Here is a 227,312-nt window from a genome sequence, read left to right on the forward strand (position 1 = left end):
TACACAATGATCATGCAACACTCAGGCACTGCAACTGCAAATCAGCATCGCACAAGGAAGCCATACGCGAGCTGATCGTACCGATCATCCGCAACAGCAAGGTGATGGCAACTCTCGAAGTCGGCGACAAGCCCGCCAACTATGACCAGAATGACATCCGGCTGCTCAACGAGCTGAGCGGAGTGGCATGGGATATCATTGCCCGAAAGCATGCTGAAAATTCAGCACAAAAGACGATGGAAGCCATGCAGCATACCCAGAAAATGGATATGATCGGTCGTCTCGCAGGTGGTATTGCCCACGACATTAACAACGTGCTTTCGACCATTTTGGGACATACTGAAATAGTCATCGAGGAATTGAATGACAAGAGCCCATATGTCAAAAATCTGCTGAACATCCGCGACTCAACCATGCGCGCAGCCCATCTGATACAACAATTGCTGGCCTTTGCGCGAAAACAAACGATCCTGCCAAAAATTTTAGAACTGGACACAGCCCTTCATGACGAAGTGCCGATGTTGCAAAAACTGATCGGGGAAAAGATACACCTCGAGCTACGCCCCGGCAGTCATGGAGCAAAAATTCTGATAGATCCATCCCAGTTCGAGCAGTTGATAACAAGCCTGTGCGCCAATGCGCGCGAAGCCATCAATGGTACGGGATCGGTAATGATCGAAACCTCAAGCATAACAGTGTCTCCCTCCGATTGCTATGCAAACCATCCCTGCCAGGTTCCGGGCAATTTTGCCATGATCTCAGTGATTGACAACGGTTGTGGCATAGACAAGAATGTGCTTCCCCACATCTTCGACCCTTTTTTCACCACGAAAGAAGTCGGAAAAGGCAGTGGCATGGGACTTTCAACCGTTTATGGTATCGTCGCACAGAACAAAGGCTATATCGAATGCGAAAGTACTCCGGGCAAGGGAAGCCGGTTTACAATTTACCTGCCCTTGTGTGAAGAAATGCTCGTGCCTGACAGAAAGAAGCCGCGGAAAGATACAGCAAGTACTGATAAACAGCAGACAATACTGGTGATCGATGATAATGAGGCCATCCTTTATATCGTCAAAACCGTTCTTGAAAAAAGTGGATACCGTGTGCTTTCGACAACCTCGGCAAACGAAGCAATCAACATCGTGGCAAATTCGGGAAAGAAAATTGATATGCTTCTGACGGATGTAGTTATGCCAGAGATGAACGGCAAAGAGCTTTCAAGGAAACTTCGCGCCATATCCCCTCATCTGAAAACCATTTTTATGTCCGGCTTTCCACAGGAAATGAACTTGCTTGAGGAGGGCGCTGAACACGAGATGCATTTCATCAACAAACCGTTCAAGATCGTCGAATTTACCGCCACCATCAAAGCTATGCTCACTGAGTCTCATAGCACACAGAACCCCGAAACGGAAACGAAGTCTTGATCGAACGCGTCACAGGCGAAGAATAGTCAGTCTCGAAATCGCTACTAGATGCGATTTCGGTGAAGAGAAATAAAAATCCAACCAATTCACTCAACAAAAAAGGGCTCTTCGCAGAATATCGTGGGAAGAAGGGTGTGTATGAAGTAACATAGAGTAATTTTGAGCGTTACCCAACCACACCTTGATACTTCCATGCAGAGCCTGACGAGCCATTACCACCAACTTTTAGCTCCTTCCTCAAACTGGAAGGTCGAGAGCGTTCATGTGTCGATGAGCGGCAAGCGGGTCGAGATCAGACTGGTCTGTACCGGCAAGCAGGTCGCGTGTCCGGTATGCGGTGCATCATGGAAGATGGGCTCAAAACCGTTCAGGCACCGTGGGCCGGTAAGGCATTGCCGTTTCACGCTGCAGTTCGAAAGCTTTGCGATCGAGCTGCTCTTGCACTGCGCGAACATCAAGGCGTCAGCAAGAGGGTTCCACCGTTTCGAGAGTTATCGCAACCGGATTTTGTTTTACTGCGGCAAACTCAACAGGGCTATCGAATCATGACGGAACAGCAGAAGCCCTTACCCACGATATTCTGCGAAGAACCAAAAAAAACAAACGATAAAAAAGGCCCGCTTTCGCAGGCCTTTTTTATCGTTATGAACAATCGGGGATCAGTACATGCCACCCATGCCCCCCGGAGGCATTGCAGGCATGTCAGACTTGTCTTCCTTGACGTCGGTGATTGCAGCTTCCGTAGTAAGCAGGATGCTGGCAACCGAAGCGGCGTTCTCGAGCGCGCTGCGGGTCACCTTGGTCGGATCGACCACGCCTGCTTCGACGAGGTTCTCGTACTGCTCGGTGCGAGCGTTGAAGCCCTGATCGCCTTCGGCGTTCTTCACCTTCTCGAGAACGACAGCGCCATCGGTCGTGCCGGTGTTGGCAACGATCTGGCGGAGAGGCTCTTCGAGCGCGCGGCGAATGATCTCGATACCGGTCTTCTGGTCTTCATTGTCGGCAACAGCGTTGGCAAGGCCTTTGGCTGCACGGATGAGCGCAACGCCACCGCCAACCACGATGCCCTCCTGAACGGCTGCGCGGGTTGCGTGCAGCGCATCCTCGACGCGGGCTTTCTTCTCTTTCATCTCGACTTCGGTCGAGGCACCAATTTTGAGCACGGCCACGCCGCCGGAGAGCTTGGCGAGGCGCTCCTGGAGCTTCTCGGTATCATACTCGGAAGTCGATTTCTCGATCTGGCCCTTGATCTCGGCGATGCGGGCCTTGATCTCTTCCTGCTTGCCGCGGCCTTCGACGATGGTGGTGTTGTCCTTGTCGATGGTGATCCGGGCAGCCTGGCCAAGGTAGGCCATGGTTGCGTTTTCGAGCTTGTAGCCTTTCTCTTCGGAGATAACGGTGCCACCGGTGAGGATGGAGATATCTTCGAGCATGGCTTTGCGGCGATCACCAAAGCCGGGAGCCTTGACGGCGGCGACTTTCAGGGTGCCGCGGAGCTTGTTAACCACGAGGGTGGCCAGTGCTTCGCCTTCGATGTCTTCAGCAATGATAAGCAGCGGACGGCCGGACTGTGCAGCTTTTTCGAGGATCGGAAGAAGCTCTTTCATGTTGCTGATCTTCTTGTCGTAGATCAGAATGAGCGCCTCTTCAAGCTCGGCTTCCATGGTCTCGGAATTGGTCACGAAGTAGGGAGAGAGGTAGCCGCGGTCGAACTGCATACCTTCGACAACCTTCAGCTCGGTCTCCATGCCCTTTGCCTCTTCGACGGTGATGACGCCATCCTTGCCGACCTTGTCCATCGCCTCGGCGATCAGCTCACCGATTTCAGGATCGTTGTTGGCAGAAATGGTGCCAACCTGGGCGATTTCTTTCTTGCCGGAGATGGAGCGACTGATGTTGCGCAGCTCGGCGACAACCTCTTTCACGGCGCGGTCGATACCACGCTTCAGGTCGATCGGGCGAGCGCCAGCGGTGACGTTCTTCAGACCTTCGCGGTAAATAGCCTGGGCAAGCACAGTTGCGGTGGTGGTGCCGTCACCAGCGACATCGCTGGTCTTGGAAGCCACTTCGCGAACCATCTGGGCGCCCATGTTCTCGAACGGATCGGCAAGTTCGATCTCTTTTGCAACGGTCACGCCGTCCTTGGTCGAGGTCGGAGCACCGAATTTTTTGTCGATAAGCACGTTGCGACCGGCTGGGCCGAGGGTCACTTTTACGGCATTAGCAAGTTTATCGACGCCAACCTTAAGTTTGGTCCTCGCCTCGGCGTCAAAAAGAATATCTTTAGCAGTCATTGTAAAGCGTTCCTCCTTAAGGATTTAAAAAAACTGTTTGTGAATTGGTCAGCCAAGAATCGCGAAGATATCGGACTCGCGCATGATCAGGTAGTCCTCGCCCTCGACCTGGACTTCGGTGCCAGAGTACTTGCCATAAAGGACCTTGTCGCCAGCGTTCACCTGCATGGTGACAACCTGGCCAGCATCGGAAACCTTGCCCGGACCAACGGCAATGACTTCACCGTACATCGGCTTCTCTTTGCCGGTATCGGGAATGTAGAGGCCACCCTTGGTTTTCTCTTCGGCAGGAGCGGGCTTAACAATAACTCGATCAGCTAATGGTTTCAAGTTCATTGTCTTCTTTCTCGTTTGATTTGGTTAATAGATTGTCTTTTGTCATCATAAATGGTCTGAACGCGGGGTTCAGTCGTTATTAGCACTCAACAAGGGAGAGCGCTAATACAGGGATAATTATAAAAAAAATTTCCGGGGCGCAAATATTTTTTTATCCTGAAGCACCTTGAAACCCTGAAACCAGAGCCTTTGATATGACTTCAGATGATCGTAACAAAAGAAATCCCGAAACGCTCGGCGCCATTGGCAAGGTCACGCTGGAAAAACTGGCAAGCCTCTCCTCGAAAATCAGGGATGACGTCGCAACCGAGCCTGACAGGATCAACCATGAAATCCTCTCCGAAATCGTAGCACTCGCCTCAAACCGGGTGTCGGTCGAAAAAAACGAATCAATTCTCGATGAGGGCGGCAGTGCCTGGACGGAACGCACCGAATCACACTACCCCCACATCCGCCTCCACGGCGGCGCGCTGGAGGATGATCCGCTGAAGATGAATATTTGAGAGTTTCTCTTTCTTCAGGCTTTTTTCCTATAGCTCTTACAGGAAAGAAGAGTGATGCGAAGTGCTGAACTGTTCACAGATTACAAATACCCCCGCAAATGCTTGCCGGTGAGTGAATGCTCGCAAGCGACAATCTCCTCCGGCGTACCCACAGCCACAATGTCGCCTCCATGCACACCTGCGCCGGGGCCGAGGTCGATGATCCAGTCGGCCTGCTTGATGATGTCCGGGTTGTGCTCGATGATGACCAGCGTGTTGCCGCGAGCCATCAGCTCCTCGAAGCAGCGCACGAGCTTGGAGATGTCGTCGAAGTGCAGGCCGGTGGTGGGTTCATCGAAGATGAAAAGCGTGTTGCTCACGTCGGAGCGCGAAATGAAGTGCGCGAGCTTGAGCCGCTGCGCCTCGCCGCCGGAGAGGGTGCTCGATGACTGGCCGAGGCGGATGTATTCAAGTCCCACATCCTGTAACACCTGGAGCTTTTTCTGGATCGATTTTTCCGGCCCGAAAAAGGTGATCGCCTCCTCGACGGTCAGGTCCAGCACCTCAGCAATCGACAGGCCGTTATACTTCACCTCCAGCGTCGAGGGTTTGTAGCGCTTACCCTCACACTCCTCGCACACCGCCTCGATGTCGGCCAGAAACTGCATCTCGATCTTGACCGTCCCCTCGCCCGCGCAGGTTTCGCAGCGCCCGCCGGGGATGTTGAACGAGAAGTAACCCGGCTTCCAGCCGCGCGACTTGCTTTCGCGGGTCGAGGCAAAGAGCTGGCGGATGTCATCAAAAATCTTCAGGTAGGTCGCCGGGTTGCTGCGGCTCGACTTGCCGATAGGCGACTGATCGACATGCTCTACCTTTTCGATCAGCTCGATGCCTGAAATGGCGCGGTGCGTTCCCACCTTCTCCCGCGATCCCTCTTTTGCACGGATGATGCCAAGCTTGAGAATGTCGTTGACCAGCGTCGATTTGCCGGAGCCGCTCACGCCGGTGACGCAGGTCATAATGCCGAGCGGAAACCTGACGTCGATGTTGCGCAGGTTGTTCTGCATCGCGCCAATGATTTCGATGCAGCGCGAAAAGTCCGGCTTGCGCCGCTCAGTGGGCACAGCGATCTGCTTGCGGCCCGCGAGGTAGTCGGCGGTCAGCGAACCCTCCGCTGTGGCCATCGCCGACGGTGGGCCGTGGAAGACCACCTCTCCGCCGAGCCGCCCGGCGCGAGGGCCGAGGTCGATCACCTCGTCGGCGGCCTCGATGATCTCGCGGTCATGCTCGACCACCACCACCGTGTTGCCGAGGTCGCGCAGCCGTTTGAGCAGCGCCACAAGTCGCGCCGAGTCGCTCTGGTGCAGGCCGATGCTCGGCTCGTCGAGAATGTAGATCGCCCCCACCAAGGGCGAGCCAAGGGAGGTCGAAAGGTTGATGCGCTGGAACTCGCCGCCGGAGAGCGTGTGCGTCAGGCGATCGAGCGTGAGGTAGTCAAGCCCGACATCCATCAGGTAGCCGAGCCGCTTGTTGATCTCGCGCAGCACCGAGTCGGCCACCGAGCGATCGAAGGGCGAAATATCGAGTCCCTGGAAAAACTCCTGCGCATCGGCGATGGTCATGCGCACAACTTCGCCGATGTTCTTGCCGGAAACCCGTACCTGCAAGGCGTCGGGATTGAGCCGCGCTCCCTGGCACTCCGGACAGGTGGCGTATCCACGGTAGCGGCTCAGGAACACCCGGTAGTGCACCTTGTAACCGGCGTCTTTTTCGATCTCTTCGAAAAAGGGCCACAAACCCTTGAAACTCCGTTCGGGAATCCCCTTCCAGAGCATCTCGCGATGCACGCGGCCAAGTTTCTCGTAGGGCACATCGACTGGAATGCCAACCTCGGGCGCGATCTTGAGCAACTGCTTGCGGTACCACGAATACTTTTCGGAGTTCCAGCATGAAATCGCCCCCTCCTTCAACGAGAGCGATTTGTCGGGAATAACCGCATCCTCGTCGATCCCGGCGATGCGCCCGAATCCCTGGCAGGACGTGCAGGCCCCGATGGGCGAGTTGAAGGCGAAAAGCTGCGGCGACGGCTCCTGATAGGTAACACCGTTCAGCTCCAGCCGGTCGCTGAAGCGGAACTCCTTGCCGCCCGCCACGCGGATGACCGCCTGGCCACCCGACTCGGCGAAGCAGCTTTCGGCAGCCTGGGCGACGCGGCTGTAAACCTTCTCGTCCTTTTTGGCGACGAAGCGATCCACCAGCACCAGCAGCTCCGACAGCTCGTCGCGCTTCATCACCTCCACTCCGGCACGCTCCTTCTCGCCGGAAATATCGATGACACTCTCCCCTTTCAGCAGACGGAAAAAGCCTTTCTTGAGCAGGTTTTTCAGCTCGTCGGCCACCGTGCGGTCGTGATGGCGCTCATCATGGTGGCTCGAAAAGGGAAAGCCGACGTAAAAGCGGGTGCCGTCCTCGAAAAACCGCGCCTGCAAGCTCACATCCTCAGGCGTGTGCTTCAGCACCAGCTCACCGGTGTCGCGCGAATAGATTTTTCCGATGCGCGAGTAGAGCAGCCGCAGGTAGTCGTAAATTTCGGAGACGGTGCCCACAGTCGAACGCGGATTCTTCGGGATCGCCTTCTGCTCGATAGCAATGGCAGGCGCAATCCCCTCGACCGTCTCGATCTCGGGTTTGGGCATCCGTTCGAGGAACTGGCGAACGTAAGCCGAAAGCGACTCGACGTAGCGCCGATGCCCCTCGGCGTAAAGCGTGTCAAAGGCAAGACTCGACTTGCCGGAACCACTCAAGCCTGTCAGAACCACGAACCGGTTGCGGGGAATGCGAACGGTGACATGCTTGAGGTTATGTGTCGAAACGCCGCCAAGCACAATATCAGGCAGGCGGGTTTCATGTCCGTCATCCGGACTGGATATTATGTTCGTTTCCGGAGGTAGTACGTTGAGGCGCTCGGTGGATGACATTGAAAAGCGTTGATAACTTGCTATAAACAGATAACCGGGGATCAGAAACATGGCCGAACACCGGCGAGCTCACCGGCAATACTCGCGGCTGTCAAACAATAAACGAAACAATCCCGGTTTGGCGGAACAGGAAGCTGAAAAATCGAGCGATTACTGAATTGTCAAAGATACCTTTCAAGCAACATGGCCACGGTCGTTTCGGCCAGAAGGTCATGGATTCTTTTCTGGAGATTGAACATGTAACCTTTGTGCGTGCAGTTCGATTCGATCTCGCACTGGCAATTCTCCTGAGAGCAGCGCATCAGATGCGGCTCCCCCTCGATGGCAACGCCGATGTCGGCAACCGTGATCTCTTCCGGTTGCCGCGCCAGCGTGTAACCGCCCTTGACCCCCTGCACCGACCTGGTAATGCCCGCCTTGTTCAGGCTCTGCATCGCCTTGGCAAGAAAAACCTGGGAAAAACCGATTTCAGCGGCCAGCTCCTTGACCGTCACAACCCGCTCCGGGCCTTTCATGGCGAGATAGGTGACGGCGTGCAGGCCGTATTCAAACTTTCTGGATACTTGAAGCATAAACGAAAAGAAGAGGGATGGCAAAACAGGATAAACCCGCACCTGTTTCAGGAAATTCCCAATCTACCTTTATTCTTTCGGGCTGCCGATATATTTTATGAAGTAATATTCACCAACAGCCATTGTCCGGCCATGTCCTGATACGACGAATGAAAAATCAATCGCAAGATCGCTGGTTTATCTGGCAGCTCTCCGAAGAGCTTGAAGCGAAGATACGCTATCGGGAGTACGGCCCGCCTGATTCCCCCTTTACACCACTGCTTTTCGTCCACGGATACGGAGGCATGATCGAGCACTGGAACGACAACATCCCCTCTTTCGACGACCGGTACAGAATCTACGCCATGGACCTGATCGGCTTCGGCCAGTCCGGCAAGCCCAACATGCGTTACAGCCTGGCGCTCTTCGCGGCGCAGATCAAGGCGTTCATGCATCTGAAAAAGCTGGAAAAGATTACTCTGGTTGGTCACTCGATGGGTGCAGCCAGCAGCATCATCTATGCGCATCACAATCCCGAAAACGTCCGGGCGCTCGTCTTGGCCAATCCCTCCGGCCTGTACGGCGACAGCATGGACGGCGTCGCCAAGATATTCTTCGGGCTGGTCGGTTCGCCCCTGATCGGCGAAATGCTCTTCGCGGCTTTCGCCAATCCCGTCGGCGTCAGTCAGAGCCTCACCCCAACCTACTACAACCAGAAAAAGGTCGATCTCGGCCTGATCAACCAGTTCTCGCGTCCGTTACAGGATCGCGGGGCGATCTTCTCCTACCTCTCGCCATCGAAACGTCCGCACGACTTCCTGCTCGACAGCATCAAACCCTGCAACTACAAGGGCGACGCGTGGCTGCTCTGGGGCGCGGAAGACACCGCCCTGCCGCCGCACAAGATCATCCCGGAGTTTCAGGAGCTGCTTCCCCAGGCTGGCGCGTTCATCATCCCCAAAGCCGGTCACTGCATCCATCACGATGCGCACGAGACCTTCAACACACGGCTCGCGCAGCTTCTCCAGCGACTGGAGTGAAGCTGAGAATTAAGGGCAAGCGGGGATTATTACTCCGGCAACAATAAATCGCAATCATCCCAAAAAGAAGAAGTTGGGCTAAAGCCCTGATTTATTTTGTGTTATCCATAAACCCCGGACTGAAGTCCGGGGCAATTGTTTGACGCCTTTAATGGCCGGAGCAATAATAAGACGCTGTTACATTCAGGCGGGCTTTAGCCCGTCGGACATTTGGCTCTCTTACATTCATATTGCCCCGGCTTTCAAGCCGGAGAGAACCTGTCAGAAAAAATCCCAGGGCTTTAGCCCAATTTCTTTCTGCGGAGACATGTGCGATTTATTGTCGCCGAAGTAATAAAGACTGCGAGAAAGCCCAGGGTTTCGATTACGGCCTTGCGGCTTTCCCGCTTTTCGAGAGGAGACTAATCTAGCGGCTGCACGATATTTCCGCTTCCCGCCTTCAGCTTCAGGTACTTGAGGTTGGCCGGTTTCATGGCGATCTGCAACATATAGCCCTTGTGCTCGCCCGACGGCACCCACTGGGCGCTGAACTGAAAATCATGCAAATCCCTGAAGATCATGAGCGCGGGATAGACGAATTCGCTATTTCTGAAATCGTAGCCGGTATTGAGGCCAACCTGCCAGTTTTTCGAAAGAGAGAGCCTGGCTGCGGTGTTGAGCAGCGCGGTAGAGGAGGGATCAAGCGGGTTACTCTTGTCGCTGATCAGATAGAGCGACATGCGTAACGACCAGGGCAACGATGCGCTGAATTTGATCCGTTCATCGCTGTTGAACCGCTCCTTGTAGATCGCCTGCTCGATCGGCAGCGCCTTGTCCCGAACAAGTGACGTATCGCCATCCTTTTCATCATGGGAGGCATACGAGGTGTGCAGGTTGCCGCTCACGCTCACGCTCATGTTGAGGAAACCGTTGACGAAACGGAGCAGGCCCTTGCCGTCGTCCATGGCGAGCTTGTCCACCCGGTCGCCGGTCGCGGGATCGTAGGTATAGAAATCATAGGTCGCCCCGGCACTGAACATCAGCGCGGGCGCAAAAGCGTTGCTCGAAGCCGTCAGCACCAAGGGCGCAATGGGAAACGAGTCGGTGGCGAAATTGTATCCGGACGATGCCGTCAGCGAGAGTAGTTGCACTGTTTTATAGCCAGCTCCCGCGCCGCTGCCAGCTCCGTCGCCGTTTTCGTTAGACACCTCTTTGCTCCGGAACTTCCCATGAAAGAGGTTCTGGAGGCTGATGCCGACAAACGTCCGTTTTTCAGGCACGTCAGCGTAGAGCGACTCCCCGAACCGGTTGTACTGCACCGTCTCGTTAGTATCCGTATTCAGGTAGGAGCTGTAAATATTGTAACCGCTTTCCGTGTAATCGGGATTGTAAATGAATGAGATGGTCGGAATGAAGGTGTGGCGAATGGCGACCAGACCGGTCAGCTTGTCCAGAAAGCCGGTATTCATCACCCCGTAGAGCCGGGTCTGGGCATCGAGCGAAAAGACCGTCGTGGCATAAGTGGCTGGCTCTTTGATGATATTCGTCACCACTTCGCCAGCGGCGGCGTCGTAATACTTGCTGACCGTGCTGTTGACCCGGTACTGGCTGAAGGTAATCGCCGGAGTCAGGTTCAGGTACTTGAACAGCGTGGTCTGAATCTTGAAGGGAAGCTGAATGCTGGTGGCGTTCAGGTCATCCTCTCCGGTTATCGTTTTCCGAAGCGCCTGCACATTGATGCCCTGTGTAAACAACGCCCGGTAGCCTGGCGAAAAATCTTGCAGATAACCAAGCTCCAGGCCGGCATTGCCCGTGTAGAAATCGGTTTTGATCCCGCCGACATCATCGAACTGACCGCTGCCCGAGAGGTTCGGCTGCACGAAAAAGCGCGAGCGCCAGTCCACCTCCGGAGAAGCAAGCCGTGGGCGGAACGGGTAGATACGGTTCTGGTAGAGAGAAGCCGTAACGGTTTGGGTCAACTCGTCGGTCGAGAGATTGTCTACCCGCTGGTAGCCAACCATCAGCACCCGGTTGTTCTCGTCCCACGACTTTGAAAACGATGCGTATGAAGTCGCCTGGTCGGTAACGAGGTTTTCGGGATCGATTGAGGAGCTGCTGTAATAGCGATCACCGCCCAGATACTGAAGATTGACATCGAGCCTGGCGGTAGGATCGAACTGCTGATGGTGAATAATCCGTAAATCGCGGTTGATATAACGAGCGTAATCGGGGTCGCCCGGGCTGTTCAGAATGATCTTTTCATACTCCCCCGAAATCGAACCGCTGTAGAGATCACCGTTTTGATAACGGAATCGCTCGCCAAGCCGCCAGCTTCCCTTGAACGAAATATCGCCTTCGAGCCGCAGGTCGGCATAGTCGTTGACGGCCCAGAAGTAGCCAAGATTCGACAGGGTGGTGCCGAGATCGCCACTACTGCGGATCCGGGGGAACAGAAAGCCCGATGAACGCTTGTTCGAGATCGGCGCCGACATGTAGGGCAGGTAGAGCACCGGCAGCACCGGCAGGCGCTTGTGGAAGATTTCCGGGTGAATGTACATGACAAACGGACGGGAAATCAGGCGGTCGTCCGGAATGATTTTCATATGCTTGCCGGCAAACCAGTAGTGCGGCTCTTCGAGATCGCAGGTGGTGTAGATGCCATCTTCGATATAAACCTCTCCGGTGGGCATGCGCTTGACATCCTTGCCCGAATAGATTCCCTGTTCGTCCTTCGATGATACATCCGACGCGGTGCCGATTCTGGTCTTGTAGTTGTACGCTATCGTTTCGGCAGTGAACGCACCCCCTTTATCGGTGTAAACGGGCAGCTCAACAGAATGGCCAAGGGAGTCACGCGACGCAATGGCGCGCGCGGTGGATTTTGCCTGCTCGATGGTGATTCTCGGACCTTCGATGCGGCTGTCCTTGTACTTGACTTTCGCCTTGCCGAACAGGTCGGCGGTACGCTTGTTGATGTTGTAGATTAGCGAATCCCGCGCCGTGTACACAACAGTCGAGTCAAGATCCTCACGCTTTTTCAACAGGCTGTCGGCAGGCGCTATCCCATCGGTTTTTTGCGATTTTGACGCACTTTCGCCCGCCCGTAATGGCACAAGCCCCTCGAAAGACTGAACGAGGAGCAACAGAGTCAGAAGTTTGATTGACTTGGTGAGTTTCACGGGCAAATCATGCTGGTTTACAGGGCGATGAGGACTTGTTCAACCAAAACAAAACATGAATATATGAAACCTTTTGCCTTAATCGATAGCTGCCGGAACAACTCAAGCCACAGAAGCGAGAACAGAATCGCCACCGGAAATGGATAATTGAGTGAAAGGTTTCTATATTTTATAACAAATACCCTGCACCGGCATCCGGCATCCGGCAACGGGCAAACGATTCACAACAGCTACAGGAAGTCACCGCCCTTTAGCTCGCAACAGAACGGCAGCACCATCTTTAACACTTTGTAACGCTTTATGATGCAGAAGGTTAACTACTCCGCACCCGATGAATTCGGCCACTTCGGCACCTTTGGGGGCAAATTCATTCCCGAAACCCTGGTCAAGAACGCCGAGGACCTCGAAGAGGAGTACCTCAAGGCGAAGGATGACCAGGAGTTCCGCCAGACGCTCGACAATCTGCTCCGCCACTACGTTGGTCGCCCGACGCCGCTCTACCACGCCGCGCGCCTCAGCAAAAAGCAGGGCGGCGCACAGATATGGCTCAAACGCGAAGACCTCTGCCACACCGGAGCGCACAAGATCAACAACGCCCTCGGCCAGGTGCTGCTCGCCAAACGGATGGGCAAGAAGCGCATCATCGCCGAGACCGGCGCGGGTCAGCACGGCGTGGCGACGGCCACCGTCTGCGCGCTTTTCGGCCTCGACTGCATCGTCTATATGGGCGAGGAGGATATTCGCCGCCAGGCCCCCAACGTGGCGCGAATGAAGCTGCTCGGCGCGGAAGTGCGCCCGGTCACGGCGGGCAGCAGAACGCTCAAGGACGCCACCAGCGAAGCGATCCGCGACTGGATGAACAATCCCGAAGAGACTTTCTACATCGTCGGTTCGGTCATCGGAATGCACCCGTACCCGATGATGGTGCGCGACTTTCAGTCGGTCATCGGGCGCGAAACCCGCCAACAGGTGCTCGAACAGGCAGGTCGATTGCCGGAGGTGGTCGTGGCCTGCGTCGGTGGCGGGAGCAACGCCATCGGCATGTTTTACGAGTTTTTGCCGGACGCCAAAGAGATCGAGCTGATCGGCGTCGAAGCCGCCGGCGAAGGACTCGACGCCAGGCACGCCGCATCGCTCACCAAGGGCGAAATCGGCGTGTTGCACGGCTCGATGATGAAGCTCTTGCAGGACGAGCACGGCCAGGTGCAGGAGGCGCACTCGATTTCGGCGGGACTCGACTACCCCGGCGTCGGCCCGGAACACTGCTACTTGCAGAAGCTCGGTCTGGTCTGCTACACCTCGACGACCGACAAGGAGGCGCTCGCAGCGCTCGACGCTCTGGCCAAAACCGAAGGCATTATCTGCGCCCTCGAATCGGCCCACGCCGTACATTATGCGATGAAGCGAGCCGTCGAAATGCCGAAAGAGTCGATCATCGTCGTCAACCTGTCGGGACGAGGCGACAAGGACATGGGCACCATCATGGAAGAGCTGAAGCTGTAAAACTGAATCACGGCAATTCATGCTTGTAGGGGCAGCCCTTGCGGCTGCCCGGAATCAGCTGACAACAGAAGAGCGAGAATCTTGCAAGACAAAAATTCTTCACAACCCTGTTGCACGAAATTGGACTTTTTCCTACATTAAGCCCACTTGACCAGATGCGGGAATAGCTCAGCTGGTAGAGCACAACCTTGCCAAGGTTGGGGTCGCGAGTTCGAGTCTCGTTTCCCGCTCCGACGATAAAAAGCCTCCAGATTCGGAGGCTTTTTTGTTTTGCGGCAAACCGGGCAGACTCGCAGGTCTGCCCCCTACAAACCCCTCCGACAAATCGTAAAAAATTCACGCACCTGTTGCGCGAAAAAGGATTTTTCCCTATACTAAGCCCACTTGACCAGATGCGGGAATAGCTCAGCTGGTAGAGCACAACCTTGCCAAGGTTGGGGTCGCGAGTTCGAGTCTCGTTTCCCGCTCCGACGATAAAAAGCCTCCGGATTCGGAGGCTTTTTTGTTGATTGAAACCCCTTTCAACGCCCTCTTTTTCACTGTCGTAGAATTTGTGCCGCAACGCTTGCTCGGTTGTTCAAATGCAGGACAAATTTATATCAACACCTTTTTACTCGCGCGGATTTATTCAGGGAAGCGCTTCTCATTAACGCTTGCGTTATCATCCTGTTCCCCGTTCCACATCAAGCCATACCGGAATCACATGACAAAAACCTGGGACGATGGCAGGCTTGATGGTTATTCGTCACCATTTCGCTATTTGCGCACCATTATGTACATTTCAATCAGAAGAGAAGAATTTATACGGGCTGATAACGTAAAAAATCAGGATATCACTCATTACAGATGAAATCCACCAAACACAACCAAGTGTAAAATGAAGAAATACGCAATTGCCATTATAACTGCAGCGATGCTATCGGCACCAGCTATAACAGCTACAGCGGATCCTTTATATATAAGCCTTTCAGGTGGTTTGAACCTTATGAGTAATAGTGATGCGAAGGTTGCAGATGCTGAGACATCGACCAAAAATGCTGTTGAATACAAGCGAGGATATGCTCTTGAGGGCGCGTTTGGCGAAAAAACAGGTGCGTTCCGTGGAGAAATCGCCGTTGGCTACCAATCCTGTGATGTCGATAAGGTATTAGGTTCAGACATCGTTGAGCAATTGGGTGAAATCGATAATTACGAAGATCTCACAGTCACGGCATCAGCACTGACGGTAATGTATAATGTTTATGCTGACTATGACATGAAAGGGGTACTCTCTCCCTATCTGATGGGAGGTCTCGGAGCAGCGTTTGTGGATATGGGAACTTCGTTCAAACTCGATGGGGTCGAGTATGATAATTCATACGACAAGACCGTATTTGCCTGGCAAGTCGGGGCTGGCTTAGGTATAAAGTTGACCAATAATATGGCGATTGACTTAGGCTACCGTTATTTCAAAACGAGAGACCTTGATTTGGGAAATAATACAAAGCTCTCATTTGGAGGGAGCAAAATCCTTCTGGGGATGCGCTACAACCTCTAACCCGAAGTAATTATTGAATTAACGGCATCAAAAGGTTTGATGCCGTTAATTCTTTTCGCCTCTATATCATCTTACCATCAGTTCCCCACCCCCCGCCCTATACCCTCACCTTATCAGCCACAAAAAGAGAGCGTCTTCATTCTCCTTCGACTACTGTGATTTTTCAGAAGCGACCTGCATCTCCGGAAAGCCATCTTAACCGCTATAAACCCCGATGATGCAAGAATCAACAAGCTCTTCGGCAATCCGTTCAACGATACCTATACGAAGACTGATTTCGCGTATTCCATAGCTGATAGCGTGTCGGAGATCGTTTGCGGCATTTTCTTGAGGATGGCGAAGCCCTTGAACCAGATACTTCTTGGTAAAATACCCGCTAATGCTTATAATCACACTCCTTAGTGATTCAACAATATTCAAAGATGCAGATTACGAATATCTGGATCAGGGAATGCTGGAGAACAATCGCTAAGTGAAGGTATTATAACACGGAGAGGTGCGAGAGTGGTTGAATCGGGCGGTCTCGAAAACCGTTGTGCGCGCAAGTGTACCGTGGGTTCGAATCCCACCCTCTCCGCTGCAAAAACAAAAGGCCCCCAACAGGTGGGCTTTTTTGTTTTTGACCTGTGAACTTCCGCCTTGTCCGCAAGCTTCTTCTATTGTTCTTCCCCGATATTTCGTAATATCTTGCCCGGAAGAGACCGGCGTCGCAAAACGGCTAAAAACAGCCCGCGGCAGAATGTCGGGAAATAAAGTCCCTGAAGATTTTTCACAGAAAACATGCGAAAACAAGCTCATGCCGTCAGCTTTTGTAAAAATCTTTCTTTCAAGCAGTTAAAGACAAAAATCGCCTATGAGCAAGGAAAACAGAAACAGCGTCAAAGATGTGACGCCTTCGATAGCGTTGTCAATGATCAAAAAAGGTGCGCTACTGGTCGATGTGCGCGAAACACGTGAAATCGAAAGAAAAGCGTTCGACGTATCCGACTTCATGTCGGTGCCCATGAGCAGCTTCCAGAGCCAGCTTCATGAAATCCCCGCCAATCGCAAAGTCATCATAGCCTGCCATAGCGGCAACCGCAGCAGCATGGCCTCGAGAATACTTGTGAACCACGGGTACAAAAACGTACACAACCTTCAAAACGGTATCATCCGATGGGAGCGCGAAGGACTTCCGATCAGAAAAAAAACGGCAGAAAGTCCTTTTGCATGGATGGGAAAGATGTTTCGCAGGACATCGTAACCAGCTAATCATTTGCATTACTAACCACCTCTGTTCACCTGTCCTGGCGACGGGTGAACAGAGGGATCCTGCCAAACAAGAATGCTTCTGAAGCGCACCAGCCTCATTTAACCTCACTTTTCTCCGTCCTTGAGTTCGGAGGCAATGCGGATTTCAACCTCCAGATTTCGACCCCCACTCAACACACTCATCCGGCTGATCCAACAGGGCATTTTTCGTTACTCCGAAATCGAAAAACAGGCTCCTCCAGCAACAATCTGCCCCTGAAAAATCCTGCCGCACGATCAGATCAAACTGACCGGCAAAAATATTTTTCCATTTTTTCCCGATTTCTGCCATGCAACCGCACCAAAAATTTCTCAACTAAAGCGATTTTATTTTTAAAGCTCATTACTCCTTATACCAAAGAACTTACAGCTCTTTAATCCAGCGAAGTCCCTCTATACCCTTCTATATTTTAGCATATACCAAGACATAATAACAGGGAAAAAAATTCATATCACATATATACTTTAAAGGTATAAATATTTTTTATATAACAAGTTACAAATATATGATAATGTGATTTCTATTTTGCAAACATCATAATTTCACTTATACTATATCTGAGAGAAATGTATAAGCACTTCGTCGAGAGCGCTCATGTATTACGAATACGACCATGGATTTCAACTCAGGATACCGCCCTTCGATGCTGAATGTGCTTTTTGTATTTCGGCAAAACCTTTAACACTAACGGCTGTGATCAAACATCTTCTTCGGGCACTTGTCCTACTTTTGTTGGTGTTCGCAAGCCAAGCATTTCCCGGCCCGCTTTACGCCAAATCGGCAAGCGAGATTTTCGCGCAGGCATCCAAAAGCGTCGTCGTCGTCTACAATTACGACAACAAAGGCATCAGGCAACAGCTTGGTAGTGGCGTTGTCATGCCTGATGGACAAGTCGCGACCAATTTTCATGTTGTCAACCGGGCAACTAAAATCACGGTGCTCTTCAACGGAAAGGAGTTCGCGGCCAAAGCCAACCACTCCAATCCTGAACGCGACATTTGCCTCCTGGACGTCACAGGGCTAAACGCCCCATGCGTCGTAGTCGGCCATGCCAGTCAGCTCAAGGTAGGAGAAAAGGTCTATGCAATAGGAGCGCCGGATGGCTTTGAGAAAACGCTCTCCGACGGAATCGTTTCAGGATTCAGGGCTGTTGACGGCGGGCGCTATATCCAGACGACAACTCCGATATCTCCCGGCTCAAGCGGTGGCGGCCTGTTCGATGAAGAAGGTCGTCTGGTAGGACTTCCTACGTTTTATATGGCCAGCGGCCAGAGCCTGAATTTCGCAGTTCCAGTTGAATGGGTGCTTGAAACTTCCGAGCATCAAGTCGCCGGTGCGGAAAATACGAGACAATGCTCAGAATGGCTCGCCAAAACAGTCGCTTATGAAAAAAACAGGGATTGGGCGGGCATGGTCAGGCAATGCAACCTGTGGGTCAAGGCGCAGCCAAAAAACTGTGACGCCTGGTACTGTTCAGGCATCGCCTACAACAAAATTGGAGACGCACGCAGCGCTATCAGTGCACTCCAGACCGCGGTACAGCTTAAACCGAATTACTCCTCGGCATGGAACGACCTCGGCTTTGCCTATGTCGTCGCAGGGATGAGACTCGAAGCCATCGAAGCCTACAAAAAAGCGATTCTCACCAACCCGAACAATGCATCGGCATGGCATAACATAGGAATTCTGTACCTCAAGAAAGGTGACCTTGACATGGCGGTTGAATCTTTCCAGCAGGCGGTACAAATCAAGCCTGATTATCTCTCCGCATGGGTCAACCTTGGAATAGCTCTGAAAACAAAAGGAACTCCGAAAGAGGCCATCCAGGCATTCACCAAGGCGATCAGCATCAATAGCAACAACTCCGTTATCTGGAATAACCTTGGATTAGCCTACAGGGATGCTGGCGACATCAATCAGTCAATCGATGCATTCAGGCATGCGCTGCAAATCAACCCCAATTATGATATTGCACGAAACAACCTGGCCGAAACCTATCGCCTGACCGGACGCATGGGTGAAAGCATCAATACGTGCATTGAAGCCACAAAAGCAAATCCGAACAATGCCGCAGCATGGCAAAATCTCGGAGATGCATATTCGAAAAGCAATCAGAAAGACAAAGCTTTAGAGGCATACAAAGAGGCATTGCGCTGCGACCCCAACAATGTTCAGGCACTGCTCAGCCTGGGTAAGCATTACGCAACCGAAAACAATCGCCAGGTAGCAATGGACGTGTACCGTCGCCTGAAGAACATCGACAACAGTGCGGCAAAGAACTACCTTCAGAACTACCTTCTTTGAAAGCTGCCAAAACGAACAGGCCCCCTTTATCTCAAGCAAAATCATTGCCTGCTCAGTACAGGCTGTGGGCAAAAAAAGAGAATGTCCCGGTTTTACCGGGACATTCTCTTTACTACGCAGGTATCCATACCACCCTGTTAACGCACCATAACGTCAACAACCCAACTACGCATCGAAGAATCTGTGATCTTGACCTTCAACGGGAAGGCATTTGAAGGCGGATTGATCGCGGTAAAGGATTTGTTGCCGCTGTTGTAGGTCATCCATGCAGGAAGAGACTGACCGTTTTCCAATTTCACGGTTTCCTTTCCATTGCCGTTCAGTAACACAACCTTCACCTCCTTCGGAAGCTCAAACGTAATACTTGAACCACTGCGAAGCATCTCCTCAGGTATCAGAACATCGACCAAGCCCGGCTTGCCAGCCTCGGCATTTCTGACCAGTTTGACAATCACCTGAGCATTGGTCTCAGCTACCGTTCCTGTGGTGATTTCCGATGGAGCCACCTCACCTTCGTTGGTCATCGCTACCGTCCTGACCTCGCCACCTTGCTCAAAAGGCGATCCTCCGCCGGTGCTTTCACCTGCGGCAATAAGCTCAGCTGCACTTCCTGTCGTCAGTTCCGCGAAGCTGCCGAAATCCATACCTGTCGTATTGACTATAGGATTCGAGCCTTTGGGCCCAATGACATTTTCCGGCACAATAACGGGTCCAGGAGGAGTCAGTTCGACCAAATCAAATGGATTAAGTCCCTGCTCGATCGTAAGGACACCATCGTCGAAAGTGATATCATAGTTCGAAGATGTCAGCCCGGCTGGAATTATAGCATAGGTACCTGGGTCGACAGCCCCTTGGCTACTGCCTGTGTAATAGAGCACTCCTCCAAGCACAGTGTAGTCCTGACCGCCGACGAAGCCACTATACTGAACGCCATTACCGCCAGTGTAGGCAACCGTATCATAGGTCTTGGAATCATCGTTGGCTGTAATCGTCAACGGAGCTTTCGTGATCGTCAGCGATCCATTCACGTAGCTGATCTGGTAATTGCTCAGTCCATTGCCCGTCGCCGACGTCAGATTGTCATTGTACGTACCAGCATTCGTGCCCGTACCCAGTGTAGATACGCCGGTCAGCGTATCACTTCCATAGAGCTCTCCAGCTGTAATACTGTAGCTGTTGGTGTACTGGGTCGCATCGTACTGGTGACTCGTCGTTCCGCCCGTGATCGTCAACGGAGCTTTCGTGATCGTCAGCGATCCATTCACGTAGCTGATCTGGTAATTGCTCAGTCCATTGCCCGTCGCCGACGTCAGATTGTCATTGTACGTACCAGCATTCGTGCCCGTGCCCAGAGTTGATACGCCAGTAACCGCATCACTTCCATACAGTGTTCCAGAAACACTGTAGGTGTTGGTATACGGGGTTGCATCGTACTGGTGGCTCGTCGTTCCGCCCGTGATCGTCAACGGGGCCTTATTGATCGTGCCAGTGCCTGCGCCCTGCACATCGTATCCGGAAATAGACCAGTTGTCGACAACGATCGGTGTTACGTCGTTATCGATAACGGTAAAGTTCAATGGGATACCATTACCGGCATTAACGCTACTAAATGTGACCGCGCTCGTAACTAAATCACCATAAGCAAGGGCACCAAATGAGTCTCCGTCGTTAACACTTGGAACAACACTTACAAGCTGAGGATTATTTTGCGTATTCGTGCCGTCATAAGTCTTCGTATCAGTCAGCGTAACCGTCAGGGTCGGCGTGGAACGATAGAAGAAGTTATATGTGCCTGTGTGAATCGTTTGACTTCCGACTCCATACGTGACGCCATAGGTCTTGTACTTAAGGCCATCTTTATCCGGGCCCGACATCCGAGCAAACAGATTAGTCGTATCCGGCGTTCCGGAGTAGACTGTAATGGTGCCAGTAGATGAGGTGCTGACCGTTTGTGTGCCGTCGATAGAGACGTTACCTCCTCTCGATGCAAGAGTAACCTCTGAACCGGAACCGGTCATGGCGATATTGCGATCAATGGTGAAGTTGCCACCGATGTCGGCCGTGACATCGCCTGTGCCAACGATACCTCCGCCAGCCAGCGTACCAAGGGAAACAGCATCGGAACGGTAGAAAAGCAGATTCGCATTGTCGGTCACAAGACCGGTTCCCAGCGTACCACTTGTTCCGCCATTGCCGACCTGAAGCGTACCGGCATTGATCGCGGTCGGGCCGCTATAGGTATTGTTGCCCGTCAGCGTCAGCGTACCGGCTCCATTCTTGGTCACGTCTCCTGTTCCCGATATCACTCCACCGTAGCTGGAAGCATCAGAACGGTTGAACACCAGATGGGAATTATCAGTCACGTTGCCCGTGCCCAATGTACCGCTCGTGCCTCCATTGCCGACCTGCAGCGTACCATTGCTAATCGTGGTCGTGCCGCTATAGGTGTTGTTACCCGTCAGCGTCAGCGTACCTGTACCGGCCTTGGTCAGCGAACCGGTGTCGATGATCGGCCCGGCTATCAAGCTGAGATTGCCGGTATTGTTCACAGTCAGGTTATAGGTATTCAGATCAACCACTGAGCTCGCGGAACTTATCTTAACATCCCTTGCTGTCAACACCGAATTTTTGCCAACAATATTCACATTGCCATTATACGTCTGGTCTTCGGTGGTCGTAATGTTCCCCGTGATATTGGTAGGTCCGTTAACCGTAAGCGAGGTCAGTACTGGTGCCGTATAGTCGACATTATTGGGCAACTGAGCAAGCCAGTTGCCATCAATGTAAGGCGACCTCGCGTCTTTCTGACAATAGCTAATGCTTGATACAACGAATTTTTGATTGAATACAATTCTACTCTCCGAGCCAGAACCACTGCTTGTAATGTAATAATCACCGTTTCCAGGACCGGTACCTTTCGTAAGCGTCCCCGTCGGCCCTATTACTGTAGGGTTTGTTCCTCCTCCAAATGGCAAATCAATGTAATGACCAGCCTCAAAGGTAACATTGCCTGGGTAAAACGTACCTCCATCACTGACGGTGAAAACTACTGGCACTGTACTCCCATTATGAGTAGAAGTAACTGTCGCATTAGTAAAATTAACTGTTATTGTACTATGATTATACGTAGCACCCCTATAACTAAATGTGTAGGGATTTTCTTGTGGGGTTGTACTTCCACTCCAATAACTGCCCGTAAATCCGCCTGTAGCCCCATCATTGAAGGTGGTCTGCGCCGCAGTTATGGTCAGCGAGTGGTCACCACCGACGTTGCCGTTGAATGTGACATTGCCACCATGCGTGTTAATCGATGTGTCGGCGAGCAGAAGCGTCCTCTGTGATGTAGATTTACCGAACACAAGGTTAAGGTTAGCAGTACTGGAGTCGATCGTAAAATTCGTTCCGTTACCGGTCAATGCAATGGTAGGAGCATAAAGATTCAACGTCCTATTATTGGCACCCGTGTATGTCAGATTGGCAAGGAAATTGATATCGTTGCTTGCCGAAAGAGTAACATTTGCCCCTGCAAGCTGGTTATTAAGGTAAGCAGTGGTAAGATATGAATAATCGGCCGCAGGGGTCGACGTCCCGGAGCCCACAATAGCTATGCTGTGAGGATCCAGCAAAAGAGTGCCCACGTCTCCCTGTGGAGCCAGCAACGATGCAAAACCAGTGTAGTCGAGGTACTGCTTGGAGCTGACCTCGGCAAATCCGCCGTTCCCACCGTTCGGGCCGCCCTCGGCCGAAATGCTGCCAGCAAAAGCAGTCGCCAGATCAGACCACAGCACCACTGTGCCACCGTCACCATTATCCGTTGCGTCGGCGGTGATCGTCGAACCCGATTCGACAGTCACATTCTGCGCATTCCGAACATTGGCATTATTGCCCTGGTAGCCACCGCCAACAAGCACTTCGCCGCCACCCGTAGCACCGGATGCTGTAATGTTTGCGCCGTTCTGCACCAGCACATTATCACCCGTGACAACAACCGATCCGCCCTTGCCTTCGGCAGACGAAGCGTCCAGCGTACCGGAAACAGTCGTCTGGCCACCATCTACATCGAGAATGATCCGGCCGCCATCTTCCTTCATACCTGTAGCCTGCACGATACCCGTCTGGTTGACCACCGACTTCATCAACGCATCGGCGGCTTTGGCAGTCATCACCACCAGACCTCCGTCAGCCTGAATCAGGCCGTTGTTCGCAGCAAGGGCATCAATCGTACCCTTGTCGACCGTATAGCTGATCATGCCGTCACCCAGGAACTGAACCGAAACCTGGTCACCGGCCATCATGGCAACGCTGCCCGAAGGGGCGCTGATCGTTCCGTTGTTGGTAACTTGCGGAGCTATCATGGCGACCACGCCGCCATTGGCTGCCGTGATCGATCCTTCATTGACCACCGCGCCGGCTGCGCCAGCGTTGGTGAACTGGTAGTTTCCGGCAAAGAAATCGCTGTCAGATATATCAAGCGAAGAAGCAATAAGGCCACCGACATTCACGGTCGCGGTTTTGCCGAACATCACCCCTGCGCGGTTCACGAGCATTATGTTGCCGTTCGCCGTGAGCGTGCCAAGAATCTGGCTGGGGTTCTGATCAGCAATCCTGTTGAGAGCAACCGAAGTGGAATTCGGCTGAGCAAAATTCACGGAAGCGTCCTGACCGATGTTGAAGGTGCTCCAGTTGGCGATGAGCTGCTGGCTCGACTGGTTGACCGTCATTTGGGTGCCGCTGGTGGAAATAGTCGCGCTACCCGACGCGACCTGACCACCAGTAGGTAAGGCTCCGGCATCGAGGGCCATAGCCGGCGATGACATTGCCATTAATGCTGCGAGGCTTATAATGCCCCCGATGGTGAACATAGGAGCGCCCTTTGCCGAACTCTTTTCGGACACGACGATCCACTTGTCTTTCACCGCTGACCAGATAATGCGGAATATCTTGTTCATTGTCGTATTGTTCTATCTCTTGACAAGCCTGATGAGCTCGAAACTACAGCTCCCCTATTGTTCTCACTAAAGCACTACAAAACCGTCACCTCACCTTGCGGCCAACGGTGACTCAGAAAAAGAGCGCTGCCTGAAGCCAGAAGCGGCTCCGGTCGTCCTTGCCGTCATAGTTGTTGCCGTAGATGTCCCTGCCAGGATTCTTGCCGATCGCATGCGCCCAGCTCGCCATGACGCTGAAATTCGAAGAGTAATTGTAATTGATTCCGACGCCTGCGCCCTGCAGCCAGTAGGTGTTCTTTCCCGTTGCCGTCGAGATAGGGCCATCCGGGTCATGATGCAACTGGGTCTGGCCTGCATCGTAGAAGCCGCACAGCTGAACGTTGCCATGAAGTGAATCCACCGGTATGTTGTAACGGAGGTCAAGATTGATCAACTGGCCCTGGTCGCCCGTTCCCTCACCAATCGGATAGGCCCTTACTCCATAGGGGCCGCCCAGTGAAAACTGTTCGCTCGTATCGAGGTTCTGTGGTGCAAGCTGCCCAGTCCACGCGAGGTTCACTGTCGCACGGTCGCCGAGATGATGAAGATGAGTTACGCTAAAATTGAATCTCGAAAAACCGCCGGTCTCTGCAAGCTCTGGGCCCAAAAGGTCTACAGGGCGCTCCAGACTGCCAAGCGTCACAAACGCCCGGAATGAGGTGTATGAGTTTCCAAGAAGCGTATCCCAACGTTCCCCTTTCAGGCCAACGGACACATCGTTCGTTCTCCTCTTACGGTAGGTAACGTCTTTTATATCATCTGTCATCTCCTGGTATGCATACCCGAGCGACGCGACCATGATAGCTTTCCGGGTCCTTATGACCGGATAGTCGAACCCGACATCGAATCCGTGGCTCCCGCCTTCATACCCGAAAGCCGACAGCTCCTGGCCAATTTTGTAATGCATGACATTGTAACCGATCCGCCCTCTGAGGCCGCTGTAAAAGATCGGAAAAGAGTAGCTGACTCTTCCCTGCCTCAAATCACCGGAATAGGTGCCTGCAAAATTCAGCTGGTCTCCGCATCCGCTCAGATCGTTCAGCGACACCTGGGCGTTGGTGCGCCACGCCCCTGTATAACGGTTCCCATAGTTGTCTTCCGACAAGCTTCCCTTCACCAGAGGCCCTTCAACCACCGCCATCTCTATCTGGCTCGTTCCGGAATACAATCCGGAGGAAAGGGCCGCCTTGGCGCTGATGACACCAGGGATGTCATTCATCAGCACAACCGCTTTTTCGAAGGCCCTCTCATCCATAACCTTGCCTTTGGAGACAGAATCGCCCAACATCTTCTCGACCACGCACTGACGAAGCCTTGGGGCTTTTTCCATATTGTAGTATACGGTGCCGTCACTCTTGCCCTGCTGGATCTGGATAATGACTATACCCGAGGTAATATCCTGCTTCGGGAGAAAGGCCCACGACAGGAAATACCCCGCATCCTTCAGACGCGACGTAATCTTCGCCGTCACACCCTGGAGATCACTGAAAGAGAGATCCTTCCCCACGTAAGGGCGGACAATATCGTTCAGCTCATTTTCTTTGATAACCCCCTCGTATCCCCTGAAGGTGAACCCCTTGACACGGATACGCATTCCGTTATCTTGCGCGCCCTCCTCAAAGGCCTCCACTTCAGGCCTCTTCAGCTGTTCGGAGGGAAGCATTCGCTGCGACTCCGGTTCGCGCAGAAGAAGACCTGCATCGCCAGACGGCTCGAACGGTGATGCTTGCAGAGTACCCGCGGTAAGCAACAGCCCCGCGAACCCAAATCCGATTATTCGTGTTCTCATCAGTGAAAAAGGGGTTTAGAGAGGTGGTCGAGAAATAGTTGATTATTAACTTCTCATACATAAGGTATGGATAATACGAGCCAGAAACAAAGCAAATAATATATTTTTTATACAAAAAGTTCACCGAACACAAAAAATAAGCTCGTATCAAAGGGCCTGGCCATCGCCACGGGCACCATAACCTTTTGAAAAACAGGACGTTTTGATATCGTTGTCCGGAGCAGGCACGTCGGAGTCACCCTTATAATCTTATCACGGAAGTCACCAAACTCCCGGCATGAAAACGCATCGATCCGTACATCGAAAGGCAGGTTCGCTGACCAAAAATCCGGTATTCTGATTGTGAAAATAAACTCACAAGCCCTCTGTTTGTGGCCGGGCACGACCTTGAAAATGATCTCTGCCACGCTCTGGCAAGCCTGCCCGGCCTTACCCGCAGGTCGAAAACCCTATCCCGGCGAGCACAATAATGGCTCCGGCGCATTGAGATTTTCTTATGAATCCATTGACAGCGAACAGCTATCTTTGTAGCTATGGCACAGCTAAAAACGTATTGAGCAATCCGGTTGCGGCGATTGGTGGAAATCTTCATATAGACACCATGTACACACCTCGGCTTCTCCGCCTGATCCGCATTTCCCGACAAGTCGCACTCATGACACTTTTTCAAAGTGCCTTATACACTCCCCTGAAATAAAACCGGTCATCACCAAAAGAAAATGTTATGAACAATAGAGTGCTCATCATTCAGAACATCAGCCATGAAGGTCCGGGAATCCTCGAGGATTTGCTGGCTGAACACACCATCGGTTTTGAGCTTTGTGATCTTTCAAAAGGAGGAAATGCCCCCGATCCAGCAGGATTCGCAGGCATGGTGGTGCTGGGCGGGCCGCAGAGCGCCAACGACGAGACCGCGCAGATCACCGGCGAACTGGCGCTGATCGAGAAGGCGCTCGACGCTGGCGTGCCGTACCTCGGCATCTGCCTCGGCTTGCAGCTTCTGGTGAAAGCTCGCGGCGGCAGCGTGGTGAAGTGCCACCAGAAAGAGATCGGATTCCGCGAGCCTGACGGCGAACCGTTCATGGTGGAGCTGACCAACGAGGGCAAGCACGACGCACTGTTCCGTGGAATGCCGGAGCGGTTGCGGGTGTTTCAGCTTCACGGCGAAACGGTGGAACCGGCGGATGGCATGACGCTGCTCGCCAAGGGGCGCGGCTGCAAGCATCAGGTCGTGCGGGTCGGCAGCAACGCGTGGGGCCTGCAATGCCACTTCGAGATGACGCCCGCGATGTTCGAGAGCTGGATCGGCATCGACGCCGACCTGAAGGTGATGAACCGCGACGAGCTGCTCACCGAGTTCGAGGCCATCAGCGCCGGGTACGCCGAGACCGGACGGGCGATTCTGCTGAACTTCCTCGCCGTCACCGGCCTTGTCAAATCCTGAGTCAAGCGACGTAATGACAACCCAGACAGCTACCGACGAGCGTCGCGTGCGACGCCTGAACCAGCTCGAAAACCGGCACGGCCCGGTGATCTACTGGATGTCGCGCGACCAGCGCGTACGCCACAACTGGGCGCTGCTCTTCGCCTGCCGGAAAGCCAACCAGCTCAGGCAACCGCTCGAAGTGGTGTTCACGCTCGCTCCCGGCTTTCTCGGCGCGCCGATGCGCCACTACGATTTCATGTTCCGGGGACTCCGTGAAGTGGAAACGAGACTGCGTGAGATGGGCGTTGCGCTCACCGTGCTGTACGGCGAGCCGGGCGAAACGCTGCCGGAGCATGCCGCAAACCGGAACGCCGGAGCAGTCATCGCAGACTTCTCGCCGCTGAAGCTGGTGCGCGGCTGGAAGCAGGCAGTCGCTCCCCAGCTTTCGTGCGCGTTCTACGAAGTCGATGCGCACAACATCGTGCCCTGCTGGCTCGCCTCGCCAAGGCAGGAGTACGCCGCGCGCACGATCCGCCCGAAGCTCAACGCCCTGCGCGAGGAGTTTCTGACAGACTTCCCCGAACCGGAACTCCGGCATCAACCTGACAAGCTTCCGCCGCCGGTGGAGTGGGATGCGATGGAATCGCTGCTCAAGGTTGACCGTTCAATCAAAGCCGTGCCCGCTCTGAAGCCGGGCGAAGCGGCAGCGGAATTGCACCTGCGAGACTTCGTCGATGGCCGCCTGAGCCGCTACGCCGACGAGCGCAACGATCCAAACTCCGGCGCGGTTTCAGGCTTGTCGCCCTACCTGCACTTCGGCCAGCTCAGCGCCCAGCACGCCGCCTTCGAGGCCCTCCGCAGCAAAGCCTCGGAAGCCAACCGCGAGGCCTTCGTCGAAGAGCTGTTCATCCGCAGGGAGCTGTCGGAGAACTACTGCTACTACAACGACCAGTACGACTCGTTCGACGGTATCCCGGAGTGGGCAAAAAAGACGCTGATGGAACACGCTGGCGACCGCCGCGACGCCATCTACACGCCGGAGCAGTTCGAGCGGGCGCAAACCCACGATCCACTCTGGAACACCGCCCAGACGCAGCTGCTCGAAACAGGCATCATCCACGGCTACATGCGCATGTACTGGGCCAAAAAGATTCTCGAATGGAGCGCAACCCCGGCGGCGGCCTTCGATATCGCGCTCATGCTCAACGACCGCTACGCCCTCGACGGACGCGATCCCAACGGCTACGTCGGCGTTGCCTGGTCAATCGGCGGCCTCCACGACCGCCCCTGGACAGAACGCCCGGTTTATGGCACCATCCGCTACATGAACTCGAACGGCTGCAAACGCAAATTCGACGTCCCCCGCTACATCGCCGAGATGAGCGGTAAGTCGCAGACTACATTGTTCTGAGGTAAGGGGGGCGATTGGTCGGATTGGAAATTTTCCGCTAACTTTTACCGTTAAACTGGAAAAGCCAAGTGAAGACAGGAAATCAGGTGTGAGCCACTGCTGAAACCTGGTTTCCAGGAAAGAAGCCATAGAGACAGAACAGCAAACAGGATAGAGAAAAATGCAACGAACAATTGAAGACATTACTACTGAGTTAATCAGACTACCAAAGAAAGACCGTCTGGAAATTGCAAGGTTTCTTCTTTTTCTCGATAATCGCTCTTCGGATACAAATGATACTGATGCTGCCTGGGAACAGGAAATTTCAGACAGAGTACTTGCTGTCAATGAAGGAACCGCTATAGGTCTGGACTATGATGAAGCGATGAAAAAAATTGATGAACGATTTGCGTCATGAAGAAAATATTCCTTCAACAAGCATTTGAGGAGCTGAATGACGCAATCGCATATTACGAGGAACAGCAGCCGGGGCTGGGGCTGAAAATGAAGACTGAGGTTGACCAGCACGTTCGTTGGATTCTGAACAATCCGGCCACTCCTCGAATTCGTATCGGTGGTTATCGTCGTATCAATCTCAAGGTTTTCCCATACTATATCGCTTACCTTATTCATCAGGAGACACTATGGATTCTCGCCATTGCTCACAGCCACCGAAAACCTGTTTACTGGATAAAACGAAAAATGAAATCAGTTAACAAGCACCGGATACAAATGAATCAGCCGGAATCAGAAATTGACAAAAAATGAGCTGTAGAGGTAAAACGTCGTCTTGCGGAGTTGCAATCTGGTAAAGTGCAGGCAATTCCGGGTTATGAAGTCTTTGCTCAGGCGTGGGAAAGGTTTGAAGCAGGATCTTTTCTTTTTTACCCTGAAACAGGGGTGCTAAAATTGAAAATAACTAGAGCACTGCTTGTATGCCTTTTTATATTGACTGAAAATTAAAAATCTGCTTCTTATTCAGATTAATCTAGCGCGAATATTGAGATACTCCCCAAAAATAGGACGGCTGGTTAAATTGGATCAACAAAAACCCAGCAGTCACTATGAAACAAACACGCCGCAAGTTTACGCCTGAATTCAAAACAAAGGTCGTCCTGGAAGCCCTCAGTGAACGGCTTCCCATGGCAGAACTCGCCCAGAAGCATGAGCTTCATCCGAACCAGATCACTCAATGGAAACGGGAGTTCCTCGACAAGGCCTCCGATGTCTTTTCGAAAGGTAAAAAGGCTAGGAAAACCGAGCAGGATTATCAGCAGGAGAGCGAAGAACTCTACAAAACCATCGGCCAATTGAAGGTTGAGGTCGACTGGCTCAAAAAAAAATTGCAGTCGTAAAATCGCTCTCGGAACGACGCTCCATGGTTGAGAAAAAACAAACGGGTATCAGCATGCAACGCCAGTGCGACCTGCTTTCTGAAATACCCCCCAAAAATATGACGGCTGGTTCAACACGCGATAATATAAAAACCCACCCACGTCACTATGAAACAAACACGCCGCAAGTTTACGCCTGAATTCAAAACAAAGGTCGTCCTGGAAGCCCTCAGTGAACGGCTTCCCATGGCAGAACTCGCCCAGAAGCATGAGCTTCATCCGAACCAGATCACTCAATGGAAACGGGAGTTCCTCGACAAGGTCTCCGATGTCTTTTCGAAAGGTGAAAGGCTAGGAAAACCGAGCAGGATTATCAGCAGGAGAGCGAAGAACTCTACAAAACCATCGGCCAATTGAAGGTTGAGGTCGACTGGCTCAAAAAAAAATTGCAGTCGTAAAATCGCTCTCGGAACGACGCTCCATGGTTGAGAAAGAACATAGCGGTATCAGCATGCAACGCCAGTGCGACCTGCTTTCGATCCACCGATCAGGCCTGTATTATCAGCCGATAAAGACCTCGAAGCTGAATCGTGAGCTCATGCGGCTGATTGATGAGCAGTACCTGCTGAGGCCATACTACGGCGTTTACCGTATGTGGCAATGGCTGAGTATGGACAAAGGCTACAAGATCAACCTCAAACGGGTACGGCGGCTCTATCGCCTTATGGGTCTGGAAGCCATCGGCCCCAAGCCGAACACCTCGAAACCGGCGCCGGGCCATAAGGTCTATCCGTATCTGCTCCGGGGACTTGCGATCAAGCACAGCGACCATGTTTGGGCAACTGATATCACCTATGTGCCGATGGCCCATGGATTCATGTACCTGATGGCCATCATCGACCTGAAAAGCCGCTATGTGCTGAACTGGTCGGTGTCGAATACCATGGATGCCAAATGGTGTGCCGAGGTCTTGCTTGAAGCCGTGCGGTTGCACGGGGCACCCAAGATTCTCAACACCGATCAGGGCAGCCAGTTCACCAGCGAGGTCTTTGCCGAAGCCGTCATCACAGAGTCCAAGTCTGCACTCTCCATGGATGGCAAAGGCCGAGCAATTGACAACGTCTTCATCGAACGGTTATGGCGGAGCGTCAAGTATGAGTACATTTACCTGAACCCACCAGCCGATGGTCTCGAACTCTACAAAGGTCTGAAGCATTGGTTCAACGACTACAACACGGTTCGTCGCCACAAAGCGCTTGATGGTCAGGTTCCGGCAAAAGTCTATTCTGCCAATAAACGACTGATTCCGAAAGCCGCATGAACAAACTTATTTTCTCTCGATAGCTGTCCTATAACTGGGGAGTACCTCATTCGATCCACCGATCAGGCCTGTATTATCAGCCGATAAAGACCTCGAAGCTGAATCGTGAGCTCATGCGGGCTGATTGATGAGCAGTACCTGCTGAGGCCATACTACGGCGTTTACCGTATGTGGCAAATGGCTGAGTATGGACAAAGGCTACAAGATCAACCTCAAACGGGTACGGCGGCTCTATCGCTTTATGGGTCTGGAAGCCATCGGCCCCAAGCCGAACACCTCGAAACCGGCGCCGGGCCATAAGGTCTATCCGTATCTGCTCCGGGGACTTGCGATCAAGCACAGCGACCATGTTTGGGCAACTGATATCACCTATGTGCCGATGGCCCATGGATTCATGTACCTGATGGCCATCATCGACCTGAAAAGCCGCTATGTGCTGAACTGGTCGGTGTCGAATACCATGGATGCCAAATGGTGTGCCGAGGTCTTGCTTGAAGCCGTGCGGTTGCACGGGGCACCCAAGATTCTCAACACCGATCAGGGCAGCCAGTTCACCAGCGAGGTCTTTGCCGAAGCCGTCATCACAGAGTCCAAGTCTGCACTCTCCATGGATGGCAAAGGCCGAGCAATTGACAACGTCTTCATCGAACGGTTATGGCGGAGCGTCAAGTATGAGTACATTTACCTGAACCCACCAGCCGATGGTCTCGAACTCTACAAAGGTCTGAAGCATTGGTTCAACGACTACAACACGGTTCGTCGCCACAAAGCGCTTGATGGTCAGGTTCCGGCAAAAGTCTATTCTGCCAATAAACGACTGATTCCGAAAGCCGCATGAACAAACTTATTTTCTCTCGATAGCTGTCCTATAACTGGGGAGTACCTCAAGTGCATTCGCTATTGCCATACCGTCGTCCTCTTTTCTGCTAGTCTTCGTGGGAAACAGGCTGCAAGAAACATATCAACCAAGCCAGGCACACCTCTGAATTCAGGCGTTAGACCAGTGATAACTCAGTGAATGATCCTGAATTTCTTGACATAGCTTCTTCGCTGAATTGCCTGGAAATGAAAACGATAATCCACGCGTCCTCACCGTCCCCCATAAAACGCAGAAAGCCGGACTTCACAGCCCGGCTTTCGCATCAATCCCAACCAATCCAATTCTACCTCACGCCAACGTGAGATCAATCGTTCTTCTCGTCATATCGACTTCGTGCACCTTGACTTTCAGGCGCTGACCGATCTGCAAACGGCGGTGTTTGCGTCTGCCGACGAGTGAGTAGGTGGCCTCGTCGTATTCGTAGTAGTCATCCTTGAGGTTGCGCATGTGCACCAGACCCTCGATAGCAAAATCGGTCATGCGTACATAAATGCCGTACTCGGTCGCGCCGGTGATGACGCCCGCGTAAGTGTTGCCGAGATGCGCCGACATGTACTCGACCTGCTTGAGCTTGATCGACTCGCGCTCCGCCTCGGTGGCGATTTTCTCGCGCTCGTTGGTGATCTGGCAGACCTCGGTGATGGTCGCACTGATCTGGCTGAGCCTTTCGGGCGTGACCTTGCGGCGCTTCTTGCGCGCCGTTTCGTACTCGAACAGAATGCGGTGTATGACCAGATCCGGGTAACGCCTGATGGGCGAGGTAAAGTGTGTGTAGTGCTCGAAACCGAGGCCGAAATGGCCGTCGTTGGACGACATATAGACCGCTTTCGACATGGAGCGCAGCACCAGCTCATTCACGAGGAACTCGACGTTGGTGCCGCGCACCTTCTGCAAGAGTTCGCGCAGCGCTCTGGACGACACCGTGGTGCTGTCTTTGCCCTTGCGGTCGAGCTTGAGGTCGAAGCCAATCTTGCGCACGAAGTTTGCCAACACCTGCACCCGCTCCATCTGCGGAGCGCCGTGCACGCGGTAGAGCACCGGATGGGGATTCTTTTCGTTCTCAGCGTATCGGGCGGTCAGGTAGGCGGCCACCGTGCGGTTGGCCAGCAGCATGAACTCCTCGATCAAGCGGTGGCTTTCGAGCCGCTCTTTCTTGATTACCTCGATCGGCTCGCCATTGCTGCCGAGCCTGAAGCGCACCTCCTCGGTTTCAAAATCAAGCCCGCCCGACTCCATGCGCTGCGCGCGCAGGGTCTTGCTGAGGCTTTCGAGCGCTTGCAGCTCCTCGAAATAATCGCCTTTGCCCGCATCGAGAATCTGCTGCACGTCTTCGTAGGTGAAGCGGCGTTTCGAATGGATGACCGTCTTGTGGAACTCGAACTTCGTGACCTCACCCTTTTTGGTGATGTTGAAAAAGACCGAGAAGGCCATGCGATCCACACCCGGATTAAGGCTGCACACCTTTTCGGAGAGGCGGGAGGGCAGCATCGGAATCACGCGATCGACGAGATAAACCGACGTGGCGCGCTTGCGGGCCTCCTTGTCGAGCGCCGAATTCTCCGGCACATAGTGCGACACGTCGGCGATGTGCACGCCGACCCGGTAGCCGCCGCCATTGCCAAGCGTCTCGATGGAGAGCGCGTCGTCGAAATCCTTCGCATCGACCGGATCGACGGTAAAAACATTCTTGTCGCGGATGTCGAGCCGCTCCTGCAGATCCTCATCGGTAATCTCTTCACGAACCTTTTCGGCGAAGGTCAAGATCTCCTGCTCGAAGGTTTCGTCGATGCCAAGACCGCGAGCGATAGCGCTCACCTCGACCTGTGATTCGCCCGCCGTGCCGAGAATCTCGATAACCTTGGCCTGAATAGCGCCACTCTTGAGGAACTCCAGCTCTCCGACAAGCACCTTGTCACCGGCCTTGGCCTTTTTGGCCGCCTTGAGGGGAATATGAATCTCGGGCAGAATCTTGCGCTGGTCGGGCTTGAGCAGGAAACGGCGATTCTCGCGGTGCAGCGTGCCGACCACGGTCACAAGCCTGCGTTCGATCACGTTGACGACGAGGCCTTCGCAGCGCTGATGCGGCGACTGGCGCGAAGCATAGGATTCGGGTACTTTGGTGACCTGCACCTCGACCTGGTCGAGATGCAGCGACTGGCCAAGCATGTCGGCACTGATGAAAATATCGTCGTCGAAGCCATCGACATCCACAAAGCCGTAGCCGTTCGGATGGGTCGTCAGCTTGCCGGTGTATATCTGATCGACCTTGTAGCGCTCCTTGCCGGGTTGCGGAAAGTGTGGCCCCTCGATGAGGTGTTCCTCATAGGTATCGGCCTCGAAACCGGCCCAGCCGTAGCAGCGGTCGCTGTCCTTGTCGATGACGCCCTCTTCCTGCAACTTGTGCAGAACGTACCAGAAACCCGGAAGCTGGCGAGACTCTCCGTAGCCCATTTTGCGGGCAAGCTCCACCGAGCGGAAACGCTCGCCTTCGTGGTCGGTCAGAAATGAAATGATCTCGGCACCGAGCGAAGTTTCGCCGCGCCTGAAGAGAAATTCGTTGATCAGAATATGATCGTTCGCCCGCACCTTTTCCGTGCCATCCTGCCTGGACGGTCTGTTTTTCTTTTCTTCTCGGGACGTGTTTTGGTCGTCTTACGTTGTCTTGCCACTCAATTACAATTGAAAGATTGGTACAAATATATTCACGATGTCATGGGAATAACTCGTCTGCTCGTCACAATCCAGAACGCAAAATACCATCGCGCCGGTACTGTTGACATGGATGCAATTTACGAATATTGCCAGGCATTCTTACCTGGCAGTCTCGGCCTTTGGTCCGGCCATACAGGAACGGGAGTGAAAAACAGGCTTTGAATTTAACAAAATGACAACCTTTTCCGGCATATTTAATTGTTACAACTTGCGAAACGCGAGTTACCCATAATATTTCCGACGATGCCCGTTCATTGACCGGCTTGTTCTCGCCGGGTTGTTTTAATAACAAAAACAGCCATCATCGCAACGCCCTTCTGGTCAGGAGCAGACCCGGAATCATGGGAATCCGGACGGTAAAACCCCGCAAGAACAGCGTCGCCGTCAAGGCGGTTTCGACCTTCGTCCCCAGGCTTACCAGCAAACCGGTGCAGGTAAGCTCGAAGGCGCCACTTCCCGGCGGAGTCAGCGCGATGTGTTTGCTTCTCTCCATACCATTCTACCGTTGGGCATGCGAGAAGATGCAAACACTCTGTTTGAGGAAAAATCCCTTAACAACCCGATGCTTTCGCTTATCGATCCTTTACCGAAAGATGTCAGGCATCCTACATCGATTGCCCAGCGCCTTGCGGCTGTAACAAAAAGCGACTTTCTCGAAAAGAAGCTTACGAAGCTTACATCACTATTAAATATAAAAGGAGAGGCCCCTCATACTCAGGGGCCTCTCCTTCAATTTGCCGCAGTCCAGATAACCCGGATGCTCATAACCATAACTATATAACATTATTCATCACTTCACCCGGTCTATCAGCGGCTTAAGCATCGAGCTTACTTTGCCTCTTCAGCCTTCTTTTCTTCAGCCTTTTTGGCGACCTTTTTCTTGGTAGCTTTCTTTTCTTTACAACCTTCTTCTTGGCTTCGGCTTTCGGAGCCTCGGCTTTCTTTTCGCCAGCAGGAGCAGCGGCGGCAGGCTTTGCGGCAGGAGCGTCAGCAGCGAAAGTGACACCGGTGAAACCAGCCATGCCAAGAGCAACGATCATGCTGATGATGAAATGCTTTTTCATTGTTTTTCCTTATCTGGGTTTGTTTATTGTTGCGTTTTTCGGAAGCCTCTTTGTTGCATTCCTATCTGTTGATACGCGGCCCTAAAAGTTTTCTTTCAAAATTTTTCTCCCGACGCAAAAATTGTTTTGAAACAGCACACAGCAGCAAAGACGCTCGCAGGGAGAAACCCATTAAGCAATGGAATTTGAATGAGATAAAGACTCCGCTCTACCCGAATGGAAGGAACATTAAGGTGTGCGACCCCGATGGTTTCAGGAATAACGTACACCAGTCACGACGGCGCTCCTTGCCACCGTTTCACATCGGTTGCTGAGCGGGAGATGGCGGTGACGCTGGCTTGCCGGTTGCTGGACTCTTTTTCACGGGAGTCGGCTCTGGAGCTTTCGGATGACGGTGGTGGCTCTTTTTGACCCAGGGTCGGATCGTTAGGGCTTTGAACGTGCTATGGCCGGTTTTGAGACCGGTGATTTTCAGATATTTGCCGACAGTGATAGTCGTGCCGGGATGCGCCCTGGCGCTGGAAATATCGACCGTCCAGTAATGGTACCGGTAGTCCCTGATGACGGCAACGCTGCCGCGAGGCGACGAGCGCACCACCTTGCCGCCAAGCAACCCTTTCTCCTGCTGCGCCCAGAGCACGTCGTTGGAATAAACCAGACTCCCGTAACCTTTTACGTTATCGATAAGATAGCGATGCACGTACTTTCCGATATCAAAAACATTCAGCACGCCGCACAACAGGAAACTCACGAGCAGCGAGCCGCCGATAACCCGAACCATCGGGTAGCGGTAGCCCTTGCGGGTGTGACGAAATCCGTAGTAAGCGGCCACGATAAACAGAAGCAGCGCGAGCAGCCAGACATAGGGAATGCTCTGCACGATGACTTCGACAAGCGGACGCTGCTCGAAAAGCTGCTCGATACCGGCACGATCGACAATGTAGTCGTTATCGAAAAACACGTAGATGGCCGTTGCCATGGAGATGGCACCGGTGATGACTGAAATCAGGGCGAGTGCCCAGAAAGCCGAGCGCTTCAGGATGAAATGCCAGCGCGGAATCGGGACAACCTTCCTCTTTTCGATTTCATCGATGATCTTGTCAGAACTGATATTCGGCATGACTGTTCAGCACTAATTCTTTTCGAGAAAAGCCTTTATTTTCTTTTTTGCCCGATTGATGAGCGTTGCCACCGTACCTTGAGGCATCTGGAGAATGTCGGATATCTCCTCGTAGGACTTGTCCTCAAAAAACTTCAGGACAAGAATGTCCCGATAGCGTGGCTCGAGTCTTTCCAGGACAGTCTGAATATCGGATACATCATATTGCCCTCCGGCCTGGGACAGTTCAAGATCATCAACAATTTTCCCGAAAAACTCGTCATCGACCCCTTTATCCAATACGAGCGGGCGATTCTTTTCCTTTCTGAAATGGGTGATGGTTTCGTTGTGAGCGATCCTGTATATCCATGAGGAAAAGGGCAAAGAAACATCGTAATCATTGAGGTGAAGGTAAACCTTGATGAACACCTCCTGCAGGATATCCTTGGCCAGTTCCCTGTCACGGGCTCCCTGGCGGACGATATAGCGAAACAGCGGCTCCTCGTAGCGCTGCACAATTGCAGCGAACTGCTTTTTGTCTTCAAGCACCCCGGCTACCAGTTCCTGGTCGCTCTTTCTCTCTTTGGGACTATTGACTGAAAAACCTGCCATTTTGCTTTGACATTCGTAAAAACTGAACCATCCGGACACACCATCTTTCAATACAGGTCAACCGGGGTCACGCGCCGCCCTCATCGCTCTTCAGCACACTCTTGCCTCGAATCAGCAGCAAAGCCATGCAGGCAACGATAATGAGGTTGATCGTGAGAATCCCCATTTTCAGCCAACTGAAGCCTTTGGCAAGTTCATAGAGCTCTATCGGCAGATAGATGCCGCCGCTCACAAGAGCAAACCACTCGGCCCACCGCTTTTCAAACCAGAGTCCATACGCCTCGATAAAGCGCATGAGCGCATAGATGGCGGCAAGCATTATCAGAAAGTGAAGCCGCGCTCCGGTCAAGTCCTGCATGAGCATCTTGGCCAAATGCGGAATGTGACTTGACGGATCGACATTCCATCGCGTTTTGATCTCGGCGATGATACCGGGAAGATCACGGGAAACGAAGGTGGAAAGGAAAAGCGCCAGCGACAAAACCAGAATACCTTTCCCGGCCTCGAATATCGACACGGCTCTGAGGCCGCCTTTCAAGTTGCGAATCAATGTGTTCCGGATTTTCCGTACCGAATTTTCAATGATCATTCATCGGGCCTGCCTTTTGGCGCACATTCAGGGCGAGACGAATTCAGGGACAATCTAATCACCTTTTTATGCATTTCAATCCACGCACTCGTTCCGGGTGAACGTTTTTTCCCGTGCACTCCATACCCCCGTTTCAACATTGGAATTAGGGAGCGGCTTGGTAATAAATGTATGAAAATCGGGCTGTTTATGCTGTTTTTCATTTTTAAAAATAGTGGTCACCGTTATATAGGTAAAAACATACCGGACATATCGGTTTTTCTGCCGAAACCATAACGATTGTTGACTCACAAATCACTGCACAACATACTTCAATACCGACGCGAAAAACTAATAAACAATTGTGAAAAAATCAGTTACCAGAAAAATAAGTTTTGCAACCTTTTCCACGTGACGCTATATTAAGCACTCGTCTGCTATTGAAGTATACTCGGCAGATATACTCCCTATCCAGCTATCTTCTTGTTTCCCGTGAGGGAATTACGGCATTAACCATCTGTCTGAAGGGACGTTTTATGCATAAAAAAATCATTTCACGCCGTCAGTTTCTCGCGGCGGCTGGCGTACTCGGCGGTATATCGCTGTTGCGGCCAATCTGGGGGCTAGCGACCGCTTCGACTTCGGAAAGCGCGGCGGCGGGCGGCGCGACCACCTGGGTGCCGAGCATCTGCAACTTCTGCTCTTCGTTCTGCGACATCAAGGTGCAGACCAAAGAGAGCGATGGCGTGCGCCGGATCGTCAAGATCGACGGCAACGCCGACAGCCCGCTCAATCGCGGACGCATCTGCGCGCGCGGCCAGGCCGGGCTGCGCCAGACCTACGATCCCGACCGCCTCAAGCAGCCGCTGATCCGCGTGGCGGGCAGCAAGCGCGGCGAGTGGAACTTCCGCGCGGCCACCTGGGACGAGGCCTACAGCTACATCGTGAGCCGTCTCCAGAAGGTCAACCCGTGGGAGACGAGCCTCATCGGCGGCTGGACAGCCTGCGTGTCGTACATGCACTTCAGCCTCCCCTTCTGCCAGACGATGCAGATTCCCAACATCATCGCCTCGCCGTTGCAGCACTGCGTCACGGCGGGCCACCTCGGCACCGACCTCGTCACCGGCAACTTCAACGTACACGACGAAATCCTCGCCGACTTCGAGAACGCCCGCTACATCCTCTTCAGCCTCAACAACGCCTCGGTGGCGGCGATTTCGACCGCCCGCGCCGTGCGTTTCGGCCAGGCGAAGAAGAACGGCGCGAAGGTGGTCTGCCTCGACCCGCGCATGGGCGAGCTGGCCTCGAAGGCCGACGAATGGATTCCGGTCAAGCCCGGCACCGACCACGCCTTCTTCCTCGCGCTGCTGCACACGCTGCTCCGCGAAAAGCTCTACGACGCCGATTTCGTCTCGAAGCACACCAACGCTCCGTTCCTCGCCTACAAGGATGAGAACGGCGCGGTGCACCTTGCCGCCGACATGAACGGAGGCAAGCCGTCGTCATATTACGTGCTCGATTCGATCAGCGGCGGAATTCGCGCGGTTCCGGGCTACATCAACACCAACGAGAAGGCGGCGGGCGGCGGACGCATTCAGCCCGCGCTGAACGCTCCGGCGGGTCTGGCATGGAAAGGCCACGCGGTCAAGACGGTGTTCGACCTGTTCATCGAAGAGTCCGAACCTTTCACCCCCGAATGGGCGGCGGCCATCACCGACGTGCCTGCCGAAACGATCCGGCGCATCGCCATCGAGTTCGGCCAGGCCCGTCCCGCGATGGTCGATCCGGGCTGGATGGGCGCACGTTACCACCACCTCATCGGCCAGCGCCGCTTGCAGGCGATCATCCAGACGCTGGTCGGCGGCATCGACAAGCCGGGCGGCTGGCTGATGAATGGCGAGTACCACCACCGCTCCGAAAAGGCGTGGCACAACTTGCAGCAAGGCAACGAACATCAAGGGCCACCGGTGGAGCGCCCCGGCATGGGTTTCGCTCACGGCCTGCTCGACATCTTCGCCAACCCGAAAGCATGGGAGCATGGCAAGCCAGGCTTCTCGTTCGCCTGGGCTATGGAGCAGAAGAAGGCGGGCAAGCCCTCGGCCTTCCTGCCCGCAATGGCCGACGCCGGCCTCTACGAAGCGGTCAGGGGCGAGCTGACCTTCAACGGCGAACCCTACCGGATGAAGGCGCTCATCATGAACGCCGCCAACCCGATCCGCCACTACTTCCCGGCAAAGCGCTGGGAGGAGATGCTTTCAAGCCCAAATCTCGATCTGGTGGTAGCCATCGACGTGCTGCCCTCAGACTCGACGCTTTACGCCGATGTGATTCTGCCGAACCACACCTATCTCGAACGCAACGAGCCGCTGCTCTACCCGCTCGGTCCCGAAACGGGTATCGGCTACACGACGCGCCTGCGGACCATCGAGCCGCTCTACGACACGCGCGACACCACCGACATTCTTTGCGAAATCGCCCGCCGCATGGGCAGGCTTGAGCCGTACCTCGACGGCATCGCCGAGTACGCGGGACTTGATCCGCAATTGTTGCGGAGTGAAGTGGCCGCCGCGCAGCGGGCGAAAAAACCGCTCAACGAGGCGTTCCTCAAAACCGCCTACGTGGCGATGGGCAAGTTCTCCGGAACCATGACGGGCCGGGAGATGAGCGCCGCGGAGGTCGAGGCGGTCATCAGGGACAAAGGCTTGCTGATGCTGAAAAATGCCGACAAGGTGGTCGAGGAGATGAACCTGCCGCGCAAGCTTCCCGTGCCGACCATGTCGGGGCGACTGGAGCTGTTCAGCCCGATTCTCGAATCGTTCGCGCAGCAGGCGGGCCAGCAGCCGCTCTTCAACCCGGTGCTCGGCTACGTGCCGCGCGTCCTCACGGATCAGGGCGACAAGAATACGCTCGCGGCGGACGAGTTCTACTTCACCTACGGCAAGGTGCCGGTGGTGTCGCACGCATCGACCAACAGCAATAACGCGCTGCTCGCCGCAGTCACTGAACCGAAAAAAGGACAGTTCATGGGGTTGTGGATGAACGCCGCAAAAGCGAAAACGCTCGGCCTCTCGAACGGCCAGGAGGTCGAAGTGACCAACCTGCGCTACGGACCGAAGGTAAAGGCGACGCTCTTCACCACCGAAATGATCCGGCCCGACACGGTCTTTCTGCCCTCGGCCTACGGCAGCAAGAACAAAAAGCTCAGTGTCGCCGGAGGCAAAGGCACCGCCCTGAACGAACTGATGCCTTACAGCATCGAGCCGATCGCGGCGTCGTTCATGTCGCAGGAGTTCACGGTCAGCGTCAGGCCAGTCAACAGTTAAATGAAGGAGTGATTATCTATGGCCCGTTATGGAATGGTAATGGATATGCGCACCTGCGTCGGCTGTCAGGCCTGCATGGCGGCGTGTTCGACCGAAAACCAGACCCCCTTCTGGAGCGAGAAGTTCCGGACGCATGTGGAGGACAAGGAAACAGGAACCTTCCCCGATGTACGCCGGGTGCAGCTTCCGCGCCTCTGTATGCACTGCGAAAACACCCCCTGCCTGTCAGCCTGCCCGACAGGGGCGACTCATATGAACAAGGACGGCATTGTGCTGGTCAACTACGACCGCTGCATCGGCTGCTATGCCTGCTGCATCGCCTGCCCGTACGACGCCCGCTACCCCTACGACGGCGAAGATGTCGCCCGGGAGCGCGAACTGTACGGTAAACTGGTCACGCACGAGGTGCCGCACGTTGACAAATGCACCTTCTGCATTCAGCGACTCGCCGAAAAGCTCGAACCGGCCTGCGTCGCCACCTGTCCGACGCACACGCGCATCTTCGGCGACCTCGATGATCGCAAGAGCGAGGTGCACAAGCTCGCCGCAAGCGGCAAGGCGCAGGCACTCAACCAGGGTCTCGGCACCTCTCCAAAAGTATTCTACATCCCATCATAGCAAGGAGGGCACTCATTATGACCTTTGTACATCAGGAAGTATGGCACTGGCAGATCGCAACCTACCTGTTTCTGGGCGGTCTGGGCGGCGCGACTTTCGCCATCAGCGCGGTGCTTCACCTCTTCGAGGGGTGCGACCGCAAAATGCTTTCCATCGCCGTCATGTCGTCGATAGCGTTTCTGGTTGTCGGCACCGGCTTTCTGCTCGCCGACATGCTCCAGCCGCTGAAAGCGATCTACGCCCTGACCAATCCGCGCTCGTGGATATTCTGGGGCGTCGTCTTCATCAACTTCTACTTTGTGGCGGCCATCGCCTATGTGATTCCGCTGCTCGAAGAGTGGCCGATGCTTCAGCCGATCATACAGAAAATCCCCGCGCCAATCCTCGGCCTGCTCGAGCGCCTCAACAAGCTTATCGCGCTGGGCGGCTCGGCAGCCGGATTCCTCGTGGCGATCTACACAGGCCTCTTGATCTCGGTGGCTCCGGCGATCAACTTCTGGAACACGCCCGCATTGCCGCTGCTCTTCGTTATTTCGGGATTCTCGACCGGCGCGGCATGGCTGCTCCTGCTCTCGATGCTCTCCAGCAACCCCGGCGCACAGGCTATCAGCGCCAAGCTCGAACAGCTCGACGCCATGCTGATCGTCACCGAACTCATCATTCTCGGTGCATACTTCAACTTCGCCATGTTCCTGCCCACCGGCGCGCGCGCCTCGGCGGAGTTCCTGTTCCACAGCCCGGTCTTCATAATGGGCTTCTTCATCGCCGGTCTGCTCGTGCCGCTCGCCATCGAAACCTGGGGCATCTTCTTCAGCGGCCATTCGGAGGAGAAAAAGTCCACAATGCCGATCCTTCTGGCCAGCGCCCTCGTGCTCGTCGGCGGCTACCTGCTACGTATCTACGTGCTCAAGGCCGGCATGTTCCAGTACCCCTGGTAAACCGCCCGATCCTTCAATTTCGACGCCCGGCTTTCCGACAACTGACGGATCACCGGGCGTCCATCGTTTGACCAATCATGACGCCACTCCAGAAAGCCTACCGCTACAAATTCCTGAGCCGCTGCTTCGCCTATCCGAACGAGGCGTTCATTCCGGCCCTCAACGAAGCACTCGGCAAAATCGACGCCGACCGCGACCCGCTGCAAGCGCTCGTCGCCGCGTTTGAAAAGGAGGATGCCGAAGCGCTGCAAGCCGAGTACACCCGCCTGTTCATCAACGGCTACCCGCACACCGTCTGCCCGCCGTATGAATCAGTCTATCTCGAAAAGCGGATGCACGGCGAAGCCACCGTGGCCGTCGCCGCCGCCTATGCCGAATGGGAGATGTCGGTCGAACCGGGCCTCATCGACCACCTCGCCACCGAACTCGAATTCCTCGCCTTCCTCGCATCTGCAGAATCGCTCAACAAGGCGGTAAGCAAAGATACCCGTAAAGCTATGGAACGCTTCACGCGACAACACCTCTGCCGCTGGATACCTCAGTTGATCGCCGACCTTAAAGCGGGCGCGAAGCTGGATTGTTACCGAATCCTGGGGGAGGTGATGGAGAACATTCTGGCAAAAGATTGCAAGACGGCGTAACCATTTGCTGAGACAAGCAACCCCTGCCTTGCTTTTCGGACAGTGCTGTTTTCCTTGAAAATTGCAAACCAGTACTCCGAAAAAGCTTGCATAATGAAATCGGAAAAACCTCTGAGATCACAACACGCCCGCCTCAAATCGTGCGTTTTCTGACAATAGATTGTTTGGCACACAATTTGAAACGAAACATGGAGCCGTCAAGGATGCGAAAACAAAACAGGGGCAATAATGTCGGAACAAATGGTCGTCTTCTGGTGGGACTCGGAATCAGAACCCGAATGATGGAGAGTTGAAATACAAAGGAAAAACAGTCAAGGGCAATATGAATCAGTTTCGGGAAGCGATACTGCCGGTTTTCCGGTGAGCGCCGACAATTTCGGGACCCTCGACGAAGACCTCCTGATCCAGTCAATCAAGACCTCATTCCCAGAAGCGCATATCGCGCTGAAATTCTGAACATCAAGGCGAGAGAAACGTCTTCGTTCATCCGCCAGCTCCGGGAGTCCCCTTCCCCTGACGGAATTTTATCGCCAGACAATCATAAATCACCCGTTCCCCGGCGTAAGCTGTAGTACTCCGGCGTATGATTTGCCAGTCTTGAAGGTCGTAGTGGTTGCCTGAGGCGATGGCGGCTACCAGACGGGTATCTTCGGCGGAAAGCTTTGACAGTTCGGCGTTCTGGGTCAGAATGACCGGTTCGATGTCTGGGCCGGAAACGATCAACAAGGCGTCGATCTGCATCCCCTCCAGCCGGTAGTGGTCGGCAACCGCCGCGCCTTTGGTCAGCGCGTCGAGCTGGATCATTCTGGCCCGATAGCTTCGTCCATCCCCGCTCATGGCCTGATGCACGATGTCGAGCAGGGTGTTCCTCACGTGACTCAAATCGGTAATCGATTCAAGGTTCTGAAACTCCGGATTGCTTTTCAGCACCCTTGCCAGCGTCGAAACCTCCTTGAGATAGACATTGCGCTGGTTTTCTGGCACAAAAAACATCACAATCAGTCGCACGAGCGGCTCTCCGGCGATGCCGTAATCGATCCCCGCCGGACTCCAGCCGATGGCGCAGCAAAGCTCGCCGTCGAAGTCCACGCGCGCGTGGGGACAAGCCCATCCGACGCCAAGCGAAGTATTGGAGGTTTTCTCGTGTTCGAGCACGATTTCGACAATATCGGTGCCCGGCGGAATCGAGGGCACCGCTTCGAGCATCGTGGCGAGAAACTGCAGAGCGTCTTTCTTGTCGTTATCCGGCAGCTCTACCAGCCGCCCGTCTTCAAGGGCATCGAGAACGCTTTTCAGCATGTCAGTTACCTCCGAAACGTTTGAAGAACCAGGTTTTAACCATATGCGTCAATATGCTGTAGCCGAGAAGGAAGAGCGCGATCCAACCGAAATAGGCCAGCGGCAACGGCACCATGCCAAAACGCGATGCAAATGGTAAATAGGGCAGCCAGACGGCAACAGCCATGACGACGAGGGTTGTCAGCAGCATCGGAAGCGATGCGCGGCTTTGCAGGAAAGGGATTTTGCGCGTCCTGATGATATGGATGATGAGCGTTTGCGTCAGGAGCGATTCGACAAACCAACCGGTCTGGAACAGCTGGGCGGCGTGATCCCTTACACCATTCGTGACTGACGGATCGTTGAAAATTCGGCTGTTGAACAAAAACCACATCAGAGCAAAGGTGGCATAGTCGAAAATCGAGCTGATCGGCCCGATGACGATCATGAACCACTTGATGTTGCCGATGTCCCACTTTCGCGGACTTCTGATCTGTTCCTCGTCCACGTTATCGACCGGAATACCGGTCTGCGAAAAATCGTAGAGCAGGTTGTTCAACAGAATCTGGATCGGCTGCATCGGAAGGAACGGCAAAAGGTAACTCGCCCCAACGACGCTGAACATGTTGCCGAAATTCGAGCTCGCCCCCATCCGGATATACTTGATGATGTTGGCAAAGACGCGGCGTCCTTCGAGAATGCCATCGTCAAGCACCATGAGGCTCTTTTCGAGCAGCACGATGTCGGCGGACTCCTTGGCCACATCCACCGCCGTATCGACCGAGATACCCACATCGGCAGCTCTCAGCGCGGGAGCATCGTTGATGCCATCACCCATGAAGCCGATCACGTGTTCCTGCCTGCGCAGCGACTGCACCACCTGTTCCTTCTGCAACGGCGAGAGCTTGGCGAGCACATCGGCCTCACCGACCGCCCTGTCGAACTCCTCCGGCTTCATGCGAAAGAGCTCGTCGCCCGTCACCACATGGTTGACCGCCATGCCCACATCCTTGCAGATCTTGCGGGTCACGAGCGCGTTGTCGCCGGTCAAAATCTTGACCTTCACCCCCGCCTCTCGGAGCTTGAGCAGCGCCTGAGCGGTCGAGTCCTTCGGCGGGTCGAGGAAGGCGATATAGCCGAGCAAAATCAGGTTTTTCTCGTCCTCATGGGTAAAGTTTTTCCTGTCGGGTGAGAACTCGTTGTAGGCGATGGCGAGCACGCGATAACCGTTGCTGTTCAGGGTGGCCACCTCCTCGAAGAGGTCATCCTTGATCATGCCAATAAGCGGGTAGATTTCATCATCGATCTGGTAGCGGTCGCAACAGGCGTAGATCTCCTCGACAGCGCCTTTGGAGATAAGCACATGGTCGCCCTCGTAATCGACCACCACGGACATGCGGCGGCGCTGGAAATCGAATGGCAGCTCATCGACCAGCTTGCAGCTTCCATCGACCGCGAACTCCCGATGCTCCAGCACCGCCCGGTCGAGCAGGTTGCGTAGACCGGTCTGAAAAAAGCTGTTCAGGTAGGCGTAGCGCAACACGTTGTCGCTCTCTTCGCCCATTACATCGACCGCCATCTGAAGCAAAACACGATCCTGCGTCAGGGTGCCGGTCTTGTCGGTGCAAAGAATATCGATCGCGCCAAAGTTCTGGATCGACGAAAGATGCTTGACGATCACCTTCTTCTATGCCATTTTCAGCGCGCCTTTGGCCAGATTGACCGTCACGATCATCGGTAGCATCTCCGGCGTGAGGCCGACGGCCACCGAGAGGCTGAAAAAGAGCGATTCAAGCCAGTTGCCCTTGCTGAGGCCGACGATCAGGAACACCGCGGAAACCATGACAACCATGAAGCGGATCATCAGCATGGTAAACGAACGGATCCCCTTGTCGAAGTTGGTCTCTTCGCGCTCTTCGTTTAGCCGCTCGGCAATGGAGCCAAAAAAGGTGCGGCTGCCGGTATTGACGACCACCGCACGCGCCGAGCCGCTGCTGACACTGCTGCCCTGGAAGCAGGCGTTGCGAAGTTCGAGAATGGCAACATGGTCAGCATCTCCAGCGTCAGCGCTCTTTTCGACCGGTATGGTTTCGCCGGTGAGCGAGGCTTGGCTGACGAAAAAATCTTTCGCGGAGATGAGCCGAAGATCGGCCGGAATCACCGAACCGGCCTGAAGCTGGACAATGTCGCCCGGCACCAGCTCGGAGAGCGGCACTTCGACCTCGACGCCGTTGCGGATGACATGCGCACGCGACTGGACGCGCTTGCCGAGTGACTCGACCGCGTTGCCCGACCGGCGGTCAAGCACGTAAGAGATGCCAACGCTCAGAAGAATCATGACAGCGACGATGGCCGATGAGGTCCATTCGCCGAGAAACCCCGACACGGTGGCGATCAGCTATAACTGAATAACGAGAGGACTGGAAAGGCGATGCAGGATATCCTGCAAAAAAGAGGGGCGTGTGGCTTGTGATATTTCATTCTTGCCGTATTTCGAGAGGCGCTTCAAGACCTGCTGGTCGTCAAGGCCATCAATACGGCTTTCCATAATCCGCAACGCATCCTCTGCCGGAGCGTTGCAGAGCTTCAGCAGGAGCTGTTCATCTTCGGAACGGGCACGCGACTGCGCAGCCTCCTCGCGTATGGATGTCGAGGAAATCTTGTTATAAAGGGTTCTGAACATTCTGTACTCATGGGAATGGAGTTTGTTGGCAGAAACCGGCGCTCTCGGATAAGGCAAACTCGCCAAACCTTAGCGCGACCGTCACTTGATTCTTTGCAAAAGAACAACATTTCAGGGAAACCCGCAAGCAGAATCGCACTATCGGCCATTCGACGACAAATATCGCAAGAACTGTTACTGTTTTCGTATTTCAAAAAAATTCAACAGAGTAGAGAAGGCTGCCCCGCAAGGCGCTTCGAACCGTTCCTATCGATGGGAAATCCGGAACCGCCCGATTTCGATGTTCAAGAAAGATAATCCCTTTCCAGAAGCTTCAACCGGCAATCATCACCGACTCCCATTTCACTCGAACACCACCCGCAGGCTGTCGTTTTGCAGCCTGGCTTTGAGCCATTTCTCCACTTTCGTGCGGTCAGCCCGGTCGATCGGTTTTGAGGCCGAGAGGAGGACGTAGCTCCGTTGCAGGGGTTTCAAGCCGGTGCTGTCCGAAAAAAGATAGGGTTCGGCGTACAGGCAGCTCGTGATCTGCGGAAACAGCGGCTTGAGTTCTTTAAGCAGCTTCAGGCCGGTATAACTGACCTGTCGCAGGCTGTCCTGCTGACGGATGTTCGTTTGCAGTGCCGCGTTGAGACGGGCGATTTCGAGTTTCTGGCGATCGGTCGTCTCCATCTGGCTCAGCTTGTCGAGATACTCCTGTCCGTTGGTAATCACCAGCCCCTGCTCGAACTTCAGCGTTGCGTTTTGGAGGCCGAACGCCTTGGCCCGCCTGTTCAGCTCCGCCTTGTCGCTGGCGGTGAGCGGATGACCGCCATAGATCATTGAAATCACGCGGGCGTCGCCATCGATATCATATCTCAACAGAAAATCCCCCTTGAACAGGCTGACGGTTCGCACGAACCGCGTGGCCGTGTCGATAAAACGCTCTTTCCTGACAAGCAGGTAGCCGAAATAGACGCTCGGAATCAACGTAATCAGGATGACCGCCGTGATGATTCGGTTGATGCGGGTGCGCTTCTCCTCGTCGAGCGAGGAGCGAAGCGGAATGCGCATGACGCGCGCAAAACCGACATTGGCAAGTCCGATGAAAACGCTGTTGATCACAAACAGGTAGAGGGCCCCGAAAAAGAAGTTGAACTGACCGGTCGCCAGGCCAAAGCCCGCCGTGCAGAGCGGCGGCATGAGCGCCGTGGCAATCGCCACGCCCGGCACCACGTTGCCCTTGAGCTTGGTGGTCAGGGAGATCGAACCGGCCAGGCCGCCGAACAGCGCGATCAGTACGTCGTAGATGGTCGGGGACTCGTGCGGGCCAGCAGTTCGGAGTGGCGCTGGAAAGAGGCGAGATGGCGAAATACAGGGTCGAGGCGACCAGACTCGAAACCACGGCGAACGAGAAGTTCTTGAAAGACTTCCGGAGCAGCGGAAAATCATAGGTCGCAATGCTGTAGCCCATGCCGTTGATCGGACCCATAAGCGGCGAAATAAGCATGGCGCCGATGATGACCGCAGTTGAGTTCATGTTGAGGCCGACCGAGGCAAGGATGATGGCAGAAATCAGCACCCAGATTCGCGCACCGCTGAACATGATGTCAGCCTCGACCGCGGTGTGGACGGTATCAAATGACTCCGCATCCTGACGAAGGCTGAAAATACGCAGCAAAGATTTAAACATGGCTAACAGAATCGTTGATCAAACCGGCGACAGGCACGGCATCCCGAATATCAAAACAAGCCACGGCAAGCTTCCGTGAAGCCTCCTACAAATCGAACGGATTGTTGATAATCTCGAAAGAGAGCTCCTTTCGATGGTCATGAAAACCGATTTTTATGTAATGGAGGTTTTCGCTTTTGAAGATATCCTCACTCTTCTCGGCCGCGCGAAGAATGATGTGCCCCTTGTGATTGCCGAGCTCCCTCGACAGATCGCCCCATTTCCTGAACACAAGATTGGTATAGGACTCCCCCTCCCTGATGAAGATGACCTCGGCATCACCAAGATCGGTGATCTCGTCAGGCACCGAAAGAAGCGACATCTCCTTGCCGATCCAGATTCTGATTATTTCGCAGTGAAACGGAAGAAACACGGAGTTGTGAACGGCAAATCCCGTTTCTCCGTTGCGAATGGCGGCTATAAAGCTTTTCATGCTACTACGGATAGTTTCGTTTTCAGTACTTCACAATTTGTCGTAATGGAAACATACGCCATAGCCTGCTAAAAAAACAGCCGTAACCGCAATACAACAAGCTTCTGTTCGATTCAGGATATTCGTTGCCAACGCTGACTTCCGGTCAAGCCTCTGGAATTTGTCATCCAGACTTAGACAACATCAGTACTCTTTGCACAATACTCCAGCCTTTCCGATTCGAATCAGAACTGCACAGGATCAGCAACGCGGAACAGACCGGCATTCACCCCAGACTCTTGTACCAGACGTTCATACTTTCGATACCGCCTGAAATGTTGGTGTTGTTAACGAGTGTACTGCTGAAGGGGCAACCTGCTTTGGCGAAGGTGACGTTCATGCCGGGCGACAGGGCGCGGGCAATGGTGTAGGCGGTCCGCATCCCTTTGCGGCGCATTGCCGCCTCCATCGCAGCGAGCAGGTGCAGGGCGAGATTGCGGCCACGGAAGTCGGGGAGCGTGGCGAAGTCGGTCATTTCGACGTTCAGGCCGTCGAGGTAATCGATGTGGCTCTGCATCGTTTCGAGCAGCCAGGCCGGATTGTGGATCGGGAAAGGATAGGAGAGAAACACTTCGCGATAGATTTCGGCCATTTCTTCGACGTCGTCCGGCGTACAGGCGCGGAGCGTGAACTCCGCCGAAAGCGGGGGCTGCGAAGCGGCAGGCTTGCTGGGTGCCAGCTCCGCGATGCGGGCAATTTCGGCGGCGTCCGGCGATTCGACGCGGGCCAGATCGAGGTACCGCGCCGGGAACAGCGCCTCCGTTTCCCCGCGATAAAAGCCCGGCACCGACGCTTCGACCAGATAGCCATTCGCGACAAACTCCCCTTCCGAGCCTTTCGGCAACTTGGCAAAAATCTTGGTGTAACCCCGCTCGCGGGCCAGCGCGTCGAGCTGCGCCGGGAGCTTGCGCGGATCGGCCTCGCCCATCTTCATGAGATAGATACGGCGGCTGAACAGCCCGTACTGCAAGAGCGCGCCGAAACGGGTTTCAATGATGTCTGGCGTAGAGTTCATAACTCAACAATTGAAGATACGCTATAGCCAGAAAAATAGTGTTTTGGAAAAAACACAATCAATCGATTCAGAAAACTGCTGACTGAAGCTCGTAACCTGGCCTTAAAATCGCTCTTTATGTCAGTCAACTATCATCCGGAAATCAAATTCACTGTTTGCCAGTTTTTTGTCAATTATCCTGCTCTTACGTAAACTTGAGAAGATAGCCTCTGACGCCACACAGCGGCCGCTCAGGTAGAGAGCTCAAGCCTTTGAGCTCATCGCAGATGAGTGAAATAACTACAGGTGAACATCAACCGGCGATCGGTGTTTACGGGCGAACGAGATCATCGAACAGAGCAGTATCGGTATGGTATCTTGAAAGAAAACCTGAAAATTCAAGGAGAAAATTATGTCTAAAGTCGCTGGAATTGAAGGGATTGATGAAGCTCATGGAGAGAAACTCCACGGCATGGGTATCACCACTGTTGATGCGTTGCTTGAAAAAGGGGCGGATCCGGCTGGAAGAAAAGCTATCGAGAAGGCAACCGGAATGAGCCACGCGCAGGTGCTCCGACTGGTGAACCAGGCCGACCTGTTCCGCATCAAGGGAATCGGCAAGGAATATGCCGATCTGCTTGAAGCGTCAGGCGTGGACACCGTACCTGAACTGGCCCAGCGGAGAGCGGACAATCTGCACGCCAAAATGGCTGAAATCAACGCCGCCAAAAATCTCGTAAAAAGATTGCCCCCTGAGTCAGAGGTACAGGACTGGATTACCCAGGCGAAATCGCTACCCAAAGCAGTAACGTATTGAGCAATCGAGAGAGCCAAGGGGCGCTTCGGTATGTTGTCGAGACGCCCCTCCTGGCAACCTCGAAAGGCTCCGATCTTCGCCATCGATTGGCGTCTTGAACGCAGCCGAACCACCGCCAACCTCTGGGCAACAACGTCGGCGCGGGGATTATCAACCGGCAGGATCGAAGATAAAAGATTGACAATTGCGTGATCCCAAAACCCGTGCCATTCCAAACCTGACGAACAACCCGGCTATCGATTTTTTCTATATTGGCTGTATAGTTCCGGCGACGCGATCCAACAGATTCAGAGTGCCGTAAAAGCTCGCGGAACCGTCCCGGAATGGGGGCTGAATGCCGTGGCGTTCACCGGTAAACCGTCGAAAAAACCGTCGAGATCCCCTCTGTCGTGAAGTGGTTTTAAAATTTAAACATACACGTTCATGGACTTATCAAATCTCCTTCAATCTGGAGCTTCCGCCATTCTGCACAACAGCGATCAAACAACCAATGGCCTTGACAGCAACGAGCTGGTTTCGGCGCTGTCAGGCCTGTTGGGCGGCGGCGGGGGCAACCTGCATCTTGGCGCTCTCCTCGCCAAAATGCAGCAGGGCGGATTGGGCGACATCGCGGCCTCGTGGCTCGGTAGTGGCGCTAATGCGCCGATCTCTCCCGAGGCAGTGACGAATCTGGTCGGGAGCGATAAAATCGCGGCCTTCGCCTCCCGCTTCGGGCTTTCCACGGAAAGCGCGAAAAACGCGGTGGCCAGCGCCTTGCCAGCAATGGTGGACAAGGCCAGCCCGAACGGCTCGCTGCTCGAAGAGATCATCGGCAAGGTCGGCGGGCTTGGCGGCCTGCCGGACATGGTGAACAAGTTTTTCTGAACCATCGAAAAGCGCCACGACCGGGCACAAACGCATGAAGCCGGAGACTATCCGGCTTCATGCGCGTATAAAAAACGGTGCCTTACAACGGCAGCGATTTGCACTCGTTGAAGAAGTCGCGCAGGCGGTGGGTGCCGTACTTCGGCGAAACGAAATCCATCTTGCTCAGCGTGGTAGCGAACAGAGCGACATCATGCACATCACGGTTGAAGAGACCGACGACGCCGACGATGCCGTCGGCCAGCCAGAAGGGCAGCGAAACCTGCGCGGGCTGCGTTCCGGCGATTTCGATAGCAAGATCGACCATTTCGCGGTAGGTAAAGACCTCCGGGCCGCCGACCTCAATCTCTTTTTCGCTGCTGTCAACCGCATCAGCGCACACCTTGGCCAAGTCGGCTCCGTGGATCGGGTTCTGCCGGTTGTAGCCATCGCCAATCCAGAGCATAAAGCCCCGGCGGGCGCGGGCGACGAACTGGCCGATCTCCGAGAAAAAGCCGTTCGGGCGAATGATCGTGCTCTCGATTTTGGCGGCCTGCAACTCGCGGACGAACTTTTCATGCGCCTGCACGTTCGGGATGTTCATCATGCGGTGCGCGTCGAACACCGAAACGTACACGAACTTCTTCACCCCGGCCTTGAGCGCCTCGGCGAGGATGTTCATGTTGCCCTGATAGTCAACGTCGAAATTGTCGTGCTCGAAGTCGGGCTTGATCATGCCGAGCGACGAAAAAACTACGTCGATGCCGTCGCATAGCCCGGCAATGGTTTCGGGTTTTGTGGCATCGCCGAAAACAACTTCGTCAACGAGCGTGTCGATCTCTGGCGCAAAAAACGGCCCCGGCTTCTTGAACTTCTCGGGATTGCGCACCAGCACGCGCACCCAGTATCCGCGATTCTTGAACTCCTGCACCGCATAACGGCCCAGGTAACCGGTCGCCCCGGCCACAAGCACTTTCTTCATTGATTGCTCGGATAAGATTGATGGATAAAGCTTTTGCGTTTCGATGCGCAATATACGCAATTCAAGCGAGGGGATGCGAACAGACGCTGGGCCAGACAGCTTGTCAGTTGTCAAATGCACACAAACACATCAAACATCCGCAATACATGATCCGAAACGCGAAGCTGCCATCGAAAGGCTTGCAAAGTTCAGTCGCGGATTTGCACATTGAAACTGCACCCTGTCCACTGGACAGGTAAACAAAGGATAAAATTTTCAGGAGTACCCACATAAAGTTTGAATACCATAACCCGACTCACCTTGTTTTTGGAGCTGGAACTCTCGCTCGACTCGGCGAAGTGACCAGCGCATATGGCAAAAAAGCTATGATCGTCACCGGTGGAGGCAGCGTCAAGCGCAACAGCGCGTTCGACCGCGCAGTCGCGAGCCTGACTGCTGCCGGAGTTTCGGTGGTGGAATGTGATGGCGTCGAGCCGAACCCTCGACTTTCGTCGGTAGCGCGAGGCGGTGAGATCGCACGGAAAAGCGGATGCAGCGTGGTCATCGCACTTGGCGGTGGCAGCGTGATGGATGCCGCGAAAGTCATGGCGGCGGCGGTATTCTACGAAGGCGACCTGTGGGACATGTTCCCGCACGGCCAGGCGAACCGGCGGCTCCCAACCCAGGCGCTCCCTGTCATCACCGTGCCGACGCTCGCAGCTACCGGATCGGAAATGAACAGCGGCGCGGTCATCACGAACGAGAAAACGACCATCAAATCGTTCGTCAACGCGAAATGCCTTTACCCGAAAGCGGCCATCGTCGATCCCGAGCTGACCGTGAGCGTGCCGAAGGATCAGACCGCTTACGGCATCTGCGACCTCATCACCCACGTCACGGAATCGTACTTCAACGGCGTTGACGGCACGCCCATGCAGGATCGCTTCGCCGAGAGCGTCATCGCCACGGCCATCGAGTGAGGGTCGAAAGCGGTCGCCGACGGCAACGACCTCGAAGCAAGAGCCCAGGTACAGTGGGCATTGGTGGTCGCGCTCAATGGCTGGGTGCAAACCGGCTGCATATCACCATTCCCGGTGCACATGATCGAGCACACCATCTCCGCACTGCACGACATCGCCCACGGCGCTGGCCTCGCCATCGTCAACCCCGCCTGGATGCGCTTCGCTGCAAAGAACCGCCCGGCCCGCTTCGCGCAGTTCGCGCATCGGATTTTCGGCATCGAACTGAAAAGTGCTGATGACATGTATGCCGCACTGGAAGGCATCGACCACTTCGAAACGTTCCTCCGCTCCATCGGCTGCCCAACGCGCCTCTCGGAATGCGGAATCGGCGACGAACTCCTCGACCGCTACGCCGAAGATACCCTGCTTGTTGCAGGCAATGCCGAAGGCCAACTACCCGCGGCAGACCGATGATGACTCAAGCCGACATCGGGAGAAACAAGCACGAAACCGATGTATCCTGAAACAGGTCGTCCCTCCCTTGAATCAGAACACCCATCAATCTCACGAACCGTCTGCCCAAAAAGCAGGGTTCCTTGAGAACCGGAATCACTGATTCATTACCAATCGTCAGCCGTCAACTTCCCAGAGATACATGCTCGATTCCTTGTTGAGAATCTGTAGTTCGTATGCCTTTGAGCAGGCTCGACCCGCGAACCCGTAACAGACGTGAAGCGGCAGCAAATGCTCCTCTCTCGGATGGCAGTATCGAGCGGAGGGCACAGATTCCCATGCAACCAACCTTTCAGCCCATTCATCTTCCGTGATGCTTTTGTCGGAACAGGTGCTGACCGGCCAACGCTCAAATGCCCGGTTTGCATCTCTGAAAGCTTCCGTATTCGGAGTAAAAAAAGCTCTCATATTGTGAAAGAGAAACCCCGAACCGATCAGCAGAATCGACCGGTCAGCCAGCGCTTGCAGGGCGCTGCCCAGCGCGATGTGCGCAGCCGGGTCAAGTCCTTTGATCAAGGGCTATTTGTACGCAGGGTATATCTGCCTCGGGGTATATGATTTTCAAAGGCACAAACAGTCTGTGATCGAACCCCCTCAAATGGTCAGCGCTTACCGCTATGCCCGCTTTTTCAAGCTGCTCGACGATAGCGTCGGCTAATGGCGGATTGCCGGGGCAGGGATATTCGATTTCATAGGACTCCGGCGGAAAGCCAATCTAGTCGTAGATCAAGCCGGGGCTTTCACCAAGAGTGACCGTCGCGTTTTCGTGCATCCACGCATACGAGTGTTCGATGCATCTCTTGTTAATTACCGATGCATAAAGCAAGGCCCATCTTCGCTGACGGGAAAATCGCAGAATCCATAACGTTCAAAATCCTTGCATGGAGCACCGCATCGCCTATGGGTTTCACCGGTACTGACCTTCTCGATCGACACCCATCTTTCCCCTTTTAACACCGGTTCATCCGCATAACGCCATTCACCGTTATGCAACCAGTAGACCATTCCTGCCCATATCGAATCAACAGTCTTGACATCTACAATTCCAGTACATCCCGTAATTCGCCCACCGTGTTTCGACAATAGAGTTTCGGCAATGTTATTCATGAAATCACGCCCACCCTGATCGTACGCAGCGCAGCAGTTTATCAACCCAACAACAGCTCCGTCAACCATCACATCTTCCATGTCCACAAGTTCCCTTTCCATGCTCTGCAATTCGCTGGCAACCTTCGCGTGTCGTGCCGATTCGTTCTTACTATCACTAATCCTCTCTTGAATCTCCTTGCGTTGCTTGCTCTCTTTCACCGTCGGCAATAGTGCTTCGTCTTTGACGACTTTCTTGTCAGCGTCAATTTTGTCTTGATATGCTTTGCGTCGGCGGTCTCGGATGCCGTTCAGATCAAAATCTTTCGGCAAAATAGATCCGATGTGATGCTCAGTCCAATGACCATGACCGGCAAGAATCAACCTCCTGACCCGCTTCCCTTCTTTCGCCCACTTGCCAAGAAGACGAAACAGATGCCGCGGGGACTTTGGCTCGACGACCACTGTGAAGTCTGAGTCAGTGGCGATCACGTCGCGCAACGTGTTGTCATCGTCCAGGATTACGGCCACATCTAAGATCTTGTTTCCAGAACTGTTCACTTTCGGTTTCATGCTATCATCTCCCTCTGCGCAAGCTTATTAAGTCACACACAACGTTCGCCAGATTCTGAGCTACTCCAGTAGCCTATCGCCTCGTTTGCATCTAACATTTTTTGTATGGTTTCCTTATTGAGGAACCTGCGCCCAGTCTGTAAAAATCCAATAAGTCAAATTATTAAAACAAATTAAAAACTTTCTCGCTTTCTATGCAGTGGTATTATCCTGATCCGTATAAAACCCATGCTGTTCACCATCCTTAGACGGGACTATCTTCACTACCCTGAAAAAACATGGGTACAAATCATCTATCTCTTGAAAAATTAACGCAAAATCTGCGACCAGGCAACCATAAGCATTTGAGCTGATACACTCTATCCACCTAGCACCCTTCGACATAACCCCCTCCTGCCGTCCCGCGCACTTTTCAATTTGCATCTGGCCAAACTGATCGTATATTTACGATGAACTAAATCAAAAGCACATGCAGAGAACGCTCACTGACATCAGTTACACCACCGACGAAATCACGCTTGCGGCGATTGCCAAGGCGCTAAGCCATCCGGTGCGGATCAAAATTCTGCGGCTGCTCGCGGGTGAGGCCTGCTGCTTTACGGGCGAACTGACAGGTCTTATTCCTATGGCGCAATCCACCATTTCGCAGCACCTGAAGGCGCTGCTCGAAGCGGGGCTGATTCAGGGCGAAATCAATCCGCCGAAGGTGAAGTACTGCATCCATCGCGAAAACTGGGCGAAGGCCCATGCGCTGTTTGGTGAGTTCTTCGCCAGCGAAAAGAGCAGCGGGTGCAACTGCTGAGACTGGAATTTTTCGGAAACAGAGACAGTTTTATATATCGTTTATTTACGATAAACTCAAAGCAACAGAACAATGAAAGAGATCAAGATTCTTGGAACGGGATGCGCCAAGTGCAACCAGCTTGCCGATGCGGTCAAGACAGTGATTGCCACTGAAAACATCGAGGCTTCGGTCGAAAAAGTCGAAGACATCCAGAAAATCATGGCGTACAACGTGCTCTCCACCCCAGCCCTCGTGGTTGACGGCGAAGTGCGCTGCAAGGGCCGCGTGCCGGATCAGGCTGAACTGAAAGATTTATTAACCCGATAAAACAATCTACCATGAAAAACGCTGTTGAAATTTGCCCAACCACTGCTTTTGGATTGACTGAACAGGGCGTTCTGCTCGTCGATGTCCGTGAGCCTGAAGAGTTTGCCGAAGCATCCTTCGATGTTCGCAACCTCATGCTTATCCCGTTCAGCCAGTTTGAAGAACGGTATCGTGAAATCCCGTCAGACCAAAAAGTCATCATCGCCTGCAACATCGGAGAACGCAGCCTGATGGCAACCTATTTCCTGATGAACCACGGTTACGAACAGGCGGTCAATATGCAGTACGGCATCGTCCGCTGGGCGGAAAAAGGTTTTCCCATGAAGGGTGAGCTGAAGCGGAAAACCGGGGGATGCTGTTGCGGTTCAGGATCGGCAAAACCGTCCGGAAACAACGCTTCGAATTGCTGCTGAATCGTTTTACACAGAAGACATCATGAATAATAATAAAGCCCTTGATCTGAAGATAGCAGCCTTTACCGGAACCGCGGTGATTGCCTGGGTGCTGATCTATGGCAATCTTGAGCCGATGGCCGATTTCGTGCTGCATGGTATAGGTCTCACAAGAACGACGCACTTCGGCGAGGCGCTGCATTTCTTTATCTACGAAGTACCGAAGGTGCTGATGCTCCTGACGGCAGTAGTATTTGTGATGGGGGTAGTGCACACCTTCATCTCGGCAGAGCGGACGCGGGCGATGCTTTCGGGCAGGCGCGTGGGCGTCGGCAACGCGATGGCCGCGACGCTCGGTATCGTCACGCCATTCTGCTCCTGCTCGGCGGTGCCGCTCTTCATCGGCTTCCTGCAAGCGGGTGTGCCGCTCGGTGTCACCTTTTCGTTCCTCATCTCCGCGCCGATGGTCAACGAGGTGGCGCTCGCGCTGCTTTTCGGCATGTTCGGCTGGAAGGTCGCCCTGCTCTATCTCTCGATGGGGCTGCTGGTGGCGATTGTCGCGGGGATGGTGATCGGTAAGCTGCGGCTGGAGCGCTTTCTCGAAGAGTGGGTGCAGCAGCTCCAGAACAGCGCGGTGTCGTCGGAATTTTCCGCCGAAGCCGTGAGCTGGCCGGAGCGGATTCGCGAAGGCCTTCGGCATGTGAAAGAGATCGTCGGCAAGGTGTGGCTCTTCATCGTGCTCGGCGTCGGACTCGGCGCAGGCATCCACGGCTACGTGCCGCAAAACTTCATGGCCTCGCTGATGGGCAACCGTGTCTGGTGGTCGGTGCCCGCCGCCGTGCTGATCGGAGTGCCGATGTACTCGAACGCCGCCGGAATCATTCCCATCGTGCAGGCGCTGCTCGGCAAGGGCGCGGCGCTCGGCACGGTGCTCGCGTTCATGATGAGCGTCATCGCGCTCTCCGCACCGGAAATGCTCATTCTGCGCAAGGTACTCCGTCCACAACTCATCGCAGTTTTCGCCGGAGTGGTGGCAACAGGCATCATGCTGGTCGGTTTCGTGTTCAATGCGATTTTCTGATTCGCCACAAAAAAACCTGTAACTCATGAAACAGTCGATACTTGTTCTCTGTACCGGCAACTCCTGCCGCAGTCAGATGGCCGAAGGGTTCCTGCGCTCCTTCGATGCCGAACTGGAAGTGTTCTCCGCAGGCACGATTCCTGCTAGCGAGGTGCATCCACTCGCCGTTCAGGTGATGCGCGAGAAAGGCATCGACCTCTCCGGAAGCCATCCGAAAAGCGTCGAACAGTTCCTCTCGAAACCATTCGACTATGTGGTGACGGTCTGCGACGGCGCGAAAGAGAGCTGCCCGCTCTTTACCGGAAACGTGAAACACCGCGTGCACATCGGATTCGACGACCCGGCAACAGCCACAGGCAGCAGCGACGAGGTACTCGCCGTCTTCCGCCGGGTGCGCGACGAAATCGAAACGCGATTCGGGAAGTTTTATCGTGAAACCATCCGGGGAGAAAAGTCATGAGCATCAAGGCAAAACAGCTCTCATTCCTCGACCGCTACCTGACGCTCTGGATTTTTCTCGCGATGAGCATCGGCGTGCTGTCGGGCTTTCTCTATCCGCAGATCGCCGGATTCTGGAACCGCTTCCAGTCCGGCACGACCAACATTCCGATCGCCATCGGCCTCATCGTGATGATGTATCCGCCGCTCGCGAAGGTGAAGTACGAGGAGCTTGGTGACGTGTTCCGCAACACGAAGGTGCTGGCGTTGTCGCTCGTGCAGAACTGGGTGATCGGGCCGGTGCTGATGTTCGCGCTCGCCGTGGCGTTCCTCTCCGACATGCCGCACTACATGGCCGGTCTCATCATGATCGGCCTGGCCCGCTGCATCGCGATGGTGATCGTCTGGAACGAACTCGCCAAGGGCGACACGGAGTACGCGGCGGGTCTCGTGGCGTTCAACTCGGTCTTTCAGGTGCTTTTCTTTTCGGTCTATGCCTGGGTGTTTCTGACGGTGCTGCCCGGCTGGCTCGGCTTGAGTTCGTTCCGCGTCGAGATCACCATCGGCGAAATCGCCCGGTCGGTCTTCGTCTATCTCGGCATTCCGTTCATCGCCGGCTTTCTGACCCGCTTCACGCTGCTCAGGCTGAAAGGGCGAGAGTGGTACGAGCAGGTGTTTATTCCGAAAATCAGCCCGCTGACGCTCGTGGCGCTGCTCTTCACGATTGTGGTGATGTTCTCGCTCAAAGGCGAATACATCGTAAAAATTCCGATGGACGTGGTGCGTATCGCCATTCCGCTCTTGCTCTACTTCGTCATCATGTTTCTGGTATCGTTCTGGCTGTCCAAAAAGATCGGCGCGGATTACTCGAAGTCGGCCACGCTCTCCTTCACAGCGGCGAGCAACAACTTCGAACTGGCCATAGCGGTTGCGGTCGCGGTGTTCGACATCGACTCCGGCGAAGCGTTCGCCGCGGTGATCGGCCCGCTGGTCGAAGTTCCCGTGCTGATCGGCCTCGTGAACGTGGCGCTGTGGTTCAGGGAGAAGTGGTTCGGCGTTGTTGACAACGCATAACTGCTTTTTTCAGCTTCAAACAAAACTGACAAAAATGGAAAAGAAAGAGAATGTGCTCTTCCTCTGCACCGGCAATACGGCACGAAGCCAGATGGCTGAGGGATTGCTCCGGAGTATGGCTGGCGACCGTTTTGAAGTCATGAGCGCCGGTCTGGAACCGAAAGAGCAGATCGAGCAGATCGCTGTAGAGGCGATGCAGGAGATCGGCATCGACATAAGCTCGCAGAAAACAAAGTCGCTCGACCTCTATCTCGGAAAGGTTTTCATTCACCATCTCATCGTGGTGTGCAGCAAGGCCGAGGCAAGCTGCCCGTTCATCTGGCCGAGCATGCTCGATGGCCGCCGTTATTACTGGCCGCTTGACGAACTTTCTGCCGAAGCGCAAACGAGGGAACAGCGGCTGGCCCATTTCAGGAATGTCCGCGATGAACTGCGCGGAAAATTACAGGAGTGGGTCAGGAGTGTCGAATGATCCATCCCGCCTGCCAGGACTCCACTTCCTTGTCCGTAGCGATTCAACCAGCCCGATTTCCGCGGAAAAACAGGGAAAAACGAAGGGGCTTGCTATATTTCCGGAAAAGCTGCCGACACCGGCACCGGACTCAGGCTTGCCGATGCATCGGAATTGAAATGAACTCCATACAAACCCGAAACCACATGAACAAACAAACTGCTCGCACCTTATCCGCAGCAATGATTTTGCTGTCAGCAGGCCTTGTCATCGGCGGATGCAGCCCCACGGTGAAGGTGGAGGCGCCCGACAAGCCGATCACGATCAACATGAACATCAAGATCGACCACGAGATCAGGGTCAGGGTCGATCGTGACATCGACAACGAGCTCCAAAAAAGAAAGGACATTTTCTAATCAGGGAGAATTACCATGCACATGTTAAAAACGTATCGTCTCGCGACGCTGGCAAAAACCTTCGTCCTTTTCTTCACGCTGTTCGCCGCATCCGCAGCATCAGCTTTCGCGCTCGACCTCGAAACAGCCCGCTCGAAAGGGCTGATTGGCGAGGTTGATGACGGTTATATCGCCATTCCTCCGGGCAAGGGCACCGAGGCGCAGCAGCTTGTCGAAAACGTAAATCAGGAGCGCCGCGCCGTTTACACCGACATAGCAAAAAAGAACGGCATCTCGGTCGAAGCTACCGGCCAGCGCACCTTCGAGAAGCGCTATCCTGGCTTCCCTGCCGGTACTTGGGTAAAGATCAAGGGCGCTTGGTCACAGAAGTAAACTGCCTGAAGTGAAGTGGCTTTTGCGCATCATCGAAACCCTGCTGCTGCTCGCGGCTCTTGCCGCTTTTGGAGCATGGCTCGCTTTTCCGTGGTACGCCCAGGCGCTCATTGATCGCGCGACAGTCGGCAAAGGCATCGCCGTGAAACTGCACAGCCCCGGACGTCCAGAGCTGTCGGGCATCGGCTTCGACCGGCTCGACGCCACGATTCGCATCAAACCGGACTCCTGCGTGACGGCCCCCGCGGCCTTCACGCTCAAGCTCCTGAACGGCCGACTCTCCTGGAAGCGCATCGCCGGAAGCGCAACACCAACATTCGGAATGCAGCTCGACGCTGACTCCGTCGAGGTTCTGCAGAACCCTTCGGAGATCCGCTTCCGGCAAGCAAAACCCCGGCTCCGGGCGCGCCTCGATTTGCTGCCATCCGGCGGCATCCTGCCCTCCATCGCTCCCGATTCAATCACCGTTGCGTTCAGAAACGGGCAGGCCGAGGCTGGGCAGCTGCGCATCGAAAATATTTCGTACGACGTACTGCTCACCCGTTCACACAAGTGGGTGCAGCAACCGGCGCTGTTCAGGGCTGAATCACTTTTTTCAGGCAGCACCAAAACGCCGCTCTCCAGCTTTGAGGCAACTTTCGGCCTGCAACGCCATCCCGGCAAGCCTTGCACCCTGACCTTCAGCAACTGCTCGCTGCAACTCTCCGGCATTAAAGCATCAACCCCCAAAATAGAGTTCAACCTCCGGAACAAGCGCACGGCCTTCGTACTGAAGCTCGACAACGCACCACTTGATCAGTTCTCGCCCGATTCCGGGCCTGCCAGCCTCACCGGCAAACTCAGCGGCTCAATTCCGGTCGAATACCTCGACTCCACGATCCGGATCAGCAACGGCAGCATCGATGCCGCGAAAGGCACTGCGTTCACATTCAAGACAAAAGGCACGAAAATCTCCTTCGAGGCCGGACGCAAACCCGGCGAGCCGCAGCTCATCGAGAACCTCAACGCCAAAATAACGCTCGACGGTACAAATGGCACGGTGTCGGTAATCCGCCTCGACTCGGTTTCGGCAAGGCTTTTCGGCAGCCGAATCGCATCGACGCCCACGCGGTATGATCTCAAATCGGGAGCGACTGCGGCCACCATCAGCATTGACAGGGCTCCGATCCTCGACCGCATCCGGCTGACCGGAGAGTTCAGCGGCTCAATGAACGGGCGGCTTTCAGGCACGATCCCCGTTCGGCTCGACCGTAACGGCATTGCCATCTCCAACGCCAGACTCTCCGCGCAAGGTGGTGGCTCAATCCGGCAGAAACTGCCCAAACAGCCATCCGGCACAGACGAGCTGTTCTCGAAAACGGCAAGCAGTGAAGTGCTGTGGGATGTCACTGACCCCACCGTCACGCTGAACCGGGAAGCGGCAGGCAAACTGACGATGGAGGTCGCCCTCAAGAGCCTCAAGCGCAAGACAGGCAGCGGAGAGCTGCTCCTCACTTCGCCGAAAGGTACACTCACGATGTTTGCCCGCCCTGCAAAACCTTCGCTGGTCAGCGTGTCAGACTTTTCGGCAGGGCTCCTCGACGGCACGGTCGCCGTCAAACAGATGGATTACGACCTCGAAAAGAAGCACACCGAAACCCTTGTGCAACTCAACGGCATCCCGATCCAGTCGCTGCTCGACCTGCAAGGCGCTTCGAAGCTCTCCGCAACCGGCACCATCCGCGGCGCCATTCCCGTCGTACTCGACAACAACGCCTTCAGCATTCCCGACGGAAGCATGAACGCCGAGAAGAGCGGACTCATCATCTATGCGAGCACCCCGGAAGAGCGCGCCGCCGCCGGAGCCGGAATGCGCCTCACCTACGAAGCGCTCGGCAACTTCTTCTACTCCGAGCTGGTTTCCACCATCGCCATGACGCCAGACGGCAACTCGACGATTTCGATCCAGCTCAAAGGCCGCAACCCCGACTTCCAGAACAACCGGCCAGTAAGCCTCAACCTCAACATTCAGCAAAACCTGCTCGACCTGTTCAGAAGCCTCACGCTTTCATCAGACATCGAAGAGGCGATCTCGAAAAAAGCTTTGGAGAAAAGCCAGAAGAAATAACGCTGGCGAGGAAGCGCAGATGCACTCAACTCAATGGAGTCACGCGCACTTGTGCATGAAGGACCCGGTGACGGTACCCACTGCGCTCTTCTTCAGATAACGTTCACACTGCCTGCGAATATCGTAACCGAGCATCGAGCCGAGCACGAAATCCTCCTCCGGCGTCAGTTCACGCAGCTTCTTCTCTCCGCAGATCGACCGCACAACCGCCACGCATTCCGGGGCTCCAAAAAACACATTGATCGTCTTTGTTCCGGCCGCATGAATGTGGTAGTCGATGCCGAACCTGCGCAATCTGGCCGTCACCTCAGCCATCTTTTCGATGGGCAGCGTGTGCATGACCAGGTTCCGCAATCCCTTGCGAAACTCGTAGATATGGTGGGTCAGTACTTTCATGGTTGTCGTTTCCTGATTGTTTGAAAAACTCTCGCTCTTGTTCGCTCGCCTCGCGAAACTCAATCCAGGCGAAGGTTTGCGGCTTCGGTTCGCCTCGTTCCTCTCTTCGTTCTTGACGAACAGGCCTCTGGCGGTTTACTTGTCTCTTGTCGATGGATCGAAAAGAGAATGATCGTTCCACTGTTTCAACAACCAGACAACTACTGCCATGTCACTGAAAATTACCGAAGAGTGCACCTTCTGCGCCGCCTGCGAACCCGAGTGCCCGGTCAACGCCATCAGCGCGGGAACTGACATGTACGTCATCGACATCTCGGCATGCACCGAGTGCGAGGGCTATGCCGACCAGCCAGCCTGCGCCGCCGCCTGCCCCGCCGAGTGCATCGTCAAGGCGTAGCGCCGCGCTCACTGACCGGCGCTCTGCCTCGCTGGCGGCGCGAACGGCTCACTGCCGCTGCCAGCCTCACCGAAACGCTCCTCGTTCGGGACCTAAACATCGATGATCGAGGCGATATCGAAGGCAATGGTAACCAGCTCCGAACCATCCGCGATGGTCAACGGCCCCTGAAAAGGGGCCTTTTGCATGACCGTGCAGCGCTTGCCGGGCAAGAGGCCGAGCCGGGCGGCATATTCGAGCACTTCGGGATCGGCGCTCCGCAACTGGGCGATGCGAACCGTCCGTCCCTCCTCGACCGCCGAGAGCGCTTCGAGCCGCTCTTTTCCGACGGAGCCGTCCCGCGCCGGAATCAGGTGGCCGTGCGGATCGTGCATTGGGCAGCCGAGCATCCGGTCGAGCGCGTCGGCAAACCTTTCGGAGATGAAATGCTCCAGCCGGCAAACCTCTTCGTGAAGCTCGTGAATGCCGTAGCCCGCCTTTCTGAAGAGGAAAGTTTCAAGCAGCCGCCGCTTCCTGATAGTGCGGCAGGCGGCTTTGCGCCCCCTCGGTGTCATCAGCACCCCTTCGCGCCACTCGTGGCGCAGAAACCCGCGCTCCGTCAGTTTCGCGATTTTTTCGGAGACCGTCGAAAGCGAGTGTCCCATCGCCCTGGCGATATCGCTCACCGACGCCTCGCTCCCCCTTTCGGTCAGCCGCCAGATCATCTGGAGGTACATCTCGCTCGACTCGCTCAACGGCTCCAGTTTTCCACCGGCGGCCTCCCTGCTTCGGTTCACTGCACCGCTCTTTTTGCGCGTCATGACAGATAGGGCCTGATCGAGCAGACCCACCGACGAATCCGCTCCTTGGTGAGATGCTCCTGATTATCAGCGTCGAGCGCGAGGCCCACGAACTTGCCGTCGCGCAGGGCTTTCGAGGATGAGAATTCGTAGGCGTCGTTCGGCCACGCGCCAACCACCGTCGCGCCGCGAGCAACGAAGCGGTCATACAGAATCCCCATCGCATCGACATACCAGGCGCCATAGGCGAGCTGGTCGCCAAGCCCAAAAAGGGCGACGGTTTTGCCCGTCAGATCGAGCTGGTCGAGGGCGGAAACCACCTCGCGCCACCCATGCGGCAACTCCCCCATTCCCCAGGTCGATGTTCCGGCGATCACCACATCGTACTCCGGCAAAAGGCTCACCACCTCGCGGCTCACCTCGAACAGATCGAGCTGATCCTTACCGATCTCACCGGCGATCAGCTCCGCCGCGTTGCTTGTATTTCCAGTCTGCGACGCCCAGACCACGGCTGTTTTTTTCATTGCGATTCGATGATTTTCAGTTTTGCGTTCCATTCGAGCGGTCATTTTCCCCGGATTCGGCGGCGGCGAAGAGCTTGCCGATGCCGAGATCCGCGCTCACGGCATTGCCAATCGCCTTGCTGAACGCGGCGAAATCTTGCAACAAAATCGCCAGCGTCACCACGCCGAGCGAAAAGATCATCGGCGGCGGCGTCTCTTCCTGCCTTTCCGCCAAGCCCTTTTCATACCGGAAGCACTCCTCCATGATCAGGTAGAGCGTCTCCCGGTGAATGGTGATGTTGACATAACGGTATCGCAGGCGGAAAGCTCCGCACTTGCAACGGCTCACCTCTATCGTCGAAATGCAGGCTGGCACTTTCGGTTCATTGCTGTTTTTGTTCTCTTCGTGCATCTGTTTCTCCTCGCTGTTGTATCGGTTTCCTGGTTGATTGTCTGCTGCTCATTGATCGAGGCCCGGCGCATCTCCCGGATGAATCGCGAGAGACGCGCCAGCCATGAAGGCTCACTCCTGCCCCGCGCCGCCTCCGCTGACGACGTGATGAGGCAGGTTGCCCGCATGATGCCGGTGAACCCGTCCCCGATTCAGCAACGACTTGCGAACCTCCTCGTCGAAGCGAAAGCGGGCGCGCCCTTCCATCGTGTCGATGATGCGGGCCTTGTGCAGCATCGAGCTGAAAATGTGCTCCTCCTCGTGCTGCTCGGCGACATACCACTGGAGAAACTGAAAGGTCGAGTAATCCTTTTCCAGCAAGGCCGCATCGACCAGTTCATTGATGCTTTTGGTGATCGCTAGCTCGTGATTGTACGCCGCTTCGAGCAACTCGATGTGCGACTTCCACTCCGGCGCAGGCGTGGTGACGTCGCCGATCAGCGCCAGCGAGCCGGTTTCGTTGATGTAATCGAAGAGCTTCATCATGTGCGCACTCTCCTCCTCGGCGTGGGCGCGGAAAAAAGCCGCCGAGCTGTCGAGCGACTGCGAGAGCAGCCACGCGCTCATTTCGAGATAGAGATGCGCCGAAGCCGCTTCGAGGTTGACCTGACGATTCAGTTTTTCGAGAATGGTGTTACTAAGCATGATATGACTTGTTTACTGTTGATTTAGTCTGGAGTTATGAAAAACCGTACATCTGAAGGCAAGCATCACCTCCTCGTTTTGTTTAAACATTATTTAAATAAGAAAACGAGCAAAAAAAATTGGCGCTGCCGATGGCCGAACTCACTCGACCCATTCGTAGTAGATATACCCCTTTCCGCCGCACTTGCCGCAACAGGCCGAGCCGAATGCATCGTGCTGCTTTGCAACGACGCGCCCCTTGAGAATCCAATGATCAAGCATTGACTCGACCAGCGACGAATCAGCCTTGAAGTGACTGGCGATCTCCTTGAGCGAAGCGCTCCGCTTCTGTCGGAGATAGTCCCGAATGTCGGTTAAGCTCATGATTTGTATTGGGTTATGGTTTTTTTGAAAAATTGGTTGCAATAAGGCCGCCTCAGAAACAAACATCCAGTCGTTTTTTCTCCTTCGCCTTCGCCACCTCTGTCATTCTGAGCCCGACGCAGTCGGGCGAAGAATCCAGAAAATCCACGTAATTCATTATGAATAATCAACTTAGCACCAATCACGGAGAAACTGGATTCTTCGCTACGCTCAGAATGACAGGGAAACGAATAACTCACGCCTTCTCTTTCCTCCCGAACGCGCCGTTTCCTGCCAGATACATCAGCATCACCGCGACGGCAAGCACAAACAGCATTGCGGCGACCCATGCGGCGGATGCGCCGGGATGCGCGCCCCACGTGCCGATCTGGTAGCTCAGCACGGCAAACACGTACGCCAGGCCGGTCGTCCACGCTCCGGCGAAAAGCGTCCAGCCGAAGTTGGTCTCGCGATAGACCGCCGCGATGGCCGCCGCGCACGGGAAGTAGAGCAGAATGAACACCAGGTAGGCGAACGCGCCCGCCGTACCGTCAAAGAGGTTGACCATCGAGCCGAAGATCGACGCGCTGACGCCCTGCTCCTCGGCCACCGCGCCCTGGTCGCTCACGTCACCAACATTGATGCCGAGCGGGTCGAGCAGCGATCCGGCAATGTCCGCCAGATTCTTGGGAATCGTAGCAACCGCCTCGCCGAGTCTGGCCAAGAGGCTGAAGCCTTCGTCCCCGCCGTCAGCCGCAGCCTTCGAAGCCGCAGCCTTCGCGTCCATCGCCGCGTAGAGCTTGTCGAGCGTACCGACCACCGCCTCCTTGGCGAACACGCCGGTGAAAATACCAACGGCAGCGGGCCAGTTCTCCTTCTGTACGCCAAAAGGTTGGAACACCGGCGCGAGCGCCTTGCCCGTAGCGGCAAGCACGGAGTTTTCGCTCTCCTCGTTGCCGAAGCTGCCGTCGGTGCCGATGGAGTTCATGAAACCGAGCACCACGATCACCGGCACCAGCACCTTGCCAGCCTTCACGAGGAACGAGCCGAGCCGGTCACCAACCCTGAGAAGCACTCCCTTGAGGGTCGGCAAATGGTAAGGCGGCATCTCCATGATGAAGGGCGACGGTTCGCCTTTGAGTAGCGTCTTTTTGAGAATGAAGCCGGTCATGATTGCCACGACGATCCCCATCAGGTAGAGCAGGAAGACGAGGTTCTGCCCGCCAGTCGGGAAAAAAGCCGCCGCGAAGAGCGCATAGACCGGCATCCTCGCGCCGCACGACATGAAGGGGGTCATCATCACCGTCATGATGCGGTCGCGCTCGTCGCTGATCGTGCGGGCGGACATGATCGCTGGAACGTTGCAGCCGAAGCCGACCAGCAACGGAATGAACGCCTTGCCGGGCAGGCCGATGGCCCGCATTCCGCGATCCATCACGTAAGCCGCTCGGGCCATGTAGCCGGAGTCTTCAAGGATCGACAGAAAGATAAACATGAAGCCGATGGGCGGAATGAAGGTGGCCATCGTCCGCAACGCGCCGCCCATACCGCTTGCAAGCAGCGCCGTGAGCCACTCGGGGGAGCCGACAGCTCCGAGCAGCCTGCCGAATCCATCGACGAACAGCGCACCTGCGGCGATATCGAAAAAGTCGATGAACGCGCCACCGAGGTTGATCGTAAAGAGAAACATCAGGTACATCACGCCGAGAAAGAGCGGAATGCCGAGAAACCGGTTCAGCACCAGTGAATCAATTTTGTCGGAGAGCGTTTTTCCGGTGCTCTCCTTGCGGGTGATAGCCGCTGCCGACAGCTCGGAGACGAGGCGGTAATGCGCGTCGGCGATCACGATGTCGGGATCGTCGCCAAGCGCTTCGGCAGTCCGGTCGCGCTCCTCAGCGAGCGACGTAAGCGCCGCACCATCAAGCCGTTCCTCAAGCTCGTGATCGTGTTCAAGCAACTTCATGGCAAACCATCCGGGATCGTAGCCAAGCTCGCGAGCCTGGGTGCCGGTCAATTCCGCAACCCGGCGGATCGCCGCATCGAGCTCCGCCGGAAAACGCACCTTCAAGCTGGGCACGGAAGTACCGTCAGTCGTAAATCCTTTTGCAATAGCCGCTTTCAGCTTTTCAATCCCCTCGCCGCGAGAGGCCACCATCGGAATCACGGGGCAGCCGAGCAGCGACGAGAGCCGCGCCGGATCGACCGAAATGCCGCGCTCTTCCGCCGAATCGACCATGTTGAGCGCCACCACCACCGGCACGCCCATCTCCAGAAGGCGGCTGGTGAGATAAAGATTGCGGTCGGGGTTGGAGGCATCGACGATGTTGACGACAAGACCCGCCTCTCCGGAGAGGATGTAGCTCCGCGCCACCTCTTCGTCCTGCGAAAGCGACGAGAGCGAGTAGATACCCGGCAGATCGACCAGCTCGTACTCTTGGCCATCGTGGCGAAAGCGTCCGCTCTTTTTATCGACCGTCACGCCCGGCCAGTTACCGACCCGCTGGTTTAATCCGGTCAGGGCGTTGAAAATCGTCGTCTTGCCGCAGTTGGGATTACCCACCACGGCTACGATCCGCTTGAGCGGCGAGGCTGGAACCTTCGCGCTCACCCGTTTTTCCTGTACAGACGCTTCCATCAGCGCACCTCCTCGACCGTGATGTTCTCTATATCGGACTTGCGTAGCGACAACCGGTAGCAGCGAACAGTCATCTCGACCGGATCACCCAACGGCGCGACGCCCTCGATCCGCACGACCTCGCCGACCAGCATCCCCATCTCGGCCAGCCGCTTCCGCAGCCCGCCCGACGACGGCATGGCGACAATCCGCGCGGACTGGCCCTTTTTCAGTTCAGACAGTTTCATGATGCAACCCTCCTGACCATGATGCGCATGGCAACGCCCCGGTCGATAGCCACCCTGCTGTCGTGCACCCGAACCAAGAGGGGCATCCCCGGACTGTTTTCGATGATTTCAATGGTCTGGCCGACGGAAAACCCCATCTCGGCCAGACGTTTTCCATTTTCGCGGCCATGTGCGTGATGATGACGACCATGACCGTGCTCGCACCCGCCACCAGCACGGAGGTTGACGATCTCGCCAACTTCCCCTTTGCCAAGCATTCCTAACGGAGCCATAACCACCCCTCCGCTCAGAAACGCATCGTGATGCCCGCCAGCCAGGCGGTGTCGGTCTCGGCATCGTTCAGTCCGCCTCGGACTCCGAAGTCGAGATCGACATCCTTGGAAACACTATAGATGAGACCGCCGAGAAGGTAGGCTGGATGGTTGTCGGCATCCCGCTCCTCATTGGTCTCAACACCGATGTCAGCTACCGCCATCAACCTTTCGGCCACCTCGACCTCCCCGGCCAGCGAGGCACGCCAGACACTCTTCCGGTTGACCGCCCGATCCTCGTCAATAGCGTAGTCGTTGTACTCGTAACCGAGGTTCAGGTGCAGCGCCCCATGTTCAAGAGTGTGCGTGGCGATCAGTGTCACATCGCCGCACACCCGGCCATTGCCGAGTCCCTTCGCCTCATCGCCAGTCGGCAGTGAAATGCCCGGCTTCAACGCCAAGCTCGTCCGCTGGTCCGCGCTCTCAAAAAAGCGCCACTTGAGCTGAAGCGACAGGTCACCGATACCGTTCTCATCGGCAACGGCCACGCCATTTTCCCACACCTTCGACCAGCTCAACGGCACACCCGCCACGAGGTCAATGGTGTCGGAAAGACCATATGAGAGCGTGGTAGCAAGCTCCCACCCTTTTTCGCGCATGGAGACACCATCGGCCGATTCGCGATCGCGAGCGTACTCCATTCCTGCTTCGATCTGGAACTTCCCGGCTCCCTGCGTTCCGGTATCGTCGGTTTCGAGCGGCATCGCCGCAAAAGTTGGGACAGAGCACAACATGCCCGCGAGAGCGAGTGAAAAAACTTTGGAAAATGAGAGGTTCATCGGGTTGAAATTTTATGGTTAAACGGAACAAATGCTTGATCGAACTCAATGAACATAATTTTTATTTAGATTAATTACAAATAAGAGACAAAAAAAGACCCCAGCAAAAAGCAGGCGATCAAGAAGAATTATTCCTCATCAGGAACTATCAAGGTCATTTCAGGCTTGATGAGGTACTATTCCAAAAAGCAAAGTCAAACACAACAGAACAAGAACAAGAACAAAAGGAACGCTAAACCATGTCACCACAATTTGATGACGACTTGTATTATGACATCTCCATGCCACTGCTTGGGGACGATTTTCCGGAACTGAAGGTTCAGACGACGCATGGCCCGATGAACATTCCGGGAGATCTGAAGGGGTCGTGGTTCGTGCTTTTCAGCCACCCGGCGGACTACACGCCAGTTTGCACGACCGAGTTCGTCGCCTTCCAGCAGCGGGCGGAGGAGTTCGAAAAGATCGGCTGCAAGCTCATCGGCATGAGCGTCGATCAGGTCTTCTCGCACATCAAGTGGGTCGAGTGGATCAAGGAGAATCTCGATGTCGAGATCACCTTCCCCGTCGTGGCCGCCAACGACCGCATCGCCAACCAGCTCGGAATGCTGCATCCCGGCAAGGGAGCCAACACCGTGCGGGCGGTTTTCGTCGGCGACCCCGAAGGCAAGGTGCGCCTCGTGCTCTACTACCCGCAGGAGATCGGGCGCAACATTGACGAGATCGTGCGCGCCGTCAAGGCCCTGCAGATTTCCGACAGGGAAAAAGTCGCCATGCCTGCCGACTGGCCGAACAACTCGCTTATCAAAAACCGCGTGATTGTGCCACCGGCCACCAACGTCAAGGACGCTAAAAAGCGCAAGGATCAGTACGACTGCTATGACTGGTGGTTCTGCCACAAGCCGCTCGACAAGTGAGCCGCTGACACCTGACAAAAAAAGCCCCGGAACTGTAAGATGATCGGTTTCGGGGCTTTTTTGTTTTAATTCGAATGATTTCAGCGATCCACGCTCCGGTTATTTCCGGGCGATCAGCCTCCCCCGCCCGACCTTTCCCGCCGCCGAGGCGTCGCGCCAGAGGGTGATGCCCTGCTCGACTGCGTCGTACATCTCCTTTCCATAGTTATCGATAATCGCCTGGCGGAAGTCGTTTTGCACCATGTCGAGATAACCCTGAACGTAAGTGGCGAAATCGGGCGTGAGGTCTTCCTTTTCGACCACCGTCAACCCAGCCTGTTCGGTGAGCGCGGCGTATCCATCGAGCGTCTCCATGTACGGGAACACCATAAAGGTGTTGAGCGCCATCACTTCCTCCTCCGTCATCGGCCCGGATTCCAGCCAGTCGGTAAAGGCGAGCACGCCGCCCGGTTTCAACACGCGGGCGCACTCCTCGATGAGCCGCTGCTTGTCGGTGATGTAGCACCACGCATCCTGCCCCCACACCACGTCGAAGGTGCCCGCCGGGAACGGCATGTCGAGCGCGTTGCCGAGCACGTAATTGATTTTATCCGACAGGCCCTCCGCTTTTGTACGGCGGTTGGCCTCTTCATCCATCCGGCGGGTGGCGTCGAGGCCAGTGACGCGGCAGCCGTAGTTGCGGGCAAGGTAACGAGCCGGACCGCCAAGCGCGCTGCACACGTCGAGCAGATGCGTCTGTTCCGTAACTCCGGCTTTGTTGGCAAGTACGTCGGTTTCCGATTCCGCGCCGACGTGAATCTGCTCGCCCATGAGCATCTCCCACAGGATGCCGCCCGCGCCGTCGTAAACTTCGCTGACGTTTCCGATCGTGACATCGAGTTTGTGCTTCGCCATAGAATCCTCTCTTTTGATTGGTTGAAGTTACGCTTGTGTTTGCACCGTCCGGATCAGCCAGCACTTCGGGTCAAGGCCGTCCGCGTCGCCGCTGTAGTAGTACGCGCTGGCCCGGCAGCCCCAGCAGTGAGCGTTGTTGACGCAGTCGTTGCAGGGCGTGGGCAGGTTCTGCACGTCGTGCAGCTCCGCGTGGACGAGCGTGTCGAGGTGCCGGGCGATGATTTCTCGGAAGGGCGTTTCGCGGATGTTGGCTATCCCTTCGCGGATCACCGAGCACGGCGTCACATCACCGTTGAAGGTCACCGTTGCCATCGTGCCGCAGTAATATTTGTCGGTGTCCATCGCCGCGATGGAGATGTTGTCGTCGCCGTAATTGATGCGATCGCGCTCCGTATAGACCCGCTGCACCTCGTCGAGGCCCGGCTCGAACGCCCGCCACTCCGCACCCATTCCAGCGGGATTGAACATCGTCAGGCAGGTGCGCAGCCCCTTTTTTTCGAACCACCAGCGCATCGTTTTGATGGCGTCCTCCGGCCCCTGCTCGGCGGTGTAGGTGATGCAGTTGATCATGTGATCGGAGGGCTTGCCGAGCTCGAGCAGATTGTCCACCCCCTCGACAATGGCGTCGATGAAGTGCGCATTGCCGCCGCGGTGCAGCCGGGCGTAAACCTCCGGCGTAATGGAATCGACATGCACCGAAACGAAGCCGCCCTCGCTCACCTCGTGCACGCGGGCCGCGACCTCCTTGTTCTTCAGCGGGAGCCCACTCGTCCAGACGTTGTTGATGAGCCCCAGCGACCGGGCATACTGCATCAGCTCGTACCAATCCGGACGGACGAGCGGATCACCGCCCAGCCAGTCGATGGCGCGAATTTCCAGCGCCGCCGCATCGCGAAGCAGGCCGCGTATTTCATCCGAGGTGAGGCCATGATGCTCGCGGGGAGTCGAACCGGCGTAACAGAAGATGCACCCCTGCTGGCAGGCATCGGTGGTCTCGATTTGCAGCGCGTAAAGCCGCTTCTTTGCAAAATACCGTTTCTGTTCATCCTCTCGCCCGGCAGCCATCCCGCCATACCGTTTCAAGTGATCGTTGATGCAAGCCGCCACAGTCTTGTCCTCCACGAAGATTCTGTTTGATGCTGTAATAACCTTAAATCGAACAGGTCGTTAAAAGTGAAAAAGGTTCCTTCGAGCAGGGTTTGCGAATATGCCCCCTGCTGAAAATTCACGCGGTTTTTTTGATGAAAAAACAACAATTTCACCGACGTGACATTGCCACTTACATCATAAAACGCTACATCAATCATGCGATACCCTAAATTTTTGCATATATATTCTTCCCGTTCAGGAACCTCTATACCCCTTCAATCCAAACGGAGAAAACATCATGAAAGCTAAAACAACTGCTATCGGCATTTTGTTTACCACCCTGACTTGGACAGGCGCAAATGCAGACATTATAAGCACGAACCCGATTACCGGCAATAACCAAGGTCTTCAAAATCCTTATACAGCCAGCCTGTACATTGCATCAAACAGCAGCGCGTCAGGAATCGGGCGAGGTTCCGGCATATCGGGAAAAAGTGGTAATGATCGTTATAATGCGAGTGGGTGGAATACTACCGGATCGCTTGACGCCAACGATTATTTTACCTTTACCCTGGATGCCAACGATGGCTACCGGATCAATTTCGAAAGTTTCGTATATACCGGCACGGCATCAGATTCAGGCCCAACAGCATTCGCGTTCAGGTCCAGCCGTGACGGTTTTTCATCAAACATCGGATCGCCGACCGCAACGGGGACAACCATCGACCTGTCTGACAACAAGTATCAGAACCTCACAGACCCCATCGAGTTTCGTCTTTATGGCTACTCGGCATCAAGTGGTTCCGACACCTTCAGCATCAATGACTACACCTTCAACGGCACCGTTGAAGCCGTCCCCGAGCCCAATACTTTGGCGCTTGTCGGCGTCGGCTCAATGCTGATGCTCGGCAATCTGCGCCGGACACGCAAGCAGGGCAGTACGGTAGAGTAACTGCGTATCTGTTCTGATTCACGATCCCGGCTCTTCAGGAACGGCGGATAAAACGCAAAACCCGCCATTCCGACAGCAGCCGGGATCAATGTGATAGGCCATTTAGTGCAATACCAGAACGATATTCATTGGCGCATTCGACCTTTCAGCAGATTTGGAAAGGTGATGATACCGGCGTGCAGAAAAGCTTTTTACAGCCGCTATACCCTATCGGGCATTCGCTCACTCCATTTCACCACAGGTAAACCGCAGCACGCGGCTCACGGCTGACCTCAAAATTCCCGGCATACGGGCAACATCGGCGCGGGACAGGCCAGGTTTGTCAGGACGGTAGCGAGTTCTTGCCGGACGATAATCCGTATCGCCGCCATCAGGCGGTCATCAGGCGATACTGCGCGTGTCTTGTCTGAGAATAGTCCATCGTGCTGCATCAAAGGTTATCAAACAACATCGATGGAAATCTCGCACAAACAAGTAACCCCGTTCAACCACCATGGGGGTTAAACGGGGTGTGATTTTTTTGACATACGCTAAGCATGCAATGAAATAGAAAAAGTGCCTCCGGAAAGCCGCTTCAGCTGCGGCGTTCTGGCGCAAAAACCGGAGGATCGCCAATTTTCAGTAATATCAAGGAGCATGAGGTCGAATTTAAGTATTGTTAAGGTCTGTATCTATAATAAAAAGCGTTGGTTATAGGGTAACCGGAGAATCTTTTACTGGCATTTTCCCCCTATCTCTCTACGCTGTAATAGCAAAAGCTGTTTTTTGCTCTCTTTCCCATGGGCTGAAAATTATCCTCCGGTTTACCACTCCGTACGGTACGGTTCATACTCAAGCCGCGTACCTTCGAGCACCTCTTTTATTTTCTGCGCCTGCATCGTCATCGACCAGCACCAGAGAAATCATGTTCCTGACCTCGTTGCGGAACGCAGTCACGCCCGCGTTGAAATTTTCCCATGAAAAGTCGGCGCCAGCCTCCCATGTCTTCGAGGTTTCAGCTTCAAGATCGGGATTTGACAGAACGATACTTTTTTTGGTCGTCAGCGAGCCGGTGTAGAGTTCGTAGATCGAAGGCGCACGGAAGCCCTCGCCGTATGAGGCCCGCAGTTTGAGATGCGAATCGACCGGCAAAAGCACCGCAACCTTGGGGCTGTACTCCGAACCGAAATCGGAATGGTCGTCGTACCGCACGCCGACGATGATCGTCAGCGGCTTCAAACCGGTGAACTCGTCCTGGAGGTAGAGACCGAGGTTGTTCACGTCGTGCTCGATGGAGCTGGTATCGGTGGTGACGGAGGTGGTTGGGCCACTGTTGACCGCCCCGGTTTTGGTGACCACCTTTGTCGTAACGGTGCTGCTTGAATCCTCGGGCTTCTCTACGCAGTACTCGACACCTGCTGTCAGGCGATGATGATCGGCGAACCTGCCCGTCCAGCGGGCATCGAACTGGTCGTAATCCTGCGACACCTTCGTGCGGCTGGCCGTCGTCGTAGTGCCGGATGCTGTTGCGCTGGTGACGGTCGGCACGCCGTCGTGATTGTCCGTGTCTGATCGCCAGTCATAGGTGCTGCGGGCAACCTTCAACGAAAGGTTCGACTCCTCGCCTGTTTTTATCTCCACCCCGGCATGAACAAGCAGCCGGTCGCTGTCCACCCACCGGTCGAAATCGCCAGTTGTCTGCGTGCGGATGCCATCGAGCGAGTTGTCGGAATAAACCATCCCACCGGTCAGCTTCACTTCTGGTGTCAGGTTGTAAGTCAGCGCGACCGATCCGGAGGCGATACGGCGATCGTCGCCATCGGTCATCAGGTCGGATTTGTCCCGGTCATACCGGTCACGATCGTAATAGGTACCAGCCACAGCAAAGTCGAGCTTTCCCGCCGATCCGGTCAGCCATCTATCGGTCTCGACCGTGCCGCCTCTCCGAAGCGGCTCTCGCCCCCGGAAACCGACAACCCGCCGTGCAACTCTTTGGTCGGCTTGCGCGTGATAACGTTGATGACACCGCCGACCGCATCGCTGCCGTAGAGGGCCGAGCCGGAACCCCTGACGATTTCGATGCGCTCGATCATGCCCGCCGGAATTTCAAGCAGATCGGAGTAGCCCTGAAACCCGGACTGCAACCGGTAGCCATCGATGAGCACCAGCGTCAGGCTGCTACCAAGGCCGCGTAATTTTGCCACGCCAAGCCGTCCGTCCGTTCACCGGTTCGAGAGCATTGACATCCTCCACCTCCGCAAGCACATCGGCAAGATTCAGGGAGCCGCTCTCTTCAATTTCCTGCTGGGTGACGACCTCGACGGCCATTGGCAGTTTGGAGACAGGGTTTTCGGTTCGGGTTGCGGTGATGACAATTTCGTCAGCCGTCCAGCCTGAAACGGTACCAGCGGCCCAAGCTTGCGAGCTTGCGGAGCCAATGATAACCGCCGCGATCAGTATCCGGCAGGATCGGGAATTCAGTACGTCCATGAACGATATGTTTTTACAGTTATAACGATGAATAAAAAATGAGCCTGATCGGCATTCACGACAAACCATCGGTACACACGAGGGATCACCCCGCATCTTCGATCAGCTCGCCGCTGCGGAGCCTTGTGCGAAGCGCGAGAAGGCGGTTGTCGAGGGCTTCGAGCTTTTCGAGGTTCTCTTTTTCCTTCGGCGTCGTCGTAATCACCTTGAGGATGCCGCCATTTCTGATGACCAGACGGCGTTCGGCCATCAGCGCCAGAATCGGGTCGTGGGTGGCCATGAGCACGATCTTCTCTTTTCTGACCAGAAGCGAGAGAGCCTTCTTTCTATCGATGCCTGCGTTCTCGATCTCGTCGATCAAGACGACGGGCGACGAGCTGAGAAATGCCGTATCGGCGATCATTAGCGCTCGCGACTGGCCGCCGGAGAGCGAGGTGACGGGCGTCGTGGCGGTAAAGGGTTCGCCTGCCAGCAGGTTGGCCTGCGTGACGATTTCGCGCACCACCTCATCGACCTTCTCCACCATGCGGCTTTCGGCGTGCATCGCCACAAATTCGGCGACGGTGGTATCCATGACGAAGTTCATGTTTTGCGAGAGCTGCGCCACCAGCTTGTATTCGAGCGAAAAGCGCAACTCCGTATCGGGCTTTTCGCCGTTGACGTGCATGATTTTGGCTCGCGGATTGGCGCGGCGTACCTGAAAAGCGAACACCTCGCGCTCGGCCTGCGAGACGATGTCGCCTTTTGTGATGACCACGATGTCGGCGTACTTGAGCATCGGGCCGATCTTCTTCGGCGTGGTCGCACCCATGAGGTTGTCGATAACGCAGACGGCGAGCACCCCCTTGATGTGCGGGGCACAGCGGTTGCAGAGACCCGCGCTTTCGGAGAGCAGGAAGTCGAAGTCTTCGCGAATGCCCCAGTCGAGGCACTCCTCGATGTTGCTCACGAAGTAGTGATCGGGGCAGAGATTACCCGACAGCCCGGTCTGGACAGGTACACCAATGGCGCGAAACACCTCATCGTCATTGGTGGTGAGACAGTCATACTTGAGCGCCCCGACCTTGAGGCCGGAAGCCATCATGGCGCGAATGACTCCGGCAAGCACGGCGGTCTTGCCCGAAGACGGAGGGCCGGATATGGTTACGAGTTTCATAGAGTATTGATTTTTTTACTACAGGTCGTCCGCTCTTGTCATTCTGAGCGAAGCGAAGAATCCAGAAAGCCTCGTAAGACACTGTGAATCAGTCAGTTATCACCTGATCCTCGAAGAAACTGGATTCTTCACTTCGCGTTGCTTCGTTCAGAATGACAGAGTTCTTTCACGGCTTTCTTTACGAGTTATGCCAACAGTCATGTCTGGAACACATCCTCCCGCAGCCCCTTTTTCAGCTCGACGTCGAGCGAGGCGGTCACGGTTTCGTAGTCGTTTTGCAGCAGGAACTCCCATGAGGGGAAGCTGAAGGGCTGCGTCCATTCGAACTCGTCGGCGAGGCGGAAGTCGCCAAGGCGCAGCGCCTGCCGGATGACGTTGCTGTGCATGAAGTTGACGAGCGGCTGACACTCCTCCTTCCGCAAGCGCTTCACGTACATGAGCATCGGGGCGAGCACCGGGCCGTCCTCGAATTCGAGAATCGCCGCCCGCTTTTTCGACGGCATCTGCACCGTGGCGGCGTTGGGCAGGAGGTTGAAAAGCGTGCGGCGCGGTTCCGCCGAATCGAGGCGCTTGAGGATTTCGGCGAAGTGCCAGATGTTGCGGATGTTGCCCGCGAAGTCGGTCACGGCGCTGCTACCGAGCTGCTCTTTGAGCAGCAGCAAAAGCGCGGCGATGCTCGCCTTGCCGTTGTAGCCGTGCACCGTGATGAGATCCTTGTAGAGCGGATCGACCAGATCCGTCCAGCGCCTCGGGTAGGGCACGATGGTTTCGAGCGACAGGTCGCACACCACGCTCCAGAAGCCGGTGCTGAACAGGCCGATGTTGTGCTCCGTCACCAGCTTGCGGTACGACTCCGGCATTCGCGCGAGCGCCGCCTGGCTCGTCACGCCCTCGTAAATGCCGCTCTCGATGAAGCGCTCGCGGAACCCCTTCGCCATCACCGTGTGCAGGCCGGAAGCCACGAGCACTTCGGGCAGTTCATCCTCGGTCATCGCCGCCTTGAGTTCGCCCTCAATCCCCTTGGTGTCGCCGTCGAGCAGCATCGGCGAGTAGATCGGCGTTTCGTGCGAGGCGTTGAAGAGCGCCGCGAATTCACCGATGGCCATCTTGCAGGCCACCTTGAGCGGGCAGGGCATGTTCATGTAGAAGTTGATCGCTCCCTTTTTGATGAGCGGCACGCCGTTGCCCGTGGTTCGGCGATGCAGCGGTGGCGGACTGCACACCGCGAGGACGTTGCCGTCCCGATCCATTTTATCGACTGGTTTCATCATGTCCCGGTTTTGATTTTGCGCTCTGTACCGGCGCGACATCCGTGGAGGCAAAAGGATGCAGCACCTCGCGCAGCTCGGCATCAGTCAGGTCGCGGTGAAAGAAAATGGTGAAGTACTCCCGCACGGCGGCTTCGAGATCGATGCGATACACGTCGGGATAGAGCAGCTCGGCCAGCCAGAGCGTACCGAGAATCCGGTTCGTACCCGGCGGGCGGTCGAACCAGCCGAAGGGCAGGAACGGAATCTGGTGGATTCGCCCCTCGCGGACGGCGGGAACCCGCTGCCAGAGCGGATCGGCGGCGATGGCGCGATACGTGTTCATCGACGGCCCCATGCCCGTCCAGACGATCACCTCGTCGGGATTCCATTGCAGCACCTGCTCCATCGACACGGCGCTCATCCCCTTGCCGGACAAAAGGTTGACCTGCGCCACGTTGGTCGCGCCGACGAGGTCGATGATCTGGCTGTGAAACGAACCACTCGGATCGGTATTCAGGCCGCGATTGCCCTCGGCGTAATAGACCCGCTTCCGCTGGCTCGCGGAAATCCGGGCCGCCTTTGCGAACACCGGCAGCAGCCACTTTTCGATGTATGCGGTCATCTTCGCCGCCTGCTCCTGCCTGCCCAGCAGCTCGCCCATCGCCGCGAACGCTTCAGGATAGCGCTTCATCTCCATATCGACCATGAAGACCGGAACGCCGGTTCGCTGACTCAGCCGGTCGGCCTGGTCGATGCTTTGCGGAGTGATCGAGAAGTAGGAGACGATGACGTCGGGATGCAGGCGCACGATCTCTTCGGACGAGCCGTCGGAGAAAGGCAGCTTGAGGTAGGCGGGACTCATGAAGCGCTCCGCGCCGTCGGTCATCCAGAGCGAGCGGTTCACCATCAGATCGGGCGCGATGGCGTAGAGCGTCACGCTGCCGGGGCGCGTCGCGGAGGCCCGTTCGATGGTGACGGGAACCGTCATGCGCCGCCCGGCCATATCGACCACCTCGCGCGTCGCCTCGCCGGGCCGCTTGCCGCCGGAGGGCTGGCACGCGGCAAGCAGCAGCAGGAGGAGCGGCAGAAGCCAGCGGAAGGTGCGCGGCGATACGACTCTCATGCCTCCGCCTCCGCAGGTTTGCGGAAAATAATCCACGTTCCGGCCTCTTGATGCTCCACGACGCCATCGATGCCGAGCCGCTGGAGCATGGCGCGGAAGTGCTCCGGCGGATTCTGCGTCATGCGCTCCTTGCGCTTGCGGTTCCACTCGGGATCGTCGGCTTTGGCCGCCTCGATTTCGCGGAGCAGCTCCGCCGTGCCGAAGCCGCCGCCCATCCACGCCCAGCCGCCGGGCCGCAGCACGCGATACGCCTCGGCCAGCCCTCGCGCCTGATCCTCCCAGAAAAAGATCGAACCCCGGCTCACCACCAGATCGACCGAACCGTTCTCGAACGGCAGCGCCTCGGCCACCCCCACCACGGCATCGACGCGATCCGCGACGCCCGCTTCGGCGCTGTTCTCGCGGGCCAGCTCGACGCACTCCGGCATGAGATCGACCACCGTCACCTTGAGCGCGGTGATCTTTGCGATGCAGACAGCCAGCATCCCCGGCCCGCCGCCGAGATCGACGCAGCGCCCGGAACTCACGCCCGTCCGCTCGACGATCTGCGCGGCGATGACCGGATAGATTTTGCGGAAATGCCCCTTCATGATCTTCTCGTTGAACTCCACCGCATTCATCGTGTAACTCATTTTTTATAGCGTTTTGTTTATAGCTCTGACAACAACGACTCGCGAAGGTTGTTGAGCAAGATTTTGGGCTGAAGCCCATGATTTTTTTATGCCTTGAACCCCGGCCTGAAGGCCGGGGCAATTTTGGAGAACTAACTTTTCCAAAGTCATCCACCTTCTCCTGTTTTTTTGCTCTGCCCTTTCAAACTCTTAACAATTGCCCCGGACTTCAGTCCGGGGTATGCAGATAAGTCAAAATATTTAAAGGCTTTAGCCCAATCTCCCTCCCCCCTACTCCACCACCGGGGCGCAGACCCTTCGGCTGGCGTGACCGTTTTGCGGGGTGTCGAACACCTGCACCTCGACGCCGTAGAGGCTTCGGAGCGTCTCCGGGGTAAGCGTCGATTCGGGCGGGCCGTTGTGACTCAGCTTGCCGCCGGAGAGCACCGCCACGCGCGAGGCCGACATGAAGGCGTGGTCGGGGTGGTGCGTCGCCATCAGAATGCCGATGTCGCGCCCGGCCAGCTCCCTGACTTTGCGGAGCACCCGAACCTGATTGCCGTAGTCGAGGTTCGAGGCCGGTTCGTCGAGAATCATGAACCGCGCCTCCTGCGCCAGCGCCCGCGCCAGAATCACCATCTGCCGCTCGCCGCCGCTCAGCTCGTTGAACGCGCGTCCGGCGAGATGAGCGATTTCGAGCAGGTCGAGGCACTCCGCCGCTATCCGGCGATCCCGGCTGCCCGGCGAGGCGAAGAGGCGGAGGTGGGCGCTCCTGCCGAAGAGCACCACATCGCTTACCGAGTAGGCGAACGAGAGCACGTTCAGCCGCCAGCTCACGAGCAGCAGCGGAATCGCGCCAGCGAGCACCATCGCCACCGCCGTGCCGAGTTCGCCCGTGCGAATGTCGGCGAAGCTGCCCATGAGCCAGTAGGTGATGGCGGGCAGCTTGTCGAGCGGGTCGGCGATGTATTTGAGCAGCGAGAGCAGCGCCCCGAAGAGCGAGGAGATGACGATGCCCGAGAGCACGAGCACAAGCACCGAATCGTTGCTGCGCCCGATGGCGCGGCTGATCAGCACGGCGCAGAGCACGGCGGTGATGCCCTCCGCCAGCGACAGCGCCTGCACGGCGGCCACCGGCAGCGAGAAGAGAATCCCGAGCGCCGCGCCGAAGCCGGAGCCGGAGGAGACGCCGAGAATGTCGGGACTCACCATCGGATTGCGGAACAATCCCTGATACGCCGCGCCCGCCAGCGACAACGCCCCGCCCGCCGCGATAGCCGCGACGAGCCTCGGCAGGCGGATGCCAAGCAGCACCACCGGCAGGTTGGCGTCGGCGCTCTGGCCCGTCACGAGCCACGAGAGGATCGCGGGCGGCGAGACGGGATAGCGCCCCACGCCGAGCGACAGCAGGCTCACGCCGCCGAGCGCGACGAGGCAGACGAGCAGCAGCGACACTCCTTTCATGCGCTCCGCCAGCTCAGAATGCGTAGTTCATCGACACGACATACGAGCCGGAGAGCGGCATGAAGTCACAACTCAGCACGGAAAGCCCGGCCTGCACGTACCACTTGCCCTGATTCGAGCCGATGTTGACGCTTCCAAATCCGGCGTCGATCTCGTCGTTGCCCATCGATCCGCCAGCCGTGACGTTGCCTTCGAGCTTTTTTTCCGGCTTGCGGCTGACCATGTTGATCGCCCCGCCAAGCGTGTTCGGGCCGTACAGCACCGAGGTAAAGCCTTTGGAAACGCTGACTTCCGACAGGTTCGCCGTCAGAAAGCGGTTCGGATCGACATAGCCGTCATACGGAACGTAGAGCGGAACGCCGTCGAGGTAGAGCGGAACCTGGCGCATGTCGAAGCCGCGCACGTAGATCATCCCCTCGTTGCGCCCGCCGACGTTGCTGATAGTGACGCCCGGCAGAAGATTGGCGGCTTCGGAGAGATTCTGCTTGTCGAGCCGCTCCATTTCGACGGCGGAAACCGTTTCAGCGGAGTCGGCGCTCTTGCCCGTGACGACGATTCGGCGGCCATCGCCGGCCTGACCGAGGCCAGCAGCAACACCAACAGAACTGCTTTTTTCATTAATCTGGTTGATTTCGTTATAACTTTTACTACATAATGTCGTGCAAAAAAAGAGCCTATTTTGCGCTTTCGCCGACCTTACCGGAAAACGCTTTTGATCCAGCCGGAACGTTCCGCACCCTGACGTAGCGCCCGATGGTGTACACCACCGGCTCCGGCAGGCCGGTCGAGCAACTCGCCGCCTTCAGCTCGCCGAGCGTCGTCCGCGCGAACGCCTCACCGGTTTCATACGGCGAACGATCCACGCGCACGATCGCGGCGCGTTCGGAGGCCAGCGCGAGTACCGGCTCGACCGTTCCGCAGTCGTAAAGGATGACATCGGCCTCGCGGATCGCCGCCGCCCCACGCACCGTCAACAACTCCGGATCGCCCGGCCCCGCGCCAACTATCAGAACTCTGTTTTCTCCATGCTCTACCATCTGCTGAATCACTCTACCGGTTTTGTTATTTCTTGAAAAACATAACGACTGACAAAAAAAAGAAGCGAAGGCCTTTTTCCTGAAAGAATTTGCGACTTCTTCACCATTATTCAAACTAATCCTACCTATTTGTATTATAAATTTATTGAAAGCAGCTGTTTCGTTTCAATAATTAAGGTTTCTTCACTCCGCCTATTGTCGTGAAAGAAAAATTTCAAATATTGAAGCCAGTGCGTTATAGCAAAGTCAACAGATCGATTTGAACCTATGTACCCCTCAGACGCTTCGCGATTATCGGATCCAAAAAAAAGAGTCCGTTTCACCTTCGATGGATGCGCCACGCCACTTTCAATGTTTCAAAACTTCAAACATTATCCCCATCAATCCTTATCAGGAGCAACACCATGAACATCAGCGCGCGTAACATCTTCAAGGGCACTGTTTCTTCGATCGTCAGGGGGGCGGTCAATGCCGAAGTCGCCATCGTGCTCGCCAGCGGAGCTTCGATTGTTTCGATCATCACTATCGGCGCCGTCGAAAGACTCGGGCTGAAAGAGGGCATGGCGGCAAGCGCTATCGTCAAGGCGAGCACGGTCATCCTTGGCACCAATCTGCACGACGCAAAAATGAGCGCCAGGAACATCCTCTGCGGCACCGTCACCCGCGTGATCGACGGGCCGGTCAACTGCGAGGTCGATCTCGAAATCGGCGGCGGCGACGTGCTTTCGGCGGTCATCACCCACGGCAGCGCCGAAAAGCTCGGCTTCACCGAAGGCAGCCACGCCTGCGCCATCTTCAAGGCATCGAGCGTGATCATCGGAGTCGATTGAGCAATCGGACTACGCGCTCCCAAATCTTCTCCTCACTGCCCTATAAGTCCTTTACGACTTGTAGGGCGTATTTTTTATTACCTTGAAAAAAACGCCACCTCAACCAGCTTTCACCACTATGAGCGTTTCAGGAAAAAAGGTGTGCTTCATGACCGGAGCTTCGGGCAAGCTCGGAAGCGAAATCGCGCTCGCTGTCGCCGGACAGGGTTACTCGATCTTTTTTACGTGGCAGCACTCGGAGGAGCGGGCGCAGGAGACACTCGAAAAAATCCGCTGGGTCAGCCCGGAGTCGCAGATGGCGCGGTGCGACGTTTCGAGCGTCGCCGCGATCAAACAGGCCTTCGCAGCCTTCAGCGAGCACTTCGACCGCCTCGACCTGCTCATCACGAGCGCCTCAAACTTTTTCCGCACTCCCCTGCTCGACGTGACCGAACCGGAATGGGACAGCCTCGTCGATACCAATCTCAAAGGTGCATTCTTCACGATGCAGCAGGCATCGCGGATCATGCTTAAACAACCGTTCGTCTCGCGCATCATCACGATGACCGATATTTCAGCAAATCTCGTGTGGCGGAATTACGCGCCCTACACAGTCTCGAAGTCGGGCATCCAGCACCTCACGAGAGTTTTCGCCAAGGAAATGGCTCCGAAAATTCTCGTCAACTCCATCGCGCCGGGCACCATCTCGGCCTACTCCGGGCGCGATGAGGAACCGGAAGCCGACCTCGTCGGCAAAATCCCTCTGGAGCGGCTCGGCGACCCGATGGACATCGTCGCGGCGATCCGCTTTCTGATGGAGACCGAATACATCACCGGTCAGGTGTTCAACGTAGACGGCGGGCGGATGTTGTTCTAAATAATGAACTATGAGCCGGGGATTGAATTTCAAACTCTTTTCCCTCTCCGTCAATTTCAACCGTTACGTCCCGCTGCTCAAGTCGCGCAACCCGGCAACCGGGAACAAGCCAACCGTTGCATCTGTTATTTTTCCTATATTTAAGTAATTGGCTCACTAAAATATTCCATCGATTACTATGGAACACCAGATACCGGTCAACAATATATCCGAGGAGCAGCCCAAAACCGGCCCGGCTGTTCATGATGAAATTCCTGAACCTTTCAGGGAGGTCAGCCAGAAAGTTTCGGCAGCTTTCAACAAATTCAAGGAGAGCGAAACCTGGGAAAAGGTGCTCGACGCGCGCGACAAAGCCAAGGAGTACATCACGGAAAATCCGGTGAACTCGTTCTTTTACGCTCTTGGCGGCGGCATATTGCTCGGTTTTTTTGCTGAAGAGGGAAAAATAGGGAAACCCATTATCGCATGAGCGGGATGAAACAGGAGCCGAGTAAACTCAACCGTAAAGCAGACCTGGATCGACCGAGGAGAGGCATCCCCGGGCTGATCGACAGTACTGTCAATTCGACCATCGAAGACCTGAAGGCCATCATCGATGCAAAGCTCGAACTGTTCAAGATCGAGCTGACCGACAAGGTAGCACTGGTCAGCGCACTGGTGATGCTGCTCGTCGTGCTCCTGATCGGCGTCGCCTACCTGATCACCACCATTGCCCTGCTTTTTGGCGAGCTGTTCGGCCACACCTGGCTCGGCTATCTCCTGGTGAGCCTGCTGTTCCTTGTCACTTTCGCGTTTTTCACCAAAGTCAAGCCGAATGCGCTGAAGAACTTCATCCATAAAATCCTTCTCTCCGCCCATGACGACCGCCAATGACCCGATCAAAAATATCCAGTCGAGAATCGACGAGCTGGAGCAGACTATCAGCGACCGCGGGGAAAAAATCAGAGAGCGAACCCGGCAACTGAAAGAGGATTTGCAGGAGGAGTTGTCGCCGGTGGAGATGCTCAAGCGGCACCCCGTGGAGGCAGCCGGCGTCTCGTTCGTTACCGGCATCGTTGCGGGCCGCGTCATCCGGTCACTCTTCAGCCGTTCGAAACGCCAGGCCACCGCCGTCGAAACCACACAAACCAGACCGCAGACTTTTCAGGCAAATCCCCCCTCCCCGATCGCCGTCGCGGTTGGAGCCATCGGCGCAGAACTGCTGCATACCATCAAAGACCTTGCCGTCACCTGGCTCAAAAGCCAGGTCGAGAGCAAAAAGCGCAAAGCCTCATGAACTGAGGCTTTGCGGCAATGGGACTGATGGGATTCTTGAGACCTGTGAAACAAAAACCCGCCTCCCCCTCTTCAATTCATAATTCATAATTCTCTTCCCCCTACCAGTTCGAGATCATCTGGTTAAAGAGGTCGTCAACGGCCATGCTGTAGGCGCTCTTTATAGCGGCTTGCTGCGCGATGTAATTTCCGACCTTATAATCAGCGAAGCCAACGAAGGTTTGCGAGAAGAGCTTGCTGTTTTTGACCTGGTCGTCGAAGTCGGCTTGCAGCACAATCGTGATCCGGTTGGTCACGGCCCGCTCCGTGGCGCTGCCGAGTTGGCTCGGCTCGTCACTGTAGGAGACGATCGAGCCTTTCAGCACCGCGTTGGCGCGTGAAGGATCGGGCTCGATCGAGAGCGTACTTTGCGATTCGATCTTGTTGATGAGGCTTCGGGTGATGCCCTCCCTGAACTCCGCGATACCGGCATACGTGGTGTCATCGAACAGCGGCACGGCAACCGTGTGCAAATGCGGAGGAAGCATTCCGCCCGAAAAGCTGTAGCATCCCTGCAAAATGAGCGTCACAAGCGCAAACAGCGCGAAAAGGAATCTGGTCGTCTTGCGCATGGCGGTCGTAGTTAATAGGTTTGCCGGTCGATTCTGTTCGTCAGTTTACGAAACGGATAGCTCAGAAGCATCATCTTCTTGCGTTTTCCGTCGAGCGCGGAGAGATAGATCCCCGTCTTGCCGTCGCTCCACGGCGAGGCCATCTTCACCGCGTAGCGTGCCGCACGGTCGGGGCTTTGGGCGAAGATGTCGAGAATGATGTTGAAGGTACTCAGCTGCTTTTGCAGTTCCGGGGTCGGATGCTCCGGATGGTTGATCTCCGTGCGCACCAAACCGGGATGGAGCAGCATAACCGAAAGAGCGGTTTTGCGATACTCCTCGGCCATGGCGAAGGTGAATCGCGCAATGGCCGCTTTGGTCGATCCGTAGGCCGAAATGAACGGAGTGTTCGAGCCTTTGTCGGTGCCCGATCCGGCCATGTTGATGATTTTGCCGCGTCTGCCGGTCGAGAGAAAATAACGGACGGCGGCGCGGCTGCCGTTGTAGGTTCCCTTGAGATTGGTGTCGATCACCCGCGCCCAGGCGTCGGGATCGCTGTCGCTGACGCTGGCAAAGGGATCGGAGATGCCTGCGTTGTTAATGAAGCTGTCGATAGCTCCGAACCGCCGGACGGCGGCCTCGACGAGCGCTTCGACGCTGGCGTACGACGAAACGTCGCAGACGTGGCCATAAACCGAACCATCGGGATAGTCGCGGAGGGCGGCTTCGACATTCTCACGGCGGCTTGAGGTGATGACCACCTTTGCGCCCTCGCGGACGAACTCGCGAGCGATTGCCCTGCCGATGCCTTTGGTCGAGCCGGTGATGACGGCGACCTTGTTCTCAAGCTGCTTCATGACGACACGTTTCAGCTCCCGGCAGCGCCCCGATTCAGTCCTGCTTTTTCAGCGCGCTCTGATCAAGCATGGCCTGAAGTTCGGGATGGGTCTCGGCCCGGGTTTCGATTGAAATACCCTGCTCGATAGCCTCCCACGCCTGCCTGATGCTCTTCGCGCCAGCTTTAGGCCCCATCGGATGACCGAAAACGCCACGCCCGGGCACAAAGCCGAAATCGACGCTGCCAACCTTTTCATAGACGGTCTGAAGCGTCAGCGCCGAATCGCTGCCGCCGGGCACCGGAAGGCACGGCTTGATGCGCCCCATCGGCTTGGTGCACTCGATCACGTTTTCGAGCACCTCCTCTTCGGGGGTCATCATGCGCCCGCCGAAACCAGGCATAATCACCACGTCGAGTCCGGCGAGGCGCTGCAACTTCGTCATCACCTTGGAGTGAATGCCGTATTTTTCCATCCTGCTGAACGAGGCGATAAACGGAAAATGGCCGATGAGCGGCACCTGCGTGTAGTTGCTGAGCATCCGGACGGCGCTCAGTCCCACCGGAAGCGCATTGATGAGCAGGGCGTTGGCGCCGTTGCGCACGGCAACATCGTGCTTCTCCATCAGGCTGTCCACCTCGTCGGTGATGTTGGCCAGGTAAATCTTGGGTTCGCCGGTCTCGGCCTCCGCCTTGCGCCGCGCCTTGCCGAGATGAGCCGCACGCTCTTCGATGCTCGACCAGGTTACATCGGCCAGCATTTCGTCATCCTTGGCAATATCGAGCCCGCCCAGCCAGCTCTGGTAGGCGATCTCCGCAAACTCCTCAGGACTGAGACCGATATTTGGCTTGACGACGCCGAAGAAGATCGGCCGTCCGTGAGCGTTGAGAATGTCGCGCAGCCCTTCGATGCCGAACTTCGGCCCCTCGAAATCGGCGAGATAGGTGTCGGGAAAGTGAATGTCCATCAGCTTCACCACCGGTACGCCCGGCGTGAAGTAGGTGCCCTCACCGCAAACAGCGGTCAGAAGATTGGGAATCTTTGGCCCGAAATTGCAGTGCGGATGGGCAATCGTCACGCGACAGGCATGAATCTTGCCGGTCTCGGAGTGCTTTACCGGATAGCTGAGCTGCTCCAGCTCCTCGATCACATCGTAATCGATCACCTTGGCGGCGTGCACCGGCCTGAAGTCTTCGTCAACGCCTACCCTCTTCCACTGAGCGGTTGACTGTTCACTGCAGAAATGGGCGAGAGCGGTCTCGATATCACCAACGCATTCGAGGTAATAGTCGAGAACAAGGTATTGCTCCATGTCGAGCGATTCCCTGGAAGCAAAAAAACCTTTGACGTCTTCAGCATTCATAATTTGATTCAATAAGCCGCTGCACGGTTATAAAAAGCGGGAGGCAGATACTACCACCTCCCTGTTGACAATCAAGGCGGAACAGTACCGCCGGACAAATTACTTCGCGGCCACGAGCGTATTGAAATACTCGTAGGCTTCGTTCGGAGTGAATCCCTCGTGAACGATCTTGTTGACCGCGAGCATCATCTCCTCGGGATTGTCGCTCTGGAAGATGTTGCGGCCCATATCGACGCCAGCCGCACCCTCCTGGATGGCTTTGTACGACATGGTCAGCGCATCGAGTTCGGGAAGCTTCTTGCCGCCAGCCATCACAATCGGCACCGGGCAGGAGGCGATGACGGTCTCGAAATCTTCCGGCACGTAGTAGGTCTTGACGATCTGTGCACCAAGTTCCGCGCAGATGCGGGTGGCGAGGCGGAAGTACTTTGCGTCACGCACCATGTCCTTACCGACGGCGGTCACAGCCATCGTCGGAATGCCATAGCGCAGGCCCATATCGACCAGCTTGGTCATGTTATGAATCGATCGGGTCTCGTACTCGCCGCCGATGAAGACCTGGAGCGTGATGCAGGCGACGTTCATGCGGATGGCGTCCTCGATGTCAACCGCCAGCTCTTCGTCCGACAGCTCCTTGAGAATGCTCGGGCCGCCGCTGCACCGCATGACAACCGCCTTGGTGAGGCTCGGCGGAACGGTGGTGCGCAGGATGCCGCGGGTCAGCATGATGGCGTCGGCGTGCTTCATGAGCGGCACGATGTTCACGTCGGGACGCTCCAGACCGGTGGTCGGCCCCTGGAAGTAACCGTGGTCGATGGCGAACATCACCGTCTTGCCGGTATCGGGACGGAAAATCCTCGACAGGCGGTTCTTCATGCCCCAGTCGAGCGAGTGAGCGCCTTTCAGAAAAAAGCCGTGCGTATTGACCGGAATGTCGGTGTAATACTCTTTCGCCTGTTTGTCCTTATCGTACTCCGCCATCGTGTGATCTCCTGGTTCGGTTATGGTTTTAAATGAAAAGCTACGCTATTGATTACCGCAGCGCGGCGGCGATGTTGCCACCGTCAACCGTGGTAATCGAGCCAGTCGTCTTGGTTTCGAGCGCCAGATGGACGAACGCATCCGCCACATCCTCCGCCGAAACTTCGAGGCCGAGCAGATTGCCCGCCATGTAATCTTTTTCGGACAAACCGCGTGCCGCCGAGCGGGCCTTGATCATCTCCGGCGTGAGCAGGCCGCTGCGGATGCGGTCGGCATTGACACCGTTGGCGCGGATGCCGTCGCGCCCGTGATCGAGCGCGTACTGGCGGAGCAAAAAGAGCGTCGCGGCTTTCGGCAGGCCGTAGGGGCCGAAGTCCGGGCCGGGATTGACGGCCTGTTTCGAGACGTTGTAGAGCAGCACGCCACCGGTGCCTTGACGGCGCATAACGCGGACGGCGTTCTGCGAAATGGTCTGGTGCGAGAAGAAGTTCAGCTCGAAGCTCCTGCGGAGCAGATCGTCGGAGACATCACCAATTCTGCCCTGCCATGCGACACCGACGTTCGAGACGACGATATCAAGGCCACCGAAGGTGCGGCTGAGCAGATCGAACGCCTCGCGAACCGCGGCAGCATTCGTGACGTCACACGGAATCGTGAGCGTGCCGGGGCCGAGTTCATCCGCTGCCTTTTCGAGCGCCGCCGAATCGAGATCCATGATGACGATCTCCGCGCCTTTCGCCTTGAACGCCTTCGCCGTAGCCAGGCCGATGGCTCCAGCGCCACCGGTGACAAGCGCCACCTTTCCGGCGAATTCACCTCCGTTATGGCTCTTGCGTACCTTGGCCTGCTCCATGTCCCAGTACTCTATCTCAAATGCGTCCTTCTCGGAGATCGACTCAAAACAGCCGATCGATTCAGCGTCGAGCATCGCCACCGCCGAGTGCTCGGCGATATCGGCCGTGAGCTTCGCGTCGGCGACCGAACGTCCAAGGCCAAAGAGGCCAAGGCCTGGCACGAGCACGACGCGCGGCATCGGATCGATCATCGAAACACTCATCCCTGTGGCTGCCTGCTGACACTCGAAATAAGCGCGATACTCCTCCGTGAAGCGCTCAACGCGCGCCCTGAGTTCCTTGCCGAACCCTTCGAGATCGGCGGCATCCGGCGCTGGAGCCACGAGCGGGTGATTCTTGGTGCGAATGATGAAGTCCGGCGTCATCGCCCCTTTTTTGCTGAACGCTTCGAGGTCGGCGATTTTGAGATAGTCGAGCAGCGCGGGCGAGGTTCTGAATTCAAGCACAAAGCTCTGGTAATCCTTCTCGCCGGGGGTCTTCTCGAACGAACACGCGCCACGCACGATGGGGGCAACCTCTTCGACGCTGGCGATCTGCGCGGGCATTTCGAAGACAGCGAACGACTTGCGTTCGGCGGAAGCGATGCGCTCCTCGATTCGGTTGACGCCGTCGATCATGCGGTCATACGCCTCTTTGGCCGAATCACCAAAGGTCACCAGACCATGTTTGTGCAGCACAAGCCCCTCGATAGAGGGATTCGCCTCGTAAGCGTCGTGAGCGAGATTGGCCAGGCCGAGACCCGGCTGGATGTAGGGAACCTGTCCGTAATCATCGCCAAGCGCCTCGCGGCAAAGACGCTCACCCTCGGTCTGGTTGCTCAGTGTGAGCAGCGCCAGCGAGTGGGTGTGCATGATGTAACGGTGAGGCAGGAAGGCGTGAAGCAGGGTTTCGATCGAAGGACTGAGCGAACGGCTGACCATGCGGTCGGTCAGGGTGAAGAGGTTCAAAAAAAGGAAATTCTTGAACTCCCTGGTCGAGAAACGGCGGATATCCTCTTCGCTGTGCCGCTGCCCAGACTCGTACATCTTCTGGAGCTTGCGGAGCGGATCGATGCGCACCGGCGTGAAATCCCCGGCATCAACCGACGCCAGATTGACGCCGCTGGCCTTGATGAAGATGACGTTGACATGGTTGCCGATGAAATCGGTCAGTTCGCACTTCACGGAGGTGTTGCCGCCGCCGTGCATGACCAGCCGATCATCCTTGCCGAGCAGCCTCGACGCATAGACCAGCTCCACCAGTTCCGCGGGAGTATCGGCGGCGTCGATACGGCCTGCCGCCGTCATGTTCAGATCGGACTCGTTCCAGAGATTCTTCATAAGGATTGAACTATTCCTGTAATCACGGTTAAAGTTGCGATGCGCTGCTCAGGAGTGCTGACCCTGTATTTTTTTCGCATGACGCTTCTGGATCAGAAAACCTGACAAATAGATCAGGATAAAGCCCGGAATGACCAGACCGAGAAAAAGAGTATGATCTTCCGCTGTTTTGAGCTGTCCAGATGACCAGATCATCCAGACAAGCACGAACCAGACCGGCCCGACAGCGAGAAACATCGCATTCCAGAGCGTCTTGAAACTGTAATTCATAATCGGCGCAAGCTATGCTGACAAGCGGCAAAACAGGACGGAGATCAGATCGCCCCCTGCCCCTTCAGCTTTCGTTCGTTGTTTTTTTCGAGAATGATCCTCACCAGATACTGCAAGGCGTTGAGCACATAGGTCAGGTATGCGATGTACGCCTCGATGACCAGCACATGCTCCGGATACCCCATCCACGCCATCACGAAATAGAGCAGGTGGAAAAAGGCCGCTACGGTGCTGCCCACATCCTCCCAGAGAAACTCTTTGGAATAAATCCAGTGGTCGAAAATCTCCTTTTCGAAAAACATGCCCGTGATAAAGAGAATGGCGAAAAAGAGGGTCTTGAACAGAATGGCTACGCTGATCCAGTAAAAATCAATGCTGGCCAGATTGAAATAGTAAAGGGTATTGAGCGTTATGCCACCAAGAAAGATGAAAAACTGAAGCGGAGCGAGAATGATCTGGATGTCGGTCCAGACCGATGCATTGCGTTTGGCGAGCTGTTCAGGTGTATAGCGAGGCATGAACTCTTTCTTGTGCTTGCAACTGAAAATTGGATGATGGTCACAGCCTGCCCGGCTGTATGAAGCAGGGAATATAGTAAAATCCGCATACCCTGAAAAACCTCTGAAAAGCGAAAATGCGCTATAACAGCCATCTTTATACGGCATTGACGAAATTGTCATAACCGGAATATTTTGCTAAATCCGGCAGGTTTTGTAGGTTTAACCAGACAGGTTGAACGCCCGCTTACATACTCACTCTCAATCGGGCACCCTGCAATACAGAGTCATGGTTTTTCGATCAATCCGGTTTTTTTCACCTGATGCAATTTCCTGACCCAGCAGCTACCCGCCCCCTGAAAATCCTGCTCGTATCCCCGCAGGGCAAAATGGATGACGACAGCAACCAGAAGCCCCTTTTCCACATGGCGCTCGGTGTGCTCACCAGCCTGACGCCACCCCAGCACCAGATCGAACTCGTGGACGAACACTTCCACGACAAGGTCAACTACGATGGCGACTATGACATGGTCGGCATCACCTCCCGAACCATCGAAGCGACCCGCGCCTACGAGATCGCCGACGAGTTCCGCAAGCGCGGCAAGACCGTGGTGCTCGGCGGCTTGCATATTTCGTTCAACCCCGAAGAGGCCGCGGCTCACGCGGACTGTATCGTGGTTGGCGAAGCCGACAATCTCTGGACGACCCTGCTCGACGATGTAGCCAACAAGCGGCTCAAGCCCCGCTATGACTCCAAGGATTTCCCGCCGGTCAAGACAATCACGCCACTCGATTACGCCAGAATCGCCAAAGCATCGAAACGCACCAAGGTTGACGGCACCAAGTCAATTCCGATTTACGTCACCCGTGGCTGCCCGTTCAACTGCTCTTTCTGCGTCACACCGAACTTCACCGGTAAGCAGTACCGTGTGCAGAATCCCGAATCGCTGAAGCATCAGATCGAGGAGGCAAAAAAATACTTCTTCAAGGCAAACGGCAAGAACTCGAAGCCCTGGTTCATGCTGACCGACGAGAATCTTGGCATCAACAAGAACAAGCTCTGGGAGTCGCTTGACCTGCTCAAGGAGTGCGACATCACCTTCAGCGTCTTCCTCAGCATCAACTTCCTCGAAGACCCGACCACGGTTAAAAAGCTCGTGGACGCGGGCTGTAACTTCGTGCTGGCCGGTCTCGAATCGATCAAGCAGAGCACACTCGAAGCCTACAACAAAGGCCACGTCAACTCGGCTGAAAAGTACTCGAAGATCATTGAGGACTGCCGCAAAGCCGGCCTGAACATCCAGGGAAACTTCCTCTTCAACCCGGCTATCGACACCTTCGAGGACATCGACGAGCTGGTAGAGTTCGTCAAGAAGAACCACATCTTCATGCCCATCTTCCAGATCATCACCCCCTATCCGGGTACGCAGATGTACCACGAATACAAAGAGAGCGGGCTGATCACCATCGAGGACTGGGAGAAGTACAACGCCCTGCACCTGGTCATCAAGTCAGACCGCTACGAGCCGCTGCTCTTCCAGTACAAGGTTCTCAAAAGCTACGTCAATGTCTATACATGGAAGGAAATTCTGCTCAGAACCCTCTACAATCCGAGGAAACTGATCAACCTGGTCACCAGCATCGCCTTCAAAACGCACCTGACCGCCCAGTTGAAGGCCTTCGAGCGTGACCACAAGATGAACCCTGCCATGCTTTCGGGCGTGAAACCGGTCATGAATGGATGAGGGAAAAAAGGGTTCAGCGCTCGACCATGCCTTCCGGCTCCTGGCTGGAAGGGCCCACGGCAGGGCTGAAATCGAAGCCAAACTGAAAAAGAAAGGATTCGATACCGAATCGATTGCCAAAGCGATTGCAAGACTCGACGAGCTTGGCCTGACCGACGACCGTGCCTTCGCGCAAAACTGCATGGCAAGCATGGCCCGCTGCAAGCCTGAAGGCCGCCTCAAGACCCGCGCCCGCCTCCGGCAGAAAGGACTCCCCGACAACATCATCGACGAAGCGGTTACCGGCTTCGACCAGACTGAACTGTGCCGCGCCGCCGCCGAGAAAAAGGCACGAACCCTCTGCTGCCCTCCAGACCAGAAAAAGAAAAAGCTCATTACCTTCCTCAAAAACCGTGGCTTCGACTGGGAAACCATTCGTGAAACCGTGGAGCTGGTGATGAGTGAGGAACCGGACGAATCAGACCAGGCTGTCTGATCTCCCCTAAAAGCAAAAGGGCGAACCGTCCCGCTCGCCCTTTTGCAATTCATAATTCATCATCCATCATTCATCGCCCACGTGCACCAGCGTGCCGATCAGTTCCCCCTTGAGCAGGCGGGTGAAGTTGCCTTTGGTGTTCATGTTCATCACCACGATGGGCAGAGTGTTTTCGCGGCAGAGCGTGATGGCGGTCATATCCATTACTCTGAGGTTTTTTCGGATCACGTCAACGTAGGAGATATTGGGAAAGAACTCTGCGTCGGGATTCTTTTCGGGATCCGAATCATACACCCCCTCAACCCTGGTGCCCTTGACGATGACGTCGGCCTCGATCTCGATGGCGCGAAGCGATGCGGCAGTATCGGTGGTGAAGTAGGGGTTGCCGGTACCTGCGCCGAAGATCACGACACGCCCTTTTTCGAGGTGACGCACCGCACGGCGGCGGATAAAGGGCTCGGCAATCTGCTCCATCTTGATGGCGGTCACAAGGCGGGTGTAAATGCCTTTGCGTTCGAGCGCATCCTGAAGTGCCAGCGAGTTGATAACCGTAGCGAGCATTCCCATGTAATCGGCCTGCACGCGGTCCATCGACGCCGCGGCCGTGGAAAGCCCCCGGAAAATATTGCCACCGCCAATCACCAGCGCAATCTCGGCACCAAGATCAGTGGCCTCCCTGATTTCGTCGGCAAAGCTTTCCAGAACACCGGCATCGATGCCATATCCGCTCTCTCCGGCAAGTGATTCGCCACTGATCTTGAGCAGGATTCTCCGGTATTTTAGCATGGCTGGTTCTCCTTGTTTCTATTTGACTTGTGCGACGGAAATGATGAATATCTCTTTTCAAATAAGCCAAAAAAAAGCCTCGCATCAACGAGGCTTTTTTTTGTTTCAGGCTCCTAACTGATACCTGACAAATGCTTTGACCTTGACTTGCGCCTGGTTCTTCTTCATGAAGTCGTCGAGCACACCCGAGACACGGGCATTCTGATCCTTGATGAAGGTCTGCTCGGTCAGCACCACCTCCTGATAGTATTTGTTGAGGCGGCCCATGACGATCTTGTCAACGAACTCCTCTTTTTTGCCCTCGGCAAGCGCCTGCTGACGATAAATCTCTTTCTCTTTCTCGATCAGCTCGGAGGGCACAGCATCACGGCCAACAACGATAGGCGAAGAAGCTGCCACCTGCATGGCAAGGTCTTTGGCGAGCGCCTTGGTCTCTGCCGGCTTGTCAGTATCGACGGCAATCAGTGCACCAAGCTGCGAACCGGGGTGGATGTAGCTTTCAAGCACGCCTGCTTCGGCGGTGAGGCGAGCCATGCGTTTGAGTTCGAGTTTCTCGCCAACCTTGCCGGTCATCGACTTGAGGGCCTCTTCAACGGTTTCGTTCCCGTAAGCCTCGCCAAGTTTGATACCAAGCAAATCTTCTCTCGACTCGCAGTTGTTGGACAAGGCAAGAGTGGCAAGCTCGTTGGCAAAGCCGGTGAACACTTCACCGCGAGCCACGAAATCGGTCTCGCAGTTGAGTTCAAGAATCACACCGGTTTTCTGGTCGTCGCTCATCAGAATGCAGACAGCGCCTTCGGAAGCTTCGCGATCAGCGCGCTTGGCGGCCATCGCAGCACCTTTTTTGCGGAGATATTCGATGGCTTTCTGCATGTCCCCTCCGGTTTCTTCGAGGGCTTTCTTGCACTCCATCATGCCGACGCCGGTGGTATCCCTGAGTTCCTTGACGTCTTTGGCAGAAATCTGGCTCATAATAAACTATGGGTATGTATCGTGATTGGTTGCGGAAAACGAGACTGGAGCGCGGGGTTCCAGCCTCGTTCCGGTAACATTAAAATCAGTCGTTGGCCGTCTCTTCTTCGGCTGCTTCGTCCATTTCAGCAAGCACCTCCTGTTCGACCTGCAGGGTGCGGGCTTCGAGAATGGTGTCGGCAACCGCCTTGACCATCAGATCGATGGAGCGGATAGCGTCGTCGTTTGCCGGAATGACGTAATCGACCTCGTCAGGATCGCAGTTGGTATCGACCATGGCGAAGATCGGAATGCCGAGAGAGCGGGCCTCTTTGATGGCAATGTGCTCTTTCTTGATATCGACCACGAAGAGCGCGGCAGGCAGACGGTTCATATTGGCAATACCACCGAGGATGCGCACCAGCTTGTCCTTTTCGCGGATCAGCATGAGGCGCTCTTTCTTGGTGATCATGTCGAAGGTGCCGTCGGTCTCCATGCGGTCGATGGCGTTCATGCGACGGATGCTCTGGCGGATGGTCGAGAAGTTGGTCAGCATACCGCCGAGCCAGCGCTCGCAAACGTACGGCATACCGGCGCGCTCGGCTTGTTCTGCGATGATGACCTTGGCCTGTTTTTTGGTACCGACCAGCATGATCTCGCGGCCAGTCGAAGCGATGGCCTCGATGGCTTTGAGCGCCTCGTCAGCCATAACGAGGGTCTTCTTGAGGTCGATGATGTGGACGCCGTTCTTCTCCATGAAGATATACGGCTTCATTTTCGGGCTCCAGCGACGGGCGAGGTGACCGAAGTGCACGCCTGCGCGAAGCATCTCTTCGAGCTGGAATTTTGACATGGGAATGTCTCCTTTGTTTAGTTGAATCCTCTACCCTGCCGTCGCCAGAGGGATCCCGAAAAAATCCGGGACACTTCCCCACAGCGTTATCCGACAAGCCGGAATGACAGGGTATGCGAGATGACGGTTGCTACGAAAAAATCAGCGTTTCGAGAACTGGAAGGATTTGCGGGCCTTTTTCTTGCCATATTTCTTCCTCTCGACCATACGGGGATCGCGGGTGAGCAGGCGATCTGCCCTGAGCGAAGCACGGATCGATTCGTCGAACTCGACCAGCGCTCTGGCGATGGCAAGGCTGACCGCGCCGGACTGACCGGTGAGGCCGCCGCCCTTGACATTGATCGTAATATCGAAATCGTTCTGCTTCTCGGCGGCAGCCAGCGGCTTCAGCGCCTGGGTTCTCTTGAACTCATCCTTGAAATACTCTTCGACCGGCAGCTTGTTGACCACGATCTTGCCTTTGCCCGGTGACATGAACACCCGTGCAACCGAAGTCTTGCGGCGGCCTACGGTATCGATAACCTCTTTCATCAGTATGCGTTATGTTTATTGATTGACTTTCATTTCCACCGGCATCTGTGCGGCGTGCGGATGCTCCGGACCTGCATAGACTTTCAGCTTCTTGAAGAGCTGGCGGCCAAGGTTGTTGTGCGGCAGCATACCCCAAACGGCGTGTTCGATCACCTTTTCCGGCTTTTTCTGGAGAAGGTCTTTCACGCTGTCGATCCTGACGCCACCCGGATAGTGGGAGTGCGAGAAGTAGGTTTTGTCGTCGTGTTTCTTACCGCTCAGCGCAACTTTGGCAGCGTTGGTCACGACCACGAAATCGCCGGTGTCGATGTGAGGAGTAAACTGCGGCTTGTGCTTTCCCCTCAGAACATTCGCGATCTGGGCAGCCATTCTACCGAGCACCTGATTCTCCGCATCAATAATGTGCCATGTCCTTTCCACCTCGCCCGGTTTGGCTGAGTATGTTTTAAAACTTAACGTTTTGCTCATGCTTCTCTTTGATTATCTGGTCTATTCCGAAAAATAATGTCTAATAATGTAATTTATTCCGATTAATTCTACAAACTATTACCTTGTTCTCTTTGCAAGAAGTTATTCAAACCGAAAACGTCCGACAGACGTTCTCACGCCGCTTAGAGATGAAACCACTGATCGCCCTGGTAGGCCGACCCAACGTCGGCAAATCGACCCTCTTCAACCGGATTCTCAGGCAGAAAAGCGCTATCGTCGATCCCACGCCGGGTGTGACCCGTGACCGCCACATCAGCCCCGGCGAGTGGCAGGGCAAGCAGTTTCTGCTCATGGACACCGGCGGTTACGCCCCCGAAAACGACACGCTCAGCATGGCGATGCTCGAACAGACCTTGCGCGCCATTGAGGATGCCGATGCGGTGATCTTCATGGTGGACGCCCGCTCCGGGTTGACCTATCTCGACCTCGACATCGCAAAAATTCTTCAGAAAACCTTCAAGGACAAGAAAATCTTTTTCGTGGCCAACAAGGTGGATAATCCACAGGTCGCGCTCGAAGCTCAGTCGCTGGTCAAAAGCGGCTTTACCGAACCCTATTTCATCTCGGCGCGCGACGGCGCCGGCGTGGCCGACATGCTCGAAGACGTTCTCGACTCGCTGCCATGCCCAGAGGGTGAGGAGATCGAAGAGGACGACTCGATCAAGCTCGCCGTGCTCGGACGGCCCAACGTCGGCAAATCGAGCCTGGTCAACGCCCTGCTCGGCACTGAACGGCACATCGTCTCGGACGTGCCCGGCACCACGCGCGACGCCATCGACTCGGTGCTGAAACGCAACGGCGAGGAGTATGTGCTGATCGACACGGCTGGCCTGCGCAAACGAACCAAGATCGATGCCGGCATCGAGTTCTACAGCTCGCTCCGCACGGCTCGCGCCATCGAACGCTGCGACGTAGCGTTGGTGCTGCTCGATGCCCGGCTCGGCCTCGAAAGCCAGGACATGAAGATCATCCACATGGCCATCGAGCGCAAAAAGGGCGTGCTACTCTTGGTCAACAAATGGGATCTGGTCGAGAAAGATTCCAAGACCAGTAAAGCATTCACCGACAACCTGCAAAACCAGCTCGGCAACATCGGGTACATCCCAGTGATCTTCACCTCGGCTCTGACGAAGAAAAACTGCTACCGGGCCATCGACACCGCCGCAGAAATCGCGCTGAACCGGCGGCAAAAGATCAGCACCAGCAACCTGAACCGTTTCCTGCAGGAGACGCTCACCATGCGCCACCCGGCAACCAAATCGGGCAAGGAGCTGAAGATCAAGTACATGACGCAGATCGACTCGGGCCATCCGGTTTTCGCCTTCTTCTGCAACGACCCGGAGCTGCTTGAAAACAACTTCCGCCGCTTCCTCGAAAAACGCCTGCGCGAGAGCTTTGACTTTGCAGGCATTCCGATAACAATGCGCTTCCTGCGGAAATGAACACGGGAACCGCCTGGCGTAAAGCGCAGTTTTTGTAACGGCTTTAAACCAAGACGGCGCTGACTGATCAAACCAATCAGACGGCTCCGGCTGATCTAATAAATCATAAACCAACACTATGTCTTCAATACAGAAATCACAGATCGAGGCCGCGCTTGGTACGGTCATGGAACCCGACCTCGGACGTGACCTCATGACCCTCGGCATGGTCGAGAACATCGTCGTCGACGAGGCAGGCAACGTTTCGTTCACCGTGGTGCTCACCACGCCCGCCTGCCCGATGAAGGAGAAAATCAAGAACTCCTGCATCGACGCCATCAAGCAGGCCGTGCCGCAGGTGGGTTCGATCGACGTCAACATGATTTCGAAGGTCACCTCCTCGTGCAGCCACCACGGTGGTCACGGAAATCACGACGCGCACGGAGGAGGCCACGGCGCTCCGCAGAAGATCGACCTGCCGAACGTCAAGAACATCATCGCCGTGGCATCCGGCAAAGGCGGCGTCGGAAAATCGACCGTCTCGCTCAACCTCGCCGTCAGCCTCGCCGCATCCGGCGCGAAGGTCGGCCTGATCGACGCCGATCTCTACGGCCCAAGCATCCCGACGATGGTCGGCCTCCAGAATGTCAAGCCCGAGGTGCAGAACCAGAAGCTCATACCCATCGAAAAGTTCGGCGTCAAGATGATGTCCATCGGCTTCCTCGTCGATCCGGAGACGGCCCTGATCTGGCGCGGCCCGATGGCTTCGAGCGCCATGCGTCAGCTCATCACCGACGTTGACTGGCAGGAGCTCGACTACCTGATCTTCGACCTGCCTCCCGGCACCGGCGACATCCAGCTCACCCTCGTGCAGAACCTCGCCATCAGCGGCGCGGTCATCGTTACCACCCCACAGGAGGTCGCTCTTGCCGACGTTGCCAAGGCGGTCACGATGTTCCGGAAGGTCGGTGTGCCCATTCTCGGCCTCGTCGAGAACATGAGCTGGTACGAGCTGCCCGACGGCACACGTGACTACATCTTCGGACGCCAGGGCGGTGAAACGTTCGCCAAAACCAACGCGATGGCCTTCCTCGGTTCGATCCCGATCAGCAGCTCGGTGCGCGAAGGCGGCGACAGCGGCATTCCGGCGATCATCGCCAGCCCGGACGCGCCGACCTCGCAGGCGGCAAGCCGCGTCGCCGGCGAGATTGCCCGGCAGGTCTCGATCCTGAACGCAAACTGTTCGATGAACTGAACCCGTCAGAGCAGGATGCAACCCTGAAGAACAGGAGATTTTTCAGGGTTGCGCCTCTGTTGTTATATTGGGCATTAATTTCAGGGAAAAACCCGTAACCCATTATTTTCCCATCAACCCACACCAACAAAAAAGTTTACATACCATGAAGGATTATCTGCCAAAAACCGACCCGTTGTACGACAAAGTCATCAGCGCTCTTGAAACCGTCCGTCCATACCTTCAGGTTGATGGCGGCGACTGCCAGCTTGTTGGCATCACCAAAAATATGGTCGTCGATGTCAAGCTGCTCGGCGCCTGCGGCTCCTGCCCGATGAGCACCCTCACGCTCCGCGCCGGTGTCGAACAGGCCATCAAAAAAGCCAACCCCGAGATCGTCCGCGTCGAATCGGTCTGATCGGCTGAAGAGCACAGCAATGCAAAACGGCTGCCCGAAAGTTACCGAGGCAGCCGTTTTTGTTTCTGACCAATGAGCCTATAGGACGTATAAGTCTTACAGGACAAAAAACCACACCCGGATTTTCAATCCAGATTTCGCAGCAGCAGCTCCAGCGAGTCTTCGCTCTTGACAAGCACCTCTCGTGGCTTGCTGCCGTCGCCGGCACTGACGATACCGTTCTGTTCGAGCTGATCCATCACCCTTCCCGCGCGGCTGAAACCGAGCCGCAGACGGCGCTGCAGAAGGGAGACGCTGGCCTGCTGGTGCATGACAACCAGACGGGCTGCCTCCTCGAACATACTGTCGCGCCTGTCCCTGCCCTGATCAAACCCCGATGAGGAACCGTTGCCGCTGGTCGATGGCGGCTCAGGCAGTGTGCACTCAGCTCTCATTGGCGGCTGCTCGCCGATAAATTCGGTTATCGCATCGACTTCGGAGAGGGAAATATAGGGGCACTGGATCCGTTCCGGTTTGGACATCTTTGCTGACTGGAACAGCATGTCGCCACTGCCAAGCAATTGCTCCGCGCCAGACACGTCAAGAATGGTGCGGGAATCGACCTTGCTGGCCACCTGGAAAGCGATGCGCGAGGGAAAGTTTGCCTTGATGATACCGGTGATGATATCAACCGACGGGCGCTGCGTAGCCACGATCAGGTGAATGCCGACCGCCCTGGCCATCTGCGCGAGCCTCGTGATAGGCTCCTCGACCTCCCGGCCTGCCGTGATCATCAGGTCGGCAAGCTCGTCAACCACGACGACGAGGTAGAACATCGCCTTATCTTTCACCTTCCGGTTATACTCACCGATGTTGCGCACGCCGCACTGCTCGAGCATCTCGTACCGGTGCTCCATTTCACGCACCACCGACCTGAGCGCAGACACCGCTTTTTGGGGATCGGTGACAATGATCTGATCCTCCATGCCGGGAATTTTTGGCAGGAAATGATCTTTCAGAAGCTTGTACGGCTTGAGCTCGACCCGCTTCGGATCGATCAGCACGAACTTGACCTCGTCCGGCTTCTTCGAATAAAGCAGACTCGTGAGCAGCACGTTGATCGCCACCGACTTGCCAGCACCGGTCGCACCTGCGATCAGGAGATGCGGCATGGAGGCCAGGTCATCGACGATCACTTCGTTCGAGATGCTCTTGCCCAGCACAATCGGCAGGGCCATCGAATTGTTCTTGAACTTTTCGACCTGAAGCACCGAGCGCATCACCACCGGTCGCGGCTTGCTGATCGGTATTTCGACACCGATGGCGTTCTTGCCGGGAATGGGTGCAATGATCCTTATACCGCCGGACGAGGAGGCCATCGCCATGGCGAGATCGTTTTCGAGTGACTTGATCCGGCTGATCTTCACCTCCGGTGCAAGTTCGAGCTCAAACAGCGCCACGCGCGGACCTACGGTGGTAGCAATGCGAATGACATCGATTTTGTAAATCCTGAGCTTTTCGAGCAGGCGATTCTTGGTTTCGGCCAAGTGGCGCTCGTCGTAGCTTTCGTCCTCGTCCTTCGGACGCCGCAACAGATCGATCGAGGGAAAGCGATACTTGACATGGTCATGCGTCCTGACCTTGAGCGCCCGCTCGTCCAGGTCAGCCTCCGCCTCCTGAACTCCCGGCTTGATGATCATTTCCGGCCCCTCTTCCGGCCTGGTGAATGCAGGTTCCGGAGTTTGAACCTCATCGACTTCCGCCGGAATGACGACAGGCTCGGACACAGCCACATTGACCAGTGGCAGCGCAGGTTCCACATCCATCACAGACGCCGGAGATTTTGGCGAGCTATCGAATGGAGCCGCATTTTCCTTTGAAGCGTCGCCAGCTCTCCTTGCGCGTTGTTCTCTCTTGTTCCTCTTTCTCTGCTCTTTTTCAAGGACCGCCGCCATCCGCTCCGCCTTTTTCCTGACCTGCATCTCCTCCTTTTCCCGGCGCTTTCTTTGGCGTTCGGCCCTGATCGCCTGTACAGTTGCCAGCAGCTTTCCGAAAAAGCCGCTCACGCCGGCAATCGTATCCATGATCAAATCGCGACCCATATAGAAGGTCAGTCCCGCAGCGATAATGGCGGTCAGCACCCACGCCCCGGGATAGCCGATGACGGTGGAGAGGAACGAAGCCATCATTCGACCGGTCGCTCCGGACATGAGATCGGCCAGAGGCAACATCGAAAGACCAAACATGGCCGACAGATCAAGCGCCATCAAGAGGGTGTACACAAGGAAAAACAGCCCCGGCCCGAGAGGTTTCGTCCGAAACAGATGCCATCCGAGCACAAGGAAACCAAAAAGAGGCAGCACCGATGGATAGCCAAGCAAAACGCGAACAAAAAAGACCGATACCCTCGCGCCAAACAGGCCAAAGGGGTTGTGAATCGTTCCGGCAACCGCCTTGGCCGCGCTGGAGAACAGCTCGTACCAGGGTAACGTCACAATGTACGGTTCGTCCTCGGCATGAAAACCGAACACCGCAGCAATGCCGAAAAGCGCGGCGAGCATCAGGGCGATGCCGCCGGCTTCCGTGACAAGACTATCCGTGCGGAAAGCCTTTATGTTGATCTTGTTTTTCAACAGGGAGATAGGCTTGTGGTCAGATCATGGACGGTCAGCGTGCACGAACGGCAGCCGCCTGACCGCACCGGGTTGCATGGTTCCGCGAATTTCCACGAAGATCGGCGTGCCGGGCTGCGCGTAGTCGAGCAGAAGGCTCGCCGTACCGATCGGCTCCTGAAGGGTCGGAGAGACCGTGCCGCTGCACACCTCGCCAATCTCCTGGTGATCGGAGTTATAAACCTTGAAGTGCTGACGCGGAATGGCGCGGCCTTCGAGACTGAAACCAACCACGCTTTTGCGCGGCGAAATTTCGACCTGCTCGCACGCCTGCTTGCCGATGAAGTTGGGCTTGCTCATCTTCACCACCCATTTGAGCCGTGCTTCGAGCGGATTGACATCCTTCTCGATCTCGTGGCCGTAGAGCGAGTAGCCCATTTCGAGCCGCAGCGTATCGCGTGCGCCGAGGCCGATCGGCTGGATGCCGTCACTCTTTCCTGCCTCCATCAGCGCCTTCCAGAGCGCTTCGGCCTTTTCGTTCGAAAGGCAGATTTCAACGCCTGCCTCGCCGGTATAGCCGGTACGAGCCACGATGATCTGTTCGCCCTCGAACGAAAGCTTCACGAAATGGAACGAACGAAGCGCGTCGATGCCCGCGCCGGGGAAAACCCGCGCGAGAATGTCGAAAGACTTCGGCCCCTGCAGAGCGATGAGCGACAGCGCGCTGGTGTGATTTTCGAGCGTCACCCCTTCAAACTCGCCGACGTGGCTCGTGAGCCAGTCGAAATCCTTTTCGCAGTTGCTCGCGTTGACGATAATGAAAAAGGTGTCGGCGCTGACGCGGTAGATGATCAGGTCATCGACGATGCCGCCATCGGGGTAGAGCATGAGGGTATATTGCGCCTGCCCGTCCACGATTTTTGCGAGATCGTTGGTGGTCATGTACTGGAGAAAATCAAGCGCCCGCTCACCCCTGACGTAGAAATTACCCATGTGCGACACATCGAAAAGCCCCGCCGCTTCGCGCACGGCCTTGTGTTCGGCGATAATTCCGGTGTACTGCACCGGCATCAGAAATCCGCCGAAATCGATCATTTTTGCACCGGCAGCTTCATGCCAGGCTGAGAGCGCAGTCTTTTTCATTGATCTCCTTTATTTGGATAGCTATGTTGGAATGTCTTGTAAAAAAACAATTTGGGGAAAAGATCAAAGCCTTTTTCAACTCTTTGCAAGACCTTGTTTTTCAGCTCCGGAACTACCAGTTGTCCGAAGCGCCGCCGCCGCCAAAATCACCGCCGCCGCCGCTGAACCCGCCGTCGTCGGACGAGCCGCCTCCCCCGCCGAAACCGCCGCCGGGGAAAAAGCCGCCGTCACCCAGCCCGCCGAAGCCGAAAGGTCCGCCGCCACCACCGAAAAAGCGCATGAAACGGGACGCGACAAACAACACAAAAAGGATGATGAAAATCAGAAACGGAGATGGCTCGCCATCATTGTTTTTCTTTTTCGGCGCCTTGTACTCCCCCTTGACCGAGGCGACAATGGCATCGACGCCATCGATGAACCCCTTGTCGTAATCGCCGCTTTTGAAAGCTGGCTTGATGACATCGCGGGTAATCCGGCCCGCCTGGAGGTCGGTCAGACGCCCTTCGAGGCCGTAGCCAACCTCGATTCTCATCGCCCGGTCGTTTTTCGAGACAATGAGCAAAATGCCGTTATCCGTCCCCTTCTGCCCGAGCTTCCAGGCTTCGGCGACGCGGATCGAAAACTCCTCGATCGGCTCGCCCTGAAGTGACGGCACCGTGAGAATCGCGATCTGCGTGCCATCCTCCGCTTCAAGCGCGGCGAGTTTCTGCTCAATCTCCGCGCGTGTGGCGGGAGAGATCATGCCGGCGTAGTCGTTCACCCGCTGCTTGAGCGTGGGCACCGGCGGAAAAGCAGCCATGAGTGGCATGGCTGCCATCAGGAGCGCCAGCGCGAAGAGGGCGGACGGGAACCAGCGTGATCTCTTGCAGATACTCATCGACAGACAGCTCAGAATTTCACCTGCGGCACGGCTCTGGCCGCCTCATCGGCCTTGAAATATGCCTTCGGCTTCAGCTTGAGCACCACACTGTTGGTGATGGAGTTCGGGAATATGCGGATTGAGGAGTTGAAGACTTGCACCGCCTCGTTGTAACGCTGGCGGGCGACACTGATGCGGTTCTCCGTGCCTTCGAGCTGCACCTGCAAATCCCGGAAATTCTGCGTAGCCTTCAGCTCGGGATAGCGCTCGACGGCAACCAGAAGCCGCGACAACGAGGAAGAGAGCTCGCCCTGGGCGGACTGGAACTTCGACATGGCGTCCGGATCGCTGAGCATCTCTGGAGTGAGCTGGATGGAGGTCGCCTTTGCACGGGCCTCGATGACCGCCTGAAGCGTCTCCTTCTCGAAATTTGCCGCGCCCTTCACCGTGGCAACAAGGTTCGGCACAAGATCGGAACGGCGCTGAAGCTGCGATTCCAGATCGCCCCACGCACGATTGACGGCTTCTTCGTTCTGCTGCATCGTATTGTAACCGCATCCGCTGAGCATGACGAGCGCAAGAAGAAAGGGAAAGACCCTTGTAATATGTCGTATCATTGTATCACTCCTTCGGTTTGAAAAGTCTGGTAACAGCGTTCAAAATAGAACATTCCCCTGCCCGATGCAAAACAAAGACAGCAGGGACTTCAGTGGCTGCAATGTTGGAAGAATCGATCCTCTTTCTCCGTCCACCAAGTCTACCGCGTTCACGCCTCAGCAAATCCGCGGCAACTGCTCGCCGAGGGGCATCTCCACGATGCGGCGACTACCGAAGGGGGTGCGCATCACCACCATGCCGGGGTGCTCTTCGGTGACTTTGCCGATAATGGCGGCTTCGCGCCCGTGCTCGTGCAAGCGCATGGCGGCAAGTGCGGCCTGAGCTTCGGCGGCGGGAACGACGACGAGCACCTTGCCTTCGTTGGCGACGGTGAGCGGGTCGATGCCGAGCAGTTCAGCGGCTCCGCGCACCTCTTCGCGCACAGGAATCGCGGCTTCGTCGAGTTCGATGCCGACTGATGACGATGCAGCGAGTTCGTTGAGCGTGGCCGCGACGCCGCCCCGGGTGGGGTCGCGCATGGCGTGGAGGTTTGGCGCGGCGGCGAGCAAGCCGGCAATCATGCCGTTCAGGGCAGCGGAGTCGCTCCTGATGCGGCTCTGGAAGGAGAGGCCTTCGCGGGTGGTGAGAATCGCCATGCCGTGGTCGCCGATGGTTCCGGAGAGCAGCACCGCATCGCCAGGCCGGAGGTTGCGGCACGAGACGTCGCGGCCCGGCGGGATGAAGCCGACGCCGGAGGTGTTGATGAAAATCCGGTCGCACTGCCCTTTCTGCACCACTTTGGTGTCGCCGCACGCGATGACCACCCCCGCCTTCTGCGCGGCATCGGCCATGCTTTTGACGATCCGTTCGAGATCGGCGAGCGGCAATCCCTCTTCGAGCACGAACCCGGCGCCGAGGTAGCGCGGCACGGCACCGCCGACGGCCAGGTCGTTTACCGTGCCGTTGACCGCCAGGTCGCCGATATTCCCGCCGGGGAAAAAGATCGGCGAAACGACGTAGGTGTCGGTCGTGAACGCGATGTGCCCCGGCTCGGCCTCGAACCGCGCCTGATCGTCGAGCTGGTCGAGCACCGGATTGCCGAGATGCGGCATGAACACCCGCGCCGTCAGCTCCTGCGACAAACGCCCCCCCGCGCCATGAGCCATCTGGACGGTTTCATGCTGAAGAATCGGCGAAGGGCAGCTCAGTTGCATGGTCATTGGAGGATTGGGCCGGTTATTGTTTCAGGTCTTTCAGCAAACGATCAAATGCCGTTTTATGGGTAGCCTGATCGCTTCTCCAAAGGGAAAAATCGGGAACATGATACTCCCGGATTTCACGAGCAAGGTCTCGTCCACTATCGGAGTCGAAACGTTTCCATTTTTTGATTTGCTCAAAAGGAACAATGCTGATCGGAAACAACACCTGCTTTTGCTGCTGCTGTTCTTTCTGAATCGCGTTGATGATTTCTTGCTCGACCCAATTGCTGTTCATGCTATCTGGCGAGAGGATGAGCAAGAGCTTGTCGTATTTGCGAATAGCCTCCTCGATCTGATGAAGCACCTTTTTCCCACCCTGAATATCATGCGGTGCGAACCAGCACCGGACGCCGGATGCTTGAAGATCATTATGAATCCGTCTGGCAAAATCATCGTCTTTTGTGCTATAGCTGATAAAGCAGGAATAATAATCGAAAGCCTTGACTGTCAGTGAGTGAACGTACTCGATGAAAATATTCGGCACACCACAACCTCTCAGAAAGATTTCCGGTATGTTGCCTTTCGATTTGTAAATCGCGTCGATACCTATGGTTGATGGGCCGCTGTGCCGTAAAGTTTCTACCCCAATAACACTACTGAGATCAACATCGCCGACGAATAATGGTATAGCCTACATGTGCCTCGTATAGCTTAACCCCGCTGAGGCTTGCACCCCTGAGTTTTGCACCCCTGAGGTCTGCATAGCTGAGATTAGGCTTCAAATCCGGATATGCTTCCCTCGCTGCATTCCATTCCTCCACCGATTTCAGAAGCATCTTTTTCGTCAGAATATTCTTTCCCATAAGATCATCCTTTTTCAGCCCTTGCGGTGATAGCGATAATACGCGGCGCAGGCCCCTTCGGAGGAGACCATGGTTGCACCGAGCGGGGTTTGCAGGGTGCATTCCCGTCCGCCCGCGACATGAGATAAAGATTCAGTCCTCTTGTTCATTCAATTTCCGGTATGCATCACATCCCGCCTGCAATTGGTTGTCACAAGCTTTTCCAAACCACTCTTTTGCGGTACGCATGTCTTGACTCACACCTTGACCCTCGGCGTACATCAACCCAAGATTGTATTGCGCTTTGGCGTTGCCTTGTTCTGCGGCCAGACGATACCACTTCAGCGCCTCCTCATAGTCCTGTTGCACACCGTGGCCGAGGTCGTACATCAAGCCCAGGTTGAGTTGTGCGTTGCTGTTCCCCTGTGCTGCGGACAAACGATACCACTTCTGAGCTTCGGCATAGTCCTGCCTGACTCCTTCGCCTTTATCATACATCAATCCAATATTGTATTGCGCCTTAGCATTTCCCTGCGCTGCTGACATGCGATACCATTTCTGCGCTTCCCCATAGTCCTGCCTCACCCCTTCGCCTTTATCGTACATCAGGCCGAGGTCAAATTGTGCATTGCCGTTACCCTGTGCGGCAGACAGATGATACCACTTCAGCGCTTCCCCATAGTCCCGGTTTACACCTCGTCCTTCTTTGTACCTCATTCCGATCAGAAGTTGCGCACCGGCGCTCCCTTGTTCAGCAGCCTTAAGATGCCACCTCAAGGCCTCTGCATCGTCCCGCTTGATTCCTTTGCCTGAATCATACATCACGCCAATCATGAATTGGGCCTCTGCATTGCCCTGTGCGGCAGACAGACGAAACCACTTCAGTGCTTCGGTATAGTTCTGCCTGACTCCCTTGCCTGTGACGTACATCGCGCCAACGGCGAGCTGTGCATGAGCGTCACCCTTTTCCGCCTCTTTTTTCCATGCAGAAATATCCTTCTGCACTGGAGCTTGGCTGTAGGTTGCCGTTGGCACAAAGAGCAGCAACGCTGTCAGAACGCAAAGAATCAGATTTTTCATCCTTGTCGGGAAGAGATGGTTCAACTGCTGACATTGCGGTGATACCGATAATACGCGGCGCAGGCTCCTTCGGAGGAGACCATCGTTGCGCCGAGCGGGGTTTGCGGGGTGCATTCTTTGCCGAAGGCCGGGCAGTCGGAGGGTTTGAGGTGGCCTTGCAGCACCTCGCCGCTCTTGCACAGTGGCGACTCCTGCGGGGCGATGTGGCCCACGTCGAAGCGCTTTTCGGCGTCGAAGCGCGCGTACTGTTCGCGCAGCACGAGGCCGCTTGCCGGAATGACGCCGATGCCGCGCCACGGACGGTCGGCGACCTCGAACACCTCCTGCATCACGCGCTGCGCCTCGGGATTGCCCTCGCGGCTCACCACGCGCCCGTAGGCGTTCACCACGCCACTCCGGCCCGCTTCGAGCAGTTCGACCGTCTTCAGAATCGCGTCAAGCAGATCGACCGGCTCGAACCCGGCGGGCACAATCGGCACGCCGAACTCCGCCGCCACCGGCTCGTACTCCTCGTACCCCATGATAGCGCAGACGTGCCCGGCGGCAAGGAACCCCTGCACGCGGTTGTCGGGCGACGACAGAATCGCGCGCATCGCCGGCGGCACCATCACCTGGCTCACCAGCTCGCTGAAATTCGTAAGCCCCTCCCGCGCCGCCTGATGCACGGCCATCGCGTTGGCCGGAGCCGTGGTCTCAAAGCCGACCGCCAGAAACACCACCTTTTTTGACGGATTGTCGCGCGCGATTTGCAACGCTTCGAGCGGCGAAAAAACGACGCGCACATCCGCCCCCTCGCTCCGCGCCATAAACAGGTCTTTCGAGTTGCCCGGCACGCGCAGCATGTCGCCGAAGCTCGTCAGAATCGTGTCCGGCCTCGCCGCAATCGCCAGCGCCCGCTCGATCGTCTCCAGCGGCGTCACGCACACCGGACACCCCGGCCCGTGCACAAGGTGGACATTCGGCGGCAAAAGCTGGTCGATGCCGTTGCGCAGAATCGAATGCGTCTGACCGCCGCAGATTTCCATGATCGTCCAGTCGTGACGCGCCACCTGCCGGATGCGGTCAAGCAATGCGCGGGCGCGAACCGGGTCGCGATATTCGTCGATGAATTTCATCATTCCGGCTTCTGGATGGCCGACGGCGGAAGCTCGCCATCAACGTCAAACGCGCCGCTCTTGATGAGTTCATCCCAAAGCTTGAGGCTTTCAGCGGCCTCCTCCTCGTCGATGATCTTCAGCGCGAACCCTGCGTGAACAATGGTGTACTGACCAATGGCGATTTCGGGAACATATTCGAGGCACGCTTTCGTGAGAGCACCGCTAATGTCCACCGTGCCCATCTTCAGGCCGTTCTCTTCGCGGATTTCTATGACTTTTCCGGGTATGGCGAGGCACATGGTTTCAATGGATAATGGATAGTTGATAATTGATAATGATTGAGATCATTAGCATTCTAACAGATTTTTTTTCGATGACTTGATGATAGCTGTCAGGAGTTTCAGCAATTCAACAACATCTGACCTAATCGAATCAAAGCCTTGTTTTTCAAGAAGTTGAGACTGATAGAGGAGTTCGATCCAATAGTCTGTTTCATTGGCCTCTTTGAGAGCAATTGCCATTTTGTGAATAAAATCAGCCCTGCTTTCAACATGTTCTGCCTCTCGCACAAGAGCCCCTATTGCAGTACCGGATTTCAGAAGTTGCCTGCTCAACACATACGCCTTTTTCTCCTGCTCCAGAAACTGAGTGAGTTTTACTATACGAATCGCGAATTGAAAAGAAAGCTCTTTAACCCTGTTTACCCCATTCTTGCGTCCCATTTCTTTCATTATCCATTGTCAATTATCCATTATCAACTCCAATATAAGCACCACGCAAAAACTCCCGCCCGATCGCAGCTTGCCCCAAGCTTATGCCGCCATCGTTGGTGGGTACTTGTGCGTGAATCAGCACTTGGTAGCCATCACTTTCGAGTTCGTGAGCAAGCGTTTCAGTCAAAAGCTGGTTCTGGAATACGCCGCCGCTGAGGGCGACGGTTTTCAGGCCGGTTTCGTGACTGGCCATGCGCACAACTTCTGCAAACATGCCGATAAGCGTGCGGTGGAAACGTTGGGCGACCTCCCCGGCTCTCGCACCAGCGCGGACGGCGGCAGCGATGTCGCGGAGCATAGGCGAAATGAGCATCAGCCACCGGTTGTCCTTCCGCTCGAAGCCAAAACTGTAGCCCGCATCAGCGATTCTTCCGCCTGCCGCCTGCATCAGCTCGATGGCAGCCTGGCCTTCGTAGCGGGCTTCGTGGCGCACTCCGCAGATGGAGGCGATGGCGTCGAAGAGGCGTCCGCAGCTTGAGCTTTCCACAGTACCAACTCCTTTTTCGAACAGTTCAAGCACCTGCGCCGACTGCGGCTGGCGGAGGCACTCCAGTCCCTCCGGCGACACGCCGCTGCGGTGGAGCCAGCCGAGGGCGGTTCGCCAGACTTGCCGCACAGCCGCGTCGCCGCCGGGCAGGGGCATCGGTTCCAGCGAGGCGAAACGCGTCGCTCCGGCGGCGTCGCCGATCAGCACTTCGCCGCCCCATACCGTGCCGTCCGTGCCGTAACCAGTGCCGTCGAGCGTGAGGCCGATGGCCGGGCCATCGTAGTGATGCTCGGCGAGACACGAAGCGAGATGCGCGTGGTGGTGCTGCACGCCGAGCGTCGGCCTCTTCTGCTCCAGCGCCCAACGCGTAGTCATGTAGGCGGGATGGAGGTCGTGCACGAGCAGCTCGGCTTCAGTCTGGAAAATGCTTTGCAGATGCGCGGCCACGTCGTCGAAATGACGGTACGCTTCGTAGTTTTTCATGTCGCCGATGTGCTGGCTCATGAACGCCTCGCTGCCCTTCACCAGGCAGAGCGCGTTCTTCAGCTCGCCGCCCGTGCCAAGCACCGGCGGCCCGCTCGCGCGCAATCTGATCGGCGCGGGTGCGTAGCCCCGGCTGCGGCGAATCAGGCGCACCGCTCCAGCCATCGACATCACCACCGAATCGTCGCAGCGCCGGGCGATGGGGCGGTCGTGCATCAGGAACGCATCGGCGATGCCCGCCAGCCGTTCGAGTGCCTCGGCGTTGTCGGCAACGAGCGGCTCCTCGCTGAAGTTGGCGCTGGTCATCACGAGCACCTCCGGGCCTTCGCGCACAAGCAGCCAGTGCAGCGGGGAGTAGGGCAGCATCACGCCGAGCCGGTCGTTGCCAGGCGCAATGGACGGGGCGAGCGAAAGCTCCGGACGCTTGCGCAGCAGCACGATCGGCGCTTGCGGCGAGGCAAGCGCAGCCTCCTCCTCCGGCGCGATTTCGCAGAGCGCACGCGCAGCATCGAGGTCACGCACCATCACGGCAAGTGGCTTCTCCTCGCGCCCCTTGCGGCTTCGGAGACGCTGAACGGCCTCCTCGTTCGAGGCATCGACGGCGAGATGGAAGCCGCCAATTCCCTTGATCGCCAGAATCTTCCCGCTCGCGAGCAGCTCGCCCGCCGCCGTGATCTCGTCGCTGACCTCAATCCGGACGCCATTCGCATCGCACAATTCGAGCTTTGGGCCGCACGCCGGGCAGGCGTTGGGCTGGGCGTGGAAGCGGCGGTCGGCGGAATAGTCGTACTCGCGCTGGCAGTCGGAACAGAGCGCGAAGTGTTTCATCGTGGTAAAGGGGCGGTCGTAGGGAACGGCCTCGACGATGGTGTAGCGCGGCCCGCAGTCGGTGCAGTTGGTGAATGCGTAGCGGTAGCGCCGTCCGGCGGGATTGGCGATGTCGGCAAGACAGGCAGGGCAGGTGGCGATATCGGGCGAAATGAGCGTCTGCATCGCTTCGCCGACGGAGGATTCGGAGATGACGAATCCCGGCTCGGCTTCGACAGGCGGGATAACGCTCCGGTCAATCGAATCGATTCGCGAGAGCGGCGGCGCTTCGCTGCGCAGGGCGGCCTCGAAGCGTTCGAGAGCATCCGGTTCGCCCTCGACTTCGATCACGACGCCGGAGCTTGCATTGCGGATAAATCCGGCCAGACCGAAACGACCGGCAAGCCGCCAGACGAAGGGGCGAAATCCCACCCCCTGCACGATGCCGCGCACCTCGATCCGGCGGCGTTCACGTTGCGGCAAACCGCTCAGAGCGCTGCAAGTTTGGCGCTCAGCCATGCGATCCACTCGTCGAAACCCTCGCCGGTTCGGGCCGACAGCTCGATCCATTCGAGGTGGTGATTGACCTGCATGGCGTACTCGCGGCACTTGGCGGGGTCGAAATCGACGTGCGGCAAAAGGTCGATCTTGTTGAGCAGGCAGATGTCCGCCTCGTGGAACATGGTGGGGTATTTCAGCGGCTTGTCCTCGCCCTCGGTGACGCTGATAACCACCACCTTTGCCGCCTCGCCGAGGTCGAAGAGCGCCGGGCAAACCAGGTTGCCGACGTTCTCGATGCAGAGCAGCGAACGCTCCGGCGGGTCGAGTTCCTTGAGCGCACGCTGCACCATCTGCGCGTCGAGGTGGCAACCGGTACCGGTGTTGACCTGGATGACCGGCACGCCGAGCGCGTCGATCCGGTCGGCGTCGTTGGTGGTCTGCTGGTCGCCCTCGATCACCGTGACGGGGCAGTGCTCCAGCAGCGCCGGAATGGTCTTTTCAAGAATCGAGGTCTTGCCGGAGCCGGGCGAGCTGAGAAAGTTCAGCGCCAGCACCCGGCGTGCCTCGAACCAGCCACGATTGCGCTCGGCGAGCAGGTTGTTCTGCAACAGCACGTCCTGCTCCATCTGCACCTTGCGAGCCTCGCCATGGTGGTGGTGGTGATGATCGTGACCATGCTCGTGATGGTGGTCGTGACCATGTTCGTGCTCGTGATGGTGATGATGGCCGCCCTCATCGCCGACGTGGACATGATAATCTTTGACGCCCGGCTTGCGAAGCACCGCTCCGCCATCACCCGAACAACCGCAAGTATCGCACATAGTTGATTACTCCCTGAATGGTATAATTATAAATATGGTTGAGCAGCCGTTTTTACTCGATCGTGAACGAACGCACCGCCAGTTCCTGGCCCGATTCGACCGTCACCCGGAACTGACCACACGCCGGGCACTTGGCGTAAAAGCTCGTGACCGCGAAGCGCTCGCCGCACGCTTCGCAGCGGCCTCGCCCCTCCGGCTCTTCGATCACCAGTTCGGCTCCCTCGGCGGCAGTGTCGCGGCAGGCTGCCGAAAAGCAGAACTTCAGCGACTCGACCTCTATGCCCGCAAGCTTTCCGACCACCAGTTCGATGCCGGTAATTCTGCCGCCCCCCTCCTCGCGGGCCTTGTCAACCACGGCCTTGATCACCGACATGGCGATGGACATTTCATGCATGGGCTACCATCATTTTCAGATAAAACAAACTCTTGAAATCACCTACCCCGCTCAACCGAAAACAGTTCCACTGCAACGATTGAGGGTAGTGATGAATGATCGCCAAAATTTTCTTAATTTCGCAAAGCATAACCGAGGCATCTCTAAAAAGTGTCATGAGCGTCCCGAGTGCAAGGCGGATGGAGCGCAGAAACCGGAGCGTACTGATAGTACGTGAGGATTTCGAGCACCACCCAACGCAGCAATCGGGACGCGCAATAAGTTTTTAGAGGTGCCTACCAACACTTAACCATTTCAGCACTCTTGAACCACCTCACGGGATTATACGGACTGCACGCTGACACGCTTCATGATCTTCTCGACCTTGCCGCAGGTTACAGGGAAGGCCTCAACAGAGAGCCGGAAATCTTCGCCCCTGTGCTCGCAAACCGTCGCGTCGCCCTCGTTTTCTTTGAAAATTCTACCCGCACCCGCTTTTCGTTCGAGCTTGCCGCGCGGCACCTCGGCGCGGGGACGCTGAGCTTCACGGCAGCGTCGAGCAGCGTCAGCAAGGGCGAAACGCTCTCGGACACTATCCGGAACCTCGAAGCGATGAAGGTGGACGCTTTCGTACTGCGCCATCCGTCGTCAGGAGCAGCGGATTTTGTAGCCTCGATCACCGACCGGCCAGTCATCAACGCCGGTGACGGCACGCACGAGCATCCGACGCAGGCGCTGCTCGACATCCTCACCCTTCGTGAATATTTCGGCAAGATCAAGGGGCTGAAGATCATGATCCTCGGTGACATTCTGCACAGCCGCGTTGCCAGATCGAACATCATCGGCCTGAAAACGCTCGGCGCCGAAATCGCCGTTTGTGCTCCCACGACGCTCCTGCCAGGCCGCATCGACCAGCTCGGCGTGCAGGTATTCACCGGCATCGACGAGGCGCTCGCGTGGGCCGACGCGGCCATCGTGCTGCGGCTCCAGCTCGAACGGGCAACCGGCGGCTTCATTCCGTCGCTCGAAGAGTATTCGGCCTCGTACGGCCTGACCGACGAGAAGCTCGACCGCCTGAAACGGCTCCTGCCAGTGCTCCATCCGGGGCCGATCAACCGGGAGATCGAAATATCCAATCTGGTGGCCGATCGCATCCAGCCGCCGGGCTATTCAAGCAGCATGCTGATGGAGCAGGTGACCAACGGCGTGGCCGTCCGCATGGCCGTGCTGCACCGGCTGCTGGCCAGGTGAGGCAGTGGCCCGGCGCAATGACTTGACAGACTCTTTTTTACACACAACAACTTCCGATCAAGGATCACACGTCATGCAAAAAAGCACATCCCTTTTGACAGCTGCGATGTTCGGCGCGCTCTGCGCCACAGCGCCGCTTTCGACGGCCTCGGCTGAATCGGCCATCAAGCCGACCTTCGACACGCTCTTCGAGCCGCTCGTCGCTGACCCGATGGAGCCACGGATCGCCGTCATGCCAATGCTCGGCAAGAAGAAGCTTCAGCTCGACATCGGCACCTCGGCTGACCTGTACCAGAACGACAGCAAGACCTTCGCCGTCGGCATCGATTTCGCCACCTGGTCACTCCTGAACAGAACCAGCAACTTCAAGTTCCCGGTGGACTGCATCGATTACATGTTCGGCATCAACACGACCTTCCGCCAGCAGATCAAGGATAGTGCATTGCCTTTCGATGAAGCGAGTGTGCGGGTGCGCCTGAGCCACATTTCAGCCCATTTCGAAGATGGCCACACCGATGACAACGGCGACTGGCTCCATCCGGAGGAGAGCCCCTTCGGCATTCCCTTTACCTACAGCCGCGAGTTCGTCAACGTAACAGGCGCGCTTTCCGCACCGGGCCGCCGCGTCTATCTGGGCTATCAGTACCTGTACCACACCCTTCCGGACAAGATCAGCCCCAGCTCGTTCCAGGCTGGCGTGGAGATCGGACTTCCGGCCAATGCCTACGTGGCCGCCGACTTCAAGCTGCTTCCCAAATGGGATTGGAACGAGGGCAAAACCGACGGCTACCGCGGCACCTGGAACCTGCAAGCCGGAATGCGCCTCACCTCGATCGGCCTGAAAAACGTGAGGGTCGCCGCCAACTACTTCTCCGGCATGAGCCGCCACGGCATGTACTTCTACAAACCCGAGAGCTTCACGACGCTTGGCATGATTGTCGATTTGTGAAGATCAGGGCAGGCACAGGGGCCTGCCCCTATAAAAAATACCGACACCAATTCTGTTGTAGGGGCAACCCTCGCGGTTGCCCTTCCCCCCCCTCACAGCGTCGAGTCAAAGAACTCCGGGCAGAGGGTGTCGAAACCACGGCGGAGCCCCGAGTCGATAAATTTGTAGAGGAATGGCGGATAGAGGCGGAAACCGGCCAGCCCGTCGAGCGGGAGCCAGCGGGTTTCGAGGATCATCTGCCGGTCGTCGGGAAGTTCCGGGTCACAGCCCGTGACGAGCTGACCGCCGGTCACTTCGCAATGAAAGCCGAGCGAAACCGAGTGGTGCCGCTCCCCCTGCCCCGGCAAACCCGGATGAGGCCAAAGCAGCTCCTTGACAAACACCATGCCGCCAACTTCGCACTCCAGTCCGGTCTCCTCCCGCACTTCGCGTCTCAGCGCCTCCTCAAGCGTTTCACCCCGCTCGACAACCCCGCCCGGCAGAATCCAGTAGCTTTGGGGCAAGGCTGGATCGTCCGGCGCAAAGCTCCGGTGCTCGACAAACAGCGCATGGCCATCCTGAACACACAAGGCGCTGACTCTCAGATTAATCAGCTTTCTCGAAGGATGGTGCATAAACGTATCCGTTGCGGTGTTCGATAGTTGCTCTCAGGCAATAAACGAAATTATTCGTCAGGACTGAACCTCACCGGGCTGTTTCGCTGCTCACAAGTTCCCGATGGCTAAACAGCGTGAACCACCCGGCAACGCTTTAAATGACAAGCTTTTGCAAACTGCGTAACCATATAGCCACAATGCAAAAAAAGGGAAAGGAATCTTTTTTTGGACTAATCAATACTATTTACTTAATTTAGCGCTAACCATAACCACACCTGTTCTTTTCATGTACCCTGTGTTGCCATTCCGGGAAGAGTGGTAACCGGCCGCTTCGGGCGGTCAATTTTTGTTTTGACAACACGCATCACACAACCTAACGGAGAACACACAATGAAAAAAATGCTATCTCTTGCTGCGATGTTCGCAGTACTGGCATCTGCCTCCACCGCTCAGGCTGAACTGAAACTCGGCGGAGACGCCAGTGTCAGAGTCAGAGAGGATTCTTACGCCGGTAATACCAACATTACTGATGACAACCTTAGCTGGCAGTACAGAGTCCGCCTGAATGCATCTGCCGATCTGGGCGATGGCTACTTCTTCAAGACCATGATCACCAATGAAAATGACGATGGAGGCTGGGTAACGTCTAATAACATCCAGAATGAGTTCAGCCTTAGCGTCTCGAATTTCTACTTCGGCCGCATGCTTGAAAACTGCCATTACATGGCTGGCCGTCTGCCGCTGAACTCCTTCAACAACCCGATTTTCGACATCACCCTCTTCCCGACTACTGCTGTTGACAATCCGGTTTATAACATCTTCATGGACCGTGCATATGGCCTGAACTACGGCACCAAGATCGGTAACGGCATGCTGAACGCTACGCTTGTGGTTCTTGACGATGCCAGTACGACTACGTCTCCCTCGACTGACGGCGACGGCATTTTCAACGATGGCTATGCGCTGCATCTCGACTACAAGGTCAATGTTGGTAATGTCACCCTTGAGCCTCAGTTCCTGACGGTTCTGACCAATGGCACCACTGGTTCACAGCCCATCGACTCTTCCGATGCTGTTCTTCATTACTATCCGATCTATGCCAAAATCACCCCGTGGACGGTTGGCGGTTTGGTCGGTGTGCCTGCTGGCGACCTGAAACTTACCTTCGGCGCGTTCTATACCGCTTGCAATGACACCACACCAAACGGTGGACCCTCTGTCGATTACAATGGTTATCTGTTCAGGGTCAAAGGCGAAATCGGCAACTTCATGATTTCGTACGACTACAACAGAGCAACCGACAAGGTTGGCGTAGATACCAAGCACACCAACAACTTCATCTGGGCACAGTACAAGATCCCGGTGTACTCTTCGGCAATGGGCAGCGTCACGCTTCAGCCAACCCTGCGTTACACGACCAACAAAGCTGAATCGAATGGCACCACTTACGTTGATCAGCAGCGTCTCCGCAGCGAGCTTTGGGCAACCGTTACTTTCTAAGGCTGTTCCGCAGCAACGTTTTAAAAAAGCCGCAGTTTCCTGCGGCTTTTTTATTGTCAGAGGAACAGAATGCTGACGGACAGTATAGGCGCGAAATGAACAATTATGAGTTCCGCCCTATATCGCGTATATTGTTAACAATCGGTAAACATGCATTGGCTGTCGGAAGCTCATAACCGGAAAGCTCAATGAATCCGAATAGCCTACACTTCAGTTCGATTTGTGATTGTGATTAAGGCGCATGGCGGGAAACCCCACTTTCCCGCATGAATGCCTGACAGAATAAGTTGTTACGTCCGTTTATACGACTGTTCTCTTTATTATCGGCATCGCCCTACATGGTGCCATGTTCTGTCTTTAGTAGTTCTCTAACAAGCACAAACACACCAATACCATGGAAAAAGCAAAACTCCAGGAGTACTGGAAAATCAACCTCGGCTACCTCGTCGGCCTGCTGGTGACATGGTTCGTCGTTTCGTACGGATTCGGCATTCTCCTTGCTGAACCACTGAACGCGATCCGGCTCGGCGGATTCAAACTGGGCTTCTGGTTCGCCCAGCAAGGCTCCATCTATGTCTTCGTGGTGCTGATTTTCGTCTATGTCGCCCTGATGAACAAGCTCGACAAAAAGTTCGACGTCCACGAGGACTGAGCTGAACGCAGGGTTATCCGAACAGTATTTTCCAAACGTTTAAATCTACCATCATGAGTGTTCAAGTATGGACCTACCTCATCGTTGGCCTGACCTTCGCGATCTACATCGGCATCGCGATCTGGGCGAAGGCAGGTTCAACCAAAGAGTTCTACGTCGGCGGCGCAGGCGTTTCTCCGATCATGAACGGCATGGCGACCGCTGCGGACTGAATGTCGGCGGCATCGTTTATTTCGATGGCCGGTCTTATCTCCTTCATGGGCTATGACGGTTCCGTTTACCTGATGGGCTGGACCGGCGGTTACGTGCTGCTGGCGCTCCTGCTCGCACCTTACCTCCGGAAGTTCGGCAAGTTCACCGTTCCGGACTTCGTGGGCGACCGTTACTACTCCAACACCGCCCGTACGGTGGCTGTCATCAGCGCGCTGTTCGTCTCCTTCACCTATGTCGCAGGCCAGATGCGCGGCGTGGGCGTGGTTTTCTCGCGCTTCCTTGAAGTTGACATCAACACCGGTATTATCCTCGGCATGGCGATCGTTTTCTTCTAAGCCGTGCTCGGCGGCATGAAGGGCATCACCTACACGCAGGTTGCGCAGTACTGGGTGCTCATCTTCGCCTACATGGTTCCGGCTATCTTCCTGTCGATCATGATCGCAGGCAACGCGATCCCGCAGTTTGGCTTTGGCGGCTCTGGTTCGGATGGCGTTTACCTGCTCGACAAGCTCGACAACCTGCACACGGAACTTGGCTTCGCCCCCTATACCACCGGCTCCAAGCCGATGATCGACGTCTTCGCCATCACCTTGGCGCTCATGGTCGGTACGGCTGGTCTGCCACACGTCATCGTGCGCTTCTTCACCGTGCCCAAGGTTCGTGACGCCCGCGTCTCCGCAGGCTGGGCACTCGTCTTCATCGCCCTGCTCTACACCACGGCTCCGGCCATCGCAACCTTCGCCCGCCTGAACCTCATCGACACGGTCAGCAACAAATCCTATGCTGAAATGCCCGGCTGGTTCAAGAAGTGGGAAAAAACCGGTCTGCTCGCATGGATGGACAAAAATGGCGACGGCAAGATCCAGTACCTTGGCAAGAAGGCCAACGGCGGCGATCCGTTCGAAGGCAAAAAGCCTGAATTCACCAAAGAGATCGGCAAGAGCGGTGAACTTTTGATGTCGAACAAACCGACCGACAACGCCAACGAACTCTTCATCGACAAGGATATCATGGTGCTGGCCAACCCGGAGATCGGCCGTCTGCCGAACTGGGTGATCGCCCTCGTGGCGGCTGGCGGTCTTGCCGCCGCGCTCTCGACGGCTGCTGGTCTTCTTCTGGTCATCTCGACCTCGATTTCGCATGACCTGATCAAGAAGCAGATCAACCCGAACATCAGCGAAAGCGCCGAGCTTATGTACGCACGTATCGCTGTCGGTGTCGCCATCCTGGTCGCGGGTTACTTCGGCATCAACCCGCCCGGCTTCGTGGCCGAGGTTGTGGCATTCGCCTTCGGTCTTGCCGCCGCATCCTTCTTCCCGATCATCATTCTCGGCATCTTCTCGAAGAGAATGAACAAAGAGGGCGCCATCAGCGGCATGGTTACCGGTCTCGTCTTCACAGCGGCCTACATCGTCTATTTCAAGTTCATGAACCCGGCGATGAACAAGCCCGAGTTCTGGTTCCTCGGCATTTCGCCCGAAGGTATCGGCACCATCGGCATGGTGCTCAACTTCGTGGTCAGCTTCGTGGTTTCACGGATCACCCCTGCACCTCCGGAAGAGATTCAGGAGCTGGTGGACAGCCTTCGCTACCCGAAAGGCGCTGGCGAAGCTTCTGCTCACTAAGCCCGGAAACGGCACACGGCAACAAAAAGGCGTGGAACAATCCACGCCTTTTTGCGTTCCTCCCCATTTGCAATAAAAAGCGACGTTTTCAAAACGGACGAACGCTGCAAGTTCAGTTAAAGAAAAAACCTCTGAATCGCACTGTTTGTGTTTTTTGTCGCCGGAAACTATCATAGAAGCATCTTCGAAAACCGCAACGCAGATTCTCCGATTTTCTTCATGAGTGACACCGCAGCAGCATTGCCAGACAAAACTGCAAAATCGGTGCTGGCTGAAAAGCTCACCACGTTGCCGACTTCGCCCGGCGTCTATCGCTTCAGCAATGCAGCGGGAACGGTGATCTACGTCGGCAAGGCGCGGAATCTGCGCAACCGGGTACGCTCCTACTTCAACAGCCAGGGGCGCCAGCCGGGCAAGACCGCCGTGATGGTAAGCCACATCGCTGACCTGAACGTCATTATTACCTCATCGGAGGTCGAGGCGCTGATTCTCGAAAACAACCTCATCAAGGAGCTGAAGCCACGCTACAACGTCAACCTCAAGGACGACAAGAGCTACCCCTGGCTGGTCATCACCAACGAGCGTTTTCCGCGAATCTTCCTTACCCGTCAGGTGCGGCGCGACGGTTCGCTCTATTTCGGCCCCTACACCGAAGCCTCGCAGCTCCGGCTCATTCTCGACCTGATCGGCTCAATTTTCCCCGTCAGGAGCTGCAAGTACAAGCTCACCGAACAGGCGGTGGCAGAGAAAAAGCACCGGGTCTGCCTCGACTACCACATCCACAAGTGCAAAGGTCCGTGCGAAGGGTTGCAGTCTGAGGAAGAGTACCAGGCGATGATCCGGGAAATCATCACGCTACTCAAAGGCAAAACTTCGGCTCTCTTGCGCGACCTCAGCACCGAGATGCAGCAAAAAGCAATGGAGCTGAAGTTCGAGGAGGCCGCCGCGCTGAAGGCGCAGATCGAGGGGCTGAAGCGCTACGCCGAGCGGCAGAAGATCGTGAGCACCGAGGCGATCGACCGCGATGTTTTCGCGGTGGCGGTGGGCGAGGATGATGCTTGCGGCGTGGTGTTCCGCATCCGCGAGGGCAAGCTGATCGGCTCGCGCCACACCTACCTCACCAACACCGCCAGCACACCGCTGCCGAATCTGCTCGCCTCGTTCGTGGAACACTACTACCTCGAAACCCCCGATCTGATTCCGCAGGAGATCATGCTTCAGGCAGAGCTCCCCGAAGAGGAGGTCGAGGCGCTCAGGCAACTGCTCTCCTCACGGCAGACCGACCGGCGGCAGGTGCGTTTCACGGTGCCCCGCATCGGCGAAAAGGCGCGGCTCATCGCCATGTGCCTCGACAATGCCGAGCACCACCTGCACGAGTTCATGGTGCAGAAAAAACTGCGCGGCGAAATCGCGCGCAAATCCCCGGCCCTGGAATCGCTCAAGCAGGTACTCCGTCTTGACAAACTGCCCGAGCGGATTGAGTGCTTCGACAACTCGCATTTCCAGGGCACCGATTACGTCAGCTCAATGGTCACCTTCGTATCGGGAAAACCGAAAAATCGGACTACCGCAAGTTCAGGCTCAAAAGCTTCGAAGGCTCGGACGACTACGCCGCCATGCGCGAAGCGGTCAGCCGGCGCTACGGCGGAACGCTCTCGGAAGAGCTGCCGATGCCAGACCTGGTGCTGATCGACGGCGGCAAGGGGCAGGTAAACGTCGCCTGGCAAGTCTTGCAGGAGCTTGGCCTTGAACTGCCTGTTGCAGGGCTGGCAAAACGGCTCGAAGAGATTTACGTGCCCAACGAGCGAGACCCGTACAACCTTCCGAAGACCTCGCCAGCCCTCAAACTTTTGCAACAATTGCGTGACGAAGCACACCGCTTCGCCATCACCTACCACCGCAAGCTCCGAAGCGACCGGACAATCCGAACGGAGCTGACCGGCATCAAAGGAGTCGGCGAAAAAAGCGCCGAAAAACTGCTGAAGCACTTCGGCTCAGTGGAAAGCGTCTCGAAAGCTTCTATTGACGAGCTTTCCTCCATAGCCGGAAGAAAAACCGCCGAAAGCATTTACCGCTATTTCAACGCCGGAGACGCTCCCCAAGCCTGAAAGAATGGCCCTGCCGGACACTTTTTTTGAAAAAATCTGCTATATTGATTTTGTTCTTATGATCGTGAAATTTGCACGAAAGAGAGTGTATGAGTTTGCTTGATTTTTTTGATGATAACCTGAACAATTCAGCAGGTTTCTTCCCGGATAAGCCGGAAGGGACTGCCAACCCCGATTCCATCTACGATCCCGAAGAACTTCTCGACCTCATTATCCAGCTCAACGAGGAAGGACTTCACGAAAAATCGCTCGTTGCAGCCCGGCGGCTCGAAGAACTCGCCCCCTACAACGCGGAAACCTGGTTTCACCTCGGCAACAGCTTGACGCTGAACGGTCTTTTTGAGGAAGCGCTCGAAGCGTTTCAGCGCGCCGTTCTGCTCAGCCCTGCCGACAATGAAATGGCCCTGAATCTCGCTTTGGCCTATTTCAATACCGGACGACTCGATGAAGCGCTCGAAGAGATCGAGGGTGTTGTCAGCGACTCGACCATAGAAAGAGATATCTGTTTCTACCGGGGACTCATTCTGCAACGGCTCGAACGTTTCGAAGAGGCTGAAAAAAATTTTGAACAGACGCTGCAGCTCGATCGGGAGTTCGGAGAAGCCTGGTATGAACTGGCTTACTCGCAGGACATTCTCGGCAAACTTGACAACAGTCTTGTCGCCTACGAGAAAGCCATCGACCTCGACCCGTACAATATCAACGCCTGGTACAACAAGGGACTCGTCCTGAGCAAGCTCAAGCGTTACCCGGAAGCGCTCGAAGCCTACGACATGGCACTCGCTATTTCGGACGATTTCAGCTCGGCCTGGTACAACCGAGCCAATGTGCTTGCCATCACCGGAAGGATCGAGGAGGCTGCCGAAAGCTACACGAAAACGCTTGAAATCGAGCCTGACGACATCAACGCGCTCTATAACCTCGGCATAGCCAAGGAGGAGCTCGAGCAGTACAGCGAAGCGATCGCCTGCTACAAACGCTGCATCGAACTGAATCCGGAGTTCGCCGACGCCTGGTTTGCGCTTGCCTGCTGCTTCGAGGCGCTCGAAAACTACGAGGCCTCGCTTGAGGCCATCGGCCATGCCCTTGTTGAAATGCCGGAGTGCATCGAATTCCTCCTGCTCAAAGCGGAGATCGAATACAATCTTGGCCTGCTCGACCAGTCGCTCATAACCTACGAGAAAATTATCCCCCTGGATCCGGACAGCCCTCAAATCTGGCTGGACTATGCCATGGTGCTGCGAGAAGCCGGAGCGATGGATGAATCGATCCGGGCGCTCGAAGAGTCGATCTCGCTTCAGCCGCTCTCGGCAGAGGCACACTTCGAGATCGCTGCAACCTATTTCGCCATGGGCGACAACCAGAGCACCCTCAAGGCGCTCAGCAAGGCATTCAAGATCGATCCCGACAAAAAGCAGTTGTTCCAGAGCACCTTCCCCGAACTGTATCAGCAGGATGCGGTACGCCGGCTGCTGGAAATTTCCTGAACCACCAGCGAAAAGAACATCGTGTCAAACTCTCAGTCCAAAAGGATTTTCGGGCTTATCGGCAAACACGTCGATTACTCCTGGTCACCCCTGATTCACAATACCGGATTCGAGGCACTCGGGCTTCCCTGCGTTTACACCATCTTCAACATCCCTTCGCCCGAAATGATCGGCGATGCACTCAAGGGAAGCCGCGCTCTCGGCATTGCGGGATTCAGCGTCACCATTCCGTACAAGAAAACCGTCGTGCCTTTTCTTGACGAGCTCTCACCTGAAGCGCTCTCCATAGGAGCAGTCAACACCATCGTCAACGACAATGGCCACCTACTCGGCTACAATACGGACATCGACGGCTTCGCGGCCCCGCTCCTTCCGATGGCGGAGTCGATCCGGAACAGGCCGGTCTGCATCTTCGGCAACGGTGGAGCCGCGCTGGCCGCAGTCGAAGCTTTCAGACTCCGCTTCAGCCCTTCATCGGTGCTACTCGTGGTGCGGGATACACAGAAAGCCGAAGATATGCTCGAAGAGTACGCATACCGCGACATCGTTACCATCCGCGCGGGCCGGGAGATCGACCAGCCCGCGTGCAGCAAACTGATCCGCGATTGCCGCGTACTGGTCAACGCCACGCCGGTCGGCACGGCCGGAAGAAACGATCACATCCACAGCATCCTGCCGACCGGGCACAGGCTCCTGCACGATGGCCAGATCGTTTACGACATGGTCTACAATCCGCCCGAAACGCCACTGCTCGCCGAAGCCCGCGCCGCTGGAGCGACTGTCATTCCGGGCATCGAGATGCTCATCGCCCAGGCCGCCCGAGCCTTCTCCATCTGGACAGGACAGGAACTTCCGATCGAGCTGGTCAGAAAAACCGTACTCGCTGAAATCGAAAAGAGCGAAGCCTGATGCTGCGGTTTGAAAGAGGCCTGAATGGTGTTACATTCTGTTTGGCCTCTTTGACCTCCTGACAACGACACTATTTTATGGCCCTCTTTTATCTGCTCGCGGTAGCTGCCGCCCTGCTCGACCGGGTGACCAAACTTCTCGCCATCCACTACCTGCGCGACGGTGGGCAAAGCGTCGTCATTATCCCTGACTGGCTCAAGCTGACCTATGCCGAAAACCTCGGCATCGCATTCAGCGTCCGGTTCCTCCCGCCGATGGGCCTGCTTTTTCTGACCCTCGCCATTTCAGCGGGTGTTGTCTGGTATGTCCTGAAATCGAACAACCGGAGTCCGCTCTTCCTCACGGCCTTCGGACTTATTCTGGGCGGCGGGATCGGCAACCTGATCGACCGCGTCATACTCGGTCACGTGGTGGATTTCATCTACTTCGACCTCTACCACGGCGCGCTCTTTGGCCTTCAGCTCGACCTCTGGCCGATTTTCAACGTCGCCGACTCCTGCATCACCATTGGCGCATGCATGATCGTGCTGTTTCATGAAAAAATTTTCGGCAAGCCATGAACCTGAGTTCGCCGGTTTACTCGGACATCCATTGCCATCTCTCCTTTCCCGATTTCGACGATGACCGTGACCGGGTGATCGGCGATCTCCGCGCGGCGGGCTTGCAGTATGTCATCGATCCGGGCACCGGCGTCGAGACGAACCGCCGCTCCATCGAGCTGGCAAACGGTCATGACTTCATCTATTCGAATGTCGGCCTGCATCCTCACGAAACAAACGTGCCACTCTCGCCAGAGCTGTTCGACGAACTCGCTGGGCAGGCTCGATCGGCAAAGGTGGTTGGCATCGGCGAGATCGGCCTCGATTACCACTGGCCCGATCACGATCCGGTACATCAGCAGGCGGCGTTCCGCGAGATGCTGCGCATGGCGGTCGACCTCGACCTGCCGGTGGTGATCCACTGCCGCGACGCCTGGCAGGATATGCTCCGCATCCTCTCGGAGGAGCGCTCGTCGGCACTGCGCGGCGCGATGCACTGCTTTTCAGGCGACCTCGACATGGCCCGTCGCTGCATCAGCCTCGGCCTGAAGATTTCGATTCCCGGCACCATCACCTACAAAAAGTCGCCGCTTCCGGAAGTGGTAGCCTCCGTCGGCCTCGGCGACCTCTTCTCCGAAACCGACGCTCCCTACCTCGCACCAGTCCCCAAACGCGGCAAACGCAACGAACCGGCTTTCGTCGTTCACACGGTGCGCAAGATTGCCGATCATCGCCCGGAACCGTTTGAAGAAGTGACCGAAGCGCTCGTGAGCAATACAAGAACCCTGTTCGGCCTGCCGTAACCGGCGGCTGCCGCTGATTTTGAAATTCATGCGAACTTGCTTAGGTTGAGCCTCGGACTGACCGCCATCAGTAATGCGGAACGACTCAGGCGATCTCATTTCAAGAAACGACAGCACGAACCACATGAACACCACCCAACCGCAGAAAATGCTTCCGGAAGCGACCTTCTCCGACCGGATGCTTGAAATCGGTATAAAGTATAAAAAGCAGCTCACCGCCCTTGTCATCGTCATCTGCCTGGCTGCTGGCGGAACGCTCTTCTGGATGCAGAAAACCAAAGTTGACGAAGTTCAGGCGTCACTCGCCCTTGCGAAGATCACTCCGTGGATCGAAACGGGAAACGTCGATAAAGCAATCAATGGCGAAGGCTCGATAAAAGGGCTGAGCAGTATCGTCAAAACATGGGGTAGCACACCAAGCGGAAAAACTGCCAGGCTCTATATGGCTTATATCCTGCTCAACAGTGGCAAGCCGGACGATGCGCTCTCGATGTACAAGGGATTCAGCAGTGACAACAAGGATCTTCAGGCATCGGCGCTGGCCGGAGCCGCCGCCTGCCATGTCCAGAAAAAAGCCTTCGCCGAGGCTGCGCCGGAGTACGAAAAGGCGTCGGAAACCGCTGAAAACGAAGCGCTCAAATCGATGTACCTCACCAAAGCCGCCGAAAGCTACTCCGCTGCGGGACAGGCCGACAAGGCGGCAAAACTTTATGATCAGGTGATCAAAACCTGGCCAGCCACATCGTCAGCGGGAATGGCCCAGCGCGCGCTTTTACGTCTTGCGGGCGCAGGCGTGCAGATACCGCAAATCTGACCGATTGTTTTTCGACACTCAACCACATGACCATGCCAGAAAAATTCATCATCAAGACCAGCATGGGTGATATTTCCATCGCCCTGTATGACGACACTCCCCTGCACCGCGATAACTTCGTCAAGCTCGTCGGCGAAGGCTACTACGACGGCATCCGTTTTCACAGGGTGATCGAAGGCTTCATGATCCAGTCCGGTGATCCGCTTTCGCGCTTCGACGAGAAGCGCATGATGCACGGCACCGGCGGCCCCGACTACCGCGTTCCGGCAGAGATAAAACACTCCAACAAGAAGGGCACGCTTGCCGCCGCAAGGGATAACAACCCGCAGAAAGCCTCGTCGGGCAGCCAGTTTTACATCAATCAGGCCGACAACAATTTCCTCGATGGCGAGTACACCGTCTTCGGCGTCGTGGAGTCGGGTATCGAGGTGGTTGACGCCATCGCCGCCGTCGAAACCGACATGCGCGACAACCCACTGAAGCCAGTCACCATCGAAACCATCACCCCGGCAACCGAAGGCTGAAACTATGGAGAGCATCGCCGAAAATCTTCTCACCGTGAAGGAACAGATCGCGTCAGCCTGCCACAAGGCGGGCCGACGTGAAGATGAGGTCTGCCTCATCGCCGTCTCCAAGACCAAAAGCGCCGCTGCCGTGCGCGAGGCGTGGGATGCCGGTCAGCGTGAGTTCGGCGAAAGCTACGTGCAGGAGTTTCTGGAAAAGGTCGAAGCACCCGAGCTGTCGGGACTGCCCGTTTCATGGCACTTTATCGGCCACCTCCAGTCCAACAAAGTACGCCAGATCGTGGACAAGGTGACGATGGTTCACGGCATCGACAAGGTTTCAACTGCCGAAGAGCTGTCGAAACGCGCCTCGCAGCACGACCTGACAGTCGATTACCTGCTCGAAGTGAACGTGTCGCGCGAAGGCACCAAATACGGCCTCAATCCCGACTCGGTGCTTCAGGCCGCTGAACAGTGCTTCGCCCTGCCGAACGTTCGGCTGCGAGGGCTCATGACCATCGCCTCGCCCAACCCCGACACCGCCCGCCGCGAATTCGCGGAACTGCGCGTAACCCTCGATAAAATCCGCAAAAACGCCCCTGACCCCTCACAGCTCACGGAGCTCTCGATGGGTATGAGCGGTGATTTCGAGGAAGCCATCCTCGAAGGGGCCACCATGATCCGCATCGGCACCGCAATTTTCGGATGGCGGTAAAATAATTGATAATGAATCATGGATAATTGAAAGGGCCTGATTCTATATTTGCTCTTTTTGCATTATTAATTATCCATTATCAACTATCCATTTTCCCTCCGTTTTCTCTTCTCCCCTCGGCTGCTTATATTAAATGTCTTTTTCCTCGCCGTTTCAAACCATTTAAACCACAGGGAATATCATGACTGAACAGAGGCAGAAAATCCGGGAAGCCGTTGAGTTTATCAGAAAAAAAACCACGGCGGAGTATCCGGTGGGCATCGTGCTTGGCACCGGCCTCGGCGGCCTGGTCAAGGAGATCGAGATCGACTTCGCGCTTGACTATGCCGAGATTCCCTATTTCCCGATTTCGACGGTTGAAACCCATCACGGCAAGCTGATCTTCGGCACCCTGGCGGGCAAGAAGGTGGTCGCCATGCAGGGGCGCTTCCACTTCTACGAAGGCTACGCGATGTCGCAAATCGTCTTCCCGATCCGGGTCATGAAGGAGCTGGGCGTCAGAACGCTCGGCATCACCAACGCCTGCGGCGGCATGAACCCCGGCTACAGTAAGGGCGACATCATGCTGATCGACGACCATATCAACCTGCTTGGCACCAACCCGCTCATCGGCCCGAACGATCCTGAAATCGGCCCCCGCTTCCCCGATATGTGCGCTCCCTATTCTCCGAGGATTCTCGAAATTGCCGAAAAGGTCGCGCTCGAACACGGCATCAAGGTGCAGCGCGGCGTCTATGTCGCCGTCACCGGTCCGTGCCTCGAAACCCGCGCCGAGTACCGGATGCTGCGCGCCATCGGCGCTGACGTGGTCGGCATGTCCACCGTGCCGGAGGTGATCGCCGCCGTGCACCAGGGCACCGAGGTGTTCGGTATGTCGATCGTCACCGACGAGTGCTTCCCGGACTGCCTCGTGCCGGTCGGCATCGAAGAGATCATCGAGGTCTCCAGCAAAGCCGAGCCGCACATGACCACTATCTTCAGAAACGTCGTAGCAAACCTTTAACCCTTTTCGAGGAAAGATCAACTCGCTCATGATTGACGCTATCTCCTTTAAAAACGGAACCTTCCGCTATCTCGACCAGCGTTTTCTTCCACTGCAAGAGAACTATGTCGAGACACAGGACTACAAACAGGCCATCGAGGCGATCAAAACCCTCGCCGTACGCGGCGCTCCGCTCATCGGCGCTTCGGCGGGCTACACGGTCATGCTTGGAATCAACGCCTACAAGGGCGACAAGGCGGGCTTCCCGGAATATTTCAATAACCTGATTGCCGAGGTCAACGCTTCGCGCCCGACCGCCGTGAACCTCTTCTTCGCCACCAGGAAGATGCAGAATGTCTATGACGCCAACTTCGAGAACGATTCGCTCGAAGCGCTCTTCGCGAAAATGACCGATATGGCGTATAAAATCCACAACGACGAAATCGACAACTGCGACAAGATCGCCCGCCACGGCGTGGAGCTGCTGAAACAGGATTTCGCCGACGTCCTCAAGACCCGCAAGCTCAACGTGCTCACCCACTGCAACACCGGCACGCTCGCCTGCTGCGGCATCGGCACGGCGCTCGGCGTGATCCGCCTGGCGTATCAGGAGGGGCTGATCGAGCGCGTCATCACCTCCGAAAGCCGTCCGCTCCTGCAGGGTCTGCGCCTCACCGCCTGGGAACTGGAGCATGACGGTATTCCGTTCGCCTCGATCTCCGACTCTTCGTCGGCGATTCTGATGTCGCGCGGCATGATCGACTTCGCCGTCACCGGCGCGGATCGCATCACGGCCAACGGCGACACGGCCAACAAGATCGGCACCTACGCCCACGCCATCAGCGCGAAGTATCACGGCTTGCCGTTCTACATCGCCGCGCCGGTCTCGACCATCGACATCACGATGGCTGAAGGCTCGGAGATTCCGATCGAGGAGCGCGATGCCGACGAGCTGCGCAAAATCTTCGGCACGCAGGTCGCCACGCCGACCACGCCGGTGGTGAATTTCGCCTTCGACGTAACCCCCGGCACGCTCATCCGCGGCATCATCACCGAAAAAGAGGCCGTCGTTGGCAACTACAACGAAGGGCTTGCCCGCGTAGTCAAGGGCTGAACATTCGGCACTGGCAACCATTATTTTCACGAAAGGCTCCCTCGACAGGGAGCCTTTCGCATTCTATCCGACTCCGCCAAAATCACTTCCTACTAACCCGTAAGAACTGATTTCTCTTTCCCGGAACAGGCCCGTTTCGTACATTTATCTTAAACAATTGTGATTGACATTGTCCTTTGCATTTCTGACATTGCTCATCAACCGAAGACACCCTGATCCCCCGTCAGCGCCGTTTCTCTCCCTCTGAATCAACTACATCAGGAGCAGAATTACGGCGTTTCAGCGGTGACCTTCCACACCATCTTTTCATCAACCAGATTCAGGAGGAGGGCATGAACGACACCGGTTATGATTACTCCGTTGTCCGGGGTTTCGCATTTTCCGCGCTTTTCTGGCTTATCGTAGGACTCATCATTGGCCTGTGGATCGCGTTCGAAATGTTCAATCCCGCGCTCAACATCACGCCGTGGCTCAGCTTCGGACGCCTGCGCGTCGTGCACACCAACGGCCTTGGCGTCGGTTTCGGGCTTTCGGGCATTTTTGCGACCGCTTACTACATGCTTCAGCGCCTGACCCGCACGCCATTGCCCTTCCCCGGACTTGCAAAAGCGCACCTGTGGGTCTTCAACGCCGCCATCGCCGCCGCCGCCGTGACCCTCATGGCAGGCATGAACACCACCAAGGAGTACGCCGAACTTGAATGGCCGCTCGACGTCGGAGTGGTCATCATGTGGGTGATGTTTGCCGTCAACGTTTTCGCAATTCTGATCAAGCGGCAGGAGAAGCAGATGTACATCTCGCTCTGGTATCTGGTCTCCATGACCGTGACCATAGCAGTGCTCTACATCGTCAACAACCTCGAAATCCCGCTCAACCTCTACAAATCTTACAGCCTTTACGCAGGTGGCAATGACGCCAACGTCGAGTGGTGGTACGGGCACAATATCGTAGGCTTCATCTTCACGGTGCCGGTGCTGGCAATGTTCTACTACTTCCTGCCGAAAGCCACCGGACTGCCGATCTACAGCCACCGGCTCTCGATCGTCTCCTTCTGGTCGCTGATCTTCGCCTACCTGTGGACCGGCGCACACCACCTGATGCTCACCCCGCTGCCGGAGTGAATCCAGACGGTAGCCATCGCCTTTAGCATCTTTCTGATCGCACCTTCGTGGGGATCGGTGGTCAACGGCTACTACACGCTCCAGGGCAACTGGGACCAGATGCGCACCAACTACCTCGCCAAGTTCTTCATCCTCGGCATCACCTTCTACGGTCTCCAGACCTTGCAGGGGCCACTCCAGGGGCTCCGGACGCTGAACGCCTTTTTCCACTACACCGACTGGGTGGTGGGCCACGTGCACATGGGCACGATGGGGTGGGTGACGATGATTATCTCCGCCTCGTTCTACTACATGATTCCGAAGGTCACGGGCCGCGAACTGTACAGCATCAAGCTGGCCAACGTGCACTTTGAGATACTCCCCAAAAATAGGACGGCTGGTTAAATTGGATCAACAAAAACCCAGCAGTCACTATGAAACAAACACGCCGCAAGTTTACGCCTGAATTCAAAACAAAGGTCGTCCTGGAAGCCCTCAGTGAACGGCTTCCCATGGCAGAACTCGCCCAGAAGCATGAGCTTCATCCGAACCAGATCACTCAATGGAAACGGGAGTTCCTCGACAAGACCTCCGATGTCTTTTCGAAAGGTGAAAAGGCTAGGAAAACCGAGCAGGATTATCAGCAGGAGAGCGAAGAACTCTACAAAACCATCGGCCAATTGAAGGTTGAGGTCGACTGGCTCAAAAAAAAATTGCAGTCGTAAAATCGCTCTCGGAACGACGCTCCATGGTTGAGAAAGAACATAGCGGTATCAGCATGCAACGCCAGTGCGACCTGCTTTCGATCCACCGATCAGGCCTGTATTATCAGCCGATAAAGACCTCGAAGCTGAATCGTGAGCTCATGCGGCTGATTGATGAGCAGTACCTGCTGAGGCCATACTACGGCGTTTACCGTATGTGGCAATGGCTGAGTATGGACAAAGGCTACAAGATCAACCTCAAACGGGTACGGCGGCTCTATCGCCTTATGGGTCTGGAAGCCATCGGCCCCAAGCCGAACACCTCGAAACCGGCGCCGGGCCATAAGGTCTATCCGTATCTGCTCCGGGGACTTGCGATCAAGCACAGCGACCATGTTTGGGCAACTGATATCACCTATGTGCCGATGGCCCATGGATTCATGTACCTGATGGCCATCATCGACCTGAAAAGCCGCTATGTGCTGAACTGGTCGGTGTCGAATACCATGGATGCCAAATGGTGTGCCGAGGTCTTGCTTGAAGCCGTGCGGTTGCACGGGGCACCCAAGATTCTCAACACCGATCAGGGCAGCCAGTTCACCAGCGAGGTCTTTGCCGAAGCCGTCATCACAGAGTCCAAGTCTGCACTCTCCATGGATGGCAAAGGCCGAGCAATTGACAACGTCTTCATCGAACGGTTATGGCGGAGCGTCAAGTATGAGTACATTTACCTGAACCCACCAGCCGATGGTCTCGAACTCTACAAAGGCCTGAAGCATTGGTTCAACGACTACAACACGGTTCGTCGCCACAAAGCGCTTGATGGTCAGGTTCCGGCAAAAGTCTATTCTGCCAATAAACGACTGATTCCGAAAGCCGCATGAACAAACTTATTTTCTCTCGATAGCTGTCCTATAACTGGGGAGTACCTCACTTCTGGCTCATCCTCGTCGGCCAGCTTGCCTGGACGGTCACGATGTGGATCGGCGGCATCCAGCAGGGCGCGATGTGGAAAGCCACCAATCCCGACGGGTCGCTGATGTACAGCTTCCTTGACGGACTGACCTCGCTCTATCCCTACTACCGGATGCGCTTCGCCGCGGGCGTCGTTTACATTATCGCCATCCTCATCTTCGCCTGGAACCTGATCCAGACCGTCAGGCAGGAGCCGTCAGCCGCCACGGAAGCTTAACCACCAAACCTGAAAAAAGGAGTTTGCATCATGGGGATCTATTCAAAACCGGTCGTCTTCGCGATCATTGCGACCCTGGTCATCCTTGTCGGCACGGTGGTTACGGTGTTCGTGCCGATGTTCATGCCCTCGACCCAGCCGGTGAGCGCCTACGTCAAGCCCTACACAGCCATCGAGCAGGAGGGGCGCGATATCTACATGCGCGAAGGGTGCAACAACTGCCACACACAAACCGTCCGCCCACTCAGAACCGAAGTGCTCCGTTACGGTGAGTACTCCAAGGCCGAGGAGTTCGCCTGGGATCGCCCCTTCCTCTGGGGTTCACGCCGCACCGGACCCGACCTGAACCGCGTCGGTGGCAAGTACCCGGACTCATGGCACTACAAGCATATGCACAGCCCGCAATCGATGTTCGCGCTCTCGAACATGCCGCCGTACGGCTGGCTTGCCAACAACAAACTCGACACCTCGGAGTCGTTCAGAAAAACGCAGATTCTCGGCTACGGCTATTCGGAGGCCGATGTCAAACAGCAGATTGCCGACTACAAGGCCAAAGTCACCGCGCCCGGTTACGACTCCAAAGCCACGCGCGACGAGGTGACGCCGGAGGCGCTGCGGGGCGAGCTGACCGAAATGGACGCCATCATCGCCTACTTGCAAAAGCTCGGGCGTGACGTCAAGGCCATGGAGACGCAGCAATGAACTTTTCGCAGATAGCCTATGTCGCCTTCACCATCATCCTTGCGCTCGTGATGGCGGGTATCATCGCCTACTATTTCAATCCGAAGCGCAAAAAAGAGGTCGAGGAACCCAAATACCGGATGCTCGAAGACGACGACAAAAAAGAGCATCACGACTGATTATCAACCGTTCAAGAAACCTGTTACGAGGAGGTTCATATGAGTGATTCCGGAGTTCCGCACGAGGGTCATAACAAGATTCCCAAGGGATGGATGACATTCTTTATCGGAGTGATCATCTTTCTCGTCGTGTATATCGCACGCTTCACGCCCGCCATTTCAGGCTGGTCGTTCTACAAGCAGTACGACGAAGAGATGAAAGCCGGGGCAAAGGCGGCGGTAGCCGCGCCCGCAGAGCCTGGCATGTACATCGGCAAGGCGGACGCCGTCGCCGCGGGCAAGAGTGAATTCGAGACGACCTGCGCCGCCTGCCACATGGCCGACGCCAGCGGCGGCATCGGCCCGAACCTCAAGGTTGCGCTGAAGTATGGATCGACGCCCGCCGATCTCTACGAGTCGATTGCTAATGGGCGCCCCAACGGGATGCCGCCGTTCGGCCAGCAACTTGGTAACGACAAAATCTACAAGATCATCGCCTTTATCGAGAGCCTGAGAAAATAGCGCCGAGACCTCCAGCCCCGGGAACCAATTCCGGGGCTGATCTCTTTATGCTCTCAACTTCACTGTTACTATCATGCAGATTGTCTGGAAACGTTACCGGAGAACCGTCGAGATTTTTCAGGCGCTTCTCCTCACCGGCCTGCCGTTCCTGCAAATCAACGGACAAAGCGCCTTCCGGTTTGACATACGGGAGCTGAACCTCTATTTCTTCGGCTCGGTCATCAGGATCGGCGACTTCTATCTCATCCTCGTGGCCACGCTCTTCTTGTTGCTCTTCATCTCCGCCGTGACCATCATCTTCGGGCGTGTCTGGTGCGGCTGGCTCTGCCCGCAGACCGTGCTGCTCGACCTCACCGAAAGTCTGGCGGCGATTTTCGGAAAGCAACACCGCAAGACCTTGCAGAAAATCGTGCTGCTGCCGGTCTCTGCGCTGGTATCGATCACCATGATCTGGTACTTCGTTCCCCCGGCGGAAGCCATTCGCGGGCTGTTCACCTCGCCGCTGATCGCCGGATTCTTCATTGTGCTCTGGGTGCTGGTGTAGCTCGAACTGGCCCTCCTCGGGCGCAAATTCTGCACCACGATCTGTCCCTACGCCTTCATGCAGAACACCCTGTTCGACAAGGATACACTGGTGATTCGAGTACGACAAATCGCGCGACGCGACCTGCATGAAGTGCAACGACTGCGTGCGCATCTGTCCGGTCGGCATCGACATCAAGGAAGGACTCAGCACGAGTTGCATCGCCTGCGCGGAGTGCATCGACGCCTGCTGGCTGAAAAGCAGCAAGCGCAACCTGCCACCATTCCCGAACTACAAAGGCAAAATCATCCGCCCGAAAACCTTCTGGCTCGCGGGTACCACTGCAGCCTCGGCGCTGGTGGTGGTGCTGCTCTTCGCCATGCGTCCGCCGGTCGAGTTCACCCTCAGCCGGGTGCAGGAACCACTGCCCGCCGGACTGAACCGCTACGCCTTCACGATCAGCAACAACACCAGCGAGCCGCTCGATCTGAAGATCGAAGCACCCGAAGGCACGACGCTGATCGGCGAACACGCGGTGTCGATCAAGCCCTTCGGCGAAACGAGAAGCAAGGTGCTCATCAAAGCGGAAGGTAAACGCGACACGGTAACGCTGACGCTCAAGGGCGACGGAATTTCAATCAGCAGGGAGGCCGGATTCCTTTGAAACCATTCATCATTGCAATCTACGCGCTGTTTCTGTTCGCCATGATAACCGGCCTCGTGGTGGCGTTCCGCAACTCCGAGGGCCTCGTTGAAACCGATTACTACCGGAAGCAGAACAGCTGGTTCCAAGAGAAAACCGAGGAGCGGCGGCTCGGTCTCGAAGTCATGAAACCGGCGTCGATCCAAAGGGGCGAGAACGAGCTGACCTTCGTGCTCACCGAACACGGCAAACCACTGACCCACGCCAGGGTGCAACTGTTTGTCGGCAACGTCTCCACCAGCGAACTGGATATCACCTGCACCATGCACGAAACCACTTCCGGCACTTACCAGGCCCGAGCCACCGTGCCGTCGAAAGGCAAATGGCTGCTCAGGATCGACATCACCAACAACAAACTCAACACCAGCCAATCATGGTTCTACGACGTCAACTGAGTCGAAGTGCGCTGGTGCTTCTTGCTGCGATGACGCTCGGCGTAACAACCGCGCTGGCCGGACACGCCGCCGACAGCAACGCCATCCACAACGGCCCTTGCACCAAACAGGTCGGCAACCGCCAGGTGACGCTCGCCATCACGCCGAGACCGGTCAGGCACATGCGGGAGCTGACCTTCAGGGTGACCGTGGCCCCGGCGCAAGGAGTTCCTTCTCCCCTTGTGCTCGACATCACCATGCCCGGCATGGTGATGGGTAAAAACCAGGTCATCCTCAAACAACAGCCTGATGGCACCTGGAAAGGCAGAGGCATCATTGTCAAGTGCATAAGCGGCAGCACCCTCTGGCAGGCGATGATCCTCTCGCCGGAACTCGGCAATCCCGCCTTCACCTTCAACGTCCGTGACTGAAGCCAAAGGCCAGGAGACGCTCCGCTGTGACCACTGCTTGCAGGCGATGGCCGCTTCGGCGGCGGTGACGGCGGAGATCAGCGGCGAAACTCGCCATTTCTGCTGCCACGGCTGCCTCGGTGCGTACGAGCTGATCCACAGCGAGTCGCTCGACGCCTTTTACCAGCAACGTTGTGACTGGCAGCCGGGCCGCCCAACCTTCGCCGCCGTCGATGCGCGGGATTTCGAGGGCGACGTCCTCACCGACGGCGCAAAGAGCCGGATTGAGCTGTTGCTCTCCGGCATCCGCTGTGCCTCGTGCGTCTGGCTCGTCGAAAAGGTGCTCGGGCGGCTCGACGGCATCGTGTCGGCGCGGGTCAACTACGCCACGCATTGCGTGACCGTCGAGTGGCGAACTGACGCCATCACGCTCGACAAAATCCTCAAAACCCTCTCCGACGTCGGCTACGTGCCGAGGCCCGTCCGGCACGGCGGCGAGGTCGAGGCCTTCTCCGCCGAAAAGCGCGACCTGCTCCTGCGCTTCGGCACGGCGGGCTTCTTCTCGATGCAGCTCATGCTCATCATCGCCGCGCTCTACGCCGGATTTTTCCAGGGCATCGAATCGACCTACCGCCTCGCCTTCCAGCTCATTTCGTGGGCGCTGGCCACGCCGGTGGTCTTTTACTCCGGCTGGCCCTTCATCTTCAACGCCGTGCGCTCGCTGCGCAACCGGGCGCTGAACATGGACGTGCTCGTGGCACTCGGCTCGCTCGCAGCCTACTTTTACAGCGTGGCGATGATCTTCACCGGCGACGAGGTCTTCTTCGACACCTCGGCGATGATCGTCACCTTCATCCTGCTCGGACGATTCCTCGAAGCCGGTTCGCGCCTCAAGGCGGGCAGCGCACTGGCGGCGCTCGCAAACCTGCAACCCCGCGAAGCGCTGCTGGTCGATGCGGCGGGACAAACCTCGCTCGCGCCGCTCGAACAGATCGGCGAGGGGGCGCTGATCGAGGTGCTGCCCGGCGACCGCGTACCGCTCGACGGCGCGGTGGCAAGCGGCGAGGCAGACGTCGATGAGTCGATGCTCACCGGCGAATCGGCTCCTGTCACGAAAAGCGCCGGAAGCAAGGTCTATGCGGGAACCTGCGCCATCACCGGGCGGCTTCGCGTCCGGGTCTCCGGCAACGCCGGGCAGACCCTCCTGGCGAGCATCATCCGCACGGTCGAGGAAGCGCAGGCTCGCAAAGCGCCGATCCAGGGCGTGGCCGACCGGATCGCCGGATGGTTCGTGCCCGCCATCATCCTGCTCGCGGTGGCCACCTTCGGCTGGTGGCATCTGGCCGGAGCGCCGCCGGTGAAGGCACTCATGAATGCCGTCTCGGTGCTCGTCATCGCCTGCCCGTGTGCGTTGGGCCTCGCCACGCCGCTCGCCATCCTCGTCGGCACCACAGCGGTCAGCCGCAAGGGAATCCTCGTCAAGGGGGGCGACATTTTCGAGTTGGTCTCAAAAACAACCACCGTCGTGCTCGACAAAACCGGCACCATCACGCGCGGCAAACCCGCCGTGACCGACACCTTCGACTACGGCGTGTCCGGCAATTTCACGCAGTGCTGCGCCTCGCTCGAAAGCCTGTCGCGTCACCCGGCGGGAAGGGCCATCGCAGAGAGATGGCAGGGCGAAATACTCCCGATCGAAGCGTTCCGCGCCGTACCGGGCATGGGTGTGTCGGGCGTGATAGGGGGAAAAGCTTGGCTTGCCGGATCACGCGCGTTTCTCGAAAAGGAGGGAGTCGCAATTGACGCCGAGCGCCGCGCCGCCGCCGACCGGCTCGAAGCGTCGGGCAAAACGACCGTCTTCGTCGCCTGCAACCGCAAGCTCGCGGGCCTCTTCGGCCTGATCGACGAGCTGCGCAATGACGCCGGGCGGATGATCGAGGCGCTCCGCTCGCAGGGGTTGCGGTTGATGATTCTCACCGGCGACAATACGGGCGTCGCGCGGTATATTGCCGGGAAGTGCGGCATCACGGAGGTGCGCTCCGGCCTCGATCCCATCGGCAAGGCGGACGCGATCAGGAAGCTGAAGCGAAACGGCGAAACCGTGCTGATGGCGGGCGACGGCATCAACGATGCCCCTGCGCTCACCGAAGCCGATACCGGCGTCACCTTCGGCACGGCCACGGGCATCGCCATCGAAAGCGCCGATGTCACGATCATGAACGACGACCTCGAACTGCTCGGCACGCTCTTCGCCCACTCGCGCAAATGCTTCGCGGTGATCCGCCAGAACCTCGCCTGGGCGTTCGGCTACAACCTCGTCGCCGTGCCGCTCGCCGTCGCCGGGGTGCTGCACCCGATCGTCTCGGCGCTGCTCATGGCGACCAGCTCGCTCGTGGTGGTCAGCAACTCGCTCAGGCTCAGAAAAATTTGATGCACAACGCATGGCAAGCACCTTTTCCCTCATAGCCCTCGGCTTTGTGATTGGCCTCGGCGGCTGGGCGCTCTTCCTCTGGGCCGTCCGAAGCGGCCAGTTCGACGACACCGAAGCCCCCAAATACCGAATGCTCGACGACGACGACGAAGTGCAAAACAGGCCGAAAAAGATGAAGTCCGGGAAGACGAATAAATGAAGAAGGAGATTGCGAGGGTGATGGGATAGGACAGTGATGTTCCTGTCTTCAGAAGGGCTTCAGCCCAATTTCTTTCTACTGTGACAATCGCGATTTCGATTTCGATAAATACAACGGAGGAACAAACATCAAAACCCTGACAGGTGAACTTCTCGCGATGCTTCTGGCCGGGCTCTTCGGAGGGTTCGGGCACTGCATCGGCATGTGCGGGCCGATTGTTGCGGCGCTGTCGCTCGGCCCGGCCCGGCTGGCCGCACCACCTGCTCTACAACCTCGGGCGGGTGACGACCTACACCGTGCTCGGCGCGGCGGTCGGCGCGACCGGCTCGTTCCTCTCGCTCGCCTCCTCCATCGACCTGTTCCAGACGGCCGTCATGGCGCTCTGCGGTCTGTTCATCGTGCTGCTCGGGCTGGCGTCGGCGGGATGGCTCCCCTTCGGCAAAAGCCTGCTCGCCTGCACGCCCGCGATGCCATTCGTGCAAAAAACGATGAACCTCTTCATCAATTCTGGCTCCGCCGGAGCGTGGTACCCCCTCGGACTCGCGCTCGGTTTCCTCCCCTGCGGCCTCACCTTCACCGCGCTGCTCGCCGCCGCGCGAGCCGCCATGAACGCCCCCGACCACTTCGCGGGCATGGTGCAAGGCGTGCTGATGATGCTCCTCTTCGGCCTCGGCACCGCCCCCGCGCTCCTCGTCGTCGGTAAAACAGCTGCCCTCATCGGCGAAAAAACCCGCCAGCGCCTCTACCGCCTCGCCAGCCTCATCATGATCGCGACAGGCTGCTGGTTTATTTACAGCGCGTTTCGGGGGTAGAGCTTTCATCCCAATCCGACCGATTCATCCCCGATTTCTATATCGTTCCCCACCAGCATATACCCCCTTTACAGCTATAACAATCGTTAAAATAAAAATTTACAGCCGCTGGTGAATTTTTTGTGGGCGCACGCGGTTTCTTCATCGTTGTCACAACCAACAACCCTACATCAACCGTTCAACCATCAATAATGGATACCCTGTTTCTTGCGCGTTTGCAATTCGCCCTGACGTCGGTGTTCCACTTCTTCTTCGTTCCCCTCACCCTCGGTCTGTCCATCTTCACGGCGATCATGGAAACCGCGTGGGTCAAGACGGGCAAGGAGAAGTACCGTCAGCTCGCGAAATTCTGGGGACATTTGTTCCTCATCAACTTCGCCATCGGCGTCGTAACCGGCATCGTCATGGAGTTCCAGTTCGGCATGAACTGGTCGCAGTACTCCCGCTTCGTCGGCGACATCTTCGGCGTGCCGCTCGCCATCGAGGCGCTGCTCGCCTTCTTCCTCGAATCGACCTTCCTCGGCATCTGGGTCTTCGGCTGGGACCGCCTGCCGAAGGGACTCCACGCCGCCTCGATCTGGCTCGTGGCCATCGGCTCAAACCTCTCGGCGCTCTGGATTCTGGTCGCCAACTCCTTCATGCAGTCGCCGGTGGGCTTCCACATGGCCGCCGACGGCTCCCGGGCCGAGATGACCAGCTTCTCCGCGCTGCTCTTCAACCCCTACGTCTGGCTGCAATTCCCGCACGTCATCACCGCCGGCATCGCCACGGGTGGGTTCCTCGTCATCGCGGTCAGCGTGTGGCACCTCATGAAAAAAACCGCCGACGAGGAGCAGTTCAGAACCTCGCTCAGGTTCGGCGCGATCTACGCCTTCATCGGCTCGCTGCTGGTGACGCTTGCCGGTCACACGCAGATGCAGGAGATGGTGCACAACCAGCCGATGAAAGTTGCCGCCGCCGAAGCGCTCTGGCACAGCGAAAATCCGGCCAGCTTCTCGCTCTTCACCGTCGGTGACGAAGAAAAAATGGAGGATGTATTCTCGATCCGCATCCCCGGAATGCTCTCGTTCCTGGCCTACAACAACTTCTCGGGCGAGGTGAAGGGACTCAGCGAACTCCAGCAGGAGGCGGTCGCCAAGTACGGCCCCGGCAACTACATTCCGTCGGTCATCACCGCCTACTGGAGCTTCCGCTTCATGGTCGGCGCGGGCACGCTGATGCTCCTGGCCGCCGCCATCGCGCTCTTCAAGGTGATCCGCGAGGACTACAATTTCGGCAAGCTCACCGGCGCACTCCTGCTCTCTGCGTTCATCCTGCCCTTCATCGCCAACTCGGCGGGCTGGATTCTAACCGAGATGGGACGCCAGCCGTGGATCGTCGTCGGGCTGCTCAAGACCGAACAGGCGGTTACGCCCGCCTCGGTGGTCAGCAGCGCTGAACTGCTGACGTCGGTCGTGGTGTTCACCCTCATCTACAGCGTGCTGACGCTCGTCGATGTGTTTCTCTTGAAAAAATATGCAACGGCTGGCCTTCACGGCGCCGAATAAACCGAAAAGGAGACAACAATGGATTTGCAGACATTGCAGATAATCTGGTTCGTCCTGGTCGCCGTGCTGTTTACCGGATACTTCATTCTCGAAGGATTCGATTTCGGCGTCGGCATTTTGCTGCCCTTCATGGGCAAGGACGACCTCGAACGCCGCGCGGTAATCAACACCATCGGCCCGTTCTGGGACGGCAACGAAGTGTGGCTCATCACGGCTGGCGGCGCAATTTTCGCGGCGTTCCCGCACTGGTACGCCACGCTCTTCAGCGGCTTCTACCTGGCGCTGTTGCTCATGCTGGTGGCGCTGATCTTTCGCGGCCTGGCGTTCGAGTACCGCAGCAAGCGCGACAGCGCGGCGTGGCGCGCATTCTGGGACTGGAGCATTTTCTTCGGCAGCGCGATTCCCGCCCTGCTCTGGGGCGTGGCGATGGCCAACTTCATCCGCGGCGTGCCGATCGACGCCTCGATGAACTACACCGGTGGCTTCTTCAACCTGCTCAACCCCTACGCGCTGGCCTGTGGCTTGGCGTCGCTGATGATCTTCACGCTGCACGGCGCGGTGTTCCTGACGCTCAAGACCACCGACGAGCTGCACGAACGCGCCATGGGACTGGCCAAAAAGCTCTGGATTCCAGCCACCGTACTTTCTTTAGTTTTTGGGGTTTACACCTTTTTCGAGACCGACATTTCCAGCAAGCTCGGCGTCAACCCCGGCGCGATTCCGATCTTCAGCGTGCTCGCGCTGCTCTCGGTGATCGTGCTGCTCAACAAGGGCGCATCCGGCTGGGCGTTCGTCATGACCGCCATTTCGATTGCCTTCTCGACCATCACCATTTTCATGGGCCTCTTCCCGCGAGTGCTGGTATCAAGCACCAATCCCGACTGGAGCCTGACGATCTACAACGCCTCGTCGTCGCAGTACACGCTTGGCATCATGACCATGGTCGCGGCGATCTTCGTGCCGATCGTGCTTCTCTACCAGGGCTGGAGCTACTGGGTCTTCCGCCAGCGCGTCTCGAAGGACTCGAAAATGGAGTATTGAGCTGGCAGCTCTGATTTGACAACGAATCCAGCAAGGGCGGGCCTGAGTGTCCGCCCTCTTTCTTCCTTTCTCCAGTCGAAATCGATTCTTCCTTTCAATCCGGATAAACAGCCCTCCTCCCTGTTGCAAGGCGGGAGGGAATTCTTTACCATTATTAGCGGGTTGATTGCACAAAAATCCGCCACATAACCGATTATCATTATCCTTCCGAGGCCTTACCGTTTGTACGATGAACATTGACCGAAACCTCATGTGGCTGCTTGCTGAACAGAAGCGGCCTTTCATATTCTCGGGCATTTCAGGCGCAGCTGGGGCGCTCATGCTTGTCGCGCAGGCGTGGGTTCTGAGCGGGATTATCGATACGGTGTTCCGGCAAGCTCCGGCGTGGCAGGTGATTGCGCCGCTGGTGGGGCTGTTCGCACTCTTCAGCACCCTGCGCGTGCTGTTCGGCTGGGCGGGGCATCACGAGGCCAAAAAGGGCACGCTCGTCATCCGGAAAACGCTGACCGAACGCCTCTCCGGCACGGTGGCGGCGCTCGGGCCATCCTACACACGCTCAGGGCAGAGCGGGCGCATCGTCACTACGCTGCTCAAAGGCGTCGAGTCGGTCGATGCGTGGTTCAGCCAGTACATTCCGCAACTCTTTTTGTCGCTCATCATTCCGGTGGTGATCCTCGTGGCGGTTTTCCCTGCCGACTGGCTCTCCGGGCTGATTCTTGTGCTGACCGCACCGCTGATTCCGGTCTTTATGATTTTGATCGGCAAACGGGCCAGCGCGGCGACTGAAAAGCAATGGAACACCATGAGCCGCATGAGCGGCCACTTCCTCGACATGTTGCAGGGTCTCTCGACGCTCAAGCTCTTCGCGCAGGCCAAAACGCGGCGCGACGGCATCGAAGAGGCGAGCGAAAACTTCCGCCACTCAACGATGCAAGTGCTCAAGATCGCGTTCCTCTCGTCGCTGACCCTCGAACTGGTCGGCACGCTCGGCACGGCGGTGGTGGCGGTGAGCATTGGCGTGCGGATGCTCGGCGGCCACCTCTCCTTCCGCCCCGGCTTTTTCGCGCTGCTGCTCGTGCCCGATTTTTATCTGACGCTCCGCCTGCTCGGCACGAAGTTTCACGCAGGCATGGAGGGCGTGACCGCCTCGAAGGAGATGTACGAAATTCTCGACCGCGCAAAGGAGATTCCCGAAGCGGGTTTTCGCGAGTTGACCGCCGGAGAACTTTCGTCGAATTCGATTGTGATCGACAACCTGAGCTACAAATTTCCCGGCAGCGACAAACCGGCGCTCGACGCCGTGAGCCTCGCCATCGAGCCGGGCACCGTGACCGCGCTCACCGGGCCGAGCGGCGCGGGCAAGAGCACGCTGCTGAATCTCTTGCTGCGCTTCATCGAACCTTCCGATGGGACAATTTCGCTCGGAAGCCGCAAGACGCGGGAGTTCAGCCTCGACTCGTGGTATCGGCAGATCGCCTGGGTGCCGCAGCATCCCTTCCTCTTCAACGCCACCATCCGCGAAAATCTGCTGATGGCTCGTCGCGACGCCAAGCCGGAGGAGATCGACAAGGCGCTAAAGCAAGCTGGACTTCTCGATATGGTGCACTCACTACCCGACGGACTGGAGACCGTAATCGGCGAAGAGGGCGCGCGGCTCAGCGGCGGCGAGGCGCAACGGCTGTCGCTGGCCCGCGCTTTCCTGAAGGACGCGCCGCTCCTCTTGCTCGACGAACCGACCTCGCACACCGACCCGATTCTCGAAGCGCAGCTCCGCAAGGCGATGGAAACACTGATGCAGGGACGCACGGTGGTAATGATCGCCCACCGGCTCGAAAGCATCCGCAACGCCGACCGCATCGTGGTGCTCGACCGTGGCCGCCTTGTGCAGAGCGGCACGCACGACGAGCTGATGGCGGACGAGGGATTCTACCGGCAAGCGATCTTCTCGTCGATGGAGGATGTCGCCGCATGAAAACCTTTCTCAGACTGACTGGCCTCACCCGCCCCTTCGCCTGGTGGATGCTGCTCGCCGCGCTGATCGGCTTCGCCACCATCGGCAGCAGCATCGGTTTGCTGATGGCCTCGGCGTGGCTTATCACCACCGCAGCCCTGATGCCCGCGCTCTCGGCGCTCCAGATCGGCATCACCAGCGTGCGCTTTTTCGGCATCTCGCGCGGCGTCATCCGGTACACCGAACGGCTCATTTCGCACAACACCACCTTCAGGATTCTCACCCGCCTGCGCGTCTGGTTCTACGACGCCGTCGAGCCACTCGCCCCGGCGCGGCTCGCAGCCTACAAGAGCGCCGATCTCTTGAAGCGGATCGTGGACGATATCCAGAGCCTCGAAAACATCTACGCCCGTGTGCTCGCGCCGCCGGTGACCGCCGCGCTGGTGACGCTGCTGATGTGGTTCGTCGTGGGCCACTGGTCAACCGCCGCCGCCGAAGGAGTGCTCGCCAGCCAGCTCGCGGCAGGCATCGCTGTGCCGCTCCTGACCGCTCGACTTGCCGCCGGAACGGCACGCGGCATCACCGCGCTTCAGGGCGAACAGCAGATGCTCGCGGTCGATCTGGTGCAGGGCATGAGCGAACTGCGCGTCTTCGGCATGGTGGGTGACTACACCGAAAAGCTGCACGAGGCCGAAGTAAAAAGCTCGCCTTGCAGAAACGCGCCGCCTTCATCGAAGGGCTGCATGAATCGCTCACCGGTCTTGCGATGAACGGCGCGGTGATCTGGATTCTCTACTCGATGCTGCCGATGGTGCGAACCGGCGCGACGAGTGCCATCACGCTCGCCTCGGTGGTGTTCGGCGTCATGGCCTCGTTCGAGGCGTTCCTGCCGCTCACCGGCTCGGTGCAGAACATCGAGGCCGACGTCCGCGCAGGCGAACGCCTCTTCGAGATCATCGACGCCAAGCCGGAAGTGGTTCCGCCAGCAAAACCGGAACCCTTCCCGAAATCGACAGGCATCGAGGTCAAAGACCTCGCCTTCACCTATCCCGGTAGCAATCGCCCGGCGCTCGATGGCGTGTCATTCAGCGTGCCTCAAGGTAAACGGATAGCGATTGTCGGCCCAAGCGGCGCGGGCAAATCGACCATAACCTCGCTCATGGTGCGCTTCTGGAACCCGGCGCAGGGCGACATTTCGATTGGCGGCCAAAGCATCGACAAACTCGACCCCGAAGAGCTGCGCCGCAACATAGCCGTGGTCTCGCAAAGAACGTACATCTTCGGCCAAACCATCCGGAAAAACCTGCTCCTCGCCGCGCCAAACGCCACGGACGAACAGCTCCGCCTCGCCCTCACAATGGCGGGACTCGACAGCCTGCAAAGCCGCCTCGACGACTGGGCTGGCCAGCACGGGATGAACCTCAGCGGCGGCGAGCAGCAGCGCCTCGCCATCGCGCGGATGATCTTGCAGGACGCTCCAATTATCGTGCTCGACGAAGCCACCGCCAACCTCGACGCCGTTACCGAGCAGGCGCTGCTCGATACGCTCGACACCACCAGCCAAGGCAAAACCGTGCTCGCCATCACTCACCGCCTGCACCGCATGGAGCGCTACGACGAAATTGTGGTGCTGTACGAAGGCAAGGTAATCGAGCGCGGAAATCACGAAGCGTTGCTGAAGAGTGGGGGCTTTTACGCCGGAATGTGGAAGTTGCAACATCAGCAGGAGGGGTAAAAACGAACTGAGTGGACGTTGTCCACTCAGTCCACCAAATCCATTACTGCGGCGTACGCATAACCCGCGAAATATCGAAGCCTTTGGCCTTGGCCTCATCGAGAAGCTTTGCGTAGAGCGCGTCGTCTATTTGCGGGGTTCTCGCTAAAATCCAGAAGTAGTCGCGGCTGGAGGCTGTCACCATTGCCCAGGAGTAGTTTTCTCGGTCGAGAGCGAAGACGTTGTACGGGCCGTAGAAGGGGCCGAAAAATGAAACCTTCAGCGCTCCGACGTTCGGGTCTCCGGCGAATTTGGCTTTGCCTTCGGCGGTTTTCCACTTCTTTTTGTCGGGATAGTAGCCCTTGTTGAGCACCTGCACCATGCCACCCTTGCGCAGGGTGTAGCTGGCAGAGACATGATCGGAGCCACGCTCGAAGCGGTTGTCGATTCTTGCGATTTCGTACCAGGTGCCGAGGTAGCGGTCGAGCTTGAAGTTATCGACCGCCACAATCCCCTCCGGCGCACTCGCGCAACCGGCAAACGTAGCCATCCACAACAGCAAAGGCAAAAAGAGTTTTTTCATCGGTGGTCTCCCGTTTGGTTCAAAAAAACAACAAAATCTCCGCTTCAGAGTTCCGGATGTCCTTCCCCTACCGGTCTTTGCGCGGCTCGTTCCGGCAAACCTCGCCGGGGTATTCGAGTTCTACGGTGGAATGATAGATACCGTAGCGGGTCACAAGGGCGCTGACCTCCTCCTTGATGCGGGCGTATTCGGCGGGATCGAGAGTACAATCAATTTCGAGGTGAGCGGTGAAAACAGTACGCTGACCGTCGAGCGACCAGAGGTGGGCATGGTGCACTCCCCTGACGTGCTCTGTCTGACGGATTTTACCGACCACCTTGTCGATGCTGAGCTCATGCGGCACAGCTTGCAGGAAGACCGGTACCATCGCGCGGAGGTTTCTGACAACTCCGGTGAGAATGTAGAGCGTAATGACGATGGCAAGGAGCGGATCGAGCATGGGGACATTGACAAACAGCAGCACCACGGAGACCAGCAGCACAGAGAGCCAGCCAAGCACGTCTTCGAGCAGGTGCAGCGCAATCACGCGGGCGTTCATCCCCTTCTGCCCCTTGAGGCGCAGCATGGCGAGCGCGTTTACAGCAACGCCGACGAGGGCGAAAGCGACCATCCCTTTGGCATTCGGATGCTCTGGATGGAGCAGGCGCGGCACCGCCTCGACGAGCACCACGAACGAGCTGACCAGCAGCAGCAAAGCGCTCACAAGCGCCCCGAAGATCGAGAAGCGCTGGTAGCCGTAGGAGTAGCGCTTGTCGCCCGTGCGGCCCGAGAGTTTCTCGAAATACCAAGCCTGCCCGAGGGCGATGGAGTCGCCGAAGTCATGCACGGCGTTGGCGAGAATGGCCGTGCTGTTGGTCATGACGCCGCCGATGGCTTCAAGGATCGTGAAGCCGAAGTTCATGAAAAATGCGGTCTGGATGCTCCCGACCGCGTGGTGGTGATGCCCGGCGTGGTCGTGGTCGTGAGCATGGTCGTGGCTGTGCTGGTAGTCGCTCATCGGCGCTCCTGACTGAAAACGTTACGGCATGACACGAAAAATCAGTCGAACACAACGGTCTTGCGCCCATTGAGCAAAATGCGGTGGTCGCAGTGCAGGCGCAAAGCGCGCGCCAGCACGAGCCGTTCGAGGTCGCGTCCCTTGCGAACAAGGTCGTCTAGGGTGTCGCGGTGCGAGATACGGATGATATCCTGCTCGATGATCGGCCCTTCGTCGAGCTCGTCGGTGACGTAGTGGCTGGTCGCGCCGATCAGCTTCACGCCGCGCTCGTAGGCCTGCCGGTAGGGATTGCCGCCCACGAAGGCAGGCAAAAACGAGTGGTGGATGTTGATGATGCGCCCCGCCCAGCGCTTGGTGAACTCCGGCGAGAGCACCTGCATGTACCGCGCCAGCACGATGGTATCAATGCCTTGCTCGTCGCACAACGCCATCTGCTGCTGCTCGGCTGCGGCCTTGGTTTCGGGCGTCACCGGAATGACGCGGAATGGAATGCCGTGTGTTTCGGCGAGCGGCGCAAGGTCGGCGTGGTTCGAGACGATCAGCGGAATGTCGATGTCAAACTCACCAAGGCTGTGCCGCCAGAGAATTTCGCGCAGGCAGTGATCGTACTTCGAGACGAAAACCGCCATCCGGTTCCGCTTTCCGGACAGCTGAATCTGCCAGTTTGCCCTGAATTCACGCGCCAGCGGAGCGAAAGCCGATTCGAGGTCATCGACGGGAATCGAAAAATGATCAAGGCTCCATGAAACGCGCAGAAAAAACTGACGTTCATCCACATCGACATGCTCGTTGAGATCGAGAATGTTTCCACCTCGCTCGTAGATGAAATTGGCAATCCTCGCCACAAGCCCCACGCGGTCGGGGCAGGAGAGCAGAAGTATGGCTTTAGATGGTTCGGCAGCGGAGGTCATGGGCGCGAAACTGAACTTGGCGTTAACGATGAAACTACGGCAAGATAATGAAGTTATCCGCCTATTGGTTTCACCAGGGCAATGCAATCATGAAAATGGGCGTCTGAACGCAAACGAGCGGACTGATCTGCCCGCCCCGCTGACCTGCCGCCCTGCCAGAAAAGAATAATTCCCCAAAACAGCACTTGACCCTGGCACCTTTGTTTGCGATGGGTTACAAATTTTGGTTCTTCGCAGAATATCGTGGGTAAGGGCTTCTGCTGTTCCGTCATGATTCGATAGCCCTGTTGAGTTTGCCGCAGTAAAACAAAATCCGGTTGCGATAACTCTCGAAACGGTGGAACCCTCTTGCTGAGGCCTTGATGATCTGCATCTTGCTGTTCAAGCCTTCGGAAACCGCGTTGGTAATGGCGTGCTTGAACCAGGTCAGCACCTTGTCGAAATGCCGCAGGAGCTGCTCTTTGACTTTGATCAACGGGCTCAAACCAACCGCATCGACCCGTTTTGACCAGTACTCGAAAAAGAAGCTTCCGGCATCGGCGCAGCCAAGCTGCCAAAAAACCCGGAACCTGTTTTTTAACGCCCACGCCTGTCCCCGGTTTTGAACTCACCGTTCATCAGGGTGTTCAACTCGAGCTGTTGCCGGGTGTGCAGCTTCTCCGGATTGCGCAGCCAAACGTATTTCGAGCCGACCAGCCGCTTGTCTCCAGTTTTGCGGAGTTCGCCAGACTCCTTGCGGCGCACCGCATCGACGGCGTCATTGAGAGACTGGCTGATATGAAAGCGATCATGCACCAGATCGGCGTTTGGCAAGAGTTGGTTCACCGCGTTGGCAAAGGGTTGCCACAGATCGACCGAGACCGCCTTGGCTTGTTCCCGCTGCTGTTGGCTCAGCGTTTCAAGCAGCGCTTTGGTTGCTTCGGTCGTGCGGTGTTCGACAACTTCAAGCACTCGACCTTGATCCAGATCGTTCAGCGTTGTCACATAATGCTGGCCAGCCTTGAAGCTTTTTTCATCGATTCCCAGATACGCAATGCCATCAGCTTGCCGACGACTCAGGCCTCGCTCAACGGCTCGCTGCATGATGTGATTGACGGCGTGCCAGTTCAGACGCAACATGCTGGCCGCCGCCTTGATGTTCGCGCAGTGCAAGAGCAGCTCGATCGCAAAGCTTTCGAACTGCAGCGTGAAACGGCAATGCCTTACCGCCCACGGTGCCTGAACGGTTTTGAGCCCATCTTCCATGATGCACCGCATACCGGACACGCGACCTGCTTGCCGGTACAGACCAGTCTGATCTCGACCCGCTTGCCGCTCATCGACACATGAATGCTCTCGACCTTCCAGTTTGAGGAAGGAGCTAAAAGTTGGTGGTAATGGCTCGTCAAGCTCTGGGAGTATCAAGGTGTGGTTGGGTAACGCTCAAAATTACTCTATGTTACCTCATACACACCCTTCTTCCCACGATATTCTGCGAAGAGCCCAAATCTTTGAGGTACTCCCCAGTTATAGGACAGCTATCGAGAGAAAATAAGTTTGTTCATGCGGCTTTCGGAATCAGTCGTTTATTGGCAGAATAGACTTTTGCCGGAACCTGACCATCAAGCGCTTTGTGGCGACGAACCGTGTTGTAGTCGTTGAACCAATGCTTCAGGCCTTTGTAGAGTTCGAGACCATCGGCTGGTGGGTTCAGGTAAATGTACTCATACTTGACGCTCCGCCATAACCGTTCGATGAAGACGTTGTCAATTGCTCGGCCTTTGCCATCCATGGAGAGTGCAGACTTGGACTCTGTGATGACGGCTTCGGCAAAGACCTCGCTGGTGAACTGGCTGCCCTGATCGGTGTTGAGAATCTTGGGTGCCCCGTGCAACCGCACGGCTTCAAGCAAGACCTCGGCACACCATTTGGCATCCATGGTATTCGACACCGACCAGTTCAGCACATAGCGGCTTTTCAGGTCGATGATGGCCATCAGGTACATGAATCCATGGGCCATCGGCACATAGGTGATATCAGTTGCCCAAACATGGTCGCTGTGCTTGATCGCAAGTCCCCGGAGCAGATACGGATAGACCTTATGGCCCGGCGCCGGTTTCGAGGTGTTCGGCTTGGGGCCGATGGCTTCCAGACCCATAAGGCGATAGAGCCGCCGTACCCGTTTGAGGTTGATCTTGTAGCCTTTGTCCATACTCAGCCATTGCCACATACGGTAAACGCCGTAGTATGGCCTCAGCAGGTACTGCTCATCAATCAGCCGCATGAGCTCACGATTCAGCTTCGAGGTCTTTATCGGCTGATAATACAGGCCTGATCGGTGGATCGAAAGCAGGTCGCACTGGCGTTGCATGCTGATACCGCTATGTTCTTTCTCAACCATGGAGCGTCGTTCCGAGAGCGATTTTACGACTGCAATTTTTTTTTGAGCCAGTCGACCTCAACCTTCAATTGGCCGATGGTTTTGTAGAGTTCTTCGCTCTCCTGCTGATAATCCTGCTCGGTTTTCCTAGCCTTTTCACCTTTCGAAAAGACATCGGAGGTCTTGTCGAGGAACTCCCGTTTCCATTGAGTGATCTGGTTCGGATGAAGCTCATGCTTCTGGGCGAGTTCTGCCATGGGAAGCCGTTCACTGAGGGCTTCCAGGACGACCTTTGTTTTGAATTCAGGCGTAAACTTGCGGCGTGTTTGTTTCATAGTGACTGCTGGGTTTTTGTTGATCCAATTTAACCAGCCGTCCTATTTTTGGGGAGTATCTCACTTTGTTAGCTTGGAACAGCAATAGAAGTTGTTATCACGGATACATACATAACGTGCGAATGGAAAATTGGTTAAAAGAAAATGGATGCAAATAAAATGCAATCACAAAAAAAGCCGGGAAACCCCCGGCTTTTTTTCATCTCTAAACAAACCCTCTTCCCTCACTCCGTCGGCATAAAATACTTTTTCATCCTTCCGTAAATCTCGCGCTTTTCGATCAAACCGGCGATCATGCCGAGCACTGACGCGGCTCCCGAAGCAAAGAATATCGGACGGGCGGAGATGTTGTTGGTGTAGTAGATCGCCGGGATGCCGTGCTCTTTGGCGAAGCTGTCGAGCGAGGTGGTGCCGATCACCAGGTCGGGCTTGTGCTCCAGCACGGCCTGCATGTCCTCTTCGAGATATTTCCGGTAGCGCACCTCGGTGCCGAGCATCGTCAGCAGGCGGTGATCCTCCTCACCGAGCGGGGTGCGGGCGATGGAGGTCGAGGCGTAGGGCACGTCGAGGCCCGCTTCGAGCAACAGGCGCACCAGCGGTAGCTCGTTGCCCTCGTAACCCGCGACAATCACCGAGCCGTGCATCCTTTCAGCGAAACCCGCCATCACCCCTTTGGCCTTCTGCCGCTCCTCCTCGGCCACCTGCTTCACCGTCGCCAGATCGAGGTCAAGCGCCTCGCCGACGCGCTCGATCCACTGGCCGGTGGCGTTTGCGCCGATGGGGTTGCCGCCCACGATCTTCACCCCAGCCGACTCGAAAAGCGCCGCCGTCCGCTCGTAGAACGGATGCTGCACCGCGCAGGCCGACGCGCGGCCCGCCTGCACGTAGTCGTCGAGGTCAGCGCCGGGCAGCGTGATGACCGACTCGACGCCGATCTTCTGTAAAACACCGCCAATCATCATCGCATCGACCGGAAAAATCTCGCCAAGCACCACGAGCGTCTTGCCCTTTTTCGGCTCGCTGAACGCGCCGAACCGCTTCACCAGCGACGACACGGCCACATCCTTCGCCTCCGGGTGCGTCTGGATCTGGAACGCCGGAAGCCGCACCAGCAGCACCTCGGCGTTACCGACCCGCTTCGGCAGCAGCTCCTCGGCGATGCCCGCCGTCTCCGCGACGCAGGTGCTCACCACCGGAATGAAGCGGACCGCCGGGTCTTCAGCAATCTTTTCGATGGTGCGGCGCACGTCGTCGATCATCGTGCCGCCGGAAATCTGCACATTCATCAGCTCCGGCGACACAATCGACCGCCGGGCCGCGTAAAAGTGCGATACGAAGGTGAGCCCGTACAGGCAACCCTGATCGGCAGCCATGCAGACCTGCGCGCCGTCGATGCGCATCAGCACGCGCAGCCCGCCGAACGCGGGGCACATCGATTGCGGATGCAGTTTGTTACAAGCCTTGTTCTCCATACAACACGACATTTTTTGGTGCTTGCTGAATATAGCTGTGACTTGGCAGACCTTTCGGCATCGACTTCATGCTGTCGATGGCCGCGCTCCGCGTCTCGAAATCGCCGATTACGAGACGGTAATAGCGGCTTCCCCCGGAAGTAACCGGCCAGAACCTGAGCTGGTGACCAAGTTCCGAAAGATGCCTCCACTCCTGCCGGGCGCTCTTTTTTGAAGAGAAGGTCGCGACAATCACCGTGTACCTCCCTTTCCGAAGGATAACTGAGTCTGCCGCCGATCCGTTTTGCAGAGTTGCCGCAACAGCAGCTTTTTCCGGTGCTTCGGACGAAAGCGGAGCGTTCGCCACCACAGAGGCAGAAGCGCTCGTCATGGCGGAGCTACCGGCGGATGACAACGCAAATCCGCCCGGCGCGAACTGCCGATAGATGAACCAGCCGCAAACCAGAACCACAACTGCTGCAACGAGCAAGGCAACCTTTTTCATGCCGCCCGATTCGACCGGAACCGGCTGAATCTCCTTTTCCTGCTTCTGCTCTGGAATAACGATCGCCTTCAAGTCGCCATAACCGATGTTGAGCAGCGCTTCGAGCGTGGCTTCGGGTTGGAAACGGAACACGCCTGACTCCAGCGTGAACGAACCGAAGCCGCGCAGTTCAAGCCGTCCCGGATCCTCTTTCGCCGCCTCGAAAGTCTCGCCAAGCGCTTTGGCAAACCGCCGCGCCTCGCTCGCATCCATACCGAGCCTGCCGGTCGCAATGCGTTCGGCGTCGCCTGTCCACTCTTTCCGCGCTTCGAAAGCCACGCGGTTCCTCGGTGGTTGGTAGCGTGTCCCCGAAGCAGTCGCCTGCCTCCTCGCCTGCTCGTGCACAACCGAAAAGAGCCCCAGTCCCTCGATGGTGAGGCACTTGCGGTCGAGCAGCTCCGCCGTCATGCCGCTCGCAAAGCGATCGAGACGGCGCTGCGCCTCGTCGGGCGCAATGCCGAGAAGCCGTTCGAGAATACCGGATGCAGTGTCAGCGGCCATTGCGTTTCCCCCGAAATGCAGAGTTGACCAAGCTCAAACTTCCAGCTCGAATATAACATATCGGAATCAAAGGCGCTTGTTCACGCGGCACGAGAAGTGAGTCGGGAAAACCGTATTTTGCCGAAAAACCGTGACCGTATGATCGAAACTGCGCAAAGCGTCGGCGAGCTGACCCGCGCCATCAAGAACGAGCTGGAGAGCCTTTTCCCCTATGTGCGGGTGAAGGGTGAGCTGTCGAACGTCAAACTGCACAGCTCGGGGCATGTCTACCTGACGCTCAAGGACAACGAAGCGCAGATTCCGGCGGTGATCTGGAAGAGCGTGCGCGCCCGCTCGCCGCTGGAGCTGCGCGACGGCCTCGAAGTGATCGCCGAGGGGCGGCTTGAGGTCTATCCGCCCGCCGGACGCTACCAGCTCATCTGCACGGCGCTCTTTGAGACCGGCGAAGGCGAGCAGCGCCTTGCGCTCGAACGGCTCATCGCCAAGCTCGCCAGGGCGGGCTGGTTCGACGCCGATCGCAAGAAGCCGATCCCGCGCATCCCTCGCCGCATCGGGATGATCACCTCGCCCACCGGCGCGGTGATTCGCGACATGAGTGACGTCTTCGCGCGGCGCTTTCCAGCGGCGGAGCTGCTGCTCTACCCGGTGCAGGTGCAGGGCGAGCGAGCCGTCGAATCGATCGTGCGCGCGCTCGACTACTTCAACGCGCCGCCGAATCCGGCGCACCAGGCCGACGTGCTGATCGTGGCGCGAGGCGGCGGCTCGTCCGAAGACCTCCAAGCCTTCAACGACGAAGCCGTGGTCGAAGCGATCCATCGCTCGAAAATTCCGGTCATCAGCGCCGTCGGCCACGAAACCGACCTCTCGGTAGCCGACATGGTGGCCGACCTCCGCGCAGGCACCCCCTCCATCGCCGCCGAACGCGCCGTGCCCGACCGCGAAGAGCTGCTGAGACTGATCGACGGCCTGAAGCAGCGGCAATCGATGCTGATGGAGGGCAAAATTTCGGGAGCCAAACTCCAGGTTGACTCCATTGTGAGCAGCTACGCCTTCAACCGCCCGGTGCAACTGCTCGGTCAGTTCGTGGAGCGCTTGGCGCAGACCGAAAAAGCGCTGAAACGAGCCATCACCGAAAAGCTCCGCGACCGCGAACAGCACTTAACCACCGCCACCGACAGGCTGGCAATGCTCGACATCCACCGAACCCTCAAACGAGGCTTCGCGCTGGTAACGCAAGACGACCGCTACATCACCTCAGCCGCAGGGCTGGAAGCAAGCGCGGAGATCGCGCTCACGTTCCACGACGGACGCCGGGAGGCTAACGTGATGGATGATACCTCTCCCTGAACAGCCTCTGCACCTCTTCAAGCTCTTCCTCGGTATTCACGCCGGGCGTGTCCGTCGTCGTTTCGATGCAGCGGATTCGGTAGCCGTTTTCGAGGAGACGGAGTTGTTCGAGGGATTCGGTGCGTTCGAGCATCGAGGGCGGGAGCGCGACGAACGCTTTGAGCACGTCGGCGCGGAAGGCGTAGAGGCCGATGTGGCGGTAGTAGCGCATGTCGGGCAGGGTTTCGCGGCGGTAGGGAATCGGACAGCGCGAGAAGTAGAGCGCGTGACCGCGAGTGTCGAGCACCGCCTTGACCACGTGCGGGTCGTCGATGATGTGCCGTTCGTCCGGCTTCAGCGGATAGACCAGCGTGGTGCAGTCGGGCAGCGTGCCCTCCTCGAAAAATGGCGCAATGGCGAGGTCGATGGTCGCCGGGTCGATCAGCGGTTCGTCGCCCTGGAGGTTGACGAAGACGTCGCCGCCCACCTGCTCGGCGGCCTCGGCGATACGGTCGGTGCCGCAGGTGAGGTCGGGCGAGGTCATCACCACCTCGGCCCCGGCTGCGCGAAGTACCGCGAAGATACGCTCGCTGTCGGTCGCCACCACCACTTTTGCTGCCAAGCGCGACTTCATCGCCTGCTGCCAGGTTCGCACGATCAGCGGCTTTCCTTCGAGATCAGCCAGCATCTTCTCTTTAAGACGACTTGACGAGAGACGAGCGGGAATAACGATGACAACGTTCATGATTTTTTCGGTGATTCGAGAATGATGGTAACCGGGCCGTCGTTGACGAGCGACACCTGCATGTCTGCGCCAAAAACGCCGGTCTCGACCGGGCATCCAGCCTCGCGGCGGATCGATTCGACGAAGCTGGCAAACAGCTCCCTGGCGACCTCCGGCGGTGCGGATTCGGAGAAGCCGGGCCGGTTGCCACGACTGGCATCGGCGTAGAGCGTGAATTGCGAGACGACGAGCAATGCGCCGCCAATATCCCGGAGCGAGCGGTTCATGCGGCCCTCGTCGTCCTCGAAAATGCGCAGGCTTGGAATCTTGCGGCTCATCCAGGCGAAGTCGTCCGGCGTGTCGCTTCGGGAGATACCTGCAAGCACCAGCAGCCCCACGCCAATGGAGCTGTACTCCGCGCCACCGATTGAGACGCTCGCCTTGCGTACCCGCTGGACAACCGTTCTCATGCGCCACACTCCGTTTCATCGCCAAGCACGGAAGAGAGAGCTTCGCGCACATCGGCGGGCGTGACGCCCTCAACCTTCAGCACTTTGCTGCGGGAGCTTGCGCCGTTCATCACCGACACGCTGGAGCGCGGCACGCCGAGCGCTTTGGCGAGCAGCTCGCAGCACTCTTTGTTGGCCGCGTTCTCTACCGGGGCCGATTTGAGGCAGATTTTGATCTGCTCGCCGTACATGCCCGCAATCCCGCTTTTCGAGGAGCGGGGCTGCACACGCACGAAGAGGCAGACGGCATCGCCCTTCTGGCTGATTGGCGACATGGCGGGTTCAGCCGATAACTTTCGGCACCTTGAAGAAGCGATCCTGCCTGTCGGGCGCATTTCTCAGCGCATCCTCGTTCGAGAGCGGCGTATGCTCGACGTCGGCGCGAAGCACATTGATCTGGTCGTGAATGGTGTTGAGCGGCTCGACGCCTTCGGTATCGACCTCGTTGAGCTTTTCGATGTAGTGCAGAATCATGTTCAGCTCGCTGGTCATCTTTTCCTGCTCGGACTCAGTGAACTTCAGACGGGCAAGCTCGGCGATATAGGCAACATCCTTTGTGGTGACAGACATGGTGTAAATCGATTTAATTCAAACAAATACTTTGCATTTGGCAGACCGGAATCAGAGCCGGCAGATACCAAATTTCTGCTCGTCATCCCCTCTTCTCGGACGCTCGTCAAGCGGCACGTAATCGCGGCACTCTTCGCCGAGATAAATCTGGCGGGGGCGAGCGATCTTCTGATCCGGATCCTTGACGTGCTCGATCCACTGCGCAAGCCAGCCAGGAACGCGCCCGATAGCGAACAGCACCGGAAACATCTCGGTAGGGAATCCCATCGCCTGGTAGATGAGGCCGGAGTAGAAATCGACGTTCGGATAGAGCTTGCGCTGGATGAAGTAATCGTCTTCGAGCGCGATCCGTTCCAGCTCGATGGCGATGTCGAGCAGCGGGTTGCGGCCGGTCTCTGCGAAGACGTCGAAGGCGATCTTCTTGATGATTCTCGCACGCGGATCGTAGTTCTTGTAGACGCGGTGACCGAAGCCCATCAGGCGTCCCTCGCCGCTCTTGACCGACTTGATGAACTCCGGGATTTTATCGACGGAGCCGATCTGCCTGAGCATGTGAATCACCGCTTCGTTCGCTCCGCCGTGCAGCGGGCCGTAGAGCGCGGCGCAACCAGCGGCGATGGCCGAGTAGGGATCGACCATCGAGCTGCTCACCGAGCGCACGGCGTTGGTCGAACAGTTCTGCTCGTGGTCGGCGTGCAGGATGAAAAGCACATCGAGCGCCTTTTCGAGCACCGGATTGGGCTTGTAACTGCGCTCCGTCATGCGGAACATCATCGAGAGAAAGTTGCCCGCGTAGCTCAGGTCGTTGTCTGGCAGCACGTACGGGAAACCGAGGCTGTGGCGAAAGCTCATCGCCGCGAGCGTCGGCATCTTGCCGATCAGCCGCCGCACCTGAAGCTTGCGCGACTCCTCCTCGCCGACATTCTTGGCGTCGGGATAGAAGGTCGAAAGTGCACCCACCGTGCCCACGAGGATGCCCATCGGATGGGCGTCGTAGCGGAAGCCATCCATGAACTTGGTCAGGTTGGCGTGGGTCATGGTGTGGTGCCGGATGTTGTAGGTCCAGACCGCGAGCCGCTCCTTGTCCGGCAAGTAGCCCTTGATGAGCAGGTAGGCCGTTTCGAGGAACGAACTCTGCTCGGCAAGCTGCTCGATCGGGTAGCCACGATAGCGCAGGATGCCCTTGTCGCCATCGATGTAGGTGATCGTGCTCTTGCAGGAGCAGGTGTTCAGAAACGCGGGGTCGTAGCCGAGAATCCCGAAATCATCATCAGAGGCCTTGATCTTGCGCAGATCCATGGTACGGATGGTGCCGTTTTCAATCGGAAGTTCGTACGACTTGCCGGTACGATTGTCGGTGATCGTCAGCGAGTTGCGCTGGTCTGAATCGCTCATGTGCGTGTGGCATTTTGCGTTTACAGAAATAAGAACGCCTCCGGAAGCAAAGCTTGCCGTCACTACGGCTTTGAATTTACGAAACTCCCGGCATTATCCTTATTCCCTTCATGCGCTTGTACCCTTCTGCCGAAAGCTGATGGCAAATCATGTCGAAAAAGAAAATTTTGTTTGGAAACAACAATCCCGTTTTCTACATTTGTCCACCTATCAGGAACGGAGCTGTAGCTCAGTCTGGTTAGAGCGCCTGCCTGTCACGCAGGAGGTCGCGGGTTCGAGCCCCGTCAGCTCCGCACCGTTCAAACGAAAAGCCTCTGGAAAACCAGAGGCTTTTTTCATTTCACGATTTACGCCGCAGGTTCTCAAGCGGTCACCCTGAATCCCTGCCCCTCGATCACCTTTTTGATCGATTCGAGATCAGCCGTCGACTCGTCGTACTCGACGTTGACAACACCAGTCTGATGCGATGCACTGGCTTTTTCCACCCCTTCCATCTCTTCGAGAGCTTCGCTGACCAGCATTTCGCAGCCGGAGCAGCGCATTCCGCTGACATGTATTTCTGTTTTCATGACTCTGTGTTTATTGTTTGACTGAAGTTTCAGCCGTTTTCCGAAAAGTGTGTAAAAATCCGGCCACAGGCAACATCGTGTTCCGCCATTCCCGGTCAGACAAACGAAAACAGCAATGGAACGCGCGAGTTAGCAGAAAAATAAACCAGTCGCTATATTGAGTTCTATGACACAAAGCTCGAACCCATACCGCCACGTCGTGGCTCTCTTCCGCCCGTTCCTCATTCTGCTTTGTCTTGCCGGACTTTCCGCCTGCAACACCAAGGAGGCCCGCATCAAGGAGTTGCAACAGACGGTCTGGCAGAACCCGGAAGATGCAAGAGGCTACCTGAACCTCGGCAAGGAGTACGCTCGCCAGCAGCGTTTCGACGACGCCATCCAGGCTTACCGCAGAGCCATCAAGCTTGAACCCGGTCTCGACGAGGCCTACTCGGCACTCGGCGCAGCCTATTTCGACAAGAAAGAGTTTAATGCGGCGCTCCCCTGGATGCGGAAGCGGGTCGAGATCGCGCCGGACGACTCTCTCCGCCAGTTCGATCTCGGCAACGTCTATTTCCAGCTCAATCGTTACGACGACGCGATAGCCTCTTACCAGAAAGCGATAGACAACAGCTACTCTTTCCAGGAGGCCTGGTACTCGATGGCGGTCTGCTACATCAAGATTGGAAAAATCGATGAAGCCCGAAAAATCCATAAATGGCTTCAGAATAAAAACAATTATCTTGCCGTCTCCCTTGAACGGCACCTGCAGAACGATGTGCCTGACAAGGCCGGAAAATGAATCTCGTAATCCCATGCCGGCGGACGACAGTATCCTTATGATGCAAAAGGCACTTCAACTCCTCGAAGAATCGGTCAAGACTGCGATGCAGCAACCGTCTGCCGGGAACGGACGGCCGGTGCTTGAGCGTTTCAGCGCGCCGCTCGACGAGGTTGACGCCACGCGCTGGCTCTCGGCGCAGAGGCTTTTCCCGAAGCTATTCTGGATGAACCGCGAAAAAAGCGAGTGGATTGCCGGCATCGGCGAGGCGGATCGAATCGAAATTTCCGAAACTGGCCCCAACGACCGGAGCTTTCTCGTGCTCGAAGAGACGATGAAGCAGAAAAACCCGCACGCAAGGTACCTCGGCGGGTTCTGCTTCAACAATCTTCAGAAGCAGAACAGACTCTGGAACGCTTTCAGCCCCGGCCTTTTCATATTGCCGCTTGTCAGCATCGAATACCGCGACGGCCAGACACTGATGACCTGCTCGCTATGGCTGAAGCCCGGCGACGACCGGCAGAAAGCACTCGAAAATCTCTTGATTACCCTGTCAAAAGTATCAGCCGGAGAGTCGCCGAAGGCTGCCGCGATTCCCGAAATGACGCAGATCTCCTACTGCCCCGACAAACCGCATTGGGTCGAGAGCTGCCAAACCATTCTGAGAAATTTCGATGAGGGAAAACTCGACAAGGTGATCCTCGCCCGGCAGACTGAACTCTCTTTTGCAGGCAAGGTGCCAGCCATCCGCTTTTTGCTCGACTACCCGTTCTCCGACAACTCGACCTATCGCTTCTACTTCGAGCCGGTCGAGGGACACGCCTTCGTCAGCTTCACGCCCGAACGCCTCTACCGCCGCGACGGCGACATGCTCGAAACCGAGGCGCTCGCGGGCACCATTACCAAGGAGGCACTCAAGGCGGACGACAGCACCGCTTCCGAGTTGCTGCTCAATTCCGAAAAGGACATCCGTGAACACCGCTTCGTGAAGGACACGATTTACCGCGAGTTGCAGCCGGTATGCAGCGACATCGACATGCAGGAGAAGGTCGGCGTGCTCCAGCTCAACCGCCTCGCCCATCTCCTGGCCAGATGCAAGGCCAGACTTCTTCCGGAGTTCAGCAACGACAGCACCGTGCTGCGTCAGCTTCATCCGACTCCGGCGGTCGGCGGCGTGCCGAGGGAAAAGGCGATGTCGCTGATTCTGTCGATCGAACCGTTCTGCCGTGGCTGGTACGCCGCGCCGGTGGGCTGGCTCAGCCGCGACGCCGCGGAGTTCGCGGTCGGCATCCGCTCGGCGCTCGTCAATGACGACCACGTCTATCTCTACTCGGGCGCGGGTCTGGTCAAGGGTTCCGACCCCGAATCGGAGTGGGAGGAGGTCGATCAGAAGATCGGGGACATTCTGGCCATAACGCAGCAGACCACATGAATCATAAGCAGATTACGACCCTCTGGTGCGCAGTCATCGTCGAAGAACTGATCCGGCAGGAGGCCGGATTTTTCTGTATCTCCCCCGGCTCCCGCTCAACGCCGCTGACTCTGGCCGTCGCCTCGAATCCGAAGGCGAAGTTCCGCATGTTCCCCGACGAACGCTCGGCGGGATTCTACGCGCTCGGCTACGCAAGGGCAACCGGAATGCCTGCCGTGCTCGTCTGCACCTCCGGCACCGCCGTGGCCAACTACTTCCCCGCCGTCGTCGAAGCATCGGCAGATGCAATGCCGATGCTCGTGCTTTCAGCTGACCGCCCTTTCGAGCTGCTCGAATGCGGCGCGAACCAGACCATCCGCCAGCAAAATATTTTCGGCAGCTACACTCGCTGGAGCTTCGAACTGCCCGAACCTGGAGTTGCGACACCGCTTGCCTCGGTGCTTTCGACGGTGGATCACGCCTTCAGAAAAAGCCTTGGCCTCCCCGCAGGCCCGGTGCATCTGAACCTGCCGTTCCGCGAACCGCTCGAACCCGAAACGCCCGATCCCGGCCATCCGTGGGCCGCGCCGCTCGAAGCGTGGCAGGCTTCCAGCGAACCGTGGAGCCGCTTCGCGCGTTCGTTGCGCGAGCCGAGCGCCGGAAGCATCGCGGCGCTGCGCGAACTGCTCGCCCAGGCTGAAAGACCACTTTTCGTCGCCGGAAGCATGGCGGACCCGGTGGACGGCGATGCAGTTGCAGCGCTCGCCAAATCGCTCGGTGTGCCGCTCTTTGCGGATCTCACCTCCGGCATCCGGCTTTCATCGGACTGCACGCCATGGCAGCTCGCCTTCCAGAATGAAGCCTTCGTCGAGCGCTTTCAGCCCGATGTAGTGATCCATTTCGGCGGCCATGTCATCGGCAAGCAACCTGCGCTGGCTATCCGGAAATATCCGCCGGTGCACTACGTCGTCATCCGCGAGCATCCCGGACGCTTCGGCCCTGACCACAACGTCACGCTGACCATCGAGGCTTCGCCCGCCGCCATCGCATCAGCACTCAAAGGGTGCCGGGAGCCGGTGCCGGGCATCGATTGTGGCGACACTTTTTCGGCAGCCTCCGGTGTCATCAACGAAATGGTTTGCGCTCCGGAGCTTGCAGTCAGCGAAATCTCCGCGCCGAGAATCGTCTCGTCGCTCACCGGCGGCGATCACGCGCTCTTCGTCGCAAACAGTATGCCCGCGCGGGACATGGATCTGTACGCCGCGCCGGTGGCTGGCAAGCCGCTCCGGGTGGCGCTCAATCGCGGCGTCAGCGGTATCGACGGCATCATCTCGACCGCCGCAGGATTCTCGGCGGGCCTCCGAAAACCGGCGACGCTGCTCATCGGCGACATCTCCTTCCTGCACGACCTGAACGCGCTCTCGCTCCTCACCCATCCGTGGAACCCGCTCGTCGTCATCGTGCTGAACAACCACGGCGGCGGCATCTTCTCCTTCCTGCCCATCGCCTCGCAGACTGACCGGCTCGACGAGTGTTTCGCCACGCCACAGAGCTTCAGCGTCGAACTGGCCGCTCGCACCTTCGGCATCGACTACGCCTGCCCGGAGACGAATGGCGATTTCACGAGGCTCTACACCGGCGCACTCAAGGAAAGCCGAAGCCTCATCATCGAAATCAAAAGCGACCGGCAGAAGAACCTCCAACTGCACCGCGCACTCAAGGCGCAACTCGATACGATTTTCGGAACAACCGACTGCTTCGGCAATCGATAAAACGCGAAAGCCCTCCCGGTATTGAGCGGACGCAGCAAACCGCTATAGAAAAACACGTTACAGCTTTTACAATCCTCATCGACGAAGACGGAGACAGCGTTTGTTGCGCATCAGCCACTCCACGCCCTTTACCACTAATTGATGCATGAAGCTTGCAAAAAACGAATCACTTTTTTATATAACGATATAGTTATACGGCGTCATGCGGGAGAATTATTTGCTTGCTCGAATCCCTTTTTAAAGCACCTCAAGTTGGACGCCGAATTATCCACCTCTTCGACAACCTCCAAACACGGGAATTTCTTATGAAAAAAATCGTCTCTCTACTCGTCACCCTCTTTTTCATTTCGACAAGCCTGCTCCACGCAGCCATCGATCCGAGTCAGTTGCCCGAAGCCAAGCGAACCATCTCCGGCAAATATCTCTCGGCCAAAGAGGCTTATGAAATGGTGGTGAAGAATCCCCAGAAGATGCTCTTCGTTGACGTCCGCACTCCGGCTGAAACCGAATATGTCGGTATCGCCGATCAGGTCAACCTGAACATTCCCTACATGCTCGACGACTACTCGACCTGGGATGCCAAAAAGAGCCGCTTCCAGATGAGCCCGAACTCGGCCTTCACCATGAAAATCGCCGATGCGCTCACCGCTCGCGGTCTGAAGAAAAACGACCCAATCATTCTGATGTGCCGCTCTGGCGACCGCAGCGCCGCCGCCGCCAATCTCTTGACCACTGCCGGTTATACCAAAGTCTATTCGGTTTACGACGGCTTTGAAGGCGACAAGAGCAAGGAGGGATTCCGCACGGTCAACGGCTGGAAAAATGCCGGTCTGCCCTGGGGCTACAAGCTCGACCAGGCACGCGCTTACCTCGTCTTTTAAATCCCGTCTCTACTCCGGAGGCATTGATTTTCGGATGCCTCCGGAAAGACTGCACGGATGAAAATCAACGATTGCCATCCAGCATAAACTTTCGCTTCAGCAGCTCCAGAACCTCCTCCGCGCTGACGATCATCTCTTCCACACCCCCTTTCGAGACATACCGAAACCGGTCGCCGCTCAGCATCGCTTTACCCGATTCATGCTGCAACACGACAATCAGCCCTTGCACAAAGATCGAATCCGGATGCGTCGCATTGAGCCAGTTGGCCGGCTCGAAATCAAGCAGCTCCTGCGGGCAGCGGTTGAATTCATAGAGGTTTTTCCACGCGCCATCGACCAGCGACTGCAACAGGTAGTCGCGATCCGAAACCGTCGTGAGCCTGAAGGTGTCGTAATCCTGCCCAATCTCGCGGTCGAGCCACCGGAGGTTGACCGGCTCGCGAATACCATAGCTGCCAAAACCGAGATCGCAGAGCCACTCCGTGCCATCGACCGAAGCGATGATCGCCACGTGGGTTTTCGGACGACGGATGGCGTAGGTCATGGGCCGCGCCGCCACGAATTGGTATGGAATGCCGACCGCCTCGAGCGCCATCGCAAAGATGCCGTTCACCTCGTAGCAATAGCCGCCGCGCCGCCGCTCGACGATCTTCGCGCAGATCGCTTCCGGCGCAAGCGACGGCACCCTTCCCGCCTGCACATCGAGATTTTCGAACGGCACCGAAAAGAGCTGGCGGCGCATCAAGCGCTTCAGCGTGTCGAAATCCGGCGACGGCTCACCCTCAAAGCCGATGCGAGCGAGGTATGACGGAAGATGGAAATTGGCGGCTTTCATTAGCAACTCACAGTAATTCAAAGCAATAAGGTCAAGCTGAACAGGGCCACGCCGCATCCGGCTTGTGACGCCAGATCCAGGCGATGAAGTCGGTCATGGGCGGATCGACGCCAAGCTCGCGAAGCCGTACGACGAGCTGCCCGCGATGGTAGGCGCTGTGCTCTGGAACCTGCACGAGCGTGTCGACGAGGGAGTGTTCGGCGACCGTGAAGCCGAGCTTTTCGGTGGCCGTCTTCGACCACGGCAATTCAATAACACGCTCCAGCTCAGCCGGTGTCAGCGCTTCGAGAAAGCGCATCGATTCCTGATGGACGCCGCGCGCGAACGAAACCAGCTCTTCGACAGCAAGATCATCGGCAACTCGCGGATCGAGCGGGCGAGCCGAGCACACGTCGAGAAAAATCTTCTGCACCGCATGCAAATGCCGCAGCTTGGCAAGGATGTAGCCGTCCTGCTCCACCTCCGGTTTACCAGTAATCGTCGAAAACACCAGCGCGTCCGCCCAGGCCATTTGGCGGAACTGATCGATGAGCAAAGATAGGGCGTCCATAACAAGCCTATAGATCCATGAAAAAAATGTTTTCTGAATGTATCGAACTTTCGCGATACGATCTCAGAGCAACACCTTTAATTTGCGCGCGCCTGTCACCTCGAACCCCTCCTGTTCGTAAAAGGCAAGCGTCCGGTCGAACTCCGGCAGTGGAGGGGTGGTGACTTCAAGACGCTTCCAGCCACGAGACTTTCCGAACTCTCTGGCCGCCTCCAGCAGCCCTTGCCCAACCCCCACCAGGCCGCGGCACTCCGGACGCACGAACAGCTCCGGAATGGTGCCGAAAACGCCCCCGGCATAGAGAGCGCAACTTTCGTACAACGCGATGAAACCAACAGACTCATCACGTCAATCGACCGCCACAAACTTCATCGGAAGCGACATCGAACGCCGGAACGCCAATGGCCTGCATGATCGCCGACAGCAACTCGTCAACCATCGAAGCCACTGCCGCAACATCCGCAACGGTCGCCTTGTTGATCATGAATCGATTCTGATGCCCCGACATACTCTGGCGATGACTTTGTTTGTGAAATGGTGCTCTGCGGTTTGCTCTCCAACCCTCGACGGGCCGATCACCGTAATTTCTTCTTGCGTTCTTTCGGCTCAGCCAACTCCCGTTCTGTCACCCGGATGAGGTTCGAGAGCCACTCGCGGTCCTCAAGCTCTTCCCCAACAAGCAGATATGGCTTCGTCCCCTGATAAGAGGTGGACTCAGCAAGCGACCCGGCAATGCGGCGCCCGGCAACGCTGGGCTTCACGAAGAGCCGGTTATCGCACACCGGCGCCACTACCTTCCCATCGCAGTAGATAGCGTACTCACCGAACATCTTGCGAAACGTGATCGCGCCCGCCGCCCCCATCTGCTCGCAGGCATATATTCGACAAACGATAGATCGGATGACATGGGATGGAGAATTTCAGATTTGAGTCTCTTGCTGAACGCCGAAGCAGCGGATAACCTGCACGTTCAGCCTTGCAGAAAATGCAGTCCGGCGACCAGGCGGCGCAAAGTTCGAGATACTTTCCACCCAGCATCGAGGCGATAATGCGGCTGAGCGACTGTCGGTCGATAACCCGAATCGCCTCCTCCAACGTGACGATCACGACTTTGCCGACTTCCGCCATCGCCCCGGCAAGCTCATCGAGAAACACAGACTGAGTTTCCGGCGACTCCGGATGCAGCACCCGGCAAAACCGCTCGCCAATGGCGACAATCTTTGCCTGCCGGATCAACTCTGCCGCCTGTTCCGCCGTGATCCAAACGGGCCTGAACGCGAGGATTTTTTCACGGATTCGCTCGAAAGCGGGATCGCCATCCCCGTAAACACCTCCCGGTTGCCAAGAACCAGCTCGGCCTTCCTGATCCCCTCGACAATGCTACCGGTTCGATAATCGTCAATCGTGCCCATGACAATCCGTGCTTTGGGTTCAGAAAAACAACCCTTTGTGGGGTTGTTATATATTAACAAAAAACCAAACGGCCCGAAATCACAACAGCGATGCCAACCACTCCTCTCCACCTCGCCACCGTCGGCGATACCGCGCTTCCGAAAATCGTGTTTCTGCACGGATTCCTCGGTTCGGGAAGCGACTGGCTTTCGTTTGCCCGCAAGCTTGAGAATCGCTTTTGTAGCATCCTCGTCGATCTGCCGGGACATGGTGAGGCAGGGATTCCGGTGGATGGCGATCCGGAGCGGTTTTTCATGCAGACGGTCGCGGCGCTGAAGAGCGAGATCCGGCGACTGAGCGCGGAGCCGTGCGTGCTGGTCGGCTATTCGATGGGCGGACGGATCGGGCTAGCGCTGGCGTTGCGGCACCCAGAGCTGTTCTCGAAAGCGATGATCGTGTCGTCGTCACCGGGCTTGCGGACGGAGGAGGAGCGTGCAGCAAGGCGGAAAAGCGACGAGGGAATAGCCCGCAAGATCGAGCGGAATTTCGAGGGGTTCATCCGGTTCTGGTACGACCAGTCGCTGTTCGCGACACTGAAAAGCCATGCGCTCTTCCACGAGGTCGAGGCGCAACGCAAGCAGGGTTCGCCACAAGATCTCGCCCGCGCGCTGCGCCTGCTCGGCACAGGCAACCAGCCGTCGTTCTGGAGCGAGCTGCCGGAATGCCGCGTGCCGATGCTCTTCTGCGTCGGCGAGAAGGATGCGAAGTACGTGGAGATCGGCAAGCAGATGGTTGAACTTTGCCCATCCTCAAGCCTGGAGTTCTTCGAGCGTTGTGGACACACGCTGCACATCGAGGAGCCGGAGCGTTTTCTTGCAAGCGTCGAGCGGTTTATCGAGGCTGACAGAGCCATGGGATAGCCTTTGCGACTCAGGAAAAGCTGAAAAGGGCAACGGGATTGTTTATATTTAAAATCTTTTTTCTGCCATCAGGACAAAACCGTTTTTCATCAACGACCATCGAGATTTCACATATGAGCACAGTCAACTGGATTGCTGCCGGGGAGTACTCCGACATTCTCTACCACAAGGCCGAGGGGATTGCCAAAATTACCATCAACCGCCCGGAGCGGCGCAATGCGTTCCGCCCACAGACGGTGGATCAGATGATCGAGGCGTTGCAGGATGCGCGTAACGACAGCCAGATCGGCGTCATCATCCTGACCGGCCAGGGCGACCTCGCGTTCTGCTCCGGCGGTGACCAGAAGATTCGCGGCAACGCGGGGTACGCCGACGAAAAGGGCGTGAACAAGCTCAACGTGCTCGATTTCCAGCGAGACATCCGCACCTGCCCGAAGCCGATCATCGCAATGGTGGCGGGCTACGCCATCGGCGGAGGCCACGTGTTGCACATGCTCTGCGACCTCACCATCGCGGCGGAGAACGCCCGCTTCGGCCAGACCGGCCCGCGCGTCGGTTCGTTCGACGGCGGCTGGGGCGCGAGCTACATGGCGCGTCTGGTCGGCCAGAAAAAGGCCCGCGAAATCTGGTACCTCTGCCGCCAGTACAACGCGCAGGAGGCGCTCGACATGGGCTTGGTCAACACCGTCGTGCCGCTCGAAAGGCTCGAAGAGGAGACCGTGCAGTGGTGCCGCGAAATTCTCGCCAACTCGCCGCTCGCCATCCGCTGCCTCAAGGCCGCGCTGAACGCCGACTGCGACGGTCAGGCCGGTTTGCAGGAGCTTGCGGGCAACGCCACCCTGCTCTACTACATGAGCGAAGAGGGGCAGGAAGGCCGCAACGCCTTCGTCGAGAAGCGCAAACCCGATTTCAGCAAATTTCCGAAACACCCGTGAAGCCACTTCATGCCGAAATCTGCTGGTATGAAATGGATTTCACCGCGCCGGTCACCGTCCGCGGAGTGCTCCTCGCCAAACGCGAGGGGCTGCTCCTGCGCCTGAAAAGCGAGGAGGCGACCGCATATGGAGAAGTCGCCCCCCTCACTGGCCTGCATGCCGAGTCGCTCGACGAGGCGTTGCAAGCGCTCACCGTCTTCCTTCCAGAACTTTCACGGCTCGACCAGAACACGCCCGATAAACGGCGACGCCTGATCGATGAGGCTGCGTTACCACCGTCGGTGGCAACCGGCATCGAAATGGCGCTCATCAATCTCGAAGCAGTCGAATCCGGCTCGCTTCCGTCGTTCCCCGCCGCCTTCCCGCCAGCATCGATGATTCCCGTCAACGCGCTGCTGGCCGGTGACGCACAGGCGGTGCTCGACCGCGCGACGAAGCGCTACGCCGAGGGGTTCCGCGCGTTCAAGCTGAAGGTGCGCAAAGGGCAGCTTGACGAGGCCATTGCGAGCATCCGCGCACTTCACGAAGCGTTCGGCGGAAAGGCGGAATTGCGGCTCGACGCGAACCAGTCACTCGAACTCGACGAGGCGCTCAGGTTCGGCAAAGCCCTGCCGAACGGCAGCATTTCATACATCGAGGAGCCGCTGACCGACGCGGCGCTGATTCCGGAATTCCACGCCGCCACCGGCCTGCCGTCGGCGCTCGACGAGTCGCTCTGGCAGCGTCCGGAGCTGCTGGACGAGATCGGCCCCGAACCGCTCGGCGCGCTCGTGCTCAAGCCAAACTGCATCGGTGGCATCGCAAAATCGCTCGACTTCGCGGCGAAAGCGCAGCGGATGGGCTTGCAGGCGGTCTTCAGCTCTGCCTTCGAGAGCAGCGTCAGCCTGGGCATCTACGCGCTCTTGGCCGCCGTCTCGTCGCCAGCTCCGGCGGCCTCCGGCCTCGACACGGCAAGCTTCCTCGCCAGCGACCTCACCGAAACGCCCTTTTCCGCGCCGGAGGGTTTCGCTGACCCCGCCCGCGCATGGCGCGACAGTTTGCGCGTGAGACCCGAAATGATCGAAATCGTGAAATCATGGACCTTGTAGCCAAAGCTGCACAAACCTTCAGCAGCCAACCCGCCATCATAACCGACGAACGGCGCTGGAGCTTTGCCGACCTCGATGACGACACGGCTTGCATCGCCGCCGCGTTCGAGGCGAACGGCATCCGGCGCGGCGACATCGTCGCGTTCGTCGCGCCGAACAGCACGGCGCTCGTGCTCGCGCTGATGGCGCTCATGCGCATGGGCGCCGTCGCTGCACCGGTGAACCACCGCTTTCCGGAAAGCCACATCGAGGGCGTGATCGCGCGGCTGAATCCGGCGATGACACTCGACGCGACGGCGCTCGAAGCGTTCGTCGCCGCCGCTCTCGCCCTGACGAACGCGAGCTTCAGCGCCGCAACAGAGATGGAGCGGCCCGTCTCGATCATCCACACCTCGGCCAGCTCTGGCAAGCCGAAAGCTGCGATGCACAGCTTCTCAAACCACTACTACAGCGCCAAAGGCTCCGGCGAAAATCTGCCGTTCGGGCCGGGCGACTGCTGGCTGCTCTCGCTGCCGCTCTACCACGTCGGCGGCTACTCGATGCTCTACAAGTGTCTCATCGACGGCGGTGCGCTCGCCGTTCCCGCGCCGGAGGCGTCGCTCGCCGAATCACTCGTTCGCTTCCCTGTCACCCACCTCTCGCTGGTGCCAACGCAGCTCTACCGGATGCTCCAAACCGACGGTGGCCCGGAAAGCCTGCGGAGCCTCAAAGCCCTGCTGCTCGGCGGCAGCGCCGTCAGCGCCCCGCTGCTTCGAGAGGCGATCCGCGAGCGCGTGCCGCTCTACCTCACCTACGGCTCCACCGAAATGAGCACGCAGGTCACCACCTCGCCCAGCCCGGTCACCGAGGTGCAGGGCGACAGCGGCGTCGTGCTGCCCTACCGAGAGGTTGCGATTTCACCTGACGGCGAAATCCTCGTCAAAGGCGAGTGCCTCTTCATGGGCTATCTCGACGACGACGGATTGCGAACGGCGAGAGACTCGGAGGGATGGTTCCACACGGGCGACATGGGTGAGCTGTCGGAGGACGCGCGGCTAAACGTGCTCGGCAGAAAAGACAACATGTTCATCTCGGGCGGCGAGAACATCCACCCCGAAGAGATCGAAAAAGCGCTGACCTCAATCGAAGGCATCGAAGAGGCTGTGGTGGTTCCGGTGCCCGATGCCGAGTACGGCATGAAACCAGTGGCGTGGATCAAAGCGCAAAACGATGCACCCGACGATGCCGCGATCACTGCCCGCCTCAAAAGCAGGCTCGGCAGGCTCAAAACGCCGGTGGCGCTGCATCGCGTTCAGGAATGGCAAACCCTCATCGGCTCCGCCAAAATCGACCGGGGGTGGTACAAAAGAAGCTTGTAGGGGCAGCCCTCGCGGCTGCCCTCCGGTGAAGAGCAATCGGTGAAATGGTAATCTTTAAAGCCCATAGGACTTATAAGTCCCATAAGTCCTATAGGTCATAGAGGAGGGAAAAAATGAAGACCGATGCTGCTGCCCCTACGATTTCTTCCTCGCCTGGCGCTTGAGCACGAACACCGTCAGGCGGCTGCCAATACCCGAGAAGGGAGCGTAGAACATGCCGGTCAGAATCATGCTCACGAGCAGGTCAGAGAGAGCAATATCTTTCGGCGCGGTCACCATCGCCAGCATTTGCTGGAACGTTTCGGCGTCTTCGGGAGCCATGCTGGTTGCCCATGCAACCAGAAGTCGAAGACTTTCGAGACCGGGAATGTAACTGAACCACTTCTCCAGCAGGTATGCGACAAGCACCGACAGCGCGCCGCCGATAAACCCGCTCATCGCGCCAAGTACGAAGGCTTCGCCAGACTCCAGCCGGATCTGGTTGCGCATGATGTAGTACCACGCCGCCACCGCTCCGGCAATTATAATACCGGCAAACAGAAATGCGTTGATCAGCGTCAGATAAGGCAGCGTCGTCGTCAGCACGAGCACTGCCGTTCCGAGGAGCAGTGCGGGCGCTTTCGATGGACGACCCGGCACAGTTTCGACGACCATCTCAGGCAGAAAAAAGATCGTTCAGAAAATCGTCCATCGTGTAGAAGCCCGGCGACGTTGCATGGCGCTGGACAAGCCACTCTGCGGCGCGAACTGCGCCCGAGGCGAAGCCGGTGCGATTTTTGGCCGTGTGGGTCAGCTCGATGGTGTCCGACTCCGAATCGATGATGGCCGAGTGAACGCCAAATACCGAGCCGAGCCGGATCGAGGCGACCTGCAACTCGTCGCTCTGCAACTTCCTGCCGTCCTCAAGCTCTCGGACGATAGTGCGCTTGCGGGGATTGGAGTTCAGAATCTCCTGCGCAGCCTTGATTGCCGTGCCGCTCGGGAAGTCCGCCTTGCCGGTATGGTGCTGCTCCGAGAGCGCAATGTCGAACTGCTCGAACGGCGCGATCAGGCGCGCAGCCTCGCGCAGCGTCCGGAAAAAGACGTTCACGCCAAGCGAAAAGTTGGCCGAGTAGAGCATTGAGCTTCCCGCCGCCCTGACCTCTTCGCAAACCTGCGGCATCACGTCATCCCAGCCGGTGGTGCCCACCACAACTGGCACGCCGGAGGCAATCAGCGCCGGGTAGTTGGCCAGGAATGCGCTCCTGACGGTAAAATCGATAATGACATCCGATCCGCTGAACGCGGCGGCATCAATGGTATCGCTGACATCGAGCACACGGTTGATGACATGCGTGCCCGAGGCGGCGACAACGTCGGCTATCTGACGGCCCATGCGGCCATTGCCGACCAAAGTGATCTTCATACTCTCAGCTTGTCCTTGTACTTCTGGTAGTTGGTTCAGGCACTCACTGACCGATCAGTTCGAGTATCCGGTCGAGGTCTTCGCCTGAAAAATATTTGATGTGAATTTCGCCCTGCCCCCCCTTTTTTTCGACGAGACTCACCTTGGTGGCGAGCCGTTCCCTGAGACGGCTCTCAATCTGGTCGATCTGCACGGCCCGAGGTGCTGGAGCCGGACTCACCGTTTTCGGTTTGTCTTTGAACATGTTGCCCACCAGCGCCTCGGTCTGGCGCACCGAAAGCTGCCGCGCCATGATCTGCCGCCACACCTTGAGCTGGAGATGCTCGCTCGGCAGATTGATGAGCGCCCGGGCGTGGCCAGAGGAGATTTCTCGGGTGCGAATGCTGTCCTGAATCTGGCGGGGAAGTTTCAGCAGTCGCAGGAAATTGGCAACCGTGGAGCGGTTCTTGCCCACCTTCTGGGCAACTTCGTCCTGCGTGAGGTTACACTTTGTCACCAGGCTCCGCAAGGCAAGCGCAACCTCGATGGCGTTGAGGTCTTCGCGCTGGATGTTTTCGATGAGCGCAAGTTCAAGCTTGCTGGCGTCCTCGTGCGCTTCGATGACATAGGCGGGAATGAACTTGAATCCGGCGGACTTGACCGCTCGCAGCCGGCGTTCACCGCTAATAAGCAGATAACCGTCGCCATCGCGGCAAACCGTCACCGGCTGGATGACGCCGTTTTCGATGATCGAATTGCGCAGCTCGTTGAGCGCCGTCTCCTCGAAGGTCTGGCGCGGCTGGAATGGATTGACTCTGATTTTCTCGACCGGAAGGCTGCCGATCGCGCCCTCCTGCATCTTTTCAGTCTCTTCGGCTTTTTCGGCGGCGGCAAACCCCTCTTCGGAGATCAGCGCTTTCAGCCCCCGGCCCAGTGCTTTTTTCGACATATCCTCACAATTAACCGGCCACCTTACTGCTGCCGAACTTTGAATTTCCTGATGTTGCCGTCGCGCTCGAAGATCTCCTGCGCAAGATCGAGGTAGTCCTTCGAGCCGATGCTCTGGGCGTCGTACAACAGCGCCGGCATACCGTGGCTCGGAGCCTCCGAAAGCCTGACATTCCTGCGAATGTAGGTCTTGTAAACCTTGTCCTTGAAAAACTTCTTGACCTCCTCGGCCACCTGCGTCGCAAGCCTGAGCCGGGCGTCAAACATGGTCACCAGAACCCCTTCGATTTCGAGCTTCGGATTGAGATGCTTCCGCACGATGCTGATGGTGTTCAGCAGCTTGCCCAAGCCTTCAAGCGCATAATATTCGGCCTGCACCGGAATAAGCACCGAATCGGCAGCGGTGAGCGAGTTGAGCGTGATGAGGCCAAGCGAAGGAGGGCAATCGATGATGATGTAATCGTACTGGTCGCGCACCTGCTTCAATGCCTTCTGCATAACGTACTCCCGCTCGCGCATATTGACCAGCTCCACCTCCATGCCAACAAGGTTGACATTCGAGGGCAGGACGTCGAGGTATTCGAGACCGGAAGGCTTGATCGCATCGCGAATATCCCCGCCGTTCAGCATCACATTGTAGAAGGTGTTCTCAATCTCGTCACCGGTTTCAAGACCAAAACCAGAGGTGGCGTTGGCCTGGGGATCGATGTCGATCAGGAGCGTTTTGAATTCGGATATCGCAATGGAAGCCGCAATATTGACCGAGGTGGTTGTTTTACCAACCCCGCCCTTCTGGTTTGCAATCGCAATTACTCTGCCCATGTATCCGTAGCCAGCGAAATGAAAAATATTCAAGCGGTTAATCTTCTTCAGCGACACGTTTCATTAGTATAATACTTGCATAAACTTTTGCAAACAGGAATATCGACCCATGAAAAGGCTTGGCGCCGATTTTTACCAGATGCCAACAATCTTGCTCGCCGAGCGGCTGCTCGGCAAGATTTTCGTCCACCACGAGGCATCGGGCCGGGTGACCAAAGGGCGGATCGTCGAAACCGAAGCCTACCTCGGCGATGGCGACGAGGCCTGCCACGCATGGCGCGGCATGACAGAGCGCAATCATGTGATGTTCGGCCCACCCGGCCACCTGTACATCTACTTCTCCTATGGCTGCCACTATCTGGCGAACATCGTCTCGGAACAGGAGGGCATAGCTGGCGCAGTCCTGCTCCGGGCTATGGAACCAATCGAAGGCATCGAATGGATGCAGGAACGGCGAAAGACTACGGACGAGCGAGCACTGATGAGCGGCCCCGGCAAGCTCACCCAGGCGCTCGGGATCGGCCCAGCGCATTATGGCGAGTCGCTGCTCGGCGACATCTGCTGGCTCGAAGAGGCTCCGGAAGTCCCGATGGAGCTGATCGGCACAAGCCCGCGCATCGGTATTTCACGCAGCGCCGAACTGCCGTGGCGGAAGTTCGTAACCGGTTCACCGCACATTTCGAAAACGCAATCCGGTGCGACGCCAAAAAAGAGGAAAAAGGGGTTGGAAAGTAGTTAAATTTTCTTTTTTTAGGCTCATACGGTTACCGAGGAAACATCCATCAAGTCAACCTCAAGCCAACCATGATCGGCACTCCAATCCTTCCCGAAATCCGCGAGCTGATCGAGCAGAGGAACTTCAGCGCCCTGCAACGCCTCTTCGACGACTGGCTCCCGGTTGACCTAGCCGAACTGATCTCCGACCTGCCCGAAAACGAGCAGGCGATTCTCTTCAGGCTGCTCACCAAGGACGCAGCCACCGAAACCTTTGAGTACCTCGACTTCGACGCCCAGCAGAACCTCCTCAACGCGCTGACGCAGAAGGATGTCACGCACATCCTCAACAGCATGTCGGCGGATGACCGCACGGCACTGCTCGAAGAGCTGCCCGGCCCGGTGGCGCAGGAGCTGATCAAGCTGCTCTCGTTCAAGGAGTTCAAGATCGCCAAGACGCTGCTGGCCTACGCCGAAGACAGCGTCGGAAGGCTCATGTCACCGGACTTCCTGAGCGTCAAGAAAGACTGGGAAATCAGCCGCGTACTCGAATACATCCGCACCCACGGCCATGAAAGCGAAACGCTGAACGTTATCTACGCGGTGGACGACCACGGCAAGCTCGTCGGCGAAATGCTCGCCCGCGACCTGTTGCTCTCGCCGCTTGACAAGAGGGTTGAAGAGATCATCGACGAAGACAAGCTGATCACCCTCACGGCCACGCAGGATCAGAAAGACGCGCTCGAAGCGTTCAAACGCTACGACCGGGTCGCACTGCCGGTCGTCGATTCCAACGGATACCTGATCGGCATCGTCACCGTTGACGACATGCTCGACGTCGCCGAAGAGGAGGAGACCGAAGACATCCAGAAGTTCGGCGCTATCGAAGCTCTGGAAGAACCGTACATCGACGTGCCGCTACCGGAGCTGGTCAAGAAACGCGCCGTCTGGCTGGTGGTGCTCTTCCTCAGTGAAATGCTCACCGCATCGGCAATGAGCCACTTCGAAGACGAGCTTGCCAAGGCAATTGTGCTGGCGACCTTCATTCCGCTGGTCATATCGAGCGGTGGCAACTCGGGCTCGCAGGCGGCAACACTCATTATCCGCTCCCTTTCACTCGGAGAAATTTCCATCCGTGACTGGTGGAACGTAATGCGTCGAGAAATCCTTTCGGGACTGATGCTTGGCAGCATTCTTGGCACAATTGGCTTTATTCGGGTTATCTTGTGGGCCGCTATTCTCGGGCACCTTACACAGGTCTGGATACGGATCGGTTTTACTGTAGGCTTTTCACTGATCGGTATCGTGCTCTGGGGAACCTTTGCCGGCTCCATGCTCCCGATGCTGCTCAAACGCCTCGGTCTCGACCCGGCCACCTCGTCAGCACCATTCGTTGCTACGCTGGTGGACGTTACCGGCATTGTCATCTACTTCAGCGTTGCATCGCTGATTCTCAAAGGCGTGTTGCTGTGAAGGGCGCAAGAGGCTGATGGTTGCAGACCAATACCGATGCGATGCACTACAGCATTTTCTGATAGTACACAACGTCGAAAACCTTTCCCTGCTTCCGGCCAATATTTCTGAACCGGCCGCATTCCACAAAACCGTGTCGCAAGTGGAATTTCATACCGTCTTCGTTCAGTGAAGAGACGCTGGCGAGAATACTGTCGAGACCCATCTTTTTTCCGCCGTCAGTCAGATAATCGAGGATGACAGTGCCAAGTTCCTGGCCGGTATGCTCCTGCCTGATGAAATAGGTCATCTCTGCCGTCCTCGAAAAGGTCGGTATCGGACTGTATGGCCGAAGCATTCCAAAACCGGCAACTTCACTGGATTCCCTTCTCAGCACTCCGTTGGGAAAACCTTGGCACAACTTCAGACGAGTCTCGTAAAACTCATAGGGAACTGCCTTTTCCGGATAAGCGGCAAACGAGTGCTCCACGTAGTAGTTGAAAATATCGATAACAGCACTCCTGTCATCAAGAGACATGGGCGTAATGATCGGTATCACTTTGATACTCATTCAGGTTTACCACAAATACCGCAGCAAATTTTTCCGGGAAATACAGGGCACTGCGGAAACAAGTAATTTGACTATTTCCTGTCCTGTTTTCCGCGAAACGACGCAGATTCTGAGCGGCTTTTCAGAGATACCCTCTTTTATCATTATCACATCGACCACACAATCAAAAAAATCTGTAAGTTTTACCGAAACAACAGGCTGCATCCCATGAACTCACAGCGACATGTCATCATCGGCCTCTCGGGAGGCGTTGATTCCTCGACGGCGGCTTGCCTGCTCGTCCGGCAGGGATTCCGCGTAACGGGGCTGAACATCCGGGTGCTGGATACTCCGGACGATGCTCCGGTGTTAAGGCCATCGACAATGCGGATCAGCGACCGCGAAGAATTTGATTTTCCACTCTTTACGCTGAACCTGAGCGCAAAGTTCGCCCGAGATGTGATCGGTTACTTTCATAACGACTATCTCGCCGGAAGGACCCCAAATCCCTGCATGGTGTGCAACAAGACCGTCAAGTGGCACGGGCTTTTCGAGGCGATGCGGCTACTCGGAGCCGACCTCGTGGCGACCGGCCACTACGCCCGCACGGAGCTGCGCGACGGCGTGACGCGGCTTCGCAAGGGGAGCGATCCAGAGAAAGATCAGAGCTATTTTCTCTGGATGCTGACTCAGGCGGAGCTTGCCAAAACCCTGTTCCCCCTCGGCGGCTACACCAAGCCCGAGGTGCGGGAGCTTGCCCGTTCGTTCGGGGTTCACGCGGCGGAAAAGAAGGAGAGCCAAGAGATCTGCTTCGTACCGCACGACGACTATTGCGCCTACCTCGCCGGCGCGATTCCTGGCCTCGAAGCACGGGTGGCGGGTGGCGAGATTGTCGATCAGACAGGCAAGGTGATCGGCCACCACCGCGGCTACCCGTTCTACACCATAGGCCAGCGGCGCGGCCTCGGCATCGCGACCGGCGAGCCGGTCTATGTGACAACGATCGATGCCGCGCATAACCGCATCCATGTCGGCAGCAAATCCGATCTCGAATGCAAGAGCCTCATCGCCTCCGGCATGAACTGGAGCGGCATCGCCGCGCCCGGCGCGCCGTTCGACGCCGAAGCGCGAATCCGCTACCGCGACCGGCAGAGCGCCTGCACGGTCAAGCCGCTTGACAGCGACCGGGCGCGCGTGAGCTTCCGCGAGCCGAAGCTTTGCGTCGCCTGCGGGCAGGCGGTGGTCTTCTACGACGGCGACGAGGTGCTTGGCGGCGGGATTATTACCGAGGTGAATCCTGAAAAAGAGTCATGAAGCATTGGAAGAAATTGGGCTAAAGCCTTGATTTTTTTGTTTGTCCTGCAAACCCCGGACTGAAGTCCGGGGCAATATCGAATGTAAGGGTGATGAATGTCCGTCGGGATAAATGCCTCCTGAATATGAGAGAGTCCATCACTTTCTTCAAGCATTGCCCTGAGGCTGTCTCAAAAGGTTATTCCGAACTCTGTTTTTGAGAATCATCGTCTTTGCCTCTTGTCATTCTGAACGAAGTGAAGAATCCAGTTTTTTCGGAGTTAACTGATAACTGATTAATTGATAGAATCTTACCTGACTTTCTGGATTCTTCGCCCGACTGCGTCGGACTCAGAATGACAAACGTGAGATAACAGCTTTATCTGAAAAATTCGGACATCTCATCCCTTTTGAGACAACCTCCTACAAAGAATCATTGACTAAATTCATAACCTCTTTCCACCCGCTCATGCTCAAGCGCAATAACGATGCCTTTACCTGGCTCGATTACAACCGCCGTCCTGACGAACAAAGTCCGCTGCTGGTCATGCTGCATGGCTACGGCAGCAACGAAAAAGACCTCATCAGCCTGGCAAGCTATCTCGATTCGCGGCTTCGCGTCGTAAGCGTGCGCGCGCCGCTGGTGCTCGCTCCGGAGATGTACGGCTGGTTCCCGATCGAGTTCACGCCCGGCGGCATTACTGTTGATCGCGAGGCTGCGCGGCAGATGGCCGACAAACTCGCGGTGTTTCTGGAAAAGCTCATCGGGACACTCCAGCCAACCGGCGAAAAAGTGTTCCTCATGGGCTTCAGCCAGGGATCGGTAATGAGCTACCTGACGGCGTTTCGCAACCCGGAGCTATTGCATGGCGTAATTGCCCTCAGCGGGCAGCTTCCCGACGGACGGCCCGAGACCGACGCCTTGCCGACGGGACTCGCCGAAGTGCCGTTCCTCGTGCAGCACGGGCTTTTCGACGACGTGTTGCCCATCGACCGGGGACGGCAGGCCGATGCGTGGCTCCGCGACAAAATTGCCGACTTCACCTACCGCGAATATCCGATGGCACACCAGATCGATCAGGAGTCGCTCAACTTCCTCGCTTCGTGGCTTTCGGAGCGTATCGACCGGCTCGTTTCGTGACCCGGTTACCCTTCCGGCGAGTGGGGATTTGAGCGCTTTTTTGCTTACCTTGTGGATCATTTTTTCCAATCTCCAACCGCCGCTGCATGAACGACACTTTGTACGGCCTGATCGAGCAAAGAATTCTGGTACTCGACGGGGCCATGGGCACCATGATCCAGAGACATGGCCTCAAGGAAGAGGATTTCCGGGGCGAGCGTTTCGCCTCACACGAACATCCGCTGAAGGGCAACAACGATCTTCTCGTCATCACCCGGCCCGACATTATCCGCGCACTGCACTGCGAGTTCCTCGACGCGGGCGCAGACATTGTCGAAACCTGCACCTTCAACGCCAACCCGATCTCGCAGGCCGACTACCATTTGCAGCACCTCACCAAAGAGCTGAACATCGCGGCGGCGAAAGTTGCGCGTTCGGCGGCGGACGAGTTCACCGCGAAGACCCCCGACAAACCGCGCTTCGTGGCCGGTTCCATCGGGCCAACCAACAAGACCCTTTCGCTCTCGCCGGACGTGAACAACCCCGGCTTCCGCGCCGTCACCTTCCAGGAGGTGGTGGACAACTACACCGCCCAGCTCGAAGGCTTGCACGAAGGCGGCGTCGACTTGCTACTCGTCGAGACGGTGTTTGACACGCTGAACTGCAAGGCGGCACTCTACGCCATCGAGGAGTACGCCGCGAAAACCAGCTGGAAGGTGCCCGTGATGGTCTCCGGCACGGTGGTTGACGCGAGCGGACGCACCCTTTCGGGCCAGACCACCGAGGCGTTCTGGATTTCGATTTCGCACATGCCGAGCCTTCTTTCGGTCGGCTTGAACTGCGCACTCGGCTCGAAGCAGATGCGCCCCTTCATCGAAGCGCTCTCCAACATCGCGGAAAGCTACGTCAGCGTCTATCCCAACGCCGGCCTGCCGAACGAGTTCGGCGAGTACGACGACTCTCCAGAGTACATGGCCGCGCAGATTGCCGGTTTCGCTAAATCGGGCTTCGTGAACATCGTCGGCGGCTGCTGCGGCACCACACCGACGCACATCCGCGCCATCGCCAACGCGGTCAAGAACCTCAAACCGAGGAAACGTCCCGTCAACCAGCATGTGCTGAAGCTCTCCGGCCTCGAACCGCTCGTGGTGGACGAAACCACAGGCTTCATCAACGTCGGCGAGCGCACCAACGTCACCGGTTCGCGCAAGTTCGCCCGCCTTATCAAGGAGGGCAACTACGACGAAGCGCTCTCCATCGCCCGCCAGCAGGTCGAAAACGGCGCGCAGGTGATCGACGTGAACCTCGACGAAGGCATGCTCGACTCCGAAAAGGTAATCGTCGAGTTCCTGAACCTCATCGCCTCCGAGCCGGAGATCGCCAAAGTGCCGGTGATGATCGACTCGTCGAAGTGGGCGGTCATCGAGAACGGTCTGCGCTGCACCCAGGGCAAGAGCATTGTCAACTCCATCAGCCTCAAGGAGGGCGAGGAGCTGTTCAAAGAACGCGCCCGCAAGATCATGCAGTACGGCGCGGCCACGGTGGTGATGGCGTTCGACGAGCAGGGCCAGGCCGACAGCCTGCACCGCCGCATCGAGATTTGCAGCCGCGCCTACAAGATTCTGACCGAGGAAGTGGGCTTCCCGCCGGAGGATATCATCTTCGACCCGAACGTGCTGACCGTGGCCACCGGCATCGATGAGCACAACAACTACGCGCTCGACTTCATCGAAAGCGTGCGCTGGATCAAGCAGAACCTGCCCCACGCAAAGGTGTCGGGCGGCATCAGCAACGTCTCGTTCTCCTTCCGCGGCAACGAGCCGGTGCGCGAAGCGATGCACACCGCGTTCCTCTACCACGCCATCCACGCCGGTCTCGACATGGGCATCGTCAACGCCGCCCAGCTCGGCATCTACGAAGACATCGACCCCGAGCTGCTCGTCTATGTCGAGGACGTGCTCTTGAACCGCCGCGACGACGCCACCGAGCGGCTCGTAGCGTTCGCCGAAACGATCCGCGACGGCGGCGAAAAGGCCGAAGCCAAGACCGCCGAGTGGCGCAACGCCCCGGTCGAGGAGCGGCTGAAACACGCGCTAGTCAAAGGCATCGTTGACTACATCGACGAAGACACCGAGGAGGCGCGCCAGCTCTATCCGAGTCCGCTGGAGGTAATCGAAGGCCCACTCATGAACGGCATGAACCACATCGGCGACCTCTTCGCCGAGGGCAAGATGTTCCTGCCGCAGGTGGTCAAGAGCGCCCGCGTCATGAAGCGCGCGGTGGCCGTGCTGGTGCCCTACATCGAGGAGGAGAAGGCGAAAAGCTGCGACACGAGCGCCAAGGCGAAGGTGCTGCTCGCCACGGTCAAGGGCGACGTGCACGACATCGGCAAGAACATCGTCTCGGTGGTGCTCGCCTGCAACAACTTCGACGTCGTTGACATCGGCGTCATGATGCCGTGCGACAAGATTCTCGATGCGGTGGTCAAGGAGAAGCCCGACGTGCTCGGCCTCTCCGGCCTCATCACCCCGTCGCTCGAAGAGATGGCGCACGTGGCCAGGGAGATGGAGCGACTCGGCATGAAGATTCCGCTCATCATCGGCGGCGCGACCACCTCGAAAGTGCACACGGCTGTCAAGCTCGCGCCTTGCTACCCCAGCGGCGCGGTGGTGCACGTGCTCGACGCCTCACGCAGCGTGCCGGTGGTCAGCAACCTCTGCAACCCCGCCCAGCGCGACAGCTACATCGCGGCGCTCAATGCGGAGCAGGAGGCAATGCGCAAGAGCCACGCCGAGCGCACGGCGGCCAAAAAGTATGTCTCGCTCGACGCCGCCCGCGACAACCGCCTCGCGATTGACTGGGAGGCCGAAACCATCGATAAACCCGCCCAGCCCGGCGTTACCGTGCTGGAGGATGTCACCGTCGGCGTGCTCCGCCCCTACATCAACTGGACGCCCTTCTTCCGGAGCTGGGAACTGCACGGTGTTTATCCGCAGATTCTGGATGATGAAAAGGCAGGCGAAGAGGCAACCAAACTCTTCAACGACGCCAACGCTCTGCTCGACCGCATTGAGAGCGAAAAGCGCCTCGGCATCAAGGGCGTGGCGGGCATCTTTCCGGCCAACAGCATTGGCGACGACATTTTCGTCTATGCCGACGACGAGCGCTCGATGATCCGCACCGTGCTGCACACCCTGCGCCAGCAAGGCGAAAAGCACGGCGAAGCCAACCTTGCGCTGGCGGACTTCGTGGCCCCGCGCGAAAGCGGCGTCAACGACTGGATCGGCTGCTTCACGGTGACTGCCGGACTCGGCATCCAGAACCTGTTGCAGGAGTTCGCCGATGCGCAGGACGACTACCACCGCATCATGACGCAGGCCCTCGCCGACCGACTCGCCGAAGCGTTCGCCGAAATGTTGCACGAAAAAGTGCGCCGTGAACTCTGGGGCTACGCCTCCGGCGAAATCCTCGGCAGCGAAGAAGAACTCATCGCCGAGCAATACCGAGGCATCCGCCCCGCCCCCGGCTACCCCGCCTACCCGGATCACACCGAAAAGGCCACCATCTTCGACCTGCTTAATGCCGAGGCGGCAACAGGCGTGACGTTGACGGAGACCTTCGCGATGAACCCCGCAGCCTCAGTCTGCGGCCTCTACTTCGCCAATCCTGCCGCGAAGCACTTCGCACTCGGCAAAATTGGCAAGGATCAGGTCGAAGACTACGCCAACCGCAAAGGCATTGAGGTGGATGAAGCTGAGAAATGGCTCGCGCCCGCACTGAACTACGATCCAGCGTAAGGGATTGCCATTGAGAGATTTACATCGAGAGTAAACTCATCGAAATAAAAGCCCCCGACTCAAAACGGGGGCTTTTGTTTTGTAAAACCTCATTCTCACCAAAATTTTTTCCAGCCTCCCCCTGTTCTTGCCATTCTGAACAAAGTGAAGAATCCAGTCTTCTCGAAAAGTCTCAATATTTAACTGACAAATCATGCCTTACCAAAAAACTGGATTCTTTGCCCGACTGCGTCGGACTCAGAATGACAGAAAAGAGACGGGACAACGCTGATCAATTCAACACCGAAACCCATGAAAATCAAATATTTCAAAGACACCGACACCGCCTTCATCCAGCTTCTCGACAAGCCGGTTTTCGAAACACGGGAAATCAGCGACAACGTGCTGATCGACGTCGATGAAGAGGGAAATCTGGTCAGCATGACCGTCGAGCACGCCAAAGAAAAGAACGGATCATTGGAATTCTCATATCAAGAAATCGCGAAGAAAACTGCTTGAATATTAATCACTGACTTGTATTGGTAACGGAAGCTCTGTTCAATGCGTCACGCTGAAGTTCCAATACCAAAGAGTGCATCAAAAAGCCCTCCTTATTTCATCAACAAAACACATTCTCTCCAACTTGAAACCCCTATCACTACTTATCAATCTGTCGCAGAATCTCGCTCAGCGAGGCGGCGGCAGTGAGCTTTTCTTCGTCGGTGGCGGCGTTGTAGAAGCGGATGATCGCCTGGCCGCCGATGCTGATCGTGGGGTACTCCTTCCGGGCGAGCATCGGCATGACGGAGAGAAATTGCGCGACCACCTCCCGCTCCATCCCGTTGATCCGCGCGATGAGCTCACCGGCGATACTGTTCCACGCCTCCGCGCCGAGACCGGCAACATACGCCGCGCTCTGCACCGCGCCGTACTGAAAGCCCACCACCGCGAACACAACATCCTGATTCGTACTCTTTTCAAGTCCTGCGGGACACTGGCCGATCGCTTCGGCAAGAAATTGCAGCGCGAGCTTCGTTACCGATTCGAGGCTATTCTCAGGATTGTCGTGCATTGGTTGTGTGGCTTGTGAGTTGACATGTTATGCCCTGAATAAACAGAACGTTTTGATTGTTGTGAACCTTACTCCGCGAACGCCGCTTGCAGATTCGCGATATACCGGCCGATCTTTTGCGTGAAGGAGACATTTCGATGAAGGGGCGAAAGAAGGAATTGCAGAAATCCAGGGAAATCGACCTCGAGCGTGCCTTTGGTGTGAAGCTGAACTTTCGTACCGGTTTCGGCAGCTTCGAGGCGCCAGTGGCCTTCGACCTGAGCATTGCTCTCGCCCTCGACGGGCACCCAGTCCACACTCATCGTCGCACGATCGCTGCGATAGGTGCAGGCATAGATGGTCTGCTGGAGAGTGTAATCACCAATGGCGATCTTCTCCATGATCCAGCGGAAGGCGTTGCTGCCAAGCGGTTCAAGCTTTTCTGCATCGGGGAAATACGAATCGGAGCGGGGCACATCGGAAAGAAGTGCGAAAACCTTCTCAGGCGAGGCTGAAGTCTCGAATTGCTTCGAGACTCCAATGGTGACGGAAAATGGCATGGGGGCGCGATGGCTTGAGGTTCCGGGCAAACAGGCTATCGCGTAGCCTCCTCTACACTGCGGCTCCATTTGTCGCTGTTGAGGGCATCGAGCAACTCTTTGTCTCTGTCGTAGATGTCATCCCTGAAGCCGATTTTGTTTCCATCGGCAAAAGCGGTCTGGTAAAAGAAATAGACCGGAACCTTGACCGTAAGAGGTATCGTGCGCGTCTTGCCGGTATCGATGGCGGCCTTGATCTTCGACAGGCTCCAATTTTCCGAATCACGCATCAAATACTCGGCAAGTTCGTAAGGCCGGTCAACCCTGACGCATCCGTGGCTGTAAGCGCGATAGCTTCGCTCAAACAGCGGTTTGGTCGGCGTGTCGTGCATGTAGACATTGAAACGGTTGGGCATGTTGAACTTGATTCTGCCCAGCGCGCCGTCATCACCTGAAGCCTGAACCAGCCGGTACGGAAATCCACCATCGCTGTACCAGTTGACCCGGGACGGATCAACCGGCTTGCCATTGCTGTCCACAACAGTCAACTGGTACTTTGCGAGGTAGCCGACATCCTTCCTGATGGCGGGAATGGCCTCCTTCGCAAGAATTCCGGGCGGAATGACCCAGTGGGGATTGAAAATGACAGATTGAATCTGGGCAGCAAAAATCGGCGTCTGTGTGTTGGGCTTTCCGACGATAACCCGTGACGTCCAGCGCACCTCGTTGTCCTTGACGTATTCAACCGAGAATGCCGGAATATTCACCATCACATACGTGCGGCCCAGAATGCCGTCATACCAGCGCTCCCGTTCGAGATTGACGCGAATCTGATTGGCCCGCAACTCAGCCGGATAGTTCATGGCATTAAGCGTTTCGATGCCTATGATGCCGTCAGCTGACAGTCCGTGACTTTGCTGAAAGGCCCGCACGGCATCGAACAGCTCCTGGGTATACACCCTGTCGGGAGGAATGGGCGGCGCTAGCGGGGCGCCGGTGGCCGAGGAATCAGCTGGCAAGGGCTTGATCGACGACAGTGGCGCGTCGGGCGAAAGGTCGCCGGAGAGGATGAGGCGCTGGCGGACAAGCGGCATACGTTTGTCTACCTGACCGACCTTTTCGATGTTCGGACCCTGGTACACCGGCTGCCATCCGCCGTTTTCAGCGATCTTCCGGTAGCGTAAAAGATTTTTGCGCAGAAGCACATACTTGGGAGACGGATTCCTCAACACCGCGATCATCTCGGGAAACTTGCTACCCATGACCGCCGACATCAGCATCTGGTCATAGTTTGTGGCTGGCTTGGGGACCGGGATGTTCCAGTTCGAATCGAGCGCCCCGGGCATAACCTTGCCGAAGCGCAGGTGCGACATCAGCGAAAACAGGGCATCGGTCATCAAAAGATCGGCCTTCGCTTTCAATGCCGGCGATCCGGGAGGATTTGCCGCAAATTCCTTGATCTGGCCGTAATGGTAATCGGAGGGATTGAGCCCATCACTTCCACACTCGCCGATAATCTCGACAAGGCGGGCAATAGCCTTGCGATTGGTCCATGCGGCACGATAATTCAGCGCCTTGTAAAACCGTTGCAGCTGGCCATCAATTTCAATGCGGCTAGAAGAGGAAGTCGCATCCAGGCGGTTAAGACGGCCGAGATAACTCTTCAGATACGTATTGACCGTCTGTTCCGGAGGAAGTTCACGGGTTCCGGTGCTGTCAGCTGCATAGGCCTGAACAGGCGATACCATGCTGACGACCGGCATCAGCGCAAACCAGAGCAATACGAAAGGAAACATTAATAAGAGAGTAAAAGCTTATGCTGGATTTTGTCCCTTCACTCTGCCGAGCGCGAGTTCAGGATTGAGCACAACCGACCGGGATGCATAGCCCTGGTCTTTGTGATAAATGAAGAGGCACGAGCCATCCTTGATAAGATCGATCAGGTCGAAACACCGCTCCATCGACACGGCTGGGCACCCGAGGCTGCGACCGAGGTGACCGGTACGGCTGATGTAATCCTCGGAAACATAGTCTGCGCCGTGCATGACGATGCTTCGCATCTCGGCATTGTCGTTGATTCCCTGGTCAAGCCCTTTCAGAACAAGGGAGTAGCCGTTTTTCCCGGTGTAGGTGCATCCCGTAAGATAGAAGCCGATACTGCTCTGGTTCGAACCCGGCTGGTTAGAGAAGCTGGTCGCCATGACATCACCGCTCCCCCTACCGTGTGCGACCAGGTCAGAGCGAAGAATCCTGCCGATTCTGACATCGATGATGTACAGGCGCTTGACATCAGAAGGCTTGCTGAAATCAATCAGCGTTATAACGTCTTTGCGACGGAGTTGCCCCTCGCAATAGAGGTTCCAGTATCCCTTCAAGGCGAGCTTGAGCGCCTCCGGGTCAATATTATTTTCCTCTTTGATGGATTGCATCACTGCGGTAATCCAACGGTTCTCCGGCGAATCGTCAGCCGGAATGGCGCGGCTGGCCACGGGCAAAGCCATGAACAGCATCAGCGTCAATGCGATTCCTCTTTTTTTCATACACATATCCTCATTGCGCAGGAAATGAGCCCGCGTCATAGTGATCGTTGAGTCGGTTCATAAAACCAGCGGCATACAGACAGGAAAGGAAGGAATCGATCATGCTTCTGCTCTATGGCCGTCGTGCATGAGAAGTCCGGCTGGCTTTTTTATAAAACTCAGTAAAGATAAAGTTTTTTCGTTGCGGCAAAAAGGTCACGGCACATGAAGCGTCCCGACGCGCCATTCAGCGTTTGATGCCTGAATGGCTCTGAAACTGCACTTCAGCATCAGCGATGCGTGAATTCAACCTGATCCGCAGCCTTGCAGGCCACCAGTTGAACATGAGAATGCTCATTGACTCCCATATCGATACCCAGGCCGCAATGGTCACCCCTTCGACCAGCACCCGTTCGTAAACGAGATCCCGCACATCCGGAATCATGCTTCCGCCAAGCCATAACGAAAGAAAAAGCAATACCATGCCAGAAAGGAAAAAGAGCAGGGATCTCCTCAGAAGCTGCTGCATCGAAGCCGACTCCAGCCCGCGCTGATAGATGAAGAATTTCCTGATGCTGGTTCTGATGCGCTCCTGAAGCTCCTCTGAAGGAACGGCATCGAGCGTAATGCGGATGGTGAAATCGACCCGCCCGATTTCGCGCACGCAGTCGAGCAGGTATGCGGCAAGCTCCTCGTCGAGGTCTTTGCGGTGAAAGGGCGCCTGTTTGTCAAAATCCTCGTACAGCTCCTCCACCTTCGACGCATAGACGTCGATGATAACGCGGCCATCGTCCAGACGGTCGTACCGCTCAAGGATGTCCTTTTTCATAGCCATCACGCATCATTGTCGTGAAAACCGTTGCCGCGCTTCGTATGGAATGGAGAGAGCGAATCTCCGCCGGAAACCCGCTCTCCTCGCGCCCCTACTTCCCGCTCGCCGGGACGAACTGCCAGCGGGAGCTTACTGAAACCGAAAGCTTCTGTTCGCCCGGCTGCACATCGGTAGGCGGAGCGGCTATCGGTGCCTCCGCTTTGAACATAGCGACACGCATCATGGGATATTCGGTCTGCGGCTGGCCGTACTGAAGGTCAAGCAGCGCACCAAGCCGTCCACCGGCAGCGCGGGCAATCACTTCGGCATCGTGCTTCGCGCTCTTCACGGCATTTTCAAGCGCCTGCGTGCGGAAGCTCTCGAAGCGGGACGAGAAGTAGCTGAGTCCATCGACCGTACCCGCGCCCGCGCCGACCACCGCGTCGATCGCGCCGCCAAGTTTACCGAGATCACGCACCACGACCCTGACGACATGCCGGGCTTTGTAGCCCCGAAGCTCACTTTTGCCCGTTGAACTGTTCCACTCCCACTCGGGGCTCACCGTGTAACTCGCTGAAGAGGCATCAGCAGAAGAAATCCCGACCTTGCGCAATGCCTGCTGGAGCGAACTCCAGAGCGTCGCGACCTTTGCCGAGGCTTTGGCCGCATCCTTGTCGGTCGATTCAACTGTCGTCGTGAATTCAGCCGTATCGGGATCGTAGGTTACCGTGCTTGACGCCGATACCGAAATGCCGGTCTCGCCAGCTTGAAGCGAAGTAGCGGGAAAAGCGCAACACAGCAGCGCCAATACCATGATCGTCACATTTCGGAAAGCAAAATAACGTTGCATACAAATCTCCTTTCTGATCGTTGAAAAACAGACTCGAAGAAAAAATAACACTACTCTGGAGAAAACTCAAGCGCACACTTCGCCGATGCAGAACCGCTGGGTGCTGAACTTGCTGAGAAAAGCCGCCACCGATCCGTCCGGTCGCTCGACCATCACCGCGCCATCCTGCCATGGGCCGTTCTCCGCTGCCCACCGGCTGCCGGGGGGATCGCCCTGGTTCTGATGGATATTGTGCACCCCTTTGCCATTGCGGAACGGCTCGCCGAAGACAAAAATTCTGCGCCCGCGCCGCAGCAGCGGCTCGAGGTCGCGAAAAGCGTCGTGCCCGGTGCCATACTTCCAGCAATACTTGCCCGCCGCCGCCTCGCGCCCGGCGCGGACGCACTCCGCCGACGGCCCGAGCCACTCACTCCGGTAGTAATCGAGCGCCCCGCTGTCCTCGTCCATGGCGATGCTGTACCAACCGTCCTCGCGCTCTTTCAGCGACGCCGCCCGCTCCTGCGGTAACTCGACCGTCTTCCACTGAATGCCGTCACGATGATGCTTGCTGTCGAGATCGACCACACAGCGATAGACGGCAGCCCGCGCCCGCACCAGAAGCGAACAGTGGTAGTAGTGCGTTTCATCCTGCCGGTTATCGCAGCCATACCGGAGCAGCGACCCCGCAAGAACGCCATAACCGTCAAACAGTGGCATGAGCGAAAAAATCGGGTTGAGAAAAGAGATACAGCCAAGTGCGCGGCACTGTTATCAAGTTAGGATTCCTGCCTTTACCGCCCAAACCGGAGCGCATGACAAGTGTTTCCGTTTTTTGCGATAACCGGTGGCAGTTGATACTTTGACTGTCAGAGTCCGTCCGATTTCTCTCAATCCCTGAAACAATCCGATTATGACACGCACTCGTTCCATCGATGAAGAGGCCGTCGCCACCATCAGGCTTCTGGCGGTCGATATGGTAGAAAAGGCCAAATCGGGCCATCCCGGACTGCCGCTCGGCGCGGCTCCGATGGCCTACACGCTCTTCACGAAAATCATGCGGTTCAACCCCGCCAATCCGGAGTGGCCGAACCGCGACCGCTTCGTGCTCTCGGCGGGCCACGGCTCGGCGCTGCTCTACGCCATGCTGCACCTGTGCGGCTACGGCCTCGGCATGGATGAGCTGAAGCAGTTCCGGCAGCTCGGCAGCCGCACACCGGGACACCCCGAATATGGACACACGCCGGGCGTCGAAACGACCACCGGCCCGCTCGGCCAGGGTATTGCCACCGCCGTCGGCATGGCTGCCGCCGAACGCTTCCTCGCCGCCAAACTCAACACGTTGGAACGGCCGCTCATCGACCACTTCACCTACGTCATCTGCGGCGACGGCGACCTCATGGAGGGCATCAGTTCGGAGGCCTCGTCACTGGCAGGCCACCTCAAGCTCGGACGCCTCATCTGCCTCTACGACAGCAACCACATCAGCATCGAAGGCTCGACCAGCCTGGCCTTCACGGAGGATGTCGCCCGCCGCTACGAGGCCTACGGCTGGCACGTCCTGTCGCACATCGACGGCAACGACCTTGCGGCCATCGAGCAAGCGGTGCGCGACGCGCAGGAGATCGACGACCGGCCATCAATGATCATCGTCAACACCACCATCGGCTACGGCAGTCCGCACAAGCAGGGCACCGCTTCAGCACACGGCGAGCCACTCGGCCCGGAAGAGACAAAGCTGGTCAAGCAGGCGTTCGGGTTTGATGAAAATGAATCGTTCGTCGTGTCGGAAGCGGTGTACGCCCACTTCCGCGAGCTGGCCAAGCGCGGTGCGACGCTCGAAGCCGAATGGCAAGCGCGGTGGCAAGCGTTTGAGCGTGACGAGCCTTCGCTCGCCTCGGCAATCTCCGACCTGCTCGCGGGCCGATTCCCGGAAGCGTGGCTGCCGGATGCGCCGGAGTTCGCGGCGGGCGAAAAGCTCGCCACGCGGCAGGCATCGAAAAGCGTGCTTGCCAAAATCGTAGAAAAGGCGCCACTGCTAGCGGGCGGCTCGGCTGACCTGGCCCCGTCGAACGGCACGCTCCTCGGAGCCGCTTTCGAGGCTGGAAGCTACGGCGGCTCGACCTTCCATTTCGGCGTCCGGGAGCACGCAATGGGCGCGCTTGTCAACGGCATGGCGCTGTCAAAAATGATGATTCCGTACGGCGCAACCTTCCTCGTCTTTGCCGACTACATGAAGCCCGCGCTGCGCCTGGCCGCAATGATGCAGTCCCCCTCGATCTTCATCTTCACCCACGACAGCATCGGCCTCGGCGAAGACGGCCCGACCCACCAGCCCGTCGAGCAGCTCGCCATGCTCCGCGCCATGCCGGGCTTCGACGTGTATCGCCCGGCGGACGCCAACGAAACGGCAGCGGCCTGGCTGCTCGCGCTGAAGCGCCGGAAACCGGCAGCGCTCGTGCTAACGCGCCAAGGGTTGCCTGTGCTCGAAGACGTTGACAGAGGTATTCGGGACGGCGTAGCGAGGGGCGGTTATGTGCTTGCGGATTGGCCAGATAACGCCGACGACACCCGGCGGGTCATCATCGTGGCCACCGGCTCCGAGGTGCATCCGGCGCTTGAAGCGAAGGCGCTGATCGAAAAAGAGGGATTCGCCGCGCGGGTGGTCTCGATGCCGTCGCGAGAGCTGTTCGCCGAGCAACCGGCAGAGTACCGTGACGCCGTGCTGCCACCCTCGGTTCGAGCGCGCGTCGTCGTCGAAGCCGCTGCAACCTTCGGCTGGCACGACATTTCGGGCGACGGCTGCGCGGTGATCGGCATCGACCGCTTCGGCATGTCGGCCCCCGGCCCGCAGGTGATGGAGCACTTTGGCTTCACCGCCGCCAACATAACCGCCCGCGCCCTTGAACTGCTGAACCGGAAATGAACACCATGGCACACTGGATCAGCGAGCCGCTCGACGCGCTTCTCGAAAAAGCGGTCGCCTTCATCACCGACACTGCTTATCAGGCAGTCGCCGAACGGGGCCGCTTCACGCTGGTGCTCTCGGGCGGCAACACGCCGCGAGCGCTCCACAAGCAGCTCGCCAAAGGCATCCGCGAAGAGCGCTACCTCGAACTCGGCTACAAGCTGCCCGCCGACGTACGCCGCTGCACCCGCGATCCGGAAGTGATCGTGCCGCCCTGGGCGCACACCCTGCTCTTCCAGGGCGACGAGCGCTACCTGCCGCCAAGCCACCCCGACAGCAACTACGGCATGGCCCGCGAAACGCTCATCCGCAACATCTGCGTCAAAGCGTCGAACATCCACCGGATGCCAACCGAATCGGGCAACCCACAGGCGGACGCCCGCAGCTACGAATCGCTGCTCCGTGGCCTGTTCCGCAAACACGCCAGCGACGACGCCCCGCCCTCATTCGACCTCATCCTCCTCGGCCTCGGCGACGACGGCCACACCGCATCCCTCTTCCCCGGCGACCACAAATCGCTCGACGAAAAAGAGCGCTGGGTCATCGCCATCGATGCCCCCAACGGCAAACCGCCCGGAATGAGGCTGACGCTGACCTTGCCGGTTATCAACGAAGCCAGGAACGCCCTCTTCCTCATCCCGCCGTCGAGATACGACTTCGCCCGCTCGATCAGCAACGGCGAGAGGCCAGAGTTGCCTGCGGGGATGGTTAGGCCAAGGAGTGGGAATGTGTGGTGGTTTGTGGAAGGGGGATAGAACTCAAAACACCCTCAATGACATTTTTTAGTGTTAGTTCTTTTTAGACTTCGGCTCCCCTATTCAGGCGGGATTCATCCCGCCGGACATTTCGGCTTTTGCATTCATGTTGCCCCGGACTTTAGTCCGGGGAAGAGAGAGCCTCTGCCCATATGGGCTTCAGCCCAATTTCTTACAACGGCGGCGATTGCAATTTTTTGTCGCAGAGGCAATTGAAATGGCAATATAAGCCTGAGTGTCCATGTCAGAACATTCAAAATCCTCCCCCCACCTTCCTCACCCGTAAATCCGCGACGATTCCGGCCCCCAGCTATGCACAGGATATTGCTCCGGAACCTGGCCGTCAATGGAATCTTTCAGGCTGTCGATAATTTCCCACGAGTACTCCACGCTGTCTTTGCGGATGAAGTTCATCTGGTTGCCTTCGATGGCGTCGAGCAGCAGGCGATGGTACGGTGTGAGGCCCTCGCCCTGAAAGGTTCCCCGGTAATCGAACTTCATGAACACCGGATCGGTGATCATCTGCTCGCCGGGGCGTTTCGCGCCGAAGCGGATGGCGACCGTTTCGTCGGGCTGGATGCCAAGCACCACCTGGTTCGGCGTGCAGCACGCCGCGCCACCCGAAGGCCCGTAGTAGTTCTGCGGCGGGCAGCGGAAGGTGATGACGATTTCAGTCACGCTTTTGGCGAGGTTCTTGCCCGCCTTCATGTAGAACGGCACGCCCGACCAGCGCCAGTTGTCGATGTGGAACTTCACGGCGGCGAAGGTCTCAACTTTCGAATCCGGCGCGACATTTTTCTCGCTCTGATACCCCTCGTACTGACCGATCACCACCGAGTCGCGCACGGAATCGGTAGTGAAGTGGCGCACCGAGCGCAGGATTTTGGACTTCTCGTCGCGAATCGAATCGGCGCTGAGATCAACTGGCGGCTCCATTGCGATGGCCGCGAGAAGCTGCAAGCCGTGATTCTGGATGATGTCACGCAAGAGTCCCGACTCCTCGTAGTAAGCGCCGCGATCACGAATGCCGAAATCCTCGGCGATGGTGATCATGACCTGCGCGATATACTGCCGGTTCCAGAGCGGCTCGAAGATGCCGTTGGAGAAGCGGAACACCATGATATTCTGCACAGGCTCCTTGCCGAGGTAGTGGTCGATGCGATAGACCTGCCGCTCCTCGAACACCTCGTCGATGACCCGGTTCAACTCGCGGGCGCTTTCGAGATCGTAGCCGTAGGGCTTTTCGGCGATGATCTTGCGCCACCCGGTGCACGACTGTTCACGCCCGCCCAGCCCGGCCTTGCCGAGACCGCGCACCACGGCGGGTGCGAGGCTCGGCGGTATCGACAGGTAGAACATCAGGTTATGGCAGGTTCGCCCTTTCTCCTCTTCACGCTGAATCTCATCACGCAGCGCTTCGTAGCCCGCCGGATCGTCGAGATCGGAGCGGACATAAAAAAGTCGGCTACAGAAAGCGTCGAGCCGCGCTGCTTCAGCGGCAGCTTCGGGCGAGTGCTCCAACAGGCGCTCGCGAACGAAAGCGCGGAACTCATCGTGGCTTTGCTCCCGCCGCCCGACGCCGATCAGCCGGAACAATTCAGGCATATGCCCCCACCGCGCAAGCTGGAAAACTGACGGGAAAAGCTTGCGCGAGGCCAGGTCGCTGCTCGCGCCGAAGATGACGATGGTGAAATTGTCGAGAGTGCCGCTCATGCTTTGCCCTCCCCGGATTCAGGTGCCTGGAACGCATGACCGCCGAACTCATGCCGCAGCGCCGCGACCACCTTGTCAGAAAAGTTCTCCTCGCTCTGCGAACGGAAGCGCCGGAACAGCGAGCCGGAGATGATCGGCACGGCAACGCCGAGATCAAGGGCCGCCTCGACCGCCCACCGCCCCTCGCCCGAATCGGCCACCTTGCCGCCGAGCCAGCCGAGGTCGTTGTCCTGCGCGAATGCCTTGCCCGCAAGATCCATGAGCCAGCCGCGGATCACCGAACCGTTCGACCAAACCCGCGCCACGTTCTGATTGTTGAGGTCGTAGCCGCTGGCCCGAAGTAGCTCGAACCCCTCGCCGATGGCCTGCATCATGCCGTACTCGATGCCGTTGTGCACCATTTTCACGAAGTGGCCTGAGCCGCTCGCGCCCATGTAGCCGTAGCCGTTCTCGACGCAGAGGTCACGCAGCATCGGCTCGACGTGGTCGTACGCCTCGCGGTCGCCCCCGGCCATCATGCACGCGCCGTGACGAGCGCCGTCCAAACCGCCGCTGGTGCCGATGTCGAGCATCCGAATGCCCTGCTTGCGGAGCTTTTCTGCGCGAGCGACAGAGTCGGTGTAACGGGAGTTGCCGCCGTCAATAACGATGTCACCCGCTTTCAGGAACGGCGTGATTCCATCGATCACCGCATCGACCGGACGGCCTGCGGGCACCATCACCCAGACGACACGCGGTACGGCAAGTTCACCGACCAGATGCTGCAACGAACTGGCTGCCATCGCCCCTTTGGCCGCAATCGCCGCAACCGCTTCCGTTGAAAGATCGAACGCCACCACCTCGTGGCCAAGTTCAAGCAGATGCTCGACCATGTTGAACCCCATCTTGCCAAGACCTACAAACCCTATCTTCATATGAAATCTCCGTTTTTAGGAGTTGTTACCCCCTCCGTTGATTATTGGTTCCGCCCTTCTGTTAACAAGCTGCAAACCCAAGCAACACAGACGAGAAATACGGATTTGCATTCAGAGACTACCTCAAAAAAGTTTCATCGCCAGTAATCTGACGCTGTATTTGATTGTCATTCTGAACGAAGTGAAAAATCCAGCATTCCCGAAAAATCACAATAACTGAATGATCCACAATATCTTGCAAGCCCCCACCGGATTCTTCGTTTGACTTTGTCGAACTCAGAATGACAATAAACGCAAAAATGCGTCCTTCATTCAGAAATGGCTTTTGTACCAGACAGCCTCGGGCAAAGAAACAACGGCCACTAAAAATCATTTGCAACTGACAAACCGATTGTTCAGATTCATTCACTTAACTAATGATTCATCAATGGGCAGTGAAATAGCAAAAACAGAGTTCAGCAAGGAGGATTTCCGGCAGTTTCAGCAGAATCTCAGAAAAGAGACGCGGCTGCTGATGGAGTGGTTTTCCGCTGATACGTTCGAAAACCACCAGGTGATGTGCGGCTTCGAACTCGAAGGGTGGCTTGTCGATCAGAATTGCAATCCGGCAGCACGGAACGAGGAGTTCCTCGCAAAGGTCAACAACCCCCTCGTGGTGGCGGAGCTGTCGAAATACAACTTCGAACTCAACGTTGCGCCCCACCCGCTGAACCGCCAACTCTCCGGATTCCTGCGGGACCAGCTTCAGACGCTCTGGGACGACTGCTCCCGCCATGCGCGTGAAATGGGATGCCAGACCCTGATGACAGGCATTCTGCCAACCTTGCAGGACAGGATGCTGACCCTCCAGAACATGTCGTCGATGCAACGGTTTCACGCCCTGAACCGTGAAATCCTACGCACCAGATCATGCCATCCGCTCAAAATAAACATCGAAGGCCCAAACGACCGGCTGGAGATAGTGCATGATGACGTCATGGCAGAGGCGGCGACCACCTCGCTGCAGATTCACTTTCAGGTTCCGCTCAGCAAAGCCGCTGCATTTTACAACGTCGCGCATGTGCTCTCGGCTCCAATGGCCGCCCTCTCGGCCAACTCGCCATTCCTGTTCGGCAGAGAGCTGTGGGACGAAACCCGCATTCCGCTCTTTGAGCAGGCCGTGCACACCCCGTCGTTCGTCGATCTCTCCGGCAGGCCGGTTTCGCGCGTCACCTTCGGTCGCGATTATGTGCGCGATTCGCTGAAGGAGGTGTTCCTCGAAAATCTCGACGGATTCCCGGTGCTCCTGCCGGTCACTTTCGACCACGATCCCGGCATGATGCACCATCTGCGGCTGCACAACGGCACCATCTGGCGCTGGAACCGTCCTCTGATCGGCTTCGGCGAAAATGGACGCCCGCACCTGCGCATCGAACACCGGGTTCCGGCGGCGGGGCCGTCGATTTCCGACGTCATCGCCAACATCCTCTTTTTCTATGGCACGATGCTCTACCTTCAACCGGAGGTTCCGCAGAGCTCCATATCGTTTGAACAGGCGCGAGCGAATTTCTACGCCGCCGCCCGCTCCGGCCTCGACGCACAAGTCAGATGGACGTCGGGCGATTCGATGCCCGTCGAGACGCTCATTTTGCAGCACCTGATTCCCGGCGCGATTCTGGCGCTCGCCGCGGCGGGATTCGGTAGTAGTGACCTGCGCTACTACCTCGTCGATATTCTGGCGCAGCGGGTGGCTTCGCGCCGCAACGGCGCATGGTGGCAGAAGGCCTTCGTCAAAAAGCACGGCCCCGACTTCAAGATGCTGACGCAGGCGTACCTCGAAAACCAGAACCTCGGCACTCCCGTCCACGAATGGAGCATCTGAACCACCTCCCTGTTCCGGCGCTCCACCGCCTGGAGCGTCTGCCCGAAGGCTTCACCGACACGCCAGTCGAAAAAATCGGCTCTATCCTGCTCGGCCCGTCGCTGATCTGGATCGAGGGCGAACCGGGGCCGCCGCTCTTCGTGTCGATTCTCCTGCACGGCAACGAAACCACCGGCTTCGACGCCACGCAGCGGCTGCTCAAAGCATACGACGCGCCCCGCCGACCGCTGCCGAGGCCGCTGCTGCTTTTCGTAGGCAACGTGGCCGCCGCCGGGCTGGGATTGCGCACGCTCGACGGGCAAGCAGATTACAACCGCATCTGGCATGACGAGCGCTATCCGGAGCACCGGCTGGCGCAGGAGGTGCTGGCGGAAATCGCCAAAGCCTCGCCGCTCGCCGCTATCGACCTGCACAACAACACCGGCAAGAACCCGCACTACGGCTGCGTCAACCGGCTCGACGACGCCACGCTCAGCCTCGCCCGCCGCTTCAGCAAAACCATCGTCTGGTTCACCGAACCGCATGAGGTGATCTCGATCGCTCTGTCACAAATCTGTCCCTCCGTGACGCTCGAATGCGGCGTGTCGGGCAACGCCGCCGGAACAAGTCATGTGGAGCGATACCTCCAAAACTGCCTCGAACTCTCCGCCGAAGAGCTCTTTACGCCACCCCCAAATCATCTCAGCGACCTGTTCCACACCACCGCCAAAATCGTCGTGCGCGATAGGCTGCGCTTGGAATTCGGCGTGTGCGGAAATGAGGCAGATCTCTGCCTGCGCAAAGACCTCGAAACCCTCAACTTCGAGCGCGTCCCCGAAGGCGCGGAGCTGGGAAGCTATCGAGGCAACGCTCCGCCACTCGTGGTGATCGACAACGACGAATGCGACGTCACCAATCGCTACCTCCGCTTCAGCGAAGAGCGGATTTTCACGCGCCTGCCGATCGTCCCCTCGATGTTCACCCGCGACGTGCGCGTCATCATGCAGGACTGCCTCGGTTACATCATGGAACCGTACGAAGTGAAGGGGACAGTTTAAGCGGAGCGGACAGACAGTACCGAATCAGACGGTTCGGGATAGCAATAGTTACAGCTCACTGCCTGGCTTTCGTGGCGATCAGCTCAAGATAACGGTCGATGAGCTTGCCGTTGACTGCCGCCCATGACTTGTCCTCGGCGAAGGCGAGGCCGCGTTCGCGCATGGCGCGGAACAGTTCTCCATCCTGCATGAGTTTTGTGCAGCACTTGTAGAAATCGCTAATGTCACCCGCTTTTGCGACAAAACCACCGCCGGAGCGTTCGACCAGCTCCTGACAGCCACCAACGTCCGACACCACGGCAGGCAGACCGGTAGCAAGCGCTTCGAGCGTCACGTTGCAGAACGCCTCGGTGGTCGAGGGGAAGAGAAAAAGGTCGCCGCTGGCGTAGGCCTCAGGCAGCGCTGTACCGGTGAGGTAACCGGTGAATACCGCATCCGGCATCCGCGCCCGCATCTCTGCCTCCTCGGGGCCGGAGCCGATCATCACGAACCGCACACGCTCGCCAAGCCCCTCCGCCACGAATCGTTCGTAAAGGCTCATCACCACCTCGATATCCTTGTAAAGCACGAAACGACCGGCGTAGATGATGACCGTCCGCCCCTCCGCGTCCCACGCCCGGCGCAGCTTTGCTGAGCGGCGCGACGGGTCGAACAGCTCTTTGTCGATGCCGCGCGACCAGAGTTCCACCTTCTCGATCCCCTTGCCGGTGAGCCGCTCACGGACGCTCTCGTTCGGCGCGAGCGTTACGTCACAGGCGTTGTAGAATTTCCGGAGAAAATTCCAGATCGCCGGTTCTGCGAAGCCGAGATGGTAGTAACTCAGGTAGGAGGGAAAATCGGTGTGATAGGCCGAGCCAACCGGAATGCCTTTTCGTTTGGCGTAGTGCAGAAATTTGCGGCCAACGATGTCGGGGGTCGAGATGTGAACGATATCCGGCGCGAACTCGTCGAGCTGCCGTTCGGTGACGGCATTATAGAAGCCGAGCTTGTAGTCGGGATAGAGGGGAATGGGCACCGACGGCGTCAGGTTGACTGGCACCGAGGCGTTCGCTCCGGGCGTGAAATCGGGCGTCCAGACCACGACCTCGTGGCCATTTTTAATCATGGACGAGACAAGCTGGTAGATCGAGCGGACAGCGCCATCCTTGTCCTTCACATAGGTCCCGGCATACAGGGCTACCTTCATATCGGGGCGGCAAAAAGCTGAAAATCATTGCGTCTGACATATGGAACATCGAGCCGCACAGGCAAAAACCGGCAGACCGTTCCACTCCCATACAGGATGAGTCAAGGTAATATTTCCCTCATAAAAAGCCGCGTTGCCACCGAAGTTTGCACGATCCGCCGACAGGACGCATTACCGGATCGAGGCGATCCTGCCCATCACCGGCTTGACCAGTCTTTTGTAATCGAACCAGGAGAGCCGGAGCAGCTCGCGGTGGGTTCCTGCGTTAAAAACAATATCCCTGCTCTCATCAAGCTCCTCGTCCGCATAGACCGTCAAGCCGTACAGATTGCCAAACGGCGGCATTGCTCCGATTTCACACTCGGGAAAAAGCCCACTGAACGCTGTCTCTTCAGCAAGAGTGACATCGCGTGAGCCACACAGTTCGCGGAGCCGATCGAAATCGAGATGTCGCGAAGCGTGCAAAAGCGCCATGGCCATGTTGCCATCGATGGAAACCATGACCGTCTTGACCAGCTCTTTGCCCGACACATGCGCGGCGGCGGCGATGTCTTGAGCTGTGTAGGCCGGAGAGTGGCTGATGACGAAATACTTAACGTGATGGCTGTCGAGAAACTCCCGTAATCTGCGGATAGGCATTGCATCCTCCTTGGTTTTGTGTTGAACCGCTGATGTTTACAGAGCACAAATTCCAGTCTGTCGAACCGGCAAGGAATGAAAAAATCGGACCGTCATGTCATGGATACCGGAAGGAGCCGGCCATGGACGAGTCGAGAGGAAACAATTCCATTGTACGAAAAAGGGCGGGCCAACGCAAACCGCATGGGCGAACAGCCCCTGAATCTCACCGGTACCCGGCTCGCCAGGCCTCGAGCAAAGGCAGCGCTTCGCGGTAACCCGTGTCGATAATCTCCGGCACTGCGGACATATCGACCAGGCTGAAACGGGAAAGATCGGGAGTGATAACCAGATCGGCTTCGCTGATCTGAATCTGCGAAATAGCACGCATAGCGCTGTAAAAAGCATTAAGCAACAAATCGGGCAAATGCTCTGGCCGCCGGAAGGTGTGGCGGCCAAACAGATCAATGCAAACAATGCGGTTCGCGCCCATCTCCTTGAGCGGAGAGACCGGCACATTCTCGGTCAGCACGCCATCGACCAGCAGCATCTCTCCCTGCTCCACCGGTTTGAAAATGCCGGGAATCGACGAGCTGGCCATCACCGCCGTGGCCACATCACCCTCTCGAAGCACCACCTCGCTTCCGGTGCAGATGTCGGTGGCCACGATAGCGAGCGGAGTCGGAGCATCCTCGATGCGGCGGGTGCCGAGCTGGGCGCGGACGATCTCGCCGAATTTGCGGATCGAAAGCAGACCATAACTGGAGATGGTGAGGCCCGACAAATCAGACCAGTCCAGCTCAAGGGCGACCTTTTCGATCTCCTGCCAGCTTTTACCGAAAGCATGCATCGCCGCGATGAACGAGCCGATGCTGGTGCCAGCGACGCACGCTGCCCTGAAGCCGGTCTCCTCCATCGCCCTGAGCACACCGATGTGCGCCGCGCCAAGCACCACGCCGCCGCCGAAAGCCAGGCCGGTTCGTTCCGATACCTTCTCTGCTGTACTCATAAGTCTATGAAAAGAGGGTGACAATTTTTTTGAGCAAGTGGAACCGGCCCGAACTGTAGGGAGGATAGCGCAAATCCGGATCAGGGAAACCGCCTCGGTCAAGCACGCTCCGCTCCGTGGTGAAGGTCTCAAAGCCGGCCCTGCCATGATAGACACCAATGCCGCTCGCCCCCCTGCCGCCGAAAGGCAGACCATGAATCGAGGCCTGAAAAAGCAGGTCGTTGCAGCAGACGCCTCCGCTCCGGGTGTGCTCGCGCAGATACCGAAGCTCGGCGCGGTCACGGGAAAAAAGATAGACGGCGAGAGGAGCGTCGAGCGACCGGACCATGCCGACAGCCTCCTGAAGCGTCGTGAACGAACGCACTGGCAGCAGCGGTCCGAAAATCTCCTCTTTCAGAAGATCGGAATCCTCCGGAATGTCATGAAGAATCGTCGGAGCGATATAACGCGCTTCCCCGTTCGAGCCGCCCCCTCGACAAGCTTACCCTCGCGCAGCAACGCTTCGAGTCGCTGGAAGTTGCGGGCATCGACGATCCGGCCATAGTCGGCACTCGCCTCCGGATCGGCTCCATAATAAAGTCTGAGCGCCTCTTTCATCAATCCGTGCAACGACTCTTTGACCCCCTCCTGCACCAGCAGGTAGTCAGGCGCCACACAGGTCTGACCGGCATTGAGGAATTTGGCCCACGCGATCCGACGCGCGGCCAGGCGCAGATCGGCCTTTGCGGTCACGATCACCGGGCTTTTGCCACCGAGTTCGAGCGTCACCGGCGTCAGATGGCGCGCCGCCGACTGCATCACCTCACGCCCCTTCCAGCGGCTCCCCGTGAAAAAGAGATAATCGAACCGGTGTTCCAGCAGCCGGGTGGTGAACGCCGCATCGCCTTCAACAACCCTGACCGCTTCAGGATCGACATAAGGCGCCAACTCCGAAGCAAGCAGAGCCGACGTAGCCGGAGCCATCTCCGAAGGCTTCACGACTGAAACGTTACCACCGGCCAGAGCGCCGATGAGCGGAGCGAGGCAAAGCTGCAACGGATAGTTCCATGCGCCGATGATGAGCACGAGGCCAAGAGGATCGCGCTCAACGAAAGCGCGCGCGGGCTGGTAGTGCAGCGGCACGCCGACCTTTTTCGGGCGCATCCAGCGGCGAAGGTGTTTCAGCACGTAACGGATTTCGCTCCTGAGCCACGCGGTCTCGGTCAGCCAGGTCTCGGCGACCGGCTTGCGAAGATCGGCATGAACCGCGGCGGCAATTTCATGTTCCCGTTCACGAAGAAACGCTTCGAGCCCGCGAAGCTGCGCGCGACGCCATTCGAGCGGGCGGGTTTGCCCGCTGTCAAAATAGCGCTGGAGGCCGGCATGGGTTGATGCGTCGTAGGTCATGGGTTCGGTTCGATTTTGCGCAGTCTTGATAATTTCTGTAGGGGTAGCCCTCGCGGCTACCCATCTTGTCGCGTGACATTGAAAAAAGAGGGCAACCGCGAGGGTTGCCCCTACAAAGAATCCGACCTCCCGCTCTTCAATCCATCGGCAAACAAAAGAAGCATCCTGAATAAATGTATCAATATCCGCCATTATAAACCGTAATTTTGCTGGTCTGGTTCTGCGGATGTAACTTCTCGTAGTCAAAAACACAGCCCTCGATCAATATATATATACTCTACACTGCATGGAATGGATTTTCAGCCCGGAGGCTTGGATCGCACTGTTGACGCTGACGACGCTTGAAATCGTCCTCGGCATCGACAACATCATTTTTCTGACGATCATCGTGAGCCGGATGCCCGCAGAGCAGCAGAAACCGGGGCGCATCCTCGGCCTCGGCCTGGCAATGCTTACCCGCATCGCGCTGCTGCTCTCGATCACCTGGGTGATGCGCCTGACCAACGAGCTGCTCACCGCTTTCGGCCACCCCGTCACGGGCCGTGACCTCATCCTGCTCGGCGGCGGACTGTTCCTGCTCGCCAAGAGCACCCACGAAATTCACCAGAGCCTCGAAGGCTCGGAAGAGGTCATCAAGGAGCGCTCCGCTTCGAACTTCGTCATGACGCTCATCCAGATCGCCGTCATCGACATCGTCTTCTCGCTCGACTCGGTCATCACCGCCGTCGGTCTGGCCAAAGATATTCCGGTCATGATCCTCGCTATCATGATCGCCGTCTTTATCATGATGGCCGCCTCGAAATCGATCGGCGAGTTCGTCGATCGCCACCCGACCATCAAGATGCTCGCCCTGAGCTTCCTGATTCTCGTCGGAGCAACGCTGGTGGCCGAAGGAGCCGGCTTCGAGTTCCCGCGCGGCTATATCTACTTCGCAATGGCCTTCTCGGTCTCGGTGGAGATGCTCAACCTCCGCCTGCGCAAGCGGGAAACCGAGCCGCCGGTGCATCTGCGCAAGGCACTGGAGGAAGAGGAGGATGAGACCGTCTGAGCGCGACGGTTCAGGGAACCATTTCTGAACCGTCAAAAGTTCTTTGAAAAAGAACGTCAACCAGATCGTTGACCGTGCGTCCAGAAAGGCGGCTTTCCGATTCCGGCGGGAGGCCGCTTCCGGTTGAGACCCTTTCGCCGTCCGGAAAAAGGAGCATACACCATGCCGGTTCCAGCAAAACTCCTCCCCACGCAGCTCTACAACCGGTGCGATCCCGGCCAGTTCACCTTCAGCACCACCGCCGAAATCGATGGCCCGGCTGGAATCGCCGGCCAGGAGCGAGCGCTTGACGCCATCCGGCTCGGCATGGGCATACGGCGCGATGGCTTCAACCTCTTCGCCCTCGGCCCGGCAGGCACCGGCAAGGAGAGCACCGTGCTGCAATTTCTCAACGACGCCGCGGCTGCGAGCTGAGGAACGACATGGAGCGCCTCGTCGAAACGCTTTTCAGCGTCATGCCTGCCGCATTCAGCAGCGAAGAGTACCAGTCTCGGGAAAAGGAGATCGGCGAGGCGTTGCAGGAAAAGCAAGCCAACGCCATGGAGGCACTCGAAAAGGACGCGAGAGAACACGAAATCACCCTCATCCGCACGCCAGGCGGATTCGCTTTCGCGCCGGTGCGCGAGGAAGCGGTAATCGCGCCGGACGACTACCTGAAGCTGAAGCAGGAGGAGCGCGACCAGATCGAAAAGGAGACCGGACGACTGCGCGACAACCTCCAATCGATCATGGCGCAGTTTCCCAAGTGGCAGCGGGAAACCGCAGAGAAGATCAAGGAGCTGAACCGCGAGGTGTCGGCATTCGCCCTGAAGCCGCTCATGGATGAAATCAGAGCCAGATACAAAGAGGTCGAAGCGGTGCTTCGCTATCTGGGCGAAGTCGAAAAGGACATGATCGAAAACTTCGGCCAGTTCTTCGAAAAAGAGTCGCCGGACGAAGGGCCGCTCATGACGCTACAGCCATTTGGCCCCGCCGGGCGCAGGCTCTCCACCGTCCGCTATCGAGTCAACGTGATGATCGACAACAGCCAGCTCGACGGCGCGCCGGTGATTCTCGAAGACAAACCCGCCTCCCAGAACCTCGTGGGTGACATCGAGCACGCCGCGCAGATGGGCACGCTCATCACCGACTTCACGCTCATCAAGCCGGGTGCCTTGCACCGGGCCAACGGCGGCTACCTCATCCTCGACGCACGGCGTCTGTTGCTCGAACCCTTCGCATGGGAAGCACTCAAGAAAGCGCTTCGCACCCGCCAGATCCGCATCGAATCGCTCGCGCAGCTCTACAGCCTCGTAAGCACCATTTCGCTCGAACCGGAACCTATTCCGCTCGACATCAAGGTCGTGCTGCTCGGCGAGCGACAGCTTTACTCCATGCTGAGCAGTTACGATCCCGACTTCAACGAGCTGTTCAAGATCGCCGCCGATTTCGACAACGACATGGAGCGCACCCCGGAAACGCATCTGGCCTACGCGCGCCTCGTCGGCTCGATAGCCGCGCGCGACAAGCTCCTGCCCTTTGAGCGCGGTGCGGTGGCCCGCATCATCGAGCACGGCTCCCGCATGGCGGGCGACGCCACCCGGCTCACCTCGAATCTTCAGGCGATCCGCGACCTCGCGCACGAGGCAGAGTACCACGCCGCACAAAACAAGCGGACGCAGGTGAGCGCCGACGATGTGGAAGCGATGCTCGAAGCACAGCGATACCGATCGGCGCGGGTTCAGGAGCGGATGCGGGACGCGATGATGCGCGGCACGATCCTGATCGACACCTCGTCGGAAGAGGTCGGGCAGATTAATGGCCTCTCGGTCTATTCGCTGGGCGAACAGAGCTTCGGCACGCCGAGTCGCATCACGGCACGGGTACGGCTCGGCAAGGGCGAGGTAATCGATATCGAGCGCGAGGTCGAAATGGGCGGGCCGATCCACTCGAAAGGGGTGATGATTTTGTCGGGGTTCCTCGGCTCGCGCTACGCCGCCGAGCAGCCCCTCTCGCTCTCCGCGACGCTGGTGTTCGAGCAATCCTACGGCGGCATCGAGGGCGACAGCGCCTCATCCACCGAACTCTACGCTTTGCTCTCGGCGATCTCCGGCATTCCGATCCGCCAGTCGCTCGCCGTCACAGGCTCGGTCAACCAGCGCGGCCAGGTGCAGGCTATCGGCGGCGTCAACGAAAAAATCGAAGGATTTTTCGATCTTTGCAACGCGCGTGGCCTCGACGGGCGCCACGGCGTAATGATCCCCGCCTCAAACATCAGGCACCTGATGCTCCGGCACGACATTGTCAAGGCAGTCAAAGAGGGACAATTCTCGATCTGGCCGGTCTCGACCATCGACGAAGGCATCGAAATTCTGACCGGCGTTCCGGCTGGAGAACCCGACGAAAACGGCGCGTGGCCCGCAGGCACAGTCAACGCAAAAGTGTTCGAGCGGCTCAAGACGATGGCTGAAAAGCAAAAATCGTTCGGCAAAAAACAGAACGGCGAATCGGAAAAATAAAAGAGAGGTATCAACGATGACAAACCGCATCATTCACTCGATAGCCGTTGCCATCGACTGCTCGCCGCACAGCAAGGCGTCGCTCGAAGCCGCTGCCGAGATGGCCGCGCGGCTCAAGGCAGAGCTGATCGGCATTTTTGTCGAAGACATCAACCTCCTGCGCGTGGCGGGCCTGCCCTTTGCCGAACAGGTGCGCCTCGACACCGCGACCACCGAAAAGCTCGACACCGCGCAGCTCGAACGGATGCTCAGGCGCCAGGCGGAGCAGGCGCGGAAAATGCTGGAGCATATCGCCCAGACCCGGACACTCCATCACACTTTCCGCGTACTGCGGGGCATGGTCTCCGAACAGCTCATGCAAGCCGCGCCGGAAGCGGACATGCTGGTGCTTGGCCGAAGCGGACGCTCTCCGTCTTGCCGCAAAGGACTTGGCTCAACAGCCCGCACGGCGCTCGACGAATGCAAGATGAACGTGATGCTGATGCGTCCCGGCGTCACAGCCGCCGAAGGCCCACTGCTGGTGCTCTGCGACAGCTCGGAAGCCTCGAAGCGCGCCCTCCGGACAGCGCTCGAAATCGCCGGGCCGAAAAGCACGCTTCACCTGCTCGTCACCGACCCAACCACGGAAGCCGTGGAGCGCTGCAAAAAAGAGGCGAACGCGATGCTCAACGGGCGACCCATCGAAACCGAATACGACCATCTCCCCTTCACCGAAGGCAAACAGCTCGCCAGCTTCATAAGAATGATCGACTCCGGCCTCCTCGTCATTGGCGAAGGCATGAACCTGCCGGACGCGACCATCCGCGAACTGATCGACAACATCGACTACCCGGTATTGGTGGTAAAATGAATTGAACTCTGGGAAACAACAGGGCGGACATACAGGTGCGCCCTTACAGAATTCATCAATTATCCATTTATCGTCGCCATCAAAATCCCCGCTGAAACCGAGGCATTAAGGGATTCGACGGCGGGGTGGGCCCCGGCGTGGGGAATCAGGAGACGACGGTTGGCGAGAGCGAGCACTTCGGTGCTGATACCGTTGGCTTCGTTGCCGATGACAAGTATCCGTCGATCGGGCCACACTGCAAAGGAACGGTAGTCCTGCCCGTTGAGCGCTGAGGCCGCAACCGTGAAGCCATCGGTTTGCAGGCGGCGTAGCGTTTTGGCGAGGTCAGGAGTGGTGTCAATTCCGAGCGCGAAGATGCTGCCTGCACTCGACCGGACCGATTTGGCGTTGAAGGGATCGGCAGTGCCGCGCCCGCAGATGACCGCTTCCGCGCCGAACCAGGCAGCAGTGCGGATGATCGTGCCGACGTTGCCCGGATCCTGCACGTCATCGAGCGCCACGACGAACGAACGGGCGGATGCGGGCCGGTATTCGCCGCCCTGCGGCTTGCGGAACGCAGCACAGACGCCCTGCGGCGAGGTGGTCTGCGCGAGTCGCCGGAAATCATCCGTCCCGGCAAGCCACACCTTCCCGGCGAAACGCCTCAAGCCATCGAGCTGAGCCGCCGCATTTTCGTCGAGCACAAGCGCGTGCAACATTGCCGGATCGGGCAAACTCTGGAGCAGCTCGCTTACCGTGCGCAACCCCTCGGCAAGAAACAGGCTTTCGCTGTCGCGATGCTTCTTCTGCCCGAGCCGCGCCAGACGGCCCAGCATCGCCTTGCTCAGCGGCGGAAATGGTTCGCGCCTCATCGCTTTTCCGTCGAACGTTTGAAGCGCTCCATGACCGCCTTCGGATCATGGGAAAATTCGGTTGGCGGCGTGCCTGGCCTCGACGAAAGATCGCCCGCATCGAGGCCCACCGAAAAGCCTTCGCTGTCGGTTGCATCATCGTCGATGCAGACATCTGGTTCGGTCATGCAGCGCTTGATGTAGTCGTCGAACGACTCCTTGTCGATGGAGAGCGAGAGGGCTGGCGATTCATTGCTTTTGGCCGGACCTTGCGCCGAAACCATTTCAACCACGACGGCCAGTACTCGGTCGCGCGTTACGCCGCCCATACCGGCCTTGCGTGCCATCGACGAAAAAGCGGCGGCGTCCATCGACTCGAGGGTTTCGCGCAGAGTGACAATGCCGCCAACCATGCCGGCATAGGCCGTAACGGCGGACTTCAGCTCCTCGTCATCAGGAACCCGCTCCTTCGAAGCACCCGATGAAGGGGAGCCCGATGGTTTTGTGGATCTTGGTTTACGCACACCGCGTCCGAGAAACTCCTCGTCGATCTCGTAGTCATCGAGCAGATTGCCGACCAGCCCGTCGCGCTTGGCTCGCGCGCGCCGCTCCGAGACGCTCTCGACCACCTCGCGACGCCCTTCCGACATGGTGCGCAGACCGAACAGCAAACCAACAAGCCCGGCATAGAGCGAAAGGAGAAGCACCATCCATCCCGGATCGAAACCACCAAGCGTGGCGACAAGAAGTTCAGCGGCGATAAATACTATGGAAATGCCGACAAGCAAACCGGCGGTGAGGCGTTGGTTCATATCGTCAAATCAGTTGTTATATTTTGACCACTAAAGTAACGAATAATTCGCTTTTCGCCCCGACATGCACACCAAGCCTGAACTGATCTCGCCCGCCGGCGACTGGACTTCGATGCGCGCCGCCCTCGATGCCGGAGCGAACGCCGTCTATTTCGGTGCAGAGGGGTTCAACATGCGGGCCGCGAGCAAGAGCTTTTCGCCGGGTGAGTTCGGCGGCATCACGCGGCTCTGCCGGAGTAACGGCGCGAAAGCGTATCTCGCGCTGAACTCGGTGATCTACGACGCTGAGCTCGGCGAGGTTGACCGCACCGTCGCCACCGCAAAAGCCGCCGGACTCGACGCGGTGATCTGCTGGGATATGGCAGTCATTGAGGCGTGCCGTCGCCACGAAATGCCGATCCACCTCTCGACGCAGGCCTCGGTGAGCAACATCGACGCACTCCGCTTCTACGCCTCGCTCGGCGCACGGATGATCGTGCTCGCGCGCGAATTGACACTCGACCAGGCGACGGCGATCACGAAAATGATCGAAACCGAAAAGCTGCCGGTGACGGTCGAAAGCTTCGTACACGGCGCGATGTGCGTAGCGGTCTCAGGACGTTGCTTTCTCTCGCAGGAGCTGTTCGGCCGGTCGGCCAATCGCGGCGAGTGCGTGCAGCCCTGCCGCCGCTCATACCGCATCGCCGATGTCGAGGAGGGCTTCGAACTCGAACTCGGCTCCGACTATGTGATGAGCCCGAAGGATCTCTGCACCATCGCCTTTCTTGATCAGCTCTTCGACGCGGGCATCGGTGCGTTCAAGATCGAAGGCCGTAACCGCAGCCCCGAATACGTCGCCACCACCACTGCGGCCTACCGCAAGGCCATCGACTTCATCGCTGCACACCGGAACGACGAAGATTTCGCCGAGGCTTACCGCTCGCTGGCTGACGGACTTCAGGAGAAGCTGAAAAAAGTTTACCATCGCGGCTTCTCCGAAGGCTTCTTTTTCGGCAAACCGGCAGACTCGTGGGCGCGGCACCACGGTTCGGTTGCGACCGAAACCAAGAGCTACGTCGGCCTCGTCCGAAAGTATTTCCCCAAAGCAGGCGTGGCGGAAATCCTCGTGCACGGCCCCGGCATCGACGCCGGAGCGACGCTCTCGATTCAAGGCCCGGCGACAGGCCTCGTCACCGTACCGGAGCCTAAGCTGCATCTTGACGGCGAACCTGCAAACCGGGTCGAGCAGGGCCAGATTTTCACCGTCAGATGCAGCCGCGTCCGTAAAAACGACAAAGTGTATGTTTTGTTGAAAAATTAACAACTTACCCCTTTCTCGTCTCGGGCTTTTGCGTACATTTGTAGGAGATGACGCTTTCCATACAGGTAGAGCGTTATCAACGGGCACCTTGCCAAAACCGGAGACAGCGATGATCTACAAAGTCATCTCCAAACCCGAATTCCGCGCCTTCGTCGATGCCCTCGTCCGGGCGAACACCTCCTACGGCCCGCGCCAGGTCGATACCGACCGCAATGGCAAACCGATCTACCAGTTTATGCCGGTCTCGTCCGCGGACGAAATCGCCTTCGACTACACCGTCACAACCTCGTCCGCCAAGCATCTGATCATGCCGTTCCGTGAGGAACTGTCAAAGTTCAATTTCCGCGATGGCAACTGGGATCAACAGGTCAGCTACGACGCACCACCGATCGTGCTGTTCGGCCTGCGTCCGTGCGACATCAACGCCATCAACATCCTCGACGAGGTGATGCTCAAGGGGCCATATCCGTCGCCCTACTACCTGGCGCGGCGCAAGAACACCTTTATCATCGGCATGGATCACCTGCCGCTACCGGATTGCTTCTGCAAGTCGATGAACCGGCACACAACCGACCACGGCTTCAACCTCTTCGCCTCGGACATCGGCGAGAAATACTTCCTGTCGATCAACTCCTCAAAGGCCTTCAACTTCCTCAAGGAGTTCGAAACCGCCGACCCGACCTACGACGACGACTGCCTGCTCATCGAGCGGCGCAAGACGATCAAGCAGAGCTTCACGACCAACGTCGAGGTAACCGGCCTGCCGATGTTTCTCGATCTGGAGTTCGACTCGCCCATCTGGGAAAAGTGGGGCGACAAGTGCCTGAACTGCGGAACCTGCGCAATGGTCTGCCCGACCTGCTACTGCTACAACGTCGAAGAGCACGTCGAAACCGGCCTCGGAAGCTCCAGCCGGGAGAAGCGCCTCTACTCGTGCAACCTGGTCGATTTCGCCGAAGTGACCGGCGGCCACAACTTCCGCCCGAAAAACGGCGACCGGCTCAAGTACCGTTACTATCATCACTACCGCGGCTTCGCGGCCAACGACAACCAGCAGATCTGCGTCGGCTGCAACCGCTGCGGACGCGCCTGCCTGGCCGGCATCAACCCGAAGGACCTCATCAACGACCTCAGACTGGAAAAAGAATCATGCATGACCTGCGTTTCAACATCCCCGCAGAAGAGCTGAACCGCGCGCCGTTCGCCCGCACGAGCCCCGATTTCGGCAAGAAGTCGGAGGTCATGGTGACGGACCACGGCTACAAGTGCCGCATCACCAACATCGTGCCGCTATCGGAGCACGAGCGGCTGTTCCAGCTTCGCATCGTCGATCCGCGCGAGCGCGAGCTGTTCACCTTCCGGCCGGGCCAGTTCCTGATGCTTGAAGTGCCAGGCTACGGCGAAGCACCGATCTCGATTTCAAGTGCCACGAGCAACCGCGAATTCATCGAACTCTGTATCCGCAAGGCGGGCCACGTCACCTCGGCCTTGTTCGAGGCCCGGCAGGGCGCGTTCGTCGCCGTCCGGGGGCCATTCGGCACCTCGTTCCCGATGGAAGCGATGCAGGACTCGGACGTGCTGCTCGTCGCGGGCGGCCTCGGCATCGCCCCGTTGCGCGCGCCGCTTTTCTGGATCAACGACCACCGCGACCACTACCGCAACGTCAGCTTCCTTTACGGCGCGAAGGAGCCGTCGCAAATGCTTTTCACCTACCAGTTCGAGGAGTGGAAAACCGTCAGCCATATCGACCTGCACACCATCGTCGAAAAGCCGGACGACAAGTGGACGGGACGCACGGGAATGATCACCTCGCTCTTCGACGAGATCACGATCGACCCGAAAAACACCTGGGCGATCGTCTGCGGCCCGCCAGTGATGTTCAAGTTCGTCTGCACGCATCTCGACAAGCTCAGCATTCCGATGAACCGGATGTTCGTGTCGCTGGAGCGCCGGATGCACTGCGGCATGGGCAAATGCTGCCGCTGCATGGTCGGCTCGACCTTCACCTGCCTCGACGGCCCGGTGTTCGACTACTGGAGCGTCATGAACCTCAAGGAAGCGATTTAAGGAGTGAGCATGAACCACCTCGGATTCGACACAGAAAAGCTGAAAATCGGCTCCTTCGACTTCACCTGCTGCGAAGGGTGCCAGCTCCAGCTCGCCAACAAGGAATCGACCTTGCCGGAGTTCCTCGCGCTGCTCGACATAAGGAACTTCCGCGAAATCTCCTCGGAGCGATTGGACGATTACGACATCGCGCTGGTTGAAGGAAGCATCACGCGCCAGGATGAGGTCGAGCGATTGAAGGCGATCCGCGCCCAGGCCAAGGTGCTCGTTGCCTACGGAACCTGCGCCTGCTTCGGCGGCATGAACGCGCAGAAGAACAAGTTCCCGAAAGAGGAGTGCATCCGCACGGTCTATGGCGACAAAGAGATCGACACGATGCAGGAGTCGCACAAGATCAGCGACTTCGTCACGGTCGATTACTCGATTCCCGGCTGCCCGGTGAACAAGGAGGAGGTCGAGCGCATCGTGGTGAGCATTGCCACCCGCTCGCCCATCTCGCTGCCGAAGTACCCGGTGTGCGTCGAGTGCAAGCAGCGGCTCAACACCTGCCTGTTCGATCTCGGCGAGGTGTGCCTCGGGCCAATCTCGCGCGCGGGCTGCGACGCAGTCTGCCCGTCAGGCAAAACGGTCTGCCTCGGCTGCCGCGGCCCGGCGGACGGCGTCAACTATGCCTCATTCACGGAGCTTGTGAAAGAGAAGGGACTCAGCATGGACGAGATGAACGAAAAGCTCGCATTTTACAATGGTTTCGCAGATTACCTGAACCATGAAGGTTGACTTCAACATAGACATCCACCACCTGCCGAGGGCCGAAGGCCACGGCGATATTCGCATTTCGGTCAGGGACGGCAAGCTCGTTGACGCCAAGTGGGCGGTGGTCGAAACGCCGCGCTTCTTTGAAATGATGGTCAAGGGGATGAGCGCCGAGCGGGTGCCGTTCCTCACCTCGCGCATCTGCGGCATCTGCTCGATCAGCCACTCGCTGGCCAGCATCCGCTCGCTCGAACGCGCCATGCAGATCACGCCGCCCGACACAGCGAAGATCATCCGCCTGCTCGCCATGCACGGCGAAACGCTGCAAAGCCACGCGTTGCACCTCTTTTTCCTCGCCGCGCCGGACTTCATGGGCACACCGAGCGCCGTACCGCTTCTGCAATCGCATCCCGAGGTGGTCGAAGCAGGACTCATGCTCAAGGAGCTTGGCAACGAACTAAGCATCGCCACCTGCGGACGCGCCACGCACCCGGTCAGCCTGGTGCTCGGTGGTGTCAGCAAAGCCCCGTCGAAGCAGCGCCTCGCCGAAATCAAGCAGATGATCGCTGACCGCAAGCCGATGCTCGAACGTGCCACCGACTTCTTCATGACGCTCCGGATTCCGGAGTTCGTACGCGAAACCGAGTTCATCTCGCTCTTCGACGGCGAAAGCTACCCGTACATCGGCGGCAACCTCGTCTCGACCGACGGCGTCAAACGCGACGAGAACGACTACCTGCTGATGACCAACGAATACACGGTTGACTTCTCCACCTCGAAGTTCACGAGGGTCAGCCGTGAATCATCGGCTGCCGGAGCGCTCGCGCGGTTCAACAACAACTACGACCAACTCCACCCGCGAGCCAAAGAGGCAGCAGCAGCGTTCGGCCTCGAACCGGTCTGCCACAACCCCTTCATGAACAACATCGCCCAGCTCGTCGAGTGCCACCACATCGTCGAAAACGCCGAAGCGATCATCGATCGCCTGCTCGACGACAATTTGCACGACATTCGCACCAGCTACAAACCCCGCGCCGGAGCCGCCACCGGAGCCGTCGAAGCCCCGCGAGGCGTGCTCTACCATTACATGGAGACCGACGACGAGGGCAAGGTGGTCAAGGGCGACTGTATCATTCCCACAACGCAGAACAACGCCAACATCCACTACGATTTGCACGCCCTCGCCGAGCAAGCGCTCGCGCAAGGCAAAGGAGAAAAAGAGGTTGAAAAACTCTGCGAAATGCTGGTGCGCTCCTACGACCCCTGCATTTCGTGCTCGGTGCATTAAAGCCGCACCGCACCTTTGCACTCGGGATAGTTGCTGCAGTCCTAAAACTGCGTACCTGCGTTTTGCCAGTTTTAGCGGTTCGCAAAACTATTGACCTGCCGCACTGAGGACATGCGGGAATACCCCCGGCAGGTGTCGGCTGTCGGCCGGGCCCGCTCTTATGGGGCTCCTGCTCTGACAGATCAATTAAATTCACCCGATGTGTCCGTTCTTTCCGGAACCGCCTCGGCGTTTAGCGCAGGGAATCCTCGTAGTCGAGCAAAAGCTCTTCGAAGCTGGCGCGTGCAACATTGACCAAGCGCAGCTCGATCTACGAAAAAGTCACTGCCGCACGGCTGACCTCGATTACTGTCATAGTCCCAAAACAAAGCTGCCCCGTTTTACCGGGGCAGCTTTGTTGCGTCACACTTGTGACTGCATTACCGAGATGACGTCTTTACTATTTAGAGACCTTGTTTTCAAGATCAGCAAGCCTGCGCATCAACACCTGGATCTGCGAGTTCTGAGTATCGACCACGTTACGCAACGCCACAACCTCCGACGTTGACGCGGTCGGCGCTTTGGGCTTGGAACGTCCGAGCGCTATCGAAACGCCTGCGCGTCCCATTGCTTCGCCACCTGAGATTGCTCCGCCCAGGTTAAAGAGCACGCGTTCACTCGCATAGGCGTTCAGACCAAGCGCAACGGCATACTTACCATTGTACATACCGCCGGCAATGCCGATCTGCATCGGGTTCTCGCCGTTGAACGGCATTGGCTGCACACCGCTCAACGCTGCCGACATGGCACCCACACGGTCGAGGCGGTTACCGAGCCGGGTCACGCTGCCGTCGAGCGCGCCGATTGCAGAACCGACGTTGTTGTAGTTATTCCCCTGAACAGCATAGGTCGGCGCGGTAACGATACCGGTGGTCGTGTCATAGGTGGAGCCACCACCGAAGTTGGTGGCCGTGCTGGTGCCGGTTGCGTAGAGCTGGCTGCCGTTAACCGCGTCGGTCGAGGTGCCACTCAACTCGCCCGGAGCAACGTTGATGATTTTGTTGTTACCGTTGTCCAGCCCTGCGCTCGACAGGCTAACATTATGGTTAGGCCCGCCGGTAATGGTAACGCCGTTGGCGCCATAGGTGCCGGTGTTTGTGCCGTCATCGACAAGCATACCGCCTGAGGTCAACTTAGCGGTGGTTGCGTCTCCAGCTCCATCATGGATGGTCAGCGCGCCGGCAGCTGCTGTATTATTACCAAGGTCAGCCTGTGCGCTGTTGGAGACGGCAAAGGTTTGGCCGTTCGCGGAGTCGATGAAAGAAACTCCGTTGTTATTAAGCACCTGGGTTGTCGATGCCGTACCTCCTGAAATAGTTGTACTGGTCGCATCAGCAGTAATGCCGTTCAGGTGACCGCCTGCATTGGTGACACCAAGCGACGCACTTCCGTCAACGACGTTCAGAGAAGCACTACCATCTGTTGATGACAGAGCGCCGGTGTTGGTGATGCCGTTCGTCGACGTCTGATCTGCCACGTCCAAGGTGCCGCCGATCGATGCATTGCCGCCGATCGATGCATTGCTGCCGTTGGTAAGATCGCCCGTGTTGGTGATGTTACCATCATTGGCGAACAGACCCGTGTTGATGATGCCGTTCGTCGACGTCTGGCCCGTCACGCCCAAGGTGCCGCCAATCGATGCATTGCCGTTGTTGGTAAAACTGCCTTTATTGAGAAGCGTATGTGTTACATCATCAATAGATGTAGTTGTTGAGGTACTGTTGCCAGGACCCACTCGTACGGGCTTGTACGCAGCATGTGTGTCCTTGGGAGATGTCAGAAGACCTGTAACGGAGAGAAGACCGCAAACGATGGCCAGATCGAGAGTTTTCTTTGAAGAACGACGACGACCAACCGAATTTCAGCGAAAGCGCACTTTCCTGCTCTTATTCATAAGAAAAACTCCTTTTTTGTTTGTTGTTGAAATCAAATGATCATTAAATGATCGACAATGATACTAAAAGAGAGTTTATACATATGGCTTACAAAAAACAACTTTTACGTTATAAATTTAGCATGAAGCACCATGAAGCATAAAGAGAAAATTAATCCCATGCGTTTCCGCCAAAGCGTTAACAAAAGCATAACGTCACAACAGCATCACGCAGTATGCTCCAAAAAATAAAGTCGAGAATCGGCATCGGCTGGTAAGGCAACAAGAAGTTCCCCGACGACCACAAACGGGAACAGTTCAAATACATCTGCCTGCGGAAGGAGATGAGAGAATAAAATAAAGAGACTGTTGACAACTCGCCCGTTCGCTTTTTCTGCGAAGAGCTGCAAGACTTCACCGACACGGCAGCTCTGTGCATCATCGTGAATCTGGGAGTAATGAGCTGCAGAAGGTGATGCTCACCTTTGGCGATGGCTCGCCCAAAAACCTCACCGGCCTGGGCCGTCGATGAAGCGAAGCTCAAGGCGCTGAATGATATGGAGGCGCTAAAGCGACCTTGTCAAGAATCGTTTTGAACCGGTAATGGAATGACCGGTGGCTTGCGAACTGGTTGACGACCGGATCGGAGTGGTACTCGACCACAAGGTTGAGGCAGAACTGCGTCCAGCGATCAGTCAGCATACGAACCGCCGCAGCATCTCGCCGGTCAGCTCGCGCAGCTCCTGCCGGGCAGCAGGAGCTCTGGCAACGGAAGAGCAAATTGCGGGCCGGGCGTTCTCGAAATACTCTCCGTTGTAGTCGTTCCGCGCGATCTCCATCACCGTCTCGAAAACATCGTCACCGCCAACTGAAACATCGTCACCTGCAAGCGCCCATCCGGCGTGCAGCAGCTTGGTGGCGATCACGCCGGGATCGAGCGAGTTCGACCTCACGGCCTCGTCACCGCTCGACGAGTCGATGGTGAACATGATGTTGAACAGCTTGCTCCGCGCGTAGGCCTCGTAGCCAGAATAACTCCGCTCGCCCTGCATGTTGGACGGATCGAACACGGCGCTGTGATGATCCATTGAACTCACATTCAGCACCGATCCGCCGTTGGCAATCAGCACCGGCTTGACGGCACTGGTCAGTAACACCGGAACGAGATAGTTGACGCAGAAGGTCGTCTCGTACCCCTCCGGCACCAGCGTCCGCGTCGGCATGTACACCGCCGCATTGTTGATAAGCAAGTCGAGATCGGGAAAGCGTTCCGTCAGCTCCCGCCCCATCGAATACACCGCATCGAGATCAGTGAAATCAGCCTCAACCGCCCCAAGCGGCTCCACGCCCGTGGACTGGACGATTGCCGCGCACGCATCGCTGATCCGGGAAGCACTTCGCCCATGCACAATCACCCGATGTCCCGCCGATGCAAAGCGCTTCGCCGCTGCAAGGCCAATGCCGTCAGTGCTTCCGGTGATGCAGATGGTTAATGGGTTCATGCTTTTTTGATAAAACATTACAAAAAATGGAGATATGCCCTATCGCCTATCCATCAACCCGCTCACCACCCAGTCGTTCGCCGTGCTGTTGAGCGTGCTGCCGCAGAAGGCGCATTTGATGTCGAGCGTGTCCTTGACCGGTGCGCCGCAGGCCGGGCAGGTGTGCTGGTAGATCGAGCCTTTTCCGGCTCCGGCGCTGACGTCACGGGTCAGCGTCATGATCTCCTCGTGTTCCACGATCTCCGGATCGACGAGCCGAACGCTGTTGCCGGTGAGCACTGCCCGCTGAATCGACGCGGTAAGCGCAAAGGTGAGGATGTTTTTCCCGTCTCGCTGCTCGGCCTTGATGAGCGTCACGCGGTTCAGGAAAATGCGGTTGAAAATCTCCTTGTTCTGTTCGTACTTCGGCGTAAGCTGCCGAAACAGGTCGTCCGTGACAAACCGCCGCATGATCGCGGGATTATGCATGGCCTTGGCGGTCATCATCTGCATCCAGGCGTTTGAGGCCTTGTCTTCGACGAGCTGAACGGAAAAATCGCCATAGACCGAATTCATTTCTGTAACCTTCGCCTCCAGATCGGGCATCTTTTCCGAATGAAGCCCGTCTCTGCGGTAATCCTCCTGCTGGGTGATTTCGGCGAGCACCCAGTCGAACTCGCCGGAGTTGACCATCGCGTTACAATACTTGCACTTGCAGAGTTCGCCCATATCCTTCGGCAGCGGCGCACCGCAGTTGGGGCATTGTTCGGAGTCGTAGATATCCTTGCCAGCCGCGCCGCGCTTGCGGATGAACGACCAGTACTCGACAAATTCGCTCGTCCCCTCTTCGTCCAGCGCATGGTTCAGGGCGCAAATAAACCGGTCGGTCATGCTCGCCTTGACGCCGGCGTGGACAATGTCATACCGGCCATCCTGCTCGATCCGCTCGACCCACACCATCGAGATGTTGATGTCGCTCAGCGGATTGCTCTGCTGGAGCAGGCGCATCATTTTGAACTGGGTGTTGAAGCGCTGGTAAACGCCGTCGGAGATAAACCGGCGCATCATGTCCGTGCTCTGCGCCGACCAGGCCATCTGCACTTCGAGAAACGCCTTGCGTACCTTGGCGAGAAACGTGACTTGATCGAAACCGGCAGGGGCTCCGGGGAATCCCGCATTGTTACCGATACCGGGCAACAGTTCAGGCATAACCTCCTCGAATGGGCTTCCATCCGATCCTTTCCGCAATTTCGCCGCGACGTTGAAGACGACGTAGAGCATCGCGAGAAGAAACATGACGGTGAAAATCACCGAAAAATCGAAATGGCCGGATGAGCCGTAACTATGATAACTATTGAAACTGTGATACGTGCTGTGTCCGCCCCCGGAAAATCCACCGCCAGAATGTCCACTACTACTATGCCCGCCTCCACTATGTCCACCCCCACCTCCTGCCCGGGCAAGAAGCTCACCGGCAAAAAACGGAACACCAAGCACGGCAAAGGTAGCGGAAGCAACAACGCGGGAGAAGAGAGCTGATCGCATGGGAGTGGCTCAGCGGTTACAGTTGTGAGAGAATCTGCTGCTTTTTGGCATCGAACTCCTCCTGCGTGATGAGATTGCTGTCGAGCATCTGTTTCAGCTTGGAGAGTTTGGCCACCAGATCGTCCGCCGCTGGTTGTTGCGCGTTCATGCCGCCCATCATGCCAGCCATCGCCTGCCCCAGCCCGACACCTGCACCAAGTCCAACCCCCGCACCGGCAGCACCACCCTCATTCTGCGCGGCATCGCGAAGCGCGACGAGCTGCTGGAGCTTGGCGAAATCGACACCCACCGCCTGTGCGGCCTGCGCTTCAGCCTGCATGTCCGCGACTCGCCCAACGCGCCGCTTTGTGTCATCGTCGAAATCGGTGTTCTCGACGCGAAAATCGGTCAGCCCGAAGCCGAGCGCCGCGAAGATCGGCGCAACCTTCTCCCTGACGCCATCGGCAATCTCGTTCCGTTTGGCGTCGATCTCGTTGTAGCCGAACTTCGCTTCTGCGAGAAAATCGGTCAGCGGCTGCACCAGCCTCGCCACGATCACCGTGCGAAGCTCATCGATGGTCAGCTGATCGCGCTGGCCCATGATGTTGACGAAGAAACTTCCGGCATCGGTAATCCGGAACGAGAAGTTGCCATACCCGCGCATCCCGACGGGAAACTTGTACTGCGGATCGAGGTATTTGACCGGCCCCGGCGTCCCCCACCCCTGGTTCAGGATTTCGGCTGTCCGGAAAAAATAGATGCCGACCTTGTGCTCGCTCCGGAACGCCTGCATGAACCTGGTAATGGTCGTCCAGAAAGGAATGTTCGCCGTTTTCAGGTCGGTCATGCCGGGTTCGGTGATGACCGCCTGCGGCTTGCCTTCATAGACAAAAATCACGCCCTGGCCGGGGCCGACGATCAGCTTCGATGCATTCTTGATTTCATCCCCGTTATCCGTCCACCGCTCAAAAAGCACATCCGGAGCCGGGTTTTTCCACTCGATGACCGAACGGAGCTGCCCCGTGACTGAATTCCATAACGCCATATCTCTTTTCCTTTTATTGTTTGCTTCAAGAAACCTGATGTCATACAGATACAATCAAAACCGAACTATACGACGCCAACCAAAGCAAAACCCTGCTTGCCTGCAGGCGCCTGTTCCTGAAAATAGCCTTGTGACAAGATTTTCAGCGCATTGGCAGATGAATGAAGAAAGATACGGTATTGAGCAACAAGGTGGATGGAGGCGCTGAAAAAGAGGTGATCGTCTCAAAGTGATTCCAGGGAAAGAAGGCGACCAGGAAGTACCGTTTTCAGGCCGTGCCTTTTCAGAAAAGCACGGCCTGTACGGAGAAAATCAGAGGATTTCGACCAGTTCGAGTTCGAAGTTCAGATCGAGACCGGCCATCGGATGGTTGGCGTCGAGCGTGACGGTGGTGTCGGTCAGATCGACAATCATCACGATCGCTTCGCCACCGTCGGCGAGGCTCAACTGCAACTGCTGGCCGATTTCGAGCGGAATTTCGGCGGGAATCTGGTCGCGTTTGATTTCGGCGATCAGCTCTTCAGCTCTCGGGCCGTACGCCTCATCCACGGGAATGTTGACCGTCTTCTTCTGGCCCGGTTCCATATCGACCAGCGCGCGGTCGAAGCCTGCAATCACCATACCGGTGCCGATGGTAACCTCCAGCGGGCCGCGATCCATGGAGCTGTCGAAAACCGTGCCGTCATCATACGTGCCGGTATAGTGAACCAGAACCTTGTCGCCTTTTTTTGCCTGTGCCATAACTCGTTCTCCTTCTATCATTTAAAATCGGGACATCCGCCAGAAAGACCATCAACTCTTACCGGAACCGAAAGCCAACGACTGCCCGCATGAAAAAAAATTCCGCCAGAAGATAACACTTTTTACCAGAGCCGGGCCGAAAAGTTCCGGCATGACTCGCCGTATTGATCTGCCGCGACACCACTTCAAAGTACACCGATTGGTGTCGAAACGTTCAGTGCCGGGTATTCTCCCCCTCCTCACTCCACCGGCAGTTCGACGGCGTTGTTGTCGTCGTCTTCGAGAGTTTGCGGAGAATGGATGAACGAGATCAGCTTTTCGCGGACGTGGCAGCGAAGGTTCCAGAGGTCGGTGGCGTTGGCGGCACTGACAAGCGCGCGAAGCTCCATGGTGACATCCCCCGAATCGGTGACTTCGAGCCGGGCGATGCGTTTGTCCCAGAGCGAACTCTGAGCGACGATCCGCTCGAACTCCCGCCGCACTTCATCGACCGGCACGTGGTAGCCGACCCGGAGCATCACTGCGCCGGTCAGTTCGAGTGAGTTGAATGTCCAGTTCTGGAAGGGCTTGTCGATGAACCAGGTAATCGGTACGATGATGCGGCGCTCGTCCCAGAGACGCACAACGACGTAGGTGAGCGTGATCTCCTCGACACGCCCGCTCTCCTTTTCGACAACCACGATGTCGCCGAGACGCACCGGCTGGGTGATGGCGATCTGGATGCCCGCGATGAGGGTCTGAAGGCTGCGCTGGGCGGCGAAACCGATCACGATGCCCGCAAGCCCTGCCGAGGCGAGAATGCTCAGGCCGATCTGCCGAACGGTCTCAAAGGTCATCAGCACACCGGCAATGGCGACAATCACGACCAGCACGTTGACGATCTTCCGGAGCAGGCTGATGTTGGTGGTAATGCGGCGCGCCTCTATGTCGCTTTTTCCGGCATCCCGGTAGCGCTGCCGGATCACCTCTTCGATCACAGCAAAAATCCTGAGCACGAACCATGAGACGCCCGCTATCGAGCTGATGGAGAGGATGTGAGTCAGAAGCTCCTTGATCTCACCCGGTATCCGGACATAGTACACGATTCCGGCGAGGGTGATCAGAACAAAAAGCAACCGGATTGGGATGAGAAGCCGGACAAGTACCGGCGCACTTCCCGCCACGGTTTGCCTGATGCGTTCAAGAATCCGTTTCAGCACAGCATTGCCAAACAGATACAGCAGTACCGCCAGCACGGTGGCAGCCACCGGCATCATCCACGATTCGATCAGAGTCTCTGCGTTCATCATCGTCCATTGATTGGTTCCGGGCGTTCGGCCCGATTCATAGTAAAAAGGTAGTGATGAACTCGAATGCCTGCAAACGCGAACGTCCCGAAGGGGCTGCCTTCGGGACGTTCAGAAAGGGGGGGCGAGATGCCTTCAGCGCGAAATCTTCATGCGGTCGAACTCTTCGCGGGAGCGGCTGACGCAGTCCTCGATGGCCATGCCGCCGTAGTAATTGCCGGTCATGTAGAGGTTACGCACGTTGCCGAGCATCTGGCCGGCTTTCGAGGCCCAATCCTTATGGCCAACGCGCAATGAAGGCACCACATTCTTTTTGGTGACGGTATGCTCGATCTTCGACTGACTGACGCCAAGCACCTCGGTGATCCGCTTGAATTTGGCGTTGTCGTCAAGGCCCGGACGGAAATGGAATGCAAAACCGCGGAAATTGTCATCGGGCACGGTGTCGCGCGACACCATCGAAAAGAAGGTGTCGTTCGGCGAAATGATCGCAGCCACAGGCTTGAGTGACACGTTGCTTTTGCGGATCACCACGCCAACCGAATCAACATCAGCGTACCTGAGTTTGGTAAAGTGATCGGCAAGTCCCGGATTGATGTCGTGCACCAGCCGTGCTGCCGGAGCCGAGGGCAGCGCAATGACGAGCGCATCACCGGCATACTCCTGACCGTCAGCGGTTTTGACAACATACTTGCCGCCTGAGGTCGAAACCGACTGCGCCGGCGAACCGGCGCGAACCTCGATTCCCTTCTGGCTGGCGATGGTGCGGGCAACGCTCTGCAGGCCATTCTTGAACGTATAGTTCTTGAGCACATCCTTGCGTTTTTCACGGCTCTTGAACATCATGTCAGCCGGAAAATCGTCAGTCGGCTGCGACGGCACGGCGTTGAAGAAGTGGCTCACCGTGTTGCGGTAGTTGTTCTCTCCAACGATTTTGGAGTAATAGGAGCGCACCGACATGTTCTCCTTCTTGAGGGAAAAGATGTTCGGCGCGGAACGGAGCAGCTCGAAAATATTGAGTCCGGACATGATCGACGACACCTTCCCGTTCTTGAGCAGCGTGAAGGGCACTTTGGCACGGGGAATGATGGTATCGGCGATGCCGCAGCCTTCGACGATGCCGAGCAGGTTCTGGTAGGAGCTGTAGCAGGTGTGCGCCCCCATCTCCAGCCAGAATTTGTCGTTGTTGCTCGAAAACTGGGGGGAGGAGAATGAACCGCCAACGGCGCTCTCCTTTTCAATCAGTGTGGTTTTCATGCCGGCCTGCGAACAGTAAAATGCCATGCTGAGTCCGCTGATGCCGCCGCCGATGATGACTACCTCTTTTTGCGCCATGAGAAAGCTGGTGATGGTTCGTAGAAAAAATGATGGGTAATGTAGCGAAATCATTACAGAAGATCATGGCAAAACGTAACGGGCTTTACCGGCCCTCATAGCCCTCTTCACGATAGTGCGCCACGTAACGCACGTAATTTTCCGGCGACTCGGCGATATTGGCACGCTCCTCCTCGGTGATCGGGCGGATCACCTTGGCAGGAACTCCGGCAACCAGCATTCCCGAAGGCACCCGAAAGCCCTGCTTGACGAGCGACCCGGCAGCCACGATCGACCAGGGTTCGACGACGCAATGATCGAGCAGGGTAGCGCTCATACCAATCAGCACGTTGTCCTCAACCGTGCAGGCGTGCAGCGTGGCCGCATGGCCGATGGTCACGTTGCTGCCGATCTTCAGCGGGCCGGTATCGTGGGTCACGTGCAGCGTCGCGTTGTCCTGCACGCTGGTCTTTTCGCCTATAGTGATCGGGCAGACATCGCCCCTGACCACTGCGTTGAACCAGATGCTCGAATGCGCGCCAATTTTGACATCGCCAATGACATAGGAGCCTTCGGCCAGAAAAACGGACTCGTGAATCTCCGGGTGCATCCCCCGGTATGACATGACCTTTCTCATGAGACGGATAATTGAAATTTTGGACGACTTATAAACTCAAATTTCAGATTACCGTTTTTTCACCCGATTTGAAAGAGCGCCACGTGTAAAATGGAGGATAAATCGATGCCCCCTTTCCGGTCCGCGTTTGTTTTGCTTTGTAAACGGCCATGCGGTTCTTACCTTTCAAAGCAAGCCTCACCCCCAGTAACCAAAGCTTGAAGTACATGAAAAAGCTTCTCCTTCCGCTGGTGCTCCTTTCGGCACCCATGTTTTCCCCGCGGCCATCGTTCGCTTTCGGGCATGAACCTCTGTCAATAACCGCCAACCAGCAGGCCAGTCTGGAGCAGACCGCAAAAAACGGCACTTACGAACTCCTTGTGGCCAAGAGGAGCGTCACCCTGAAAAACGGCGCATTCAAGGCTGGCGACAATCCGGACAATTTCATCGAGGCCAAACTGGTGCGCTCGGTGGTCTGCGACCTGAACGACGACAACAAGCCGGACATCGCAGTCATCATCGAGCACCACGGTATGGGCAGCGCCGGATTCTTCGAGCTTTCCGCCCTGCTCTCCGGAGAAAACGGATTCACGCAAACCAAGCCGGTGCT

General features: G+C 57.0%; 228 protein-coding genes, 4 tRNA genes and 9 pseudogenes (2 of these 241 cut by a window edge). 117 read left to right on the forward strand and 124 right to left on the reverse strand.

Translation table 11 applies throughout. The annotated features are described in order from the left end of the window. Window positions 1–1,427: the 3' portion of a GAF domain-containing protein gene (locus NY406_RS07650; RefSeq protein ID WP_260533507.1), read on the forward strand. It extends 766 nt beyond the left edge of the window; only the last 1,427 of its 2,193 coding nucleotides appear in the window; the start codon falls outside the window, past its left edge; it ends in the stop codon at window positions 1,425–1,427. Between the two features lie 192 nt (window positions 1,428–1,619). Next, window positions 1,620–1,976, forward strand: coding sequence for a hypothetical protein (locus NY406_RS07655; RefSeq protein WP_260533508.1), 357 nt, complete (start codon window positions 1,620–1,622; stop codon window positions 1,974–1,976). Between the two features lie 110 nt (window positions 1,977–2,086). Here NY406_RS07655 and groL read toward each other — a convergent pair whose 3' ends face one another. Both groL and groES read right to left on the reverse strand, forming a co-directional pair. After that, entirely contained in the window at window positions 2,087–3,721 is a 1,635-nt protein-coding gene (gene groL, locus NY406_RS07660) for a chaperonin GroEL (protein ID WP_260533509.1), read from the reverse strand. 48 nt (window positions 3,722–3,769) lie between these two features. After that, window positions 3,770–4,057, reverse strand: a complete 288-nt coding sequence (gene groES, locus NY406_RS07665; RefSeq protein ID WP_260533510.1) for a co-chaperone GroES — start codon at window positions 4,055–4,057, stop codon at window positions 3,770–3,772. Window positions 4,058–4,251: 194 nt separating this feature from the next. Here groES and NY406_RS07670 point away from each other — a divergent pair, with 194 nt between their 5' ends. Beyond that, the gene (locus tag NY406_RS07670; protein WP_260533511.1) at window positions 4,252–4,560 is read left to right on the forward strand and encodes a hypothetical protein; all 309 of its coding nucleotides are present in this window, start codon (window positions 4,252–4,254) and stop codon (window positions 4,558–4,560) included. Window positions 4,561–4,640: 80 nt separating this feature from the next. Here NY406_RS07670 and uvrA read toward each other — a convergent pair whose 3' ends face one another. Both uvrA and NY406_RS07680 read right to left on the reverse strand, forming a co-directional pair. After that, on the reverse strand, window positions 4,641–7,517 hold the full coding sequence (uvrA, locus tag NY406_RS07675; RefSeq protein ID WP_260533512.1) for an excinuclease ABC subunit UvrA: 2,877 nt from the start codon (window positions 7,515–7,517) through the stop codon (window positions 4,641–4,643). Window positions 7,518–7,678: 161 nt separating this feature from the next. After that, window positions 7,679–8,089 carry an Rrf2 family transcriptional regulator gene (locus tag NY406_RS07680; RefSeq protein WP_260533513.1) on the reverse strand — a complete coding sequence of 137 codons (411 nt, stop codon included), beginning with the start codon at window positions 8,087–8,089 and terminating at the stop codon, window positions 7,679–7,681. A gap of 149 nt (window positions 8,090–8,238) precedes the next feature. On the opposite strand from NY406_RS07680, the gene NY406_RS07685 reads away from it, so the two are divergent. Continuing rightward, window positions 8,239–9,108, forward strand: coding sequence for an alpha/beta fold hydrolase (locus NY406_RS07685; protein ID WP_260533514.1), 870 nt, complete (start codon window positions 8,239–8,241; stop codon window positions 9,106–9,108). Between the two features lie 401 nt (window positions 9,109–9,509). Here the strand turns inward: NY406_RS07685 and NY406_RS07690 are convergent, their stop codons facing one another. After that, window positions 9,510–12,266 carry a putative LPS assembly protein LptD gene (locus NY406_RS07690; protein WP_260533515.1) on the reverse strand — a complete coding sequence of 919 codons (2,757 nt, stop codon included), beginning with the start codon at window positions 12,264–12,266 and terminating at the stop codon, window positions 9,510–9,512. Between the two features lie 300 nt (window positions 12,267–12,566). On the opposite strand from NY406_RS07690, the gene trpB reads away from it, so the two are divergent. The 8 genes from trpB to NY406_RS07730 all read left to right on the forward strand — a co-directional run bounded on the left by trpB (window position 12,567) and on the right by NY406_RS07730 (window position 18,901). Then, window positions 12,567–13,769 (forward strand): tryptophan synthase subunit beta, encoded by a 1,203-nt coding sequence (gene trpB, locus NY406_RS07695; protein WP_260533516.1) that lies wholly within the window; start codon window positions 12,567–12,569, stop codon window positions 13,767–13,769. Window positions 13,770–13,926: 157 nt separating this feature from the next. Continuing rightward, window positions 13,927–13,999, forward strand: a tRNA-Gly gene (locus NY406_RS07700). 164 nt (window positions 14,000–14,163) lie between these two features. Next, window positions 14,164–14,236, forward strand: a tRNA-Gly gene (locus NY406_RS07705). A 410-nt stretch (window positions 14,237–14,646) separates the two neighbouring features. Next, a complete protein-coding gene (locus tag NY406_RS07710) occupies window positions 14,647–15,306 on the forward strand; it encodes an outer membrane beta-barrel protein (RefSeq protein WP_260533517.1) in 660 nt (219 codons plus the stop codon). 490 nt (window positions 15,307–15,796) lie between these two features. Next, window positions 15,797–15,883, forward strand: a tRNA-Ser gene (locus NY406_RS07715). Between the two features lie 276 nt (window positions 15,884–16,159). Beyond that, window positions 16,160–16,549: a rhodanese-like domain-containing protein gene (locus tag NY406_RS07720; RefSeq protein WP_260533518.1), complete on the forward strand. Its 390-nt coding sequence runs from the start codon at window positions 16,160–16,162 to the stop codon at window positions 16,547–16,549. A 53-nt stretch (window positions 16,550–16,602) separates the two neighbouring features. Beyond that, window positions 16,603–16,974, forward strand: a complete 372-nt coding sequence (locus tag NY406_RS07725; RefSeq protein ID WP_260533519.1) for a hypothetical protein — start codon at window positions 16,603–16,605, stop codon at window positions 16,972–16,974. A 217-nt stretch (window positions 16,975–17,191) separates the two neighbouring features. Beyond that, entirely contained in the window at window positions 17,192–18,901 is a 1,710-nt protein-coding gene (locus NY406_RS07730) for a serine protease (protein WP_260533520.1), read from the forward strand. A 137-nt stretch (window positions 18,902–19,038) separates the two neighbouring features. On the opposite strand, the gene NY406_RS07735 is transcribed toward NY406_RS07730, so the two are convergent. Then, the gene (locus NY406_RS07735; protein ID WP_260533521.1) at window positions 19,039–23,850 is read right to left on the reverse strand and encodes an autotransporter-associated beta strand repeat-containing protein; all 4,812 of its coding nucleotides are present in this window, start codon (window positions 23,848–23,850) and stop codon (window positions 19,039–19,041) included. 112 nt (window positions 23,851–23,962) lie between these two features. Next, the gene (locus NY406_RS07740) at window positions 23,963–25,678 is read right to left on the reverse strand and encodes a ShlB/FhaC/HecB family hemolysin secretion/activation protein (protein WP_260533522.1); all 1,716 of its coding nucleotides are present in this window, start codon (window positions 25,676–25,678) and stop codon (window positions 23,963–23,965) included. Window positions 25,679–26,402: 724 nt separating this feature from the next. Between NY406_RS07740 and NY406_RS07745 the strand changes: the two genes are divergently transcribed. From NY406_RS07745 to NY406_RS07785, 9 genes are all read left to right on the forward strand, one after another. Next, complete coding sequence (locus NY406_RS07745) at window positions 26,403–27,122, forward strand: type 1 glutamine amidotransferase (protein ID WP_260533523.1); 720 nt, start codon at window positions 26,403–26,405, stop codon at window positions 27,120–27,122. Between the two features lie 13 nt (window positions 27,123–27,135). Further along, window positions 27,136–28,515: a deoxyribodipyrimidine photo-lyase gene (locus tag NY406_RS07750; RefSeq protein WP_260533524.1), complete on the forward strand. Its 1,380-nt coding sequence runs from the start codon at window positions 27,136–27,138 to the stop codon at window positions 28,513–28,515. Between the two features lie 160 nt (window positions 28,516–28,675). Continuing rightward, the gene (locus NY406_RS07755) at window positions 28,676–28,912 is read left to right on the forward strand and encodes an addiction module protein (RefSeq protein ID WP_260533525.1); all 237 of its coding nucleotides are present in this window, start codon (window positions 28,676–28,678) and stop codon (window positions 28,910–28,912) included. Continuing rightward, on the forward strand, window positions 28,909–29,262 hold the full coding sequence (locus NY406_RS07760) for a type II toxin-antitoxin system RelE/ParE family toxin (protein WP_260533526.1): 354 nt from the start codon (window positions 28,909–28,911) through the stop codon (window positions 29,260–29,262). Before NY406_RS07755 ends, NY406_RS07760 begins: the two co-directional genes overlap by 4 nt. A gap of 296 nt (window positions 29,263–29,558) precedes the next feature. Then, window positions 29,559–29,849 carry a transposase gene (locus NY406_RS07765; protein ID WP_260533527.1) on the forward strand — a complete coding sequence of 97 codons (291 nt, stop codon included), beginning with the start codon at window positions 29,559–29,561 and terminating at the stop codon, window positions 29,847–29,849. Between the two features lie 23 nt (window positions 29,850–29,872). Further along, window positions 29,873–30,028 carry a hypothetical protein gene (locus NY406_RS07770; RefSeq protein WP_260533528.1) on the forward strand — a complete coding sequence of 52 codons (156 nt, stop codon included), beginning with the start codon at window positions 29,873–29,875 and terminating at the stop codon, window positions 30,026–30,028. Beyond that, on the forward strand, window positions 29,997–30,245 hold the full coding sequence (locus NY406_RS07775) for a transposase (RefSeq protein ID WP_260533529.1): 249 nt from the start codon (window positions 29,997–29,999) through the stop codon (window positions 30,243–30,245). The genes NY406_RS07770 and NY406_RS07775 overlap by 32 nt, the downstream gene beginning before the upstream one ends. Before the next feature lie 64 nt (window positions 30,246–30,309). Then, window positions 30,310–31,149, forward strand: coding sequence for an IS3 family transposase (locus NY406_RS07780; RefSeq protein ID WP_260533150.1), 840 nt, complete (start codon window positions 30,310–30,312; stop codon window positions 31,147–31,149). A gap of 187 nt (window positions 31,150–31,336) precedes the next feature. Further along, window positions 31,337–31,987 carry an IS3 family transposase gene (locus NY406_RS07785; RefSeq protein ID WP_260533530.1) on the forward strand — a complete coding sequence of 217 codons (651 nt, stop codon included), beginning with the start codon at window positions 31,337–31,339 and terminating at the stop codon, window positions 31,985–31,987. Between the two features lie 330 nt (window positions 31,988–32,317). Here NY406_RS07785 and rnr read toward each other — a convergent pair whose 3' ends face one another. Continuing rightward, window positions 32,318–34,615 carry a ribonuclease R gene (gene rnr / locus NY406_RS07790; RefSeq protein ID WP_260533531.1) on the reverse strand — a complete coding sequence of 766 codons (2,298 nt, stop codon included), beginning with the start codon at window positions 34,613–34,615 and terminating at the stop codon, window positions 32,318–32,320. Between rnr and NY406_RS07795 the strand changes: the two genes are divergently transcribed. Beyond that, window positions 34,598–34,903 (forward strand): hypothetical protein, encoded by a 306-nt coding sequence (locus tag NY406_RS07795; protein ID WP_260533532.1) that lies wholly within the window; start codon window positions 34,598–34,600, stop codon window positions 34,901–34,903. The two genes, rnr and NY406_RS07795, sit on opposite strands and share 18 nt — an antisense overlap. Before the next feature lie 139 nt (window positions 34,904–35,042). On the opposite strand, the gene NY406_RS07800 is transcribed toward NY406_RS07795, so the two are convergent. The 5 genes from NY406_RS07800 to NY406_RS07820 form a co-directional block, all read right to left on the reverse strand. Further along, a complete protein-coding gene (locus NY406_RS07800) occupies window positions 35,043–35,234 on the reverse strand; it encodes a flippase-like domain-containing protein (RefSeq protein WP_260533533.1) in 192 nt (63 codons plus the stop codon). Between the two features lie 322 nt (window positions 35,235–35,556). Continuing rightward, on the reverse strand, window positions 35,557–35,805 hold the full coding sequence (locus NY406_RS07805) for a hypothetical protein (protein ID WP_260533534.1): 249 nt from the start codon (window positions 35,803–35,805) through the stop codon (window positions 35,557–35,559). A gap of 298 nt (window positions 35,806–36,103) precedes the next feature. Further along, entirely contained in the window at window positions 36,104–36,925 is an 822-nt protein-coding gene (locus tag NY406_RS07810) for a hypothetical protein (RefSeq protein WP_260533535.1), read from the reverse strand. Between the two features lie 12 nt (window positions 36,926–36,937). Then, window positions 36,938–37,516: an RNA polymerase sigma factor gene (locus tag NY406_RS07815; RefSeq protein WP_260533536.1), complete on the reverse strand. Its 579-nt coding sequence runs from the start codon at window positions 37,514–37,516 to the stop codon at window positions 36,938–36,940. Window positions 37,517–37,583: 67 nt separating this feature from the next. Further along, window positions 37,584–38,033, reverse strand: coding sequence for a DUF2127 domain-containing protein (locus NY406_RS07820; protein ID WP_260533537.1), 450 nt, complete (start codon window positions 38,031–38,033; stop codon window positions 37,584–37,586). Window positions 38,034–38,620: 587 nt separating this feature from the next. Between NY406_RS07820 and NY406_RS07825 the strand changes: the two genes are divergently transcribed. The 4 genes from NY406_RS07825 (at window position 38,621) to NY406_RS07840 (ending at window position 43,604) form a co-directional block, all read left to right on the forward strand. Further along, entirely contained in the window at window positions 38,621–41,407 is a 2,787-nt protein-coding gene (locus NY406_RS07825; RefSeq protein WP_260533538.1) for a molybdopterin-dependent oxidoreductase, read from the forward strand. Window positions 41,408–41,425: 18 nt separating this feature from the next. Then, window positions 41,426–42,025 carry a 4Fe-4S dicluster domain-containing protein gene (locus tag NY406_RS07830; protein WP_260533539.1) on the forward strand — a complete coding sequence of 200 codons (600 nt, stop codon included), beginning with the start codon at window positions 41,426–41,428 and terminating at the stop codon, window positions 42,023–42,025. Between the two features lie 17 nt (window positions 42,026–42,042). Continuing rightward, complete coding sequence (gene nrfD, locus NY406_RS07835) at window positions 42,043–42,963, forward strand: NrfD/PsrC family molybdoenzyme membrane anchor subunit (protein WP_260533540.1); 921 nt, start codon at window positions 42,043–42,045, stop codon at window positions 42,961–42,963. Between the two features lie 77 nt (window positions 42,964–43,040). After that, window positions 43,041–43,604, forward strand: coding sequence for a molecular chaperone (locus NY406_RS07840; RefSeq protein ID WP_260533541.1), 564 nt, complete (start codon window positions 43,041–43,043; stop codon window positions 43,602–43,604). Window positions 43,605–44,087: 483 nt separating this feature from the next. Here the strand turns inward: NY406_RS07840 and NY406_RS07845 are convergent, their stop codons facing one another. The 6 genes and pseudogenes from NY406_RS07845 to NY406_RS11210 all read right to left on the reverse strand — a co-directional run. Beyond that, entirely contained in the window at window positions 44,088–44,903 is an 816-nt protein-coding gene (locus tag NY406_RS07845; protein WP_260533542.1) for a PTS sugar transporter subunit IIA, read from the reverse strand. A gap of 1 nt (window position 44,904) precedes the next feature. Further along, window positions 44,905–46,563, reverse strand: coding sequence for a magnesium-translocating P-type ATPase (mgtA, locus tag NY406_RS07850; protein WP_260533543.1), 1,659 nt, complete (start codon window positions 46,561–46,563; stop codon window positions 44,905–44,907). Between the two features lie 6 nt (window positions 46,564–46,569). Next, the gene (locus NY406_RS07855; RefSeq protein ID WP_260533544.1) at window positions 46,570–47,268 is read right to left on the reverse strand and encodes a hypothetical protein; all 699 of its coding nucleotides are present in this window, start codon (window positions 47,266–47,268) and stop codon (window positions 46,570–46,572) included. A gap of 12 nt (window positions 47,269–47,280) precedes the next feature. Further along, window positions 47,281–47,565, reverse strand: a complete 285-nt coding sequence (locus NY406_RS07860) for a cation-transporting P-type ATPase (RefSeq protein WP_260533545.1) — start codon at window positions 47,563–47,565, stop codon at window positions 47,281–47,283. Window positions 47,566–47,907: 342 nt separating this feature from the next. Further along, on the reverse strand, window positions 47,908–48,993 hold the full coding sequence (locus NY406_RS07865) for a DUF389 domain-containing protein (RefSeq protein WP_317618642.1): 1,086 nt from the start codon (window positions 48,991–48,993) through the stop codon (window positions 47,908–47,910). Beyond that, window positions 48,941–49,081, reverse strand: a pseudogene (locus NY406_RS11210) (DUF389 domain-containing protein); the annotation flags it as partial. The pseudogene NY406_RS11210 and the gene NY406_RS07865, both read right to left, overlap by 53 nt. Here NY406_RS11210 and NY406_RS07875 point away from each other — a divergent pair. Then, window positions 49,059–49,199: a hypothetical protein gene (locus tag NY406_RS07875; RefSeq protein ID WP_260533546.1), complete on the forward strand. Its 141-nt coding sequence runs from the start codon at window positions 49,059–49,061 to the stop codon at window positions 49,197–49,199. The pseudogene NY406_RS11210 and the gene NY406_RS07875 overlap by 23 nt on opposite strands. 120 nt (window positions 49,200–49,319) lie before the next feature. Here the strand turns inward: NY406_RS07875 and NY406_RS07880 are convergent, their stop codons facing one another. Both NY406_RS07880 and NY406_RS07885 read right to left on the reverse strand, forming a co-directional pair. Continuing rightward, the gene (locus NY406_RS07880) at window positions 49,320–49,706 is read right to left on the reverse strand and encodes a hypothetical protein (RefSeq protein ID WP_260533547.1); all 387 of its coding nucleotides are present in this window, start codon (window positions 49,704–49,706) and stop codon (window positions 49,320–49,322) included. Between the two features lie 265 nt (window positions 49,707–49,971). Continuing rightward, window positions 49,972–50,760 (reverse strand): putative beta-lysine N-acetyltransferase, encoded by a 789-nt coding sequence (locus NY406_RS07885; RefSeq protein WP_260533548.1) that lies wholly within the window; start codon window positions 50,758–50,760, stop codon window positions 49,972–49,974. Between the two features lie 391 nt (window positions 50,761–51,151). Here NY406_RS07885 and NY406_RS07890 point away from each other — a divergent pair, with 391 nt between their 5' ends. Both NY406_RS07890 and NY406_RS07895 read left to right on the forward strand, forming a co-directional pair. Further along, entirely contained in the window at window positions 51,152–51,556 is a 405-nt protein-coding gene (locus NY406_RS07890) for a DUF4332 domain-containing protein (RefSeq protein ID WP_260533549.1), read from the forward strand. 423 nt (window positions 51,557–51,979) lie between these two features. Beyond that, window positions 51,980–52,420 carry a YidB family protein gene (locus tag NY406_RS07895; protein ID WP_260533550.1) on the forward strand — a complete coding sequence of 147 codons (441 nt, stop codon included), beginning with the start codon at window positions 51,980–51,982 and terminating at the stop codon, window positions 52,418–52,420. A gap of 82 nt (window positions 52,421–52,502) precedes the next feature. Here the strand turns inward: NY406_RS07895 and NY406_RS07900 are convergent, their stop codons facing one another. Then, a complete protein-coding gene (locus tag NY406_RS07900) occupies window positions 52,503–53,381 on the reverse strand; it encodes an SDR family oxidoreductase (protein ID WP_260533551.1) in 879 nt (292 codons plus the stop codon). A 269-nt stretch (window positions 53,382–53,650) separates the two neighbouring features. Here NY406_RS07900 and NY406_RS07905 point away from each other — a divergent pair. Then, a pseudogene (locus tag NY406_RS07905) lies at window positions 53,651–54,846 on the forward strand (iron-containing alcohol dehydrogenase). A gap of 488 nt (window positions 54,847–55,334) precedes the next feature. Here the strand turns inward: NY406_RS07905 and NY406_RS11330 are convergent. Further along, complete coding sequence (locus tag NY406_RS11330) at window positions 55,335–55,550, reverse strand: hypothetical protein (protein WP_411267105.1); 216 nt, start codon at window positions 55,548–55,550, stop codon at window positions 55,335–55,337. Window positions 55,551–55,642: 92 nt separating this feature from the next. Further along, window positions 55,643–56,494, reverse strand: coding sequence for a hypothetical protein (locus tag NY406_RS07910; RefSeq protein ID WP_260533552.1), 852 nt, complete (start codon window positions 56,492–56,494; stop codon window positions 55,643–55,645). A 469-nt stretch (window positions 56,495–56,963) separates the two neighbouring features. On the opposite strand from NY406_RS07910, the gene NY406_RS07915 reads away from it, so the two are divergent. The 10 genes from NY406_RS07915 to NY406_RS07960 all read left to right on the forward strand — a co-directional run bounded on the left by NY406_RS07915 (window position 56,964) and on the right by NY406_RS07960 (window position 63,936). Further along, window positions 56,964–57,296 carry an ArsR/SmtB family transcription factor gene (locus NY406_RS07915; protein ID WP_260533553.1) on the forward strand — a complete coding sequence of 111 codons (333 nt, stop codon included), beginning with the start codon at window positions 56,964–56,966 and terminating at the stop codon, window positions 57,294–57,296. A gap of 72 nt (window positions 57,297–57,368) precedes the next feature. Further along, complete coding sequence (locus NY406_RS07920) at window positions 57,369–57,605, forward strand: thioredoxin family protein (protein ID WP_260533554.1); 237 nt, start codon at window positions 57,369–57,371, stop codon at window positions 57,603–57,605. Between the two features lie 11 nt (window positions 57,606–57,616). Further along, window positions 57,617–58,018, forward strand: coding sequence for a rhodanese-like domain-containing protein (locus NY406_RS07925; RefSeq protein WP_260533555.1), 402 nt, complete (start codon window positions 57,617–57,619; stop codon window positions 58,016–58,018). Window positions 58,019–58,040: 22 nt separating this feature from the next. Further along, a complete protein-coding gene (locus NY406_RS07930; protein ID WP_260533556.1) occupies window positions 58,041–59,078 on the forward strand; it encodes a permease in 1,038 nt (345 codons plus the stop codon). 25 nt (window positions 59,079–59,103) lie between these two features. Continuing rightward, on the forward strand, window positions 59,104–59,538 hold the full coding sequence (locus tag NY406_RS07935) for an arsenate reductase ArsC (RefSeq protein WP_260533557.1): 435 nt from the start codon (window positions 59,104–59,106) through the stop codon (window positions 59,536–59,538). Then, the gene (gene arsB, locus NY406_RS07940) at window positions 59,535–60,590 is read left to right on the forward strand and encodes an ACR3 family arsenite efflux transporter (RefSeq protein ID WP_260533558.1); all 1,056 of its coding nucleotides are present in this window, start codon (window positions 59,535–59,537) and stop codon (window positions 60,588–60,590) included. Before NY406_RS07935 ends, arsB begins: the two co-directional genes overlap by 4 nt. 34 nt (window positions 60,591–60,624) lie before the next feature. Beyond that, window positions 60,625–61,062: an arsenate reductase ArsC gene (locus tag NY406_RS07945; RefSeq protein ID WP_260533559.1), complete on the forward strand. Its 438-nt coding sequence runs from the start codon at window positions 60,625–60,627 to the stop codon at window positions 61,060–61,062. Window positions 61,063–61,247: 185 nt separating this feature from the next. After that, window positions 61,248–61,457 (forward strand): YnbE family lipoprotein, encoded by a 210-nt coding sequence (locus tag NY406_RS07950; RefSeq protein ID WP_260533560.1) that lies wholly within the window; start codon window positions 61,248–61,250, stop codon window positions 61,455–61,457. A gap of 15 nt (window positions 61,458–61,472) precedes the next feature. Further along, a complete protein-coding gene (locus NY406_RS07955; RefSeq protein ID WP_260533561.1) occupies window positions 61,473–61,829 on the forward strand; it encodes a YdbL family protein in 357 nt (118 codons plus the stop codon). Between the two features lie 10 nt (window positions 61,830–61,839). After that, window positions 61,840–63,936 carry a YdbH domain-containing protein gene (locus NY406_RS07960; protein ID WP_260533562.1) on the forward strand — a complete coding sequence of 699 codons (2,097 nt, stop codon included), beginning with the start codon at window positions 61,840–61,842 and terminating at the stop codon, window positions 63,934–63,936. Between the two features lie 39 nt (window positions 63,937–63,975). Here NY406_RS07960 and NY406_RS07965 read toward each other — a convergent pair whose 3' ends face one another. Beyond that, window positions 63,976–64,332: a DUF2023 family protein gene (locus tag NY406_RS07965; protein ID WP_260533563.1), complete on the reverse strand. Its 357-nt coding sequence runs from the start codon at window positions 64,330–64,332 to the stop codon at window positions 63,976–63,978. Window positions 64,333–64,540: 208 nt separating this feature from the next. On the opposite strand from NY406_RS07965, the gene NY406_RS07970 reads away from it, so the two are divergent. Continuing rightward, window positions 64,541–64,729 (forward strand): 4Fe-4S binding protein, encoded by a 189-nt coding sequence (locus tag NY406_RS07970; RefSeq protein ID WP_260533564.1) that lies wholly within the window; start codon window positions 64,541–64,543, stop codon window positions 64,727–64,729. Between the two features lie 92 nt (window positions 64,730–64,821). Here the strand turns inward: NY406_RS07970 and NY406_RS07975 are convergent, their stop codons facing one another. The 9 genes from NY406_RS07975 to NY406_RS08015 form a co-directional block, all read right to left on the reverse strand. Then, window positions 64,822–65,529, reverse strand: coding sequence for a metal-dependent transcriptional regulator (locus NY406_RS07975; RefSeq protein ID WP_260533565.1), 708 nt, complete (start codon window positions 65,527–65,529; stop codon window positions 64,822–64,824). Then, window positions 65,526–66,032, reverse strand: a complete 507-nt coding sequence (locus NY406_RS07980) for a flavodoxin (protein WP_260533566.1) — start codon at window positions 66,030–66,032, stop codon at window positions 65,526–65,528. The genes NY406_RS07975 and NY406_RS07980 overlap by 4 nt, the downstream gene beginning before the upstream one ends. A 16-nt stretch (window positions 66,033–66,048) precedes the next feature. Then, window positions 66,049–66,423: a hypothetical protein gene (locus NY406_RS07985; protein WP_260533567.1), complete on the reverse strand. Its 375-nt coding sequence runs from the start codon at window positions 66,421–66,423 to the stop codon at window positions 66,049–66,051. Between the two features lie 111 nt (window positions 66,424–66,534). Continuing rightward, complete coding sequence (locus NY406_RS07990) at window positions 66,535–67,107, reverse strand: ferritin (RefSeq protein WP_260533568.1); 573 nt, start codon at window positions 67,105–67,107, stop codon at window positions 66,535–66,537. A gap of 141 nt (window positions 67,108–67,248) precedes the next feature. Beyond that, window positions 67,249–67,470: a FeoC-like transcriptional regulator gene (locus tag NY406_RS07995; protein WP_260533569.1), complete on the reverse strand. Its 222-nt coding sequence runs from the start codon at window positions 67,468–67,470 to the stop codon at window positions 67,249–67,251. A gap of 235 nt (window positions 67,471–67,705) precedes the next feature. Further along, the gene (feoB, locus tag NY406_RS08000; protein ID WP_260533570.1) at window positions 67,706–70,084 is read right to left on the reverse strand and encodes a Fe(2+) transporter permease subunit FeoB; all 2,379 of its coding nucleotides are present in this window, start codon (window positions 70,082–70,084) and stop codon (window positions 67,706–67,708) included. Next, window positions 70,084–70,311 carry a ferrous iron transport protein A gene (locus NY406_RS08005; protein ID WP_260533571.1) on the reverse strand — a complete coding sequence of 76 codons (228 nt, stop codon included), beginning with the start codon at window positions 70,309–70,311 and terminating at the stop codon, window positions 70,084–70,086. The genes feoB and NY406_RS08005 overlap by 1 nt, the downstream gene beginning before the upstream one ends. After that, the gene (locus NY406_RS08010; protein ID WP_260533572.1) at window positions 70,308–70,583 is read right to left on the reverse strand and encodes a ferrous iron transport protein A; all 276 of its coding nucleotides are present in this window, start codon (window positions 70,581–70,583) and stop codon (window positions 70,308–70,310) included. The genes NY406_RS08005 and NY406_RS08010 overlap by 4 nt, the downstream gene beginning before the upstream one ends. Window positions 70,584–70,597: 14 nt before the next feature. Continuing rightward, entirely contained in the window at window positions 70,598–71,401 is an 804-nt protein-coding gene (locus NY406_RS08015; RefSeq protein ID WP_260533573.1) for a transporter, read from the reverse strand. 239 nt (window positions 71,402–71,640) lie between these two features. On the opposite strand from NY406_RS08015, the gene NY406_RS08020 reads away from it, so the two are divergent. Continuing rightward, on the forward strand, window positions 71,641–72,315 hold the full coding sequence (locus tag NY406_RS08020) for a peroxiredoxin (protein ID WP_260533574.1): 675 nt from the start codon (window positions 71,641–71,643) through the stop codon (window positions 72,313–72,315). A gap of 99 nt (window positions 72,316–72,414) precedes the next feature. On the opposite strand, the gene NY406_RS08025 is transcribed toward NY406_RS08020, so the two are convergent. Both NY406_RS08025 and NY406_RS08030 read right to left on the reverse strand, forming a co-directional pair. After that, on the reverse strand, window positions 72,415–73,209 hold the full coding sequence (locus NY406_RS08025; RefSeq protein WP_260533575.1) for a methyltransferase domain-containing protein: 795 nt from the start codon (window positions 73,207–73,209) through the stop codon (window positions 72,415–72,417). 27 nt (window positions 73,210–73,236) lie between these two features. Next, the gene (locus tag NY406_RS08030; RefSeq protein WP_260533576.1) at window positions 73,237–74,331 is read right to left on the reverse strand and encodes a radical SAM protein; all 1,095 of its coding nucleotides are present in this window, start codon (window positions 74,329–74,331) and stop codon (window positions 73,237–73,239) included. A 265-nt stretch (window positions 74,332–74,596) separates the two neighbouring features. Here NY406_RS08030 and NY406_RS08035 point away from each other — a divergent pair, with 265 nt between their 5' ends. Further along, window positions 74,597–75,250, forward strand: a complete 654-nt coding sequence (locus NY406_RS08035; RefSeq protein ID WP_260533577.1) for a PEP-CTERM sorting domain-containing protein — start codon at window positions 74,597–74,599, stop codon at window positions 75,248–75,250. An 831-nt stretch (window positions 75,251–76,081) separates the two neighbouring features. Here NY406_RS08035 and NY406_RS08040 read toward each other — a convergent pair. The 10 genes from NY406_RS08040 to NY406_RS08085 form a co-directional block, all read right to left on the reverse strand. After that, window positions 76,082–77,110 (reverse strand): TonB-dependent receptor plug domain-containing protein, encoded by a 1,029-nt coding sequence (locus NY406_RS08040; RefSeq protein WP_260533578.1) that lies wholly within the window; start codon window positions 77,108–77,110, stop codon window positions 76,082–76,084. Window positions 77,111–77,139: 29 nt separating this feature from the next. Beyond that, window positions 77,140–77,433 carry a TonB-dependent receptor plug domain-containing protein gene (locus tag NY406_RS08045; RefSeq protein WP_260533579.1) on the reverse strand — a complete coding sequence of 98 codons (294 nt, stop codon included), beginning with the start codon at window positions 77,431–77,433 and terminating at the stop codon, window positions 77,140–77,142. Further along, a complete protein-coding gene (locus NY406_RS08050) occupies window positions 77,408–77,719 on the reverse strand; it encodes a TonB-dependent receptor plug domain-containing protein (protein WP_260533580.1) in 312 nt (103 codons plus the stop codon). The genes NY406_RS08045 and NY406_RS08050 overlap by 26 nt, the downstream gene beginning before the upstream one ends. 85 nt (window positions 77,720–77,804) lie before the next feature. Next, the gene (locus tag NY406_RS08055) at window positions 77,805–78,875 is read right to left on the reverse strand and encodes a GTP-binding protein (protein WP_260533581.1); all 1,071 of its coding nucleotides are present in this window, start codon (window positions 78,873–78,875) and stop codon (window positions 77,805–77,807) included. A 197-nt stretch (window positions 78,876–79,072) separates the two neighbouring features. Next, the gene (locus NY406_RS08060) at window positions 79,073–80,146 is read right to left on the reverse strand and encodes an ABC transporter substrate-binding protein (RefSeq protein WP_260533582.1); all 1,074 of its coding nucleotides are present in this window, start codon (window positions 80,144–80,146) and stop codon (window positions 79,073–79,075) included. Then, window positions 80,127–81,248 carry an ABC transporter substrate-binding protein gene (locus NY406_RS08065; RefSeq protein ID WP_260533583.1) on the reverse strand — a complete coding sequence of 374 codons (1,122 nt, stop codon included), beginning with the start codon at window positions 81,246–81,248 and terminating at the stop codon, window positions 80,127–80,129. Before NY406_RS08065 ends, NY406_RS08060 begins: the two co-directional genes overlap by 20 nt. Continuing rightward, window positions 81,245–81,880, reverse strand: coding sequence for a class I SAM-dependent methyltransferase (locus NY406_RS08070; protein ID WP_260533584.1), 636 nt, complete (start codon window positions 81,878–81,880; stop codon window positions 81,245–81,247). Before NY406_RS08070 ends, NY406_RS08065 begins: the two co-directional genes overlap by 4 nt. 270 nt (window positions 81,881–82,150) lie before the next feature. Next, complete coding sequence (locus NY406_RS08075) at window positions 82,151–83,323, reverse strand: iron chelate uptake ABC transporter family permease subunit (protein ID WP_260533585.1); 1,173 nt, start codon at window positions 83,321–83,323, stop codon at window positions 82,151–82,153. Between the two features lie 13 nt (window positions 83,324–83,336). Next, the gene (locus NY406_RS08080) at window positions 83,337–83,825 is read right to left on the reverse strand and encodes a TonB-dependent receptor plug domain-containing protein (protein WP_260533586.1); all 489 of its coding nucleotides are present in this window, start codon (window positions 83,823–83,825) and stop codon (window positions 83,337–83,339) included. Window positions 83,826–83,997: 172 nt separating this feature from the next. Next, window positions 83,998–84,372, reverse strand: coding sequence for an SAM-dependent methyltransferase (locus NY406_RS08085; protein WP_260533587.1), 375 nt, complete (start codon window positions 84,370–84,372; stop codon window positions 83,998–84,000). 392 nt (window positions 84,373–84,764) lie between these two features. On the opposite strand from NY406_RS08085, the gene NY406_RS08090 reads away from it, so the two are divergent. The 5 genes from NY406_RS08090 (at window position 84,765) to NY406_RS08110 (ending at window position 87,322) form a co-directional block, all read left to right on the forward strand. Next, window positions 84,765–85,190, forward strand: coding sequence for a molybdopterin-binding protein (locus NY406_RS08090; RefSeq protein ID WP_260533588.1), 426 nt, complete (start codon window positions 84,765–84,767; stop codon window positions 85,188–85,190). A 118-nt stretch (window positions 85,191–85,308) separates the two neighbouring features. Beyond that, window positions 85,309–86,046: an SDR family NAD(P)-dependent oxidoreductase gene (locus tag NY406_RS08095; RefSeq protein ID WP_260533589.1), complete on the forward strand. Its 738-nt coding sequence runs from the start codon at window positions 85,309–85,311 to the stop codon at window positions 86,044–86,046. 178 nt (window positions 86,047–86,224) lie between these two features. Beyond that, window positions 86,225–86,515, forward strand: coding sequence for a hypothetical protein (locus tag NY406_RS08100; RefSeq protein WP_260533590.1), 291 nt, complete (start codon window positions 86,225–86,227; stop codon window positions 86,513–86,515). Continuing rightward, window positions 86,512–86,919 (forward strand): phage holin family protein, encoded by a 408-nt coding sequence (locus NY406_RS08105; protein ID WP_411267078.1) that lies wholly within the window; start codon window positions 86,512–86,514, stop codon window positions 86,917–86,919. Before NY406_RS08100 ends, NY406_RS08105 begins: the two co-directional genes overlap by 4 nt. Next, complete coding sequence (locus NY406_RS08110; protein WP_260533591.1) at window positions 86,903–87,322, forward strand: hypothetical protein; 420 nt, start codon at window positions 86,903–86,905, stop codon at window positions 87,320–87,322. The genes NY406_RS08105 and NY406_RS08110 overlap by 17 nt, the downstream gene beginning before the upstream one ends. A gap of 100 nt (window positions 87,323–87,422) precedes the next feature. Here the strand turns inward: NY406_RS08110 and lptE are convergent, their stop codons facing one another. From lptE to bchF, 7 genes are all read right to left on the reverse strand, one after another. After that, window positions 87,423–87,932 (reverse strand): LPS assembly lipoprotein LptE, encoded by a 510-nt coding sequence (gene lptE, locus NY406_RS08115; RefSeq protein ID WP_260533592.1) that lies wholly within the window; start codon window positions 87,930–87,932, stop codon window positions 87,423–87,425. 11 nt (window positions 87,933–87,943) lie between these two features. After that, complete coding sequence (locus NY406_RS08120; RefSeq protein ID WP_260533593.1) at window positions 87,944–88,768, reverse strand: SDR family NAD(P)-dependent oxidoreductase; 825 nt, start codon at window positions 88,766–88,768, stop codon at window positions 87,944–87,946. Window positions 88,769–88,802: 34 nt separating this feature from the next. Then, entirely contained in the window at window positions 88,803–90,110 is a 1,308-nt protein-coding gene (locus tag NY406_RS08125; RefSeq protein WP_260533594.1) for a RuBisCO large subunit C-terminal-like domain-containing protein, read from the reverse strand. A 99-nt stretch (window positions 90,111–90,209) separates the two neighbouring features. Then, entirely contained in the window at window positions 90,210–91,091 is an 882-nt protein-coding gene (gene lsrF, locus NY406_RS08130; protein ID WP_260533595.1) for a 3-hydroxy-5-phosphonooxypentane-2,4-dione thiolase, read from the reverse strand. Window positions 91,092–91,143: 52 nt separating this feature from the next. Continuing rightward, window positions 91,144–93,264 carry a bifunctional aldolase/short-chain dehydrogenase gene (locus NY406_RS08135; protein ID WP_260533596.1) on the reverse strand — a complete coding sequence of 707 codons (2,121 nt, stop codon included), beginning with the start codon at window positions 93,262–93,264 and terminating at the stop codon, window positions 91,144–91,146. 48 nt (window positions 93,265–93,312) lie between these two features. After that, the gene (locus NY406_RS08140) at window positions 93,313–93,534 is read right to left on the reverse strand and encodes a hypothetical protein (RefSeq protein ID WP_260533597.1); all 222 of its coding nucleotides are present in this window, start codon (window positions 93,532–93,534) and stop codon (window positions 93,313–93,315) included. Between the two features lie 44 nt (window positions 93,535–93,578). Further along, window positions 93,579–94,052 carry a 2-vinyl bacteriochlorophyllide hydratase gene (gene bchF / locus NY406_RS08145; protein WP_260533598.1) on the reverse strand — a complete coding sequence of 158 codons (474 nt, stop codon included), beginning with the start codon at window positions 94,050–94,052 and terminating at the stop codon, window positions 93,579–93,581. Window positions 94,053–94,354: 302 nt separating this feature from the next. On the opposite strand from bchF, the gene NY406_RS08150 reads away from it, so the two are divergent. Together NY406_RS08150 and recX are read left to right on the forward strand one after the other, a co-directional pair. Beyond that, window positions 94,355–95,776 carry a B12-binding domain-containing radical SAM protein gene (locus NY406_RS08150; RefSeq protein WP_260533599.1) on the forward strand — a complete coding sequence of 474 codons (1,422 nt, stop codon included), beginning with the start codon at window positions 94,355–94,357 and terminating at the stop codon, window positions 95,774–95,776. Further along, complete coding sequence (gene recX / locus NY406_RS08155) at window positions 95,769–96,251, forward strand: recombination regulator RecX (protein ID WP_260533600.1); 483 nt, start codon at window positions 95,769–95,771, stop codon at window positions 96,249–96,251. Before NY406_RS08150 ends, recX begins: the two co-directional genes overlap by 8 nt. 66 nt (window positions 96,252–96,317) lie before the next feature. Here the strand turns inward: recX and pyrH are convergent, their stop codons facing one another. From pyrH to rplM, 5 genes are all read right to left on the reverse strand, one after another. Next, window positions 96,318–97,037 carry a UMP kinase gene (gene pyrH, locus NY406_RS08160; protein WP_260533601.1) on the reverse strand — a complete coding sequence of 240 codons (720 nt, stop codon included), beginning with the start codon at window positions 97,035–97,037 and terminating at the stop codon, window positions 96,318–96,320. 105 nt (window positions 97,038–97,142) lie between these two features. Further along, window positions 97,143–98,009 carry a translation elongation factor Ts gene (gene tsf / locus NY406_RS08165; protein WP_260533602.1) on the reverse strand — a complete coding sequence of 289 codons (867 nt, stop codon included), beginning with the start codon at window positions 98,007–98,009 and terminating at the stop codon, window positions 97,143–97,145. Between the two features lie 85 nt (window positions 98,010–98,094). Beyond that, window positions 98,095–98,841, reverse strand: a complete 747-nt coding sequence (gene rpsB, locus NY406_RS08170) for a 30S ribosomal protein S2 (RefSeq protein WP_260533603.1) — start codon at window positions 98,839–98,841, stop codon at window positions 98,095–98,097. Window positions 98,842–98,982: 141 nt separating this feature from the next. Beyond that, entirely contained in the window at window positions 98,983–99,372 is a 390-nt protein-coding gene (gene rpsI, locus NY406_RS08175) for a 30S ribosomal protein S9 (RefSeq protein WP_260533604.1), read from the reverse strand. A 15-nt stretch (window positions 99,373–99,387) separates the two neighbouring features. Continuing rightward, window positions 99,388–99,840, reverse strand: coding sequence for a 50S ribosomal protein L13 (gene rplM / locus NY406_RS08180; protein WP_260533605.1), 453 nt, complete (start codon window positions 99,838–99,840; stop codon window positions 99,388–99,390). A gap of 149 nt (window positions 99,841–99,989) precedes the next feature. On the opposite strand from rplM, the gene der reads away from it, so the two are divergent. The 3 genes from der to NY406_RS08195 all read left to right on the forward strand — a co-directional run bounded on the left by der (window position 99,990) and on the right by NY406_RS08195 (window position 102,934). Next, window positions 99,990–101,303 carry a ribosome biogenesis GTPase Der gene (gene der / locus NY406_RS08185; RefSeq protein ID WP_260533606.1) on the forward strand — a complete coding sequence of 438 codons (1,314 nt, stop codon included), beginning with the start codon at window positions 99,990–99,992 and terminating at the stop codon, window positions 101,301–101,303. Between the two features lie 118 nt (window positions 101,304–101,421). Then, entirely contained in the window at window positions 101,422–102,537 is a 1,116-nt protein-coding gene (locus tag NY406_RS08190; protein WP_260533607.1) for an Mrp/NBP35 family ATP-binding protein, read from the forward strand. Window positions 102,538–102,682: 145 nt separating this feature from the next. Then, a complete protein-coding gene (locus NY406_RS08195) occupies window positions 102,683–102,934 on the forward strand; it encodes a NifU family protein (protein WP_260533608.1) in 252 nt (83 codons plus the stop codon). Between the two features lie 125 nt (window positions 102,935–103,059). Here NY406_RS08195 and NY406_RS08200 read toward each other — a convergent pair whose 3' ends face one another. The 15 genes and pseudogenes from NY406_RS08200 to hypA all read right to left on the reverse strand — a co-directional run bounded on the left by NY406_RS08200 (window position 103,060) and on the right by hypA (window position 116,608). Next, window positions 103,060–105,474 carry a DNA translocase FtsK gene (locus tag NY406_RS08200; RefSeq protein ID WP_260633775.1) on the reverse strand — a complete coding sequence of 805 codons (2,415 nt, stop codon included), beginning with the start codon at window positions 105,472–105,474 and terminating at the stop codon, window positions 103,060–103,062. Window positions 105,475–105,570: 96 nt separating this feature from the next. After that, entirely contained in the window at window positions 105,571–106,668 is a 1,098-nt protein-coding gene (gene gcvT / locus NY406_RS08205) for a glycine cleavage system aminomethyltransferase GcvT (protein ID WP_260533609.1), read from the reverse strand. Between the two features lie 112 nt (window positions 106,669–106,780). Next, complete coding sequence (locus NY406_RS08210) at window positions 106,781–107,545, reverse strand: TPM domain-containing protein (protein WP_411267079.1); 765 nt, start codon at window positions 107,543–107,545, stop codon at window positions 106,781–106,783. Window positions 107,546–107,556: 11 nt separating this feature from the next. Beyond that, a complete protein-coding gene (locus NY406_RS08215) occupies window positions 107,557–108,144 on the reverse strand; it encodes a LemA family protein (RefSeq protein ID WP_260533610.1) in 588 nt (195 codons plus the stop codon). 156 nt (window positions 108,145–108,300) lie between these two features. Then, complete coding sequence (gene hypE / locus NY406_RS08220; RefSeq protein ID WP_260533611.1) at window positions 108,301–109,344, reverse strand: hydrogenase expression/formation protein HypE; 1,044 nt, start codon at window positions 109,342–109,344, stop codon at window positions 108,301–108,303. A gap of 16 nt (window positions 109,345–109,360) precedes the next feature. Next, complete coding sequence (locus NY406_RS08225) at window positions 109,361–109,867, reverse strand: toll/interleukin-1 receptor domain-containing protein (RefSeq protein ID WP_260533612.1); 507 nt, start codon at window positions 109,865–109,867, stop codon at window positions 109,361–109,363. A 118-nt stretch (window positions 109,868–109,985) separates the two neighbouring features. After that, complete coding sequence (locus NY406_RS08230) at window positions 109,986–110,186, reverse strand: pentapeptide repeat-containing protein (RefSeq protein WP_260533613.1); 201 nt, start codon at window positions 110,184–110,186, stop codon at window positions 109,986–109,988. 14 nt (window positions 110,187–110,200) lie between these two features. After that, window positions 110,201–110,302, reverse strand: a pseudogene (locus NY406_RS08235) (hypothetical protein); the annotation flags it as partial. 16 nt (window positions 110,303–110,318) lie between these two features. After that, entirely contained in the window at window positions 110,319–111,245 is a 927-nt protein-coding gene (locus tag NY406_RS11215; protein ID WP_317618643.1) for a tetratricopeptide repeat protein, read from the reverse strand. 20 nt (window positions 111,246–111,265) lie between these two features. Further along, window positions 111,266–112,360 carry a hydrogenase formation protein HypD gene (hypD, locus tag NY406_RS08250; RefSeq protein ID WP_260633777.1) on the reverse strand — a complete coding sequence of 365 codons (1,095 nt, stop codon included), beginning with the start codon at window positions 112,358–112,360 and terminating at the stop codon, window positions 111,266–111,268. Continuing rightward, window positions 112,360–112,641, reverse strand: a complete 282-nt coding sequence (locus NY406_RS08255; protein ID WP_260533615.1) for a HypC/HybG/HupF family hydrogenase formation chaperone — start codon at window positions 112,639–112,641, stop codon at window positions 112,360–112,362. The genes hypD and NY406_RS08255 overlap by 1 nt, the downstream gene beginning before the upstream one ends. A 48-nt stretch (window positions 112,642–112,689) precedes the next feature. Continuing rightward, on the reverse strand, window positions 112,690–113,073 hold the full coding sequence (locus NY406_RS08260) for a four helix bundle protein (RefSeq protein ID WP_260533616.1): 384 nt from the start codon (window positions 113,071–113,073) through the stop codon (window positions 112,690–112,692). A gap of 13 nt (window positions 113,074–113,086) precedes the next feature. After that, window positions 113,087–115,411: a carbamoyltransferase HypF gene (gene hypF / locus NY406_RS08265; RefSeq protein ID WP_260533617.1), complete on the reverse strand. Its 2,325-nt coding sequence runs from the start codon at window positions 115,409–115,411 to the stop codon at window positions 113,087–113,089. Then, window positions 115,381–116,214 carry a hydrogenase nickel incorporation protein HypB gene (gene hypB / locus NY406_RS08270; RefSeq protein WP_260533618.1) on the reverse strand — a complete coding sequence of 278 codons (834 nt, stop codon included), beginning with the start codon at window positions 116,212–116,214 and terminating at the stop codon, window positions 115,381–115,383. The genes hypF and hypB overlap by 31 nt, the downstream gene beginning before the upstream one ends. Window positions 116,215–116,266: 52 nt before the next feature. Continuing rightward, window positions 116,267–116,608 carry a hydrogenase maturation nickel metallochaperone HypA gene (gene hypA / locus NY406_RS08275; protein WP_260533619.1) on the reverse strand — a complete coding sequence of 114 codons (342 nt, stop codon included), beginning with the start codon at window positions 116,606–116,608 and terminating at the stop codon, window positions 116,267–116,269. A gap of 303 nt (window positions 116,609–116,911) precedes the next feature. Here hypA and NY406_RS08280 point away from each other — a divergent pair, with 303 nt between their 5' ends. Next, window positions 116,912–117,838, forward strand: coding sequence for an aspartate carbamoyltransferase catalytic subunit (locus NY406_RS08280; protein WP_260533620.1), 927 nt, complete (start codon window positions 116,912–116,914; stop codon window positions 117,836–117,838). Between the two features lie 73 nt (window positions 117,839–117,911). Beyond that, entirely contained in the window at window positions 117,912–118,787 is an 876-nt protein-coding gene (locus NY406_RS08285) for a DUF1207 domain-containing protein (protein ID WP_260533621.1), read from the forward strand. 92 nt (window positions 118,788–118,879) lie between these two features. On the opposite strand, the gene NY406_RS08290 is transcribed toward NY406_RS08285, so the two are convergent. Next, window positions 118,880–119,401, reverse strand: a complete 522-nt coding sequence (locus NY406_RS08290; protein WP_260533622.1) for an NUDIX domain-containing protein — start codon at window positions 119,399–119,401, stop codon at window positions 118,880–118,882. 372 nt (window positions 119,402–119,773) lie between these two features. Here NY406_RS08290 and NY406_RS08295 point away from each other — a divergent pair, with 372 nt between their 5' ends. From NY406_RS08295 to cydC, 31 genes and pseudogenes are all read left to right on the forward strand, one after another. Next, complete coding sequence (locus NY406_RS08295) at window positions 119,774–120,883, forward strand: porin (protein WP_260533623.1); 1,110 nt, start codon at window positions 119,774–119,776, stop codon at window positions 120,881–120,883. Between the two features lie 394 nt (window positions 120,884–121,277). Beyond that, the gene (locus NY406_RS08300; protein WP_260533624.1) at window positions 121,278–121,535 is read left to right on the forward strand and encodes a DUF4212 domain-containing protein; all 258 of its coding nucleotides are present in this window, start codon (window positions 121,278–121,280) and stop codon (window positions 121,533–121,535) included. Window positions 121,536–121,588: 53 nt separating this feature from the next. After that, a pseudogene (locus NY406_RS08310) lies at window positions 121,589–123,373 on the forward strand (sodium:solute symporter family protein). A 219-nt stretch (window positions 123,374–123,592) separates the two neighbouring features. Further along, window positions 123,593–125,481, forward strand: a pseudogene (uvrC, locus tag NY406_RS08315) (excinuclease ABC subunit UvrC). Between the two features lie 89 nt (window positions 125,482–125,570). After that, window positions 125,571–126,968, forward strand: a complete 1,398-nt coding sequence (locus tag NY406_RS08320) for a tetratricopeptide repeat protein (protein WP_260533626.1) — start codon at window positions 125,571–125,573, stop codon at window positions 126,966–126,968. 21 nt (window positions 126,969–126,989) lie between these two features. After that, a complete protein-coding gene (aroE, locus tag NY406_RS08325) occupies window positions 126,990–127,877 on the forward strand; it encodes a shikimate dehydrogenase (RefSeq protein WP_260533627.1) in 888 nt (295 codons plus the stop codon). A gap of 77 nt (window positions 127,878–127,954) precedes the next feature. Further along, window positions 127,955–128,437 (forward strand): signal peptidase II, encoded by a 483-nt coding sequence (lspA, locus tag NY406_RS08330; RefSeq protein ID WP_260533628.1) that lies wholly within the window; start codon window positions 127,955–127,957, stop codon window positions 128,435–128,437. After that, complete coding sequence (locus NY406_RS08335) at window positions 128,434–129,219, forward strand: TatD family hydrolase (protein ID WP_260533629.1); 786 nt, start codon at window positions 128,434–128,436, stop codon at window positions 129,217–129,219. Before lspA ends, NY406_RS08335 begins: the two co-directional genes overlap by 4 nt. Before the next feature lie 124 nt (window positions 129,220–129,343). Then, window positions 129,344–130,033, forward strand: coding sequence for a tetratricopeptide repeat protein (locus NY406_RS08340; protein ID WP_260533630.1), 690 nt, complete (start codon window positions 129,344–129,346; stop codon window positions 130,031–130,033). 32 nt (window positions 130,034–130,065) lie between these two features. After that, window positions 130,066–130,557 carry a peptidylprolyl isomerase gene (locus NY406_RS08345; RefSeq protein ID WP_260533631.1) on the forward strand — a complete coding sequence of 164 codons (492 nt, stop codon included), beginning with the start codon at window positions 130,066–130,068 and terminating at the stop codon, window positions 130,555–130,557. A gap of 4 nt (window positions 130,558–130,561) precedes the next feature. Then, window positions 130,562–131,251, forward strand: a complete 690-nt coding sequence (locus NY406_RS08350; protein ID WP_260533632.1) for a YggS family pyridoxal phosphate-dependent enzyme — start codon at window positions 130,562–130,564, stop codon at window positions 131,249–131,251. A 181-nt stretch (window positions 131,252–131,432) separates the two neighbouring features. After that, window positions 131,433–132,254: a purine-nucleoside phosphorylase gene (locus tag NY406_RS08355; RefSeq protein WP_260533633.1), complete on the forward strand. Its 822-nt coding sequence runs from the start codon at window positions 131,433–131,435 to the stop codon at window positions 132,252–132,254. Window positions 132,255–132,282: 28 nt separating this feature from the next. Then, entirely contained in the window at window positions 132,283–133,347 is a 1,065-nt protein-coding gene (gene mtnA, locus NY406_RS08360; protein WP_260533634.1) for an S-methyl-5-thioribose-1-phosphate isomerase, read from the forward strand. Between the two features lie 332 nt (window positions 133,348–133,679). Then, window positions 133,680–134,828 (forward strand): annotated as a pseudogene (locus NY406_RS08365) (cbb3-type cytochrome c oxidase subunit I); the annotation flags it as partial. A gap of 53 nt (window positions 134,829–134,881) precedes the next feature. Continuing rightward, a complete protein-coding gene (locus NY406_RS08370; RefSeq protein WP_260533154.1) occupies window positions 134,882–135,172 on the forward strand; it encodes a transposase in 291 nt (96 codons plus the stop codon). 23 nt (window positions 135,173–135,195) lie between these two features. Next, on the forward strand, window positions 135,196–136,035 hold the full coding sequence (locus tag NY406_RS08375) for an IS3 family transposase (protein ID WP_260533150.1): 840 nt from the start codon (window positions 135,196–135,198) through the stop codon (window positions 136,033–136,035). Window positions 136,036–136,127: 92 nt separating this feature from the next. Continuing rightward, window positions 136,128–136,343, forward strand: a complete 216-nt coding sequence (locus NY406_RS08380) for a hypothetical protein (RefSeq protein WP_260533635.1) — start codon at window positions 136,128–136,130, stop codon at window positions 136,341–136,343. Between the two features lie 30 nt (window positions 136,344–136,373). Next, the gene (gene ccoO, locus NY406_RS08385; protein ID WP_260533636.1) at window positions 136,374–137,045 is read left to right on the forward strand and encodes a cytochrome-c oxidase, cbb3-type subunit II; all 672 of its coding nucleotides are present in this window, start codon (window positions 136,374–136,376) and stop codon (window positions 137,043–137,045) included. After that, entirely contained in the window at window positions 137,042–137,203 is a 162-nt protein-coding gene (locus NY406_RS08390) for a cbb3-type cytochrome c oxidase subunit 3 (RefSeq protein WP_260533637.1), read from the forward strand. The genes ccoO and NY406_RS08390 overlap by 4 nt, the downstream gene beginning before the upstream one ends. Before the next feature lie 39 nt (window positions 137,204–137,242). After that, window positions 137,243–137,704: a c-type cytochrome gene (locus tag NY406_RS08395; RefSeq protein WP_260533638.1), complete on the forward strand. Its 462-nt coding sequence runs from the start codon at window positions 137,243–137,245 to the stop codon at window positions 137,702–137,704. A 73-nt stretch (window positions 137,705–137,777) separates the two neighbouring features. Next, entirely contained in the window at window positions 137,778–138,248 is a 471-nt protein-coding gene (locus NY406_RS08400; protein ID WP_260533639.1) for a 4Fe-4S binding protein, read from the forward strand. A 127-nt stretch (window positions 138,249–138,375) separates the two neighbouring features. After that, a complete protein-coding gene (locus NY406_RS08405) occupies window positions 138,376–138,891 on the forward strand; it encodes a 4Fe-4S dicluster domain-containing protein (RefSeq protein WP_260533640.1) in 516 nt (171 codons plus the stop codon). Next, on the forward strand, window positions 138,888–139,325 hold the full coding sequence (locus NY406_RS08410; protein ID WP_260533641.1) for a FixH family protein: 438 nt from the start codon (window positions 138,888–138,890) through the stop codon (window positions 139,323–139,325). Before NY406_RS08405 ends, NY406_RS08410 begins: the two co-directional genes overlap by 4 nt. Next, window positions 139,304–139,735, forward strand: a complete 432-nt coding sequence (locus tag NY406_RS08415) for a hypothetical protein (RefSeq protein ID WP_260533642.1) — start codon at window positions 139,304–139,306, stop codon at window positions 139,733–139,735. The genes NY406_RS08410 and NY406_RS08415 overlap by 22 nt, the downstream gene beginning before the upstream one ends. Further along, the gene (locus NY406_RS08420) at window positions 139,728–142,145 is read left to right on the forward strand and encodes a heavy metal translocating P-type ATPase (RefSeq protein ID WP_317618644.1); all 2,418 of its coding nucleotides are present in this window, start codon (window positions 139,728–139,730) and stop codon (window positions 142,143–142,145) included. The genes NY406_RS08415 and NY406_RS08420 overlap by 8 nt, the downstream gene beginning before the upstream one ends. A 10-nt stretch (window positions 142,146–142,155) precedes the next feature. Further along, window positions 142,156–142,344, forward strand: a complete 189-nt coding sequence (ccoS, locus tag NY406_RS08425; protein ID WP_260533643.1) for a cbb3-type cytochrome oxidase assembly protein CcoS — start codon at window positions 142,156–142,158, stop codon at window positions 142,342–142,344. A gap of 143 nt (window positions 142,345–142,487) precedes the next feature. Then, a complete protein-coding gene (locus NY406_RS08430; protein WP_260533644.1) occupies window positions 142,488–143,156 on the forward strand; it encodes a sulfite exporter TauE/SafE family protein in 669 nt (222 codons plus the stop codon). A gap of 191 nt (window positions 143,157–143,347) precedes the next feature. Continuing rightward, a complete protein-coding gene (locus NY406_RS08435; protein ID WP_260533645.1) occupies window positions 143,348–144,703 on the forward strand; it encodes a cytochrome ubiquinol oxidase subunit I in 1,356 nt (451 codons plus the stop codon). Window positions 144,704–144,721: 18 nt separating this feature from the next. Continuing rightward, on the forward strand, window positions 144,722–145,744 hold the full coding sequence (cydB, locus tag NY406_RS08440; RefSeq protein ID WP_260533646.1) for a cytochrome d ubiquinol oxidase subunit II: 1,023 nt from the start codon (window positions 144,722–144,724) through the stop codon (window positions 145,742–145,744). Between the two features lie 229 nt (window positions 145,745–145,973). Further along, window positions 145,974–147,716 (forward strand): thiol reductant ABC exporter subunit CydD, encoded by a 1,743-nt coding sequence (gene cydD / locus NY406_RS08445; RefSeq protein ID WP_260533647.1) that lies wholly within the window; start codon window positions 145,974–145,976, stop codon window positions 147,714–147,716. Beyond that, window positions 147,713–149,430 (forward strand): annotated as a pseudogene (gene cydC / locus NY406_RS08450) (thiol reductant ABC exporter subunit CydC). The gene cydD and the pseudogene cydC overlap by 4 nt, the downstream one beginning before the upstream one ends. Before the next feature lie 43 nt (window positions 149,431–149,473). Here the strand turns inward: cydC and NY406_RS08455 are convergent. From NY406_RS08455 to NY406_RS08495, 9 genes and pseudogenes are all read right to left on the reverse strand, one after another. After that, entirely contained in the window at window positions 149,474–149,992 is a 519-nt protein-coding gene (locus tag NY406_RS08455) for a lipocalin family protein (RefSeq protein WP_260533648.1), read from the reverse strand. Window positions 149,993–150,059: 67 nt separating this feature from the next. Then, window positions 150,060–150,989, reverse strand: coding sequence for a cation diffusion facilitator family transporter (locus NY406_RS08460; RefSeq protein WP_260533649.1), 930 nt, complete (start codon window positions 150,987–150,989; stop codon window positions 150,060–150,062). Between the two features lie 41 nt (window positions 150,990–151,030). Continuing rightward, a complete protein-coding gene (purU, locus tag NY406_RS08465) occupies window positions 151,031–151,900 on the reverse strand; it encodes a formyltetrahydrofolate deformylase (RefSeq protein ID WP_260533650.1) in 870 nt (289 codons plus the stop codon). A gap of 268 nt (window positions 151,901–152,168) precedes the next feature. After that, window positions 152,169–152,432, reverse strand: a pseudogene (locus NY406_RS08470) (transposase); the annotation flags it as partial. Between the two features lie 44 nt (window positions 152,433–152,476). Further along, window positions 152,477–153,145, reverse strand: a complete 669-nt coding sequence (locus NY406_RS08475) for an ISL3 family transposase (protein ID WP_260533651.1) — start codon at window positions 153,143–153,145, stop codon at window positions 152,477–152,479. A 295-nt stretch (window positions 153,146–153,440) separates the two neighbouring features. Continuing rightward, on the reverse strand, window positions 153,441–154,280 hold the full coding sequence (locus NY406_RS08480; RefSeq protein WP_260533150.1) for an IS3 family transposase: 840 nt from the start codon (window positions 154,278–154,280) through the stop codon (window positions 153,441–153,443). Window positions 154,281–154,303: 23 nt separating this feature from the next. Beyond that, window positions 154,304–154,594, reverse strand: a complete 291-nt coding sequence (locus NY406_RS08485) for a transposase (RefSeq protein ID WP_260533154.1) — start codon at window positions 154,592–154,594, stop codon at window positions 154,304–154,306. Between the two features lie 224 nt (window positions 154,595–154,818). Beyond that, window positions 154,819–156,066 (reverse strand): chlorophyllide a reductase subunit Y, encoded by a 1,248-nt coding sequence (gene bchY, locus NY406_RS08490; protein ID WP_260533652.1) that lies wholly within the window; start codon window positions 156,064–156,066, stop codon window positions 154,819–154,821. Beyond that, window positions 156,047–157,090 (reverse strand): SPOR domain-containing protein, encoded by a 1,044-nt coding sequence (locus tag NY406_RS08495; RefSeq protein ID WP_260533653.1) that lies wholly within the window; start codon window positions 157,088–157,090, stop codon window positions 156,047–156,049. The genes bchY and NY406_RS08495 overlap by 20 nt, the downstream gene beginning before the upstream one ends. 138 nt (window positions 157,091–157,228) lie before the next feature. On the opposite strand from NY406_RS08495, the gene xseA reads away from it, so the two are divergent. Further along, entirely contained in the window at window positions 157,229–158,437 is a 1,209-nt protein-coding gene (gene xseA / locus NY406_RS08500; protein WP_260533654.1) for an exodeoxyribonuclease VII large subunit, read from the forward strand. Here xseA and kdsB read toward each other — a convergent pair. From kdsB to NY406_RS08525, 5 genes are read right to left on the reverse strand one after another with little or no spacing between them, the layout of a single operon-like run. Beyond that, on the reverse strand, window positions 158,409–159,161 hold the full coding sequence (kdsB, locus tag NY406_RS08505; protein WP_260533655.1) for a 3-deoxy-manno-octulosonate cytidylyltransferase: 753 nt from the start codon (window positions 159,159–159,161) through the stop codon (window positions 158,409–158,411). The genes xseA and kdsB overlap by 29 nt on opposite strands. After that, entirely contained in the window at window positions 159,158–159,610 is a 453-nt protein-coding gene (dtd, locus tag NY406_RS08510) for a D-aminoacyl-tRNA deacylase (RefSeq protein WP_260533656.1), read from the reverse strand. The genes kdsB and dtd overlap by 4 nt, the downstream gene beginning before the upstream one ends. Next, entirely contained in the window at window positions 159,607–159,924 is a 318-nt protein-coding gene (locus NY406_RS08515; RefSeq protein WP_260533657.1) for a DUF167 domain-containing protein, read from the reverse strand. Before NY406_RS08515 ends, dtd begins: the two co-directional genes overlap by 4 nt. 7 nt (window positions 159,925–159,931) lie before the next feature. Next, on the reverse strand, window positions 159,932–160,219 hold the full coding sequence (gene gatC / locus NY406_RS08520) for an Asp-tRNA(Asn)/Glu-tRNA(Gln) amidotransferase subunit GatC (RefSeq protein ID WP_260533658.1): 288 nt from the start codon (window positions 160,217–160,219) through the stop codon (window positions 159,932–159,934). Window positions 160,220–160,270: 51 nt separating this feature from the next. Then, window positions 160,271–161,614 (reverse strand): citrate synthase, encoded by a 1,344-nt coding sequence (locus NY406_RS08525; protein WP_260533659.1) that lies wholly within the window; start codon window positions 161,612–161,614, stop codon window positions 160,271–160,273. Between the two features lie 218 nt (window positions 161,615–161,832). Between NY406_RS08525 and NY406_RS08530 the strand changes: the two genes are divergently transcribed. Beyond that, a tRNA-Asp gene (locus NY406_RS08530) sits at window positions 161,833–161,907 on the forward strand. Between the two features lie 69 nt (window positions 161,908–161,976). On the opposite strand, the gene NY406_RS08535 is transcribed toward NY406_RS08530, so the two are convergent. Beyond that, window positions 161,977–162,183 carry a heavy-metal-associated domain-containing protein gene (locus tag NY406_RS08535; RefSeq protein ID WP_260533660.1) on the reverse strand — a complete coding sequence of 69 codons (207 nt, stop codon included), beginning with the start codon at window positions 162,181–162,183 and terminating at the stop codon, window positions 161,977–161,979. A 166-nt stretch (window positions 162,184–162,349) separates the two neighbouring features. Between NY406_RS08535 and NY406_RS08540 the strand changes: the two genes are divergently transcribed. From NY406_RS08540 to NY406_RS08555, 4 genes are all read left to right on the forward strand, one after another. After that, window positions 162,350–162,964 (forward strand): tetratricopeptide repeat protein, encoded by a 615-nt coding sequence (locus NY406_RS08540; RefSeq protein ID WP_260533661.1) that lies wholly within the window; start codon window positions 162,350–162,352, stop codon window positions 162,962–162,964. Between the two features lie 37 nt (window positions 162,965–163,001). Next, window positions 163,002–164,375, forward strand: coding sequence for an isochorismate synthase (locus tag NY406_RS08545; protein WP_260533662.1), 1,374 nt, complete (start codon window positions 163,002–163,004; stop codon window positions 164,373–164,375). Then, on the forward strand, window positions 164,372–166,126 hold the full coding sequence (gene menD / locus NY406_RS08550; RefSeq protein ID WP_260533663.1) for a 2-succinyl-5-enolpyruvyl-6-hydroxy-3-cyclohexene-1-carboxylic-acid synthase: 1,755 nt from the start codon (window positions 164,372–164,374) through the stop codon (window positions 166,124–166,126). Before NY406_RS08545 ends, menD begins: the two co-directional genes overlap by 4 nt. 305 nt (window positions 166,127–166,431) lie before the next feature. Continuing rightward, window positions 166,432–167,007, forward strand: a complete 576-nt coding sequence (locus NY406_RS08555; RefSeq protein ID WP_260533664.1) for a rhodanese-like domain-containing protein — start codon at window positions 166,432–166,434, stop codon at window positions 167,005–167,007. A 64-nt stretch (window positions 167,008–167,071) separates the two neighbouring features. Here NY406_RS08555 and NY406_RS08560 read toward each other — a convergent pair whose 3' ends face one another. The 5 genes and pseudogenes from NY406_RS08560 to NY406_RS08580 form a co-directional block, all read right to left on the reverse strand. Beyond that, entirely contained in the window at window positions 167,072–167,842 is a 771-nt protein-coding gene (locus NY406_RS08560; RefSeq protein WP_260533665.1) for an arylamine N-acetyltransferase family protein, read from the reverse strand. 31 nt (window positions 167,843–167,873) lie between these two features. Next, window positions 167,874–168,392 carry a DinB family protein gene (locus NY406_RS08565; protein WP_260533666.1) on the reverse strand — a complete coding sequence of 173 codons (519 nt, stop codon included), beginning with the start codon at window positions 168,390–168,392 and terminating at the stop codon, window positions 167,874–167,876. 63 nt (window positions 168,393–168,455) lie between these two features. Continuing rightward, window positions 168,456–168,713, reverse strand: a complete 258-nt coding sequence (locus NY406_RS08570; RefSeq protein ID WP_260533667.1) for a GNAT family N-acetyltransferase — start codon at window positions 168,711–168,713, stop codon at window positions 168,456–168,458. A gap of 22 nt (window positions 168,714–168,735) precedes the next feature. After that, entirely contained in the window at window positions 168,736–168,900 is a 165-nt protein-coding gene (locus NY406_RS08575; RefSeq protein ID WP_260533668.1) for a hypothetical protein, read from the reverse strand. Window positions 168,901–168,967: 67 nt separating this feature from the next. Further along, window positions 168,968–169,299, reverse strand: a pseudogene (locus tag NY406_RS08580) (TfoX/Sxy family protein). A 595-nt stretch (window positions 169,300–169,894) separates the two neighbouring features. Between NY406_RS08580 and menH the strand changes: the two are divergent. From menH to menE, 4 genes are all read left to right on the forward strand, one after another. Next, window positions 169,895–170,704, forward strand: a complete 810-nt coding sequence (gene menH / locus NY406_RS08590) for a 2-succinyl-6-hydroxy-2,4-cyclohexadiene-1-carboxylate synthase (protein ID WP_260533671.1) — start codon at window positions 169,895–169,897, stop codon at window positions 170,702–170,704. A gap of 113 nt (window positions 170,705–170,817) precedes the next feature. Beyond that, window positions 170,818–171,639 carry a 1,4-dihydroxy-2-naphthoyl-CoA synthase gene (gene menB / locus NY406_RS08595; protein WP_260533672.1) on the forward strand — a complete coding sequence of 274 codons (822 nt, stop codon included), beginning with the start codon at window positions 170,818–170,820 and terminating at the stop codon, window positions 171,637–171,639. Next, the gene (gene menC / locus NY406_RS08600) at window positions 171,636–172,727 is read left to right on the forward strand and encodes an o-succinylbenzoate synthase (protein ID WP_260533673.1); all 1,092 of its coding nucleotides are present in this window, start codon (window positions 171,636–171,638) and stop codon (window positions 172,725–172,727) included. The genes menB and menC overlap by 4 nt, the downstream gene beginning before the upstream one ends. Then, window positions 172,715–174,085 carry an o-succinylbenzoate--CoA ligase gene (gene menE / locus NY406_RS08605; RefSeq protein ID WP_260533674.1) on the forward strand — a complete coding sequence of 457 codons (1,371 nt, stop codon included), beginning with the start codon at window positions 172,715–172,717 and terminating at the stop codon, window positions 174,083–174,085. Before menC ends, menE begins: the two co-directional genes overlap by 13 nt. 135 nt (window positions 174,086–174,220) lie before the next feature. Here the strand turns inward: menE and NY406_RS08610 are convergent, their stop codons facing one another. From NY406_RS08610 to NY406_RS08625, 4 genes are read right to left on the reverse strand one after another with little or no spacing between them, the layout of a single operon-like run. After that, window positions 174,221–174,739, reverse strand: coding sequence for a hypothetical protein (locus tag NY406_RS08610; protein ID WP_260533675.1), 519 nt, complete (start codon window positions 174,737–174,739; stop codon window positions 174,221–174,223). A gap of 1 nt (window position 174,740) precedes the next feature. Next, window positions 174,741–175,490, reverse strand: coding sequence for a 4-hydroxy-tetrahydrodipicolinate reductase (dapB, locus tag NY406_RS08615; protein ID WP_260533676.1), 750 nt, complete (start codon window positions 175,488–175,490; stop codon window positions 174,741–174,743). Window positions 175,491–175,533: 43 nt separating this feature from the next. Next, on the reverse strand, window positions 175,534–176,418 hold the full coding sequence (locus NY406_RS08620; protein WP_260533677.1) for a ParB/RepB/Spo0J family partition protein: 885 nt from the start codon (window positions 176,416–176,418) through the stop codon (window positions 175,534–175,536). Between the two features lie 23 nt (window positions 176,419–176,441). Continuing rightward, a complete protein-coding gene (locus NY406_RS08625; RefSeq protein WP_260533678.1) occupies window positions 176,442–177,239 on the reverse strand; it encodes a ParA family protein in 798 nt (265 codons plus the stop codon). 109 nt (window positions 177,240–177,348) lie between these two features. On the opposite strand from NY406_RS08625, the gene NY406_RS08630 reads away from it, so the two are divergent. Together NY406_RS08630 and mgtE are read left to right on the forward strand one after the other, a co-directional pair. Further along, window positions 177,349–177,978 carry a DNA-3-methyladenine glycosylase gene (locus tag NY406_RS08630; RefSeq protein WP_260533679.1) on the forward strand — a complete coding sequence of 210 codons (630 nt, stop codon included), beginning with the start codon at window positions 177,349–177,351 and terminating at the stop codon, window positions 177,976–177,978. Window positions 177,979–178,043: 65 nt separating this feature from the next. Then, a complete protein-coding gene (gene mgtE, locus NY406_RS08635) occupies window positions 178,044–179,426 on the forward strand; it encodes a magnesium transporter (protein ID WP_260533680.1) in 1,383 nt (460 codons plus the stop codon). Window positions 179,427–179,472: 46 nt separating this feature from the next. Here mgtE and NY406_RS08640 read toward each other — a convergent pair whose 3' ends face one another. Continuing rightward, window positions 179,473–179,976 (reverse strand): GNAT family N-acetyltransferase, encoded by a 504-nt coding sequence (locus NY406_RS08640; RefSeq protein ID WP_260533681.1) that lies wholly within the window; start codon window positions 179,974–179,976, stop codon window positions 179,473–179,475. A 207-nt stretch (window positions 179,977–180,183) separates the two neighbouring features. On the opposite strand from NY406_RS08640, the gene mnmA reads away from it, so the two are divergent. From mnmA to NY406_RS08660, 4 genes are all read left to right on the forward strand, one after another. After that, entirely contained in the window at window positions 180,184–181,269 is a 1,086-nt protein-coding gene (gene mnmA, locus NY406_RS08645) for a tRNA 2-thiouridine(34) synthase MnmA (RefSeq protein WP_260533682.1), read from the forward strand. Between the two features lie 448 nt (window positions 181,270–181,717). Continuing rightward, on the forward strand, window positions 181,718–182,389 hold the full coding sequence (locus tag NY406_RS08650; RefSeq protein WP_260633779.1) for an alpha/beta hydrolase: 672 nt from the start codon (window positions 181,718–181,720) through the stop codon (window positions 182,387–182,389). Window positions 182,390–182,475: 86 nt separating this feature from the next. Beyond that, window positions 182,476–186,165 (forward strand): methionine synthase, encoded by a 3,690-nt coding sequence (metH, locus tag NY406_RS08655; RefSeq protein WP_260533683.1) that lies wholly within the window; start codon window positions 182,476–182,478, stop codon window positions 186,163–186,165. Window positions 186,166–186,456: 291 nt separating this feature from the next. Beyond that, entirely contained in the window at window positions 186,457–186,663 is a 207-nt protein-coding gene (locus tag NY406_RS08660; RefSeq protein WP_260533685.1) for a DUF2283 domain-containing protein, read from the forward strand. Between the two features lie 139 nt (window positions 186,664–186,802). Here NY406_RS08660 and NY406_RS08665 read toward each other — a convergent pair whose 3' ends face one another. The 7 genes from NY406_RS08665 to NY406_RS08695 form a co-directional block, all read right to left on the reverse strand. Next, a complete protein-coding gene (locus NY406_RS08665; RefSeq protein ID WP_260533687.1) occupies window positions 186,803–187,216 on the reverse strand; it encodes a hypothetical protein in 414 nt (137 codons plus the stop codon). Between the two features lie 68 nt (window positions 187,217–187,284). Beyond that, on the reverse strand, window positions 187,285–187,755 hold the full coding sequence (locus tag NY406_RS08670) for an SRPBCC family protein (RefSeq protein WP_260533689.1): 471 nt from the start codon (window positions 187,753–187,755) through the stop codon (window positions 187,285–187,287). A gap of 35 nt (window positions 187,756–187,790) precedes the next feature. Continuing rightward, window positions 187,791–189,482 carry a murein L,D-transpeptidase gene (locus NY406_RS08675; RefSeq protein ID WP_260533691.1) on the reverse strand — a complete coding sequence of 564 codons (1,692 nt, stop codon included), beginning with the start codon at window positions 189,480–189,482 and terminating at the stop codon, window positions 187,791–187,793. Window positions 189,483–189,548: 66 nt separating this feature from the next. Then, the gene (locus NY406_RS08680) at window positions 189,549–190,274 is read right to left on the reverse strand and encodes a murein L,D-transpeptidase catalytic domain family protein (protein WP_260533693.1); all 726 of its coding nucleotides are present in this window, start codon (window positions 190,272–190,274) and stop codon (window positions 189,549–189,551) included. Window positions 190,275–190,500: 226 nt separating this feature from the next. After that, window positions 190,501–191,088, reverse strand: a complete 588-nt coding sequence (locus NY406_RS08685; RefSeq protein ID WP_260533695.1) for a hypothetical protein — start codon at window positions 191,086–191,088, stop codon at window positions 190,501–190,503. Between the two features lie 88 nt (window positions 191,089–191,176). Then, the gene (locus NY406_RS08690) at window positions 191,177–191,914 is read right to left on the reverse strand and encodes an SIMPL domain-containing protein (RefSeq protein ID WP_260533696.1); all 738 of its coding nucleotides are present in this window, start codon (window positions 191,912–191,914) and stop codon (window positions 191,177–191,179) included. A 66-nt stretch (window positions 191,915–191,980) separates the two neighbouring features. Beyond that, window positions 191,981–192,610 carry a YukJ family protein gene (locus NY406_RS08695; RefSeq protein WP_260533698.1) on the reverse strand — a complete coding sequence of 210 codons (630 nt, stop codon included), beginning with the start codon at window positions 192,608–192,610 and terminating at the stop codon, window positions 191,981–191,983. Between the two features lie 193 nt (window positions 192,611–192,803). On the opposite strand from NY406_RS08695, the gene tkt reads away from it, so the two are divergent. Next, complete coding sequence (gene tkt / locus NY406_RS08700) at window positions 192,804–194,816, forward strand: transketolase (protein ID WP_260533699.1); 2,013 nt, start codon at window positions 192,804–192,806, stop codon at window positions 194,814–194,816. A gap of 5 nt (window positions 194,817–194,821) precedes the next feature. Next, the gene (pgl, locus tag NY406_RS08705) at window positions 194,822–195,613 is read left to right on the forward strand and encodes a 6-phosphogluconolactonase (protein WP_260533701.1); all 792 of its coding nucleotides are present in this window, start codon (window positions 194,822–194,824) and stop codon (window positions 195,611–195,613) included. Between the two features lie 276 nt (window positions 195,614–195,889). Here the strand turns inward: pgl and zwf are convergent, their stop codons facing one another. Both zwf and gnd read right to left on the reverse strand, forming a co-directional pair. Next, window positions 195,890–197,326: a glucose-6-phosphate dehydrogenase gene (zwf, locus tag NY406_RS08710; protein WP_260533703.1), complete on the reverse strand. Its 1,437-nt coding sequence runs from the start codon at window positions 197,324–197,326 to the stop codon at window positions 195,890–195,892. Continuing rightward, on the reverse strand, window positions 197,323–198,240 hold the full coding sequence (gene gnd, locus NY406_RS08715; protein WP_260533705.1) for a phosphogluconate dehydrogenase (NAD(+)-dependent, decarboxylating): 918 nt from the start codon (window positions 198,238–198,240) through the stop codon (window positions 197,323–197,325). Before gnd ends, zwf begins: the two co-directional genes overlap by 4 nt. A gap of 427 nt (window positions 198,241–198,667) precedes the next feature. On the opposite strand from gnd, the gene NY406_RS08720 reads away from it, so the two are divergent. Together NY406_RS08720 and NY406_RS08725 are read left to right on the forward strand one after the other, a co-directional pair. Beyond that, complete coding sequence (locus NY406_RS08720; protein WP_260533707.1) at window positions 198,668–200,101, forward strand: glutamate-cysteine ligase family protein; 1,434 nt, start codon at window positions 198,668–198,670, stop codon at window positions 200,099–200,101. Next, window positions 200,089–201,138: a M14 family metallopeptidase gene (locus NY406_RS08725; RefSeq protein ID WP_260533709.1), complete on the forward strand. Its 1,050-nt coding sequence runs from the start codon at window positions 200,089–200,091 to the stop codon at window positions 201,136–201,138. Before NY406_RS08720 ends, NY406_RS08725 begins: the two co-directional genes overlap by 13 nt. 55 nt (window positions 201,139–201,193) lie before the next feature. On the opposite strand, the gene NY406_RS08730 is transcribed toward NY406_RS08725, so the two are convergent. From NY406_RS08730 to NY406_RS08745, 5 genes are all read right to left on the reverse strand, one after another. After that, a complete protein-coding gene (locus NY406_RS08730) occupies window positions 201,194–202,324 on the reverse strand; it encodes a glycosyltransferase family 4 protein (RefSeq protein WP_260533711.1) in 1,131 nt (376 codons plus the stop codon). 171 nt (window positions 202,325–202,495) lie between these two features. Continuing rightward, window positions 202,496–202,963, reverse strand: coding sequence for an aminoacyl-tRNA deacylase (locus NY406_RS08735; protein WP_260533713.1), 468 nt, complete (start codon window positions 202,961–202,963; stop codon window positions 202,496–202,498). Between the two features lie 205 nt (window positions 202,964–203,168). Further along, on the reverse strand, window positions 203,169–203,951 hold the full coding sequence (locus NY406_RS08740) for a patatin-like phospholipase family protein (protein WP_260533715.1): 783 nt from the start codon (window positions 203,949–203,951) through the stop codon (window positions 203,169–203,171). Window positions 203,952–203,955: 4 nt separating this feature from the next. Then, window positions 203,956–204,393 (reverse strand): aldehyde dehydrogenase family protein, encoded by a 438-nt coding sequence (locus NY406_RS11220; protein ID WP_317618679.1) that lies wholly within the window; start codon window positions 204,391–204,393, stop codon window positions 203,956–203,958. Next, the gene (locus NY406_RS08745) at window positions 204,345–205,337 is read right to left on the reverse strand and encodes an aldehyde dehydrogenase family protein (RefSeq protein ID WP_317618645.1); all 993 of its coding nucleotides are present in this window, start codon (window positions 205,335–205,337) and stop codon (window positions 204,345–204,347) included. The genes NY406_RS11220 and NY406_RS08745 overlap by 49 nt, the downstream gene beginning before the upstream one ends. A gap of 286 nt (window positions 205,338–205,623) precedes the next feature. On the opposite strand from NY406_RS08745, the gene NY406_RS08750 reads away from it, so the two are divergent. The 4 genes from NY406_RS08750 to NY406_RS08765 all read left to right on the forward strand — a co-directional run bounded on the left by NY406_RS08750 (window position 205,624) and on the right by NY406_RS08765 (window position 209,733). Further along, window positions 205,624–206,385 carry a TerC family protein gene (locus tag NY406_RS08750; protein ID WP_260533717.1) on the forward strand — a complete coding sequence of 254 codons (762 nt, stop codon included), beginning with the start codon at window positions 205,624–205,626 and terminating at the stop codon, window positions 206,383–206,385. A gap of 162 nt (window positions 206,386–206,547) precedes the next feature. Next, window positions 206,548–206,799: a hypothetical protein gene (locus NY406_RS11225; RefSeq protein WP_317618646.1), complete on the forward strand. Its 252-nt coding sequence runs from the start codon at window positions 206,548–206,550 to the stop codon at window positions 206,797–206,799. 8 nt (window positions 206,800–206,807) lie between these two features. Continuing rightward, window positions 206,808–208,883 carry an ATP-binding protein gene (locus NY406_RS11230; RefSeq protein WP_317618647.1) on the forward strand — a complete coding sequence of 692 codons (2,076 nt, stop codon included), beginning with the start codon at window positions 206,808–206,810 and terminating at the stop codon, window positions 208,881–208,883. 16 nt (window positions 208,884–208,899) lie between these two features. Then, the gene (locus NY406_RS08765; RefSeq protein WP_260533719.1) at window positions 208,900–209,733 is read left to right on the forward strand and encodes a universal stress protein; all 834 of its coding nucleotides are present in this window, start codon (window positions 208,900–208,902) and stop codon (window positions 209,731–209,733) included. Window positions 209,734–209,792: 59 nt separating this feature from the next. Here NY406_RS08765 and NY406_RS08770 read toward each other — a convergent pair whose 3' ends face one another. Next, entirely contained in the window at window positions 209,793–210,584 is a 792-nt protein-coding gene (locus NY406_RS08770; RefSeq protein WP_260533721.1) for a TrmH family RNA methyltransferase, read from the reverse strand. Continuing rightward, window positions 210,581–211,375, reverse strand: coding sequence for a hypothetical protein (locus NY406_RS08775; protein WP_260533723.1), 795 nt, complete (start codon window positions 211,373–211,375; stop codon window positions 210,581–210,583). Before NY406_RS08775 ends, NY406_RS08770 begins: the two co-directional genes overlap by 4 nt. 64 nt (window positions 211,376–211,439) lie before the next feature. Between NY406_RS08775 and NY406_RS08780 the strand changes: the two genes are divergently transcribed. The 5 genes from NY406_RS08780 (at window position 211,440) to NY406_RS08800 (ending at window position 216,783) form a co-directional block, all read left to right on the forward strand. Then, a complete protein-coding gene (locus NY406_RS08780) occupies window positions 211,440–212,675 on the forward strand; it encodes a peptidase U32 family protein (RefSeq protein ID WP_260533725.1) in 1,236 nt (411 codons plus the stop codon). A gap of 109 nt (window positions 212,676–212,784) precedes the next feature. After that, window positions 212,785–213,864, forward strand: a complete 1,080-nt coding sequence (locus NY406_RS08785; RefSeq protein ID WP_260533727.1) for a 4Fe-4S dicluster domain-containing protein — start codon at window positions 212,785–212,787, stop codon at window positions 213,862–213,864. A 53-nt stretch (window positions 213,865–213,917) separates the two neighbouring features. Next, on the forward strand, window positions 213,918–214,742 hold the full coding sequence (locus NY406_RS08790) for an FAD/NAD(P)-binding protein (protein WP_260633781.1): 825 nt from the start codon (window positions 213,918–213,920) through the stop codon (window positions 214,740–214,742). A gap of 9 nt (window positions 214,743–214,751) precedes the next feature. Then, the gene (locus NY406_RS08795) at window positions 214,752–215,519 is read left to right on the forward strand and encodes an NADH:ubiquinone oxidoreductase (RefSeq protein WP_260533728.1); all 768 of its coding nucleotides are present in this window, start codon (window positions 214,752–214,754) and stop codon (window positions 215,517–215,519) included. After that, on the forward strand, window positions 215,509–216,783 hold the full coding sequence (locus NY406_RS08800) for a Ni/Fe hydrogenase subunit alpha (RefSeq protein ID WP_260533730.1): 1,275 nt from the start codon (window positions 215,509–215,511) through the stop codon (window positions 216,781–216,783). The genes NY406_RS08795 and NY406_RS08800 overlap by 11 nt, the downstream gene beginning before the upstream one ends. A 439-nt stretch (window positions 216,784–217,222) precedes the next feature. On the opposite strand, the gene NY406_RS08805 is transcribed toward NY406_RS08800, so the two are convergent. The 4 genes from NY406_RS08805 to NY406_RS08820 form a co-directional block, all read right to left on the reverse strand. Further along, a complete protein-coding gene (locus tag NY406_RS08805; protein WP_260533732.1) occupies window positions 217,223–218,557 on the reverse strand; it encodes a beta strand repeat-containing protein in 1,335 nt (444 codons plus the stop codon). Between the two features lie 678 nt (window positions 218,558–219,235). Continuing rightward, complete coding sequence (locus NY406_RS08810; RefSeq protein WP_260533734.1) at window positions 219,236–219,397, reverse strand: hypothetical protein; 162 nt, start codon at window positions 219,395–219,397, stop codon at window positions 219,236–219,238. Beyond that, the gene (locus tag NY406_RS08815) at window positions 219,391–220,197 is read right to left on the reverse strand and encodes an SDR family NAD(P)-dependent oxidoreductase (RefSeq protein ID WP_260533736.1); all 807 of its coding nucleotides are present in this window, start codon (window positions 220,195–220,197) and stop codon (window positions 219,391–219,393) included. Before NY406_RS08815 ends, NY406_RS08810 begins: the two co-directional genes overlap by 7 nt. A gap of 39 nt (window positions 220,198–220,236) precedes the next feature. Continuing rightward, entirely contained in the window at window positions 220,237–221,472 is a 1,236-nt protein-coding gene (locus NY406_RS08820; protein WP_260533738.1) for a zinc-ribbon domain-containing transport protein, read from the reverse strand. Window positions 221,473–221,580: 108 nt separating this feature from the next. On the opposite strand from NY406_RS08820, the gene NY406_RS08825 reads away from it, so the two are divergent. After that, the gene (locus NY406_RS08825; RefSeq protein WP_260533740.1) at window positions 221,581–221,715 is read left to right on the forward strand and encodes a hypothetical protein; all 135 of its coding nucleotides are present in this window, start codon (window positions 221,581–221,583) and stop codon (window positions 221,713–221,715) included. Window positions 221,716–221,737: 22 nt separating this feature from the next. Here the strand turns inward: NY406_RS08825 and NY406_RS08830 are convergent, their stop codons facing one another. The 5 genes from NY406_RS08830 to NY406_RS08850 form a co-directional block, all read right to left on the reverse strand. Beyond that, on the reverse strand, window positions 221,738–222,745 hold the full coding sequence (locus NY406_RS08830) for an SPFH domain-containing protein (protein WP_260533742.1): 1,008 nt from the start codon (window positions 222,743–222,745) through the stop codon (window positions 221,738–221,740). 312 nt (window positions 222,746–223,057) lie between these two features. Continuing rightward, entirely contained in the window at window positions 223,058–223,486 is a 429-nt protein-coding gene (locus tag NY406_RS08835) for a peptidylprolyl isomerase (protein WP_260533744.1), read from the reverse strand. 239 nt (window positions 223,487–223,725) lie between these two features. Beyond that, complete coding sequence (locus tag NY406_RS08840) at window positions 223,726–224,775, reverse strand: mechanosensitive ion channel family protein (protein WP_260533746.1); 1,050 nt, start codon at window positions 224,773–224,775, stop codon at window positions 223,726–223,728. A 132-nt stretch (window positions 224,776–224,907) separates the two neighbouring features. Continuing rightward, window positions 224,908–226,107 (reverse strand): protoporphyrinogen/coproporphyrinogen oxidase, encoded by a 1,200-nt coding sequence (locus NY406_RS08845; RefSeq protein ID WP_260533748.1) that lies wholly within the window; start codon window positions 226,105–226,107, stop codon window positions 224,908–224,910. Between the two features lie 85 nt (window positions 226,108–226,192). Beyond that, complete coding sequence (locus tag NY406_RS08850) at window positions 226,193–226,723, reverse strand: gamma carbonic anhydrase family protein (protein ID WP_260533750.1); 531 nt, start codon at window positions 226,721–226,723, stop codon at window positions 226,193–226,195. Window positions 226,724–226,929: 206 nt separating this feature from the next. Between NY406_RS08850 and NY406_RS08855 the strand changes: the two genes are divergently transcribed. Beyond that, window positions 226,930–227,312 carry the start of a hypothetical protein gene (locus NY406_RS08855; RefSeq protein ID WP_260533752.1) on the forward strand. Its footprint extends 766 nt past the window's final position, so the window shows 383 of its 1,149 coding nt (coding positions 1–383); its start codon is at window positions 226,930–226,932; the stop codon falls past the right edge of the window.

It is taken from the genome of Chlorobaculum sp. MV4-Y (genome assembly GCF_025244685.1).
In the GTDB taxonomy this organism is placed as follows: Bacteria; Bacteroidota; Chlorobiia; order Chlorobiales; family Chlorobiaceae; genus Chlorobaculum.

Coding starts and splice junctions, on each gene's coding strand:
- NY406_RS07655 (WP_260533508.1), top strand. CDS start 1,620: ATGCAGAGCCTGACGAGCCATTACCACCAACTTTTAGCTCCTTCCTCA.
- groL (WP_260533509.1), bottom strand. CDS start 3,721: ATGACTGCTAAAGATATTCTTTTTGACGCCGAGGCGAGGACCAAACTT.
- groES (WP_260533510.1), bottom strand. CDS start 4,057: ATGAACTTGAAACCATTAGCTGATCGAGTTATTGTTAAGCCCGCTCCT.
- NY406_RS07670 (WP_260533511.1), top strand. CDS start 4,252: ATGACTTCAGATGATCGTAACAAAAGAAATCCCGAAACGCTCGGCGCC.
- uvrA (WP_260533512.1), bottom strand. CDS start 7,517: ATGTCATCCACCGAGCGCCTCAACGTACTACCTCCGGAAACGAACATA.
- NY406_RS07680 (WP_260533513.1), bottom strand. CDS start 8,089: ATGCTTCAAGTATCCAGAAAGTTTGAATACGGCCTGCACGCCGTCACC.
- NY406_RS07685 (WP_260533514.1), top strand. CDS start 8,239: ATGAAAAATCAATCGCAAGATCGCTGGTTTATCTGGCAGCTCTCCGAA.
- trpB (WP_260533516.1), top strand. CDS start 12,567: ATGATGCAGAAGGTTAACTACTCCGCACCCGATGAATTCGGCCACTTC.
- NY406_RS07710 (WP_260533517.1), top strand. CDS start 14,647: ATGAAGAAATACGCAATTGCCATTATAACTGCAGCGATGCTATCGGCA.
- NY406_RS07720 (WP_260533518.1), top strand. CDS start 16,160: ATGAGCAAGGAAAACAGAAACAGCGTCAAAGATGTGACGCCTTCGATA.
- NY406_RS07730 (WP_260533520.1), top strand. CDS start 17,192: ATGTATTACGAATACGACCATGGATTTCAACTCAGGATACCGCCCTTC.
- NY406_RS07735 (WP_260533521.1), bottom strand. CDS start 23,850: ATGAACAAGATATTCCGCATTATCTGGTCAGCGGTGAAAGACAAGTGG.
- NY406_RS07740 (WP_260533522.1), bottom strand. CDS start 25,678: ATGAGAACACGAATAATCGGATTTGGGTTCGCGGGGCTGTTGCTTACC.
- NY406_RS07745 (WP_260533523.1), top strand. CDS start 26,403: ATGAACAATAGAGTGCTCATCATTCAGAACATCAGCCATGAAGGTCCG.
- NY406_RS07750 (WP_260533524.1), top strand. CDS start 27,136: ATGACAACCCAGACAGCTACCGACGAGCGTCGCGTGCGACGCCTGAAC.
- NY406_RS07755 (WP_260533525.1), top strand. CDS start 28,676: ATGCAACGAACAATTGAAGACATTACTACTGAGTTAATCAGACTACCA.
- NY406_RS07760 (WP_260533526.1), top strand. CDS start 28,909: ATGAAGAAAATATTCCTTCAACAAGCATTTGAGGAGCTGAATGACGCA.
- NY406_RS07765 (WP_260533527.1), top strand. CDS start 29,559: ATGAAACAAACACGCCGCAAGTTTACGCCTGAATTCAAAACAAAGGTC.
- NY406_RS07770 (WP_260533528.1), top strand. CDS start 29,873: ATGGTTGAGAAAAAACAAACGGGTATCAGCATGCAACGCCAGTGCGAC.
- NY406_RS07775 (WP_260533529.1), top strand. CDS start 29,997: ATGAAACAAACACGCCGCAAGTTTACGCCTGAATTCAAAACAAAGGTC.
- NY406_RS07780 (WP_260533150.1), top strand. CDS start 30,310: ATGGTTGAGAAAGAACATAGCGGTATCAGCATGCAACGCCAGTGCGAC.
- NY406_RS07785 (WP_260533530.1), top strand. CDS start 31,337: ATGGACAAAGGCTACAAGATCAACCTCAAACGGGTACGGCGGCTCTAT.
- NY406_RS07795 (WP_260533532.1), top strand. CDS start 34,598: ATGATCGTTCGCCCGCACCTTTTCCGTGCCATCCTGCCTGGACGGTCT.
- NY406_RS07800 (WP_260533533.1), bottom strand. CDS start 35,234: ATGGAGAGAAGCAAACACATCGCGCTGACTCCGCCGGGAAGTGGCGCC.
- NY406_RS07805 (WP_260533534.1), bottom strand. CDS start 35,805: ATGAAAAAGCATTTCATCATCAGCATGATCGTTGCTCTTGGCATGGCT.
- NY406_RS07810 (WP_260533535.1), bottom strand. CDS start 36,925: ATGCCGAATATCAGTTCTGACAAGATCATCGATGAAATCGAAAAGAGG.
- NY406_RS07815 (WP_260533536.1), bottom strand. CDS start 37,516: ATGGCAGGTTTTTCAGTCAATAGTCCCAAAGAGAGAAAGAGCGACCAG.
- NY406_RS07825 (WP_260533538.1), top strand. CDS start 38,621: ATGCATAAAAAAATCATTTCACGCCGTCAGTTTCTCGCGGCGGCTGGC.
- NY406_RS07830 (WP_260533539.1), top strand. CDS start 41,426: ATGGCCCGTTATGGAATGGTAATGGATATGCGCACCTGCGTCGGCTGT.
- nrfD (WP_260533540.1), top strand. CDS start 42,043: ATGACCTTTGTACATCAGGAAGTATGGCACTGGCAGATCGCAACCTAC.
- NY406_RS07840 (WP_260533541.1), top strand. CDS start 43,041: ATGACGCCACTCCAGAAAGCCTACCGCTACAAATTCCTGAGCCGCTGC.
- NY406_RS07845 (WP_260533542.1), bottom strand. CDS start 44,903: ATGCTGAAAAGCGTTCTCGATGCCCTTGAAGACGGGCGGCTGGTAGAG.
- NY406_RS07860 (WP_260533545.1), bottom strand. CDS start 47,565: ATGTTCAGAACCCTTTATAACAAGATTTCCTCGACATCCATACGCGAG.
- NY406_RS07865 (WP_317618642.1), bottom strand. CDS start 48,993: ATGATTTTCCGCTGCTCCGGAAGTCTTTCAAGAACTTCTCGTTCGCCG.
- NY406_RS07875 (WP_260533546.1), top strand. CDS start 49,059: ATGATGACCGCAGTTGAGTTCATGTTGAGGCCGACCGAGGCAAGGATG.
- NY406_RS07880 (WP_260533547.1), bottom strand. CDS start 49,706: ATGAAAAGCTTTATAGCCGCCATTCGCAACGGAGAAACGGGATTTGCC.
- NY406_RS07885 (WP_260533548.1), bottom strand. CDS start 50,760: ATGAACTCTACGCCAGACATCATTGAAACCCGTTTCGGCGCGCTCTTG.
- NY406_RS07890 (WP_260533549.1), top strand. CDS start 51,152: ATGTCTAAAGTCGCTGGAATTGAAGGGATTGATGAAGCTCATGGAGAG.
- NY406_RS07895 (WP_260533550.1), top strand. CDS start 51,980: ATGGACTTATCAAATCTCCTTCAATCTGGAGCTTCCGCCATTCTGCAC.
- NY406_RS07900 (WP_260533551.1), bottom strand. CDS start 53,381: ATGAAGAAAGTGCTTGTGGCCGGGGCGACCGGTTACCTGGGCCGTTAT.
- NY406_RS07910 (WP_260533552.1), bottom strand. CDS start 56,494: ATGAAACCGAAAGTGAACAGTTCTGGAAACAAGATCTTAGATGTGGCC.
- NY406_RS07915 (WP_260533553.1), top strand. CDS start 56,964: ATGCAGAGAACGCTCACTGACATCAGTTACACCACCGACGAAATCACG.
- NY406_RS07920 (WP_260533554.1), top strand. CDS start 57,369: ATGAAAGAGATCAAGATTCTTGGAACGGGATGCGCCAAGTGCAACCAG.
- NY406_RS07925 (WP_260533555.1), top strand. CDS start 57,617: ATGAAAAACGCTGTTGAAATTTGCCCAACCACTGCTTTTGGATTGACT.
- NY406_RS07930 (WP_260533556.1), top strand. CDS start 58,041: ATGAATAATAATAAAGCCCTTGATCTGAAGATAGCAGCCTTTACCGGA.
- NY406_RS07935 (WP_260533557.1), top strand. CDS start 59,104: ATGAAACAGTCGATACTTGTTCTCTGTACCGGCAACTCCTGCCGCAGT.
- arsB (WP_260533558.1), top strand. CDS start 59,535: ATGAGCATCAAGGCAAAACAGCTCTCATTCCTCGACCGCTACCTGACG.
- NY406_RS07945 (WP_260533559.1), top strand. CDS start 60,625: ATGGAAAAGAAAGAGAATGTGCTCTTCCTCTGCACCGGCAATACGGCA.
- NY406_RS07950 (WP_260533560.1), top strand. CDS start 61,248: ATGAACAAACAAACTGCTCGCACCTTATCCGCAGCAATGATTTTGCTG.
- NY406_RS07955 (WP_260533561.1), top strand. CDS start 61,473: ATGCACATGTTAAAAACGTATCGTCTCGCGACGCTGGCAAAAACCTTC.
- NY406_RS07965 (WP_260533563.1), bottom strand. CDS start 64,332: ATGAAAGTACTGACCCACCATATCTACGAGTTTCGCAAGGGATTGCGG.
- NY406_RS07970 (WP_260533564.1), top strand. CDS start 64,541: ATGTCACTGAAAATTACCGAAGAGTGCACCTTCTGCGCCGCCTGCGAA.
- NY406_RS07975 (WP_260533565.1), bottom strand. CDS start 65,529: ATGACGCGCAAAAAGAGCGGTGCAGTGAACCGAAGCAGGGAGGCCGCC.
- NY406_RS07980 (WP_260533566.1), bottom strand. CDS start 66,032: ATGAAAAAAACAGCCGTGGTCTGGGCGTCGCAGACTGGAAATACAAGC.
- NY406_RS07985 (WP_260533567.1), bottom strand. CDS start 66,423: ATGCACGAAGAGAACAAAAACAGCAATGAACCGAAAGTGCCAGCCTGC.
- NY406_RS07990 (WP_260533568.1), bottom strand. CDS start 67,107: ATGCTTAGTAACACCATTCTCGAAAAACTGAATCGTCAGGTCAACCTC.
- NY406_RS07995 (WP_260533569.1), bottom strand. CDS start 67,470: ATGAGCTTAACCGACATTCGGGACTATCTCCGACAGAAGCGGAGCGCT.
- feoB (WP_260533570.1), bottom strand. CDS start 70,084: ATGGAAGCGTCTGTACAGGAAAAACGGGTGAGCGCGAAGGTTCCAGCC.
- NY406_RS08005 (WP_260533571.1), bottom strand. CDS start 70,311: ATGAAACTGTCTGAACTGAAAAAGGGCCAGTCCGCGCGGATTGTCGCC.
- NY406_RS08010 (WP_260533572.1), bottom strand. CDS start 70,583: ATGGCTCCGTTAGGAATGCTTGGCAAAGGGGAAGTTGGCGAGATCGTC.
- NY406_RS08015 (WP_260533573.1), bottom strand. CDS start 71,401: ATGAACCTCTCATTTTCCAAAGTTTTTTCACTCGCTCTCGCGGGCATG.
- NY406_RS08020 (WP_260533574.1), top strand. CDS start 71,641: ATGTCACCACAATTTGATGACGACTTGTATTATGACATCTCCATGCCA.
- NY406_RS08025 (WP_260533575.1), bottom strand. CDS start 73,209: ATGGCGAAGCACAAACTCGATGTCACGATCGGAAACGTCAGCGAAGTT.
- NY406_RS08035 (WP_260533577.1), top strand. CDS start 74,597: ATGAAAGCTAAAACAACTGCTATCGGCATTTTGTTTACCACCCTGACT.
- NY406_RS08050 (WP_260533580.1), bottom strand. CDS start 77,719: ATGGACGTACTGAATTCCCGATCCTGCCGGATACTGATCGCGGCGGTT.
- NY406_RS08055 (WP_260533581.1), bottom strand. CDS start 78,875: ATGAAACTCGTAACCATATCCGGCCCTCCGTCTTCGGGCAAGACCGCC.
- NY406_RS08060 (WP_260533582.1), bottom strand. CDS start 80,146: ATGATGAAACCAGTCGATAAAATGGATCGGGACGGCAACGTCCTCGCG.
- NY406_RS08065 (WP_260533583.1), bottom strand. CDS start 81,248: ATGAGAGTCGTATCGCCGCGCACCTTCCGCTGGCTTCTGCCGCTCCTC.
- NY406_RS08070 (WP_260533584.1), bottom strand. CDS start 81,880: ATGAGTTACACGATGAATGCGGTGGAGTTCAACGAGAAGATCATGAAG.
- NY406_RS08075 (WP_260533585.1), bottom strand. CDS start 83,323: ATGAAAGGAGTGTCGCTGCTGCTCGTCTGCCTCGTCGCGCTCGGCGGC.
- NY406_RS08080 (WP_260533586.1), bottom strand. CDS start 83,825: ATGGAGCGGCTCGACAAGCAGAATCTCTCCGAAGCCGCCAATCTTCTG.
- NY406_RS08090 (WP_260533588.1), top strand. CDS start 84,765: ATGAACATCAGCGCGCGTAACATCTTCAAGGGCACTGTTTCTTCGATC.
- NY406_RS08095 (WP_260533589.1), top strand. CDS start 85,309: ATGAGCGTTTCAGGAAAAAAGGTGTGCTTCATGACCGGAGCTTCGGGC.
- NY406_RS08100 (WP_260533590.1), top strand. CDS start 86,225: ATGGAACACCAGATACCGGTCAACAATATATCCGAGGAGCAGCCCAAA.
- NY406_RS08105 (WP_411267078.1), top strand. CDS start 86,512: ATGAGCGGGATGAAACAGGAGCCGAGTAAACTCAACCGTAAAGCAGAC.
- NY406_RS08110 (WP_260533591.1), top strand. CDS start 86,903: ATGACGACCGCCAATGACCCGATCAAAAATATCCAGTCGAGAATCGAC.
- lptE (WP_260533592.1), bottom strand. CDS start 87,932: ATGCGCAAGACGACCAGATTCCTTTTCGCGCTGTTTGCGCTTGTGACG.
- NY406_RS08120 (WP_260533593.1), bottom strand. CDS start 88,768: ATGAAGCAGCTTGAGAACAAGGTCGCCGTCATCACCGGCTCGACCAAA.
- NY406_RS08125 (WP_260533594.1), bottom strand. CDS start 90,110: ATGAATGCTGAAGACGTCAAAGGTTTTTTTGCTTCCAGGGAATCGCTC.
- lsrF (WP_260533595.1), bottom strand. CDS start 91,091: ATGGCGGAGTACGATAAGGACAAACAGGCGAAAGAGTATTACACCGAC.
- NY406_RS08135 (WP_260533596.1), bottom strand. CDS start 93,264: ATGAAGAATCTCTGGAACGAGTCCGATCTGAACATGACGGCGGCAGGC.
- NY406_RS08140 (WP_260533597.1), bottom strand. CDS start 93,534: ATGAATTACAGTTTCAAGACGCTCTGGAATGCGATGTTTCTCGCTGTC.
- bchF (WP_260533598.1), bottom strand. CDS start 94,052: ATGCCTCGCTATACACCTGAACAGCTCGCCAAACGCAATGCATCGGTC.
- NY406_RS08150 (WP_260533599.1), top strand. CDS start 94,355: ATGCAATTTCCTGACCCAGCAGCTACCCGCCCCCTGAAAATCCTGCTC.
- recX (WP_260533600.1), top strand. CDS start 95,769: ATGGATGAGGGAAAAAAGGGTTCAGCGCTCGACCATGCCTTCCGGCTC.
- pyrH (WP_260533601.1), bottom strand. CDS start 97,037: ATGCTAAAATACCGGAGAATCCTGCTCAAGATCAGTGGCGAATCACTT.
- tsf (WP_260533602.1), bottom strand. CDS start 98,009: ATGAGCCAGATTTCTGCCAAAGACGTCAAGGAACTCAGGGATACCACC.
- rpsB (WP_260533603.1), bottom strand. CDS start 98,841: ATGTCAAAATTCCAGCTCGAAGAGATGCTTCGCGCAGGCGTGCACTTC.
- rpsI (WP_260533604.1), bottom strand. CDS start 99,372: ATGAAAGAGGTTATCGATACCGTAGGCCGCCGCAAGACTTCGGTTGCA.
- rplM (WP_260533605.1), bottom strand. CDS start 99,840: ATGAGCAAAACGTTAAGTTTTAAAACATACTCAGCCAAACCGGGCGAG.
- der (WP_260533606.1), top strand. CDS start 99,990: ATGAAACCACTGATCGCCCTGGTAGGCCGACCCAACGTCGGCAAATCG.
- NY406_RS08190 (WP_260533607.1), top strand. CDS start 101,422: ATGTCTTCAATACAGAAATCACAGATCGAGGCCGCGCTTGGTACGGTC.
- NY406_RS08195 (WP_260533608.1), top strand. CDS start 102,683: ATGAAGGATTATCTGCCAAAAACCGACCCGTTGTACGACAAAGTCATC.
- NY406_RS08200 (WP_260633775.1), bottom strand. CDS start 105,474: ATGCTCGCCGCGCTTTTCGGCATTGCTGCGGTGTTCGGTTTTCATGCC.
- gcvT (WP_260533609.1), bottom strand. CDS start 106,668: ATGAAAAAGACTGCGCTCTCAGCCTGGCATGAAGCTGCCGGTGCAAAA.
- NY406_RS08210 (WP_411267079.1), bottom strand. CDS start 107,545: ATGAGTATCTGCAAGAGATCACGCTGGTTCCCGTCCGCCCTCTTCGCG.
- NY406_RS08215 (WP_260533610.1), bottom strand. CDS start 108,144: ATGATACGACATATTACAAGGGTCTTTCCCTTTCTTCTTGCGCTCGTC.
- hypE (WP_260533611.1), bottom strand. CDS start 109,344: ATGACCATGCAACTGAGCTGCCCTTCGCCGATTCTTCAGCATGAAACC.
- NY406_RS08230 (WP_260533613.1), bottom strand. CDS start 110,186: ATGGGAAAGAATATTCTGACGAAAAAGATGCTTCTGAAATCGGTGGAG.
- NY406_RS11215 (WP_317618643.1), bottom strand. CDS start 111,245: ATGAAAAATCTGATTCTTTGCGTTCTGACAGCGTTGCTGCTCTTTGTG.
- hypD (WP_260633777.1), bottom strand. CDS start 112,360: ATGAAATTCATCGACGAATATCGCGACCCGGTTCGCGCCCGCGCATTG.
- NY406_RS08255 (WP_260533615.1), bottom strand. CDS start 112,641: ATGTGCCTCGCCATACCCGGAAAAGTCATAGAAATCCGCGAAGAGAAC.
- NY406_RS08260 (WP_260533616.1), bottom strand. CDS start 113,073: ATGAAAGAAATGGGACGCAAGAATGGGGTAAACAGGGTTAAAGAGCTT.
- hypF (WP_260533617.1), bottom strand. CDS start 115,411: ATGGCTGAGCGCCAAACTTGCAGCGCTCTGAGCGGTTTGCCGCAACGT.
- hypB (WP_260533618.1), bottom strand. CDS start 116,214: ATGTGCGATACTTGCGGTTGTTCGGGTGATGGCGGAGCGGTGCTTCGC.
- hypA (WP_260533619.1), bottom strand. CDS start 116,608: ATGCATGAAATGTCCATCGCCATGTCGGTGATCAAGGCCGTGGTTGAC.
- NY406_RS08285 (WP_260533621.1), top strand. CDS start 117,912: ATGCAAAAAAGCACATCCCTTTTGACAGCTGCGATGTTCGGCGCGCTC.
- NY406_RS08290 (WP_260533622.1), bottom strand. CDS start 119,401: ATGCACCATCCTTCGAGAAAGCTGATTAATCTGAGAGTCAGCGCCTTG.
- NY406_RS08295 (WP_260533623.1), top strand. CDS start 119,774: ATGAAAAAAATGCTATCTCTTGCTGCGATGTTCGCAGTACTGGCATCT.
- NY406_RS08300 (WP_260533624.1), top strand. CDS start 121,278: ATGGAAAAAGCAAAACTCCAGGAGTACTGGAAAATCAACCTCGGCTAC.
- NY406_RS08320 (WP_260533626.1), top strand. CDS start 125,571: ATGAGTTTGCTTGATTTTTTTGATGATAACCTGAACAATTCAGCAGGT.
- lspA (WP_260533628.1), top strand. CDS start 127,955: ATGGCCCTCTTTTATCTGCTCGCGGTAGCTGCCGCCCTGCTCGACCGG.
- NY406_RS08335 (WP_260533629.1), top strand. CDS start 128,434: ATGAACCTGAGTTCGCCGGTTTACTCGGACATCCATTGCCATCTCTCC.
- NY406_RS08340 (WP_260533630.1), top strand. CDS start 129,344: ATGAACACCACCCAACCGCAGAAAATGCTTCCGGAAGCGACCTTCTCC.
- NY406_RS08345 (WP_260533631.1), top strand. CDS start 130,066: ATGCCAGAAAAATTCATCATCAAGACCAGCATGGGTGATATTTCCATC.
- NY406_RS08350 (WP_260533632.1), top strand. CDS start 130,562: ATGGAGAGCATCGCCGAAAATCTTCTCACCGTGAAGGAACAGATCGCG.
- NY406_RS08355 (WP_260533633.1), top strand. CDS start 131,433: ATGACTGAACAGAGGCAGAAAATCCGGGAAGCCGTTGAGTTTATCAGA.
- mtnA (WP_260533634.1), top strand. CDS start 132,283: ATGATTGACGCTATCTCCTTTAAAAACGGAACCTTCCGCTATCTCGAC.
- NY406_RS08370 (WP_260533154.1), top strand. CDS start 134,882: ATGAAACAAACACGCCGCAAGTTTACGCCTGAATTCAAAACAAAGGTC.
- NY406_RS08375 (WP_260533150.1), top strand. CDS start 135,196: ATGGTTGAGAAAGAACATAGCGGTATCAGCATGCAACGCCAGTGCGAC.
- NY406_RS08380 (WP_260533635.1), top strand. CDS start 136,128: ATGTGGATCGGCGGCATCCAGCAGGGCGCGATGTGGAAAGCCACCAAT.
- ccoO (WP_260533636.1), top strand. CDS start 136,374: ATGGGGATCTATTCAAAACCGGTCGTCTTCGCGATCATTGCGACCCTG.
- NY406_RS08390 (WP_260533637.1), top strand. CDS start 137,042: ATGAACTTTTCGCAGATAGCCTATGTCGCCTTCACCATCATCCTTGCG.
- NY406_RS08395 (WP_260533638.1), top strand. CDS start 137,243: ATGAGTGATTCCGGAGTTCCGCACGAGGGTCATAACAAGATTCCCAAG.
- NY406_RS08400 (WP_260533639.1), top strand. CDS start 137,778: ATGCAGATTGTCTGGAAACGTTACCGGAGAACCGTCGAGATTTTTCAG.
- NY406_RS08405 (WP_260533640.1), top strand. CDS start 138,376: ATGAAGTGCAACGACTGCGTGCGCATCTGTCCGGTCGGCATCGACATC.
- NY406_RS08415 (WP_260533642.1), top strand. CDS start 139,304: ATGGTTCTACGACGTCAACTGAGTCGAAGTGCGCTGGTGCTTCTTGCT.
- ccoS (WP_260533643.1), top strand. CDS start 142,156: ATGGCAAGCACCTTTTCCCTCATAGCCCTCGGCTTTGTGATTGGCCTC.
- NY406_RS08435 (WP_260533645.1), top strand. CDS start 143,348: ATGGATACCCTGTTTCTTGCGCGTTTGCAATTCGCCCTGACGTCGGTG.
- cydB (WP_260533646.1), top strand. CDS start 144,722: ATGGATTTGCAGACATTGCAGATAATCTGGTTCGTCCTGGTCGCCGTG.
- cydD (WP_260533647.1), top strand. CDS start 145,974: ATGAACATTGACCGAAACCTCATGTGGCTGCTTGCTGAACAGAAGCGG.
- NY406_RS08455 (WP_260533648.1), bottom strand. CDS start 149,992: ATGAAAAAACTCTTTTTGCCTTTGCTGTTGTGGATGGCTACGTTTGCC.
- NY406_RS08460 (WP_260533649.1), bottom strand. CDS start 150,989: ATGAGCGACTACCAGCACAGCCACGACCATGCTCACGACCACGACCAC.
- purU (WP_260533650.1), bottom strand. CDS start 151,900: ATGACCTCCGCTGCCGAACCATCTAAAGCCATACTTCTGCTCTCCTGC.
- NY406_RS08475 (WP_260533651.1), bottom strand. CDS start 153,145: ATGGAAGATGGGCTCAAAACCGTTCAGGCACCGTGGGCGGTAAGGCAT.
- NY406_RS08480 (WP_260533150.1), bottom strand. CDS start 154,280: ATGGTTGAGAAAGAACATAGCGGTATCAGCATGCAACGCCAGTGCGAC.
- NY406_RS08485 (WP_260533154.1), bottom strand. CDS start 154,594: ATGAAACAAACACGCCGCAAGTTTACGCCTGAATTCAAAACAAAGGTC.
- bchY (WP_260533652.1), bottom strand. CDS start 156,066: ATGGAGAACAAGGCTTGTAACAAACTGCATCCGCAATCGATGTGCCCC.
- NY406_RS08495 (WP_260533653.1), bottom strand. CDS start 157,090: ATGGCCGCTGACACTGCATCCGGTATTCTCGAACGGCTTCTCGGCATT.
- xseA (WP_260533654.1), top strand. CDS start 157,229: ATGATCGAAACTGCGCAAAGCGTCGGCGAGCTGACCCGCGCCATCAAG.
- kdsB (WP_260533655.1), bottom strand. CDS start 159,161: ATGAACGTTGTCATCGTTATTCCCGCTCGTCTCTCGTCAAGTCGTCTT.
- dtd (WP_260533656.1), bottom strand. CDS start 159,610: ATGAGAACGGTTGTCCAGCGGGTACGCAAGGCGAGCGTCTCAATCGGT.
- NY406_RS08515 (WP_260533657.1), bottom strand. CDS start 159,924: ATGTCGCCAATCAGCCAGAAGGGCGATGCCGTCTGCCTCTTCGTGCGT.
- gatC (WP_260533658.1), bottom strand. CDS start 160,219: ATGTCTGTCACCACAAAGGATGTTGCCTATATCGCCGAGCTTGCCCGT.
- NY406_RS08525 (WP_260533659.1), bottom strand. CDS start 161,614: ATGAGCGATTCAGACCAGCGCAACTCGCTGACGATCACCGACAATCGT.
- NY406_RS08535 (WP_260533660.1), bottom strand. CDS start 162,183: ATGAAAACAGAAATACATGTCAGCGGAATGCGCTGCTCCGGCTGCGAA.
- NY406_RS08540 (WP_260533661.1), top strand. CDS start 162,350: ATGACACAAAGCTCGAACCCATACCGCCACGTCGTGGCTCTCTTCCGC.
- NY406_RS08545 (WP_260533662.1), top strand. CDS start 163,002: ATGATGCAAAAGGCACTTCAACTCCTCGAAGAATCGGTCAAGACTGCG.
- menD (WP_260533663.1), top strand. CDS start 164,372: ATGAATCATAAGCAGATTACGACCCTCTGGTGCGCAGTCATCGTCGAA.
- NY406_RS08555 (WP_260533664.1), top strand. CDS start 166,432: ATGAAAAAAATCGTCTCTCTACTCGTCACCCTCTTTTTCATTTCGACA.
- NY406_RS08560 (WP_260533665.1), bottom strand. CDS start 167,842: ATGAAAGCCGCCAATTTCCATCTTCCGTCATACCTCGCTCGCATCGGC.
- NY406_RS08565 (WP_260533666.1), bottom strand. CDS start 168,392: ATGGACGCCCTATCTTTGCTCATCGATCAGTTCCGCCAAATGGCCTGG.
- NY406_RS08575 (WP_260533668.1), bottom strand. CDS start 168,900: ATGTCGGGGCATCAGAATCGATTCATGATCAACAAGGCGACCGTTGCG.
- menH (WP_260533671.1), top strand. CDS start 169,895: ATGCCAACCACTCCTCTCCACCTCGCCACCGTCGGCGATACCGCGCTT.
- menB (WP_260533672.1), top strand. CDS start 170,818: ATGAGCACAGTCAACTGGATTGCTGCCGGGGAGTACTCCGACATTCTC.
- menE (WP_260533674.1), top strand. CDS start 172,715: ATGGACCTTGTAGCCAAAGCTGCACAAACCTTCAGCAGCCAACCCGCC.
- NY406_RS08610 (WP_260533675.1), bottom strand. CDS start 174,739: ATGGTCGTCGAAACTGTGCCGGGTCGTCCATCGAAAGCGCCCGCACTG.
- dapB (WP_260533676.1), bottom strand. CDS start 175,490: ATGAAGATCACTTTGGTCGGCAATGGCCGCATGGGCCGTCAGATAGCC.
- NY406_RS08620 (WP_260533677.1), bottom strand. CDS start 176,418: ATGTCGAAAAAAGCACTGGGCCGGGGGCTGAAAGCGCTGATCTCCGAA.
- NY406_RS08625 (WP_260533678.1), bottom strand. CDS start 177,239: ATGGGCAGAGTAATTGCGATTGCAAACCAGAAGGGCGGGGTTGGTAAA.
- NY406_RS08630 (WP_260533679.1), top strand. CDS start 177,349: ATGAAAAGGCTTGGCGCCGATTTTTACCAGATGCCAACAATCTTGCTC.
- mgtE (WP_260533680.1), top strand. CDS start 178,044: ATGATCGGCACTCCAATCCTTCCCGAAATCCGCGAGCTGATCGAGCAG.
- NY406_RS08640 (WP_260533681.1), bottom strand. CDS start 179,976: ATGAGTATCAAAGTGATACCGATCATTACGCCCATGTCTCTTGATGAC.
- mnmA (WP_260533682.1), top strand. CDS start 180,184: ATGAACTCACAGCGACATGTCATCATCGGCCTCTCGGGAGGCGTTGAT.
- NY406_RS08650 (WP_260633779.1), top strand. CDS start 181,718: ATGCTCAAGCGCAATAACGATGCCTTTACCTGGCTCGATTACAACCGC.
- metH (WP_260533683.1), top strand. CDS start 182,476: ATGAACGACACTTTGTACGGCCTGATCGAGCAAAGAATTCTGGTACTC.
- NY406_RS08660 (WP_260533685.1), top strand. CDS start 186,457: ATGAAAATCAAATATTTCAAAGACACCGACACCGCCTTCATCCAGCTT.
- NY406_RS08665 (WP_260533687.1), bottom strand. CDS start 187,216: ATGCACGACAATCCTGAGAATAGCCTCGAATCGGTAACGAAGCTCGCG.
- NY406_RS08670 (WP_260533689.1), bottom strand. CDS start 187,755: ATGCCATTTTCCGTCACCATTGGAGTCTCGAAGCAATTCGAGACTTCA.
- NY406_RS08675 (WP_260533691.1), bottom strand. CDS start 189,482: ATGGTATCGCCTGTTCAGGCCTATGCAGCTGACAGCACCGGAACCCGT.
- NY406_RS08680 (WP_260533693.1), bottom strand. CDS start 190,274: ATGAAAAAAAGAGGAATCGCATTGACGCTGATGCTGTTCATGGCTTTG.
- NY406_RS08685 (WP_260533695.1), bottom strand. CDS start 191,088: ATGGCTATGAAAAAGGACATCCTTGAGCGGTACGACCGTCTGGACGAT.
- NY406_RS08690 (WP_260533696.1), bottom strand. CDS start 191,914: ATGCAACGTTATTTTGCTTTCCGAAATGTGACGATCATGGTATTGGCG.
- NY406_RS08695 (WP_260533698.1), bottom strand. CDS start 192,610: ATGCCACTGTTTGACGGTTATGGCGTTCTTGCGGGGTCGCTGCTCCGG.
- tkt (WP_260533699.1), top strand. CDS start 192,804: ATGACACGCACTCGTTCCATCGATGAAGAGGCCGTCGCCACCATCAGG.
- pgl (WP_260533701.1), top strand. CDS start 194,822: ATGGCACACTGGATCAGCGAGCCGCTCGACGCGCTTCTCGAAAAAGCG.
- zwf (WP_260533703.1), bottom strand. CDS start 197,326: ATGAGCGGCACTCTCGACAATTTCACCATCGTCATCTTCGGCGCGAGC.
- gnd (WP_260533705.1), bottom strand. CDS start 198,240: ATGAAGATAGGGTTTGTAGGTCTTGGCAAGATGGGGTTCAACATGGTC.
- NY406_RS08720 (WP_260533707.1), top strand. CDS start 198,668: ATGGGCAGTGAAATAGCAAAAACAGAGTTCAGCAAGGAGGATTTCCGG.
- NY406_RS08725 (WP_260533709.1), top strand. CDS start 200,089: ATGGAGCATCTGAACCACCTCCCTGTTCCGGCGCTCCACCGCCTGGAG.
- NY406_RS08730 (WP_260533711.1), bottom strand. CDS start 202,324: ATGAAGGTAGCCCTGTATGCCGGGACCTATGTGAAGGACAAGGATGGC.
- NY406_RS08735 (WP_260533713.1), bottom strand. CDS start 202,963: ATGCCTATCCGCAGATTACGGGAGTTTCTCGACAGCCATCACGTTAAG.
- NY406_RS08740 (WP_260533715.1), bottom strand. CDS start 203,951: ATGAGTACAGCAGAGAAGGTATCGGAACGAACCGGCCTGGCTTTCGGC.
- NY406_RS08745 (WP_317618645.1), bottom strand. CDS start 205,337: ATGACCTACGACGCATCAACCCATGCCGGCCTCCAGCGCTATTTTGAC.
- NY406_RS08750 (WP_260533717.1), top strand. CDS start 205,624: ATGGAATGGATTTTCAGCCCGGAGGCTTGGATCGCACTGTTGACGCTG.
- NY406_RS11225 (WP_317618646.1), top strand. CDS start 206,548: ATGCCGGTTCCAGCAAAACTCCTCCCCACGCAGCTCTACAACCGGTGC.
- NY406_RS11230 (WP_317618647.1), top strand. CDS start 206,808: ATGGAGCGCCTCGTCGAAACGCTTTTCAGCGTCATGCCTGCCGCATTC.
- NY406_RS08765 (WP_260533719.1), top strand. CDS start 208,900: ATGACAAACCGCATCATTCACTCGATAGCCGTTGCCATCGACTGCTCG.
- NY406_RS08770 (WP_260533721.1), bottom strand. CDS start 210,584: ATGAGGCGCGAACCATTTCCGCCGCTGAGCAAGGCGATGCTGGGCCGT.
- NY406_RS08775 (WP_260533723.1), bottom strand. CDS start 211,375: ATGAACCAACGCCTCACCGCCGGTTTGCTTGTCGGCATTTCCATAGTA.
- NY406_RS08780 (WP_260533725.1), top strand. CDS start 211,440: ATGCACACCAAGCCTGAACTGATCTCGCCCGCCGGCGACTGGACTTCG.
- NY406_RS08785 (WP_260533727.1), top strand. CDS start 212,785: ATGATCTACAAAGTCATCTCCAAACCCGAATTCCGCGCCTTCGTCGAT.
- NY406_RS08790 (WP_260633781.1), top strand. CDS start 213,918: ATGGTGACGGACCACGGCTACAAGTGCCGCATCACCAACATCGTGCCG.
- NY406_RS08795 (WP_260533728.1), top strand. CDS start 214,752: ATGAACCACCTCGGATTCGACACAGAAAAGCTGAAAATCGGCTCCTTC.
- NY406_RS08800 (WP_260533730.1), top strand. CDS start 215,509: ATGAAGGTTGACTTCAACATAGACATCCACCACCTGCCGAGGGCCGAA.
- NY406_RS08810 (WP_260533734.1), bottom strand. CDS start 219,397: ATGCTGACTGATCGCTGGACGCAGTTCTGCCTCAACCTTGTGGTCGAG.
- NY406_RS08815 (WP_260533736.1), bottom strand. CDS start 220,197: ATGAACCCATTAACCATCTGCATCACCGGAAGCACTGACGGCATTGGC.
- NY406_RS08820 (WP_260533738.1), bottom strand. CDS start 221,472: ATGTTTCTTCTCGCGATGCTCTACGTCGTCTTCAACGTCGCGGCGAAA.
- NY406_RS08825 (WP_260533740.1), top strand. CDS start 221,581: ATGTCCACTACTACTATGCCCGCCTCCACTATGTCCACCCCCACCTCC.
- NY406_RS08830 (WP_260533742.1), bottom strand. CDS start 222,745: ATGGCGTTATGGAATTCAGTCACGGGGCAGCTCCGTTCGGTCATCGAG.
- NY406_RS08835 (WP_260533744.1), bottom strand. CDS start 223,486: ATGGCACAGGCAAAAAAAGGCGACAAGGTTCTGGTTCACTATACCGGC.
- NY406_RS08840 (WP_260533746.1), bottom strand. CDS start 224,775: ATGATGAACGCAGAGACTCTGATCGAATCGTGGATGATGCCGGTGGCT.
- NY406_RS08845 (WP_260533748.1), bottom strand. CDS start 226,107: ATGGCGCAAAAAGAGGTAGTCATCATCGGCGGCGGCATCAGCGGACTC.
- NY406_RS08850 (WP_260533750.1), bottom strand. CDS start 226,723: ATGAGAAAGGTCATGTCATACCGGGGGATGCACCCGGAGATTCACGAG.